The sequence below is a fragment of the Albibacillus kandeliae genome, from assembly GCF_003116585.1.
Lineage (GTDB): Bacteria > Pseudomonadota > Alphaproteobacteria > Rhodobacterales > Rhodobacteraceae > Albibacillus > Albibacillus kandeliae.
Genome location: NZ_QEHM01000009.1, coordinates 53,159 through 274,465 on the forward strand (window position 1 = coordinate 53,159; position 221,307 = coordinate 274,465).

226 protein-coding genes and 1 riboswitch (2 of these 227 only partly in view) are annotated in these 221,307 nt (G+C 66.3%); of the genes, 127 read left to right on the plus strand and 99 right to left on the minus strand.

Translation table 11 applies throughout. The features are described from left to right. Positions 1–350 carry the beginning of a transglutaminase family protein gene (locus DDT93_RS19815; RefSeq protein WP_109467626.1) on the minus strand. Its footprint begins 3,052 nt before the window's first position, so 350 of the gene's 3,402 nt are visible here — the first part of the coding sequence; the start codon lies at positions 348–350; its stop codon lies off the left edge, out of view. A 239-nt stretch (positions 351–589) separates the two neighbouring features. Between DDT93_RS19815 and DDT93_RS19820 the strand changes: the two genes are divergently transcribed. From DDT93_RS19820 to DDT93_RS19870, 11 genes are all read left to right on the plus strand, one after another. Continuing rightward, entirely contained in the window at positions 590–1,174 is a 585-nt protein-coding gene (locus DDT93_RS19820) for an ANTAR domain-containing response regulator (RefSeq protein ID WP_109467627.1), read from the plus strand. After that, entirely contained in the window at positions 1,171–2,349 is a 1,179-nt protein-coding gene (locus tag DDT93_RS19825) for a CmpA/NrtA family ABC transporter substrate-binding protein (protein ID WP_109467628.1), read from the plus strand. The genes DDT93_RS19820 and DDT93_RS19825 overlap by 4 nt, the downstream gene beginning before the upstream one ends. A 276-nt stretch (positions 2,350–2,625) precedes the next feature. Then, positions 2,626–3,999 carry a CmpA/NrtA family ABC transporter substrate-binding protein gene (locus tag DDT93_RS19830; protein WP_109467629.1) on the plus strand — a complete coding sequence of 458 codons (1,374 nt, stop codon included), beginning with the start codon at positions 2,626–2,628 and terminating at the stop codon, positions 3,997–3,999. Between the two features lie 72 nt (positions 4,000–4,071). Further along, entirely contained in the window at positions 4,072–5,154 is a 1,083-nt protein-coding gene (locus DDT93_RS19835) for an ABC transporter permease (protein WP_109467630.1), read from the plus strand. Positions 5,155–5,159: 5 nt separating this feature from the next. Then, on the plus strand, positions 5,160–6,842 hold the full coding sequence (locus DDT93_RS19840) for an ABC transporter ATP-binding protein (RefSeq protein WP_109467631.1): 1,683 nt from the start codon (positions 5,160–5,162) through the stop codon (positions 6,840–6,842). A 4-nt stretch (positions 6,843–6,846) separates the two neighbouring features. Continuing rightward, on the plus strand, positions 6,847–7,272 hold the full coding sequence (locus DDT93_RS19845; protein WP_109467632.1) for a globin family protein: 426 nt from the start codon (positions 6,847–6,849) through the stop codon (positions 7,270–7,272). Further along, on the plus strand, positions 7,269–9,707 hold the full coding sequence (gene nirB / locus DDT93_RS19850) for a nitrite reductase large subunit NirB (RefSeq protein WP_109467633.1): 2,439 nt from the start codon (positions 7,269–7,271) through the stop codon (positions 9,705–9,707). The genes DDT93_RS19845 and nirB overlap by 4 nt, the downstream gene beginning before the upstream one ends. Next, complete coding sequence (gene nirD / locus DDT93_RS19855) at positions 9,704–10,039, plus strand: nitrite reductase small subunit NirD (RefSeq protein WP_109467634.1); 336 nt, start codon at positions 9,704–9,706, stop codon at positions 10,037–10,039. Before nirB ends, nirD begins: the two co-directional genes overlap by 4 nt. Further along, positions 10,039–12,678: a nitrate reductase gene (locus DDT93_RS19860; protein WP_109467635.1), complete on the plus strand. Its 2,640-nt coding sequence runs from the start codon at positions 10,039–10,041 to the stop codon at positions 12,676–12,678. Before nirD ends, DDT93_RS19860 begins: the two co-directional genes overlap by 1 nt. Beyond that, the gene (locus tag DDT93_RS19865) at positions 12,675–13,649 is read left to right on the plus strand and encodes a glycosyl transferase family protein (protein ID WP_109467636.1); all 975 of its coding nucleotides are present in this window, start codon (positions 12,675–12,677) and stop codon (positions 13,647–13,649) included. Before DDT93_RS19860 ends, DDT93_RS19865 begins: the two co-directional genes overlap by 4 nt. A gap of 152 nt (positions 13,650–13,801) precedes the next feature. Then, complete coding sequence (locus DDT93_RS19870) at positions 13,802–13,972, plus strand: DUF1328 domain-containing protein (protein ID WP_109467637.1); 171 nt, start codon at positions 13,802–13,804, stop codon at positions 13,970–13,972. 110 nt (positions 13,973–14,082) lie between these two features. Here the strand turns inward: DDT93_RS19870 and DDT93_RS19875 are convergent, their stop codons facing one another. Further along, positions 14,083–14,898: a response regulator gene (locus DDT93_RS19875; RefSeq protein ID WP_109467638.1), complete on the minus strand. Its 816-nt coding sequence runs from the start codon at positions 14,896–14,898 to the stop codon at positions 14,083–14,085. A gap of 109 nt (positions 14,899–15,007) precedes the next feature. Here DDT93_RS19875 and DDT93_RS26565 point away from each other — a divergent pair, with 109 nt between their 5' ends. Genes DDT93_RS26565 through DDT93_RS19885 form a run of 3 tightly spaced genes read left to right on the plus strand, consistent with a single transcriptional unit; the run spans position 15,008 to position 17,474 of the window. Then, positions 15,008–15,181: a NepR family anti-sigma factor gene (locus DDT93_RS26565; RefSeq protein ID WP_232825513.1), complete on the plus strand. Its 174-nt coding sequence runs from the start codon at positions 15,008–15,010 to the stop codon at positions 15,179–15,181. Next, positions 15,178–15,735, plus strand: a complete 558-nt coding sequence (locus DDT93_RS19880) for an RNA polymerase sigma factor (protein ID WP_109467639.1) — start codon at positions 15,178–15,180, stop codon at positions 15,733–15,735. Before DDT93_RS26565 ends, DDT93_RS19880 begins: the two co-directional genes overlap by 4 nt. Further along, positions 15,732–17,474, plus strand: a complete 1,743-nt coding sequence (locus DDT93_RS19885; protein ID WP_157960237.1) for a sensor histidine kinase — start codon at positions 15,732–15,734, stop codon at positions 17,472–17,474. Before DDT93_RS19880 ends, DDT93_RS19885 begins: the two co-directional genes overlap by 4 nt. Positions 17,475–17,504: 30 nt before the next feature. Here DDT93_RS19885 and DDT93_RS19890 read toward each other — a convergent pair whose 3' ends face one another. The 6 genes from DDT93_RS19890 to DDT93_RS19915 all read right to left on the minus strand — a co-directional run bounded on the left by DDT93_RS19890 (position 17,505) and on the right by DDT93_RS19915 (position 23,957). Continuing rightward, positions 17,505–18,677, minus strand: a complete 1,173-nt coding sequence (locus DDT93_RS19890) for an AI-2E family transporter (protein ID WP_109467641.1) — start codon at positions 18,675–18,677, stop codon at positions 17,505–17,507. Positions 18,678–18,786: 109 nt separating this feature from the next. Then, positions 18,787–19,518 (minus strand): proteasome-type protease, encoded by a 732-nt coding sequence (locus DDT93_RS19895; protein ID WP_109467642.1) that lies wholly within the window; start codon positions 19,516–19,518, stop codon positions 18,787–18,789. 43 nt (positions 19,519–19,561) lie between these two features. Further along, positions 19,562–20,359, minus strand: coding sequence for a transglutaminase family protein (locus DDT93_RS19900; protein WP_109467643.1), 798 nt, complete (start codon positions 20,357–20,359; stop codon positions 19,562–19,564). A gap of 16 nt (positions 20,360–20,375) precedes the next feature. Next, a complete protein-coding gene (locus DDT93_RS19905) occupies positions 20,376–21,317 on the minus strand; it encodes an alpha-E domain-containing protein (RefSeq protein WP_109467644.1) in 942 nt (313 codons plus the stop codon). A gap of 3 nt (positions 21,318–21,320) precedes the next feature. Further along, positions 21,321–22,748: a circularly permuted type 2 ATP-grasp protein gene (locus tag DDT93_RS19910; RefSeq protein WP_109467645.1), complete on the minus strand. Its 1,428-nt coding sequence runs from the start codon at positions 22,746–22,748 to the stop codon at positions 21,321–21,323. 213 nt (positions 22,749–22,961) lie between these two features. After that, entirely contained in the window at positions 22,962–23,957 is a 996-nt protein-coding gene (locus DDT93_RS19915) for a DMT family transporter (RefSeq protein WP_109467646.1), read from the minus strand. Positions 23,958–24,136: 179 nt separating this feature from the next. Here DDT93_RS19915 and DDT93_RS19920 point away from each other — a divergent pair, with 179 nt between their 5' ends. The 11 genes from DDT93_RS19920 to DDT93_RS19975 all read left to right on the plus strand — a co-directional run bounded on the left by DDT93_RS19920 (position 24,137) and on the right by DDT93_RS19975 (position 33,878). Further along, positions 24,137–24,655 carry a CoxG family protein gene (locus DDT93_RS19920; protein ID WP_109467647.1) on the plus strand — a complete coding sequence of 173 codons (519 nt, stop codon included), beginning with the start codon at positions 24,137–24,139 and terminating at the stop codon, positions 24,653–24,655. 94 nt (positions 24,656–24,749) lie between these two features. Next, complete coding sequence (locus DDT93_RS19925) at positions 24,750–25,679, plus strand: ABC transporter ATP-binding protein (protein ID WP_109467648.1); 930 nt, start codon at positions 24,750–24,752, stop codon at positions 25,677–25,679. After that, on the plus strand, positions 25,676–26,437 hold the full coding sequence (locus tag DDT93_RS19930) for an ABC transporter permease (protein ID WP_109467649.1): 762 nt from the start codon (positions 25,676–25,678) through the stop codon (positions 26,435–26,437). The genes DDT93_RS19925 and DDT93_RS19930 overlap by 4 nt, the downstream gene beginning before the upstream one ends. A gap of 105 nt (positions 26,438–26,542) precedes the next feature. Beyond that, on the plus strand, positions 26,543–27,340 hold the full coding sequence (locus DDT93_RS19935) for a S49 family peptidase (protein ID WP_109467650.1): 798 nt from the start codon (positions 26,543–26,545) through the stop codon (positions 27,338–27,340). 168 nt (positions 27,341–27,508) lie between these two features. Next, positions 27,509–28,462 (plus strand): calcium/sodium antiporter, encoded by a 954-nt coding sequence (locus tag DDT93_RS19945; RefSeq protein ID WP_109467652.1) that lies wholly within the window; start codon positions 27,509–27,511, stop codon positions 28,460–28,462. A gap of 31 nt (positions 28,463–28,493) precedes the next feature. After that, positions 28,494–29,273, plus strand: coding sequence for an SDR family oxidoreductase (locus DDT93_RS19950; RefSeq protein ID WP_109467653.1), 780 nt, complete (start codon positions 28,494–28,496; stop codon positions 29,271–29,273). A gap of 380 nt (positions 29,274–29,653) precedes the next feature. Then, positions 29,654–31,543: an excinuclease ABC subunit UvrC gene (gene uvrC / locus DDT93_RS19955; RefSeq protein WP_109467654.1), complete on the plus strand. Its 1,890-nt coding sequence runs from the start codon at positions 29,654–29,656 to the stop codon at positions 31,541–31,543. 87 nt (positions 31,544–31,630) lie between these two features. Beyond that, complete coding sequence (locus DDT93_RS19960; protein ID WP_109467655.1) at positions 31,631–32,248, plus strand: DUF922 domain-containing protein; 618 nt, start codon at positions 31,631–31,633, stop codon at positions 32,246–32,248. A 277-nt stretch (positions 32,249–32,525) separates the two neighbouring features. Then, a complete protein-coding gene (pgsA, locus tag DDT93_RS19965; protein ID WP_109467656.1) occupies positions 32,526–33,191 on the plus strand; it encodes a CDP-diacylglycerol--glycerol-3-phosphate 3-phosphatidyltransferase in 666 nt (221 codons plus the stop codon). Then, the gene (gene moaD / locus DDT93_RS19970; RefSeq protein ID WP_109467657.1) at positions 33,191–33,436 is read left to right on the plus strand and encodes a molybdopterin converting factor subunit 1; all 246 of its coding nucleotides are present in this window, start codon (positions 33,191–33,193) and stop codon (positions 33,434–33,436) included. The genes pgsA and moaD overlap by 1 nt, the downstream gene beginning before the upstream one ends. 1 nt (position 33,437) lies before the next feature. After that, entirely contained in the window at positions 33,438–33,878 is a 441-nt protein-coding gene (locus tag DDT93_RS19975) for a molybdenum cofactor biosynthesis protein MoaE (protein ID WP_109467658.1), read from the plus strand. A gap of 44 nt (positions 33,879–33,922) precedes the next feature. Here DDT93_RS19975 and DDT93_RS19980 read toward each other — a convergent pair whose 3' ends face one another. From DDT93_RS19980 to ubiA, 3 genes are all read right to left on the minus strand, one after another. Then, positions 33,923–34,246: a hypothetical protein gene (locus DDT93_RS19980; RefSeq protein ID WP_109467659.1), complete on the minus strand. Its 324-nt coding sequence runs from the start codon at positions 34,244–34,246 to the stop codon at positions 33,923–33,925. Beyond that, a complete protein-coding gene (locus DDT93_RS19985; protein WP_109467660.1) occupies positions 34,233–36,236 on the minus strand; it encodes an OmpA family protein in 2,004 nt (667 codons plus the stop codon). Before DDT93_RS19985 ends, DDT93_RS19980 begins: the two co-directional genes overlap by 14 nt. Before the next feature lie 68 nt (positions 36,237–36,304). After that, positions 36,305–37,267, minus strand: coding sequence for a 4-hydroxybenzoate octaprenyltransferase (ubiA, locus tag DDT93_RS19990; RefSeq protein ID WP_109467661.1), 963 nt, complete (start codon positions 37,265–37,267; stop codon positions 36,305–36,307). Positions 37,268–37,278: 11 nt separating this feature from the next. On the opposite strand from ubiA, the gene DDT93_RS19995 reads away from it, so the two are divergent. The 4 genes from DDT93_RS19995 (at position 37,279) to DDT93_RS20010 (ending at position 40,354) form a co-directional block, all read left to right on the plus strand. After that, positions 37,279–38,013: a 16S rRNA (uracil(1498)-N(3))-methyltransferase gene (locus DDT93_RS19995; protein WP_109467662.1), complete on the plus strand. Its 735-nt coding sequence runs from the start codon at positions 37,279–37,281 to the stop codon at positions 38,011–38,013. After that, positions 38,010–38,537, plus strand: coding sequence for a hypothetical protein (locus tag DDT93_RS20000; protein ID WP_109467663.1), 528 nt, complete (start codon positions 38,010–38,012; stop codon positions 38,535–38,537). Before DDT93_RS19995 ends, DDT93_RS20000 begins: the two co-directional genes overlap by 4 nt. Positions 38,538–38,598: 61 nt before the next feature. After that, positions 38,599–39,969 (plus strand): glutamate--cysteine ligase, encoded by a 1,371-nt coding sequence (locus tag DDT93_RS20005; RefSeq protein WP_109467664.1) that lies wholly within the window; start codon positions 38,599–38,601, stop codon positions 39,967–39,969. A 139-nt stretch (positions 39,970–40,108) separates the two neighbouring features. After that, positions 40,109–40,354 carry a hypothetical protein gene (locus tag DDT93_RS20010; protein WP_109467665.1) on the plus strand — a complete coding sequence of 82 codons (246 nt, stop codon included), beginning with the start codon at positions 40,109–40,111 and terminating at the stop codon, positions 40,352–40,354. Between the two features lie 139 nt (positions 40,355–40,493). Here the strand turns inward: DDT93_RS20010 and plsY are convergent, their stop codons facing one another. The 6 genes from plsY to DDT93_RS20040 all read right to left on the minus strand — a co-directional run bounded on the left by plsY (position 40,494) and on the right by DDT93_RS20040 (position 44,965). Next, positions 40,494–41,099, minus strand: a complete 606-nt coding sequence (gene plsY / locus DDT93_RS20015; protein ID WP_109467666.1) for a glycerol-3-phosphate 1-O-acyltransferase PlsY — start codon at positions 41,097–41,099, stop codon at positions 40,494–40,496. Further along, positions 41,099–42,400 (minus strand): dihydroorotase, encoded by a 1,302-nt coding sequence (gene pyrC / locus DDT93_RS20020; RefSeq protein WP_109467667.1) that lies wholly within the window; start codon positions 42,398–42,400, stop codon positions 41,099–41,101. The genes plsY and pyrC overlap by 1 nt, the downstream gene beginning before the upstream one ends. Next, a complete protein-coding gene (locus DDT93_RS20025) occupies positions 42,384–42,818 on the minus strand; it encodes a hypothetical protein (protein WP_232825514.1) in 435 nt (144 codons plus the stop codon). The genes pyrC and DDT93_RS20025 overlap by 17 nt, the downstream gene beginning before the upstream one ends. Beyond that, positions 42,815–43,348: a hypothetical protein gene (locus DDT93_RS20030; protein WP_109467669.1), complete on the minus strand. Its 534-nt coding sequence runs from the start codon at positions 43,346–43,348 to the stop codon at positions 42,815–42,817. Before DDT93_RS20030 ends, DDT93_RS20025 begins: the two co-directional genes overlap by 4 nt. Further along, the gene (locus DDT93_RS20035) at positions 43,345–44,286 is read right to left on the minus strand and encodes an aspartate carbamoyltransferase catalytic subunit (RefSeq protein WP_109467670.1); all 942 of its coding nucleotides are present in this window, start codon (positions 44,284–44,286) and stop codon (positions 43,345–43,347) included. The genes DDT93_RS20030 and DDT93_RS20035 overlap by 4 nt, the downstream gene beginning before the upstream one ends. Positions 44,287–44,371: 85 nt before the next feature. Further along, entirely contained in the window at positions 44,372–44,965 is a 594-nt protein-coding gene (locus tag DDT93_RS20040) for a hypothetical protein (protein WP_109467671.1), read from the minus strand. 56 nt (positions 44,966–45,021) lie between these two features. On the opposite strand from DDT93_RS20040, the gene DDT93_RS20045 reads away from it, so the two are divergent. From DDT93_RS20045 to moaB, 4 genes are read left to right on the plus strand one after another with little or no spacing between them, the layout of a single operon-like run. Further along, positions 45,022–45,792, plus strand: a complete 771-nt coding sequence (locus DDT93_RS20045) for a uracil-DNA glycosylase (RefSeq protein ID WP_109467672.1) — start codon at positions 45,022–45,024, stop codon at positions 45,790–45,792. 30 nt (positions 45,793–45,822) lie between these two features. After that, positions 45,823–46,422: a metallophosphoesterase family protein gene (locus DDT93_RS20050; RefSeq protein WP_109467673.1), complete on the plus strand. Its 600-nt coding sequence runs from the start codon at positions 45,823–45,825 to the stop codon at positions 46,420–46,422. Next, on the plus strand, positions 46,419–47,039 hold the full coding sequence (locus tag DDT93_RS20055; protein ID WP_109467674.1) for a LysE family translocator: 621 nt from the start codon (positions 46,419–46,421) through the stop codon (positions 47,037–47,039). Before DDT93_RS20050 ends, DDT93_RS20055 begins: the two co-directional genes overlap by 4 nt. Continuing rightward, positions 47,039–47,581 (plus strand): molybdenum cofactor biosynthesis protein B, encoded by a 543-nt coding sequence (gene moaB / locus DDT93_RS20060; protein WP_109467675.1) that lies wholly within the window; start codon positions 47,039–47,041, stop codon positions 47,579–47,581. Before DDT93_RS20055 ends, moaB begins: the two co-directional genes overlap by 1 nt. Before the next feature lie 4 nt (positions 47,582–47,585). On the opposite strand, the gene DDT93_RS20065 is transcribed toward moaB, so the two are convergent. Together DDT93_RS20065 and DDT93_RS20070 are read right to left on the minus strand one after the other, a co-directional pair. Next, positions 47,586–48,017 carry an NUDIX hydrolase gene (locus DDT93_RS20065; RefSeq protein ID WP_109467676.1) on the minus strand — a complete coding sequence of 144 codons (432 nt, stop codon included), beginning with the start codon at positions 48,015–48,017 and terminating at the stop codon, positions 47,586–47,588. A 7-nt stretch (positions 48,018–48,024) separates the two neighbouring features. After that, positions 48,025–48,834 carry a protein-disulfide reductase DsbD domain-containing protein gene (locus tag DDT93_RS20070; RefSeq protein WP_109467677.1) on the minus strand — a complete coding sequence of 270 codons (810 nt, stop codon included), beginning with the start codon at positions 48,832–48,834 and terminating at the stop codon, positions 48,025–48,027. Between the two features lie 165 nt (positions 48,835–48,999). Between DDT93_RS20070 and DDT93_RS20075 the strand changes: the two genes are divergently transcribed. After that, entirely contained in the window at positions 49,000–49,557 is a 558-nt protein-coding gene (locus tag DDT93_RS20075; RefSeq protein WP_109467678.1) for a YqgE/AlgH family protein, read from the plus strand. 2 nt (positions 49,558–49,559) lie between these two features. Here DDT93_RS20075 and DDT93_RS20080 read toward each other — a convergent pair whose 3' ends face one another. Further along, a complete protein-coding gene (locus DDT93_RS20080) occupies positions 49,560–50,507 on the minus strand; it encodes an L-threonylcarbamoyladenylate synthase (RefSeq protein WP_109467679.1) in 948 nt (315 codons plus the stop codon). A gap of 131 nt (positions 50,508–50,638) precedes the next feature. Here DDT93_RS20080 and DDT93_RS20085 point away from each other — a divergent pair, with 131 nt between their 5' ends. The 3 genes from DDT93_RS20085 to DDT93_RS20095 are packed head-to-tail and all read left to right on the plus strand — an operon-like array spanning position 50,639 to position 53,859. Then, on the plus strand, positions 50,639–52,351 hold the full coding sequence (locus DDT93_RS20085; RefSeq protein WP_109467680.1) for an acyl-CoA dehydrogenase: 1,713 nt from the start codon (positions 50,639–50,641) through the stop codon (positions 52,349–52,351). Positions 52,352–52,355: 4 nt separating this feature from the next. Beyond that, complete coding sequence (locus DDT93_RS20090; protein WP_232825515.1) at positions 52,356–53,417, plus strand: MBL fold metallo-hydrolase; 1,062 nt, start codon at positions 52,356–52,358, stop codon at positions 53,415–53,417. Continuing rightward, positions 53,407–53,859, plus strand: a complete 453-nt coding sequence (locus DDT93_RS20095; protein WP_109467681.1) for a DUF6173 family protein — start codon at positions 53,407–53,409, stop codon at positions 53,857–53,859. Before DDT93_RS20090 ends, DDT93_RS20095 begins: the two co-directional genes overlap by 11 nt. A 67-nt stretch (positions 53,860–53,926) precedes the next feature. On the opposite strand, the gene DDT93_RS20100 is transcribed toward DDT93_RS20095, so the two are convergent. Then, complete coding sequence (locus DDT93_RS20100; protein WP_109467682.1) at positions 53,927–54,538, minus strand: VPLPA-CTERM sorting domain-containing protein; 612 nt, start codon at positions 54,536–54,538, stop codon at positions 53,927–53,929. A gap of 313 nt (positions 54,539–54,851) precedes the next feature. On the opposite strand from DDT93_RS20100, the gene DDT93_RS20105 reads away from it, so the two are divergent. Further along, positions 54,852–54,986 carry an aa3-type cytochrome c oxidase subunit IV gene (locus DDT93_RS20105; protein WP_109467683.1) on the plus strand — a complete coding sequence of 45 codons (135 nt, stop codon included), beginning with the start codon at positions 54,852–54,854 and terminating at the stop codon, positions 54,984–54,986. 12 nt (positions 54,987–54,998) lie between these two features. Continuing rightward, positions 54,999–55,619: a hypothetical protein gene (locus DDT93_RS20110; protein WP_109467684.1), complete on the plus strand. Its 621-nt coding sequence runs from the start codon at positions 54,999–55,001 to the stop codon at positions 55,617–55,619. On the opposite strand, the gene DDT93_RS20115 is transcribed toward DDT93_RS20110, so the two are convergent. Further along, on the minus strand, positions 55,599–55,952 hold the full coding sequence (locus DDT93_RS20115) for an AzlD domain-containing protein (protein ID WP_109467685.1): 354 nt from the start codon (positions 55,950–55,952) through the stop codon (positions 55,599–55,601). The two genes, DDT93_RS20110 and DDT93_RS20115, sit on opposite strands and share 21 nt — an antisense overlap. Further along, positions 55,949–56,665, minus strand: coding sequence for an AzlC family ABC transporter permease (locus DDT93_RS20120; protein ID WP_109467686.1), 717 nt, complete (start codon positions 56,663–56,665; stop codon positions 55,949–55,951). The genes DDT93_RS20115 and DDT93_RS20120 overlap by 4 nt, the downstream gene beginning before the upstream one ends. A gap of 238 nt (positions 56,666–56,903) precedes the next feature. Between DDT93_RS20120 and DDT93_RS20125 the strand changes: the two genes are divergently transcribed. After that, entirely contained in the window at positions 56,904–57,674 is a 771-nt protein-coding gene (locus DDT93_RS20125) for an MBL fold metallo-hydrolase (protein WP_109467687.1), read from the plus strand. A 20-nt stretch (positions 57,675–57,694) separates the two neighbouring features. Here the strand turns inward: DDT93_RS20125 and DDT93_RS20130 are convergent, their stop codons facing one another. The 4 genes from DDT93_RS20130 to DDT93_RS20145 form a co-directional block, all read right to left on the minus strand. Beyond that, a complete protein-coding gene (locus tag DDT93_RS20130; RefSeq protein ID WP_109467688.1) occupies positions 57,695–58,126 on the minus strand; it encodes a PACE efflux transporter in 432 nt (143 codons plus the stop codon). A 67-nt stretch (positions 58,127–58,193) separates the two neighbouring features. After that, positions 58,194–59,219, minus strand: a complete 1,026-nt coding sequence (locus DDT93_RS20135; protein WP_109467689.1) for a hypothetical protein — start codon at positions 59,217–59,219, stop codon at positions 58,194–58,196. A 14-nt stretch (positions 59,220–59,233) separates the two neighbouring features. Next, positions 59,234–59,704: a transcription elongation factor GreA gene (greA, locus tag DDT93_RS20140; protein WP_109467690.1), complete on the minus strand. Its 471-nt coding sequence runs from the start codon at positions 59,702–59,704 to the stop codon at positions 59,234–59,236. Positions 59,705–59,818: 114 nt separating this feature from the next. After that, positions 59,819–60,205 (minus strand): VOC family protein, encoded by a 387-nt coding sequence (locus DDT93_RS20145; protein ID WP_109467691.1) that lies wholly within the window; start codon positions 60,203–60,205, stop codon positions 59,819–59,821. A 105-nt stretch (positions 60,206–60,310) separates the two neighbouring features. Between DDT93_RS20145 and soxR the strand changes: the two genes are divergently transcribed. The 5 genes from soxR (at position 60,311) to DDT93_RS20170 (ending at position 66,243) form a co-directional block, all read left to right on the plus strand. Beyond that, entirely contained in the window at positions 60,311–60,763 is a 453-nt protein-coding gene (gene soxR, locus DDT93_RS20150) for a redox-sensitive transcriptional activator SoxR (RefSeq protein ID WP_109467692.1), read from the plus strand. A gap of 61 nt (positions 60,764–60,824) precedes the next feature. Next, on the plus strand, positions 60,825–61,670 hold the full coding sequence (locus DDT93_RS20155; RefSeq protein WP_198654918.1) for an isocitrate lyase/PEP mutase family protein: 846 nt from the start codon (positions 60,825–60,827) through the stop codon (positions 61,668–61,670). A 169-nt stretch (positions 61,671–61,839) separates the two neighbouring features. Continuing rightward, entirely contained in the window at positions 61,840–63,489 is a 1,650-nt protein-coding gene (locus DDT93_RS20160) for an electron transfer flavoprotein-ubiquinone oxidoreductase (protein ID WP_109467693.1), read from the plus strand. Positions 63,490–63,692: 203 nt separating this feature from the next. Then, positions 63,693–65,411: a tetratricopeptide repeat protein gene (locus tag DDT93_RS20165; RefSeq protein ID WP_232825516.1), complete on the plus strand. Its 1,719-nt coding sequence runs from the start codon at positions 63,693–63,695 to the stop codon at positions 65,409–65,411. After that, a complete protein-coding gene (locus tag DDT93_RS20170; RefSeq protein ID WP_109467694.1) occupies positions 65,398–66,243 on the plus strand; it encodes a 4-(cytidine 5'-diphospho)-2-C-methyl-D-erythritol kinase in 846 nt (281 codons plus the stop codon). The genes DDT93_RS20165 and DDT93_RS20170 overlap by 14 nt, the downstream gene beginning before the upstream one ends. A gap of 20 nt (positions 66,244–66,263) precedes the next feature. Here DDT93_RS20170 and DDT93_RS20175 read toward each other — a convergent pair whose 3' ends face one another. Continuing rightward, on the minus strand, positions 66,264–67,262 hold the full coding sequence (locus tag DDT93_RS20175; protein WP_109467695.1) for a polyprenyl synthetase family protein: 999 nt from the start codon (positions 67,260–67,262) through the stop codon (positions 66,264–66,266). A gap of 56 nt (positions 67,263–67,318) precedes the next feature. Between DDT93_RS20175 and DDT93_RS20180 the strand changes: the two genes are divergently transcribed. From DDT93_RS20180 to DDT93_RS20190, 3 genes are all read left to right on the plus strand, one after another. Beyond that, positions 67,319–67,534, plus strand: coding sequence for a putative signal transducing protein (locus DDT93_RS20180; protein WP_109467696.1), 216 nt, complete (start codon positions 67,319–67,321; stop codon positions 67,532–67,534). Beyond that, positions 67,531–68,292: a tRNA1(Val) (adenine(37)-N6)-methyltransferase gene (locus tag DDT93_RS20185; RefSeq protein WP_109467697.1), complete on the plus strand. Its 762-nt coding sequence runs from the start codon at positions 67,531–67,533 to the stop codon at positions 68,290–68,292. The genes DDT93_RS20180 and DDT93_RS20185 overlap by 4 nt, the downstream gene beginning before the upstream one ends. A gap of 129 nt (positions 68,293–68,421) precedes the next feature. Continuing rightward, on the plus strand, positions 68,422–68,586 hold the full coding sequence (locus DDT93_RS20190) for a YdcH family protein (protein ID WP_109467698.1): 165 nt from the start codon (positions 68,422–68,424) through the stop codon (positions 68,584–68,586). A 263-nt stretch (positions 68,587–68,849) separates the two neighbouring features. Here DDT93_RS20190 and phbB read toward each other — a convergent pair whose 3' ends face one another. The 3 genes from phbB to DDT93_RS20205 all read right to left on the minus strand — a co-directional run bounded on the left by phbB (position 68,850) and on the right by DDT93_RS20205 (position 71,881). Next, positions 68,850–69,572 (minus strand): acetoacetyl-CoA reductase, encoded by a 723-nt coding sequence (gene phbB, locus DDT93_RS20195; protein WP_109467699.1) that lies wholly within the window; start codon positions 69,570–69,572, stop codon positions 68,850–68,852. 157 nt (positions 69,573–69,729) lie between these two features. Then, positions 69,730–70,905: an acetyl-CoA C-acetyltransferase gene (locus DDT93_RS20200; RefSeq protein WP_109467700.1), complete on the minus strand. Its 1,176-nt coding sequence runs from the start codon at positions 70,903–70,905 to the stop codon at positions 69,730–69,732. A gap of 133 nt (positions 70,906–71,038) precedes the next feature. Continuing rightward, positions 71,039–71,881, minus strand: coding sequence for an EAL domain-containing protein (locus tag DDT93_RS20205; RefSeq protein ID WP_109467701.1), 843 nt, complete (start codon positions 71,879–71,881; stop codon positions 71,039–71,041). A 141-nt stretch (positions 71,882–72,022) separates the two neighbouring features. Between DDT93_RS20205 and DDT93_RS20210 the strand changes: the two genes are divergently transcribed. Further along, entirely contained in the window at positions 72,023–72,607 is a 585-nt protein-coding gene (locus DDT93_RS20210; protein ID WP_109467702.1) for a DNA-3-methyladenine glycosylase I, read from the plus strand. 4 nt (positions 72,608–72,611) lie between these two features. Here DDT93_RS20210 and DDT93_RS20215 read toward each other — a convergent pair whose 3' ends face one another. After that, positions 72,612–73,037, minus strand: a complete 426-nt coding sequence (locus DDT93_RS20215; RefSeq protein WP_109467703.1) for a hypothetical protein — start codon at positions 73,035–73,037, stop codon at positions 72,612–72,614. A 166-nt stretch (positions 73,038–73,203) separates the two neighbouring features. Further along, a complete protein-coding gene (locus DDT93_RS20220) occupies positions 73,204–73,764 on the minus strand; it encodes a TlpA family protein disulfide reductase (protein ID WP_198654919.1) in 561 nt (186 codons plus the stop codon). 22 nt (positions 73,765–73,786) lie between these two features. On the opposite strand from DDT93_RS20220, the gene argH reads away from it, so the two are divergent. From argH to DDT93_RS20245, 5 genes are all read left to right on the plus strand, one after another. Further along, a complete protein-coding gene (gene argH, locus DDT93_RS20225; protein WP_109467704.1) occupies positions 73,787–75,175 on the plus strand; it encodes an argininosuccinate lyase in 1,389 nt (462 codons plus the stop codon). After that, positions 75,175–75,357, plus strand: a complete 183-nt coding sequence (locus tag DDT93_RS20230; protein WP_109467705.1) for a hypothetical protein — start codon at positions 75,175–75,177, stop codon at positions 75,355–75,357. The genes argH and DDT93_RS20230 overlap by 1 nt, the downstream gene beginning before the upstream one ends. Positions 75,358–75,502: 145 nt before the next feature. Then, entirely contained in the window at positions 75,503–76,708 is a 1,206-nt protein-coding gene (locus DDT93_RS20235; RefSeq protein ID WP_157960238.1) for a sugar-transfer associated ATP-grasp domain-containing protein, read from the plus strand. A gap of 75 nt (positions 76,709–76,783) precedes the next feature. Next, the gene (lysA, locus tag DDT93_RS20240; protein WP_109467707.1) at positions 76,784–78,049 is read left to right on the plus strand and encodes a diaminopimelate decarboxylase; all 1,266 of its coding nucleotides are present in this window, start codon (positions 76,784–76,786) and stop codon (positions 78,047–78,049) included. A gap of 35 nt (positions 78,050–78,084) precedes the next feature. Next, positions 78,085–80,667 (plus strand): TIGR02302 family protein, encoded by a 2,583-nt coding sequence (locus DDT93_RS20245; RefSeq protein WP_109467708.1) that lies wholly within the window; start codon positions 78,085–78,087, stop codon positions 80,665–80,667. Positions 80,668–80,679: 12 nt separating this feature from the next. Here the strand turns inward: DDT93_RS20245 and DDT93_RS26795 are convergent, their stop codons facing one another. Further along, positions 80,680–81,669, minus strand: coding sequence for a zinc-ribbon domain-containing protein (locus tag DDT93_RS26795; RefSeq protein ID WP_198654920.1), 990 nt, complete (start codon positions 81,667–81,669; stop codon positions 80,680–80,682). Between the two features lie 180 nt (positions 81,670–81,849). Here DDT93_RS26795 and DDT93_RS20255 point away from each other — a divergent pair, with 180 nt between their 5' ends. Genes DDT93_RS20255 through DDT93_RS20270 form a run of 4 tightly spaced genes read left to right on the plus strand, consistent with a single transcriptional unit; the run spans position 81,850 to position 84,746 of the window. Then, positions 81,850–82,527 (plus strand): cell division ATP-binding protein FtsE, encoded by a 678-nt coding sequence (locus DDT93_RS20255; RefSeq protein WP_109467709.1) that lies wholly within the window; start codon positions 81,850–81,852, stop codon positions 82,525–82,527. After that, positions 82,524–83,423, plus strand: coding sequence for a cell division protein FtsX (locus DDT93_RS20260; protein ID WP_109467710.1), 900 nt, complete (start codon positions 82,524–82,526; stop codon positions 83,421–83,423). Before DDT93_RS20255 ends, DDT93_RS20260 begins: the two co-directional genes overlap by 4 nt. Beyond that, positions 83,423–84,154: a lysophospholipid acyltransferase family protein gene (locus DDT93_RS20265; RefSeq protein WP_109467711.1), complete on the plus strand. Its 732-nt coding sequence runs from the start codon at positions 83,423–83,425 to the stop codon at positions 84,152–84,154. The genes DDT93_RS20260 and DDT93_RS20265 overlap by 1 nt, the downstream gene beginning before the upstream one ends. Next, the gene (locus tag DDT93_RS20270; RefSeq protein ID WP_109467712.1) at positions 84,141–84,746 is read left to right on the plus strand and encodes a pyridoxamine 5'-phosphate oxidase family protein; all 606 of its coding nucleotides are present in this window, start codon (positions 84,141–84,143) and stop codon (positions 84,744–84,746) included. The genes DDT93_RS20265 and DDT93_RS20270 overlap by 14 nt, the downstream gene beginning before the upstream one ends. Before the next feature lie 3 nt (positions 84,747–84,749). On the opposite strand, the gene DDT93_RS20275 is transcribed toward DDT93_RS20270, so the two are convergent. The 15 genes from DDT93_RS20275 to DDT93_RS20345 all read right to left on the minus strand — a co-directional run bounded on the left by DDT93_RS20275 (position 84,750) and on the right by DDT93_RS20345 (position 100,093). Then, positions 84,750–85,604: an arylamine N-acetyltransferase family protein gene (locus DDT93_RS20275; RefSeq protein ID WP_109467713.1), complete on the minus strand. Its 855-nt coding sequence runs from the start codon at positions 85,602–85,604 to the stop codon at positions 84,750–84,752. 128 nt (positions 85,605–85,732) lie between these two features. Next, entirely contained in the window at positions 85,733–87,121 is a 1,389-nt protein-coding gene (gene lpdA, locus DDT93_RS20280; RefSeq protein WP_109467714.1) for a dihydrolipoyl dehydrogenase, read from the minus strand. 67 nt (positions 87,122–87,188) lie between these two features. Continuing rightward, positions 87,189–87,575, minus strand: a complete 387-nt coding sequence (locus DDT93_RS20285) for a hypothetical protein (protein WP_109467715.1) — start codon at positions 87,573–87,575, stop codon at positions 87,189–87,191. A gap of 8 nt (positions 87,576–87,583) precedes the next feature. After that, entirely contained in the window at positions 87,584–87,997 is a 414-nt protein-coding gene (locus DDT93_RS20290) for an MAPEG family protein (RefSeq protein WP_109467716.1), read from the minus strand. Positions 87,998–88,009: 12 nt separating this feature from the next. Further along, entirely contained in the window at positions 88,010–88,399 is a 390-nt protein-coding gene (locus DDT93_RS20295) for an MAPEG family protein (RefSeq protein WP_109467717.1), read from the minus strand. Between the two features lie 87 nt (positions 88,400–88,486). Further along, positions 88,487–90,031, minus strand: a complete 1,545-nt coding sequence (gene odhB, locus DDT93_RS20300) for a 2-oxoglutarate dehydrogenase complex dihydrolipoyllysine-residue succinyltransferase (protein ID WP_109467718.1) — start codon at positions 90,029–90,031, stop codon at positions 88,487–88,489. 3 nt (positions 90,032–90,034) lie between these two features. Further along, positions 90,035–92,998, minus strand: a complete 2,964-nt coding sequence (locus tag DDT93_RS20305) for a 2-oxoglutarate dehydrogenase E1 component (RefSeq protein ID WP_109467719.1) — start codon at positions 92,996–92,998, stop codon at positions 90,035–90,037. Between the two features lie 131 nt (positions 92,999–93,129). Further along, positions 93,130–94,014: a succinate--CoA ligase subunit alpha gene (sucD, locus tag DDT93_RS20310; RefSeq protein WP_109467720.1), complete on the minus strand. Its 885-nt coding sequence runs from the start codon at positions 94,012–94,014 to the stop codon at positions 93,130–93,132. Positions 94,015–94,029: 15 nt separating this feature from the next. After that, on the minus strand, positions 94,030–94,737 hold the full coding sequence (locus DDT93_RS20315) for a hypothetical protein (protein ID WP_109467721.1): 708 nt from the start codon (positions 94,735–94,737) through the stop codon (positions 94,030–94,032). 341 nt (positions 94,738–95,078) lie between these two features. Continuing rightward, a complete protein-coding gene (locus DDT93_RS20320) occupies positions 95,079–95,414 on the minus strand; it encodes a hypothetical protein (RefSeq protein ID WP_109467722.1) in 336 nt (111 codons plus the stop codon). Positions 95,415–95,652: 238 nt separating this feature from the next. Beyond that, positions 95,653–96,846, minus strand: coding sequence for an ADP-forming succinate--CoA ligase subunit beta (gene sucC, locus DDT93_RS20325; protein WP_109467723.1), 1,194 nt, complete (start codon positions 96,844–96,846; stop codon positions 95,653–95,655). Between the two features lie 201 nt (positions 96,847–97,047). Beyond that, positions 97,048–97,620 (minus strand): hypothetical protein, encoded by a 573-nt coding sequence (locus DDT93_RS20330; RefSeq protein ID WP_109467724.1) that lies wholly within the window; start codon positions 97,618–97,620, stop codon positions 97,048–97,050. Between the two features lie 120 nt (positions 97,621–97,740). Continuing rightward, a complete protein-coding gene (mdh, locus tag DDT93_RS20335; protein WP_109467725.1) occupies positions 97,741–98,703 on the minus strand; it encodes a malate dehydrogenase in 963 nt (320 codons plus the stop codon). 157 nt (positions 98,704–98,860) lie between these two features. After that, complete coding sequence (locus DDT93_RS20340; protein ID WP_109467726.1) at positions 98,861–99,556, minus strand: PRC-barrel domain-containing protein; 696 nt, start codon at positions 99,554–99,556, stop codon at positions 98,861–98,863. 258 nt (positions 99,557–99,814) lie between these two features. Continuing rightward, positions 99,815–100,093 carry a hypothetical protein gene (locus tag DDT93_RS20345; protein ID WP_109467891.1) on the minus strand — a complete coding sequence of 93 codons (279 nt, stop codon included), beginning with the start codon at positions 100,091–100,093 and terminating at the stop codon, positions 99,815–99,817. A 336-nt stretch (positions 100,094–100,429) separates the two neighbouring features. Here DDT93_RS20345 and DDT93_RS20350 point away from each other — a divergent pair, with 336 nt between their 5' ends. From DDT93_RS20350 to DDT93_RS20365, 4 genes are read left to right on the plus strand one after another with little or no spacing between them, the layout of a single operon-like run. Then, on the plus strand, positions 100,430–101,290 hold the full coding sequence (locus DDT93_RS20350; RefSeq protein ID WP_109467727.1) for an HpcH/HpaI aldolase/citrate lyase family protein: 861 nt from the start codon (positions 100,430–100,432) through the stop codon (positions 101,288–101,290). Positions 101,291–101,350: 60 nt separating this feature from the next. Further along, complete coding sequence (locus DDT93_RS20355) at positions 101,351–101,893, plus strand: NnrU family protein (protein ID WP_109467728.1); 543 nt, start codon at positions 101,351–101,353, stop codon at positions 101,891–101,893. 4 nt (positions 101,894–101,897) lie between these two features. Beyond that, positions 101,898–102,101, plus strand: coding sequence for a DUF1737 domain-containing protein (locus DDT93_RS20360; RefSeq protein ID WP_109467729.1), 204 nt, complete (start codon positions 101,898–101,900; stop codon positions 102,099–102,101). Continuing rightward, positions 102,102–103,133 carry a MaoC family dehydratase gene (locus DDT93_RS20365; RefSeq protein ID WP_109467730.1) on the plus strand — a complete coding sequence of 344 codons (1,032 nt, stop codon included), beginning with the start codon at positions 102,102–102,104 and terminating at the stop codon, positions 103,131–103,133. It begins immediately after the preceding gene. Between the two features lie 44 nt (positions 103,134–103,177). Here the strand turns inward: DDT93_RS20365 and DDT93_RS20370 are convergent, their stop codons facing one another. Beyond that, on the minus strand, positions 103,178–104,542 hold the full coding sequence (locus DDT93_RS20370; RefSeq protein ID WP_109467731.1) for a M10 family metallopeptidase C-terminal domain-containing protein: 1,365 nt from the start codon (positions 104,540–104,542) through the stop codon (positions 103,178–103,180). A gap of 143 nt (positions 104,543–104,685) precedes the next feature. On the opposite strand from DDT93_RS20370, the gene DDT93_RS20375 reads away from it, so the two are divergent. From DDT93_RS20375 to DDT93_RS26800, 6 genes are all read left to right on the plus strand, one after another. Further along, positions 104,686–105,405 (plus strand): DUF1194 domain-containing protein, encoded by a 720-nt coding sequence (locus tag DDT93_RS20375; protein WP_109467732.1) that lies wholly within the window; start codon positions 104,686–104,688, stop codon positions 105,403–105,405. 190 nt (positions 105,406–105,595) lie between these two features. Next, positions 105,596–105,985: a succinate dehydrogenase, cytochrome b556 subunit gene (gene sdhC, locus DDT93_RS20380; protein WP_109467733.1), complete on the plus strand. Its 390-nt coding sequence runs from the start codon at positions 105,596–105,598 to the stop codon at positions 105,983–105,985. Between the two features lie 11 nt (positions 105,986–105,996). Next, the gene (gene sdhD / locus DDT93_RS20385; protein WP_109467734.1) at positions 105,997–106,368 is read left to right on the plus strand and encodes a succinate dehydrogenase, hydrophobic membrane anchor protein; all 372 of its coding nucleotides are present in this window, start codon (positions 105,997–105,999) and stop codon (positions 106,366–106,368) included. 23 nt (positions 106,369–106,391) lie between these two features. Next, complete coding sequence (sdhA, locus tag DDT93_RS20390; RefSeq protein ID WP_109467735.1) at positions 106,392–108,200, plus strand: succinate dehydrogenase flavoprotein subunit; 1,809 nt, start codon at positions 106,392–106,394, stop codon at positions 108,198–108,200. Between the two features lie 10 nt (positions 108,201–108,210). Beyond that, the gene (locus tag DDT93_RS20395) at positions 108,211–108,993 is read left to right on the plus strand and encodes a succinate dehydrogenase iron-sulfur subunit (RefSeq protein WP_109467736.1); all 783 of its coding nucleotides are present in this window, start codon (positions 108,211–108,213) and stop codon (positions 108,991–108,993) included. A gap of 247 nt (positions 108,994–109,240) precedes the next feature. Continuing rightward, positions 109,241–109,384, plus strand: a complete 144-nt coding sequence (locus tag DDT93_RS26800; protein ID WP_198654921.1) for a hypothetical protein — start codon at positions 109,241–109,243, stop codon at positions 109,382–109,384. 40 nt (positions 109,385–109,424) lie between these two features. Here DDT93_RS26800 and DDT93_RS20400 read toward each other — a convergent pair whose 3' ends face one another. The 6 genes from DDT93_RS20400 to DDT93_RS20425 all read right to left on the minus strand — a co-directional run bounded on the left by DDT93_RS20400 (position 109,425) and on the right by DDT93_RS20425 (position 115,097). Next, positions 109,425–110,273, minus strand: a complete 849-nt coding sequence (locus DDT93_RS20400; protein ID WP_109467737.1) for an alpha/beta fold hydrolase — start codon at positions 110,271–110,273, stop codon at positions 109,425–109,427. After that, a complete protein-coding gene (locus DDT93_RS20405) occupies positions 110,270–111,331 on the minus strand; it encodes a branched-chain amino acid ABC transporter permease (RefSeq protein WP_232825517.1) in 1,062 nt (353 codons plus the stop codon). Before DDT93_RS20405 ends, DDT93_RS20400 begins: the two co-directional genes overlap by 4 nt. 19 nt (positions 111,332–111,350) lie before the next feature. Further along, complete coding sequence (locus tag DDT93_RS20410) at positions 111,351–112,343, minus strand: branched-chain amino acid ABC transporter permease (protein WP_109467739.1); 993 nt, start codon at positions 112,341–112,343, stop codon at positions 111,351–111,353. A gap of 9 nt (positions 112,344–112,352) precedes the next feature. Continuing rightward, positions 112,353–113,057 (minus strand): ABC transporter ATP-binding protein, encoded by a 705-nt coding sequence (locus DDT93_RS20415; RefSeq protein WP_109467740.1) that lies wholly within the window; start codon positions 113,055–113,057, stop codon positions 112,353–112,355. After that, a complete protein-coding gene (locus DDT93_RS20420) occupies positions 113,054–113,821 on the minus strand; it encodes an ABC transporter ATP-binding protein (RefSeq protein WP_109467741.1) in 768 nt (255 codons plus the stop codon). Before DDT93_RS20420 ends, DDT93_RS20415 begins: the two co-directional genes overlap by 4 nt. Positions 113,822–113,894: 73 nt before the next feature. Beyond that, complete coding sequence (locus DDT93_RS20425; RefSeq protein WP_109467742.1) at positions 113,895–115,097, minus strand: substrate-binding domain-containing protein; 1,203 nt, start codon at positions 115,095–115,097, stop codon at positions 113,895–113,897. A 101-nt stretch (positions 115,098–115,198) separates the two neighbouring features. Between DDT93_RS20425 and DDT93_RS20430 the strand changes: the two genes are divergently transcribed. Next, the gene (locus tag DDT93_RS20430) at positions 115,199–115,801 is read left to right on the plus strand and encodes a LuxR C-terminal-related transcriptional regulator (RefSeq protein WP_109467743.1); all 603 of its coding nucleotides are present in this window, start codon (positions 115,199–115,201) and stop codon (positions 115,799–115,801) included. 3 nt (positions 115,802–115,804) lie between these two features. Here the strand turns inward: DDT93_RS20430 and DDT93_RS20435 are convergent, their stop codons facing one another. Then, positions 115,805–116,791, minus strand: a complete 987-nt coding sequence (locus DDT93_RS20435) for an AraC family transcriptional regulator (protein WP_198654922.1) — start codon at positions 116,789–116,791, stop codon at positions 115,805–115,807. 214 nt (positions 116,792–117,005) lie between these two features. On the opposite strand from DDT93_RS20435, the gene DDT93_RS20440 reads away from it, so the two are divergent. From DDT93_RS20440 to DDT93_RS20475, 8 genes are all read left to right on the plus strand, one after another. Continuing rightward, the gene (locus tag DDT93_RS20440; RefSeq protein WP_109467745.1) at positions 117,006–117,470 is read left to right on the plus strand and encodes a (2Fe-2S)-binding protein; all 465 of its coding nucleotides are present in this window, start codon (positions 117,006–117,008) and stop codon (positions 117,468–117,470) included. 2 nt (positions 117,471–117,472) lie between these two features. Continuing rightward, positions 117,473–119,710: a xanthine dehydrogenase family protein molybdopterin-binding subunit gene (locus DDT93_RS20445; RefSeq protein WP_109467746.1), complete on the plus strand. Its 2,238-nt coding sequence runs from the start codon at positions 117,473–117,475 to the stop codon at positions 119,708–119,710. An 8-nt stretch (positions 119,711–119,718) separates the two neighbouring features. Further along, positions 119,719–120,348, plus strand: a complete 630-nt coding sequence (locus DDT93_RS20450; RefSeq protein ID WP_109467747.1) for a hypothetical protein — start codon at positions 119,719–119,721, stop codon at positions 120,346–120,348. Between the two features lie 17 nt (positions 120,349–120,365). Continuing rightward, positions 120,366–120,716 (plus strand): hypothetical protein, encoded by a 351-nt coding sequence (locus DDT93_RS20455; protein ID WP_157960239.1) that lies wholly within the window; start codon positions 120,366–120,368, stop codon positions 120,714–120,716. Positions 120,717–120,805: 89 nt separating this feature from the next. Continuing rightward, complete coding sequence (locus DDT93_RS20460) at positions 120,806–121,456, plus strand: paraquat-inducible protein A (protein ID WP_232825518.1); 651 nt, start codon at positions 120,806–120,808, stop codon at positions 121,454–121,456. Further along, entirely contained in the window at positions 121,423–122,058 is a 636-nt protein-coding gene (locus DDT93_RS20465) for a paraquat-inducible protein A (protein WP_109467749.1), read from the plus strand. The genes DDT93_RS20460 and DDT93_RS20465 overlap by 34 nt, the downstream gene beginning before the upstream one ends. Beyond that, a complete protein-coding gene (locus tag DDT93_RS20470) occupies positions 122,055–124,142 on the plus strand; it encodes an MlaD family protein (RefSeq protein WP_109467750.1) in 2,088 nt (695 codons plus the stop codon). The genes DDT93_RS20465 and DDT93_RS20470 overlap by 4 nt, the downstream gene beginning before the upstream one ends. Positions 124,143–124,146: 4 nt before the next feature. Then, complete coding sequence (locus tag DDT93_RS20475) at positions 124,147–124,710, plus strand: PqiC family protein (protein WP_109467751.1); 564 nt, start codon at positions 124,147–124,149, stop codon at positions 124,708–124,710. Between the two features lie 12 nt (positions 124,711–124,722). Here the strand turns inward: DDT93_RS20475 and DDT93_RS20480 are convergent, their stop codons facing one another. The 6 genes from DDT93_RS20480 to DDT93_RS20505 all read right to left on the minus strand — a co-directional run bounded on the left by DDT93_RS20480 (position 124,723) and on the right by DDT93_RS20505 (position 130,848). Beyond that, positions 124,723–125,043 carry a DMT family transporter gene (locus DDT93_RS20480; protein WP_109467752.1) on the minus strand — a complete coding sequence of 107 codons (321 nt, stop codon included), beginning with the start codon at positions 125,041–125,043 and terminating at the stop codon, positions 124,723–124,725. 205 nt (positions 125,044–125,248) lie between these two features. Further along, a complete protein-coding gene (locus DDT93_RS20485; protein ID WP_109467753.1) occupies positions 125,249–127,147 on the minus strand; it encodes an alpha/beta fold hydrolase in 1,899 nt (632 codons plus the stop codon). Next, positions 127,147–128,034, minus strand: a complete 888-nt coding sequence (locus tag DDT93_RS20490) for a branched-chain amino acid ABC transporter permease (protein ID WP_109467754.1) — start codon at positions 128,032–128,034, stop codon at positions 127,147–127,149. The genes DDT93_RS20485 and DDT93_RS20490 overlap by 1 nt, the downstream gene beginning before the upstream one ends. Then, positions 128,034–128,813: an ABC transporter ATP-binding protein gene (locus DDT93_RS20495; protein WP_109467755.1), complete on the minus strand. Its 780-nt coding sequence runs from the start codon at positions 128,811–128,813 to the stop codon at positions 128,034–128,036. The genes DDT93_RS20490 and DDT93_RS20495 overlap by 1 nt, the downstream gene beginning before the upstream one ends. Then, entirely contained in the window at positions 128,810–129,544 is a 735-nt protein-coding gene (locus DDT93_RS20500; RefSeq protein WP_109467756.1) for an ABC transporter ATP-binding protein, read from the minus strand. The genes DDT93_RS20495 and DDT93_RS20500 overlap by 4 nt, the downstream gene beginning before the upstream one ends. A 65-nt stretch (positions 129,545–129,609) precedes the next feature. Continuing rightward, complete coding sequence (locus tag DDT93_RS20505) at positions 129,610–130,848, minus strand: ABC transporter substrate-binding protein (protein ID WP_109467757.1); 1,239 nt, start codon at positions 130,846–130,848, stop codon at positions 129,610–129,612. Positions 130,849–131,005: 157 nt separating this feature from the next. Between DDT93_RS20505 and DDT93_RS20510 the strand changes: the two genes are divergently transcribed. Continuing rightward, positions 131,006–131,731, plus strand: coding sequence for a LuxR family transcriptional regulator (locus DDT93_RS20510; RefSeq protein ID WP_109467758.1), 726 nt, complete (start codon positions 131,006–131,008; stop codon positions 131,729–131,731). A gap of 45 nt (positions 131,732–131,776) precedes the next feature. Continuing rightward, the gene (locus tag DDT93_RS20515; protein WP_109467759.1) at positions 131,777–132,625 is read left to right on the plus strand and encodes an urea carboxylase-associated family protein; all 849 of its coding nucleotides are present in this window, start codon (positions 131,777–131,779) and stop codon (positions 132,623–132,625) included. A 108-nt stretch (positions 132,626–132,733) separates the two neighbouring features. On the opposite strand, the gene deoD is transcribed toward DDT93_RS20515, so the two are convergent. The 3 genes from deoD to DDT93_RS20530 form a co-directional block, all read right to left on the minus strand. After that, positions 132,734–133,438, minus strand: a complete 705-nt coding sequence (gene deoD, locus DDT93_RS20520; protein ID WP_109467760.1) for a purine-nucleoside phosphorylase — start codon at positions 133,436–133,438, stop codon at positions 132,734–132,736. 15 nt (positions 133,439–133,453) lie between these two features. Further along, positions 133,454–133,780 carry an H-NS histone family protein gene (locus DDT93_RS20525; RefSeq protein ID WP_109467761.1) on the minus strand — a complete coding sequence of 109 codons (327 nt, stop codon included), beginning with the start codon at positions 133,778–133,780 and terminating at the stop codon, positions 133,454–133,456. A 100-nt stretch (positions 133,781–133,880) separates the two neighbouring features. Continuing rightward, positions 133,881–136,127, minus strand: a complete 2,247-nt coding sequence (locus DDT93_RS20530) for a protein meaA (RefSeq protein ID WP_332872708.1) — start codon at positions 136,125–136,127, stop codon at positions 133,881–133,883. Between DDT93_RS20530 and DDT93_RS20535 the strand changes: the two genes are divergently transcribed. The 6 genes from DDT93_RS20535 to DDT93_RS20565 all read left to right on the plus strand — a co-directional run bounded on the left by DDT93_RS20535 (position 136,015) and on the right by DDT93_RS20565 (position 142,908). Continuing rightward, entirely contained in the window at positions 136,015–137,430 is a 1,416-nt protein-coding gene (locus DDT93_RS20535) for a 1-acyl-sn-glycerol-3-phosphate acyltransferase (RefSeq protein WP_109467893.1), read from the plus strand. The two genes, DDT93_RS20530 and DDT93_RS20535, sit on opposite strands and share 113 nt — an antisense overlap. Before the next feature lie 111 nt (positions 137,431–137,541). Then, a complete protein-coding gene (ccrA, locus tag DDT93_RS20540) occupies positions 137,542–138,828 on the plus strand; it encodes a crotonyl-CoA carboxylase/reductase (RefSeq protein ID WP_109467763.1) in 1,287 nt (428 codons plus the stop codon). 362 nt (positions 138,829–139,190) lie between these two features. Continuing rightward, the gene (locus DDT93_RS20550) at positions 139,191–139,910 is read left to right on the plus strand and encodes a helix-turn-helix transcriptional regulator (protein ID WP_109467765.1); all 720 of its coding nucleotides are present in this window, start codon (positions 139,191–139,193) and stop codon (positions 139,908–139,910) included. An 85-nt stretch (positions 139,911–139,995) separates the two neighbouring features. Next, the gene (locus DDT93_RS20555) at positions 139,996–140,610 is read left to right on the plus strand and encodes an acyl-homoserine-lactone synthase (protein WP_109467766.1); all 615 of its coding nucleotides are present in this window, start codon (positions 139,996–139,998) and stop codon (positions 140,608–140,610) included. A 46-nt stretch (positions 140,611–140,656) separates the two neighbouring features. After that, on the plus strand, positions 140,657–142,183 hold the full coding sequence (locus DDT93_RS20560; protein ID WP_109467767.1) for an ATP-dependent DNA helicase: 1,527 nt from the start codon (positions 140,657–140,659) through the stop codon (positions 142,181–142,183). Continuing rightward, positions 142,180–142,908 carry an SDR family oxidoreductase gene (locus tag DDT93_RS20565; RefSeq protein WP_109467768.1) on the plus strand — a complete coding sequence of 243 codons (729 nt, stop codon included), beginning with the start codon at positions 142,180–142,182 and terminating at the stop codon, positions 142,906–142,908. Before DDT93_RS20560 ends, DDT93_RS20565 begins: the two co-directional genes overlap by 4 nt. A gap of 17 nt (positions 142,909–142,925) precedes the next feature. Here the strand turns inward: DDT93_RS20565 and DDT93_RS20570 are convergent, their stop codons facing one another. From DDT93_RS20570 to DDT93_RS20625, 12 genes are all read right to left on the minus strand, one after another. After that, positions 142,926–143,687 carry a TIGR02186 family protein gene (locus DDT93_RS20570; protein ID WP_109467769.1) on the minus strand — a complete coding sequence of 254 codons (762 nt, stop codon included), beginning with the start codon at positions 143,685–143,687 and terminating at the stop codon, positions 142,926–142,928. 3 nt (positions 143,688–143,690) lie between these two features. Next, a complete protein-coding gene (locus DDT93_RS20575) occupies positions 143,691–144,623 on the minus strand; it encodes a sulfite exporter TauE/SafE family protein (protein WP_109467770.1) in 933 nt (310 codons plus the stop codon). 126 nt (positions 144,624–144,749) lie between these two features. Continuing rightward, positions 144,750–145,715 (minus strand): ABC transporter permease, encoded by a 966-nt coding sequence (locus DDT93_RS20580; RefSeq protein ID WP_109467771.1) that lies wholly within the window; start codon positions 145,713–145,715, stop codon positions 144,750–144,752. A 4-nt stretch (positions 145,716–145,719) separates the two neighbouring features. Continuing rightward, on the minus strand, positions 145,720–146,808 hold the full coding sequence (locus tag DDT93_RS20585; RefSeq protein ID WP_109467772.1) for an ABC transporter permease: 1,089 nt from the start codon (positions 146,806–146,808) through the stop codon (positions 145,720–145,722). Positions 146,809–146,911: 103 nt separating this feature from the next. Continuing rightward, positions 146,912–148,477: an ABC transporter ATP-binding protein gene (locus DDT93_RS20590; RefSeq protein ID WP_109467773.1), complete on the minus strand. Its 1,566-nt coding sequence runs from the start codon at positions 148,475–148,477 to the stop codon at positions 146,912–146,914. 2 nt (positions 148,478–148,479) lie between these two features. Beyond that, the gene (locus tag DDT93_RS20595; RefSeq protein WP_109467774.1) at positions 148,480–149,481 is read right to left on the minus strand and encodes a BMP family lipoprotein; all 1,002 of its coding nucleotides are present in this window, start codon (positions 149,479–149,481) and stop codon (positions 148,480–148,482) included. 152 nt (positions 149,482–149,633) lie between these two features. Beyond that, entirely contained in the window at positions 149,634–150,038 is a 405-nt protein-coding gene (locus DDT93_RS20600) for a GNAT family N-acetyltransferase (protein ID WP_232825520.1), read from the minus strand. Between the two features lie 14 nt (positions 150,039–150,052). After that, positions 150,053–150,625 carry a tRNA (adenosine(37)-N6)-threonylcarbamoyltransferase complex dimerization subunit type 1 TsaB gene (gene tsaB, locus DDT93_RS20605; protein WP_109467776.1) on the minus strand — a complete coding sequence of 191 codons (573 nt, stop codon included), beginning with the start codon at positions 150,623–150,625 and terminating at the stop codon, positions 150,053–150,055. Then, entirely contained in the window at positions 150,615–151,178 is a 564-nt protein-coding gene (locus DDT93_RS20610; protein WP_109467777.1) for a NifU family protein, read from the minus strand. The genes tsaB and DDT93_RS20610 overlap by 11 nt, the downstream gene beginning before the upstream one ends. Before the next feature lie 110 nt (positions 151,179–151,288). Beyond that, positions 151,289–151,681 carry a VOC family protein gene (locus DDT93_RS20615; RefSeq protein ID WP_109467778.1) on the minus strand — a complete coding sequence of 131 codons (393 nt, stop codon included), beginning with the start codon at positions 151,679–151,681 and terminating at the stop codon, positions 151,289–151,291. Then, positions 151,681–152,136: a universal stress protein gene (locus DDT93_RS20620; protein WP_109467779.1), complete on the minus strand. Its 456-nt coding sequence runs from the start codon at positions 152,134–152,136 to the stop codon at positions 151,681–151,683. Before DDT93_RS20620 ends, DDT93_RS20615 begins: the two co-directional genes overlap by 1 nt. Before the next feature lie 78 nt (positions 152,137–152,214). Next, positions 152,215–152,673: a winged helix-turn-helix transcriptional regulator gene (locus tag DDT93_RS20625; protein ID WP_109467780.1), complete on the minus strand. Its 459-nt coding sequence runs from the start codon at positions 152,671–152,673 to the stop codon at positions 152,215–152,217. Positions 152,674–152,778: 105 nt separating this feature from the next. Between DDT93_RS20625 and DDT93_RS20630 the strand changes: the two genes are divergently transcribed. Then, positions 152,779–153,312, plus strand: a complete 534-nt coding sequence (locus DDT93_RS20630) for a PaaI family thioesterase (RefSeq protein WP_109467781.1) — start codon at positions 152,779–152,781, stop codon at positions 153,310–153,312. Between the two features lie 3 nt (positions 153,313–153,315). Next, positions 153,316–154,716 carry an MATE family efflux transporter gene (locus tag DDT93_RS20635; RefSeq protein ID WP_109467782.1) on the plus strand — a complete coding sequence of 467 codons (1,401 nt, stop codon included), beginning with the start codon at positions 153,316–153,318 and terminating at the stop codon, positions 154,714–154,716. Here DDT93_RS20635 and DDT93_RS20640 read toward each other — a convergent pair. From DDT93_RS20640 to DDT93_RS20665, 6 genes are all read right to left on the minus strand, one after another. After that, complete coding sequence (locus DDT93_RS20640) at positions 154,713–155,774, minus strand: hypothetical protein (RefSeq protein WP_232825521.1); 1,062 nt, start codon at positions 155,772–155,774, stop codon at positions 154,713–154,715. The genes DDT93_RS20635 and DDT93_RS20640 overlap by 4 nt on opposite strands. Then, positions 155,775–158,624, minus strand: a complete 2,850-nt coding sequence (gene gcvP, locus DDT93_RS20645) for an aminomethyl-transferring glycine dehydrogenase (RefSeq protein WP_109467783.1) — start codon at positions 158,622–158,624, stop codon at positions 155,775–155,777. A 13-nt stretch (positions 158,625–158,637) separates the two neighbouring features. After that, positions 158,638–158,991: a VOC family protein gene (locus DDT93_RS20650; RefSeq protein ID WP_109467784.1), complete on the minus strand. Its 354-nt coding sequence runs from the start codon at positions 158,989–158,991 to the stop codon at positions 158,638–158,640. Between the two features lie 2 nt (positions 158,992–158,993). After that, on the minus strand, positions 158,994–159,356 hold the full coding sequence (gene gcvH / locus DDT93_RS20655; protein ID WP_109467785.1) for a glycine cleavage system protein GcvH: 363 nt from the start codon (positions 159,354–159,356) through the stop codon (positions 158,994–158,996). Between the two features lie 29 nt (positions 159,357–159,385). Beyond that, entirely contained in the window at positions 159,386–160,510 is a 1,125-nt protein-coding gene (gene gcvT, locus DDT93_RS20660) for a glycine cleavage system aminomethyltransferase GcvT (RefSeq protein ID WP_109467895.1), read from the minus strand. A 161-nt stretch (positions 160,511–160,671) separates the two neighbouring features. Next, positions 160,672–160,759, minus strand: a riboswitch (glycine riboswitch). Between the two features lie 77 nt (positions 160,760–160,836). Further along, a complete protein-coding gene (locus DDT93_RS20665) occupies positions 160,837–162,921 on the minus strand; it encodes an ATP-binding protein (protein WP_109467786.1) in 2,085 nt (694 codons plus the stop codon). A gap of 316 nt (positions 162,922–163,237) precedes the next feature. On the opposite strand from DDT93_RS20665, the gene DDT93_RS20670 reads away from it, so the two are divergent. The 6 genes from DDT93_RS20670 (at position 163,238) to DDT93_RS20695 (ending at position 172,551) form a co-directional block, all read left to right on the plus strand. Beyond that, positions 163,238–164,125 carry a fatty acid desaturase gene (locus tag DDT93_RS20670; RefSeq protein ID WP_109467787.1) on the plus strand — a complete coding sequence of 296 codons (888 nt, stop codon included), beginning with the start codon at positions 163,238–163,240 and terminating at the stop codon, positions 164,123–164,125. A 270-nt stretch (positions 164,126–164,395) separates the two neighbouring features. Continuing rightward, positions 164,396–165,766 carry an aspartate aminotransferase family protein gene (locus DDT93_RS20675; protein ID WP_109467788.1) on the plus strand — a complete coding sequence of 457 codons (1,371 nt, stop codon included), beginning with the start codon at positions 164,396–164,398 and terminating at the stop codon, positions 165,764–165,766. Between the two features lie 42 nt (positions 165,767–165,808). After that, positions 165,809–167,179: an ATP-binding protein gene (locus DDT93_RS20680; RefSeq protein ID WP_109467789.1), complete on the plus strand. Its 1,371-nt coding sequence runs from the start codon at positions 165,809–165,811 to the stop codon at positions 167,177–167,179. A 157-nt stretch (positions 167,180–167,336) separates the two neighbouring features. After that, positions 167,337–168,431, plus strand: a complete 1,095-nt coding sequence (locus tag DDT93_RS20685) for an efflux RND transporter periplasmic adaptor subunit (RefSeq protein ID WP_109467790.1) — start codon at positions 167,337–167,339, stop codon at positions 168,429–168,431. Continuing rightward, a complete protein-coding gene (locus DDT93_RS20690) occupies positions 168,431–169,516 on the plus strand; it encodes an efflux RND transporter periplasmic adaptor subunit (protein WP_109467791.1) in 1,086 nt (361 codons plus the stop codon). The genes DDT93_RS20685 and DDT93_RS20690 overlap by 1 nt, the downstream gene beginning before the upstream one ends. Then, complete coding sequence (locus DDT93_RS20695) at positions 169,513–172,551, plus strand: efflux RND transporter permease subunit (RefSeq protein ID WP_109467792.1); 3,039 nt, start codon at positions 169,513–169,515, stop codon at positions 172,549–172,551. Before DDT93_RS20690 ends, DDT93_RS20695 begins: the two co-directional genes overlap by 4 nt. A gap of 90 nt (positions 172,552–172,641) precedes the next feature. On the opposite strand, the gene DDT93_RS20700 is transcribed toward DDT93_RS20695, so the two are convergent. From DDT93_RS20700 to DDT93_RS20720, 5 genes are all read right to left on the minus strand, one after another. Then, complete coding sequence (locus DDT93_RS20700) at positions 172,642–173,025, minus strand: response regulator (RefSeq protein WP_109467793.1); 384 nt, start codon at positions 173,023–173,025, stop codon at positions 172,642–172,644. Between the two features lie 228 nt (positions 173,026–173,253). Beyond that, positions 173,254–174,030: a heme ABC transporter ATP-binding protein gene (locus tag DDT93_RS20705; protein WP_109467794.1), complete on the minus strand. Its 777-nt coding sequence runs from the start codon at positions 174,028–174,030 to the stop codon at positions 173,254–173,256. A gap of 2 nt (positions 174,031–174,032) precedes the next feature. Continuing rightward, positions 174,033–175,103, minus strand: a complete 1,071-nt coding sequence (locus tag DDT93_RS20710; protein ID WP_109467795.1) for a FecCD family ABC transporter permease — start codon at positions 175,101–175,103, stop codon at positions 174,033–174,035. 2 nt (positions 175,104–175,105) lie between these two features. Further along, on the minus strand, positions 175,106–175,987 hold the full coding sequence (locus tag DDT93_RS20715) for a heme/hemin ABC transporter substrate-binding protein (RefSeq protein ID WP_109467796.1): 882 nt from the start codon (positions 175,985–175,987) through the stop codon (positions 175,106–175,108). Continuing rightward, positions 175,987–177,051: a hemin-degrading factor gene (locus DDT93_RS20720; RefSeq protein WP_109467797.1), complete on the minus strand. Its 1,065-nt coding sequence runs from the start codon at positions 177,049–177,051 to the stop codon at positions 175,987–175,989. Before DDT93_RS20720 ends, DDT93_RS20715 begins: the two co-directional genes overlap by 1 nt. Positions 177,052–177,451: 400 nt before the next feature. Here DDT93_RS20720 and phnC point away from each other — a divergent pair, with 400 nt between their 5' ends. From phnC to DDT93_RS20745, 5 genes are all read left to right on the plus strand, one after another. Continuing rightward, on the plus strand, positions 177,452–178,264 hold the full coding sequence (phnC, locus tag DDT93_RS20725; protein WP_109467798.1) for a phosphonate ABC transporter ATP-binding protein: 813 nt from the start codon (positions 177,452–177,454) through the stop codon (positions 178,262–178,264). A 61-nt stretch (positions 178,265–178,325) separates the two neighbouring features. Beyond that, positions 178,326–179,225, plus strand: a complete 900-nt coding sequence (phnD, locus tag DDT93_RS20730) for a phosphonate ABC transporter substrate-binding protein (RefSeq protein ID WP_109467799.1) — start codon at positions 178,326–178,328, stop codon at positions 179,223–179,225. A 68-nt stretch (positions 179,226–179,293) separates the two neighbouring features. Further along, on the plus strand, positions 179,294–180,154 hold the full coding sequence (phnE, locus tag DDT93_RS20735; protein WP_109467800.1) for a phosphonate ABC transporter, permease protein PhnE: 861 nt from the start codon (positions 179,294–179,296) through the stop codon (positions 180,152–180,154). Then, positions 180,154–181,461: a phosphonate ABC transporter, permease protein PhnE gene (gene phnE / locus DDT93_RS20740; RefSeq protein ID WP_109467801.1), complete on the plus strand. Its 1,308-nt coding sequence runs from the start codon at positions 180,154–180,156 to the stop codon at positions 181,459–181,461. Before phnE (DDT93_RS20735) ends, phnE (DDT93_RS20740) begins: the two co-directional genes overlap by 1 nt. Before the next feature lie 16 nt (positions 181,462–181,477). Further along, a complete protein-coding gene (locus DDT93_RS20745; protein ID WP_109467802.1) occupies positions 181,478–182,092 on the plus strand; it encodes an LbetaH domain-containing protein in 615 nt (204 codons plus the stop codon). A 122-nt stretch (positions 182,093–182,214) separates the two neighbouring features. Here DDT93_RS20745 and phnF read toward each other — a convergent pair whose 3' ends face one another. Then, positions 182,215–182,931: a phosphonate metabolism transcriptional regulator PhnF gene (gene phnF, locus DDT93_RS20750; protein WP_109467803.1), complete on the minus strand. Its 717-nt coding sequence runs from the start codon at positions 182,929–182,931 to the stop codon at positions 182,215–182,217. A 104-nt stretch (positions 182,932–183,035) separates the two neighbouring features. Here phnF and phnG point away from each other — a divergent pair, with 104 nt between their 5' ends. From phnG to DDT93_RS20805, 11 genes are all read left to right on the plus strand, one after another. Beyond that, entirely contained in the window at positions 183,036–183,491 is a 456-nt protein-coding gene (gene phnG, locus DDT93_RS20755; RefSeq protein ID WP_109467804.1) for a phosphonate C-P lyase system protein PhnG, read from the plus strand. Beyond that, entirely contained in the window at positions 183,491–184,060 is a 570-nt protein-coding gene (gene phnH / locus DDT93_RS20760; RefSeq protein WP_109467805.1) for a phosphonate C-P lyase system protein PhnH, read from the plus strand. Before phnG ends, phnH begins: the two co-directional genes overlap by 1 nt. Further along, a complete protein-coding gene (locus DDT93_RS20765) occupies positions 184,060–185,145 on the plus strand; it encodes a carbon-phosphorus lyase complex subunit PhnI (RefSeq protein ID WP_109467806.1) in 1,086 nt (361 codons plus the stop codon). Before phnH ends, DDT93_RS20765 begins: the two co-directional genes overlap by 1 nt. After that, entirely contained in the window at positions 185,142–185,738 is a 597-nt protein-coding gene (locus DDT93_RS20770) for an HAD family hydrolase (protein ID WP_109467807.1), read from the plus strand. The genes DDT93_RS20765 and DDT93_RS20770 overlap by 4 nt, the downstream gene beginning before the upstream one ends. Then, positions 185,735–186,604, plus strand: a complete 870-nt coding sequence (locus tag DDT93_RS20775; RefSeq protein WP_109467808.1) for an alpha-D-ribose 1-methylphosphonate 5-phosphate C-P-lyase PhnJ — start codon at positions 185,735–185,737, stop codon at positions 186,602–186,604. The genes DDT93_RS20770 and DDT93_RS20775 overlap by 4 nt, the downstream gene beginning before the upstream one ends. A 67-nt stretch (positions 186,605–186,671) precedes the next feature. Beyond that, a complete protein-coding gene (locus tag DDT93_RS20780; RefSeq protein WP_109467809.1) occupies positions 186,672–187,070 on the plus strand; it encodes a VOC family protein in 399 nt (132 codons plus the stop codon). Continuing rightward, entirely contained in the window at positions 187,057–187,836 is a 780-nt protein-coding gene (gene phnK / locus DDT93_RS20785; RefSeq protein ID WP_109467810.1) for a phosphonate C-P lyase system protein PhnK, read from the plus strand. The genes DDT93_RS20780 and phnK overlap by 14 nt, the downstream gene beginning before the upstream one ends. 27 nt (positions 187,837–187,863) lie before the next feature. Beyond that, positions 187,864–188,823, plus strand: coding sequence for a magnesium transporter CorA family protein (locus DDT93_RS20790; protein WP_109467811.1), 960 nt, complete (start codon positions 187,864–187,866; stop codon positions 188,821–188,823). Between the two features lie 17 nt (positions 188,824–188,840). Then, positions 188,841–189,521 carry a phosphonate C-P lyase system protein PhnL gene (gene phnL / locus DDT93_RS20795; RefSeq protein WP_109467812.1) on the plus strand — a complete coding sequence of 227 codons (681 nt, stop codon included), beginning with the start codon at positions 188,841–188,843 and terminating at the stop codon, positions 189,519–189,521. Then, entirely contained in the window at positions 189,521–190,063 is a 543-nt protein-coding gene (phnN, locus tag DDT93_RS20800; protein WP_109467813.1) for a phosphonate metabolism protein/1,5-bisphosphokinase (PRPP-forming) PhnN, read from the plus strand. The genes phnL and phnN overlap by 1 nt, the downstream gene beginning before the upstream one ends. A gap of 3 nt (positions 190,064–190,066) precedes the next feature. Continuing rightward, a complete protein-coding gene (locus tag DDT93_RS20805; protein WP_109467814.1) occupies positions 190,067–191,227 on the plus strand; it encodes an alpha-D-ribose 1-methylphosphonate 5-triphosphate diphosphatase in 1,161 nt (386 codons plus the stop codon). Between the two features lie 3 nt (positions 191,228–191,230). Here the strand turns inward: DDT93_RS20805 and DDT93_RS20810 are convergent, their stop codons facing one another. Then, positions 191,231–192,316: an AbrB family transcriptional regulator gene (locus DDT93_RS20810; protein ID WP_109467815.1), complete on the minus strand. Its 1,086-nt coding sequence runs from the start codon at positions 192,314–192,316 to the stop codon at positions 191,231–191,233. A gap of 190 nt (positions 192,317–192,506) precedes the next feature. Between DDT93_RS20810 and DDT93_RS20815 the strand changes: the two genes are divergently transcribed. Together DDT93_RS20815 and DDT93_RS20820 are read left to right on the plus strand one after the other, a co-directional pair. Beyond that, positions 192,507–194,183, plus strand: a complete 1,677-nt coding sequence (locus tag DDT93_RS20815) for an AMP-binding protein (RefSeq protein ID WP_109467816.1) — start codon at positions 192,507–192,509, stop codon at positions 194,181–194,183. Between the two features lie 332 nt (positions 194,184–194,515). Further along, positions 194,516–195,508 carry a hypothetical protein gene (locus tag DDT93_RS20820; protein ID WP_109467817.1) on the plus strand — a complete coding sequence of 331 codons (993 nt, stop codon included), beginning with the start codon at positions 194,516–194,518 and terminating at the stop codon, positions 195,506–195,508. A 37-nt stretch (positions 195,509–195,545) separates the two neighbouring features. Here DDT93_RS20820 and DDT93_RS20825 read toward each other — a convergent pair whose 3' ends face one another. After that, positions 195,546–196,508, minus strand: coding sequence for an NAD(P)H-dependent flavin oxidoreductase (locus DDT93_RS20825; protein ID WP_198654925.1), 963 nt, complete (start codon positions 196,506–196,508; stop codon positions 195,546–195,548). 208 nt (positions 196,509–196,716) lie between these two features. Between DDT93_RS20825 and DDT93_RS20830 the strand changes: the two genes are divergently transcribed. The 3 genes from DDT93_RS20830 (at position 196,717) to DDT93_RS20840 (ending at position 199,127) form a co-directional block, all read left to right on the plus strand. Continuing rightward, complete coding sequence (locus DDT93_RS20830) at positions 196,717–197,658, plus strand: diacylglycerol/lipid kinase family protein (protein ID WP_157960240.1); 942 nt, start codon at positions 196,717–196,719, stop codon at positions 197,656–197,658. Then, positions 197,655–198,512 carry a metallophosphoesterase family protein gene (locus DDT93_RS20835; RefSeq protein ID WP_109467820.1) on the plus strand — a complete coding sequence of 286 codons (858 nt, stop codon included), beginning with the start codon at positions 197,655–197,657 and terminating at the stop codon, positions 198,510–198,512. Before DDT93_RS20830 ends, DDT93_RS20835 begins: the two co-directional genes overlap by 4 nt. A gap of 123 nt (positions 198,513–198,635) precedes the next feature. Continuing rightward, on the plus strand, positions 198,636–199,127 hold the full coding sequence (locus DDT93_RS20840) for a MarR family winged helix-turn-helix transcriptional regulator (RefSeq protein ID WP_109467821.1): 492 nt from the start codon (positions 198,636–198,638) through the stop codon (positions 199,125–199,127). 18 nt (positions 199,128–199,145) lie between these two features. Here DDT93_RS20840 and DDT93_RS20845 read toward each other — a convergent pair whose 3' ends face one another. After that, positions 199,146–199,481, minus strand: a complete 336-nt coding sequence (locus tag DDT93_RS20845) for a hypothetical protein (RefSeq protein ID WP_198654926.1) — start codon at positions 199,479–199,481, stop codon at positions 199,146–199,148. 281 nt (positions 199,482–199,762) lie between these two features. Here DDT93_RS20845 and DDT93_RS20850 point away from each other — a divergent pair, with 281 nt between their 5' ends. Together DDT93_RS20850 and ftsY are read left to right on the plus strand one after the other, a co-directional pair. Continuing rightward, on the plus strand, positions 199,763–200,404 hold the full coding sequence (locus DDT93_RS20850; protein WP_232825522.1) for a lysoplasmalogenase: 642 nt from the start codon (positions 199,763–199,765) through the stop codon (positions 200,402–200,404). A 94-nt stretch (positions 200,405–200,498) separates the two neighbouring features. Continuing rightward, positions 200,499–201,800, plus strand: a complete 1,302-nt coding sequence (gene ftsY / locus DDT93_RS20855; RefSeq protein ID WP_109467824.1) for a signal recognition particle-docking protein FtsY — start codon at positions 200,499–200,501, stop codon at positions 201,798–201,800. A gap of 13 nt (positions 201,801–201,813) precedes the next feature. Here ftsY and DDT93_RS20860 read toward each other — a convergent pair whose 3' ends face one another. Then, positions 201,814–202,287, minus strand: coding sequence for an MgtC/SapB family protein (locus tag DDT93_RS20860; RefSeq protein WP_408607956.1), 474 nt, complete (start codon positions 202,285–202,287; stop codon positions 201,814–201,816). A 66-nt stretch (positions 202,288–202,353) separates the two neighbouring features. On the opposite strand from DDT93_RS20860, the gene DDT93_RS20865 reads away from it, so the two are divergent. Together DDT93_RS20865 and DDT93_RS20870 are read left to right on the plus strand one after the other, a co-directional pair. Next, positions 202,354–203,256 (plus strand): EamA family transporter, encoded by a 903-nt coding sequence (locus DDT93_RS20865; RefSeq protein WP_109467826.1) that lies wholly within the window; start codon positions 202,354–202,356, stop codon positions 203,254–203,256. Positions 203,257–203,264: 8 nt separating this feature from the next. Further along, positions 203,265–203,876, plus strand: a complete 612-nt coding sequence (locus DDT93_RS20870) for an inner membrane-spanning protein YciB (protein WP_109467827.1) — start codon at positions 203,265–203,267, stop codon at positions 203,874–203,876. A gap of 134 nt (positions 203,877–204,010) precedes the next feature. Here DDT93_RS20870 and DDT93_RS20875 read toward each other — a convergent pair whose 3' ends face one another. Continuing rightward, complete coding sequence (locus tag DDT93_RS20875; RefSeq protein WP_109467828.1) at positions 204,011–204,820, minus strand: class I SAM-dependent methyltransferase; 810 nt, start codon at positions 204,818–204,820, stop codon at positions 204,011–204,013. A 151-nt stretch (positions 204,821–204,971) separates the two neighbouring features. After that, on the minus strand, positions 204,972–206,786 hold the full coding sequence (locus tag DDT93_RS20880) for a serine protease (RefSeq protein WP_109467829.1): 1,815 nt from the start codon (positions 206,784–206,786) through the stop codon (positions 204,972–204,974). Positions 206,787–206,981: 195 nt separating this feature from the next. On the opposite strand from DDT93_RS20880, the gene DDT93_RS20885 reads away from it, so the two are divergent. The 9 genes from DDT93_RS20885 to glmM all read left to right on the plus strand — a co-directional run bounded on the left by DDT93_RS20885 (position 206,982) and on the right by glmM (position 218,667). Beyond that, positions 206,982–207,935 carry a glycine--tRNA ligase subunit alpha gene (locus tag DDT93_RS20885; protein ID WP_109467830.1) on the plus strand — a complete coding sequence of 318 codons (954 nt, stop codon included), beginning with the start codon at positions 206,982–206,984 and terminating at the stop codon, positions 207,933–207,935. Further along, positions 207,932–208,462: a DUF6446 family protein gene (locus DDT93_RS20890; RefSeq protein WP_109467831.1), complete on the plus strand. Its 531-nt coding sequence runs from the start codon at positions 207,932–207,934 to the stop codon at positions 208,460–208,462. Before DDT93_RS20885 ends, DDT93_RS20890 begins: the two co-directional genes overlap by 4 nt. Positions 208,463–208,633: 171 nt before the next feature. Next, the gene (locus DDT93_RS20895; RefSeq protein WP_109467832.1) at positions 208,634–209,491 is read left to right on the plus strand and encodes a DUF1206 domain-containing protein; all 858 of its coding nucleotides are present in this window, start codon (positions 208,634–208,636) and stop codon (positions 209,489–209,491) included. A gap of 127 nt (positions 209,492–209,618) precedes the next feature. Beyond that, positions 209,619–211,715 carry a glycine--tRNA ligase subunit beta gene (glyS, locus tag DDT93_RS20900; protein ID WP_109467833.1) on the plus strand — a complete coding sequence of 699 codons (2,097 nt, stop codon included), beginning with the start codon at positions 209,619–209,621 and terminating at the stop codon, positions 211,713–211,715. A 192-nt stretch (positions 211,716–211,907) separates the two neighbouring features. Continuing rightward, positions 211,908–214,502 carry a putative PEP-binding protein gene (locus DDT93_RS20905; RefSeq protein WP_109467834.1) on the plus strand — a complete coding sequence of 865 codons (2,595 nt, stop codon included), beginning with the start codon at positions 211,908–211,910 and terminating at the stop codon, positions 214,500–214,502. 129 nt (positions 214,503–214,631) lie between these two features. Beyond that, positions 214,632–215,273, plus strand: a complete 642-nt coding sequence (locus DDT93_RS20910; RefSeq protein WP_109467835.1) for a cell wall hydrolase — start codon at positions 214,632–214,634, stop codon at positions 215,271–215,273. A gap of 129 nt (positions 215,274–215,402) precedes the next feature. Next, positions 215,403–216,323 carry a dihydroneopterin aldolase gene (locus DDT93_RS20915; protein ID WP_109467836.1) on the plus strand — a complete coding sequence of 307 codons (921 nt, stop codon included), beginning with the start codon at positions 215,403–215,405 and terminating at the stop codon, positions 216,321–216,323. Beyond that, on the plus strand, positions 216,320–217,318 hold the full coding sequence (gene folP / locus DDT93_RS20920; RefSeq protein WP_232825523.1) for a dihydropteroate synthase: 999 nt from the start codon (positions 216,320–216,322) through the stop codon (positions 217,316–217,318). Before DDT93_RS20915 ends, folP begins: the two co-directional genes overlap by 4 nt. A gap of 5 nt (positions 217,319–217,323) precedes the next feature. After that, positions 217,324–218,667, plus strand: a complete 1,344-nt coding sequence (glmM, locus tag DDT93_RS20925) for a phosphoglucosamine mutase (RefSeq protein ID WP_109467838.1) — start codon at positions 217,324–217,326, stop codon at positions 218,665–218,667. A 4-nt stretch (positions 218,668–218,671) separates the two neighbouring features. Here glmM and DDT93_RS20930 read toward each other — a convergent pair whose 3' ends face one another. From DDT93_RS20930 to ilvC, 3 genes are all read right to left on the minus strand, one after another. Next, entirely contained in the window at positions 218,672–219,622 is a 951-nt protein-coding gene (locus tag DDT93_RS20930; RefSeq protein WP_109467839.1) for a DMT family transporter, read from the minus strand. A 189-nt stretch (positions 219,623–219,811) separates the two neighbouring features. Then, positions 219,812–220,372 carry a VPLPA-CTERM sorting domain-containing protein gene (locus DDT93_RS20935; RefSeq protein ID WP_109467840.1) on the minus strand — a complete coding sequence of 187 codons (561 nt, stop codon included), beginning with the start codon at positions 220,370–220,372 and terminating at the stop codon, positions 219,812–219,814. A 249-nt stretch (positions 220,373–220,621) separates the two neighbouring features. Beyond that, positions 220,622–221,307: the 3' portion of a ketol-acid reductoisomerase gene (ilvC, locus tag DDT93_RS20940; RefSeq protein ID WP_109467841.1), read on the minus strand. It continues 337 nt past the right edge of the window; only the last 686 of its 1,023 coding nucleotides appear in the window; the start codon falls outside the window, past its right edge — the gene reads right to left on this strand; it ends in the stop codon at positions 220,622–220,624.

A 221,307-nucleotide genomic window follows, 5' to 3' on the forward strand; every position in this document is an offset into this window, starting at 1 on the left:
TAGATCGACAGGTCATCGGAGAGTTCGGTGGGGTAGTCGAAGGGCCATTTCTCGGCGGTCTCGTCCACGAAGAAGTCGAAGGGATTGTAGACCGTCATGTCGGCGACGAGATCGACCTCGATCTTGAACTCGCGCACCGGCTCGGGAAAGACGAAGCGCGACAGCCAGTTGCCGTAGGGATCCTGCTGGTGGTTGACGAAATGCCCGGCGGGGTACACCCGCAGCGAATGCGAGATCACGCGGGTCCGGCTGTGCGGCGCAGGTCTCAACCGGATGACCTGGGGGCCGAGGGTGACAAGACGGTCGTACTTGTAATGGGTGACGTGCGTAATGCTTGCAGTAATCGCCATGTTCAGCAGTATTCCCTATAAGCCGCATTGCAGCAAAGACGGTTTGCCTTAGTATGTAAAGGGCGAGGACATGCCGTGGCAAAGCATAGACCGTGATCTGCCGTACAGACTTCGGGCACAAACCCGGGCAGGCGAACAAAAACGAGGCGACAACGGACACTGATCATTGTACCGCGCGAGCGGCGCGGGCAGTTTGCATCAGCGGCCCAGGCAAGTATCGACCAAGGACACCAACCCAATTGGCTAAAACCCTCTCCATCGTCGTCGTCGAGCGCGACCGGGATCGTGCCATGCAGATCGTTGACGCCCTGCGCGCGGACGAGGCGCACGAGGTCTTCGTGATCTCGGAAGAGACCGGGCTGGCCCGGCGCATCGCCGAGCGCCGCCCCGACGTGGTGCTGATCGACGTCGACAATCCTTCGCGCGATGCGCTCGAGGAACTGGCGATGGCGTCCGGCCCGACCGAGCGTGCCGTGGCCATGTTCGTGAACCAATCGGGCGACGGGCTGGCCAAGGCGATGATCGACGCCGGAGTCTCGGCCTACGTGGTCGACGGCCTGCGCCCCGAGCGGCTGAAACCCATTCTCGACGCGGCGGTCGCCCGGTTCCACATGTTCTCGCAGATGCGGGCCGAACTGGAGGCGACCAAGCGCGCGCTGGAAGAGCGCAAGGTGATCGACCGCGCCAAGGGTCTGCTGATGAAGGCCAAGGGGCTGGACGAGGATGCGGCCTATGCGCTGCTGCGCAAGGCGGCGATGGATCAGGGCAAGAAGGTGATCGAGGTGGCGTCGGCGCTGGTAACGGCTGCGGGGATTCTCTCGTGAGCCTGACCGAACTATCTGCCGGTTTTATCCCGCTGGTCGACGCGGCGCCGCTGATCGTGGCGCAGGAGATCGGTTTCGCCCGCGAAGAGGGGCTGGACCTCGTGCTGCGCAAGGCGGCCAGCTGGTCGGCTCTGCGCGATCACCTTGCCCTCGGGCAGGTCGATGCGGCCCACATGCTGGCGCCGGTGCCGGTGGCCGCGGCGCTGGGCCTCGGCGGAGTCGCGCGGCCGCTGGAGGCGCTGTCGCTGCTGTCGGTGAACGGCAATGTCATCGGGGTTTCGGTCGAGATGGCGTCGCGGATGCGCGCGGCCGGGCACGACTTTGGCTTTGACGACGCGCGCGCGGCGGGCACGGCGCTGATGGCCGCCTCCGAACGCCAGATCCGGATCGGGGTGCCGTTCCCGTTCTCGATGCACGCCGAACTGGTCTATCACTGGCTAAACGCCATCGGCGTGGCCGCCCCGCAATCGGTGTCGGTCCGCACCGTCCCGCCGCCGCTGATGGCCAAGGCGATGGAGGCGGGAGAAATCGACGCCTTCTGCGTGGGCGAACCCTGGGGCTCGATCGCGGTCGAGAACGGGGTAGGTGAGCTGCTATTGCCGGGCGCGGCGATCTGGTCCTTTGCGCCCGAGAAGGTCCTGGCGACACGGCAGGGCTGGGCCGAGGAACACCGCGATCTCGCGTTTCGCCTGATCCGGGCGCTCTGGCGCGCCGGGAGGTGGCTCGATTCCATCGACAACCGGCTGATTGCGACCGAGCTGCTCTCGCGTCCCGACTACCTCAACCTTCCGCCCATCGTGCTGGAGCGCGCGCTGACCGGGCAGATCGTGGTGTCGTCGCGGGGCGAGACCCGGAAGGTAGAGAACTTCGTCGAGTTTCACCGGGGCGTGGCGGGCTTTCCCTGGCGCAGCCAGGCGGTCTGGATCGCGACGCGGCTGGCAGCACGCACCGGGCTCGACCGGGCCGAGGCCGCAGCGGCGGCACGGGCGGTGTTCCGGTCCGACCTCTACCGCGAGGCGCTGCAGGGCACGGGCGCGGACCTGCCGGGTGCGTCCGAGAAACTGGAAGGCGCGATTGCCGATCCGACGGCAGTGGCCAGCCAGTCCGGGACGCTGATTCTGCCCCGGAACCAGTTCTTCGACGGCACAATTTTTGACCCTTACGACATTTCCTGACCTCTTTTTGAACACTGCGCGGGCTTTCCGGCCCGGGCAGACCGGAAATTCGTCCCGTTAGCGCAAATTCTCTGGATCGGTCGGCAGGACCGTGGGTATCTGAAGGTGTCCGGCAGGCAATGGCGCCGTCAGACACGATCCCAGGACGGGACTTCCAAGCATGGTCGCTTGAACGCTCTGCACAGCTTTGTGCGGATCAGTTCGATGCGGCCTTTTTGTTTTGCGGCGCCACCCCTTTCCTCACGCGGTCGCGCCCCCGATTGAAAGGACTGGACTATGAACAAGAGTGTCTTGGCGGCCCTCGCCTCCGCAACCGCCCTCGCAGGTTCCCTGGCCCACGCGGAAATGCTGGAGCTGGAAAAGGATCAGCTGACCTTCGGTTTCATCAAGCTCACCGACATGGCGCCCCTCGCGGTGGCCTACGAGCAGGGCTACTTCCTCGACGAGGGTCTGTTCGTGACCCTGCAGGCGCAGGCGAACTGGAAGGTCCTGCTGGATGGCGTGATCGACGGGCAGCTTGACGGGGCGCACATGCTGGCGGGCCAGCCGCTGGCCGCCACCATCGGCTTCGGCACCGAGGCGCACATCATCACCCCCTTCTCGATGGACCTGAACGGCAACGGCATCACCGTGTCGAACGAGGTCTGGGACCTGATGCGCCCGAACATCCCCTCGATGGAGGATGGCCGTCCGCAGCACCCGATCTCGGCCGAGGCACTGAAGCCGGTGATCGACCAGTTCAAGGCCGAGGGCAAACCCTTCAACATGGGCATGGTCTTCCCCGTCTCGACCCACAACTACGAACTGCGCTACTGGCTGGCCGCCGGCGGCATCAACCCGGGCTTCTACAGCCCCGAGAACGTCTCGGGCCAGATCGCGGCCGATGCCTTCCTCTCCGTGACGCCGCCGCCGCAGATGCCGGCAACGCTCGAAGCCGGGACCATCTCGGGCTATTGCGTGGGCGAGCCGTGGAACCAGCAGGCCGTGGCCAAGGGCATCGGCGTTCCGGTGATCACCGATTTCGAGATCTGGAAGAACAACCCAGAGAAGGTCTTCGGCATCACCGCCGAGTTTGCCGAGGAAAACCCGAACACCACCAAGGCCGTGGTTCGCGCCCTGATCCGCGCCGCCATCTGGCTGGACGAGAACGACAACGCCAATCGTCAGGAAGCGGTCGAGATCCTCTCGCGCCCCGACTACGTCGGCGCCGATGCCGAGGTGATCGCCAACTCGATGACCGGCACCTTCGAATACGAGAAGGGCGACGTTCGCGAAGTCCCTGATTTCAACGTTTTCTTCCGCTACAACGCGACCTATCCCTACTACTCCGACGCGGTCTGGTACCTGACCCAGATGCGCCGCTGGGGCCAGATCGCCGAGGCCAAGCCCGACACCTGGTATGACGAGGTGGCCAAATCGGTCTATCGCCCGGACATCTACCTCGATGCGGCCAAGAGCCTCGTCGATGACGGTCTCGCCAATGCCGCGGACTTCCCCTTTGACAGCGATGGTTACAAAGAGCCGACCCCGGCTGCCGACATCATCGACGGCGTGCCCTACGACGGCCGCCACCCGAACGCCTACCTCGACAGCCTGACCATCGGCCTGAAGGGCGAGCAGAAGGTCGTCGGCACCGAGGTGCAGGGCTAAGCCACGCTGCCGCTCCCTTGCCACGGGGCAGGGAGCGGCCTCCAGCCAAACCATTCTTCCGAGGATCGAGACATGACCACCATCGACCCTGAATTCGCCGAAGCCCGCGCCCGCGAAGAGCGCCGTGCCCGCCTGTTCACCCGCATCAACAAGGCCGACGGATGGTTCAAGGTCCTCGGCCTCGCCTGGATCACCCCCATCCTGCGCGCCGCCGCAGGCGACAACCCGCAGGCGCAGGTCAGGGAAATCTGGCGCCTGCTGATGGTGCCGCTGATCGCGATCCTTGCGTTCCTGCTGCTCTGGGGCAACCTCGCCCCCCGCGTTCAGACTTCGCTCGGCGCCGTGCCCGGGCCGGCGCAGGTCTGGGAACAGGCCATCGTCCTGCATCAGGATGCGCAGGCCAAGGCCGCGAAGCGTGACAAGTTCTACGAGCAGGTGGAAAAGCGGAACCAGAAGCTGATCGACGCGGGCCGCGCCGACGACATCAAGCCGATCGCCTACACTGGGTCGCCAAGCTACTACGAACAGATCTGGACCTCGATCAAGACCGTCTTCTTCGGCTTCCTGATCGCCTCTGCCATCGCCATCCCGCTCGGCATCATGGCTGGCCTCTCGGTCACCGCCAACTCGGCGCTGAACCCGCTGATCCAGATCTTCAAGCCGGTGTCGCCCCTGGCATGGCTGCCGATCGTTACCATGGTGGTCTCGGCCGTCTACACCAGCGAGGACGGGCTATTTGCCAAGTCGTTCCTGGTGTCGGCCATCACCGTGACGCTCTGCTCGCTCTGGCCGACGCTGATCAACACCGCCTTGGGCGTGGCCTCTATCGACAAGGACCTGGTGAACGTCTCCAAGGTGCTGAAAATGAACACCTGGACCAAGATCACCAAGCTGGTCCTGCCCTCGGCCCTGCCGCTGATCTTCACCGGTCTGCGCCTGTCGCTCGGTGTGGGCTGGATGGTGCTGATCGCCGCTGAAATGCTGGCCCAGAACCCCGGCCTCGGCAAGTTCGTGTGGGACGAGTTCCAGAACGGGTCCTCCTCCTCGCTCGCCAAGATCATGGTCGCGGTCTTCACCATCGGCATCATCGGCTTCCTGCTGGATCGCGTCATGTTCGCCCTCCAGTCCCTCTTCACCTTCTCGAACAACCGGTGAGCGTCATGGCTGTCCTAGAGTTCCAGAACGTCAGCAAGAGCTTCGGCACCGGCACCGGCAAGACGGATGTGCTGAAGAACATCACCCTCGAGGTGCAGGATGGCGAGTTCGTCGTGCTCCTCGGGTTCTCCGGCACTGGCAAGACCACCCTGATGAACCTCATGGCGGGCCTCGAGATGCCGACGACCGGCAAGGTCCTGTTCAAGGGGGCGGAGATCGCCGGCCCCGGCCCGGAACGCGGGATGATCTTCCAGAACTACTCGCTGATGCCCTGGCTCACCGTGAGCGGAAACGTGGGGCTGGCGGTGGATACGATCTTCCCGAACCTGTCCAGGAAGGAGCGGGCCGAAAAGGTTGCGCATTACGTGCAGATGGTGGGGCTGAGCCACGCGGCAACGCGCCGTCCGGCGGAACTGTCGGGTGGCATGCGCCAGCGGGTCAACGTCGCCCGGGCGCTTGCGATGAACCCCGAGGTTCTGCTGCTTGACGAACCGCTCTCGGCGCTGGACGCGCTGACTCGCGGCAACCTCGCCGACGAGATCGAGCGCATCTGGGAAGCCGACCGCAAGACCTGTGTGCTGATCACCAATGACGTGGACGAGGCGATCTGCCTTGCCGACCGGATCATCCCGCTGAACCCGGACGGGACGCTGGGGACCGAGTTCAAGGTCGACATCCCGCGTCCGCGCGACCGGACCGAGATGAACCACCACGAGGGCTTCAAGGCGCTGCGGGCGGCAGTCACGGCCTACCTGATGGACGTCGGCATCGCCTCGAAGGTCGAGGAAAAGCGCGTGCTCCCGAACGTCCAGCCGATCCACGCGGTTCCGGCTGCGGTGCAGGCTGCCCGCGAGGGCATGATCGAAGAGCGGTTCCTCGATTTCAGCCAGTTGCACAAGATCTACCCGACCCCCAAGGGCCCGCTGACCGTGGTCGAGGACTTCAACCTGAAAATGAATCAGGGCGAGTTCATCTCGCTGATCGGTCACTCGGGCTGCGGCAAGTCCACGGTGCTGACCATGGCCGCCGGTCTGAACGACATTTCGTCCGGCGCCATCAAGCTCGACGGTCGGCACGTTCAGGGGGCCGATCCGGAGCGCGCGGTGGTGTTCCAGTCGCCGAACCTGTTCCCCTGGCTGACCGCCAAGGAGAACGTGGCGATCGGGGTCGACAAGGTCTACCCGAAGGCGTCTCAGGCCGAGCGTCAGGATGTGGTGGAGTACTACCTCGAACGTGTCGGCCTCGCCGACGCGATGGACCGTGGCGCGGCGGACATGTCGAACGGCATGAAGCAGCGCGTCGGCATCGCCCGTGCCTTTGCCCTCTCGCCCAAGCTGCTGCTGCTGGACGAGCCCTTCGGGATGCTCGACTCGCTGACCCGCTGGGAGCTGCAGGAAGTGCTGATGGAGGTCTGGTCCCGCACCAAGGTGACCGCGATCTGCGTCACCCATGACGTGGACGAGGCGATCCTGCTGGCCGACCGCGTGGTGATGATGACCAACGGCCCGCGCGCCACCATCGGCAAGATCGTCGATGTGGACCTGCCGCGCCCGCGTACCCGCAAGGCGCTGCTGGCGCACCCCGACTACTATGCCTACCGGCAGGAGGTTCTCGATTTCCTTGCCGAGTACGAGCATGGCGCCACGCCGAAACCCAAGCCGGCGCCGCTGCCGGTTGCGGCGGAGTAGGGCGATGACACCCGAGCAGATTGCCCTCGTGCAGGACAGCTTCGACAAGGTCGCGCCGATCAGCGACGTCGCGGCGGGGCTGTTCTATGCCCGCCTGTTCGAGCTCTCGCCCGAGGTCAGGCCGATGTTCCGCTCGGACATGGACGAGCAGGGGCGCAAGCTGATGGTGACCTTGGGCGTGGTGGCGAACGGGCTCAACAACCTCGACCGCATCGTGCCGGTCGCCGAGGAGCTTGCCCGCCGCCACGTGCCGCTGGGCGTGCAACCGGATCACTACGGGCCGGTCGGGCAGGCCCTGATCGACACCCTTGAGAAAGGTCTTGGCGCGGAGTTCACCGCCGAGACCAGAGCCGCCTGGACCGAGGCCTACGGCCTGTTGTCCGGCGTGATGATTGCAGCCGCCTACCCCGATGAGGAGAGCGCGACATGACACAGAAACTCGTGGTGGTCGGGGCCGGCATGGCTTCTGGCCGGATGCTGGAACACCTGATCGACGGACAGCCGGGCGACTGGGACGTGACCCTGTTCAACGCGGAGCCGCGCGGGAACTACAACCGCATCATGCTCTCGCCGGTGCTGGCGGGCGACAAGACCTATGAAGAGATCGTTACCCACGACGACGACTGGTACGCGACGCGCGGCGTGACCTGCCGTTTCGGCGAGAAGGTCGCGGGCATCGACCGCGCGGCCAAGACGGTGATGGCGGCCAACGGCGACGTCCTGCCTTACGACAAGCTGGTCCTCGCGACCGGTTCCAACCCCTTCATCATTCCGCTGCCGGGCCATGACCTCGGGGGCGTCATTGCCTATCGCGACCTCGAAGACACCGAGCGCATGATGGCACTGGCGCCCGGGCAGAAGGCAGTGGTGATCGGCGGCGGCCTCCTGGGGCTTGAGGCCGCCGCCGGTATGGCCGCACGGGGTGTCGAGGTGACGGTGGTGCACATCATGGGCCACCTGATGGAGCGTCAGCTGGACGAGGCGGCAGGGTTCCTGCTGCGGCGCGCGCTGATGCAGAAGAACATCACCGTCCTGTGCTCGGCCAACTCCAAGGAGATCGTGGGCGAGAACGGGCAGGTGAGGGCGCTGGTGCTGGACGATGGCACCGAGCTGCCCTGCGACCTGCTGGTGATGGCCGTGGGAATTCGCCCGAATACCGCGCTGGCCCAGTCGGCCGGGCTGGCCGTGGGGCGGGGCATTCAGGTCGACGACCAGATGCGCACCTCGGATGCGGACGTGTTCGCCGTGGGCGAATGCGTGGAGCATGACGGGGCGCTCTTCGGCCTCGTCGCGCCGCTCTACGATCAGGCCAAGGTGCTGGCGCAGACGTTGATGGGCGAGCAGGCGGCCTTTGTGCAGAAGTCGCTCTCGACCAAGCTCAAGGTCACCGGCTGCGACCTGTTCAGTGCCGGTGACTTTGCCGACGGCGCGGGCCGCGAGGACATCGTGTTCCGCGACCCGGCGCGTGGCGTCTACAAGCGCCTCGTTCTCGAAGGGAACATGGTCAGGGGCGCGGTCTTCTACGGGGACACCGCAGACTCGAGCTGGTTCTTCGGTCTGATCAAGGACGAAACGGATATCTCCGAGATGCGCGACACGCTCATTTTCGGGCCGGCCTACCAGGGAGGGTCCGCCGTGGACCCTATGGCGGCCGTTGCAGCCTTGCCGGATGATGCGGAAATCTGCGGCTGCAACGGCGTTTGCAAGGGACAGATCGTCGAGGCGATCAATGGCGGCGCCGGGGACCTTGGCGCCGTAAGGGCCAAGACCAAGGCCAGCGCCTCCTGCGGGACCTGCACCGGGCTGGTCGAACAGGTGCTGGCCCTGACGCTGGGCGATGAGTTCAAGATGCCTGCGGCGCAACCGGTCTGCGGCTGCACCGACCTGACCCACGAGGAAGTGCGGCGGCTGATCAAGTCGCAGCGCCTGACCTCTATGGCGGCGGTGCATCAGGAGCTGGGGTGGAAAACCTCCTGCGGTTGCCATGTCTGCCGCCCGGCGCTGAACTACTACCTGCTGGCCGACTGGCCGCTGGAGTACAAGGATGACCCGCAGAGCCGGTTCATCAACGAACGCAAGCACGCCAACATCCAGAAGGACGGGACCTTTTCGGTGGTGCCGCGCATGTGGGGCGGGATGACCACGCCCAACGAGCTGCGCGCCATTGCCGACGCGGCCGAGAAGTACAAGGTGCCGACCGTCCACGTGACCGGCGGCCAGCGGATCGACCTGCTGGGCGTCAAGGGCGAGGATCTGCCCTACATCTGGGCCGACCTGAACAAGGCCGGGCTGGTGTCGGGCCACGCCTATTCCAAGGGCCTGCGCACGGTGAAGACCTGCGTCGGGAAAGAGCACTGCCGGTTTGGCACGCAGGACAGCTCGGGTCTTGGCATCAAGCTGGAGAAAAAACTCTGGGGTTCGTGGACGCCGCACAAGGTCAAGCTGGCGGTGTCCGGCTGCCCCCGGAACTGTGCCGAGGCGACCTGCAAGGACATCGGTGTGGTCTGCGTGGACAGCGGCTACCAGATCGGGGTCGCCGGTGCGGCGGGCATGGATGTGAAGGAGACCGAGCGGCTCGCCGACGTGGCGACCGAGGAGGAGGCCATCGAACTGGCCACCGCCTTCATGCAGCTCTACCGCGAGAACGCCAAGTACCTCGACCGGCCCTACAAGTGGGTCGCCAAGGTGGGCCTCGACTGGGTGAAGGAACGCGTGGTGCATGACCTGGCCGAACGCAAGCGCCTCGTCGAGGCCTTCGAGCTGAGCCAGAGCATCTATCGCAAGGACCCCTGGGCCGAACACGCGCGGGAGCGTGCGGAAACCTATCAGCCGATGGCTGACCTGACACTGGAGGCAGCGGAATGACCAACTGGATCGACATCGGATCGCTCGACGACATCCCGCGCCGCGGGGCGCGCAAAGTGAAGACGGTCATGGGCTGTGTCGCGGTGTTCCGCACCGGCGACGACCGGGTCTTCGCACTCGACAACGCCTGCCCGCACAAGGGCGGGCCGCTGGCCGAGGGCATCGTGCACGGCCACAGCGTGACCTGCCCGCTGCACAACTGGGTCTTCTCGCTGGAGACCGGCATGGCGCAGGGGGCCGACGAGGGCTCGGTCGCGACCTTCCCGGCGCGGGTCGAGGCAGGGCGGGTCCTGCTGGACGCCGAGCGTCTGGCGGCGCGGAGCGCGGCGTGATGGAAAGCGTCGCCCCCACGGAGATCCGGACGACCTGCGCCTATTGCGGGGTCGGCTGCGGTGTCGTCGCCAGCAAGGTTGCCGGCGAAATCCGCATCACCGGCGACAAGGCGCATCCGGCGAACGGCGGGCGGCTCTGTTCCAAGGGGTCGGCGCTGGGCGAAACGCTCGGTCTGGACGACCGGCTGCTGGCACCGCAGGTCAACGGGGCCGAGACCGACTGGGACAGCGCGCTGGACCTCGTGGCGCGGCGGTTCCGCGACACCATCGCCGAGCACGGACCGGATTCGGTGGCCTTCTACGTCTCGGGGCAGTTGCTGACCGAGGACTACTATGTGGCCAACAAGCTGATGAAGGGATTCATCGGATCGGCCAACATCGACACCAACTCGCGCCTCTGCATGGCCTCCTCGGTTGCTGGGCACCGGCGCGCCTTTGGCACCGACACGGTGCCCGGCCTCTACGAGGACCTCGAACTGGCCGATCTCGTTGTGCTGACCGGATCGAACATGGCGTGGTGCCACCCGGTGCTGTACCAGCGCATCGCGGCGGCCAAGGCGGCGCGGCCCGGGATGAAGGTCGTCACCATCGACCCGCGCCGCACCGCGACCACCGATCTGGCCGACCTGCACCTGCCGATCGCTCCCGGCGCGGACGTGGCGCTGTTCAACGGGCTGCTCGCCTATCTCGATCGAATGAGCGCGGTGGACCGGCCCTTCGTGGCCGCGCACGTCAACGGGTTCGACTCGGCCCTTGCCGCCGCCTGCGCCGATGACCTCTCCGCCACCGGGCTGGCCCCGGAGCTGCTGGAGCAGTTCTTTGCCCTCTGGGCCGGGACCGAAAAGGTTGTGACCTGCTACAGCCAGGGCGTGAACCAGTCGACCTCGGGCAGTGACAAGGTGAACGCGATCCTGAACTGCCACCTTGCGACCGGCCGCATCGGCCGTCCGGGGATGGGGCCCTTCTCGCTGACCGGGCAGCCGAACGCGATGGGGGGCCGCGAGGTCGGTGGGCTGGCCAACATGCTGGCCTGCCACATGGAGATCGAAAGCCCGCCACACCGCGCCGCGCTGCGCGAGTTCTGGAACGCGCCGGTGATGCCCGAGCGTGCGGGGCTGAAGGCGGTGGACATGTTCCGCGCCGTGGGCGAGGGGCGGATCAAGGCGCTGTGGATCATCCACACCAACCCGGCGGTTTCGATGCCCGACGCGGACGCGGTGCGCGACGCCATCGCGGGTTGCGATTTCGTGGTGGTCTCGGACGTGACGGCGCGGACGGATACCGCGCGGCTGGCGCACGTCCTGCTGCCGGCGACCGCGTGGGGCGAGAAGGAGGGCACGGTCACCAATTCCGAACGCTGCATCTCGCGCCAGCGCGCCTTTCTGCCCGCACCGGGCCTTGCCCGGCCCGACTGGCAGATCCTGGCCGAGGTCGGTCAGCGGATGGGGTTTGCCCGCGCCTTCGACTATGCCCACCCCGCCGAGATCTTTCGCGAGTATGCGGCGTTGAGCGGTGTTGCGGCGCGCTTCGGGCTCGACTTCGACATCTCCGGCCTCGCCCGGATCGCCAACAGCGGTTACGAGGCGATGGAGCCGCTGCGCTGGCCGGTGAACGCCGTGCAGAGCGGCGGACGGTTCTTTGGCGAAGGGCGTTTCTTCACCAACGACGGGCGGGCGCGGATGCTGGCACTGCAGAGCCGGGCACCGGCGGTGGAGCCGACGTCGGAACGCCCCTTCGTGTTGAACACCGGCAGAACCCGGGATCACTGGCACACGATGACCCGCACGGCCCGTTCGGCGCGGCTCTCGGCCCATATGGCGGAACCCTTCGTCGAGGTGCATCCCGAGGATGCCGAGCGGCTTGGGCTTGCGCCAGCCACGCTGGCCGAGGTCAGCAGCGCAACCGGGCGCGCCATTCTGCGGGTCCTCGTGACCGACCGGGTGCAACCGGGGCAGGTCTTTGCCCCGATGCACTGGACCGGCGAGACCTCCAGCGCGGGCCGCATCGACGCACTGGTGCCCGGGCTGACCGACCCGGTCTCCGGCCAGCCCGAGAGCAAGGCGGCGATCTGCGCGCTGGTTCCCTTCGCGGCCTCGGCCTATGCCTTCGCGCTCTCGGTCGACGAGCCCGCGCCGACCGCGGACTACTGGGTCAAGGCCCGCGCCAATGGCGGCTGGCGGACCGAGTTGGCGGTTGCACAGGCCCCTGAAGACTGGGATGCTTTCGCCCGTGAACTATTCGCCATCGAGGGTGACGTGCAGGCCATCAGCGTAACCGATTCCAACCGAGGCGGCGCGCGCATCGCGTTCCTGTCCGAGGGCCGCCTGCGCGCCGCGCTCTTCGCGTCGAGCGAGCCGGTCGGCGCCTCGCGGTCCTGGCTCTCGGGCTTGCTGGGGCAGGAGGCGGGCGCCGAATTGCTGTCGGGCCGTCCCGGTGGCGACCGGCCCGATCCGGGGGCCACGGTCTGCGCCTGCTTCGATGTCGGCGTCAACACCATCCTCGCCGCGATCTCCGCACAGAACCTGACCTCGGTGGCGCAGATCGGCGCCGCGCTGCAGGCCGGAACCAACTGCGGATCCTGCAAGCCGGAACTCGAGGCGCTGTTGCGCGGGGCGGCGCCCAGGCTGGCCGCAGAATGAGTCTCTTGCCCTACGTGCAGGCGCTGGCGCGCGGCCCCGGCCGTTCGCGGCACCTGACGCGCGAGGAAGCGGCGGACGCGCTGGGGCAGATCATGGCGGGAACCGCCGTGCCCGAAGCCGCCGGTGCGGTGCTGATGCTGCTGCGCTATCGCGGCGAGAACGCCGACGAGATCGCCGGGTTCGTGGATGCCCTGCGGGCCGAAGCGGGCGACTGGCCGCAGCCCGCCCTCGACTGGCCGAGCTATGCGGCGGGGCGGACACGGGGCCTGCCGTGGTTCCTGCTGGCGGCCCGGCTGGTCGCGCGCGCGGGCTATCCCGTCATGCTGCACGGCTGGAATTCGCACCAGGCCGAGGCGGCTTCGGTCACCGCAGCGCTCGACGGGCTTAAAATCCCGTCCGCCACCGATCCCGACACCGCGGCCGCCGCGCTGGAGGCGGGCCGCATCGTCTACTTGCCGCTGGGAGAGGTTTGCCCGGCCGCCCTGCGGGTTCTGCGGCTGCGTGAGGTGCTGGGGCTGCGCTCGCCCATCAATACGGCGCTGCGCCTCTTCAATCCGGGCAAGGGGGCCGCCAGTGTGCAGGGGGTCTTCCACCCGCCCTACCTGAAGCTTCAGGAAGACAGCGGCCTCGCGCTGGGCCAGCCCGCGCTGACGGTGATCAAGGGGGGCGGGGGCGAGTTCGAGCGGACCCCGACCAAGGCGATGGCGCTCTTCGGTCTGCGCGATGGGCAACCGATGGACATGACCGCTCCGGCGCTGATGCCAGACGTGACCGGCAGGCTCGCCGAGGGGCCGGCGCTGGTCGAACCGGGCGACTTGGCTGCCCTGTGGTCGGGAGAGGCGGAAGACGCCTTTGCCAGCGCCATCGTCACCGGGACAGCGGCGCTGGCGCTGTTCACGCTCGGCGCGGCGCCCGACGTCGAAGCGGCGCAGTCGCTCGCCGAAAGCCTCTGGGCCGCGCGCAACGCCTAGAGCGGGCAAGAGTCTGGCAGACTCGCGCTTACCTCTTCGAACCTCCGGATTCCGCGGCGGAACTTTCCACAGCAAGTAACGTTGATTTTGCACATCGCGCCGGAACGGGCGCCAGTCGCAGAAACGACCTGCTAACCGGAGAGGAACCAACCATGCTTTACTGGGCTGTCATATTTTTCATTGTCGCCATCGTGGCCGGCGTTTTCGGGTTTGGCGGTATCGCCAGCGCGTCTGCTGGTATCGCGCAGATCCTGTTCTTCATCTTCCTCGTGCTGTTCGCCGTGGCCATCGTCGCACAGTTCCTGAGGCGTTCGACAAAGTAACGGAGTTGGCCCTATCGAGGGCCATTCCCGCTCCGTAGGCCGTGCCGAACCGGCCGCCGGGAGCAAAAGAAAATCCCCCGTCCGAAGGACAGGGGATCATTTTCAAGACGTCAGGATTTCAGGGTCTCGGTCGAGGCAAAGAACATCGCCTGGCTCACCGCCGATTTCACCTGCTCTTCCTTGTAGGGCTTGGAAATCAGGAAGGCCGGCTCGGGTCTCTCGCCGGTCAGCAGACGCTCGGGGAAAGCCGTGATGAAGATGACCGGAACCTCGCCGAATTCCTTCAGCAGGTCGTTGACCGCGTCGATGCCCGACGAGTTGTCGGCCAGCTGGATGTCGGCCAGGATCAGGTCGGGGCGCGTTTCGCGGCCAAGTTCCACGGCGCTCGCGCGGGTCCGGCCCACCCCGGTCACCTGGTGGCCGAGTTCCGTGACAATCGAGCTGATGTCGGCGGCGATGACCGGTTCGTCCTCGATCACGAGGATGCGGCCCGAGATCGCGCTCTGCATGTCGTTTCGGGCGACGTTGATGAGGTGGCGCACCTCGTCGCGGGTCACGTCCATGATCCGGGCGATATCCGCGATGGTGAATTCCTCGATCGTGGCCAGCAGCAGGGCCTCGCGGGTATTGGTCTCGAGGCTTGCAAGATGCTGCTGTGCCCGGGCGAGGGTGCTCTCGCCCTCGGCGGGCACCGGCGCGCCGGAACTGGCCCAGATGGCATGGAAGCATTTGAACAGGGCGACCTTGATCGTCATCTCCGGGTCACTGAAGATGGAGCGATCCTGCAAGATGGTCTCGAGTGTCGCCACGGCGTACTGGTCGCCACTGGACTGCGACCCGGTCAGCGCGCGCGCATAGCGCCGCAGATAGGGAAGTTCTGCGGCGATCTGATCTGAGAGGTCCATGGTGGTTTGCGTCTCTGACATTCCTTAGGCCTTTTTTTCGCTTTTCGCGGAACCAAACGCTTCGGGTTTGCGTTTGGTTCCGAAGCGAGAGTAATTTTTTCAACAGTCGCGGGAAGAATAGAGAGAAATGATGGCCACCGGCAACGACAAGGACGCCGACGACTCTGCTCGGATCGAGGCAATTATCGATCGGAATTTGAAATTGGTCTATTCCGATCTTGTTCAGGAAGATCTCCCGGACCGCTTCAAGGATCTGCTGGCCCTGCTCAAGGCCCAAGATGTGGAGGCGAAGGGCGACAAATGACCCACAAGGATCCCAGAGAGGGGCTGGTTGATCATCTTCCGGCTCTGCGGGCGTTCGCCCTCAGCCTTACCCGAAACGGCGCCACCGCCGATGACATGGTGCAGGACACCGTGGTCAAGGCGTGGACCAACATCGAGAAGTTCAAGCCCGGCACCAACATGCGGGCATGGCTCTTTACCATCCTGCGGAACACCTACTACTCCAGCCGTCGCAAGATGAACCGAGAGGTGGCGGACGTGGACGGCGTGTTCACGGCGAGTCTTTCGGTCAAGCCCGACCATGACGGGCGGATGCAGCTTTCCGACTTCCGTCGTGCCTTCGAGACCCTGCCGGACGAACAGCGCGAGGCGCTGATCCTCGTCGGGGCATCCGGTTTCTCCTACGAGGAGGCAGCCGACATGTGCAACGTGGCGGTCGGCACCATCAAGAGCCGGGCCAACCGGGGGCGCGCCAAGCTGGCGGAGCTGCTGGACCTTGGCAAGGATGGGCCGCTGGAACTGACCGACCAGGCGACGATGGCAGTGGTGGCAAGCGCCGGGCCGGTCCTTCAGTGACAGCCGGAGTATCGGAGACCGGCTCCGCGTCGAAATGGTGGGACGGGCTTCGTGTCCGTCTCGTCGTCATGATGTCCCTGGCGTTGCTGCCGGTGGGCCTGATTGCCATCGCCCAGACCCGGGCCGTCACCGAAAAGGTGCGCCGCAACACCGAACTGGCGCTTTTGGCCACCGTCGAGCAATCGGCGGTGGAAGAGCGTCTGGCCATCCAGCGCGCGCTGGGCGTTGCGGACAGTGTCTCCGTCATGGTGCCTGACCTCCTGGCGGACAAGGAAGGCTGTTCGCGCCGCCTGTCGATGATCGTGGAGAGTTCCGAGCGGTTCAGCTTCGCAGGCATCATCCCGACGTCCGGGATAATGGAATGCAGCACCACCGGCGAAACCCTGGATGTCTCCGGGCTGGCGCGGGTGCAGGAAATGCTGTCGAGCACCGGCCCGCTGGTGCGGGTCACGATGAACCCGACCGTCAGCCAGACGCCGGTGATCACCGTATCTATCCCGTTCTACCTGAACGAACAGAACGCCGGCCGGGTGGCCCTGTCGATCCCGCTGGCCTCGTTCGTCGCCTCGAACGAGGGCGTCGGCGTTCCGAGACCGGAAGCCCTGAAGGACCTGATCACCTTCAACGCCAAGGGCGAGGTCCTGACCGTGCGCGCCGGTGGCGCCTTCAACGACTCGAGGCTGCCGATGGGGCTGAGCCTCGCCTCGCTTGCCGAACAGAAATCCACTGCCTTCTCGAGCAACAACCGCAACGGCGAGGACCGGATTTACACCGTGGTGCCCATCGAGAAGGGGCAGCTCTACGTTCTTGGCATCTGGGATGCGCGCAGCGGGTTGGTGGACCAGATCGGCGGCAGTTACCCCGCCATCCTGTTCCCGGCGCTGATGTGGCTGACCAGCCTCGTCGTTGTCCTGATGGCGACCCACCGACTGGTCCTGCGCCACGTGCGCAGCCTGCGGCGCCAGATGGTGCGCTTTGCGCGCGACCGGACATTGCGCGAGGACGGTTCGGGCAGCGAGATGCCGGCGGAACTGAGGGAGATCCAGAACAGTTTCGACACCATGGCCTACTCGATCCTGCAGGACGAGGCGCGGCTGGAAAACGCGGTGCACGAGAAGAACGTGCTGATCCGCGAGATCCATCACCGGGTGAAGAACAATCTTCAGCTTATCTCGTCGATCGTGAACATGCAGATCCGCAACGTCTCGAACGAAGAGACCAAGTCGATCCTGCGGCGCGTGCAGGACCGGGTCCTGAGCCTCGCCACCATCCACCGCGACCTCTACCAGAACAACGCGGCCGGGCGGGTCAACGTCGGCCACCTCGTGAAGGAAATCCTCGAGAACAGCGTCGATATCGGCTCGGCCGACGGCGAGGCTGTGCAGGTCAAGCAGGATATTGATGACGTCATGCTCTATCCCGATCAGGCGGTGCCGATGTCCCTGCTTGCCGCCGAGGCGGCAACCAACGCGATGAAGTACGCCTCCTCGGCCAATGGCTCCGCGCCCTGGATCCACGTCAGCTTCAAGGTCGGGGAAGGCAAGCAGAGGATCTTCCGTTTCTCGAACTCCGCCACCGGCGAGGGCCGGGGCGAGAGCACGGGGATGGGAACGCGGCTGATCAACGCCTTTGCGATCCAGCTGGGCGCCGACATCGACATCACCGCGACCGAAGACACTTATACGATGACGGTGATCTTCGAGGCGGCAGAGTTCCTGCCGCAGGCCGAAAGCTACTGATCAGAGAGAAGGGAAGGGGGGCGCGTTCCGTTACGCGCCCTTCTTCTCCAGTTCACGGATGCGGCGGGCGGGCAGCCCGGTCGCGATCGGCTGGCCCATCACCGCCTCGGCCATGCCGATGGTCCAGATCATCAGCGGGATCGCGATGATGCCGCCGATGGGGCCCCAGAGCCAGAGCCAGAACACCAGCGACAGGAAAACGAGCAGGGGGTTGATCCTCATCTGCTGACCGACGAAGGCCGGGGTGATGAACTGCCCCTCCATCGCGTTCATGGTCATGTAGATCAGGGCGGGGGCGACGCTGATGGGGCCGTCGAACACCACCAGACCGGTGACCAGCAGGGCGGCGGCCAGGAAGATCGGCCCGAGGTAGAGGATGTAGTTCAGCAGGAAGGCGGCCAGCCCCCAGAACCCCGCGGCAGGCATCCCGAGCAGGTGCATCACCCCGGCCACAAGCAGCCCGAAGCAGGCGTTGATGGTGGTGATGGTCAGGAAGTAGTCGGCGACGCGGCGTTCAGCGAACTCGAAATCGCTCTGTTCGACATTGCGCAGCGACTTGCCGATCCAGCCGTAGATCTCGAACTTCGACAGCAGGAAGAAGTAGAGCGCGCCCGAGAAGATCATCACCTGCCCAAGTACCTGCGGGGCATAGAACAGAGCGTCGGTGGCGCTGGGCACCGCGACGCCGCCTTCCTTGGCGGCCTCCTTGCCGGTTTCCGGGTCGACCGAGGCGGCAACGTCCTTGGTCAGTTCGTCGAGGCCCTGCAGCATGTTCCGGATACCTTCGATGGCATCGCGGAACTCCGCCCAGATGATCGGCGCACGATTGACCGCCTGGCTCACGTAGGGCTCGGCGATGAAGACGATGCAGACCAGCGCCAGCAGCACGATCACCAGCGTTGCCAGCGCCGCGAGCGAGGGGCGCAGCCTCAGCCGGTGCCAGAACCGGGAGAGCGGCGAGAGCACGATCCCGAGAACGAAGGCCGACAGCACGGGCGCGAAAAAGCCCTGCGCCTGCCAGAGCACGACGAATACGGTGACGGTGCCAATCAGGAAGATCACGATCTGCGACATGGTTTTCCCGTCGTAGATAGGATGTTCGTCGGTGGTTTCGGGGTCTTCCGGCTTGCTGACCGAGGCGGCGGCGACGGGCGTGGCGGCCCTTGGGTCGACGGTGTCGGCGGCTGGCGTGGTGGCTGGCATGATGGTCGCGGTCCCCTCTCACGATGCGAGGGGTCGGCCACGGAGTGGAGCCGATAAAACCCTGCGGGGGTGAAACGTCGCAGGGCCGTTCCGGGTTCCGGACGCCCGTTTAGAGTTCGTAGGACGGCAGCAGGTCGAAGGCCGCGCGCAGGGCATCGCCCCAGCCGGTCGAGATCGACTGGTACATCGGGTCGTCCATTTCGATCCGGATACGCTTGTCCACGCGGAAGGAGTCCTTCTCGTAGGTCAGCACGTCGAAGGGCAGGCCGACCGAGAGGTTCGCCTTGACCGTCGAGTCGAAGGAGACCAGCAGCAGCTTGATCGCCTCGCTGAAGCTCATCCCGGCGTCATAGGTCCGCACGAGGATCGGCTTGCCGTACTTGGTCTCGCCGATCTGGAAAAAGGGCGAATCCTCGGTGGCCTCAATGAAGTTGCCTTCGGGGTAGACAAGGAACAGGCGCGGGGGACCGCCCTTGATCTGTCCGCCGACGATCAAGGTCGCCTGGAACCCGGCATCGGACATCTGGCCTTCGTTGGTGCTCTCGGCGATGACCTCGCGCAGGGTGGTGCCGATCAGGCGCGCGGCCTGGAACATCGACGGCACCTGCAGGATGGTCGGATCGCGGTCCGCTGCGGCCTTGGAGCGCTCCTCGAGCAGGCTGATCAGGGCCTGCGTCGTCGCGAGATTCCCGGCGGTCATGATGGTGATCAGCCGCTCTCCGGGGGTCTCGAAGGTGTGCATCTTGCAGGTGGTGGAAAAGTTGTCGACGCCCGCATTGGTGCGGGTATCGGACATGAAGACGAGCCCCCGATCTAGGGAGAGGCCCACGCAGTAGGTCATGTATGCACCGGAACGAGTTTGGACATCGAGGTCAGGGAATCTCTTACTGCTGCACTTGCAGCGAGACAATCATCGATTCATCGCCCGCACCGTGCCGCAGGCCGGAAATCGGTGCGGCCTCGCGATAGTCGCGCCCGACTGCGATCCTCACGTAGCGTTCGTCGGGGCACTGCCCGTTTGAGACATCGAAACCGACCCAGCCAAGGTGCGCCACATGGGCCTCGGCCCAGGCGTGGGTGGCGTCCTGGTCGACGCGGTCGTCCATCATCAGGTATCCGCTGACGTAGCGCGCCGGGACCCCGGCGCTGCGGGCGGCGGCGATCAGGATATGCGCGTGGTCCTGGCAGACGCCCTGACCGCCGGCAAGCGCGGCCTCGGCATCGGTCGCGGCATAGGTCTGGCCGGTGCCGTATTTCACGGTCTCGGCGATCTTGGCCGAGAGCGCATGGAGGGCGGCAAGCTGGTCGCCAGCCCCCTTGAGGTCCTGTGCCAGCGCGACGATGCCCTCGCCGGGTTTCGTCAGCGGGGTGGGCTGGCAATAGTGCCAGAGCGGAACCGCGCCATAGACCTGCCCCAGCACCCCGGCAGTGTCGAAGGTCTCGACCCGTCCGCTGGCGGTGATGGTGATCTCGGTCACGCCGATGTCGGCGCTGACCAGATCGGTCACGTTGCCGTGCTGGTCGTGATAGCTCACCTCGCGCTGGCCGCCGTTGATCTCGACATGCCAGTCGGCGATGCGTTGCTGCGAGGAATCGCGCGGAATCAGGCGCACCTTCTGCAGCGCGTAGTGCACCGGTTCGTCGTAGGTGTAGCGCGTCGTATGAGTGATGCTCAGTTGCACGGTAATCGGTCTCGCTCTACCCGCTGAAGCGGAAATCGCTCTCAATCTGCATGCCGAGCGCGTTGTTGTCACGAATGAATGCGGTGATGAACTCGTGCAGACCCTCTTCAAAGATCGAGTCGATGGTCCTGTGGCGCAGTCGTGAATGCAGGGCCTCGGCCATGTCGTGGCAGGGGTGACGCTCGCCATAGTCCTCGGCGAGGTAGTCGAGGTTCGACACGATCTGCGAGGTGCAGAAGGACAGCGACCGCGGCAGACGACGGTCGAGGATCAGGAAATCCGCGATCGCGGCGGCCGTCATCTCGCTCTCGCCCAGCCACCGGAACGACCGGTGCGCCGAGACCGAGCGCAGCACGGTTTCCCACTGCACGTTGTCCAGCGACGAGCCCACGAAACTGGTGTGCGGCAACAGCGTGTAATACTTCACGTCAAGGATCCGCGCGGTGTTGTCGGAGCGTTCGATGAAGGTGCCGATCCGGCTGAAGTCGTAAATGTCGTTGCGCAGCATGGTGCCGTGCAGCGCACCGCGCACGAGGGCGCTCTGCTGCCGGATGGTGTTCAGCATCGCGGGCAGGTCGGTCTCGCGGACCGGGTGTGCCAGCAACGAGGTCAGCGTCATCCAGGTTTCGTTCACCGCTTCCCAGACTTCGGTGGTCAGGGCGGTGCGGACCACCCGCGCGTTGTCACGCGCGAAGGCGATCACCGACAGAACGCTGGACGGGTTGGAGGTGTCGCGCAGCAGGTAGTCGACCACGTGGGCCGAGGTATAGCTCTCGTACTTCTGCGCATAGGCGGCTTCGACCCCTGCGGTCGTCACCACCGATTTCCATTCGCCCTCGGCGTCGGTCGAGCGCGTCAGCGCGATACGGAACCCGGCCTCGATGAGACGCGCGATGTTTTCGGCCCTCTCCAGATATCGGAACATCCAGTAGAGGCCGCCGGCGGTTTTTCCCAGCATCGTCTAGTCCTCCAGTACCCAGGTGTCCTTGGTGCCGCCGCCCTGGCTGGAGTTCACCACCAGCGACCCTTCGGTCAGGGCAACGCGCGTCAGGCCGCCCGGTACGATGTTGATGCCCTGCGGCGAAACCAGCACGAAGGGGCGCAGGTCCACGTGCCGCGGGGCCAGTTCACTCTCGCAGAAGATCGGCACGGTGGAAAGCGACAGGGTCGGCTGGGCGATGTAGTTGCCCGGCTTGGCCACCAGCTTCTCGCGGAAGGCTTCCAGTTCCTTCTTGCTGGCGGCGGGGCCGACCAGCATGCCGTAGCCGCCCGAGCCGTGCACCTCCTTGACGACAAGGTCCTTGAGGTTGTCGAGGACGTATTTCAGCGCCTCGGGTTCGCCGCAGCGCCAGGTTTCGACGTTCTTCAGGATCGCCTTCTCGCCGGTATAGAACTCGACGATATCGGGCATGTAGGAATAGATCGCCTTGTCGTCGGCGATGCCGCTGCCCGGTGCGTTGGCAATGGTGATGTTGCCCGCGCGGTAGATATCCATGATCCCCGGCACCCCAAGCATCGAGTCGGGGTTGAAGGTCAGCGGATCGAGGAATTCGTCGTCCACCCGGCGGTATAGCACGTCGATCTGCTTGTAGCCCTGGGTCGTGCGCATGGCGATGTGGCCGTCGACGACGCGCAGGTCGTGACCCTCCACCAGCTCCGCGCCCATCTGATCGGCGAGGAAGGAATGCTCGAAATAGGCCGAGTTGTAGATGCCCGGCGTCAGCACCGCGATGGTCGGCTTCGGACCGGCGCCGGCAGGGGCGCAGGCCGCCAGCGAACGGCGCAGGTTCTTGGGATAGTCGCTGACCGGCTGAACCTTGATCTTCGAGAAGAGCTCCGGGAACATCTGCAGCATCGTCTCGCGGTTCTCCAGCATGTAGGAGACGCCGGAGGGCGTGCGGGCATTGTCCTCGAGCACGAAGAAGTCGCCTTCGCCGGTGCGCACGATGTCAGTGCCGACGATATGGGTATAGACCTGCCCCGGCGGGCTGAACCCGACCATCTGCGGCAGGAACGCCTCGTTGTTGGCGATCAGGTCCTTCGGGACACGGCCAGCCCGCAAGATTTCCTGCCGGTTGTAGATGTCGTGCAGGAACGCGTTGATCGCAGCGACGCGCTGTTCGATGCCCTTGGCCAGCTTGCTCCACTCGCGCTGGGCGAGGATTCGCGGCACGAGGTCGAAGGGAATCAGCCGCTCCTGCGCCTCGGCCTGGCCGTAGACGTTGAAGGTGATCCCGGTCCTTCGGAAAAAGGCTTCGGCATCGAGGGATTTCTTGGTGAGACGATCCGGGTCCTGCTGTCGGAACCAATCGTGGTAAGCGGCGTATGCGGGCCGGGTGCTGCCCTCCACGCCCTTCATTTCATCAAAGAATGTTTTTTTACCTGCCATGCGATTATCATAATCCGAAGAATGGCTTCGACAACTGTCTCCTTCTCGGCCCCTGCTTCCCTCTCTGATCGGACCATGGCGACTGCCTGAAAATTAGTCACAGGATTCCGGGGTGCGGGTCAACGGTTTCCGCGCGCCACGTGTGTTTCACGCGCCGGGGCAGGGTGTTTCTCGCATTGGTTGTGTCTTCGCGGGGTCCGGCCCTTCCGCGAGTCAGTAGCGCCCCTTAACCTCTGCCGCACGGGCGATTTTCCGGGCCTTCTGCTTTTCCCGGAAGAACACGAAAAGACCCGATGCGATGATCAGCGACATGCCTGCCCAGACGAAGGGGCCGGGCAGGTCGGACCACAGGAACCAGCCCCAGAACACCGCCAGCGGCAGGCCGATGTACTCGTAGGGCGCGATGGTCGCCGCGTCGGTCAGCCGATAGGCTTGGCTGAGGCAATACCCCACGATCGCCGAGTTAAGCCCGAGCCCCAGCAGCGGCCACCAGTCGCCTTCGCCGGGCCAGACCCAGGCGCGCAGCAGGAAGATGACGCTCTGATTCTCGCTGCCTTCCGCGAAGCGGCCATCGCCAGCGATGACGAGGAACCCGAGCGACACCAGCACGAACATCGCCTGGATATAGATCGACATGGCCGAGGCGCTGCTGGTCGCCCCGAGCTTGCGGGTCAGCAGTTGCAGGAGCGCGTAGGTCAGGGCCGAGATGACGGGGAGCATCATCACGAAGCGGCTGATGCCTAGGTCCGAACTGCTCTCCCAAGGGCGCTGCATGATGATGACGCCGATGAAGCCGACGATGACGGCGCCCATGCGCAACGGGCCGACCTTTTCGCCGAGGATCGGGATCGACAGCAGGGTGATGAACAGGGGCGCGGCAAAGAACAGGGCGACCGCATCGGCCAGCGGCATCACCGCCAGCGCGACGAAGTAGGTCATGTTCGACACCACGACCAGCAGGCCGCGCAGGACATGCAGCACGGGGTGCGCGGTCCTGAGCAGGCGGAAACCGCCCTCGATCTGCAGGATCATCATGCTGAAGATGATGCCGATGGCAGAGCGGGTAAAGACGATCTGGTGCAGCGGGTAGTCGCCCGACAGGTGCTTGATCAACATGTCGTTGATCGAGATCGCCACCATCGCAGCCAGCATGAACGCGATCCCGGTGGCGGCGCGCGGCGAGGTTGTCTGCTGGGATATGGCGATCATCGGGGGCTCCTCTCCTGTCGTGCGTACGGAATTTGCGCCCGACGAGATGGCGCTATCACAGGATTCGCGCATGTCGATGCATGAAACCGACATTTTTTCGATATCAGGTTCTATTGGCGCGGCGGGGCGGCTGGGCTAGATTGGCCCGCACGCAAGACATCAGCCCCAGGAGCGAACCCATGCAGATGAGCGACCAGCGCGAGATCAAGGCCGATCCGGCGACCGTCTATTCCGCCTTGCTGGACCCGGAGATGCTGAAGCAGTGCGTGCCCGGCGCTGAAGACGTCTCGGGCAACGTGACCGATGGCTACGAGGCCACCGTCACGCAGAAGGTCGGACCGGTCAAGGCGACCTTCAAGGGTCAGGTGACCATGACGGACATGGTCGAGAACGAGAAGATCACCATCACCGGCGAAGGCAAGGGCGGCGCCGCCGGCTTTGCCAAGGGCGGTGCGGTGGTCAGGCTGGCTCCGACCGAAAGCGGCGGCACGCTGCTGAGCTATGACGTCGAGGCCAAGGTGGGCGGCAAGCTGGCCCAGCTGGGCAGCCGGCTGATCGACGGCTTTGCCAAGAAGATGGCCGACCAGTTCTTTACCAACCTCGTCGAACAGATCGAAGGCCCCTCCGAAGCGGCAGAAGCCCCGGCGGAAGAGGCCGGCGAAAAGAAGGGCTGGCTCGGCAAGATCACCGGCCGCTGACCTTCCGGGCGCGCCGCACAGGTACTTGTGCGGCTGCGCTCTCTTTCCCGTCACGGCTCCGTGACCTAAGTCATGCGCGAAAAGGGAGGCGCTCATGACAGCCATTCTCAACATCAAGGATCTGCGAAAGACCTACGCCGGCGGTTTCGAGGCGCTGAAAGGCGTGACGCTCGACATCGAAGAGGGCGAGATCCTCGCGCTGCTGGGGCCGAACGGCGCGGGCAAGACGACGCTGATCTCGACGGTCTGCGGACTGGTGACGCCTACGGCGGGCACGGTCACCGTCGGCGGGCACGACAGCCAGCGCGACTATCGCGCCGCGCGCGAACTGATCGGGCTGGTTCCGCAGGAAGTGAACCTCGAACCCTTCGAGAAGGTCTGGAACACCGTGCGGTTCACCCGGGGGCTATTCGGCAAGCCGCGCGATGATGCCAAGCTGGAGCAGATCCTGCGCAAGCTGAGCCTCTGGGACAAGAAGGACAGCGCGGTCAAGGAGCTGTCGGGCGGGATGAAGCGGCGGGTGCTGATCGCCAAGGCGCTGTCCCACGAACCGCGCATCCTGTTCCTGGACGAGCCGACCGCTGGTGTCGACGTGGCCCTGCGCAAGGACATGTGGGACATCGTGGCCGAGCTCAAGGCCGACGGCGTGACGATCATTCTCACCACGCACTACATCGAAGAGGCCGAGGCCATTGCCGACAGGGTGGGCGTGATCACCCGTGGCGACCTGCTGCTGGTCGAGGAAAAGGCCGCGCTGATGCAGCAGATGGGCCAGAAGCAACTGGAGGTGGAACTGGTTGCGCCGGTTTCGACGATCCCGGCGGCGCTCGCTCCCTTCGGACTTGAGCTGGGGGCTGAAGGCCGGTCGCTGATCTATTCCTACGATACCCGGGCCGAGCGCACCGGCATCACCAAGCTGCTGAACGCCATCGCCGATGCGGGTCTGACGCTTCGCGACGTGAAGACGCGCCAGAGCAGCCTCGAAGACATCTTCGTCAATCTCGTTTCGGAGGAGCCGGCATGAACTGGGCCGCCATTGCCGCCATCTACCGCTTCGAGATGGCTCGTTTCTTCCGGACGCTGCTGCAGAGCTTCCTGTCTCCGGTTCTGTCCACCTCGCTCTACTTCGTGGTCTTCGGCGCCGCCATCGGCAGCCGCATCGACGAGGTCGAGGGCGTGAGCTATGGCGCGTTCATCGTGCCGGGGCTGGTCATGCTCTCGGTTATCACGCAGGCGATCTCGAACGGGTCCTTCGGCATCTATTTTCCCAAGTTCATCGGCACCATCTTCGAACTGCTTTCGGCGCCGATCAACTTCCTTGAAATCGTGATGGGCTATGTCGGTGCAGCGGCCACCAAGGCGCTGTTCATCGGATGCGTCATCCTCGTGACCTCGACGCTCTTCGTGGACCTGCACATCGCGCATCCGCTGGCGATGCTCGCCTTCCTCGTGCTGACCTGCCTGAGCTTTGCGCTGCTGGGATTCATCATCGGGATCTGGGCGAAGAACTTCGAGCAATTGCAACTTGTTCCGCTGCTGATCGTGACGCCGCTGATCTTTCTCGGTGGGTCGTTCTACTCGGTGTCGATGCTGCCGCCGGTCTGGCAGACGGTGACGCTGTTCAACCCGGTGCTCTATCTGATCTCCGGTTTCCGCTGGGCCTTCTTCGGTATCGCCGACGTGCCCATCGGCGTCAGCCTGCTTGCCATTGCCGCCTTCACCGGCCTGTGCCTCGCGATCATCTGGCTGATCTTCCGCACCGGCTGGCGGATCCGCAGCTGAGGGCGTTGCAATAATGCCGGAGCGTGCCCCGTTTCGCCGGGGCACGTCGGGTCAGATTCCGCCGACACCTTGTTAACAGCCGAACGGCAATCTACATGGCATTGCATGAAAGTGCGGCTGCCCTTCCTCGACAAGACACCCCTGGTGTCAGTGGTACGGATGAGCGGGACCATCGGCATGTCGGGGCGCGCGTCGCTGACCGACAATGCCCTGGCCCCCATCCTTGAAAAGGCGTTCAAGCGGGGCAAACCCTCTGCCGTCGCCATCGAACTCAACTCTCCCGGCGGTTCCCCGGTGCAGTCCTCGCTGATCGGGGCGCGCATCCGGCGTCTGTCGGAAGAGAACAAGGTTCCGGTTATCGCCTTCGTCGAGGACGTCGCGGCCTCCGGCGGCTACTGGCTGGCAGCAGCGGCCGACGAGATCTGGGCCGACGACAGCTCGGTCATCGGCTCCATCGGCGTGATCTCGGCCAGTTTCGGTGCCCATGTCTTCCTGGCGCGCCAAGGCGTCGAGCGGCGCGTCTATACGGCGGGCAAGTCGAAATCCATGCTCGACCCGTTCCGCCCGGAAAACCCCGAGGACGTGGCGCGCCTGAAAACCCTGCTGGACGATATCCACGGCAACTTCATCAGCCACGTCAAAACCCGCCGCGAAGGCAAACTGGACCTCAAGAAGGACCTGTTCCAGGGCGATATCTGGCTGGCCGGACGGGCTGCGGAACTGGGCCTGATCGAGGGAATCGGCCACCTCAAGCCGAAGATGCAGGAACGCTTTGGCGAGGATGTCAGGTTCCGGCGGTACGGGCTGAAACGCCCGATCTGGTCCCGGTTCGGTTCGCAGGTGGCGCTGGATGCGCTGTCCGCAGTGGAGGAGCGTGCGGAATTCGCGCGCTTTGGCCTCTGACGTGATTCTGAAGATCGTCCTGCTGTTCCTCATCGTGATGATCGTCCTTGCCATGTTCGGACGATATCGCTTTCCCGGCATTCCCCGTCTGTCGGACAAGAAATGCGCCTCCTGCGGCCGGTATCGTATCGGCAAGGGGCCCTGCGCCTGCAAAAAGGGAGGCAAATCATGATGCCGTGGCTCCTGTCCGGTCTCGGACTGGTGATCCTGCTTCTGGCGGGCGACGCGCTGGTGCGTGGCGCCGTCAACCTGTCGCTTCGTCTGGGCATTCCGGCGCTGATCGTCAGCCTGACCATCGTGGCCTTCGGAACCTCGGCGCCCGAGCTGCTGATCTCGATCAGCGCAGTGCGCGACAACGTGCCCGGCATCGCGCTCGGCAACGTGGTGGGGTCGAACACCGCGAATATCCTGCTGGTGCTTGGCATTCCCGCGATCCTCTCCAGCCTGCAGACCAGCGAATGCGATACCCGCAAGACCTATGTCTTCATGCTGATCTCCTCGGTGCTCTTCGTCGGGCTCGCCTTCTTCGGCATCTTCACCATCTGGTCCGGTCTGATCCTGCTGGCTGGGCTCGGTGTCCTGCTTTTCGATCAGGTATACGAGGCGCGTGCGCACCGCATGGCCTGCTCTATGGACGATGGCGAGGCCGAGATGCTCGACGAGGCCGATCCCAACATGCCCTACTGGCGCGTCGGGATGTTCCTGCTGCTGGGCCTGGTCGGCCTGCCGCTGGGTGCGAACCTGCTGGTCGAGAACGCCACCGTGATCGCCCTCACCTATGGCGTCAGCGAGACCGTCATCGGCCTGACGCTGGTCGCGGTCGGCACCTCGCTGCCGGAGCTGGCGACGACGGTGATGGCCGCCCTGCGCAAGCAGGCGGACGTTGCGCTTGGCAACGTGATCGGGTCGAACATGTTCAACCTGCTCGCCATCATTGGCGTGGCCACCTTCTTTGGCCCGATCCCGGTCGATCCCCAGTTCCTGCGGTTCGATCTGTGGGTCATGCTGGCCGCCTCGCTGCTGCTGGCGCCCTTCGTGTTCTTCAAGCTCGACATCACCCGGCTGTGGGGCATCGTGCTGACGCTGCTCTATCTCGCCTACGCTACGGCGGTGCTGCTATGATGGGGCCGATGGAACGCGAAAGGCACTCTGCATGACACGCGCGCTGGTCACCGGTGCGGGCAAGCGGCTTGGTCGCGCTATGGCGCTCTACCTCGCCGGGCGTGGGTTCCACGTGGCCGTGCACTACTCCGGTTCGGCCGAGGCCGCCGAAGAGGTGGCGGCAGAGATCACGGCGCTGGGCCGCCGGGCGGTGACGCTCAAGGCTGATTTTCTTGTCGAGGACGAGGTCGCCGGACTGCTGACGCGCGCGCTCCAAGCGCTGGGCGGGCCGATCACCTGCCTCGTCAACAACGCCTCGATCTTCGAGTACGACTCGGTCCGGAGCGCGACGCGCGAGAGCTGGGACCGGCATCTCGAGAGCAACCTGCGCGCACCCTTCGTCCTGACACAGGCGATGGCGGGGCAGGGCCTGACCGCCTCCGAGAACGCGCAGGGAGAGCCGGTGGCATCCGGCCTGATCGTGAACATGATCGACCAGCGGGTGCGCAAGCTCACGCCCGAGTTCATGAGCTACACCATCGCCAAGATGGGGCTCTGGGCGATGACGCGGACCACCGCGCAGGCGCTTGCCCCGGCGATCCGGGTGAACGCCATCGGCCCGGGCCCGACCCTGCGCGGCAGCCGCCAGAGCGAGGAGCATTTTGCCGCGCAAAGGGCCGCGACGATCCTCGAACGCGGGGCCGACATGCAGGATATCACCGCTGCGCTGGGCTACTTCCTCGACGCTCCGGCGGTCACCGGACAGCTGCTCTGCGTCGACGGCGGGCAGCATCTCGGCTGGCAAACCCCGGATATTCTCGGCCTCGAGTAGGGACCGGCGCGGCCGTTTCACGGTGGCAGATGCATGCTGCTGGCAAGCGCTTGATTCCGTAGTCGAATGACGGAGTCACATGGCTGCAGGCGCCTGCATCGAGAAGTTTTGCACTGGTCGCAAACCCGTTACCAAGACGTTACAAAATATTCTTTAGATTCATTGTGTTGGTAAGATAATAAAAATTTTACGCCTAGATTCAGATAGTTACAATGGTGCCTAAAAAACAGTCAATTCAGCGAACCAGCCCTGAAACAAGGAAAATTTGCAGGTGCCCAAAAGATATCGGCAGACTTATCCACATAATCCGTGGATTTGTTTGCGCTTGAAACAAAACCGCCAAGATTGCAGGCGGAGCCAGAGAATCATATCTCTGTAGCATGAGCGAGCACATCCAAGACTCCGACATCGCGGCACAGGCGACGGCCCTCCGGGGCTATGCCTGCATCCAGTCCTATCTCAAGACGCTGGGCAGCGCGCCGGGGGTATACCGCATGCTCGACCCGCAGGCGCGGGTGCTCTACGTCGGCAAGGCGCGCAACCTCAAGGCGCGGGTCTCGAACTACTCGCGACCGGGCAATCACAGCCCCCGGATCGAGCGGATGATCCGCGAGACGGCGTCGATGATGTTCCTGACGACCCGGACCGAAACCGAGGCGCTGCTGCTCGAACAGAACCTGATCAAGCAACTCAAGCCCAAGTACAACGTGCTGTTACGGGACGACAAAAGCTTCCCCAACATCCTCGTCTCCAAGGCGCACGAGTTTCCGCAGATCAAGAAGCATCGCGGCGCGCGCAAGGAGAAGGGCGACTACTTCGGCCCCTTCGCCAGCGCGGGGGCGGTCAACCGGACGCTGAACCAGCTGCAAAAGGCCTTCCTGCTGCGGAACTGCTCGGACTCGATGTTCGAGAGCCGCACCCGGCCGTGCCTGCTCTACCAGATCAAGCGCTGTTCGGCGCCCTGCGTCGGCGAGATCGACAAGGCGGGCTACGCCGAAGCCGTTGCCGACGCCGAGCGCTTCCTCTCCGGGCGGTCGACCAAGGTGCAGGAGGATCTGGCGCACCAGATGGCCGAGGCGTCCGAGGCGATGGAGTTCGAGCGGGCCGCCGCCCTGCGCGACAGGATCCGCGCGCTGACGCAGGTGCAGAGCACCCAGGGCATCAACCCGCGCGGCGTGACCGAGGCGGACGTGATCGCTCTGCACATGGACAGCGGGCAGGCCTGTGTTCAGGTCTTCTTCATCCGCGCCAACCAGAACTGGGGCAACAAGGACTTCTATCCCCGAGTCGGCGCCGATGTCTCGGCAGCCGAGGTGATGGAAGCCTTCCTCGGGCAGTTCTACGACAACAAGGAACCGCCGCGTCAGGTGATCCTGTCGGACGAGATCGAGAACACCGACCTGATGACCGAGGCGCTGAGCCAGAAGGCCAACCGCAAGGTCGAGATCCTTGTGCCGCAGCGCGGGGAAAAGGCCGAACTGGTCTCTGGCGCGATGCGCAACGCCCGCGAAAGCCTCGCGCGCCGCATGTCCGAGAGCGCGACCCAGGCCAAGCTGCTGGGCGGCCTCGCCGATGCCTTCGGACTGGAAGGCCCGCCGGACCGGATCGAGGTCTATGACAACTCGCACATCATGGGCACCAACGCGGTCGGCGCCATGATCGTCGCGGGGCCTGACGGGTTCATGAAGAGCCAGTACCGCAAGTTCAACATTCGGGGCGAGGAGCTTACGCCCGGGGACGACTTCGGCATGATGAAGGAGGTCCTGACCCGCCGCTTCTCGCGCCTGCTGAAAGAGGACCCGGACCGTGACAATGGCATGTGGCCGGACTTGCTGCTGATCGATGGCGGCGCCGGGCAGGTCAGCGCGGTTGCCGAGATCATGGAGGAACACGGGGTCGAGGACATCCCGATGGTCGGCGTCGCCAAGGGCGTCGACCGGGACGCCGGCAAGGAAGAGTTCCACCGTCCGGGCCAGCGCCCCTTTGCGCTGCGCCACAACGACCCGGTGCTCTACTTCGTCCAGCGCCTGCGCGACGAGGCCCACCGCTTTGCCATCGGCACCCACCGCGCCAAGCGGGCCAAGTCGATGGGGGCCAACCCGCTGGACGAGGTGCCCGGCGTCGGCGCCACCCGCAAACGGGCACTGCTGGCGCATTTCGGTTCGGCCAAGGCGGTCTCGCGCGCCGATCTCGCCGACCTCAAGGCGGTGGATGGCATCTCGGACACGCTGGCCGAAACCATATACGGGTACTTCCACGAGAAGGGCTGAGCCTGTGTGATCCGCATCCCAGACCGGGCTGTCCCGACGTGGTACATTGACCGCGAATTCGGGAACCCGTGGCTTGGAGGAAACCACATGCCTGCATCACTGACCTACGCATCGCCGCGCTTTGCGACGTACAAGACCAAGGGCAAGACGCTCAAGGAAGTCTGGGATTCGATCGTGAAAACCGGACCGGTCGACCCCAACGACAACAAGCACGTCGCCTTTCTGACGACGACCGAGGTCACTTTCGACCCCGACCGCGCCAGCTTTACCGGCGACGGCAAGATCAAGGTCGAGAAGCGCACCGGCTGGTTCGAGGCCAAATGCAAGATCAAGTCGATGAACGTGATCCTGATGAGCTATGTCGACTGCCCCAACATGAGCGTGTCGGGCCTGTCAAAGACCGCGACGAAGGAATGGCGCCGGTTCTACGAAAAGGCTCGCAGCCACGAGATGGAGCACGTCAAGAAGGCCGTCGCCGAGTGCGAGAAGATGGTCAAGGAACTGAACGCGATGCGCGGCACGGGGCTGGGCGAGACCGAGACCGACGCCCGCAACTTTGCCATCGACGATCTCAAGACCAAGATGTTCGAGAAGTTCGGCGGCAGTGCGATGGATGATCGTCTGAACAAGATCCACGGCGCCTTCGACAAGTCGACCAAGCACGGCGAGAAGGCCGGGGCAAAGCTGAATACCTCGATCGAGTAACGCGGCAGGGGTTGAATTTTCCGCCCCGGAAGCGACAGATAACGGCGCCTAAGGCGTTTAACTTCATGTCGTCGCAAGCCGGGTCACCGAAGTATTGATGAAGAGTCCGTTTCAAGCACCCGGCCGGATGGCCGACCGCCTGCAAGGGCCGACCTATTGCGCGACACCTCTCGCATTCCCAGTTGGGGTTTGTCTGTCCGGTCCGAATGTGGCCGGTCCGGCAAACCCTTTCGCGCATCCGCTTTCCAATGCCGCGCCTTGGCTGTAGGACATCCTCATGAAATGGACCTTGCCCAACATCCTGACAACGCTCCGGCTTTTGGCGGCGCCGGGGCTCGCTGTCATGTTCCTGTACTTCAACAGGCCCTGGGCGGACTGGTTCGCGCTGATCCTGTTCCTCGGGGCGGCGATCACCGACTGGTTCGACGGCTACCTCGCACGTAGCTGGAAGCAGGAAACCAAGCTTGGCGCCATGCTGGACCCCATCGCCGACAAGGCGATGGTGGTGATCGCGCTGATGGTGATCGTGGGCTATTCCTCGATGTCGCCGTGGCTGGTGCTGCCGACCACCGTGATTCTCTTCCGCGAGGTCTTTGTCACCGGCCTGCGCGAGTTCCTTGGCGATACCGCGGGCACGCTGAAGGTGACGAAGCTCGCCAAGTGGAAGACGACGTTCCAGATGGTGGCCATCGCCGTGCTCTTCGCGCAGGGGATCTTCGAACACTATCTCGGGATGTCGGCCTTCGGGCTCGATTCCGCGACCTTCGAGCGTGTCATCAGCGGCGAGGCCGCCGATCCGCTGGGGCTGCGCTGGAAACTGGCCGGGATGGAATGGAGCGGGCGCGCGGGGCTCTGGCTGCTCTGGGTCGCGGCGAGCCTTACGCTGATCACCGGGTTTGATTATTTTCGCAAGGCGCTACCCTTTCTCAGGGAGGGAAACTGATGGACGTGCTTTACTTCGCCTGGGTGCGTGAACGGATCGGGCTCCCCAAGGAACGGGTCGAGACCGGGGCCGCGACGGTGTCTGAACTGGTCGAGGAACTGAGCGCCCGCGAGGAGCGCTACGCGGCGGCCTTCGCCGATATCTCCGCGCTGCGCGTCGCGCTCGATCAGGAACTCAGCGATTTCGACGCGCCGCTTGCGGGCGTGCGCGAGGTGGCCTTCTTTCCGCCGATGACCGGGGGCTGAGATGCGCATCGCCGTGCAGGAGCAGCCCTTCGATCTCGGCGCCGAATCCGACGTCTTCGCCGCGGCCGCCACGGGCATGGGTGCGGTCGTGACCTTTACCGGGGTGGTTCGCGACGTCGATGGCGGGCTGGAGGCCATGGAGATCGAGCACTATCCGGGCATGACCGAGAGCGCGATCCGCAAGATCGCCGAGGACGCCCGGGACCGCTGGTCGCTGGGCGACGTCCTCGTGATTCACCGCTACGGGCGTCTGGCACCGGGCGAACGCATCATGATGGTCGCCACCGCTGCGCCGCACCGCAAGGACGCGTTCGAGGCGGCGGAATTCCTCATGGATTACCTGAAATCGCGCGCGCCCTTCTGGAAGAAGGAAATCACCCGAGCCGGCGAAGGCTGGGTGGCTGCCCGCTGCGAGGACGAGGACGCGCTGAAGCGCTGGTAGCCCCCGGGGCAGGGCGCTCGCATTCCGATAGGATCAGCTGGAGATCAGGCGCGGCCGCGTTGCAGCCGGGAGCGCAGTTCCTCTGCCTCGTGCCGCGCGTCGCGCAGCCCGTCCATCGCGGCCCGCAGTTCGGCCTCGGTCTGGCTCAGCCGGTTCGACAGTTCGGATTCGCGGTGCTGGAGATAGGTGATCGCCTGGTCGCGGGTCTCCTCGGCCTCGTGCAGCTCATGGCTCATCCGGTCCAACTCGTCGACGTCCTTGGCGCTGACGCGGGTAAAGCGGTGGATCAGCCAGTTGGCGAACCAGCCCAGGGCAAAGGCGACGAACAGGATGACCGCCGTCGTGATGATGAACTCAGTTCTGTTCATTGGTCGTCTCTTCCTCTTCCGCGCCGGGTTCGCCGTCGCCGCTGCCCTCGTCTCCGGAGGCCTCATCGGTGGCCGCTTCCTCGTCCACGGCTTCCTCGCCCTGTCCGGCGTCGTCTTCCGTGCTCTCTGCGCCGCTGGTGCTCTGCTGCGCCACCGATTCCAGTGTCGTCGGGATCTCTTTCGAGGTGCCCGGCTGGATCAGGCGGAACTCGATGCGTCGGTTGGCCTCGCGGCCTTCCTCGGTGTCGTTCTCCGCGATCGGAACCGACTCGCCATAGCCCTTGGCGGTATAGGTCGAGGTCAGCACGCGGCGCGATCTCAATTCGTTCAGCACGGTCTGTGCGCGATCCTGGCTCAGCGCTTGGTTCATCGACTCGCGGCCCTGGCTGTCGGTATGGCCCTGGATTTCCAGCCGGATTTCGCCGCAGTCCGACAGGATCGTGGCGATGGCGTTCATGGTGTCGAGAGACGAGGCCGCGATGGTGGCCGAACCCGGTTCGAAGGTGATCTTGCCGGTCGAGCGCTGCACCTCGGCGATCTGGGATTCGCACATCTCCGGGGTCATGGGCTCGTCCGCAGGCGGCGGAGGCGCCTCGTAGGTGATGTCCAGCGAATAGGACTTGGCGTCGCCAAGACGGTCCGAGAGGAAGCCCGCGATAGTGGCCTGTGCGTCCTCGTCGTGGCTGATGCCGCGCACGGTGATCACCTCGGGCGTGACGCTGACGACGCCGTTGGACAGGCGCGACAGGGCCTCGATGCCCGACAGCACCCGGATGGGCCAGTCGGCGGGCAGGTCCTCGGCTGTCCGGGCGGCCGAGTAGACGCTGGAGGAGCCGAACCGCGCCTTGGCGTAGGCGTCGGCCATGCGCTGCATGGTCTCGTCGTTCAGGCGTCCGCGCAGTTGGACCAGCCCCTCGGGGCTGAGCGTCGCGGTAAACTCGGGCGGGCCCGCGTTGTTCTGGCCCTCGGCCACCGGAAGGACGGCGTGCAGGGCAAAGACGCGGGGCAGGGCGGCCTGCAGTTCGCCGACCACGCGGTCGAAGGTGGCAGACGGGGTGCCCTCGGCGGCAACCAGCGTGATGTCGGCATCCGCGAAGGTGATCGAGCCCTTGCCGATCTCTGCCAGCTTGCTGATCCCCAGCGCTGCCGCCTCGGCCCATTTCGGCGAGGGAACGCCAAGGCCAAGGACGCAGCTTGCCCCGCCGTTGCCGCCCGCCGCGTTGGCGGCTGCGAGGATACGGGCGCGGGCCTGCTCGGTATCGGCCGAGCACGCGTCAAAGCGCGCACCGTTGTCGTCGATCAGGTAGCGCAGGGTGAAGGGCGTAATTACCGGGCGCGGCGCGGTGATGTCGAGCCGTACGATCAGCCCGCCGGGAACGGCCTTTTTCAGGGTGTTTTCCAGCCGCCGCTTGGCATCGGGGCTATCGGCGATGGCGGTCACTTCCACCCGTCCGGCCTCGACCGAGACCTTCGAGCGGGGCAGCTTGTCGAGCGCGAAGGCGGTGAACTTGACGGCTTCGTTCCAACCCTCGGGCACCGGGTAGTCGGCCGCGTCCAGCAGGTCGCTGACCTGCGCGATATCCGAGAGTTGGTCGACCAGACCGGCGCGGTCCATGCCGCGGGGCACAAGGCCGATCAGGGAGATGCCGCTGGCGTTGCGCAGGATCTCGGCGGAGAAGCGGGGCGGGTTCAGGTCGTTGGACGGTGCGGTGTCCATCGCGTCGATGACGCGCGAGGGGTCGACGAGCGTGCGTGCGGTGGAGCCGGCCGAGAAGCGCGCGGCCTCTGTCGGGGCGGTACCGCTCAGAACGACGCGCAGACCGTCGGCGCGGACCTGGGTCCAGTCGTGTCCCTTGTCGGTCATCGCCTCACGTATTGCCCGCTCGGTCGTGTCCTCGACGGCAGTTGCCAGGAACCCGGCGGCGATCACGCAAACGGCGGCTCCTGCGATGAAGCTCAGAGCCACGATAACGGCGGAAGGTAGGCGCATGAGAGGTTAGGGGCCTCGTTCGGCTGTCGGATCTGGTCCGTATTAGCGGCGCTGCCGCCCGTGTTCAATCAGGCGAGCAGGGCGGCGACGAAGAATATAAGCGGAATGAAGCCGGTATCGCGGTTGGCGCGGAACAGGCGCAGCATCTTGGAATCGTCCTCGGGATCGAAGCCGCGCAGCTGCCAGGCCATGTGCCAGCCCATCGCCCAGGGCCCGGCCAGCGCCAGCACCAGCGCGAGGATCGAGGCATTCGGCTGAAGGGCGAGGATGATCGCCACCGCCATCAGTCCCACGCAGATCACGAGAAAATACTTCAGGTAGGTCGGAGAGTTCTCGCCGAAAAGCCGGGCGGTGGACTTCACGCCGATCAGCGCGTCGTCCTCGGTGTCCTGATGCGCATAGATGGTGTCGTAGAACAGCGTCCATGCGATCCCGGCGACGTAGAGGATCACCGGGGGCCAGCCGAGGCTGCCGCTGTGGGCGGTCCAGGCCAGCATCGCGCCCCAGTTGAAGGCGAGCCCGAGAAAGACCTGCGGCCACCAGGTGAACCGCTTAGCAAAGGGGTAGATCGTCACCGGCAGCAGCGACAGCACACCAAGGGCGATGGTCGCGCGGTTGAACGTCAGCAGGATACAGAGCGCGATGAGACACTGGATGACCATCCAGACCAGCGCCTGCCGGACGCTGACCGCGCCAGAGGGAATCGGGCGCGACCGGGTGCGCGCGACCTTGCCGTCGATGTCCCGGTCGGTGATGTCGTTCCAGGTACAGCCCGCGCCACGCATCAGCCAGGCGCCGAGGCCGCAGCCGATGAAGATCCACAGATCCTCCCAGCGCGGGTCCTGTCCGGCCAGCATGGCAAGCGTCAGCCCCCACCAGCAGGGCAGCAGCAGCAGCCATGTCCCGATGGGCCGGTCCGCGCGCGCCAGCCGCAGGTAGGGGCGGGTCGCGGCGGGTGCGTAGGCATCGACCCAGTTGTCTTGCGGGGCATCTGCGACCTGACCATCTGGCGCCGGGGCTTTGGCTTGCATATATCCGTTCCATGACTGCGAAGATCAGGCTCTGTGTAGATCACCCTCTGGGGCAGGGGCAAACGGTTCCTTTGAGCCGCGAGCAGGCGCATTACCTGTTCGGGGTGATGCGGCTGACCGAGGGGGCGCACCTCCTGCTGTTCAACGGGCAGGACGGCGAATGGCTTGCCGAGGTCTCGGACGCGGGCAAGCGGGGCGGCAGCCTTGCCGTGCTGGAACAGACCGCGCCGCTGCGCTCGCCGCCCGACCTCTGGCTGCTGTTCGCCCCGGTCAAGAAGGCCCGGACCGACTTCATCGTCGAGAAGGCCGTCGAACTGGGCGCCGCGCGGATCGTTCCCGTGCAGACCGATTTCACCAATTCCGAACGGGTGCGGCAGGACCGTCTGCAGGCCAACGCGGTCGAGGCGGCCGAGCAATGTGGAGCCACCGTCGTGCCCGAGGTGGCCGACCTGCACCGGCTCGACCGTTTGCTTGCCGACTGGCCCGAGGGGCGGCAGCTGCTGTTCTGCGACGAGGGCGCCGCCGGGTCTGACGCGCTGGCGTCCCTGTTCGAGGCCGAGCGCGGAACCGGCGGCTGGGCCATCCTTATCGGTCCCGAGGGCGGGTTTTCCGAGGCGGAGCGCAAGCGGCTCTCGGCCCTGCCGTTTGCCCGGACCATCGGGCTCGGCCCCCGCATCCTGCGCGCCGAGACTGCCGCGGTTGCCGCGCTGACGCTCTGGCAGGCGCATCTGGGAGACTGGCGATGAGCTTTATCCGACCAGCGGCCCGCGTGGCCCTCTACCGCTGGCGCGAGGCGCTGACCGGCGTGGTGATCGCGTTGGTAGGGTTGTCGTGGATCACCGGCCCTCGCGGCCTGCTGGGCCTCGTCGGCTGGGGCGTCTTCGTCCTCGGCATCGCGCTCGTCGTCATCGGTGTCCAGCGCGCCCGCTTCCGCAGCAGCAGCAACGGCCCCGGCGTCGTCACCGTCGACGAAGGGCAGATCACCTATTTCGGCCCGCTGACCGGCGGTGCCGTCGCGGCGCGCGAACTGGAGCGTCTCACCCTTGATCCGACAGCCCGTCCGGCGCACTGGGTGCTGACCCAGCCGGGGCAGCCGCCGCTGCAGATTCCGATCAACGCAGCGGGGTCCGATGCCCTGTTCGACGTCTTCTCGACCCTGCCGGGCCTGAAGACCGAGCGCATGCTGGCGCAACTGCAGGGAAAATCGTCTCACCCTGTCGTGATCTGGGAGCGGACACCGATGCGTCCGACGAACCAAAGGCTGCATTGACACCCCGGCCAAATCCCCTCACTTCTGGCCGCCAAGATCTTCAGGAACGGAGCGCCTCCCCATGTCCATCCCCCAGTCCGGCGGCGGACCGATCGAACGGCACGAACAACTGGCCGAATACCTCGCCTCCGGCTGCAAGCCCAAGTCGGATTGGCGCATCGGTACCGAGCACGAGAAGTTCGGCTACTGCAAGGATACGCTCCAGCCCATTCCCTACGAAGGCAAGCGATCGGTTCTGGCGGTGCTGGAAGGGCTGCGCGATGTCCACGGCTGGTCGCCCGTCACGGAATCCGGCAAGCTCATCGGTCTGACCAAGAACGGCGCCAACGTTTCTCTTGAGCCGGGCGGTCAACTCGAACTCTCCGGTGCGCCGGTGGAAACGATCCACGAGACCTGCGACGAGGTGAACGATCACCTGCGCGAGGTGAAGGACGTGGCCGACAAGGTCGGCGTCGGCTTCATCGGGCTCGGGGCCGCGCCGGTCTGGTCGCACGACGACATGCCGATGATGCCCAAGGGCCGTTACAAGCTGATGGACGGCTACATGCAGAAGGTCGGCACCATGGGCCGCACCATGATGCGCCGGACCTGCACCGTGCAGGTGAACCTCGACTTCTCCTCGGAGAAGGACATGGTCCAGAAGATGCGCGTCGCCATCGCCCTTCAGCCGGTCGCCACTGCGCTCTTTGCCAATTCGCCTTTCTTCGAAGGCAAGCCCAACGGGATGAAGTCCTGGCGCAGCCGGGTCTGGCGCGACCTCGACGCCGACCGGACCGGCATGGTGCCCTTCGTCTTCGAGAAGGGTTTCGGCTTCGAGCGCTGGGTGGAATACGCCCTCGATGTGCCGATGTACTTCGTCTACCGCGACGGTCGTTACATCAACGCGCTGGGCCAGTCCTTCCGCGATTTCATGAACGGCGATCTCCCGGCGCTGCCGGGCGAGACCCCGACGCTGAGCGACTGGGCGGACCACCTGACCACGCTCTTCCCCGAAGCACGGGTGAAGAAGTTCATCGAGATGCGCGGGGCCGATGGCGGCCCGTGGCGCCGACTCTGCGCGCTGCCAGCCTTCTGGGTCGGCCTGATGTACGACCAATCCTCGCTCGACGCGGCATGGGACCTCGTCAAGCGCTGGGACGCACCGACGCGCGAGGCCCTGCGGGTCGCGGCCTCGGAGCAGGCGCTTCAGGCCAAGGTCAACGGCATCGACATGCACGAGCTTGCCCGCGAGGTGGTCGCGATCTCCGAAGCGGGTCTCAAGGCCCGTGCGCGACAGGGGGCCGGCGGCATGGTCCCGGACGAGACCCATTTCCTGAACGCCCTGAAAGAGAGCCTCGACACCGGCAAGGTTCCCGCCGACGAGCTGCTCGACCACTACAACGGCGACTGGAACGGCGACCTGAGCCGCATCTACGGCCAATACAGCTACTGATTTGCGCCTACGGGTTGTGGCGCCACGGTGCCACAACCGGAAAGAGTTTACCGCGCCGCGGGCTCACCCGCAGGATCCTCTTGTCCGAATAGGGGCTTATGCGTCAGCATCTGCTCATTTGCGACAGGAGGAACTTTCTATGCGCGATTTCTTTATCAGCTCGTTCGAGAAACTGGTGGCAGTCATCGTCATCCTTATGGGGATCATGGTTGTCATCGGCGCACTCGGTCTCATGTTCTCGGGTCAGCCCGGCGGCTTCATCTCCGCGATCGGCCTGCTGATCGGGGGCGCTCTCTACGTGATCCTCACGGGCGGGATGCTCTACATGGTTCTGGGCATCTACCACAACACCAAGCGCACCGCCGAGGCACTGGAACGGCGCTGAGCCTGTAACAACGGGCGGAACCGGGCACTGACCCGGTTCCGCCCATGAAACTGGTCTATTGGCGTCAGTCCCGGACACTCGTGTCAGGGCCGCCTTGCGGTCTTTCCGTGACTTTACCTGATCGCCAGACCTGAAAGGACTACTTCGCGCCGATCTTCGGTTCGGTCCCGGCCTTGATCCGCGCGATGTTGGCGCTGTGCCGCCAGTAGACGAGCAGGGTCAGGAGGATGCCAAGCAGCGCGGTCTGGCCATAGCCGAGGAAGAAGGCCCAGATCGTGGAACTGGCCGCAGCGACGAGGGCGCTCAGCGAGGAAATCCGCGTGATCAGGGCGCTCACCAACCATGTCGCGCAGCAGGCCAGCCCCACGGGCCATGCCAGCGCCAGCCAGACCCCGAGGAAGGTGGCGACGCCCTTGCCGCCCTTGAAGCCGAGCCAGACCGGGAAGCAGTGGCCGAGGAAGGCGAAGAAGGCCGCGACCTGCGCGGCGTCCTCGCCTGATACCGCCCGGGCCAGCAGGACCGCGATCACGCCCTTCAGCGCGTCGAAGACCAGCGTCAGCGCGGCCGCCTTGCGGTTGCCGGTGCGCAGAACGTTGGTGGCGCCGATGTTGCCCGACCCGATGCTGCGCAGGTCGCCAAGGTTCATGACACGGGCGATGATCATGCCCGAGGCGATCGAGCCGAGGCCATAGCCGACGACGGCCCAGAGCAGCAGCATCGGAAGGGAAGTGTCGAAGGTCGGCATCAGTCTCTCCGGAATACGGCCTCGCCGGCCACGTAGGTCGCCAGCACCTTGCCCTGCATCCGGGCCCCATCGAAAGGGGTGTTCTGCGATTTCGAGTGCAGAGTGTAGCGATCGAGCACGAAGGGCGTATCCGGATCGAACAGCACGAGGTCGGCGGACGCGCCGGCAGTGAGCCGGCCGGCCGAAAGGCCAAGGCGCCGGGCCGGGTTCAGCGACATCGCGCGGAACAGTTGCGGCAGGCTCAGCTGGCCGGAGTGATAGAGGCGCATCGCGGCGGGCAACAGCGTCTCCAGCGCCACCGCGCCGCTCGCGGCCTCCTCGAAGGGGCGGCGCTTGCTTTCCTCGTCCTGGGGTGTGTGCATCGAGCAGATCACGTCGATCAGCCCCGAGGCCACGGCCTCGATCACCGCCTGCCGGTCGTCCTCCGAGCGCAGCGGCGGCTTGACCTTGAAGAAGGTGCGGTAGTCGGCCACGTCGAATTCGTTCAGCGTCAGATGGTGGATCGAAACCCCCGCCGTGATGTCGAGGCCGTTGGCCTTGGCCCGCTCCAGCGCCGGTAGGGCGCGGGCAGTGGTGATCTGGTCGGCGTGGTAGCGCGCGCCGGTCATCTCGATCAGCGCGATGTCACGGTCAAGGCCCATGCGCTCGGCCATCGGCGAAACCGCCGGAAGGCCGCGCAGCGAGGCGAATTTGCCCGAGGTGGCGGCGGCACCTGCGGAGAGGCCCGGCTCCTGCGGGTGGGCGATGACCAGCGCGCCGCAGCTGCGCGCGTAGGTCAGCGCGCGGGAAAACACCTTGGTGTCGCGCACCACGTGGTCGCAATCAGTAAAGGCGACCGCGCCCGCGTCCATGAGAAAGCCGATTTCGGTCATCTCGCGGCCTTCGCGGCCCTTGGTCAGCGCCGCCATCGGCAGCACGTGCACGGGACCCGCCGCATTGGCGCGGCGGCGGACGAATTCCAGCACCTCGGGCGTGTCGATGGAGGGCATGGTGTCGGGCCGGGTCGCCATGGTGGTGACGCCCCCCGCCGCGGCGGCGAGGCCCGCCGAGCGATAGCTCTCCTTGTGGCGCTCGCCCGGTTCGCAGACCTTCACGCCGATATCGACGATCCCGGGGGCCAGACACTTGCCGCGGCAGTCCACGACTTCGACCGTGGCGCGGTCGAGCCCTTCGGTGGCCAGCAGCGCGGCGCCGTCCGGACCGGTGCCGAGGATGAGCCCGTCGCGGACCAGCAGCGCACCGATGTCCTCGGTCCCGGCCTCCGGGTCGATCAGGCGGGCATTGTCAAACAGCGTGGTCATTGGGTCGGGTCCTTGCGGGAATGGCGCTGACCGCCTGCGCACGGCGCAGGGCGGCGATGGTGGCGGCGGGGTCCGCCTGGTACTTGATCAGGTGCTTGTCGCCGGCCTGTGTGATGACCTGCACAAAGCTGCCGAGCGTGCGGGTCCGTTCGATCTGGCAGAGCGGGACGTGACGGTCGCCGGGCCCCAGCAACTCGTCGCCCCGGATCTCCCAGACGGCCTGCAGTTCCTCGGCGGCAAGAAACCAGCCGCGAAAGGCGATGGCGGCCAGCCCGGCCACGGCACCGGCCCAGACGTTGGGGTCGCCGATCACCCAGAGGGCGCCCATCGCTCCCGCCATGGCCACGGCAGCCACCTTGAGATGGCTGTTGAAGTAGGCCGCGTTGTCGGCCCGGAACCGCAGGGGAGGGGCGCTCACCATATCAGCACTCCGACGACCAGCAGGATCAGGACCATGAACACCGCGAAGAGCGCGCCACCGATGCGGCGCGCCTCGGCGCGGGCCTGTCGGGGCGGCACCTTGCCGGTGCGGGGCAGGGCGCTCTCGGCGGTAAGCGTGCCGCCGCTCCAGTCGGTGCCCGGTTGCCCGTAAGTGGCGACCAGCTCGACCTTGGGTGAGGGGTGCAGGTGCTGCCCGCCTTCGCCAAAGGCCCGGCTGAGCACCACCATCGCGTGCCCGTCCAGCGCCTTTAGCCGGTCGAGGTCGGGCGCGATCTCGGTCTCGGGGACGCCGCAGCCGTCCGTCAGGTAGCCTGTCAGACCGAGGTCATCGAGGTCGGATATGCGGATGATGTCGACATGGGCTGGGTCGATCGCCGCGACGCCAAGTATGTCGGCTATCGCTGCGGGTTCTTCCCGCAGGAACCGCACCTGCTCGCGCGGCATGTCGAGCGAGAACAGGCGCACGACGTGCGACTCGCCCTTGGGTATGACCTCCTGGGCGGTCACGCGGCGCTCCGTTCCCTCAGGTTGCGGGCCAGCAGGTCCATGGCGGCCATGCGGACGGCCACCCCCATCTCGACCTGGTCCTGGATCACCGACCGGTTGATGTCGTCGGCGATGGTGCCGTCGATCTCGACGCCCCGGTTCATCGGCCCCGGGTGCATCACGATGGCGTCGGGCGCAGCCTTGGCCAGCTTCTCGGCGTCCAGACCGTAGCGGTGGTAGTACTCGCGCTCCGAGGGGATGAAGCCGCCGTCCATCCGTTCCTTCTGGAGGCGCAGCATCATCACCACATCGACGTCCTTCAGACCCTCGTTCATGTCCTCGTAGACCTCGACGCCGAACTCGCCGATGCCCGAGGGCATCAGGGTCGGGGGGCCGATCAGGCGGATGCGGTTCTCCATCTTGCCCAGCAGCAGGATGTTGGAGCGGGCCACGCGCGAATGCGCGATGTCGCCGCAGATCGCCACGTTCAGGCGGTGCAGGCGACCCTTGGCCCGGCGGATCGTCAGCGCGTCCAGCAAAGCCTGCGTCGGGTGTTCATGCTTGCCGTCGCCCGCGTTCAGCACGGCGCAGTTCACCTTCTGCGCCAGCAGGTCCACCGCCCCCGAGGACGGATGCCGCACGACCAGCAGATCGGGGTGCATCGCGTTCAGCGTCATCGCGGTGTCGATCAGCGTCTCGCCCTTCTTCACGCTCGAGGTCTGCATCGACATGTTCATCACGTCCGCGCCCAGCCGCTTGCCCGCCAGTTCGAAGCTGGCCTGCGTGCGGGTCGAGTTCTCGAAGAACATGTTGATCTGGGTCAGGCCGGCCAGCGCGTCGGAATGCTTGTTCGGCCTCCGGTTCAACTCGGCATAGGTATCGGCGAGATCGAGGATCGTCACGATATCTGTCGGGGCGAGATGTTCGATTCCCAGAAGATGGCGATGGGAAAAGCTCATGGGGCACCTCGTCGGAAATTGCCTGCTTATTACACCAGTTCGGCTCGTCTTCAACCCGCGCCTTGGGGCCGGGGGCGTTGTGCTGTCACTCCAGCGGGTCCGCGCTGTCGGATGCCTCATCCGTCCGCGCTCTCGGGCGCACCTCGGGCACGCACTCCGCATCCACGCTGCACATGTTGCCGGGCGCACAGTAACGGCCTTTGCCGCAGTCCACCGCCGCGCGGGGAATGCAGCCGCCGCCCTCGGAGCAGCGAAACCCCGGCTGGCAGAGCGCGCCGCTCTCGCAGCGCGTCGGCTCGGTCGGCGGCAGGCAGCTGTCGGAGCCGTCGACGCAGAGCGGCCCCTTGCGGTCCTGCGCCCTGAGGGTGGGCCGGGTTCGTTCGACCGAGGGAAACTTGATCTCGGGCACCTCGACCGGCGGCAGGGTCACGGGCGGGGTGGGGGCGATCACGCGCGGCTCGGGCGGTTTCCGCAGGATGTCGCGCACGCCGCCGGGCTTGAACAGGTTATCGGAACTGCCCCGGTCCAGCAGGTTCGGCTGGGGTTTCAGGCCGGGCAGGGTGGTCTGCGCCACGCCCATCTGCGCGAAAGCCAGCGCCATCGCGACCCACAGGACGAAAGCCACCGCGCCCCGACTCGCGTGGCGATGGCAGTGCGTGGTTTCGTCCGGCTGTGTCATCCCTCCAAGAGTTGGCTCTGGAAAGCCTCTTGTCCAGAACCTAGGCTGCGCAAAGCATGGAATCAGCACTCGAATTTCACACGGCACTGGCCTGGCTCGAATGGCAGGTCGACCTCGGCGCGGACGAGGCGATCTGCGACGCGCCGCTGAACCGTTACGAATTGCCCGAAACCTCGCCCACCAAGGCCGCGAAGGCGTCGATGGCGATGCCCGTGCCGGTGGCCGAGCCCGAGGTCGACCCAGTGGCCGAGGCCAAAGCCGCGGCGAAGAGCGCCGGCTCGCTCGACGCGCTGCGCGCCGCGATGGAGTCCTTCGATCACTGCGATCTCAAGAAGGGTGCCCGCAACACCGTCTTCTGCGACGGCGTGGCCGGGGCGCGGCTGATGGTGATCGGCGAGGCGCCGGGCCGCGACGAGGACCGCGAGGGCCGTCCATTCGTCGGACGTGCAGGGCAGCTGCTCGACCGGATGCTGGGCGCCATCGACCTCAGCCGCAGCGAGAGCGTCTACATCACCAACGTCCTGCCGTGGCGGCCGCCGCAGAACCGCGAGCCCAAGCCCGAAGAGATCGCGATGATGAAGCCGTTCCTCGCGCGCCACGTCGAACTGGCCGCGCCCGACGTCATCGTCCTGATGGGCAACGTCAGCTGCGAGGCGGTGCTGGGCAAGCGCGGCATCACGCGCCTCAGGGGGAACTGGACACAGGCCTGGAACCGTCCGGTCCTGCCGATGTTCCACCCGGCCTACCTGCTGCGGCAGCCCGCCGAAAAGCGCAGGGCCTGGGCTGACCTCCTCGAACTGCGCGCCAAGCTGAATGACGTCCACTGAGCGACGGCTGATACCCCCGGAACCCTCCAGATGAAGATACTCGCCTTTTCCGACCTCCACCTTTCGCGCGACAAGGCCAGCGCGCTCGTCGCGGCCAGTGGCGAGGCCGATCTCGTGATCGGCGCCGGAGATTTCTGCAACATGCGGCAGAGGCTGGACGAGGCTATGGCGCTCTTCGCCGGGGTCGAGGCCCCGATGCTGCTGGTGCCGGGTAACGCCGAGAGCGAGGACGAGCTTCGTGCGGCCGCTCTCCCCGGAATGCAGGTGCTGCACGGCGGGGCCGCCGAGATCGGGGGGCTGCGGTTCTTCGGCCTTGGCAACGCGGTGCCCGAGACACCGTTCGGCCAGTGGTCCTGCGATCTGAGCGAGGATGACGCCGAGCGCATGTTGGCGGACTGCGAGAGCACCGACATCCTCGTGCTGCATTCGCCGCCGCATGGGCTGGCGGATGTTACGTCCCAAGGTGTCTCGCTCGGCTCGCACGCCATCCGCGCCGCCATCGAACGGATCCAGCCAAGGCTTGCCCTCTGCGGTCATATCCACGATTGCTGGGGCGTGCGGGGCCGGATCGGTGCGACCGAGGTGGTCAACCTTGGCCCCGTCCCCAACTGGTTCGAGATCACGCCATGATTGATCCCTTCGTCCTGCTTGCCTTCATCCCGGCGGCCCTCGCCCTCAACCTCACCCCGGGGGCCGACATGATGTTCTGCCTTGGGCAGGGGCTGCGCTCGGGCGGTCGCGCGGCACTGGCCGCCAGCGCCGGTATCTCGGCCGGGTCGCTGGTGCATGTCACCGTCGCCGGGCTTGGCCTTGGCGCCGCGATGCAGGCGATGCCCTGGCTGTTCGACGTGATCCGCTGGGTCGGCGTGGCCTACCTGCTGTACCTCGCCTGGGGCGCGTTCCGTGCACAGGCCGAGGCGGACGAGACCCTGCCGATCGCGCCCCGCCGCGCATTCCGCTCGGGGTTCTTCGTCAACCTCTCGAACCCCAAGGTGATCCTCTTCGTCCTCGCCTTCATTCCGCAATTCGTGGACCCCGCCCACGCGGTGCTGCCGCAGTTCCTGATCTTCGGTCTGGTGCTGGCCATCGGCGGCTTCGTCATCAACGGGCTGGTCGGCCTCTTCGCCGGTGGCGCCGGGCGCCGCCTTGCCTCCTCCGGCCCCGCGCGCACTTGGCTGGGCCGGATCAGCGGTGTGATTTTCGCGGGCCTCGCGCTGCGGCTCGCCTTTCTCGAAAGGGCCTCCTGATGTCACGGATCGACGAGAGCCGCGAGTTCATCCCCGTCCGTATCGCGGTGCTGACCGTCTCGGACACCCGGTCGCTGGAGGAGGACCGTTCGGGTCAGGTGCTGGTCGACCGCATCGAGGCCGCCGGGCACCTGCTGGCCGATCGCAAGATCCTGCCGGACGAACGGGCCGAGATCGCGGCGCAGTTGCGGGCCTGGGTCGCCGACCCGGAGATCGACGTGGTCATCTCGACCGGCGGCACCGGCCTGACCGGGCGCGATGTAACGGTCGAGGCGCACCGCGATGTCTACGAGAAGGAGATCGACGCCTTCGGCACGGTCTTCACCATCGTTTCGATGAACAAGATCGGGACCAGCGCGGTACAGTCGCGCGCCACGGGCGGCGTGGCGGGCGGTACCTACCTCTTCGCGCTGCCCGGCAGCCCCGGTGCCTGCAAGGACGCCTGGGACGAGATCCTCTCGCTCCAGCTCGATTTCCGGCACCGGCCCTGCAACTTCGTCGAGATCTCCCCGCGCCTCGACGAGCACAAGCGCCGCAAGTAGCCGTCTATCGCGCCACGCCCCGGCCAGCGCGGGCGAGGTGCAGCACCTCGGCGACCCGATCGCTCATCGGCAGGTGCCCTGCCTCGACCTCGTCAAACGCCACCCATCGCGCCTCGGCCACATCGTCGGCGGCAGAGGGCGTGCCCTCGACATAGTCGCAGGCCACGGCGGCGAGCAGGAAATGGATACCCGTGCCGCCCGCCTCGTCGCCGATCAGAATGTCGATGTTGGTCAGGTAGTCGCGCGGCCTTGCAATCACGCCGGTCTCTTCCTGCAATTCCCGCGCCGCCGCGTCGAGGGCTGTTTCGCCCCATTCCACATGCCCGCCCGGATAGCCCCAGAGCCCGGCGTCAGGCGGGTTCCTGCGCCGCGCCAGCAGGACGTGATCGTTGTGAAGGACGACGGCAATCGCGCCGAGACGTGGAACGGGTGTCATGGCCCGATCAGGAGGCGGTGCAGCCCCGGATGTCAACCGCGTGCTTCGTCCCGAGGACGGTGAATCGGATGGCCGACCGGTCGAGGCCGATCGGGCTGCCATCGACCGAGGTCAGATCTGCCGAGGCGGTCAGCACGTCGCCCTGCCGGTGGGATTCGGCCTCCGATGCCCAGACCTCCGGCACGCCGGGCTCGATCACCACCAGTTCGGTGCCGCCGGTCGGGGGCAGGGCGAAGGTCACCGTCAGCCGCAGGCCGCCGTCGCCGGGCCGCAGGGCGCAACTTGCCGAGCGCAGTCCCGCCTCCTTGGCCGACAGCGGGCGTTCTGCCAGCGCTGCCGCGATCAGGGGATTGTGGCCCGCGCCGGTGTCGAGGTCGCGGTCGAAGCGCAGCGTCGCGGGAACACAGATATCGCTGCATACACCCAGCTCGACCTCGCCCTTCAGGCGGATCTTGTCCCCCTTGTCGCGCGGCGTGATCTCGATGGGCAGGACGAGGCTGTGCTTGTAGCCGATGCTGCGCAATCCGCCCTGATCGAAGACGATGGGCGTCGGCCATGTCAGGTTCGTCGCAGCGACGTTGCGCGATCCGCGCCAGGTGAACTCGGGTGGGATGCCCGCATCGCCCGGCGCGCGCCAATAGGTCTTCCAGCCATCGGCAAGGGTGAAGGACAGGGCCGCAAGGTAGGTGCCGCGCGCGGTCATGCCGCCCTCGAGGACCTCGACCTGCACCAGTTCGGCTGTCTGGGCCTGCGCCCATGCCGCCGGTACGGGGGCAAGCAGGGCAACGGCCGCGATGGCTGCGTGGAATACGTTCATGCGAACTTGTTGCGCAACTCGCGCCGGAAAGCCAAGTCACGTTGCGGTCAACGCAGGTTACAGCCGTCCGGGTGGTGCCGAGCTATCCCTTGCGGTCCGGCCCGTCGCGGCCCATGTTGAACTCATGCGCGCTGCGGACCGAAAGACAAGGAGCTCCGACCTGCGATGGATCTGACCGGAAAACTTCTGATCTCGATGCCCGGAATGGGAGATCTGCGGTTCGAGCATTCGGTCGTGTACCTCTGCAACCACGATGCCAACGGGGCGATGGGCCTGATCGTGAACAAGCCCGCCTCGGACGTGCGGATCAGCGATCTGCTGACCCAGCTCGAAATCACCCCGAAAGTCGCCGAGGACGAGGATGCGCCGGTTTATTTCGGCGGTCCCGTGGAGGGCGCGCGCGGATTCGTGCTGCACAGCACCGAGAGCCCGGCCTCGCCGCAGTCCCTGAGCGTGGGCGAGGGGTTCTGCATGACCGCCACGCTCGACATCCTCGAACAGATCGCCGCGGGCACCGGCCCGAAGAAGCTGCTGATGATGCTCGGCTATGCCGGTTGGGGACCGGGGCAGCTTGAATCCGAGATCGCGATGAACGGCTGGCTCACCGCCGAGGCCGACGAACACCTGGTCTACGACCTCGAGGACGAACAGAAATGGGGGGCGGCGCTGGCCTCGCTGGGCGTCGATCCGCTGTCGCTCTCGGCCAGCGCGGGCCGCGCCTGAGATCAGTCGCGCGGCGCGGCGGCGCGGCGAAGCCGGTCGTTGATCGCAACGCCGAGCCCACGGTTCGGCACCGGGGCGACCGCAATCGGCAGGGCGCGCGCGTCGAGGGCGTGCAGGTGGCCGAAGAGGTTGGCCGCAGCCTCTCTGAGGTCCCCGCTCTCGGACAGGTTCAGATCGGCCTTCATCGGTCCGAACCCGAGGTAGAGTTCGCCCTCGTTAGGTGCCTCAGCATTCAGCCGGACCTGCGCGGCGGGGGCATAATGCGATGTCATCTGGCCCGGCGCGGTCAGCGGACCGCCCTCGGTCAGACCCTGCAGGGGTTCGCCCAGCATCGCCTCGATCGCTTCGGCGGGCAGCCCGCCGGGACGCAGCAGTGTGGGCACCGGGGCAAGGCCCAGAATGGTGGATTCCACCCCGACCGGGGTCGGCCCGTCATCGACGACAGCGGCAATACGATCCCCAAGCCCGGCGAGGACGTGACCCGCCGTGGTCGAACTGATACGACCGGACGGATTGGCCGAAGGCGCCGCGACCGGGCCACCGAAGGCCGCGAGGAGGGCATGCGCCGTCGGATGCTCGGGCACCCGCACCGCCAGCGTGTCGAGTCCGGCGGTGACCAGCGGCGAGATCCCGTGCCCCTCGCGCAACGGCAATACCAGCGTCAGCGGACCGGGCCAGAAGGCTCCGGCCAGCCGGTCGGCCAGATCGGACCATTCGACATAGCGGCGCGCGGCCTCGACATCGGCCACATGCACGATCAGCGGATTGAAGCTCGGCCGCCCCTTGGCCTCGTAGATCCCGGCCACCGCCGTTCCGTTACGCGCATCGGCACCCAGCCCGTAAACCGTCTCGGTCGGGAAGGCGACCAGCCCGCCTTCGGCAAGCAGCGCGGCGGCCCGTGCCAGCCCGGTGCTGTCTGGCGAAAGGATTTCGGCGGTCGGTGCTGTCATGGCGTGACGCGGCGTTCCGGTTGCTTGTGGGGGAGGGATAAATTGCAATAGGCGTGACATCCGTTCCATAAAGGCGGGGAGGAGAGATTCCAAGCCCGCAGACTAACGCCAGCAAACGTGAGATTTGCATCATGCCTTATCGTGCCCCCGTCACCGATCACGAATTCATCCTGCAGAACATCGTCGGGTTCGACCGTGTTTCGGCCACGGATCGGTTCTCCGAAGCCAGCAGCGACACCGTCAGCGCCATTCTCAGCGAAGCCGGGAAGATGTGCGAAGAGATCATGTACCCGCTGCAACGCAACGGCGACCTTCAGCCCGCGCGGCTGGAAAACGGTGTCGTGCGCACCTCGCCCGGCTTTGCCGAAGGCTGGAAGGCCATCGCCGAGGGCGGCTGGATCGGGATCAGCGCGCCGGAAGACGCCGGTGGCATGGGCCTGCCCATCACCATGCTGACCTCGGTCAACGAGATGATGTCCTCCGCCTGTCTCTCGCTGGAACTTGCGCCGCTGATGAGCATGGGCCAGATCGAGGCGCTCGACCATCACGGCGGCGACGCGATCAAGGAACTCTACCTGCCCAAGCTTGTCTCGGGAGAATGGTCCGGCACCATGAACCTGACCGAACCGCAGGCCGGGTCGGACGTCGGGGCGCTGTCATCAAAGGCAGAGCCGAACGGCGATGGGACCTACGCGATCTCGGGTCAGAAGATCTTCATCAGCTGGGGCGACAACGATTTCGCCGAGAACGTCTGCCACCTCGTTCTCGCGCGGCTGCCCGACGGTGTGCCGGGCACCAAGGGCATCAGCCTGTTCATCGTGCCGAAGTACATCCCCGATGCCGACGGCAACCCCGGCAAGGCCAACAGCCTCAAGGTGGTGTCGCTCGAGCACAAGATGGGCCTGCACGGCTCGCCGACCTGCGTGATGCAGTACGACGGCGCGACCGGCTGGCTCGTCGGCAAGGAGCACGGCGGCATGGCGGCCATGTTCACCATGATGAACAATGCGCGTCTGGGTGTGGGCGGGCAGGGCGTGGGTGTCGCCGAAGGCGCCTACCAGCACGCGCTGGCCTATGCTCTGGACCGCAAACAGGGCCGGACGCCCGAGGGCACTGGCGGCACCATTGCCGACCATGCCGATGTCCGGCGTATGCTGACCACCATGAAGGCCGAGCTTTTCGCGGCCCGTTCGATCCTGCTGTCCTGCGCCGTGGCCATCGACATGCAGACCGCAACGGGTCAGGCCGACTGGGCGGCGCGCGCCGCCTTCCTCACGCCCATTGCCAAGAGCTTCGGCACCGAGACCGGCATCCGCGTCTCCGAGACCGGCGTCCAGGTGCACGGCGGGATGGGCTTCATCGAAGAGACCGGCGCGGCGCAATACTACCGCGACGTGCGGGTGACGGCGATCTACGAGGGCACCAATGGGATCCAGGCGATGGACCTCGTCGGCCGCAAGATGATGGACGGCGGCGAGGCCGCATCGAACCTGATCGATGAGATGCAGGCGCAGGCCGAGAAGGCGCGCGACAAGCTGCCTGACCTTGCCGAGGCCGTGTGGGAGGCCACCGAGTCCCTGCGCGAGGCGACCGAATGGCTGACCTCCCGCACCGACATGAACGACCGCTTCGCCGGGGCCGTGCCCTACCTGAACGCCTTTGCGCGGGTTCTGGGCGGCCACTTCCACCTCTCGGCGGCGCTGGCGGAACCCGGTGGCGCGCGCGAGGCGCTCGCACGGTTCTACATCACCCGCCTGCTCCCCGAGCACGTCGGTCTGCTGGCCCACGCCGAGGCCGGGGCCAAGGGGCTCTACGGCCTGTCGCTCGACGATCTGGCGGCCTGACGCCGTGGACGGGGAGGGACCGGCAACCCTGCGTTATCCGTGGGGCGAGCCCCCGGAGCAGGGCAAGGCAATCGAGGTGGCGCCCGGAATCCTGTGGATCCGGCTGCCGCTGCCGATGAAGCTCGATCACGTGAACATCTATGCGCTGGATGACGGCGATGGCTGGACACTGATCGACACCGGCTTCGGGTCGAACACCACGCGGGGCATCCTGACCGAGGTGATGGAGGGGCCGCTGGGCGGCAAGCCGGTGCATCGGGTGATCATGACCCACCACCACCCGGATCACATGGGCAACGTCGGATGGTTCCAGTCGGTGCACGGGTCCGAGCTGATCTCGACCCGGACCTCGTGGCTCTTTGCCCGGATGCTCTGGCTCGACAACCAGCAGACCCCGCCACCGGAAACACTCGAGTTCTGGCGCGGCGCGGGCATGGACCCCGAGATCCTGAACCAGCGCGCGACGGAGAAGCCCTTCAACTACTCCGACATCGCCTATGCCATGCCGCTGGGGTTCACCCGGATCCAGCAGGGCGACACCATCCGCATGGGCGGCCGGACCTGGGACATCCACATCGGCAACGGCCACGCGCCGGAACACGCGACCTTCTGGAGCCGCGACGACAACCTCGTGATCTCGGGCGACCAGATCCTGCCGTCGATCAGCCCCAACATCGGGGTCTACGCGACCGAGCCGATGGCCGACCCGCTGGCGGGCTGGCTGGAAGCCTGCGAGCGTTTCGTGCCGCTGGCCGGGACCGACCACCTTGTTCTCGGCGGCCACAAGCTGCCGTTCACGGGCCTGCCGACCCGGCTGAGACAGCTGATCGACAACCACCACGGCGCCCTCACGCGCCTTCTCAAGTTCCTCGACGAACCGCGCTGCGCCGCTGATTGCTTTCCGACCCTGTTCAAGCGGCGGATCGGCTCCGGCGAATACGGGCTCGCGCTGGTTGAAGCGGTGGCGCATGTGAACCATCTCTACCACCAGGGGCTGGTCGAACGGACCCGGCGCGAAGACGGCGCCTGGATGTACCGGCGCCGGGAGGAGCAGGATGAACGGTGAGATTGACACGAGTGCCGAGGCGCTCGAGGCGGAGGTGCTGCCGCGCCTGCGCGAGGCCCACGCCGACCCGGACAGCTGTGCCGGGCTGGACCATGTGCCCGAGGCGCTGAGGAAGCCGGTTAACCGGAAGAGCGCGGCCCAGTGGGCCTATGAACGGCTGATCCTCTATATCCGCAATTTCGAAGAGCAGCTCGACAGCGAGCACGAGGTCGCGATGGGCTTCACCGGCGGCGATGCCGGGGTTCTGCGGATCGAGGGGATCGGCTACTTCGATCCCGATATCGTGACCTTCTACGGCACGGACGACAGCGGCGCGCGCACCCAGCAGATCCAGCATGTCAGCCAGCTGAACGTTCTGCTGCGCGCGGTGGCCAAGCCCACCGAGAGCAAGCCGGCCAACCGGATCGGGTTCCGCCTCGCCGAGCAGCTCGAACAGGACTGAGCAGGGCAGACACGAAAAAAGGGCGCCTGCAGAAAGGCGCCCTTTTCAGTCGTCGGCAAGCTTGGGATCAGCTGCTTGCCTTGGAACGACGACGGCGGCCGACGAAGGCCAGACCACCCAGGCCAACGCCCAGCAGCGGCAGAGCTGCCGGCAGCGGAACGGTGGTCACCGAGAGTTCGGCTACGTCGAAGCCGTCGGAAGTGTAGGAGCCGTAGTTTTCGACGGTGGTGTCAACGATCTTGAAGATGTTGTACATGCCCGAGTCAAAGCTGATCTCGTACTTGTAACCGTTCGAACCGTTGGAGCTCACGGTGATCGCGCCGCTGGCGGTACCATCGTTGAAGAGCTCACCAACTTCGACTTCAGTGGAGCCATTGCTGACGAAGATCTTCGCTGCTTCCGGGAAGGCCGAGTTCGGGCTGTTGAAGGTGACTTCAACGACCGAGGCTTCGCCGCCCAGTTTCAGCGGGCTGACATCGATGGACAGGTCGCCGCCGAGGCCGAGCGAGTAGAACGTGCTCAGGTCGCCGTCGAACGCATTGTCGACGTCGGTGCGCACGCCCGGAGTTGCAATACCATCGCTCACGCTGCCGCTTGCGGTGATGGTTGCTGCCTGACCCGCGATGGGCAGTACCAGCAGGGACGCTGCGACAGCAGCGGTAGTCAATAGTTGTTTCATAGGAATCAACCCCCGATAAAAACACAAAAGTCACCCGAACCGAACTGCGCGGGTAATCATAACGATAATGGAAGTTTTCAATGCGTTCGTGAAAAAGTCAAAGAATTCAAAAGAGATTCATTAACGGGATGATAATTAACACTTTTGAAGACGGTTGATTCAACTCTGGGTTTATTCGTGTTTTATGTGCCCTGCCCAAGGGGTGAAGAATCAGTTGGCCGCATTCCGCTTGCCTGCGCGCCATTGTCCTCGTGACACACCCTGCAGAATCCGCTAATCGGGGGGCAGAGCTGATAACAGGGACAATGCTGAAATGGCCGAATACAAGCATGGCGAGATGGACATCAAGGAACATGTCGAGACCTTCGACGGCTTCGTCAAGTTCGTGGTTACCTCGGTCGTTCTGATCGTGTGCCTGCTGGTCTTCATGGCGATCTTCGTCGCCTGATCGGAGGCCCCTTTGCGTTTCAGAGTAGTGTGCCTGGCCGCCGTGTGCTTGGCGGTCGCGGGGTGTGCCGAAAAGGCACCCTTTGCCGATGATGCGACGATCAATGCGGTGCGCTATCGCGATCCGTCCAATCCGTCGATGACCCTCTATACGATGATCAACAACCGGACCGGCGGCGGGGCGCATACCTCGCTGATGATCAACGCGTCCGAGCGGGTGATCTTCGATCCGGCAGGGTCCTTCTATGCCGACATCGTGCCCGAGCGGAACGACGTCCTCTTCGGGATCACCCCGCGGGTGGAAGAGGCCTATCGCGGCGCCCATGCGCGCGAGACCTTCCACGTGGTGCGCCAGACCATCGCGCTCAGCCCCGAGCAGGCCGAGACGGCCTATCGCCTCGCACTGGCCAACGGCCCGGTGGCCGGGGCTTTCTGTGCCAATGCCACGTCCAAGCTGATCGCAGCTGTGCCGGGATTCTCGAGCGTTTCGCCGACGATGTATCCCAACAAGCTGATGGAGCAGTTCGGGACCCTTCCGGGCGTCACGACAGACGCCTACTACGAGGATGACGACCCGGACCTGCAGAAGGGGCTGGCAAAGGGCAACGCCGCCCTAGATGCCGCTACCGAGTAGATACAGCAGACCATAGAGCGTGGCGGCCCCGCAGAAGATCGCGAGCACCACGTTCTTCGAGATCATGGCGACGGCCAGTGTCACGGCCGCCGCCGACAGGCGCGGCACGTCCGGCTGACCGACGGTCAGGCTGGGCCAGATCACCAGCGGAGCGACCAGCGCGGGCAGCATGGCGACCGCGGTGTAGCGCAGGTGGCGCAGCAGCCATTCGGGCATGGTGCGCCGCCCGACGAATCCGATAAAGACGAACCGCAGCACGAAGCTGCCGACCGCCATGCCGATGATCACGATCCAGATGGTCATCGTGTCGATGGGGGTGCCGGAATAGGTCATGCCTCGGCCACCCTGCGTTCGAGGTAGCGCTCGGTCCAGGCCCCGGCCATCATCCCCGCGACACCGGCGACCAGCAGGCCCAGGTTGTAGGGAATGCCACCCGCCAGCAGCACCGTGATGACCGAGACCAGCGCGGCGATCACATGCGCCGGGGTGCGCAACATGGGCCCGATCATGGCGAGGAAGGCCAGCGGCAGGGCGAAATCCAGTGCCCAACTGTCGGGGATGGTCGAGCCGAGCAGGGCACCGGTAAGCGTCATGCCGTACCAAAGGGGCGCGATCAGCGCGCTGGTCCCGAAGAAGTATGCGACCCGTTCCTGCAGGGTCATTTCCGGACCCTGCTCGAACTGCACGATGGACAGGGCGTAGGACTGGTCGACCGTGAAATAGGCCGCGAGCGCCCGCTGCCACAGCGGCGCGGCGCCGAGATAGGGGGTGAGCGAGGCCGAGTACATGGCCACCCGCAGGTTCACCGCGAGTGCCGAGGCCAGCACGATGACCGTCGGCGCCTCTTCCCGCATCAGCTGGAGCGCGGTGAACTGTGCGGCCCCGGCAAAGACGGTGAAGGAAAAGGTCATGACCTGCGTCAGGCTCAGGCCGCCCTCGCTGCCAAGCACGCCGAACAGCATCCCGAAGGGGCCGGCGACGAAGATGAACGGCACGCTGTTGCGGCAGCCCTTCCAGAAATACGAGAGATTGGTGTTACGCGACATGGCTCGCTCGTGAACTCTATGCAAATGCAGTAGCCTTGAAACGGCAGAGGTTCAATCGCTCCCGTTCACCTGTTCACGGCACCACGGGCGCGCGCGCGGTTTCGCTCCCGCCGGGCCGGAACCCGCCGGTCGGCATCACGCTTATGTCATGGCCGCGGTTCCCGGGTGACCTATCTCCCTCACATTGCCAGATTGAAGCGGTCCGGAACTGGTCCGGACCCCAGAGTGGAGGATTCCGATGCCACAGTCCCGACGCCGATTCCTGATGACCGCCGCCGCCACTGCCGGTGCGGTCGGCCTGTCTCCCCGTCTTGTCACCGCCCAGGCTGCGAAGGACAGTTTCGACACCTCCGCCGGTCCGATCCTGATCTCGCCGGTCAGCCATGCCTCCTTCGTGATGGAGACCCCGGCTGGCGTGATCTACGCGGACCCGGTCGGAGAACCCTCGGCCTATGGCAGCTTGCCGCCAGCCGACCTGATCATGGTGACCCACGAGCACGGCGACCACTTCAACGCCGAGACGCTGGCCGCGCTGGTCGGCGACAATACCACGCTGATCACCAATCCCTCGGTCTTCGACAAGCTGCCCGAAGACCTGAAGTCCAAGGCGACCGCAATTGCCAACGGCGAGTCGACGAGCTTCGGCAGTGTCGGGCTGGATGCGATCCCCGCCTACAACACCACCGCCGAGCGGCTGAACTTCCACCCGCAGGGCCGGGACAACGGCTATGTCCTGACCTTTGGCGATTTCCGCGTCTACGTCTCGGGCGATACCGAGGACACGCCTGAGATGCGCGCGCTTGAGGGTATCAACCTGGCATTCCTCTGCATGAACCTGCCGTTCACCATGGATGCGGAAGCAGCTGCCTCTGCAGTGCAGGAGTTCCGGCCCGCAGTCGTCTACCCCTATCACTACCGGGGCCGCGACGGTGGCACGCAGGATCCGCAGAAGTTCGCGGAACTGGTCGGGGACGCCTCCGAGGTCAAGATGGGAAACTGGTACGGTTGAGTACCACCGGGCGCTGGCCGTTACCTGAGGTCGGCCGGCGCGTCCGGTACCGGAAAGATCGCGTCGTATGCGAGATTGAACCCGAAGGTATAGACCACGTAGAAGGCCGAAAGGGCGAGGTCCATGATCACCGCCTGAATCAGCGTGACCTCCAGAAACCACGCGATCAGGGGCGCGAGCATCACCACCAGCCCCAGTTCGAACGACAGGGCGTGAACCACGCGCTGCGGCCATGACTTGCGGGCGTGGCCTTGATGGCGCAGCAGCAGGTGGTCGAATCCGAGGTTGAACACGTAGGCCCAGACCACGGCGACCAGTGCGCTGGCAAGGATCACCGCGCCGACGTCCAGCATGGGCCGGTCCACGATCCAGTGTCCGATCGGGGTGGCAAACAGCAGGATGATCAGTTCGAAACTGACCGCGTGACGGATGCGGTCGGCGGTGGTGCGCATGGGGCGGGTATCCTTTCCGGCCCTTTATGGGGCCGGGTCAGGAAACAGACAACCACCAAGGCAAGGGTCAGTCGAAGGTGCCCGCCACGCGGCCCAGCAGCATGAAGGCGCGGGCGGTCCGGGTGTCGGACAGGGCAGAGATCTCGGCGTCCGACGCGTTCGGCTCGAAGGTGGCGAACATGCGGTCGAACAGCCTCAGGAAATGGTGGGCCGCATCGCGAAAGATCGGGTCCTGCTTCATCCGTCCTGCGGTCAGCGCCAGCGAGGTCCGGTCTCGTACGCCGCCAAGCGCGGCAATCGAGCGGCCCCGGGCGCCCTGTGCGAACTGGCGCCAGATCTCGGGGCGGGCCATGTCGGGCCGGAGATCGTCCATGTAGATCCCGTCCTGACTCAGCAGGGTCAGCACGTCCTGGCTCGCCTGGATGATCTGCGCCGTCTTGCGGTCGCGCAGGGCGCGGCGCAGGGCGGCAAAGCCTTCCTCGTCCTCGGCGGTGTCGGGGAAGTTCAGCGCGCGGATGAAGTCCTCGGCGGGCAGCGGCGGCGCCAGTTCCTCGGCCGGCGTGCCAAGCGCGAGGGTCGGCTGGTCGTCCGCCGTGCCCTGCTGCGCCCCTTGCGCGGGCCGGCTCGGCTGGGCCCGGTCGCGCCGGGTCGAGAAGGTGGCCAGCGCCGTCTCGGTCTTCTTGGCGGCCGCCGCGATCTCGTCGAGCTTCTTCGCCACTGAGGCATCCGAGGACATGGCCCCGCGGTGTTGCTGCTGCGAGATATAGGCTTGGCGGATGCCGTCGATGGCGGCCTGCAGGCGCGCGCTCTCTTCGCGCATCACGCGGCTGGAGCGCGCGGCGATGGCGGCCACCCAGATCATCCCCACGGGCATGAAGATCGCCAGCATGTTCAGCAGGAAGCTGACCACGTCAAAGCCCGGTCGCTCATCCCCCGGAAGGAAGACGAACAGCAGGACTGCACCCAGCAGCCACAGGGCCGACAGGATGATCGCCACCAGTTCGATGACGGTAATGGCCTCCCGCTCCGGGCGGTCGTAGATGCCCAGAGAGGTTGGTTGCTGGTCCTGTGTCTCGCGCGGAGCGGGGCTCATCCTCTGAACTCCGTTCAGGAATACTCGATCTTGAGCACTTCGTAGGATTTCTCACCGCCCGGAGTGCGCACCTCTACACTGTCGCCCTCGTCCTTGCCGATGAGCGCCCGTGCGATAGGGGATTTGATGTTGAGCAGGCCCTTTTCAATATTGGCCTCATGCTCGCCGACGATCTGCCAGGTCTTTTCCTCGTCCGTGTCCTCGTCGACAAGGGTCACCTTGGCACCAAACTTGATAGATCCCGCAAGCTTTGTCGGGTCGATCACCTCGGCTAGGCCCAATACGCCTTCAAGCTCCTTGATACGGCCTTCGATGAACGACTGCTTTTCACGCGCAGAGTGGTATTCGGCATTCTCCGAGAGATCGCCATGTTCGCGCGCTTCTGAAATGGCCTTGATGATAGCGGGGCGTTCGACGGCCTTCAGCTGCTTCAGCTCGGCTTCGAGCGCAGCAAAGCCTGTCGGCGTCATCGGTATCTTTTCCATAGTCACGTTCCATCAGAAAAATCAGCGCCCCGCCGCTATTGCGCCGGGGCGACCGTTATGGCCGGTTGATCCGACCTCGCACCTTTATGGAAAAGAATCCGCGCTGGCGCAAGATCAGGGCTGATGGCTGGCAACTTCCCACTCTATGCCGTCGCGGTCGTGGAAGTAGAACCTCCGACCGGGCGAATAGGCAGCGTGGTTGATAGGGGTAAAGCCTTCTTTCTTCACCCTCTTTTCAACCCCGTCGATGTCATCGGTAAAGATGGCGATGTGGTTCAGCCCGCCGATGGTGCGGTAGTTGTCCTCCTGTTTCGGCTGGGCGTCTCCATAGCTGAACAGGGCCACATAGCTGTCGTCCGTACCGACGTGAACGGTATAGCCCGTCTGCATTCCGGGCCCCTCCCAGCGGACGTGCCAGCCGAAAACCGCCTGCAGCCAGGCGGCGGTGGTTTTCGGATCGCTGACCGTAACGTTCGTGTGTTCGAGTTGCGCCACTGTCATTGTCTTCTCCTTCTTGAGTTGTCGAATGGCTATGGCCGCAGTCTCCGACCTCAAGTATAGTTGAGATCAACCGAAAAGTAATATTGCGGAACAAGAGGTTACCTTATGGGGGCAGGTCTCTCGATTGGGTATGTGGCGTCGCGGACGGGGCTCGCCGTATCTGCGATCCGGTTCTACGAGGAGGAGGGACTGGTCGCGCCAGACCGTGACGGGGCGGGCCGCAGGGTCTTCGAGAGGGGGGATATCCGCCGCCTGTCCTTCGTGCTGATCGCGCAGCGCCTCGGCTTTTCGCTGGCCGAGATCCGTGATGCACTGGCCAGCCTGCCCGAGGCCCGCAACCCGACGCGCGAGGACTGGGCGCGGCTGGCCGGACAGTTCCGCGCCGAGATCGAGGCGCGGATCGAGGGGCTGACCTCGCTGCGCGACCAGCTCGACGGATGCATCGGCTGCGGCTGCCTGTCTCTGGACCAATGCGCGCTCTACAACCGCGACGACAAGGCCGGGGCGCTGGGCGACGGGCCGCGCTACCTGATGGGCAACAAACATAGTGATATTTGATTTCGTGCCGGTGTTGTCGTGTTAATAGTCCTGTCATCGAATTAATTCGGAGCCCGTCGCAGTGCCAATTTCGCAGCAGGAAAAGTACGAGCGGTTCAAGGCGTTGCACTGGGACAAGGGGGCCTTCGTGGTGGCCAACCCCTGGGACGCCGGAACCGCCCGCGTGCTGACCCAGATGGGCTTTTCCGCCCTCGCGACCACCAGCGCGGGTTACGCGTTTTCCGTCGGCAAACGGGACTCCAACGCCAGCCTGACCCGCAGCGAGATCCTCGAGAACGCCCGCGCCATCGTCGAGGCCACACCGCTGCCGGTGTCGGCGGACCTCGAGGACGGCTTCGGCATCATGCCGGAAACCTGCGCCGAAACGGTGGAACTTGCGCTCGGCTGCGGTCTTGTCGGCGGTTCCATCGAGGATGCCACCGGGCATCCGGACGCGCCGATCCTCGAACAGGCGCTTGCCGCTGACCGCATCGCCGCGGCAGCCGAGGCGGTGCGTGGCAAGCCGTTCTTGCTGACCGGGCGGGCCGAGAACTACCTCTGGGGCCGCCACGACCTCGGCGATACCATCCGGCGCCTGCAAGCCTATGCCGAGGCCGGGGCGGACGTGCTCTATGCGCCGGGGCTCAGCGACCTGAACGACATCCGCACCCTCTGCCGAGAGGTGGATCGGCCGGTCAACGTGGTGATGGGCCTTGTCGGCCCCTCGATCTCGGTTGCCGATCTTGCCGAGGCTGGGGTCAAGCGGATCAGCGTGGGCGGCTCCTTTGCCCGGGCCGCCTTTGGGGCCCTGATGCGGGCCGCCGAGGAGGTGCTGGAGCACGGGACCTTCAAGTACGCCCGCGAGGCCGTCCGCGACGGCGAATTGCGCAGCATGATGCCCGAAGCCCCCGTCCAGGAGCGGACCTGACGCACTAGGAAAGCGGGTTTCGCCGGGGAATGGCGCAGAAAGCCCGGTTGCACGCAGGGTGACAAGCGACGCAGTGTTGCGATTGACCGAAGGCGGTGCCAAAAGGTAGTCAGCCACGAAAGAATGTTGCGCCAGATTGCGCAATCCAGCCAGATGAGGAGCGCCACGGATGGCCGAAGTCGAACGGGAAGCAATGGAATACGACGTCGTGATCGTCGGGGCGGGGCCGGCCGGCCTGTCCGCTGCGATCCGCCTGAAACAGCTCGATGCCGAACTGAACGTCGTGGTCCTCGAAAAAGGCTCTGAAGTCGGCGCGCATATCCTGTCCGGCGCCGTGCTGGACCCCTGTGGTCTCGACGCGCTGATCCCCGACTGGAAGGAAAAGGGCGCGCCGCTGAACGTGCCGGTGAAGGAAGACAACTTCTTCATGCTGGGCGAGGCGGGCAAGCTGCGCATCCCGAACTTCCCGATGCCGCCGCTGATGAACAACCACGGCAACTACATCGTGTCGATGGGCAACGTCTGCCGCTGGATGGCCGAGCAGGCCGAGGAACTGGGCGTCGAGATCTTCCCGGGCATGGCCTGCTCCGAGCTGGTCTATGGCGAGAACGGTGAAGTGAAGGGCGTGGTCGCAGGCGAGTTCGGCAAGGAAGCCGACGGGAGCCACGGCCCGAACTACGAACCCGGCATGGAGCTGCACGGCAAGTACGTCTTCATCGCCGAAGGCGTGCGTGGCTCGCTCGCCAAGCAGGTGATCGCCAAGTACGACCTGCAGAAAGGCCACTGCCCGCAGAAGTTCGGCATTGGCATGAAGGAAATCTGGGAGATCGACCCGGCCAAGCACAAGGAAGGCTCGGTCACCCACACGATGGGCTGGCCGCTCGGCTCCAACGCGGGCGGCGGATCGTTCATCTACCACATCGAGAACAATCAGGTTTACGTCGGTTTCGTCGTCCACCTGAACTACAAGAACCCCTACCTGTTCCCCTACATGGAATTCCAGAGGTTCAAGCATCACCCGATGGTCGCCGAGCTGCTGGAAGGCGGCAAGCGTGTGGCCTACGGCGCGCGGGCGATCACCGAGGGCGGTTACCAGTCCATGCCCAAGATGGTGGCGCCCGGCGTCGCGCTGCTGGGCTGCTCGGTCGGTATGGTCAACGTGCCGCGCATCAAGGGCAACCACAACGCAATGCTCTCGGGCAAGGCCGCAGCCGAGGCCGCCTATGCGGCGATCCAGGCCGGCCGTTCGGCGGACGAGCTGAACGACTACGAGACCGAGGTGCGCACCGGCGCCATCGGCGCGGACCTCAAGAAGGTGCGCAACGTGAAACCGTTCTGGTCCAAGTACGGCCTGACCGCCAGCCTGATGCTCGGCGGCCTCGACATGTGGACCAATACCTTCGGCTTCTCCCTCTTCGGCACCCAGCGTCACGGCAAGACCGACGCGGCCGCGACCGAGGAAGCCAGCAAGCACCAGCCGATCGACTATCCCAAGCCCGATGGCAAGCTCAGCTTTGACCGGCTGACCAACGTATCCTTCTCGATGACCAACCACGAGGAGAGCCAGCCGCCGCACCTGACGCTGAAGGACCCGACCGTCCCGGTGACGGTGGATTACGCCAAGTACGCGGGTCCGTCCCAGCGTTACTGCCCGGCAGGCGTCTACGAGTTCGTGCAGGACGATACCGGCAACCCGAACTTCGTCATCAACTTCCAGAACTGCGTGCACTGCAAGACCTGCGACATCAAGGATCCGGCGCAGAACATCGTCTGGACCACGCCGCAGGGGGGCGACGGCCCGAACTATCCCAACATGTGATTCCGCAAGGATCGCAACGAAACGCCCGGCCACCGTGCCGGGCGTTCTCGTTTCAGGGCCCTTTGCACGCGGGAGGGGCGGTCAACCGGGGCAGGGCGGTCAAATATGCGGCACTTCCCCGCTGGCGGATTCGGGTGCCATTGCGCCTTTCCGCCGCTCCGCGTAGCCTGTCCGAAGCTTTCGAAACGAGGTAGGGATCGGACGTGCTCAAACTCCTGTCGAAGTTGACGGTTTCCGCGGTGGCCATCTCGGCTGCACTGGCTGTACCGCTCAGGGCCGATACCGGCTCGGGCGCATACCTAGCGGGGCGCCATGCGCTCTATGCCAGCAACTTCGACGCGGCGGCCACCTACTTTACCCGCGCCCTCGCGCGCGACACGTCCAACCCAGAGCTGATGGAGAACGTCGTTCTCGCGCAGCTGTCCCTCGGGCGCCTCGACAAGGCGCTCCCGGTCGCGCAGGTCATGGAGCAGAACGGCCTCGAGAGCCAGCCGGCGCGCATGGTCGTGCTGGCGCACATGATCGACGAAAAGGACTATGACGCGATCACCGGGCGCACCTCCGACAGCAAGGGCATCGGCCCGATGCTTGACGGTCTGGTCAGCGCATGGGCCGAGCTTGGCAAGGGCGATACCGAGGCCGCGATGACGGCCTTTGACGGCGTCGCCCGGGAGAACGGGCTGCGCGCCTTCGCTCTCTATCACAAGGCGCTCGCGCTGGCCTCCTCCGGCGACTACGCCGCCGCCGAGGAGATGTTCGCCGCCGACAACGGTGCGCTGACCCGCATGAGCCGCCGCGCCGCCATCGCGCGGGCCGAGATCCTGTCGCAACTGGGCCGCAACGAAGACTCGCTCGACCTGCTGGCCGATGCCTTCGGTTCGGGCTTCGACCCGGGCCTGACCGATCTGGCCGACCGGCTGGCCGCGGGCGAAAAGGTTCCGTTCTCCGTCGTCACCTCCGTCCGGGACGGCTTTGCCGAGGTCTTCTTCTCCATCGGGCAGGCCCTGCGCGGCGAGGCGTCGGATGATTACGCGCTGGTCTATGCCCGCATGGCGACCTACCTGCGCCCCGGTCACATCGATGGCCTGCTGCTCACTGCCGAACTGCTCGACAGCCTGAACCAGTACGATCTTTCGGTGCTGATCTACCGCCAGGTGCCGCAGGAGAGCCCCGAGTTCTTCGCGGCCGAGCTTGGCCGGGCCGAGGCCCTGCGCCGTGCCGCCAAGCCCGATGCGGCGATCGAGGTGCTCGAAAGCCTGACCAAGACCTATCCGACCATGCCGGCCGTGTTCTCGGCGCTGGGCGACCTTCGGCGCCAGCAGGAACACTATGCCGAGGCCATCGCCGCCTACGACAATGCCATCGAGTACACCGAGGAGGGCGCCCAGTCCGAGTGGTTCCTGCTCTACGCCCGTGGCATCGCCCACGAGCGTCTCAAGCACTGGGACGAGGCCGAGTCCGATTTCCGCCACGCGCTGGAGCTGAACCCGGAGCAGCCGCAGGTGCTGAACTACCTCGGTTATTCGCTGGTCGAGCGGCACAGCAATCTCGACGAGGCGCTCGACATGATCGAACGCGCCGTCGCCGCGCGGCCCGACAGCGGCTACATCGTGGATTCGCTGGGCTGGGTGCTGTACCGGCTCGGGCGCTACGACGAGGCCGTGGGGCACATGGAAAAAGCGGTCGAACTGATGCCGGTGGACCCGGTCGTCAACGACCACCTCGGCGACGTGTTCTGGGCCGTCGGTCGCTATCGCGAGGCCGAGTTCCAGTGGCGCCGCGCGCTGTCCTTCATCGACCCCGAAGACAAGAGCGGCGAAGCCGATCCGAACCGCATCCGCCGCAAGCTCGAAGTCGGGCTCGACGTGGTGCTGTCCGAGGAAGGTGCGCCGCCGCTCAAGGTCGCCAATGGCAGCAACTGAGGTCCGTGCAAGAGCGCGCGCCAAGGTCAACCTGTCACTGCACGTAACCGGCCAGCGAAGTAACGGATACCACGAGCTCGACTCGCTGGTTGTCTTCGCCGACGTTCACGACGAGGTGCAGGTCACGCCCGGCGACGACCTGAGCCTCGTGGTCGAGGGACCCGAGGCGATGGGCCTCGCAGGCGAGGGGGACAACCTCGTGCTGCGCGCCGCGCGCTGTTTCAACAGTCCGGACGGGGCCGCACTGCGCCTGACCAAGTGCCTCCCTGTGGCCTCCGGCATCGGGGGCGGGTCGGCCGATGCGGCTGCGGCGCTGGTGGCGCTGGCCGAGTTCTGGGATCTGCCCCTGCCGCCTGCCGAAGCGGTGCTCGGCCTTGGTGCCGATGTTCCCGTCTGCCTTCAGGGATTGCCGACACGCCTGCGCGGGATCGGGGAAGTGCTCGAACCGCTGCCCGATGTGCCCGGCGCGCTGGTGCTGGTCAATCCGCGCGTGGGCGTGGCGACGCCGCCGGTGTTCCGGGCGCTGGCCAGCAAGTCGAACCCGCCGATGCCCGAGACGATCCCGGCCTTCGCCGATGCCCAAGCCCTCGCGGACTGGCTGTCGGAGCAGCGCAACGATCTGGAAAAACCGGCGATGGAGCTGTGTCCGCAGATCGCCGAAGTTCTTGCGGCTCTACGGATGGAGTCCCCTCTGCTTGCCCGCATGTCGGGCTCGGGCGCGACCTGTTTCGGCCTCTACCCCTCGCTGGCCGAGGCCGAACGCGGCGCGGCCGCCATCGCGGCCGCCAACCCGGGCTGGTGGGTCAAGTCGGCGGCGATCTCGTCGCGCTGAGGTCCGGCGCCGCCCGGGGATCAGCTCAGGCGGTCGACCACGTAGTCGGCAAGGTCACGCAGCATGTCGCGAATATCGTGCGCGGGCAACGTGTCGAGCGCCGCCTTGGCGCGGTCGGCCCAGGCCACGGCATCCTGCCGCGTCGCTTCCAGCGTCTGATACTTCGCCATCAGCGCCAGCGCCTGTTCGAGGTCGCCATCGCGCTGGTCGCCCTTCTCGATGGCCCGCTTCCAGAAGGCGCGTTCCTCGTCCGTGGCCTGCGCCACGGCCTTGATCACCGGCAGGGTCAGCTTGCGCTCGCGGAAATCGTCCCCGACATTCTTGCCGGTCGCCGCGCTGTCGCCCTGGTAGTCCAGCAGGTCGTCGGCGATCTGGAACGCGATCCCGAGCGCATCGCCGTAGTCGAACAGCGCCTTCACCCGCTCTTCGGGCGCACCGGCAATCACCCCGCCCACCTCGGTCGCGGCCGAGAACAGGGCGGCGGTCTTGCCCCGCACCACCTGCAGGTAGATGCCTTCGTCGGTCCCGAGGTCGGTCGCCGCAGTCAACTGCAGCACTTCGCCTTCCGAGATGGTTGCCGAGGCGTTCGACAGGATCTCGAGCACCCGCAGCGACCCGGTTTCCACCATCAGGAGGAAGGACCGCGCCAGCAGGTAATCCCCGACCAGCACGCTGGACTTGTTGTCCCACAGCAGGTTCGCGGTGGGGCGGCCACGCCGCTGTGCGCTCTCGTCCACGACGTCGTCGTGCAGCAGCGTTGCAGTGTGGATGAACTCCACCGTCGCGGCGAGCTTGACGTGGTCCGAGCCCTTGTAGCCGCACAGCAGGGCTGCGGCGAGGGTCAGCATGGGGCGCAGGCGCTTGCCGCCAGCCTCGATCAGGTGGGCCGTGACCTCGGGGATGCGCGGCGCATGTTCCGAGACCATCCGCTCGCGGATCAGCTGGTTCACGGCATCCATTTCGGCCGCAAGCGTTGCGGCCAGCCGGTCGTGCGGTTTCTGAGAGGTCGCTACATCCATCACGCTGCTTTACAGAGGCTCGACATCCCCATCACCTTGCCCTTACATCCCCAGTCATGAAGGAACTATTGCGCAGCACCGACCCAACGATCCTGGCTTTCGCGTCTGCCCTTCTGCAGGGCGAGGATATAGACTGCTTTCAGATGGACGTAAATATGAGCGTCCTAGAAGGCGGCATCGGAATTTTCCCGCGTCGTCTGATGGTTCGGTCCGAGGATTTCGACCGTGCGGCCGAGGTGATGCGCGACAATGAAATCCCGTTCACGTCGTGAGCGGCTTTGCCCCCGAAGACCTGACACAGGACGCCTTCCTGGGCGGTCGGTTTTCGATTTGGCAGCCAAAACAAGGGTATAGGGCGGGGGTAGACCCGGTGTTGCTGGCCGCATCAGTGCCGGCATTGCCGGGTCAGAGCGTGCTGGAGCTGGGCTGCGGGGCAGGGGCCGCGATCCTCTCGTTGGCCGCCCGGGTGCCCGATCTGGCGCTGGTCGGGCTGGAACTGCAGCCCGATTACGCGGACCTCGCCGAACGGAACGCTGCGGCAAACGGGTTTGCCATGACGGTGTACCGCGCCGACCTCGCCCAGATGCCGGCCGAGCTGAGGCAGCGCCAGTTCGACCACGTCATCGCCAATCCGCCCTACTATCGCGAGGGGGCGCACAGTTCTGCCCGCGACACCGGCCGCCAGATCGCCCTGGGCGAGCGCACTCCCCTCTCCGGCTGGATCGAGGCGGCGGCGCGGCGGTTGGGGCCCAAGGGATACCTGCACGTGATCCAGCGCGCCGACCGCCTGCCGGAGTTGCTGGCGGCCTGCCAGGGACGGCTGGGGTCCATCGCCGTGCTTCCGCTTGCCGCGCGGGAGGGGCGGGCGCCCGAAACCATCATCCTGCGCGCGCGCAAGGGCGGCAGGGCCGCGTTCCGCCTGCTGGCGCCGCTGGTGATGCACGAAGGTGAGTCGCATCGCGGTGACGGCGACAGCTACACGATGCCTGTTTCACGGGCGCTGCGCTGCGGCGCCTCGCTTGAATGGTAGGCGTTAAAACCCGGTTAAGCGAGAAACCACCGATAACCGCAGGCGTTTACCATGCCTCGCGCACGCGGCGTGACAGACGACGAGGAATATGCTCAACTTTAGGTGCAACTTATTCAGAGGAGGATTGCCATGAGCCTGAGCTCGCATCTCGCGGAACTGAAAAAGAAGCACACGAACCTAAGTATGGAAGTCGAAGAGGCGCAGCGCGCGCCGAGCATTGACGGGCTGCACGTGGCGACCCTGAAGAAGCAGAAGCTACGGCTGAAGGAAGAGATCGAGCGCCTGTCGAGCTGACACCGCCCTGATCTCACCAGCCAAGGGAGAGCGCCGCTCTCGAGCGCACTCCCAGCCACTCAACGAAATGAACGTTCTGCATAACGCGGTGCGGATGCACCGGGTGTTGCATCGCTTACCGGATCGATTCGATCCGGTGCATCGGCATGTCGCCCGCCTGCTGCGATAAAGGTAGCATCGCCGGGTAACAGAAAAGCAAATGCGGACCCGCCGGGTCCGCATTTTTCTGTTTGGGTGCGCTCCGCGCGGGGCGCGGAACCGGGTCAGACGAAGAACTGGCCGCCGTTCGCGGTGATCGTCGAGCCGTTGATGAAGGCGGCGTCGTCGGAGGCCAGGAAGACGACGCAGCGCGCGATCTCCTCGGGCTCGCCCAGGCGGCCGGTCGGGATCTGGGCGATGATCGACTCGCGGACCTTTTCTGGAACCGCCATCACCATGTCCGTCGCGATGTAGCCGGGGCAGATGGCGTTCGCGGTAATCCCGGCGCGGGCGCCTTCCTGCGCCAGCGACTTGATGATCCCGAGGTCACCGGCCTTGGTCGCGGCGTAGTTCACCTGCGCGAACTGACCCTTCTGGCCATTGATCGAGCTGATCACGATGATCCGTCCGAACTTGCGCTCGCGCATGCCCGGCCAGACCGGGTGGACGGTGTTGAACACGCCGGTCAGGTTGGTGTCGATCACCTCGTGCCATTGCTGAGGAGTCATCTTGTGAAACGGCGCGTCGCGGGTAATCCCGGCATTGGCGACAACCACGTCGATCGGGCCGAGATCGGCCTCGACCTTTTCCAGACCGGCCTTGCTGTCGTCGTAATCGGCGACGTTCCACTTGTAGGTCTTGATGCCGGTGCTTTCGGTAAACTTGGCAGCGGCTTCGTCATTTCCTGCGTAGGTCGCGGCAACCGTATAGCCGGCGTCTTTCAGGGCGACAGAAATGGCGGCTCCGATTCCTCGGGAACCGCCTGTTACGAGTGCTACGCGGGGCATTCAATACTCCTCCAGGCTTTGCGTAACTTAATTATGCCAACTGATGTGACGGACGCAATAAAATTACGTTACAAAATTGTGGAGTGCGTAATTTATCGCCAGTTGGGTCTTCGCAAAACCTAATGCGGCGGCCCGAAGGCCGCCGCAATGATCTCGATCAAGGGCGCTCGACGCACATGGCGACGCCCATGCCGCCTCCAATGCAGAGCGTGGCGAGGCCCTTCTTGGCATCGCGGCGCTGCATCTCGAAGAGCAGCGTGTTCAGGATACGGCAGCCCGAGGCGCCGATCGGGTGGCCGATGGCGATGGCGCCGCCGTTCACGTTCACGATCGACGGATCCCAGCCCATGTCCTTGTTCACGGCGCAGGCCTGTGCGGCAAAGGCTTCGTTGGCTTCGACCAGGTCGAGGTCGGAAGCCTTCCAGCCTGCCCTTTCCAGCGCCTTGCGCGAGGCATAGATCGGGCCCACGCCCATGATCGACGGGTCGAGACCCACGGTCGCGTAAGAGACGATGCGGGCCAGCGGGGTGATCCCGCGCTTCTCGGCGTTGTCGGCGCTCATCAGCAGGACGGCGGCGGCACCGTCGTTGATGCCCGAGGCGTTGGCCGCGGTGACCGAACCGTCCTTGGTGAAGGCCGGACGCAGTTTCTGCATCGCCTCGATGGTGGCGCCTGCACGGATGTACTCGTCGGCATCCATCACCACCTCACCCTTGCGGGTCTTGATGGTGAAGGGAACGATCTCGTCCTTGAACTTTCCAGCCGACTGGGCGGCCTCTGCCTTGTTCTGGCTGGCGACGGCGAATTCGTCCTGCGCCTCGCGGCTGATCTGCCACTGCTCGGCCACGTTCTCGGCGGTCTGGCCCATGTGGTAGCCGTTGAACGCGTCCCACAGGCCGTCGCGGATCATGGTGTCGATGTAGGACATGTCGCCCATCTTGTGGCCCTTGCGCAGGTTCGCGGCATGGGGGCTCATCGACATGTTTTCCTGACCGCCGGCGGCGACGATATCGGCGTCACCCAGCTGGATGTGCTGCGCGGCCAGCGCGACCGAGCGCAGGCCCGAACCGCAGACCTGGTTGATCACCCATGCGGCGCTTTCCTTCGGCAGGCCCGCGTTGATATGCGCCTGGCGCGCGGGGTTCTGGCCCTGGGCCGCGGTCAGCACCTGGCCGAGGATGGTCTCGCTGACCTCGCTCTTGTCGATGCCCGCGCGGGCCACGACCGCCTCGAGAACCGCGGCGCCAAGATCATGTGCTGGAACATCGGCAAAGCTGCCGCCAAAGCTGCCGACGCCGGTGCGCGCGGCGGATGCGATTACTACGTTGGTCATGTGTCGTGTCCTCTGCCAATCTGCGGGTGACGGGCAGCGCCGAACTCGGGTCGGCGCGTCTCCTCAATCGCTACCCTCTCACGCTGACATAGAGCATTGCTGCAGGCGCAGCAACAACTAGGCATGCAGCGCGTCAGGCGCTCTGCTGGCGGGGCTGGGTCTCCCCCCAGGGCGGGCGGAGGCTGGGCGCGCCAAAGAGATACCCCTGCAGGCAGTCGACCCCGAGCTCTGCCAGCAGCTCGGCATCCTCCAGGTCCTCGACGTGTTCGGCGATGATCAGCATGTCGAACTGGCGCGCCACGGCAATCAGCGCGCGGACCACGGCCTGGTTGTCGGGATTGGCGTGAAGGCCCTGCGCGAACTGGCCGTCGATCTTGGCGGCATCGAAGAAGAAATCGCGCATCGCGCTGAAGCTGGTGGCGCCCGAGCCGAAGTTGTCGAGCGCAAAGGCGATCCCCTGCGGTTGCAGCCGCAGCATGAAGTCGATCACCAGTTCCGGCATCGGCATGGCGGATTGTTCGCTGATCTCCAGCATCAGCCGCTCGCCCAGCGTGGGATTCTGCGCAAGGTGTCGTTCGAGCACCGCGAACCATTTCGGATAGCCGATGGACCGGGCCGACATGTTCAGCGAGAGCCGGATCGAGGGGTTCAAGGCAAGCGTTTCCAGACCGAGGTCCAGCGTGGTGCAGTCGATCTCGCGCCCGATCTCGTGGCTTTCCACCGCCGACATGAAGTCGCGCGCCGGAATGATCCGCCCGGCTTCGTCCCGGACGCGGATCAGCCCCTCGTAAAAGGCAAGCTGGTGGGGCGAGCGGGCCTGCAGCACGGGTTGATAGGCCAGCACCGCCTGTCGATGGCGCAGCGCCTCGGCCACGGTCGTCAGCGTCCCCTTCTCGCGCCGGTGCACGGCCTCGGCCAGCGGGCTGCCGATCTCGGGGGCGGGGTCCTCATCGGGGCGGTACTTGCGAAAGGGCATGGCGTCTGGCGGATTCGGGTTGATCTTGGCGGGGTACGGCGGGCGACGCCCGAAAATCCCAGAAAGATCTGAATCAGTGCTTAACCTTTCCGGCCCATCCTGATTTTCTGCGCGGACGACGCGACGCGGGAGAGATGCGGGATGGAACGCTGCGGCTGGGCGGGGCCCGAACAGATCTACATCGACTATCACGACACCGAGTGGGGCGTGCCGGAGTACGACAGTCGTGCGCTCTGGGAGAAGCTGATTCTCGACGGGTTCCAGGCCGGTCTGAGCTGGATCACCATCCTGAAGAAACGGGAGGCCTTCCGCGAGGCCTTTGCCGGGTTCGATCCCAACGTCGTCGCCGAATGGGGCGAGCCGGAGGTGCAGCGCCTGCTGGCGAATCCGGGCATCATCCGGCACCGGGGCAAGATCGAGGCCACCATCTCGAACGCCCGTGTCTGGCAGGACATCGAGGCGCGGCAGGGCTTTGACCGATTCCTCTGGGATTACGTCGAGGGCAGGCCGCTGCAGACCCGGTTCGCCAGCCAGGGCGAGGTGCCGCCGCAGACGCCGCTGTCCACCCGCATCTCGAAGGACCTCAAGAAGGCCGGGTTCCGCTTCTGCGGCCCGACCATCGTCTATGCCTTCATGGAGGCGGTCGGCATGGTGAACGACCATGTCATGCACTGCCCCTGCCACGCCCCGGTCGCCGCGCTCGCCGATGCCTCGCCCTTCGCCTGAGCCCTCAGGGCACGGGCAGGTATCCGAACTTCTCGCTGTGCTGGCGCGGGTCCAGACCGACAAAGCGCAGCGCCTCGACAGGGGTCGCGACCCGTTCGAAGACGATCGGGGAGCTCAGCGTCGTCTGCTGGACGATGGTCGCGGCAAAGCTCCAGATCGGTTCACCGTCACAGAGGATCACGCAGCTGCGCGGCAGCCCGTCCCAGCCGGGCAGCGAGGACATCAGCGCCAGCAGACGCCTCTGGCTGGCCCAGTCCATGTCGAACCAGGTCACCAACAGGAAGTCCCCGATCACGTTGATCCCCTCGCGCTGCTCGGGCAGGGCTGCGGCACGGTCGATCAGGTCCAGAACCTCGCGCAGGTGAACGCGGCCGGAAAATCGGGCGTGCAGGGTGCCGACGTCTTTGTGAAACCTGTAGGTATAAGCCATGAATGCCAAAATTCTTAAATTGCTGGGTTATCTTACCTCAATGTAGCGCGGAACGGTCCAGAATTAAGGGCAACCCCCGCGCACGGGCGGCCAGACGCCGGAATCCTCCCGCGATCCGGGCGGGAACGGCGATGCGACAGGCAGGTGGGCAGGGGCGCTGGCCCGGTCACATGCCCTGCGTCAGGGTCCGGATGATGTCGCGCGCGCTGTCCGAATGCCAGTCGGCGTCGCCGATCAGCCGGGCAATCTCCATGCCGTCCGGGTCGATCAGCACCGAGATCGGCAGGCCGAGAATGCCCATCTCGCGGGCCAGCGCCTGCTTCTGGTCCTGGTAATGGGGAAGGTTCGAAATCCCGGCCTCGTCAAAGAACTTGGCGATCCCGGCAGGCGAGTTCCGGCCGGTGGCGAGGGTCACCACCTGGAAGCTGTCGCCGCCGAATTCCTCCTGCAGTGCCGACAGCGTCGGCATCTCCTTGCGGCATGGCGCGCACCACGTGGCCCAGAAGTTCAGCAGCACGTACTTGCCCTTGAACTCAGCCAGCGTGCCGGTGCCCGCGCCTTCGCCCAGCGAAAAACTCAGCGCGCTGACCGGCTGCGGCGCCTCGTGCAGGGCCAGCTTCTTCATGTCGCCGTCGCGCAGCGCCGTGATATCCGGCGTCTCGGCGAGGGCAGCGTTTGCACAGAGGGCGAGGGCCATATAAAGGGGCAGCAGGCGAAAAAGGCGCATTATTTCTCCAAGGGCACGGACGATGACTGACAGCAACGCAAACCAGATGTGGGGCGGCCGCTTTGCCGCCGGGCCGGACGCGATCATGGAGGCGATCAACGCCTCGATCGGGTTCGACAAGCGGATGGCCTCCCAGGACATCGCCGGTTCACGCGCCCACGCGGCCATGCTCGCCGCTACAGGCGTTATCAGCGATAGCGACGCAGAGGCCATTCGGGAAGGCCTGCTCACGGTGTTGTCAGAGATCGAAGCGGGCAGCTTCGAGTTTTCCACCGCGCTGGAAGACATCCACATGAACGTCGAGGCCCGGCTCAAGGCCCTGATTGGCGAACCCGCAGGCCGCCTGCACACCGCGCGCTCGCGGAACGACCAGGTGGCGACCGATTTCCGCCTCTGGGTCCGCGACCAGCTCGATGCCGCCGAATCCGGGCTGCTGGCGCTGATCAAGGCGCTGCTGGGTCAGGCCGAGGCCGGAACCGACTGGGTCATGCCCGGCTTCACCCATCTCCAGACCGCTCAGCCGGTGACCTGGGGCCACCACATGATGGCCTATGTCGAGATGTTCGGGCGCGACCTTGGCCGCGTCCGCGATGCCCGCGCGCGGATGAACGAATGCCCGCTGGGGGCTGCCGCCCTCGCCGGCACCTCCTTCCCGATCGACCGTCACATGACCGCCGAGGCGCTGGGCTTCGACCGTCCCTCCGCCAACTCGCTCGACGCGGTCAGCGACCGCGACTTCGCGCTGGAATTCCTCTCCGTGGCCTCGATCAGCGCCATGCACCTCTCGCGCTTTGCCGAGGAACTGGTGATCTGGTCCTCGGCCCAGTTTCGCTTCGTCGCGCTTTCCGACCGTTTCTCGACCGGCTCCTCGATCATGCCGCAGAAAAAGAACCCCGACGCCGCCGAGCTGATCCGCGCCAAGGTGGGCCGTATCTTTGGCGCCAACACCGCGCTGATGATGGTGATGAAGGGGCTGCCGCTGGCCTATTCCAAGGACATGCAGGAAGACAAGGAACAGGTCTTCGATGCGGCCGACAACTGGATGCTGGCGCTGGCCGCGATGACCGGCATGGTCACCGACATGACCGCCAACCGTACGTCACTCGCCGCCGCGGCCGGGTCGGGCTTCTCGACCGCGACCGATCTGGCGGACTGGCTGGTCCGGGTGCTCGGGCTGCCCTTCCGCGACGCGCACCATGTCACCGGATCGCTGGTTGCTGTGGCCGAGAAGAAGGGCTGCGACCTGCCGGACCTGACGCTGGCGGACATGCAGGCCGTGCACGAGGGCATCACCGAGGAGGTCTTCACTGTCCTCGGCGTCGAAAATTCGGTAAACTCGCGGACATCCTACGGCGGTACCGCGCCCGAACAGGTGCGGGCGCAGATCGCAAGGTGGAAAGCGAGGATCTGATGCGCATCATCAAGGCACTGGCCGCTCCCCTCCTGCTGGCCCTTCTGGCCGGCTGTGGAGCAGACGGCGAGCCGGTGCAGCCCACGATGAACGCGGGCATCAACGTCTCCGGCTCCGGCATCAGTGCCGGGGGCGGGGTGGGCCTCTACAAGGGCCCGCTGGCGCTGTATCTCGGGTTCTGACCCGGCAGACCTGATTTCGGGCGGATACGGTCGGCCAGTTGACGTGTCACTCGTTCCGATTTCGAAACAGTAGCGCCCAATTTCAGCCATTTTTGCCGAGTACCCCTTGCCAGGGCATGGAAACGCGCACGCGAGGGATATGGGCATGACTACCGCAGCGATCGACGCCGGGTCGGACAAGACGACCGCGCTTCTCGAGGGACCGGCAAAGAGCCGCGCGCCGGAGAGTTCGGCAATCGTGCAGGTGGCGCGCAAATTCGGCGTGAGCCCGCTGCGGCAATTCCGCGAGATGCTCCTCCTCAACCGCTCCGCCGCGCGCCTGTCGTTCGCCGAGTACCAGTCGAACGCGCTTTTCAATCCCGAGCTGACCATGGAGCAGAAGCGCGAGTTCGTCGGGGTCAAGGCGAACTGGACGCTGAACCTCGGCATGTCGCCCTACGAGCTGGTGCGCAGCAACCAGCTGGTGACCAACAAGTTTCTCTATTGCTCGCTGCTCGCGCAGCTGGGCCTGCGCACCACCCGCACCCAGGCGCTGGTGGAGAAACATCACCGCTCCGGCGTGGTCCCGAGCTTTGCCAATGCCGCCGACCTCAAGGCCTTCTTCCTCGGCGCGGCGCGCTATCCGCTGTTCGGCAAGCCCAACTCCGGCTCGCTCAGCGCGGGCTCGGTCTGCATCGAGCGCGTGGACGGCGCCGCGAACCAGGCCTTCCTCGCGGATGGCCGGCAGGTCGACCTCGACGCGCTCTGCGAAGAGATGACCGGCCAGAAGGGGGGCTACCTGCTGCAGGACGCACTGGTCCAGCACCCGGAGATGGCGGCCATCGTCGGCAATGCAATCGGCACCGTCCGTATCGTGACCGTCAACGAGAATGGCACGGCGCGCCCGCTCTACGCGGTCTGGAAGATCCCGTCGCCCAAGGCCATGTCCGACAATTTCTGGCAGGACGGCAGCATGATCGGCGCCATCGACATCGAGACCGGAAAAATCCTGCGCGCGCGCACCGGCAGCGGCCTGAAAGGGCAGGATATCGAGACGCATCCGGTCAGCGGCAAGCGCCTTGTCGGTTTCCAACTGCCCTGTTTCCAGGAGGCTCTGGCCCTGGCTTGCCAGGCGCACGACGTCTTCCCCGAGTTCGGCATCCTCGGGTTCGACATGGCGATCACGGCGGATGGACCGGCGGTGGTGGAGTGCAACGACAACCCCTTCCACACCCTGTTCCAGATCGCCAACCAGCGCGGCATTCGCAACGCAGACTTCCTGCCGGTGTTCGAAAAGGTGACCAAGCGCTCGGCCGAAGCCCTTGCCAAGCAACGCAAGTCGCTCAAGGCCAAGTTCAAGGCGCACCGCTGATCCGGTGACGCAACGACAGGGGCAGACCGGGGAATCGGATTGATCAGAGACCCGGTTTGCGTCTAAAGGCGCGGAATGGATCACTTTCTCTACAGGAACGGCGCGCTTTACGCCGAGGACGTCCCCGTAGCCGATATCGCGGCCGAAGTCGGGACCCCGTTCTACGTCTATTCCACAGCGACCCTGCTGCGGCATTACCGCCTCTTCGACGAGGCGCTCGACGGGGTCGACCACCTTGTCTGCTACGCCATGAAGGCGGCGGGGAACCTCGCCATCCTCAAGACCCTCGCGCAGGCCGGGGCAGGCATGGACGTGGTTTCGGGCGGCGAGTACCTGCGGGCCCGCGCGGCGGGCGTTCCTGGGGACAAGATCGTGTTCTCGGGCGTCGGCAAGACCGCCGAGGAAATGCGCACCGCCCTGCAGGGCGGCATCCGCCAGTTCAACGTCGAATCCGAACCCGAGATGGAGCAGCTGAACCTCGTGGCGCAGAGCCTCGGGATGGTCGCACCCATCACCATCCGCGTGAACCCGGATGTCGACGCCAAGACCCACGCCAAGATCGCGACCGGGAAATCCGAGAACAAGTTCGGCATTCCCATCGCCCGCGCCCGCGCCGTCTATGCCCGCGCCGCTGAACTCCCGGGGATCGAGGTCGTCGGCATCGACGTTCACATCGGCAGCCAGCTGACCCAGCTCGAACCCTTCGAACTGGCCTATGCCAAGGTGGCCGAGCTGACCGAGCAGCTGCGCGCGGACGGTCACCACATCCGCAGGCTCGACCTCGGCGGGGGCCTTGGCATTCCCTACACCCGTTCGAACGAGGCGCCGCCGCTGCCGGTGGAATACGGCGCCATGATCAAGCGGACGCTGGGCCACCTCGGGTGCGAGATCGAGATCGAGCCGGGCCGCCTGATCGCGGGCAACGCCGGGCTGCTGGTCTCCTCGGTGATCTACATGAAGTCGGGCGAGGGACGCGATTTCCTGATCCTCGACGCGGCCATGAACGACCTGATCCGCCCCGCCATGTACGACGCGCACCACGACATCATCCCGGTCATCGAACCGGCACCCGGTGTCGAGCAGCGCCCCTATGACGTGGTCGGCCCCGTGTGCGAGACCGGCGACACCTTCGCGCGCCAGCGCGACCTGCCGCCGATGGCCTCGGGCGACCTCGTCGCATTCCGCAGCGCGGGGGCTTACGGCGCCGTGATGGCCAGCGAGTACAATGCGCGACCACTTGTGCCCGAAGTCCTGGTCAATGGGGATCAATTCGCGGTTATTCGCCGACGTCCGAGCTTTGAGGAAATGATGAATCGGGATACCATCCCCGAGTGGCTTTGACGCAATCCGGCGGCTGAGGCCGTCTGGAGTATCGAATGGCCAATCCCATCGGCACCGACCCCGCGTTCCGCAAGCTTCGCTTCGCCCTTGCGCTCACCCGCGCCGGGCTGGTGGCCGAGCGCCTGCTGCGGTGTTTCTGGCCGCTGATCTCGATCCTGCTGCTGTCGGTCTCGCTGCTGATGCTGGGCCTGCACGACATGGCGCGGGTCGAGGTGGTCTGGGGCGTTGCCGTGGTCGCCATCCTCGCGGCACTGGCTGCCCTCGTCTACGGCGTGATGAGGTTCCGCTGGCCCAGCCGCGCGGAAACGCTCACCCGGCTGGACGAGACGATGCCGGGCCGCCCGATCCAGGCGCTGCTCGACGATCAGGCGATCGGCCAGTCCGACCCGGCCTCCGCAGCGGTCTGGCGAGCGCACCAGATGCGCATGGCGGCCCGCGCCTCGACCGCGCGTGCCCCTCAGCCCAACCTCCGCATCGCGCGGCGCGACCCCTACGCGCTGCGCTACATGGCGGTCCTGGCCTTCGCGGTCGCGCTGCTGTTCGGCTCGGTCTGGCGGGTCGGAACCGTCGCCGAGATGACACCGGGCTCGGCCGAGGCCGCTGGCGGCCCCTCGTGGGAAGGCTGGATCGAGCCGCCGCGCTATACCGGCATGCCGACGGTCTATCTGGCCGACGTCAAGGGCGACCAGCTGAACATCCTTCAGGGCAGCCGTGTGACCCTCCGTTTCTACGGCGCGGTCGGGGCCCTGACTCTGAACGAGACAGTCTCGGGCCGCATCGGTGAGCTGCCGGCCGCCTCCGACCCGGTGCAGGACTTCGTCGTGACCCAGAACGGCAAGCTCGCCATCGACGGCAGCGGCGGGTGGTCGTGGTCGGTGCGGGTGACTGCCGATGCGCGGCCCGAGGTCAGCGTGTCCGGAGCCGCCGAGGCCGAGGCGGACGGGCAGATGAAACTGGCCTTCGCGGCGAGCGATGATTACGGCGTGGTCGCAGGCTCGGCCCACGTCATGCTCGACCTCGACGCGGTCGACCGGCGCTATGGCCTCGCGGCCGAACCGGACGCGCGCGAGGGGATCACCGTGCCGCTGCCGATGCCCATCGCAGGCGACCGCAGCAATTTCACCGAGACCCTGATCGAGGACTTCTCCAAGAACCCGTGGGCGAACCTGCCGGTGACCTTCACGCTGGAGGTCGAAGACGCCTCGGGGCAGAAGTCCGAACAGACGGTCTATTCCGGTCTCCTGCCGGGCCGCCGCTTCTTCGACCCGATGGCGGCTGCCGTCATCGAACAGCGCCGCGACCTGCTGTGGTCTCTGTCGAATGCGCCGCGCGTGGCGCAGATGCTGCGCGCCGTCTCCCACCGGCCCGACGATGTCTTCCGCTCGGAAACCGCCTATCTGCGGCTCCGCGTGATTCTGCGGCGGCTCGAAACCTTTACCGAGTATGGGCTGCGCGCCGCCCAACAGGACGAGATCGCCGACGCCATGTGGGATCTCGCCATCCTGCTGGAGGAGGGTGACCTCACCGATGCGCTCGAACGGCTGCGCCGGGCACAGGAACGCCTGAGTGAAGCGATGAAGAACGGCGCCTCGGACGAGGAAATCGCCGACCTGATGCAGGAGCTGCGCGAGGCTACCAACGAGTACATGCGCCAGCTTTCGCGGCAGGCGCAGGACAACGGCGACGTTCTCGACCAGAACAACCTGCCGCAGGACATGATGCAAATGTCGCAGAATGACCTGCAACGCATGATGGACCGGATCCAGGAGCTGATGGAGCAGGGCCGCATGGCCGAGGCGCAGCAGGCGCTGCAGGAACTCCAGCAGATGATGGAGAACATGCGGATCACCAACGCACCCGGTCAGGGCAGCCCCTCGCAGGGGCAGCAGGCCATGGAAGGGCTTGCCGACACGCTGCGCGAACAACAGGGCCTGTCGGACGAGGCGTTCCGCGATCTGCAGGAACAGTTCAATCCCGGTGCGCAGGCGGGCGAGAGCCAGGGCAATCAGGGCCGCAATGGCGGTCAGGGCCGGGGGCAGAGCCACGAGGGCCAGGGCGGTCAGGGTCAGGCACAGAACCAGGGCGAAGGCAGCGAACAGAGCCCCGGGGGCAATGGCAACGGCGATCTTGGCGAGTCCCTTGCCGAACGCCAGCGCGCGCTGCGTCAGGAGCTTGAACGCCAGAAGGGCGGTATGCCGGGGACGGGAACGCCCGAGGGCGACGCCGCGCGCGAAGCGCTGGACCGGGCCGGGCGTGCAATGGACGGCGCCGAACGGGCCCTGCGCGACGACCGTCTGGCCGATGCCATCGACCAGCAGTCCGACGCGATGGAGGCCCTGCGCGAGGGCATGCGCTCGCTGGGAGAGGCCATGGCCCAGCAACAGCGCCAGCCGGGGCAGGGCACCGCCGAGAGCCGTGCACGGTCGGGCAACCGCGACCCGCTGGGCCGCAGCGCCGGATCCGAGGGCGCGCTGGGAAGCGACGAGAACCTGCTGCAGGGCGAAGACGTCTATCGCCGGGCCCGCGAGCTGCTGGACGAAATCCGGCGGCGGACCGGCGACGGCGCCCGCCCGCAACTGGAACTGGATTATCTTGAAAGACTGCTCGACCGGTTCTGACCGGTCGAGGCGTTACTTCGGAACGAAGCCGCTGAGCTTGGTGTCGAGCCAGCGCCGCAGGTCGTCCACGGTCGCGGTATAGGAATCGAGCGGCCCCTTCAGGCTCGGCGACGCCTCGATGATCTTCTGGGAATTCACGTAGACCACCACCAGCAGCACGGCGAGCAGCAGGATCAGGCTGAACCCGCGAGTGAACCCGCCGCGCGAGCGGACCGGCGCGACCTCGACCGCCTCGGGGGCCGGTGCCTCGGTCTCGTTGGTGCGCAGGGTCGAGTTGATTTCGTCGATATCGGGCAACAGCCGGCTGCGGCGGCGATCCTGATCGGCCTGCACGGTGCCCGAGGTCTCCTGCACCGGCACCGAGCGTTCCCGGGGTTTCGGCGCGGGTTGTTCGCTCACACCCCAGTCGAGGCCCAGTTCAGCCTGGCTTTCGAGGCTCGTGCTCTCGGTGGCGCGCATCCGCGCCTCGAACTCGGCCTCCTGCCGCAGGATGTCGCTGATCGACGGGTCCATGTCCCGCGCCTTGCGCGAGATCAGCGGTGCGACCGGCGGCGTCGGGGCAGGGGCGAGGTCTTCGATGTCTTCCTCGTAGACGTCGGGCGCGGCGATATCCTCTGCAGGCAGATCGTCGGGCGCGGCCTTGGCAAAGAAGGCAGCCGGGTCGGCTTCTTCGTCCTCGTCCTCGTCGTCTCCCTTGAGCGCGTCCTCTTCATCCTCGTCCGGACTGTCCCAGCGCGTCTCGTCCTCGACGGACTCCAGGTCGTCGGCATCGTCCATCTCCGGCGCGTCAGACGTCTCGTCTTCGTCCAGGTCCTCGTCGGCGCTCAGGCCCGGTGCGGGCGCGAAAACGGGTTCAGGCGCGGCCTCGGCCGGTTCGTGGTCGGGATGATACTGGTACCAGGTGTTGCCACAGTTCGAGCATTGAACATCACGCCCCTCGGTGGGGATGACTTCATCGGGCACCTCGTATTGCGCATCGCAATTCGGGCAAGTGATCCTCATTCCGCTGTTCCTGCTCTGCCAAAACGCCTGATAATTATAATTTTCATCATCATAGGGAAATGGATGGCGGGCGCAAAGCGACAATTCGCTGAGCCTACATTTGCGAACGGCGTCGTTGCTGCTGGGCATTGAATCTGCCCTGTCGCTGAGGCAAAACATGCGCGAAGTCAGGGGGCGCATGTGATCGAGCTGGAAAATGTCGGCTACAGCTACGGCGGTGGCGAATTGCTGAGCAATGTGACCCTGAGCCTGTCGCCGGGCTCCTTCCATTTCCTGACCGGGCCGTCCGGCTCGGGCAAGACCACGCTGATGAAGCTCTGCTATGGCGCGCTCAAACCCACGTCGGGGCGCATCAAGGTCTTTGGCAGCGACATGCGCCGGCTCGACCGTGACCAGATGGCGATCCTGCGGCGGCGCATCGGCGTCGTGCATCAGGACTGCCAGTTCCTCGACCACCTGCCGCTGGCCGACAATGTCGCGCTGCCGCTGACCGTCTCGGGCCGCGATGTCGGGGCCGAGAGCCAGAACCTCTCGGAACTGCTCGCATGGGTCGGGCTCGGCAATCGCACCGACGCGCTGCCCCCGGAACTCTCGGGCGGGGAGCGCCAGCGCGCCGCCCTTGCCCGCGCCGTGATCATGTCGCCCGAGGTCGTGCTCGCGGACGAGCCCACCGGCAACGTCGACTGGGAGATGTCGCAGCGCCTGCTGACCCTGCTGGCCGAGCTGAACCGGATGGGCAAGACGGTGCTGGTGGCCAGCCACGACCTTGCCCTGATCCGCGCCGCCAAGAGCCTCGTGCAGGCGCGCGTCCTGCGGATTTCCAATCGCAAGCTCCAGCTCGCGGGGGCAGACCTGTGAGCAAGCGCACCATCCGCTCCTTCCTGCTCGGAGATGCCCAGGCCGACCGCGTCGTGCCGCCCTCCGGGTTCACCGCCCAGCTCACGCTCTTCGCGGCGGCGGCGATGGCGTTCCTCGCGGTCTTCGCGCTGGCGCTCTGCATGGCCTCGGGCCGTCTGGCGGACCGCTGGGCCGGGGAACTGGCGCGCAGCGCCACGCTGCGCATCTCCGCTCCCGCCGATCAGCGCGACGCGCAGACCGCCGCCGCGCTCGAAATCCTGCGCCAGACCCCGGGCATCGCCTCGGCGCGGGCGCTCAGCATGGAGGAACAGGCCGCGCTGCTGACACCGTGGTTCGGGGCCGACCTTCCGCTCGATGACCTTCCGGTGCCGCAGCTGGTCGAGATCGTCGCCGACGATCAGGGCTACGATGTCGAGGGCCTGCGCCTGCGACTCTCGGGCGAGGTTCCGGGCGCCGTGCTCGACGATCACTCGCGCTGGCGCCGGCCGCTGGTCGATGCGGCGAACAGCCTGCGTCGCCTCGGCCTGATGTCGATCCTGCTGATCGGCGGCGCGACCGCCGCGATGATCACCCTTGCCGCGAACGCCGCGCTGGCCGCCAATGCGCAGGTGATCGAGGTGCTGCGGCTGGTCGGCGCCCGCGACACCTATATCGCGCAGGCCTTCGTGCGCCGTTTCACCCTGCGCGCACTGATCGGTGCGACGCTGGGCATGGCGCTGGGGATGCTCGGGGTGGCGCTGCTGCCGCCCGCGTCCGACGCCGGTGGCTTCCTGACCGGCCTCGGGTTTCAGGGGGCAGGGTGGGCCGTGCCCTTCCTGATCCCGGTGCTCGGTGCCTTGGTGGCTTTCGCCGCGACGTGGTACTCGGCCCGCCGCCGGTTGGGAGAGCTGACCTGATGTTTCGCTGGATCCGCTCGCTCCTGTTCGTCGTCCTGATGTATCTCGGCATGGCGGTCCTCGGTTTCTCCTTCGCGCCCTTCGCCCTGTTCTCGCGCAACGCCGCGGTGCGGGCCTGCAAGCTCTTCTGCATCTGGGCGCGCTGGCTGGCGGGCTGGCTGGTGGGCATCCGGACCGAGGTGCGCGGACCGATCCCGACCGGCGAGGTCCTGATCGCCTCCAAGCACCAGTCGTTCCTCGACATCATCCTGATCTTCCACGTTCTGCCGCGCCCCAAGTTCATCATGAAGCGCGAACTGATGTGGACCCCCTTCATCGGCCTCTACGCGCGCCGCATGGGCTGCATCCCCGTCGACCGCGCCAAGCGTGGCGGCGCGCTGGCCAAGATGGTGCGCGACGTGATGACCGAGCGCCGGGATCCCGGTCAGCTGGTGATCTACCCGCAGGGCACCCGCGTCGCGCCGGGCGATTACAAGCCCTACAAGGGCGGGATCGGCATTCTCTACAATGAACTCGAAACCCCCTGCGTCCCGGTCGCGACCAACGTCGGCCTGTTCTGGCCCCGCAAGGGCCTGACCAAGTATCCGGGACTGGCGGTTGTCGAGTTCCTCGAACCGGTCGAGCCGGGCCTGTCGCGCCGCGAGTTCATGACCGAGATCGAGGCGCAGGTGGAACGGCAGTCCACCGTCCTGATGCGCGAAGCGGGGTACGAGGCCGATGAACTACGTTGAGGATATCGAGACGCTCGAGGCGCTCTACGGGATCGTGGGAGAGGCGGCCAGCGTCAAGGTCGCCCGCCGCCTGACCCCGACCTACCGCAAGTGGATCATGGCCTCCCGGCTCTGCATGATGACCACCGTGGGCCCGGACGGAACCGATGGCAGCCCGCGCGGTGACGATGGCCCGGTGGTGATGGAACTCGACCCCGGAACCCTGGCGATGCCGGACTGGCGCGGCAACAACCGGCTCGATTCCCTGCGCAATATCGTGACCGACGGGCGCATCTCGCTGATGTTCATGATCCCGGGCAGCAACAACGTGATGCGGGTCAACGGCCGTGCAAGGCTGACCGCCGACGAGGCCCTGCGCGAGCGCTTCCGGCGCAAGTCCATCCTGCCCGCCACCGTCATCGTGATTTCGATCGAGGAAATCTACAGCCAATGCGCGCGCGCCCTGCTGCGCTCGGGCCTGTGGAACGGCGAACCCGCACCCGCCGACCTGCCGACGGTCGGCGACATCCTGACCGAGATGAGCGAAGGCAAGCTCGACGGCAAGGCCTACGACGAGGAATGGCCGGTCCGCGCCGCCCAGTCCATGTGGTAGGCGTCACAGGGTCTTTTCTGCAATCCCTCGGGCCTCTGCAGGCAGCGGGGTGTCCTGTTCGATGCGGGCCCATGCGGCGGCAATCATCCGATCATCCACCCCGATCCTGAGCTCGTCGCGCACCAGCGATGCGAACTCGGCCTCGCTCGTCACCACCGTGCGCGTATCGCCCTCCGCCGTCTCGCGGGTCACGTTGCGCCCGAACACGCCGATCCGCGTATTCCCGTCGAACCCGGCCAGCATCAGGTGGTTCGGGAAAGGCATCCGGCTCCACGTGGCGCAAATGTGGTTCGCACCCGCGACATCGGCGTCGACCACAAAGGCAGAGTCGAAGCCGTAGAGCGACCCCCACTGGCCGTTGGTCCAGCGCTCGATCACCGTCTCGTCGGTGCGCGCGTCCCGGATCAGCCGGTAACGCCCGTTGGTCATGTCCTGCTCGACGTCGAGCACCAGCTTCAGCGGCTCCAGCGCGCCCGGGCCGCCAAACCCGGCGTCCGCGATAAAGCGCTCCTCGCCGATGGTGACGGTCATCAGCAGGTGGGTGCGCGGTCCGCCCTCGGGCAGCCCCTTGCGCACGCGACCGAGGGCCCGGCGGGTCTGGAACCCGAGCGCCGAGAGCGCCGCGCCGAACAGCGCGTTCAGCTCGAAGCAGTAGCCGCCCCGCCGCCGGTGCAGGATCTTCTCGACGATCACGTCGAGGTCGAGGTCCGGGGCCGAGCCGAGGTAGGGATCGAAGCTCTCGAAGGGCAGGGCGCGCAGCTGCGCCCGCTGCAGCTGCCGCAACGCCTCTGCATCGGGCACGGCAGGCCGCTCCATCCCGAGTCGTTCGAGGTAGGTCGTAAGGTCGAAGGCTGGCATTGCGGGCTCCGGTCGGGGTCGTCGCTTCGGCCCGAGAGTGGCGTCATTCGCCGCCCGCCACAAGGGGAGCGGAACGCAAACGGCCCGCCAGCAGGGCTGACGGGCCGTGGATCGCGCCGCTGGCGGGATCAGCTGTGGATCGGACCGTCGCCGCAGGCCAGCGCGGCTTCGCGCACGGCTTCGGAGTAGGTCGGGTGGGCGTGGCAGGTCAGCGCCACGTCCTCGGCGGAGGCGCCGAATTCCATCGCCACGCAAATCTCGTGGATCAGGTCGCCCGCGCCCGGCCCGATGATGTGGGCGCCGAGAATGCGGTCGGTTTCCTTGTCGACGAGGATCTTGACGAAGCCCTCGGCCTGGAACACGGCCTTGGCGCGCGCGTTGCCCATGAACGAGAACTTGCCGGCCTTGTAGGCGCGGCCCGCCTTCTTCAGCGTCTCCTCGGTCTCGCCGACGCTGGCGACCTCGGGGGTGGTGTAGATCACGCCAGGGATCACGCCGTAGTTCACGTGGCCATGCTTGCCCGCGATCTGTTCGGCCACGGCCATGCCCTCGTCCTCGGCCTTGTGGGCCAGCATCGGGCCGGCGATGCAGTCGCCGATGGCGTAGATGCCCTTGACGTTGGTCTGCCAGTCCTTGCCCACCTCGATCTGGCCGCGCGGGCTCATCTGGATGCCGAGCGCGTCAAGGCCCAGACCCTCGGTGTAGGGCTTGCGGCCGGTGGCGACGAGCACGGCATCCGCCTCGATCTCGTGCTCGCTGTCATCCTTGCGCAGCTTGTAGGTGACCTTGGCCTTGGACTTGGCGACCTCGGTCTTCTGCACGGCGGCGCCCATGATGAACTCCATGCCCTGCTTCTTGAGGATCCGCTGCAGCGTGCGCTGCACCTCGGGGTCCATGCCGGGGGTGATCACGTCGAGGAACTCGATCACGGTCACCTCGGCGCCAAGGCGCGAATAGACCGAACCAAGCTCGAGCCCGATGACGCCCGCGCCGATCACGACCATCTTCTTCGGGACCTTCGGCAGCTCCAGCGCGCCGGTCGAGGTCACCACGACCTTTTCGTCGACTTCGACACCGGGGAGCGACGAGGGCACCGAGCCCGAGGCGATCACGATGTTCTTGGCCTCGTGGATTTCGTCACCGACCTTGACCTTGCCGGCCTCGGGGATCGAGGCGTAGCCCTTGATCCAGTCGATCTTGTTCTTCTTGAACAGGAACTCGATGCCGCCGGTGTTCTGGCCGATGGTGTCGTCCTTGTAGGCCAGCATCTGTTTCCAGTCGACGCTGGGCGCCTTGCCCTTCAGGCCCATGGTGGCAAAGTTGTGCTCGGCCTCGTGCAGCATGTGCGAGGCATGCAGCAACGCCTTGGACGGGATGCAGCCGACGTTCAGGCAGGTGCCGCCGAGGGTGGCGCGCCCCTCGACGCAGGCCGTCTTGAGCCCGAGCTGGGCGCAGCGGATCGCGGACACGTAGCCGCCAGGGCCGGCTCCGATGATGATAACGTCGTATTGGGCCATATTGGTCTCCTGGGTCTGTCTGTGCCCCCGGCCTCATCGGCCGGCGGGCTGGGTTCGTAATCTGGGTTCAGCGGGCCCGGCGCCGGGACCGGCGCCAGAGGAAGAGCGTGTGGATGGTATAGAGCGCCGTGAACCCGAGCAGCAGCTCGACGGTGCCTGACATCATCCGGGGCGGCGGGGGGGCGAGGAAGGGCAGGAACAGCAGGCGCAGCGCCAGCGCTCCCACCAGCACCGCCATCAGGGCCGACGGGACGGCAGAGACATGCGAGGACCGGATCAGGTCGCTCACGCCGGTTGCAAGAAAGGCGACGGACACCACGGCCACGGCGACCGGCCATGCGGTGCCTTCGACGGGCGGCAAGTAGCCTTCCATCAGCGGGACACTGGTGGCGGCGGTCCAGCCCAGCCACGTGGTCACCGGCAACATGATCGTATTCGCGAACAACAGGTCCATTTTGCGTCCTACAGCAAGGCCAGCACTATCATGACACATGTAGCAGCGAGTCCGATCGTCCAGAAGATCGAACGCCAGGGGGACCAGCCAAAAGCGTAGGCAGGCACATAGAGGACACGGGCGGCCAGGTAGAGCCAGGCGCAGCCAGCGGTCAGCGGGGAGGCGGCATTGCCCAGCGTCACCACCACGACGGCGATGGTAAAGAGGATCAGTCCCTCGAAATGGTTGTTCATCGCGCGGTGCAGGCGGCCCGTGCGGCGCGACATCATCATGTAGGGATTGTCGTGCGCGTGGTCCTGCGGATCACGCGGCCCCATCGTGGTGCGCGGGCCAAGTTCGGCATTGGCCGGAACCGCCATCAGCACGATCTGAAGGACCTGCAGCAGGGCGGCGAGGGCGAGAACCGTGACTTCGGCGGGCATGTTGCGGCCTCCTCAGACCAGCGCTGCGATATACATGGCGATGGTGGCGACAAGGCCGACCATGTAGATCACCGACCGCCAGGGCGCCCAGCCATAGGCATAGGCCGGGATGTAGAGCGCGCGCGCCGCGGCGTAGAGCAGGGCGCAGGCGGCGGTAAAGCCGCTGGCGCTGCCGGAGAGCACCACGCAGACCACGGCGCCGATGAAGAAGGGAAAATTCTCGGTATGGTTGGCAAGAGCGCGGCGCAGACGGCCTGTCATCACCGACATATCCAGCGGAACGTCCCGGGGCGAGGCATTGGCCTTGCCGCCCACGTCACGGTTCAGCAGGGATTGCGACCAGCCGACCAGAACCACGTGTTCCAGGGCGACGATGGCGAGGGCGACGAGTTCGGGGGTCATGCGGCGAAGCCTCTTGTGACGATCCGGGCGGGCAGGGCCCGCCCGTAACCAGGCGTTTGCAAGGGCGGGACTGGTCCCGCCCCCGGATCACAAATCCATCAGCAGGCGGCGCGGATCCTCGAGCGCTTCCTTGACGCGGACGAGGAAGGTCACGGCGCCCTTGCCGTCGACGATGCGGTGATCGTAGGACAGCGCGAGGTACATCATCGGGCGGATCTTGATCTCGCCGTTGATGACCATCGGACGATCCTGGATTTTGTGCATGCCGAGGATGCCCGACTGCGGGGGGTTCAGGATCGGCGAGGACATCAGCGAGCCGTAGACGCCACCGTTGGAGATGGTGAAGGTACCGCCCTGCATTTCCGCCATGGACAGCTTGCCGTCACGGGCGCGCTTGCCCTTCTCGGCGATGGCCTTCTCGATCTCGGCAAACGACATCTGGTCCGCGTCGCGGATGACCGGCACCACGAGGCCCTGCGGGGTCCCTGCGGCAACGCCCATGTGGACGAAGTTCTTGTAGACGATGTCGGTGCCGTCGATCTCGGCGTTGACTTCCGGCACTTCCTTCAGCGCGTGGCAGCAGGCCTTGGTGAAGAACGACATGAAGCCCATGCGGACGCCGTGCTTCTTCTCGAAGGCATCCTTGTAGGTGTTCCGCAGAGCCATCACCTCGGTCATGTCCACCTCGTTGTAGGTGGTCAGGATCGCGGCGGTGTTCTGGGCGTCCTTCAGGCGGCGTGCGATGGTCTGGCGCAGGCGGGTCATCTTGACCCGCTCTTCGCGGGCGGCGTCGTCGGCCGGAACCGGGGCGCGCGGTGCGGCAGCCGGGGCCGGAGCGGCGGCGGCGGCCGCGGTGCCGGCGGCCAGGGCCTTGGCAACGTCTTCCTTCATGATGCGACCGTCACGGCCCGAGCCGGTGACCTGATCGGCCGAGAGACCTGCCTCGGCCATCGCCTTCTTGGCGGCAGGGGCGTCCTCGACGTCGCTGCGGTTCGATGCGCCGGGGGTCGGGGTGGCATAGGCTTCGCCGTGGGCACCCTCTTCCTGCAGCTTCGGTGCGGCAGCGGCGCCAGCGCCCGAGCTCAGGACCGCGAGCTTGCCGCCGGCTTCGACGGTTTCGCCCTCGTTCTTCAGGATCTCGGTCAGCACGCCAGCGGCGGGGGCCGGAACCTCGACCGAAACCTTGTCGGTTTCCAACTCGCACAGCATCTCGTCCTGCGCGACGGTGTCGCCGACCTTCTTGAACCATGTCGAGACGGTCGCCTCGGTCACCGATTCACCCAGCGTCGGCACCATGACGTCGACGCTGGCACCACCCTTGGCGGGTGCGGCGCTCGGGCCCTCGGCCTTCTTCTGCGAGGGGCGTTCCTCGATGGTGGCAGAGCCTGCCTCGCCGGCTTCGGCGATGCTGGCGAGCAGGGCGTCGACCCCGACGGTATCCCCTTCGGCGGCGACGATGTCGGCCAGAACCCCGGCAACGGGGCTCGGCACTTCGACGGTCACCTTGTCGGTTTCCAGCTCGCAGAGCATTTCATCGACGGCGACGGTATCGCCGGGCTTCTTGAACCAGGTGGCAACGGTGGCCTCGGTCACGGATTCGCCGAGCGTCGGGACGCGGACTTCGGTCGTCATGGCTTACTTTCCTTCGATGGTCAGCGCTTCGTTCACGAGCGCAGCTTGTTGGGCTTTGTGTTGGCTGGCCAGACCCGTGGCGGGCGAGGCAGAGGTGGCGCGGCCCACGTAGACGGGGCGCTGGTGCTTGGCCCCGATACGGTTCAGCACCCATTCGATATTGGGCTCGATAAAGGTCCAGGCGCCCTGGTTCTTGGGCTCTTCCTGGCACCAGACCATCTCGGCTCCCTTGAAGCGCTCCAGCTCCTTGACCAGCGAGATCGCCGGGAAGGGATAGAACTGCTCGATCCGCAGCAGGTAGACATCGTCGATCCCGCGGGCATCGCGCTCTTCCAGCAGGTCGTAGTAGACCTTGCCCGAGCACATGACGACGCGCTTGATCTTCTTGTCGGCGACCAGCTTGGTGTCCGAGTTGCCCTTTTCCGCATCGTCCCACAGCACCCGGTGGAAGCTCGACCCGGTGGTGAAGTCCTCGGCGGTCGAGATGGCCAGCTTGTGGCGCAGCAGCGACTTGGGGGTCATCAGGATCAGCGGCTTGCGGAAGCTGCGGTGAATCTGGCGGCGCAGGATGTGGAAGTAGTTCGCCGGAGTCGTGCAGTTCGCGACGATCCAGTTGTCCTGCCCGCACATCTGCAGGAAGCGCTCGAGGCGGGCCGAGGAGTGCTCCGGACCCTGACCCTCGAAGCCGTGCGGCAGCAGGCAGACGAGGCCCGACATCCGCAGCCACTTGGATTCACCCGAGCTGATGAACTGGTCGAACATGATCTGCGCGCCGTTGGCGAAGTCGCCGAACTGGGCTTCCCACATGACCAGCGCGTTGGGCTCGGCCAGCGAGTAGCCGTATTCAAAGCCCAGCACCGCGTATTCCGACAGCATCGAGTCGATCACTTCGTAGTTCGACTGGCCCTGACGGATGTTGTTCAGCGGGTAGTACCGCTCTTCCGTCTCCTGGTCGATGAAGGCCGAATGGCGCTGCGAGAAGGTGCCGCGGGTGGAGTCCTGCCCGGCCAGGCGGACCGGGTAGCCCTCGGTCAGCAGCGAGCCGAAGGCCAGTGCCTCGCCGGTGGCCCAGTCAAAGCCCTTGCCGGTGTCGAACATTTCCTTCTTGGCGTCGAGCAGGCGCGAGACCGTCTTGTGCAGCGGGAAGCCGTCCGGTGCGGTGACCAGCGCCTTGCCCACTTCCTGCAGCGTTTCCGGAGTGATCTCGGTGGTGCCGCGCACGTAGTCTTCGTTGTTGCGGTCGAGGTGCGACCAGCGCCCGTCCAGCCAGTCGGCCTTGTTCGGCTTGTAGTCCTTGCCGGCCTCGAACTCGTCGTTCAGCATCGACTGGAACGCGGCCTTCATGTCCTCGATCTCGCCCTCGGGGATCAGCCCGTCCTTCACCAGTCGCTCGGTGTAGAGCGAGAGGGTGGTCTTGTGGGTCTTGATCTTCTTGTACATGACCGGGTTGGTGAACATGGGCTCGTCGCCCTCGTTGTGACCGAACCGGCGGTAGCAGAAGATGTCGATGACGACGTCCTTGTGGAACTTCTGGCGGAACTCGGTCGCGACCTTGGCGGCATGTACCACGGCCTCCGGGTCATCCCCGTTGACGTGGAAGATCGGCGCTTCGACCATCAGGGCGATGTCGGTCGGGTAGGGGCTCGACCGCGAGAAGTGCGGCGCGGTGGTAAAGCCGATCTGGTTGTTCACCACGATATGCATGGTGCCGCCGGTGCGGTGACCGCGCAGGCCGGACAGGCCGAAGCCCTCGGCCACCACGCCCTGGCCTGCGAAGGCCGCGTCGCCGTGCAGCAGCACGGGCAGCACGGCGGTGCGGTCGGGGTCGTGAAGCTGGTCCTGCTTGGCGCGGGCCTTGCCCAGAACGACCGGGTTCACCGCCTCGAGGTGCGAGGGGTTCGCGGTAAGCGACAGGTGCACGGTGTTGCCGTCGAACTCGCGGTCCGACGAGGCACCGAGGTGGTATTTCACGTCACCCGAACCGTCCACGTCCTCGGGCTTGAAGCTGCCGCCCTGGAATTCGTTGAAGATCGCGCGGTAGGGCTTCTGCATCACGTTGGCCAGCACCGAGAGGCGGCCGCGGTGGGGCATCCCGATGACGATCTCCTTGACGCCGAGGTTGCCGCCGCGCTTGATGATCTGCTCCATCGCGGGGATCAGGCTCTCGCCGCCGTCGAGGCCAAAGCGCTTGGTCCCCATGTACTTGACGTGCAGGAACTTCTCGAAGCCCTCGGCCTCGACCATCTTGTTCAGGATCGCCTTGCGGCCCTCGCGGGTAAAGCGGATCTCCTTGTCGAACCCTTCGATCCGTTCCTTCAGCCAGCCGGCTTCCTCGGGGTTCGAGATGTGCATGTACTGCAGCGCGAAGGTGCCGCAGTAGGTCCGCTTCACGATCTCCATGATCTGGCGCATCGAGGCCACCTGGAGGCCGAGCACGTTGTCGATGAAGATCGGCCGGTCCATGTCGGAATCGGCGAAACCATAAGTCTTGGGGTCCAGCTCCGGGTGCGGAGTCTGGTTGCGCATGCCCAGCGGGTCCAGGTCGGCGACCAGGTGACCGCGGATGCGGTAGGCGCGGATGATCATCAGCGCGCGGATCGAATCCAGCACCGCCCGCTTGATCTCTTCGTCAGAGACCTTGGCGCCGACTTCGGCGGCCTTGGCGGCGATCTTCTTGCCAGCGGCTTTCGCCTCTTCGGGTGCCGGTGCCCATTCCCCCGTCAGAGCGCCGGTCAGGTCGTCGTTCGGCATCGGCGGCCAGTCCGGACGGGCCCAGCTCGGACCCTTGGCTTCCGCCTTCACATCCAGTTCGGCATCGCCGAGGGCGCGGAAGAACTCGGCCCACGCGGCGTCCACGGCATTGGGATCGCCCGCGAATTGGGCGTAGAGCTGTTCGAGGTAGGCCGCGTTCGCGCCCTGCATGAAGCTCGAGGCGTGAAACTGGTCGTTGTTCGATTGGTCGGTCATCTGGCTGCCTCTTGGGGTTTTAGGACCGTGAAGGGGATCTGATTATTAGTCTTTCAAGCGCAAGGGCTTGCCGGCTGGCAGGTGGCAGCCTGCGCGCGCGGCCCACGGTCGGGCCACGCGCGCAGGGGTCTTTACTTACCGATCGCTTCCAGAACGGCCTCGCCCAGGGTCGCGGGGCTGTCCGCCACCACGATGCCTGCGGCCTTCATGGCTTCGATCTTGTCTTCGGCACCGCCCTTGCCGCCAGCGACGATGGCGCCAGCGTGGCCCATGCGGCGTCCCGGAGGAGCGGTACGGCCGGCGATGAAGCCCGCGGTCGGCTTCCAGCGGCCCTTCTTCCTCTCGTCGGCGAGGAACTGAGCGGCTTCTTCCTCGGCGGAACCGCCGATTTCACCGATCATGATGATCGCCTCGGTCTCGTCATCCGCCAGGAACCACTCCAGCACGTCGAGGTGCTCGGTGCCCTTGATCGGGTCGCCGCCGATGCCGACGCAGGTCGACTGGCCAAGGCCCACGTCGGTGGTCTGCTTGACCGCCTCATAGGTCAGCGTGCCCGAACGGGACACGACGCCGACTTTGCCGCGCTTGTGGATGTGGCCGGGCATGATGCCGATCTTGCAGGCGTCCGGGGTGATCACGCCGGGGCAGTTCGGCCCGATCAGCGTCGACTTGGAATCGATGAGGGCGCGCTTGACCTTCATCATGTCCAGAACCGGGATACCCTCGGTGATGCAGACGATCAGTTCCATCTCGGCGTCGATCGCCTCGAGGATCGAGTCGGCCGCGAACGGCGGCGGCACGTAGATCACGGTGGCATTCGCCTCGGTGACGTGCTTGGCCTCGTGGACCGAGTTGAAGACGGGCAGGCCCAGGTGCTCGATCCCGCCCTTGCCGGGGGTCACGCCGCCGACCATCTTGGTGCCGTAGGCAATGGCCTGCTCGGTGTGGAACGTGCCCTGCGAGCCGGTCAGGCCCTGGCAGATCACCTTGGTGTTTTCGTCGATAAGTACGGCCATGCTGGTCCCTTTTTCTTAGACGCGATAGGATTGATAGAAACGGCTGGTGCCGTTCCCGATGCAACTGTTGGCGGCGCCATCGGGCGCAACGCCGATCACCATCCCGATCGGATTGGTGGGGTCTTCGTACCGGGCGCAGAGGGCTGCGCGACCCGTCGAGGGGTCAACCGGGCCCTGCTCCGCCAGCCGGACGAAGCCGGGATAAATCTGGGGTACCACCCGGTCGAGCACCTGCGAGGCCTCGGTCACGCCCAGACGGGAGGTGGCCACGACGCATTCCTCGGGCATGTTGCCATAGTAGAGCTGAACCGTCACGGCGCCGCCCGCGGCGGTGAAGTAATGGGTGGTGTCGCCGTTGTCATAGGCCTCGAGCCCGGCCTGCTGGAAGCCTGCCGATAGGAACATGCTGGCCCGTGCCTCGGGCTGCACACCGGGCGTGATGCAAAGGCGCAACGCCTGTTCCGCACCGGCGGCCACGGCATCCTGTCCGCCGGACTGCGCCGCTGCCGGCAACTCGGCCGAGGCGGTCTGCATCCGGCTCACGCTGGCGGGATCGACACCGGCAAAGACCAGACCCGCGACCGTCCCGGTGCCGGGGATGGAATAGCTCAGCACCTCGGCGGTGAAGGGCAGGCCGCTCGCCACGTAGCGGCGCGACACGCCCTGTCCGGGCTGTGCTGGCGCGATGCTGGTAAAGCGGTTGCCGCGGGCGAACTGGTCCACCGCCGCATCCGCGTCGGCCTGCGACAGCTCCGGGCCGAAGGCGATGCAGTGGCCCGAACCGTCGTTGCCGACGAGCTTGATTTCCAGCGAAAGCGGCGCCGGGCCGTCCGCGCGCTCCAGGCGCCACAGGTTTTCCCCGATCTCGGAAGGACGCCAGCCGTTGCCGACCGAGCTGCCGATGGCATGGGCCAGATCGGCGGCGCGGCCATCGGTGCGCAGACCGTCAGCCGAGTTCAGGCACTGATCGAGCGCCGCCGCGAACCATTGCGTCCCGGCGGACTGGGCGCTGGCGCCGCCGCCGCCAAGGACGGCGAGCAGCAGACCGCCGGCAAGCGCCGCGATCAGTCGCGGCTGGCGAGCTCGTCCAGAATGCGGGTCAGCACCAGTGCGCCCCCGGCGATCACCAAGGACCGCCCGAGCGAAGCCCCGATATTGTCGGGCGCGACCAGCCGCAGCTTGTCCCGAGTACCGCGCGCCGCACGGCTCAGACGGCTCGACGGCGCGTCCTTGTCCAGCGGTACGGGGTCGGGAAGGTTCAGAAGCGACGGCGGCCGCTTCCAGATGAGAGCACCGGCGGCCACCAATCCAAGACCCAGCGCCAAGGGCGCCAGCCTGTCGCGGTTCCGGGTCACCGATGCCGGAAAGATCTCGGCCGGCAGTTTCGTCTTCATGTTCATGTCGCATACCTCCGCTGCCGAAGGAACACGCGGCAAGCGCCGCTGGTTCCGTCGCAGCCCGCAGGGGGCGGGGGGTATGCAACATGGAAAGGCTCATTTTGAACCACCGAAGGGGATCCGGGTCACCGCCTGATCCGCGCCGCCGCCGCCGTCGTTCCCGGACACGCATTTCGCGCCGGGAAGGTCATGCAGGCAATGTGAGGCAACGCATGTCATGGCGGTGACCCGGTCCGTCAGTTCAGCCCTTGACCGCTTTCACGATCTTCTGGGCGCCGTCCTTGAGGTCGTCGGCAGCGATCACGTCCAGACCGGACTCGTTGATGATCTTCTTGCCGAGGTCGACGTTGGTGCCTTCGAGACGCACCACCAGCGGAACCTTCAGGCCGACTTCCTTCACCGCGGCGATCACGCCCTCGGCGATGACGTCACAGCGCATGATGCCGCCGAAGATGTTCACAAGGATACCCTTCACGTTCGGGTCCGAGGTGATGATCTTGAACGCCTCGGTCACCTTCTCCTTGGTGGCGCCACCGCCCACGTCGAGGAAGTTGGCGGGCTCGGCGCCGTAGAGCTTGATGATGTCCATCGTCGCCATGGCCAGGCCCGCGCCGTTCACCATGCAGCCGATCTCGCCATCCAGCGCGATGTAGTTCAGGTCGTACTTGGAGGCCTGGAGTTCCTTCGGATCCTCTTCGGTCTCGTCGCGCAGCTCGGCCACTTCGGGCTGGCGGTACATGGCGTTGCCGTCAAAACCCAGCTTGGCGTCGAGCACCTTGAGCTTGCCGTCCTTCATCAGGATCAGCGGGTTGATTTCCAGCATCTCCATGTCCTTCTCGATGAAGGCCTTGTAGAGGATGCCCATCAGCTGCACGCACTGCTTGACCGCCGCGCCTTCAAGGCCGAGAGCAAACGCGATGCGACGGCCGTGGTAGGGCTGGTAGCCAGCTGCCGGGTCGACGGAGAAGCTCAGGATCTTCTCGGGGGTGGAGGCGGCGACCTCTTCGATGTCCATGCCGCCCTCGGTCGAGCAGACGAAGGAGACGCGGCTGGAGCCACGGTCGACCAGCAGGGCGAGATAGAGTTCGCGCTCGATGTCCGAACCGTCTTCGATGTAGATGCGGTTCACCTGCTTGCCGGCCGGGCCGGTCTGGTGGGTGACCAGGGTCTTGCCAAGCATCTTCTTGGCTTCCTCGGCGGCTTCTTCCACCGATTTGGCCAGGCGGACACCGCCTTTTTCACCGGCTTCGGCTTCTTTGAACGAACCCTTGCCGCGGCCGCCCGCGTGGATCTGCGCCTTGACGACCCAGAGCGGTCCGTCGAGTTCGCCTGCTGCGGTTTTCGCATCTTCTGCGCGGAGGACGACCTTGCCGTCGGAGACCGGCGCGCCATAGCTGCGAAGAAGGGCCTTGGCCTGGTATTCGTGGATGTTCATGGACTCTATCCCGTCTGCTGCGATTCAACCCGGGCTATACGCCCGGACTTGATATGGAGTTAAACGTTATTTTGCAGGAGAGCATGGGTTTTTGACAAAAAAGCGACATTTGTGATCACAGCTCGAAAATGTGTGATCACAAAGCCCCCGGCGCGGGCTGGAATTCGCTCATGCAGGTCCCGTGAACGTGGCGGAGCAGCCCTATTCGGCGCGAGTCATCACCAGGATCGAGCGCTCGTCGACGTTCGACAGGAGGATCATGTAGTCGTAGCCCGGCTGCACCACCCAGCCGCGTTCCCCCTTGGAGCCGTTCAGCATCTTGTCCGGGATCTCCTGCGTCATGCCGCCGGTCAGCTGCTTGAGCGCGCTGCCGATCGAGCCAAAGGCAGGCGCGGGCTTGTCCAGAACGAGGTAGCAGCCCTGCACCGCCCCACCGCCGGTTTCGAGGAAAACCGGTGGCTTTTCGGTGTGAATCCACGCCCGCAGGCTGCGGCCTTCGATCCTGCCGCCCTTCTCGTACCCCTGCGCCCGCAGGGCCGAGGTCAGGCCCATCACGCTCTTGCGGTGGGTGATGCACAGCGCGGCAAGCTGCTTGGCCGCCTCGGTGCCCGACGAGTAGGGCCGCGTGACGTAGCCAAAAACCGAGCCTTCCTGCCGCTTGATCGCCTTCGCCATCTCTCCACTGAGATCGCTGTCGGCCTGCGCGACGAAGGTGGAGGAGAGAAGAAGCGCACCGGCAAGGGTGGCGAAAAGCGGAATTCGAGGAAATTGCATAAGGGGAATTGGGAATTATCTCGGTTTCAGGGGTATTTCCAAATCAATTCTTAATGGCATTTCTCAAAATGAAAAGGGCCCGCGAAACGCGGGCCCAATCTGGTGTTGCTGCGACTGGTCTCAGGCCAGCGAGCTGTCGATGCCCTTGCAGGCCTCGACCAGGCCCTTCACGGCGTTGACCGAGTTGTCGAACATCGCCTGCTCGTCCTTGGTCATCTTGATGTCGATGACCTTCTCGATGCCACCGGCGCCGATCACGGTCGGCACGCCGACGTACATCCCTTTCAGGCCCAGGGCGCCGTCAACATAGGCCGCGCAGGGCAGGACGCGCTTCTGGTCCTTCAGGTAGGCTTCGGCCATTTCGATGGCCGAGGTGGCGGGCGCGTAGAAGGCCGAGCCGGTCTTCAGCAGGCCAACGATCTCGGCGCCGCCGTCACGGGTGCGCTGGATGATGCCGTCCAGCTTTTCCTGGGTGGTCCAGCCCATCGACACCAGGTCGGGGAGCGGGATACCGGCAACGGTCGAGTAACGGGCGAGCGGCACCATGGTGTCGCCGTGGCCGCCCAGCACGAAGGCGGTGACGTCTTTCATGGACACGCCGAACTCGGTGGCCAGGAAGTGACGGAAGCGTGCGGAGTCGAGCACGCCTGCCATGCCGCAGACTTTCGCGTGCGGCAGGCCCGAGAATTCGCGCAGGGCCCAGACCATCGCGTCGAGCGGGTTGGTGATGCAGATGACAAAGGCATCCGGAGCGTGGTCGCGGATGCCTTCACCGACGGATTTCATGACCTTGAGGTTGATGCCCAGCAGGTCGTCACGGCTCATACCCGGCTTGCGCGGCACACCGGCGGTGACGATGCAGACGTCGGCGCCAGCGATATCCGCGTAGGATTGGGTGCCCTTCAGCGTCGCATCGAAGCCTTCGGACGGGCCGGATTCTGCGATGTCGAGCGCCTTGCCCTCCGGAATGCCCTCGGCGATGTCGAACAGAACGACGTCGCCAAGTTCCTTGATTGCGGCGAGATGGGCGAGCGTGCCACCGATCTGCCCCGCACCGATCAGGGCGATTTTGGGTCTTGCCATTGGATGATCTCCAAAAGTGGTTTGAGGTTGGCCCCGTGCTACCCAATCGCGCCGATAGGCGCAAGTTTGCTCGCAAATGTCGGGCTTAGACCTTGATTCCAAAGGAAAGGGCCGCCCTCTGGAGGGCGGCCCGGTGCCTCATTCATAGGCGTTTGGCTTATCCGGCTTCGTATTCCGGCATCGCTTTCAGCGATTCCTCGTTGGCCTTCACGAAGACGCGGATGTCGTCACCTTCGATCGACTTCAGGAACTCAACTTCCTCGAAGGGGATGGCCACCGGCTTTTCGCCGATCCCGAGGAAACCGCCGACTTCGATCACAACGTCCTTGATCTCACCGCTGTCCGAGATCACCAGGCTGCCGATCTCGCCGACATTGTTGTCCTCGGAGTCGTAGACGGTGACACCTTCCAGCTGGTCGGTGGTCAGTTCGCCGGCTGCGGCCTGTTCGATCGGGGCATAACCCTCACGCATGTTGGCCGGGGCGGCATCGTCGGTGGCGACCGGAGCGGTGGCGAGCGAGCCGTCGGCGGCCGAGTCGGTCATCGAACCGTCGGTGGCCGGGGCAGTGCCGCTGTCGGCGCTCATCGAGCTGTTCTCATCGGTCGCGGCACCGGCATCCGACTCAGCGGACATATCGGTTTCGCTGTCGGTGGCAGCAGCACTCGGGTCGGCAGCCACGTCGGTATCGCTTTCGACCTCGGCGGCGGCGCCGGTGTCAGCCGAAGGCGTAGCGGCTTGTTCTTCCGAGTATTTCTTGACCTGACCATCGGTCTCGGTGTCGGTTGCAGTCTGCGCAACGGCAGCCGTACCAAGGGCAAAGATCATGGCGGTCGAAGTAAGAAGGCGTTTCATTTGAATTCTCCTCTCTTGTCCATTGCTGGTGTGACCAAACAACCCGGCCGACAGAGAGAAGTTCCCGCCTTTGTCCTGACTTCGGCATCAAACGGCGAAAGCCCGCCGGTTTCTGAATTGGGCGATCGCTTGCCTACGTGTCCCCCGATACCCCCGAGGTCGGGAGCGTGAGGAGATACGGTAGCGGGAGTGCGGCGACGGGGTGAATTCCCGGACGGGAGCCGCTTGTGAGGGCGCTACTGCGTGGCCACCACGGCGTCAGGCGTCGCTGTCTTCCGCCGGCAGAACCTCGTGAAGCGCCTCGAAGGACTGGCCCGAGGCGATCAGGCAGGTCACCCCGCTGGGCGAGGTCACGGTGATCGTCCATGTGCCCGTCGCCGAAGAGGCAAAGACCTCCATCACCGCGCCCTGCGGGCCCAGGCCGATGCTCTGCCGCGATTCGCCGTAACCGCCCGCCAGCCGCTCCACCACCACGTCGCGCGGGGCGCAGTTGCGCAGGGTTTCCGCCCGAGCCGTGACCGGGAAGAGGGCCGCCATCAAGGTCGCGGCCAGTGCGGCACCAATGGTCAGCCGGGCCGCCGCCCCGCGCGCCGTGCCGCCGTCATTCGTGAACTCCGTCATGCGTTCCACCTTTCTGCGCCGCCAATACGGGGCCTGTGCAGGAGTGTGACGCAGATAAGCTGAAGAATGATTAATCGGGCGCTCGCCCCGCCGGGATTTCATCCCTGGCAGTCTATGGTGCAGAACGCCGCCACGCCGCCCCTCCAGCGCATTCTGGGGCCCGGCGATGCTGCAATGCGGCGCTTTTCGCTTGAACTTTCCGTAAAACTATGCCCCTTGCTGACGCAACAATATTACCCCTTGGAGGAAGCCATGGACGCGCTGAACCGCCCCTACCGATCCGTTCTCTATATTCCTGCCTCCAAGGAAAGGGCGCTGGACAAGGCGCGGGGCCTGCCGGTCGATGCCATCATCTTCGATCTCGAGGACGCGGTCTCGCCCGAGGAAAAGGATGCCTCGCGCGCCACTCTCGCCGCGGCGCTCAAGGCGGGCGGATACGGCAACCGGGCGCGGATCGTGCGCATCAACGGGTTCGATACCCCTTGGGGCCGCGCCGATGCCGAGGCGGTGCGCGAGATGGATGCAGATGCGGTTCTTCTGCCTAAGGTGGCAGGCCCGGCAGACCTCGACGCGCTCGCCGGGATCACCGGCGACCTGCCGATCTGGGCGATGATGGAAACGCCGCGCGGCATGCTGAACGCGGCCGCCATCGCCGCCCACCCGAAGCTGCAGGGCATGGTCATGGGCACCAACGACCTCGCCAAGGAGCTTCAGACCCGCTTCCGCCCGGACCGCGAACCGCTTCTGGCTGGCCTCGGCCTCTGCCTGCTTGCCGCCAAGGCCGAGGGGCTGATCATCGTCGACGGCGTCTACAACGCCTACCTTGACGAAACCGGGCTGCAGCAGGAATGCGAGCAGGGTCGCGACATGGGGTTCGACGGCAAGACACTGATCCACCCCGCGCAGGTGGCGGTCACCAACGCCGCCTTTGCCCCCTCCGAGGAAGAGGTCGACCTGGCCCGCCGCCAGATCGCGGCCTTCGACGAGGTGCAGAAGTCGGGGCAGGGGGTCGCCGTGGTCGATGGCCGCATCGTCGAGAACCTGCACGTCGAGACCGCGCAAAAAACGCTGGCCAAGGCCGAGGCCATTGCCGCACTCACCGAAGATGCGTAATGTAAAAGCTATTCACATCCAGCAATCCCGCCAGGAGTGAACCAGCCAAAGGGGGCATTCATGCTTCTTCTCGTACTCGGTGTCCTGCTCTGGGCAGGCGCACATCTGTTCAAGCGGCTCGCACCGGGTGCCCGTGCCGCCATGGGCGACAAGGGGCGGGGCCCCATCGCGCTGGCGCTGCTCGCCTCGGTGATCCTGATGATCCTCGGCTACCGGATGTACGATGGCACCTTCTACTGGGGGCCCGCACCCGCGCTCAAGGGCATCAACAACCTGCTGATGCTGGTCTCGGTCTACCTCTTCGCCGCCGCCGGGATGAAGACCCGCGCCGCGCGGGTCCTGCGCCATCCGCAGCTGACCGGCTTCGCGCTCTGGTGCGTCGCGCACCTGCTGCCCAACGGCGATACCCCGTCCTTCATCCTGTGGGGCGGCCTGCTGGTCTGGGCCCTGCTGGAGATGGCACTGATCAACCGTGCCGAAAGCTGGACGCCGCCTGCGCCCGCCCCCGTAAAGAAAGAGATCATGGCGATCGTCGGCACCGTCGTCGTCTTCGGCGTGATTGCGGGCGTCCACATCATGCTCGGCTACAACCCATTCGGATAAGACAATGAAACTCTACCGCTTCCTCAGCGAGGACGACACCTCTGCCTTCTGCCACAAGGTTACCGCTGCCCTGAACAAGGGCTGGGAACTGCACGGCTCGCCCACCTATGCCTTCGACGCCGCGCGCGGCGTGATGCGCTGCGGGCAGTCCGTGGTCAAGGAGGTGGACGGCACCTATACCCCCGACGTGAAACTGGGAGCGCAGTGAATGGCCAAGACCAACCCGGGACGGTTCTTCGAGGATTACAAGGTCGGTGACGTGCTGCGCCACGCGGTGCCGCGCACGGTCAAGATGTGCGAGCGCGCGCTCTACCACGCGCTCTACCCGGCACGGCACGCACTGCACTCCTCGGACGAGTTCGCCAAGCTCTGCGGGCTGCCCTTCAGTCCGCTGGAGGACCTGATCGTCTTCCACGTGGTCTTCGGCAAGACCGTTCCGGACGTCTCGCTGAACGCGGTCGCGAACCTCGGCTATGCCGAGGGCCGCTGGCTGGCGCCTGTCTGGCCGGGCGACACGCTGACCTCGGTCTCCGAGGTGATCGGGCTCAAGCAGAACTCGAACGGCAAGACCGGGGTGGTCTACGTGCGTACCACCGGCTCGAACCAGCACGGCGAGCCGGTCATGGAATACTGCCGCTGGGTCATGGTGCGGAAGCAGAACCTCGATGCCCCGGCGCCGGAAACGGTGGTGCCCGAGCTCAAGGCGGTGCTGGACCCGAGCGATCTGGTGATCCCCAAGGGGCTCGACTTCACCACCTACGATTTCACCCTCGCGGGCGAGCCGCACCGCTGGGGCGACTACGAGGTGGGCGAGGTGATCGACCATGTCGATGGCGTCACCATCGAAGAGGCCGAGCACATGATCGCCACGCGCCTCTGGCAGAACACGGCCAAGGTGCACTTCGACGCCACTTTCCGGCCGGACGGCAAGCGGCTGATCTACGGCGGCCACGTGATCTCGATGGCGCGTGCGCTCTCGTTCAACGGGCTCGCCAACGCGCAGATGATCGTCGGCCTGAACGGCGGCGCCCATGCCAATCCCTGCTTCGCGGGGGATACGGTAAAGGTGTGGTCCGAGGTGCTGGACAAGGCCGAGACCTCGGCCCCCGGCGTCGGCGCGATCCGTCTGCGGCTGGTGGCGACCAAGGACGGCGAGCCCTTCCGGCTCAAGGACGACGACGGCAAGTACCTGCCCGAGGTCCTTCTCGACCTCGACTACTGGGCGCTGATGCCGCTCTGACGGGCAGGGGGCGCGCTGCGCCCCCGTCCACGCCCCGGCAGACGTCAGATCAGGACCATGTCCTCGGTCAGCCCCTCGATGCCGGTGAACCTCAGCAAGACGGTTGCGTCCTCCAGATCGATCCGGGTCAGTGCGCCCTGGGCCGAGACCAGCCCGTCCAGCGCGTCGTAGGTCCCGAGGTCGAATGCTGTCAGGTCAAGCAGGTCGCGGGCCTCGAAATCGGTGATCCGGTCGCGCCCGCCGCCCGGCGCGATCACGAAGGTATCGGCCCCGCCGCCGCCGGTCAGGCGGTCATTCCCCGCGCCCCCATCCAGCACATCCTGTCCGGCCCCACCGTTCAGCCGGTCGCGCCCAAGGCCGCCCAGCAGGGTGTCGCGGCCATTGCCGCCGAACAGGTCGTCCGAGCCGCCGCCGCCGATCAGGGTATCGTTACCGTCGCCGCCCCGGATGACATCCTCGCCGCCCCGGCCCGACAGCGTGTTGCGCGCGCCGTTCCCGGTGATCTCGTCATCGCCGGCCCCGCCCGTGGCCTTTTCGATCACCACGCCGTTCGCGATGGTAAACCCGCCGTGGATTCCCTCGGCATGGCTGACGTAACCGCCGCCACCCGCATTCGCCTTCAGGGTTGCGGCGCGCAGGTCGATCACCGTATCCGCCTGACCGCGATAGAGGATCTCGTCCGTCCCGCCCGCGTCCCAGATGGCGAGGTAGCCGCTCCCCGCCGCATTCTCGTCGGGCAGGACATAGCGGTCGTTGCCGGTGGCGGTCTCCATGTTCGCGCCGTACTTCGATTGGATCACCGCGATGTCGATTGCCGACGGGCCAAGGTTCCAGCCCCACGCGCGGCTTTCGGGCAGCCCCTCAGGCGCCTCGGGCCAGCCGTCGTTGTAGGTCATCACCGTGTAGACGCCCTGGTCCAGACCCAGCCCCTCGCCAATCTGCGGCATGACGTTCTGGCCGCTTCCGTCAAAGGGATGCGCAAGGCCCAGCCCGTGCCCGAACTCGTGCAGGAAGATGGTATACATGTAGCTTCCGGCATCCAGCAGGCCGGAGGCGCGACCGCCCCAGTAGGCTTCGCTGTTGAACCACGCGATGCCCTGCGTATCGCCATAGGCGGGGTCCGGCGGGTTCATGAAGCCGAGCGATCCGCCCGGTGAGCCGGATTTGGTCAGGCGGAAGGTGGCGGTGTCGGCGTCCTCGGTCTCGGAGATGACCAGATTGGCGACCGCCGCATAGGTCTCCAGTGCGGCCAAGGCCTGGGCCTTCTCGTAGGCGCTCCAGTCCCCGCTGTTGGCGGCAACGTCAAAGGCCTCGCCGTCCTTCGCGAAGTAGACGGTGATGGTGCCCGAGGGCAGGGCGACTCCAAGGTCGATGGACCCGAGAACGCGGGATTTGTTGTTGGACGCCATGTCAGCCTCGCTTGGTCAGGATCGAAGGAGGCTGGCGGAGTGTGGCGAGCTGATGCGGCCACCCAATACGGCTCTGCCGGATCGAGTCAACCACTGTCGCATTCTGTTTCCCGCAACAGCCCGCTTCGCGCTACTCTGGCCCCATGAGGAGGATTCTGTTCGCGCTCGCCGTTGGACTGACCCTGTGGCCGTGTACCCCGCGCGCCTGCGAAATCGCTCTGGCCCTTGCCGTCGATGTCTCCGGTTCGGTCGACGCGGGCGAGTATCGCCTTCAGATGGACGGTCTGGCCGCAGCGCTGCGCGATCCGCTGGTCTCCGAGGCGCTGGTGCGCGGGCAGGCCCGCCTGATGCTGGTGCAATGGACCGGCATGGGCCGCCAGCAGGTCACCATCCCCTGGACCACGGTCACCGGCTTCGACGTGCTCGACGCGCTGGCGGTAGAGGTGGCCGAGCATCCCCGCGTCTGGCGCAACTACTCGACCGCCATCGGCGAGGCGCTGCGCTACACCATGCGGTTCTTTCCCGAGGTCTCGGGCTGCAAGCGCCGGCTGATCGACGTCTCGGGCGACGGCGCCTCGAACGAGGGGCTGCCGCCCGAGGAGGTGCACGGCGCGCTGAACGACGCGGGAATCGTGGTCAACGCAATCGCCATCGAGCAGAGCGAGCCGGAGCTGACCGCCTATTTCTTCGAGCATGTCATCGTCGGCGAGGGCGCCTTCGTGGTGACCGCCGCAGATTTCGCGGACTATCCTGAGAAAATCCGCAAGAAGCTGCTACGAGAGGTGGTGTTGCAGACCGCCAGCCTGTCCGAGCCGCCGGAAACGCCCGCTCCCCTGTCGCCCAAAGCCGACGAAAAGCGTTGAAATTCAGCGAATCACGAGGCGCGTCAGCAAGGTTTCCATTTTTGTGATCACTAGCTGCGCAGCCGTGATCACATTTTCGCGCTAACACCGGTTGCTCTGTTAAAAAAGGGTCAGGTTTTCGATTCCTTCCCCGTGACACCGGCGTAAAATGGGATAATAACAGCACCAGCCAACCGGAAAGGAGCCATCTATGGCCGATGTCAATCGGGGCAACCGCCCACTCTCCCCCTTCATGATCGGAACGTACTACCGTCCCCAGATGACGTCGATTTCGTCGATCATGGTGAGGATCACGGGGATCGCGACGCTTGGCACTGCATTCCTTGTGGTTTGCTGGCTGCTGGCAGCCGCGACGTCGCCCGACGCCTTCGCCGTCGTGGACGGACTCCTGAGGAGCTTTGTCGGCGACATCCTGATGCTCTGCGCCACCTGGGCGATCTGGTATCACATGCTGGGCCGCCTGCGTCACGTCATCTGGGACCTGGGTTACCTCGTCGAGCTCGACGTCTCCCAGAAAATGGGCTGGGGCATGTTCATCGGTGCCACCGTCCTGACGATCATCACGGTTCTCGTGGTTTAAGGAGACCTCCCATGCGATTCTTGACTGACCGCAAACGCGCGCAGGGGCTCGGGTCCGGGCGCACCGGCACCCACCACCACTGGAAGATGATGATCAGCTCTGCCGTGCTGGTTGTTCTGGTGCCGCTTTTCGTCTTCACCTTCGGCACGGCCCTCGGCCGCGACTACGAAACCGTGCTTGCCTTCTTCGCACGTCCGTTCCCGGCGATCCTCACCGCGCTGACCGCCGTGGTCGTTATCCTGCACTGCAAGTCCGAGGCGGACGAGGCCATCATCGACTACGTGCACGGCACCCCGGGCAAGCTGCTGATCGTCGCTGTGGGCGCACTGTCCTACACGCTGATCGCCGCCGCTCTCTTCGCGCTGGTCAAACTGGCACTCTAGTTCGCGGGTTAAGGAAGAACAAAATGACTGCAGCTTACGAATACGAGACGCATGTATATGACGTCGTGGTCGTTGGTGCCGGTGGCGCGGGTCTGCGCGCCACGCTCGGCATGGCCGAGCAAGGGCTTCGCACCGCCTGCGTGACCAAGGTCTTCCCGACCCGTTCGCACACCGTTGCCGCCCAGGGCGGGATCGCCGCCTCGCTCTCGAACATGGGCCCTGACAACTGGCAGTGGCACATGTACGACACCGTCAAGGGCTCGGACTGGCTCGGCGACACCGACGCGATGGAATACCTCGCCCGGTCCGCCCCGGCCGCGGTTTACGAGCTCGAGCACTACGGCGTGCCCTTCTCGCGCACCGAAGAGGGCAAGATCTACCAGCGCCCCTTCGGCGGCCACACCACCGAATTCGGTGAAGGCCCGCCGGTGCAGCGGACCTGCGCCGCCGCCGACCGGACCGGCCACGCGATCCTGCACACGCTCTATGGCCAGTCGGTCAAGAACAACGCCGAATTCTACATCGAGTACTTCGCGATCGATCTGATCATGTCCGAGGACGGGCAGTGCCAGGGCGTGGTCTGCTGGAAGCTCGACGACGGCACCATGCACGTGTTCAACGCCAAGATGGTCGTGCTGGCCACCGGCGGCTACGGGCGCGCCTACTTCTCGGCCACGTCGGCCCATACCTGCACCGGCGACGGTGGCGGCATGGTGGCCCGCGCGGGTCTCGGCCTGCAGGACATGGAGTTCGTCCAGTTCCACCCCACCGGCATCTACGGCTCGGGCTGCCTGATCACCGAGGGCGCGCGGGGCGAGGGCGGTTACCTCACCAACTCCGAAGGCGAGCGTTTCATGGAACGCTACGCGCCGACCTACAAGGACCTCGCGCCGCGTGACTATGTCTCGCGCTCGATGACCATGGAAATCCGCGAAGGCCGCGGCGTTGGCGAACACGGCGACCACATCCACCTGAACCTCAGCCACCTTCCGGCCGAGGCGCTGGCGGAACGCCTGCCGGGCATCTCCGAGTCGGCCAAGATTTTCGCCGGCGTGGACGTGACCAAGGAACCGATCCCAGTTCTGCCGACCGTGCACTACAACATGGGCGGCATCCCGACCAACTACTGGGGCGAGGTGATCAACCCGACCGCGGACAACAAGAACGCCATCGTTCCGGGCCTGATGGCTGTGGGCGAGGCGGGCTGTGCCTCGGTGCACGGGGCCAACCGCCTCGGCTCCAACTCGCTGATCGACCTCGTGGTCTTCGGCCGCGCCGCCGCCATCCGCGCCGGCAAGGTGGTCGACGCGGACGCGCCGAACCCGGTTCTGAACCAGGCCTCGGTCGACAAGGCCTTCGACCGCTTCGACCGCTACCGCAACGCCAGCGGCGCCACCCCGACCGCGGAACTGCGGCTCGAGATGCAGCGCACCATGCAGGCCGACGCAGCCGTGTTCCGGACTGCCGAGACCATGAAGGAAGGCGTCGAGAAGATGGACGCCGTCGCGGCCAAGATGGACGACATCAAGGTCACCGACCGTTCGCTGATCTGGAACTCGGACCTGATGGAGACGCTGGAGCTGACCAACCTCATGCCCAACGCGCTCGCAACCATCTACGGCGCCGAGGCGCGCAAGGAGAGCCGCGGTGCCCACGCGCACGAGGACTTCCCCGAGCGTGACGACGAGAACTGGCGTGTGCACACCATCGCCCACCTCGACGGCAACAAGGTCGCGCTCAGCTATCGCGACGTGATCAAAGACCCGCTGACCACCGAGGACCAAGGCGGCATCAGCCTGAAGAAGATCGCGCCCAAGGCGCGGACGTTCTGAGGAGTAGGAAATGGTACAGTTCAGTCTTCCCAAGAACTCCAAGATCACCACGGGCAAAACCTGGCCAAAGCCCGAGGGCGCCAAGAACGTCCGCGAGTTCAAGATCTATCGCTGGAGTCCCGACGACGGGCAGAACCCGCGTGTCGACACCTACTACCTCGACATGGACAAGTGCGGCCCGATGGTCCTGGACGCGCTGATCAAGATCAAGAACGAGGTCGACCCGACCCTGACCTTCCGTCGCTCCTGCCGCGAAGGCATCTGCGGCTCCTGCGCCATGAACATCGACGGGCACAACACGCTCGCCTGCATCTTCGGCCTGGACGAGATCAGTAAGTCGACGGTCACGATCTACCCGCTGCCGCACATGCCGGTGGTCAAGGACCTGATCCCCGACCTCACGCACTTCTACGCGCAGCACGCCTCGATCATGCCGTGGCTGGAAACCAAGACCAACCGCCCGGCCAAGGAATGGCGGCAGTCCATCGAGGATCGCAAGAAACTCGACGGTCTCTATGAATGTGTGATGTGCGCCTCCTGTTCGACGGCCTGCCCGTCCTACTGGTGGAACGGCGACCGTTACCTCGGCCCCGCCGCGCTGCTGCACGCCTACCGCTGGATCATCGACAGCCGCGACGAAGCCACGGGCGAGCGTCTCGACAACCTCGAGGACCCGTTCAAGCTCTATCGCTGCCACACCATCATGAACTGCACCAAGACGTGCCCGAAGGGTCTGAACCCGGCCAAGGCCATCGCGGAAATCAAGAAGATGATGGTGGAACGCGCCGTCTGAGCCGTCACCGGCCAGCACGCACTGCAAAAAAAGAGGCCGCGCCGGACCCCCGGTGCGGCCTTTGCCTTTTCTGGGTGCAGGGCAGGGGGCGAGACTACATCCTCGCGGCGTCGCCTGTCCCTGATCCACATCAAATGCTGCGTTGCAGCAAGCGCATGACGAGGTTGCGCTCTTGGGCGGTGCTCATTTCCGGCGATTGGCTTACCTGTCTCGTCGGGGAGAGGATGAGCGATACTGGACCGAAACCATGAACCCGACCGAACAAAAGACCATCTCCGCCCAAGACGCCCTCGATCTGCTGAACGACGCATGGGCCTATTACACCCCGGCGGAAACCGCCCCGGCAGCAGACAAGGCTGAAGAGCTTTTCGAATACGCCGACGCCGCCTGATCGCAGGCAGCCGGTACCCTGATCGTCGCGGCCCGCGCCCCTAGCGGCGCAGGTCCGCGAGGCAGGTCCTGAGCAAGGCGATATCGGCCTCGCGCGACAACGTCGGCGCATGGCCGCAATCGGCAAACTCGGTAAGGGCAGGGCGCGGCCCGCTTTCCAACATCCGCTTGCAGATGTCCGCAGTCAGCAGGTCTGACTGCTGCCCCCGGAACAGGTGCGTCGGCGTCTTGATCCGCTGCCAGCGATCCCACATCGTCAGTTCGTGCCGCGAGGCGGTGAACTGCACCGTGATCTTCGGGTCGTAGTGCAGCGTCAGCCGCCCTTCGCGGTTGCGCCGCATCGAACTCCGCGCCATGCGCTGCCAGAAGGCATCACCGGCGGGTCCGAAGGGCGTATAGACCGCGCGCAGCCAGGCCTCGGCCTCGGCAAACCGCGAGAACACCGGCAGGTCCGCCACGTAGGTCAGGATGCGCCGGATTGCGGCCTCGGGCACGTCCGGGCCGATATCGTTCACCAGCAGACAGCTCAGGCGATCCGCATCCGGCCCGGAGGCCAGCCGCATCCCGATCAGCGCGCCCATCGAGGTTCCGAACCACGCCACGCGGTCAAGGCCGTAGTGGTCCAGAAGGTCACTGGCGACGCCGGTATAATACTCGATGGAATACTCGGCCTCGGGGTTGTCGGACCAGCTCGACAGGCCCCGCCCGATCATGTCGGGGCAGAGTACGAAGTACTCCTCAGACAGGGCGGCGGCGATCTCGTCGAAATCGCGGCCCGTGCGCGCCAGCCCGTGCCACATGACCAGCGCGGGCTTGTCCGGTGTGCCCCACTCGGTCACGTGAACCTCGTGGTCCATCACCGGAACAAAGCTGAAGCGCGGCCCGTTCATCCCCGCGCCCCCTTGGTCATCAGTGTCCCGACGATGCCCTTCGGAAAGAAGTAGACCAGCAGGATGAAGATCAGACCCAGCCAGAACAGCCAGCGGTCGGGGTTCAGCAGTTCGGGCAGCAGCGGCACCGAGGAAACCACCTCGGCCGCGGCACCCATCAGGTCACGCAGGTAGTACTGCGCCAGCACCAGCAGCACCGCGCCCACGACCGCGCCCCACATCGTCCCCATGCCGCCGATCACCACCATCAGCAGGATGTCGATCATGATGTCAAAGGACAGCGCGGTCTCCGGCCCGGTGTACTTGAGCCAGACGGCGTAGACGGTGCCGACCAGCGAGGCGACGGCGGCGGAAAGGCAGAACACGAAGGTCCGGTAAGCCACCACGCGATAGCCGATGGCCTCGGCCCGCACGTCGTTCTCGCGGATCGCCTCCAGCACGGTGCCCAGCGGCGAGACGGTGATGCGCAGCAACAGCAGGAACAGTACCAGCGTGCTGAGGAAGACGAAGTAATAGGCCGCGATCTTGCCGTTCAGGCTGACCCCGAACAGCTTGACCACCTTGCCCGCGTCATCGACCAGCAGCTTGGTCGCCGGCTTGAACAGGTCCGGGACCTTGTAGGTGATCCCGTCCTCGCCGCCGGTGAACTGCGACAGCTGCGAGGCCAGCACCAGCACCACCGACGCGGCGGCGAGGGTGATCATGGCGAAGAAGATCGCCTTGACCCGCAGGCTGACCAGCCCGATGGCGGCGGCGATCACCAGCGAGACCAGCATCCCCAGCACCCCGCCCAGCAGGACCGCGTTCCAGCCGGGTCCCATCTCCTTCAGGGCGATGGCAGCGCCATAGGCGCCGAAGCCGAAGAACATGGTATGGGCAAAGCTGACGATGCCGGTATAGCCGATCAGCAGGTCATAGCTGGCCACCAGCACGATGAAGATGCAGATCCGCGCGGCCACCTCGATCGAGCGCACGTCCTGGAACAGGAAGGGCGCGAACAGCAGCGCGGCGGCGATGATCAGCATCACGGCCTTCACGCCGAGGGCTCCGAATGTCATTTTCCGGGTCATCTCTGCCTCACTTCACTGCCGGGCGCAGGCCGTTGGGCCGCCACATCAGGATCGCCATCATCAGCAGCATGTTGGACGCCAGCGACAGCTTGGGCGCCAGGTAGCCGATGTAGTTCGCGGTCAGCCCGACGATGATCGCACCCAGCAGGGTGCCCTGGATCGAGCCAAGCCCGCCGATGATCACCACGATGAAGACCACGATCATCATCTCGGCCCCGAGGGCCGGGGTGATCAGCGTGACATAGCCCGCCCACATGGCACCGCCGAGCGCGGCGAGGGCCGAGCCGAGGACGAAGACGCCGATGAACAGGCGGTCGATGCGGAACCCGAGGCTCTCGACCATCTCGCGGTTCTCCACCCCGGCGCGGATCAGCAGGCCGATGCGGGTGCGGTTCAGCAGCACGTGCAGCCCGATGAAGACGGCAAGCCCGAGAACAAAGGCAAAGACGCGGTAGACTTCGATGCTGACGTCGCCAAAGATGAACGCGCCTTCGAGGAACTGGGGCCGGTGCACGGTGATCGGGGTGCCGCCCCAGATGGCGAGGATCACCTGCTCGGATACGATCAGCGCGCCCATGGTGATCAGGATCTGGCGCAGGTGGTCCTTGTAGACCGGCTTGATGATCACCGATTCAAAGAACCATCCCGCCACGACGCCAAAGGCGACGGCCGACAGCAGCGCGAGGATCAGCGCGAGCGCGTTCAGGATCACGCTGTCCGAGCCGAGCCATCCCCCCAGCGCCGCCAGCACGCTCGCCGCCACGAAGGCACCGAAGCTGACAAAGGCGGAATGGCCAAAGTTCAGCACGTCCATCAGGCCGAAGACGAGGCTGAGTCCCGAGGCCATGAGAAACACCATCATGCCCATGGCAAGGCCCGCCACGGTCAGCGTGACCCACGACGACGGAGCGCCGATCATGATGAAGGCGACGACCGCCAGCGCAAACGGCAGCAGGTAGACCCCGCCGAACCGTTCAAGTGTCTGCGAAAGCTGTTCCATCTCTCTCCCTCACGCCGACAGGCTCAGCAGCCGCTCTTGCAGCGCCTTGTCCGCGACGAAATCCGCCATCGTACCGGTATGGACGACACGCCCGTCCTCGATCACCGCCATGTCGCGGCCAAGGCTCTTGGCAAAATGAAAATTCTGTTCGACCAGCAGGATCGTCGTGGTTTCCGCGATCTCGCGGAACGCCTCGGCCATCGCCGCGACGATCGAGGGCGCCAGCCCCTTGGTCGGTTCGTCAATCAGGATCAGTGCGCGCGGCTCGATGATCGCGCGGGCCACCGCCAGCATCTGCTTCTGGCCGCCGGACAGGCTCCAGGCCTGCTTGGTCCAGAAGGTCTCGATGGCCGGAAACAGTTCGTAGATCCGCTTCAGCCGGGCCTGGTCAAAGCTGCCGGTCTCGGTCGCGAGAATGAGGTTCTCTTCCACCGTCAGGCCGCCGAAGATGCCCATGTTCTCGGGCACGTAGGCGATGCCCTTGCGCGCGATCCCGGCGGTGTGCAGCCCGGTGATGTCCTCACCCCGAAAGGTCACCGACCCGGGGGAGGGGGTCCACAGCCCCATGATCGACCGCAGCGTGGTGGTCTTGCCCGCCCCGTTGCGCCCCAGCAGCACGAAGACGCCGCCCTCGGGCACGTCGAAGCTCACCCCGTGCAGCACCGCGTACTGCCCGATATCGGTCTTCATGTTCTCGATCTTGAGAAGGCTCATGCGGTCTCCTCCGTCGCGGTGCCGAGGTAGACGTCGCGCACAATCTGGCTCTCCATCACCTCGTCCGGCTTGCCGTCGGCCAGCAGCTCTCCGTTGTGCAGCACGATGATCCGGTCGGCCAGCTTGCGCACCACGTCCATCTTGTGTTCGACCAGCAGCACGGTCTTGCTCGGGTCCTTCTTGATCTCCGCGATCAGGTCGAGGACGTCGGGCGCATGGTCGAGGCTCATGCCCGCGGTCGGTTCGTCGAACATGTAGATATCCGGCTCCATCGCCATCAGCAGCGCGACCTCCAGCTTGCGCTGGTCGCCGTGCGGCAGCAGGGCCGCCGTCTGGTGCGCAAGCCCGGTCAGGCGGGTCGCCTCGAGATAGTGCTCGGCCTTCTCGGTCATGGCCTTGTAGCGCCCGACAGGGCGCAGGATGCGCCAGCCCAGACCGGCGCGGGCCTGCACCGCCAGCCGGATGTTCTCGAGAACCGTCAGCTGCGGAAACAGGTTGGTCAGCTGGAACGCGCGCCCCAGCCCGTGGCGGGCGCGCGCCGAGGGCGCCATGCGGGTCAGGTCCATCCCGTCCTTCAGCACGCGGCCGGAGGTGGCGGTCAACTGCCCGGAAATCAGGTTGAAATAGGTGGTCTTGCCTGCGCCGTTCGGGCCGACGATCACGGTCAGTTCGCCGGGATGAAAGTCGCAGGTCACCTTGTTCACCGCGACGTGGCCGCCGAAACGGATCGTCAGATCGCGGGTCGCGAGGGAAGTCTTTGTCATGGAATGGAAGTCCGCTGGTGCGTTGTGCATCCCGGCCCGCGAGGAGCCCGGGCCGGGATGCCTTTCCGGGCGATCAGTCCTGGAAGTTGTTGAGGATCGGGATGTCCATTTCCTCGGGCTCGATGATGCGAACCAGTTCCGGGATTGCCCAGTCGACGTTGTCATCCACCTTGATCTTGAAGTGAACCATGGACTGCAGCGCCTGGTGATCTTCCGGACGGAAGGTCATGGTGCCTTTCGGCGTTTCCCACGACATGCCTTCCATCGCCTTGATCAGGTCTTCGGTCTCGAAGCTGTCGGCCGTTTCCAGCGCCTTGACCACGGCCAGTGCCGCCGCCATGCCACCCGCCGTGAAGAAGTCGGGCGGCGTGTCAAAGCGCTTCATGTGCTCGTCGACCAGCCAGTCGTTGATCTCGTTCTTGTAGTCCTCGTAGTAGTAATAGACCGCGCCTTCCATGCCGGGGAAACGCTTGTAGGTCGGCAGAACCGGCAGGATGTGACCGCCCATCGAGATCTCGATGCCGTAGCGCGTCGGGTCCATCGCCTGGATCTTGCCGGGCGCGTCGCCGCCACCTGCAATGTAGATCAGGATGACCTTGCGGCCTTCCTTGTCCTTCAGCGCGTTGAACATGCGCTCGGCCGCCGCGGTGAAGTCGGCGGTGCCCTGCGGGACGTATTCCTCGGCAACGACGGTCGCACCGCTGCCATCCAGCGCGTGCTTGAACGCCTCGATGCCGTCACGGCCAAAGGCATAGTCCTCGGCCAGGGTGGCGACGTAGAGGTTTTCGTCGGGCTGCAGCGCGATGGCCTGCGCCTGCATGTCCATCGAGGAGTTGCGCGAGGTCTTGAACACGTAGCGGTTGCTGTCGGGGCCGGTGAGGCTGTCGGCCACCGCGGGTTCCACGATCAGGATCTTCTCGTATTCCTCGGCGATCGGCAGCATGCCCTTGGTCACGCCTGAAGAGGTCGCGCCCACGGCCAGCAGCACGTCGTCGTCGCCATAGGCCTCGGCCAGCACGGCACGGGCCACGTCCGGCTTGAACTGGGTGTCCTTCTGGATGATCTCGATCGGGTGACCCTTGACCATGTTGGTGCCCTTGGTCGCGTACTCGATGCCAAGCTCGAAGCCGGTCTGCGACTGTTTCGAGAAGGCTTCGAAGCTGGAACCGGACAGGCCGTGGATAAGCGCGATCTTGATCGGGTCCTCGGCATGGGCGGCACCGGCGAATGCGATGGCCGCCGCAAAGGTCGCGGCGAACCGCGTGAATGTCTTCATGATTTCCTCCCTCCAACGGGCCGGGCGCATGTTGCGCCTTGAAAACCCGTCGTCTACCTTGCGCGCCAAGGATCCGGATAAGAGCCGGTTGGGGCAAGATCGTGGAAATACGTATCGAGGAAAGCTTTCGCGACGGGACCTTTGCCGAGATCGCCTACACCTTTGCGCCGGTCGGCCTCGTGGTGACCGAGAACCGGGTGATCCGCGACTGCAACCTCGCCTTTGCCCAGATGTTCGGCTACCAGCGGGAAGAGTTGAGAGATCAAATGTTCTCAATGCTTTACCCATCGGACGAAGAGTTCGTGAACATCCGTGACCGGGGCGTGAAACAGCTGCGCGAAACCAACACCTACTGGGACGAGCGGATCATGGCGCGCAAGGACGGCAAGCTGTTCTGGTGCCGCGTCCGGGGCCATTCCTTCACGCCGGAAACCCCGCTTCTGCGCGCGGTCTGGAGCTTTGCCGACCTCTCTGCAACCCGGCCCTACGTACCCCTGACACGCCGCGAACGGGAGATTCTCAGCCATCTCTCGGGCGGGTTGACCAGCAAGGAGATCGCCCTGCGGCTCGATATTTCGCACCGCACGGTCGAAGTCTACCGCGCCAAGCTGCTCAAGAAGTTCGGGGTCAGCAACACCGGCGGCCTGTTCCAGTCCCTCGGCGGGATCGACGGCGATCACGTGGTGTCGAACAGCGGCAGGTAGGCGTCAGCCCGGGGCTTCCATCAGGTCGAGGCGCGCCCGCGCCGGGGTGGTCCGGGTCCACTTCTGGAACGCCCGGTAGAACGAGTTCGGATCGCGGAACCCCAGCAGGTAGGAGATCTCGCCGACGCTCAGGTCGCCCCGCCGCAGATAGCGCGTTGCCAGTTCCGACCGGATGCCATCCAGCACCGCCTGGTAGGAGACACCTTCCTCGCTCAGCTTGCGCTGCAGGCTGCGCTTGCTGACCCGCTGGCGGTCGGCCACCGCATCGGCCGAAACCTCGCCCGAGGGCAGCAACTCGATCAGCGTGGTGCGCACCCTCTCAGTCATGGTGGTGGCCTTGTTGCGCGCCGCCAGACGCTTCTGGAGGTCCGGTTCGAACGCGCGCCAGACGGCTTCGTTCTCCGAGATCAGCGGGCGCTGGGCGTCCTCGTGCGAGAGGATGATCTCCGAGGCCGCCGCCGGTTCGATGGCACAGCCGAAGAAGGCTTCGAGCGCGGGGCGCGCCGCTCCCGGATCGGGCATGTGCACCGCCCGGGGCACCACATGCGCCGCAGTTGTCGTCCGCACCAGTTCGACGATGAAGACGCCGTGCAGCGCCACGTAGCTCGTCGGAATGGCGAGGTCGGGATCGCTGCCGGCGCAGGTCAGGTGCAGACCCGTCGGCCGCCGCTCCACGCCCAGCGACACCGGCGCCAGCAGGGGCTTGAACAGCGCCAGCCGCCGGATACCCGTCTCCACGTCAGGGCTACAGGTATAGGCCAGCATCTCGGACTGGCGCGGCACCCGCGCCGAGGTCTGACCCAGAAAGACCGGCAGGTCGGCGCGATCGGACTCCTCTTCGAGCGCCGTGCAGAGCGCGAAGTACTCCGACGCCGTGACGCCCGTGCGGCGCAACTCCTCCATGCTGCTGCCAAGGCCCGCGCGCCTGCGGATACGGTCCGGCGAGATGCCCGCGATCCGGCAGATCGACTCCATGTCGCCGATGCTCATGTACCTTGTCTTCGCCGCCATGACTCTCGCTGTCCTTCCCGGGCCCTGTCACGATACCGTTCCTGTCCCGGCCCATACTGTCGAGGGGCTGGCGTCATGTGCAAGTCCGATGGCGCCATCGGATAGCCGTTTGGCGCGATCTGCAAGTGCATTTGCGGCGGTTTAGCGCTATCTTGGATGCAGGCAGCGTGATCGGCAAAGTGGAGGTCGGTGGATGCAACTCACTGTAAACGGGAAAACCTACGAGGCGGATGTCGAGGACGACATGCCGCTGCTCTGGGTTCTGCGGGACGAGCTGGGGCTTACCGGCGTCAAGTACGGATGCGGCATCGCCCAGTGCGGGGCCTGCACGGTGCACATCGACGGCATGGCGGTCCGCTCGTGCCAGACGCTGGCCGGGTCGCTGGAGCCGGGCGCCGAGATCACCACCATCGAGGGGCTGGGCGCGCCCGACGCCCTGCACGCGGTGCAGCAGGCCTGGGTCGAGCATCAGGTCGCGCAGTGCGGCTACTGCCAGTCCGGTCAGATCATGCAGGCCGCCGCGCTGCTCGACATGAACCCCGAACCGAGCGACGAGGAAATCGACCTGGTCATGAGCGGCAACCTCTGCCGCTGTGGCACCTACGTGCGCATTCGCGCGGCGATCCACGCCGCCGCCGACAAGCTGAAGGAGGCCTGATCATGGGACGTCTCAGGACCATCACGCGCCGCAGCTTTCTCGTCGGGTCCGCCGCCATCGCCGGCGGCGTCGCCTTCGGCACCTACGCCGTCCGCCAGCCCCATGCCAATCCTCTCGCCGAGGGGCTCGGCAGTGGCGAGGCGACCTTCAACCCCTGGGTTCGCATCTCGCCCGACCGGATCACCCTGATCACCCCGCACGCCGACATCGGGCAGGGGGCGGTCTCGATGCAGGCCGCGCTGATCGCCGAGGAAATGGACCTCGAATGGGGCGAGTTCGACACCGACTTCGGACAGCCCTCCGCCGCCTACTACAACACCGCGATGGCGGGCGAGGCCGCGCCGTTCCTCTCGACCGACCACAGCTTCGGGGCCGAAGCCACGCGCTCGGCGATGGGCGCGATGTTCAAGATGATGGGCTTTCAGGGCACCGGCGGCTCCAGTTCCGTGGCCGACAGCTTCAACAAGCTGCGCGCCGCCGGGGCGACCGCGCGCGAGACGCTCAAGCTGGCGGCCTCGCAGCGCACGGGCGTCGCGGCGTCCGAGCTCAAGACCGAGGGCGGCGCCGTCCTCCTGCCGGACGGCACCCGTCTGCCCTATACCGAGCTCGCGGCCGAGGCCGCCGCGCTGGACCCGGTTCAGGACGTACCGCTGCGCGATCCGTCGCAATGGCGTCTGGTGGGCAAGCCGATGCAGCGCCTCGACGTGGTCGCCAAGTCGACCGGGGCCCAGCTCTACGGCATCGACCTCAAGCTGGACAGCATGGTGCATGCCGCCGTCCGCGTCAGCCCCCGCCGTAGCGCGCTGGTCAGCCATGACGCCACTGCCGCCGAGGGGATGCGCGGCGTGAAGAAGATCGTGCCGGTCACCAACGGCATCGCCGTGGTCGCCGACAACACATGGCGCGCCATGACCGCGCTGGACCAGATCACCTTCGAATGGGCACCCGCGCCTTACCCCGCCGAGATGGACGGCCACTGGGCCGAGGTCGGCGCCTCCTTCACCGAGGAACGGCTCGACAAGGAGTGGCGCAACGAGGGCGACGTCGCAGCCGGGATGGACGGCGATGGGGTGGTCGAGGCGGAGTACCGCACGCCCTACCTCGCGCACCAGCCGATGGAGCCGCTGAACGCAGTTGCGCTGGTGACCGACGAGGGGGCCGAGATCTGGACCTCGCACCAGTTCCCCCGCTTCGTGCAGCAGAAGGTCGCCGCCGTCACCGGCCACGACGCCGGGCAGGTCGTCCTGCACAACCAGTTCGGCGGCGGCAGCTTCGGGCATCGCCTTGAGTTCGAGAACATTACCCTTGCCGCCGAGATCGCCAACCAGATGCGCGGTACGCCGGTCAAGCTGACCTTCTCGCGCGAAGAGGACTTCGCCCAGGACTTCCCCCGCCAGATCAGCATGGCGCGCGGACGGGGCCGGGTGGCGAACGGCCGGATCGAGACGGTCGACCTCTCCATCGCCTCAGTCTCCTCCTCGCGCTCGCAGATGGGGCGCATCGGCATGGGCGTGCCCGGACCGGACGGGCAGATCGTGGCGGGCGCGTGGAACGCGCCCTACGCATTGCCGAACCTCCGGGTGCGCGGCTACGCGGTGCCCGAGCTTGCGCCGACGTCGAGCTGGCGCTCGGTCGGGGCCTCCAGCAACGGCTTCTACATCGAGAGCTTCATCGACGAGCTGTGCCACGCCGCCGGGACGGACCCGATGGAGGAACGCATCCGCCTCTGCTCCTACGATGTCGCACGCAAGGTACTCGAGGCGGCGGCGGAACTCTCCGGCTGGGGCAGCGATCTCGGGGCAGGGCGGGGCCGCGGTGTCGCGCTGGTCGAGAGCTTCGGTGTACCGGTGGCCGAGGTGGTCGAAGTCACCGCCACCGACGCGGGCATCCGCATCGACAAGGTCTGCGTGGTGGCCGATGTGGGCACCATCGTCGACCCGGTGAACTTCGAGAACCACATGCAGGGCGCGGTGGTCTGGGGGCTGGGTCACGCGATGAACTGCGAGATCACCTATGCCGATGGCATGGCCGAGCAGACGAATTTCTACACCCACGAGGGGATGCGGATGCACCAGTGCCCCGAGATACTGGTGAAGGGGTTGGAGAACGGCATCCATCCGAAGGGGATCGGCGAGCCTCCGGTGCCGCCCGCCGCACCGGCTCTTGCCAACGCGATCTTCGCCGCCACCGGGCAGCGCCTGCGCGAGGCGCCGTTCAACAAGTTCGTCGATTTCCTGTGAGGCGCGCCATGAACCGCATCGCCATCGCCGTCGCGTCCATCTGGGTCGCCCTCGCGCACCCGCTCGCCGCCGAAGAGGCCGAGGCCGTGATCAACGTCCCGCCCGAGGGCTCGGTCAGCACCGAGGACGGGCTCGCCGCGTGGGAGAGGGTCTACGAGGTGGTCTCGAACCCGCGCTGCGCCAACTGTCACACCGGCCCCGACAACCGGCCCATGTGGTCGGGTCCGAGCTACGGCAAGACCCGCCCGCACGGCATGAACATCAACGCCGGCGAGAGCCGGATGGGGGCCGAGACCCTGCCGTGCGCGACCTGTCACATCACCTCGGACGCTCCGAACACCGTGCCCCACGCCGCGCCGCATGTCGGGCTGGACTGGCAACTCGCCCCGGTCGAGTTCGAGTGGTTCGGCAAGTCCAGCGCCGAGATCTGCGCCCAGCTCAAGGACCCGGAGCGCAACGGCGGGCGCGACATGATGGGCCTCGCCCAGCACCTCGTCGAGGACGCGGCGCACAAGGGCTTCGTGCTCTGGGGCTGGAGCCCCGGCGGCACCCGCGTCCGGGCGCCCTACAGCCTGCAACAGCACGTCGATGACATTCTGGCTTGGGGGACGGCGGGCCAGCCGTGCCCGACCAACTGACCGCGAAGGAACCGGACATGAGAACCACCTCTGCCCCCATGCGTAGCGCCGGGCTCTTCCTCGCCCTCTCGGGGGTCCTGCACATCGTCGGCCCGGTCTTCGCCGGGTTCGCGCGCGGCTCGCTGGTCCTGCTCGCCATTGGCGTGATCTACCTGCTCCTCGCGGCGGGCATCAACCGGGGCTGGCGCGGGCTTGCCTACATCGTCTTCGTGGTCCTGCTGGTCGGGGCCAACGTCGCCTTCGCCATGGTCGGCGGCGGGCTGCTCCCGGATTACCTGTGGTACGCGATCATCGCGGCGGACCTCGTGGCGCTGGTCTCGCTCTTCGTGGCGCTCTGGCGCGGCCGCCGGGTCGTCGCCCGGCCCTGACCCGGCGCCCCTCCGCCGTGTCGCAAGGTCATATTGGCTTTGCGCCCCCCGCGCGCTAGTCTCTTGTTTTTGCGGGACGAGCGGTGCAGGTGGCCTTGGCGGACGACGGACAGACGGAGCACTTGGACCTGGAGGGGCTTATCGCCTGCCCGGTCTGCGATGCGCTTCATAACCTGCATCCCGTGCCCGTGGGCGAGATCGCCCGCTGTCACCGCTGCCACAGCACCCTGATGGCGCCGCGCGCCAGCGCGATGACCCAGATCGTCATGCTCGCCGCTTCGGCGCTGATCCTGATGGTCGCGGCGGTGTTCTTTCCCTTCCTCGATCTCAGCGCGGCGGGCTTCTCGCAGGAAAGCTCGGTGATTGACGCGATCACCGCCTTCTCCGACGGTCTGCTGTTCCCGCTGTCTTTCGCCGTCGCCGCGCTGATCGTGGTGCTGCCGGCGATCCGCCTCGCCGCCATCCTCTACGTGCTTGGCCCGATGATGATCGGCGAACGCCCCGCGCGTCACGCCATCCCGGCCTTCCGGCTGGCCGAGGCGCTGAAGCCGTGGTCGATGGCCGAGATCTTCGTGGTCGGCGTCGCCGTGGCGCTGGTCAAGATCGGCGGCATGGCGCAGGTCCACGTGGGCCCGGCCTTCTGGGCCTTCGTCGCGCTGGTGGTGATCACCGCGCTCAAGGATACCTTCATGTGCAGGTTGACGGTTTGGAAAACACTGGAAGAGCGCAGCCAATCCTGACCGCGCGGCGCGCGGGCCTCGTGGCCTGCAGCGTCTGCGGCAAGGTTCACGCCGCCGGGTCCGACCGGTGCCGGCGCTGCCATGCGCCGCTGCACAGCCGCGCGCCCGCCAGTCTCCAGCGGGTCTGGGCGTGGTGGCTGGCGGGGCTCGTCGCCTATATCCCGGCCAACATCTACCCGATGCTGCGAACCGCGACCTTCGGGCACGAGACCAAGAACACCATCGTCGGCGGCGTGATCGAACTGATGCAACACGGCTCCTACTTCGTGGCGGGAGTCGTGTTCTCGGCCTCGGTGATGATCCCGGTCGGCAAGTTCATCGCCATCGCCTATCTCGCCATCAGCGTGCGCTATGTCTCGGCGCTGCGCGTCCATACCCGCCAGCACCTCTACGAGGTGGTCGAATTCATCGGCCGATGGTCGATGATCGACGTCTTCGTCGTGGCCATCCTCTCGGCGCTGGTGCAATTCAAGTTCGTGGCCAGCGTGCATCCCGGCGTCGCAGCCGTGTCCTTTGCCTTGTCGGTTGCCTTTACCATGCTCTCGGCACAAAGCTTTGACTCCCGGTTGATCTGGGACGCAGACGAAGAAGATCAGGAATGACCGACAGACCGACCCCCGCCGAAATGGAGATGAGCCCGCGCCGCCGTGCGCCGTGGCGCAACCTCTCGCCGATCTGGCTGGTGCCGCTGGCCGCACTGGTGATCGCCCTCGCGATCACGTGGAAGAGCTATTCCGAGCGTGGCGACCTGATCCAGATCGCCTTCGAGAACGCCGCCGGGGTGACCGCCGGGGAAACCAGTCTGCGCTATCGCGACGTCACCATCGGGGTTGTCGAGTCCGTGCATTTCACCTCCGGGCTGGAAAAGGTGCTGGTCTCGGTCCGCGTCGACAAGGACGTGGCCCCCTACATCAACGACACCGCGCAGTTCTGGGTCGTGCGCCCCGAGGTCTCGGCCGAGGGGGTCACCGGTCTGACCACCGTGCTCAGCGGCGTCTACATCGAGGGCATCTGGGAGCCGAACGACAGCCCGCCGGAGACCGTCTTCGAAGGTCTCGCGCAGCGTCCGCTGGTCGACGTCCGGGAAAAGGGCACCCGGATCACCCTTCAGGCCATCGAGGGAACCAGCCTCGCGGCGGGGTCGCCGGTCTTCTACCGGGGGGTCAAGGTGGGCCGCACCGAGGCGCCGCGCCTCGATGCGAACGGCACCAGCGTGATCATCGACGCCTTCATCGAGGCGCCCCACGACAAGCTGCTGACCACCGCCACCCGGTTCTGGGATGCCTCGGGCTTCAACGTCTCCTTCGGCCCGGCGGGCCTCAAGCTCGACGTGGGCAGCATCGCCGCGCTGGTGTCCGGCGGGGTGTCGTTCAACACCTTCTTCTCCGGCGGCGGCCCGATGGAGCCGGGGCAGGTCTATGAACTCTACCCCGACGAGGACGAGGCCCGGACCAATGCCTTCTCGCGCGTGTCAGAACGCGCGGTGAACGTCTCGACCATCTTTGATCAGGGCGTATCGGGCCTGACCGCAGGCGCGGCGCTCAACTACAAGGGCCTCAAGATCGGCGAGGTCGGGACGCTCTCGGCCTTCGTGAGCGAGGCCAGCGGCAAGCCCGTGGTGCAGCAGCTGGTGACACTCTCGATCGACCCCGGCCTGCTCGGTCTGCCGGACGGCGCGGGCGAGAAGGAGGTCCTCGACTTCCTGCAATCCGCCGTCGAAAGCGGGGTCCGCGCGCGCCTGACCAAGGCCAGCCTGCTGACCTCCAGCCTCGTGGTCGAACTGGTCGAGATGCCAGACGCACCGCCCGCCGAACTCGACCGCGACGCCAAGCCCTATCCCATCTTGCCCAACGTCCCGTCTGACCTGCCGGACATCAACGCGACGATGGAAGGGGTGATGAAACGGGTCAACAACCTCAAGATCGAGGAACTGATCCAGCAGGCCACCACCATGATGGGCTCGATCCAGGCGCTGGCCACCGACGCCAGCACCCGCGCCGCGCCCAAGGCCGTTGTCGGGCTGATCGACGATGCCCGCGCGCTGGTCAACGACGACGAACTGCGCGCGCTCCCCGGCGAGCTGAAGGCCACCATCGCCGAATTCCGCACGACGGTCACCGCCCTGAACGAGCAGCGGATCGCGGACCGGCTGGCCGAGGCGCTGGATTACGCGAGCGAGGCCGCCACCACGCTGACCTCCGCCTCCGAAGGCGTGCCGGAACTGGTCGAGGACCTCAAGGCCGTCGCCGTCAAGGCCCGGGAGCTGAAGGCCGAGGAACTGGTCGCCGCCGCCACCGACCTGCTGAACAGCGCCGATGCGCTGATCGGCACCGATGCGGCGCGGGCGCTGCCCGCCGCGCTGAACGGTGCGCTGGACGAGGTGCGCACCATCCTCGGGCAACTGCGCGAGGGCGGGGCCGTCGACAATGCCAACGCCGCGCTGGCCTCGGCGCAATCGGCAGCCGAGTCGCTCGAGAAGGCCACGGCGGACCTGCCGCAGCTGGCCCAGCGTCTCGACAGCCTCATCGCCCGTTCCGAGCAGCTGATCGCGGCCTATGGCGACCGCTCGGACTTCAACAGGGAAACGCTCGGGGTGCTGCGCGAACTGCGCGATGCCGCCCGCTCGGTCTCGACCCTGATGCGCCAGCTCGAACGCAACCCCAACTCGATCTTCTTCGGAAAGTGACGACATGACGGTTCTCTCCCGCACCCTCGCACTCGCCCTGCTGCCGCTGCTTGCCGCCTGCGGCGACAGCAACGCGCGCTACCTCGTCGATGCGCCGGTCCCGGCCCAGCAGCAAAGGGTGCGGGTCTCGACCGTCGAGATGCGCGAGGTCACCTTGCCCGCCTATGCCGCTGCGTCGGAGATCCTCGTCCAGCAGGCCGACGGCGCGCTGCGCCCGGTCCGTAACGCCATCTGGGCCGAAGACCCCACGCGCGGGGTCACCCTCGCGCTGGCGCGCAACCTCGATGCCGCCGCCTCGGCCACGGTCATGGCCGAGCCTTGGACACTGGAGCGGCGCCCCGACGTGCAGGTCGATGTCCGCATCGAGCGCATGGTGGCGCAGAACGATGGCCAGTACCGCCTTGCCGGTCAGTATGCCATCGCCTCGCCCGACCTCGTCATCCGCGAAAGCGTCGGGCGCTTCGATATCTCCCAGCCCTTGGCCGATACCGATCCGGCAAGTGTCGCTCGCGCCACCGGGGCCGCGCTGATGACGCTCTCCCAGCAGATCGCGGGCCGGCTTCGCTGACGCACCGGGCGGTCAGTGATCCGAGGACAGCTTCATCAGGATCAGCCCGCAGATGATCAGCGCGGCAGCGGCCACCCGCATGGGGGTGACCTGCTCGCCCAGCACCGCGATACCCACGCCAAAGGCCCCGATGGCCCCGATCCCGGTCCAGATCGTGTAGGCGGTGCCAAGGGGTAGGCTGCGCATGGCCAGCGCCAGCAGGCCGAAGCTGCCGATCATGAAGACGAGGGTGCCGATGCTGGGCCACAGCCGGGTGAACCCGTCCGACTGCTTCATCAGCAGCGACCAGACGACTTCGAGCAAACCGGCGACGACAAGATAGATCCAGGCCATGTTGGCCTCCTTTTCCAAGATCGCCGGGCCGTCCCGGACATGAAACCCCGGAAAAGGGGAGAGGACGTTGCCTCGCGGCCTAGGTAGGCCCTTGCCGCTGCCGGGGCAAGGGCGCCCGCCTCGTTCCTTGCTGAAGGTGATAAAAAGACCACCGGCCGGGGGTGCAGTCCGGTCCGGTGGTCAGGGGGCGTCACGGCCGAGGGGATCAGGCCGTGGCTGCCATGCGGGACGGCCGAAAGGTGGCGTCAGAGCCGCTCTCGGCGTCCCTCAGGAAGGCATAGAAGGCGAGGTCGAATGCGTCGGGCTTGTTGAAGAACGGCGCATGCCGCCCGCCCATGATGTCCTGCGGCGCGCCCCGCCAGATGCTGCCGTAGTTCAGCCGAGCGATATAGCCGTGGTTCAGGAACGGATCGTCGCTGCCGTTCAGGATCGCGAAGGGAATGCGCCCCTCGGCCAGCATCCGCATCTGCCGCGGCCAGTCGATGATCGAGATCTTGGTCATCATGTAGACGCGGGCGCGCCCGTCGGTGCGCGGCAGGTTGCGGTGCATGAAGGCGCTGTCGGCCGAGATCGGCGCGGTGGCGCTGTTGCCGTAGTCGCGCGCCTCCTGACGCGAGAAGTACTGCTTGCCCGCCAGCACGAGGTGCGAGTCCGGGTTGTAGCCGTTGCCGAAGTCCTCCGGCACCACGGCCAGCGGCGGCGTCCCCGCAATGGCGAGCGCCGTCACCTCGACATTGCCGCGCGCCGCCAGTTCCAGCGCCACGTAACCGCCCAGCGACCAGCCGAAGACGGCGACCTTGTCGACACCGCAGTCGGCCAGCACCGCCTCGGCGATCTCGGCATAGGCGGCAACGTTGTAGGTGGTCTCCGGGTCGCCATTGCCCGACACGCCGTGCCCCGGCAGGTCGAAGGCGATCACGCGATGGGTGTCCGACATGCTGCGGAACTGCTTGTAGAAGGCCTCCTTGCAGGCCGAGTTGCCGTGGCAGAACAGCAGCGCGGGCTTCTCCGCCTCGCCGGTGTCGGCCACCGCGATCTCGGCAAAGCGGGTGCGGATCATCCGCTCCGTCGCCCCCGTCAGCGCCTCGCGCTCGGCCCGGCCCCGGTTGCGGCGCAGCCGCGCCAGAGTGCCGGTCCGCACATTGTCCACCGCCTCGCGGATCTCCTGGATCGCGGCCCAGAGCCCGCCGGGATAAAGCACCACCACAAGGATGATGGCGACCGAGATGACGATGTTCTGCCATGCGCCAAAGCCCGAGAGCCATTCCGAGATCACCGAGATGCCGAAGGCGGCGATCACCGGGCCCCAGATGGTCCCGGCACCGCCCATCAGCAGGATCGAGAGCAGCAGGGTCAGGAAACCCATGCCGAAGGCATCGGGCGAGGCGACCCGCAGGTAGGCCGCGTAGAAGGCCCCGGCCAGCCCGGTGAAGACGGCGCTTGCCATCAGCGTCAGCGCCCGGGTCCGCGCCTCGGAAATCCCGCGCGCAATGGCGTAATACTTGTTGTCCTTCAGCGCCACGGTGGCACGCCCCAACCGCGAGCGGGTGACGAGGTAGAGGAACAGGATGTTCGCCGCCAGCAGCCCCAGCCCGACAAAGTAGTAGCCGATCCGCCCGTCGCCGGAGAGCCGGTAGCCGTTGATCGTCAGCGTCGGCAGGGTGACCATGCCGCTGGTGCCCCCGGTCACCGAAGAGGCCGAGATCACGATCAGGTAAAGCAGTTGCGAGAAGGCGATGGTCACGAGGATCACGTAGATCCCGTCAAGCCGCAGCACCGGGATCGAGATCAGCAGCGCCACGAAGGCCGAAGTGAAGCCGCCCGCCAGAATGGCGAGCCAGGGTGAGACGCCAAGCGTCTTGGCCAGGATGGCATAGGTGTAGATGCCCACCGCAAACAGCGCGACATGGGCGAAGTTGAACAGCCCACCAAAGCCCAGCGAGAAATCCCAGCTGGTGGCCACGATGGCAAAGACGAAGGCCAGGATCATCACGTGCCGGAAGTAGGTCGCCTCGAACACGAAGGGATAGGCGACCAGCGCCACGACCGCGAGCAGCAGCGGCCACAGACCCTGGGTCTTCTGGAGGGGAGGGTCGTAACGCATCAGAGGGTCCTTTGATACTTGCCGAACAGCCCCTCGGGCTTGACCAGCAGCACCACGATCATGGTGACGAAGAGAACGGCGGGCGCCCAGTAGACGCCGAAGATGTAGGTCGAAAAGGCTTCGAGCAGTCCAATGATGAAGGCCGCGTAGATCGGGCTCGAAAACCGCGCCACGCCACCGAAGATCACCACCACCAGCGCCTTCATCAGCGGCTCGGACCCCATCGCCGGGTGCATGAAGCGGATGGTCCCGAGGAAGATGCCGGCCAGCCCGGCGGTCAGCGCCGACAGGCCAAAGGCGATGGCGTAGAGCTTGGGCACGTCGAGCCCGAGCAACTGCGCGGCCTCGCGGTTCTGGCTGACCGCCCGCATCGAGCGTCCGGGCCGCGAGTAGCGCAGGAACATCCCGATCCCCAGCAGGATCGCCAGCACGAGCACCAGCAGGAGGATCTCGGCCGTGGTCAGGTGCAGCCCGGCAAGGTCGACCTCGCCACGGGTCAGCGGCTCGATCTGCTTGGACCGGGGCCCCCAGATCAGCAGCAGACCGTTCTCGAGGATGGTGGAGCCCGCCAGCGTGGTGATCACCGCGATCAGCACCACGTCGCTGCGCCGCTCGAAGGGTTTGACCAGCAGGAAGTGCAGGATGACGCCCACGAGGAACATCACCGCGCAGGTCAGCAGCACGGCGGGCAGCATCGGCCAGCCGAGGGCGTCCGCGCTGGAGAACTGCCAGGCGACATAGGCCCCCAGCGCGATGAAGGCGCCGTGGGCGAAGTTGAAGATGCCGAGGGTGGTCCAGACCAGCGAAAGGCCGGTCGCCATCAGGGCGTAGAGGGCGCCGAGGATCAGTCCGCCCTTGATGATCGAGATGAGTGTGATCGGGTCCATCAGTGCCGCTCTCCGAAGAGCATGACCATCAGGGTCTCGTGGTCCGGCATCTCGTCGCGCGACATGCGGCCCGAGATGCGCCCGTGGTCGAAAAGGTAAAGGGTGTCGATGATCTGTTCGAGGAAGGCGACGTCCTGGTCGATCAGGATGATCGGCAGCCCGGTCTTGCGGATCTCCAGGATCGCGCCGCAGAGCTCCTGCCGGATCTTCGGCGACAACCCCAGCGTGGGTTCGTCGAGGATCAGCATCCGGGGCGCCGCGATCAGCCCGGCGGCGATCGAGACCATCTGCCGTTCGCCCCCCGACAGGAAACGTATCTTGTGATCCCGGCGCTCGGCCACCCGCGGGAACAGCTGCTGCACCTCGGCCACGCTCCAGCCGCGGCGGCCCGAGGCCGCGCTGACCGCGATCGACAGCGTTTCGGTCACCGTGAGCTCGGGAAACAGCAGGTTGCCCTGCTGAACGTGGATCAGCCCCGCGCGCGCGACCTTCTTGGGGTCCATCCGCCGCCGGGTCACCGCGTCGTAGTTGAAGTTCCGCCACTTCCGGCTGCCGCGCCGGCCCTCGCGGTTCATCCGCTCGCCGTCGAAGAAGATGTCGCCCTGCCACGGGTCGATCAGCCCGCTCAGGGTGCGCAGCAGCGTCGTCTTGCCATGCCCGTTGGGCCCGAAGATGCCGATGCTCTCCGCCGCCGAGACCTGCAGGTCCACGTGCTGGAAGATCTGCACCGGCTCGTATCCGCCCGAGAGATCCCGGACATCCAGCATCACCTCGCTCATGCCTGCACCCCCAGGTAGGCTTCGGTCACCACCGGGTCCGCGATGACCTCCTGCGGTATCCCGTTGGCGATCATCCGGCCCTGGTCCAGCACCATCAGCCGGTCCGACACGTCCATCAACAGCGCCAGCACGTGTTCGATCAGGACGATGGTCACCCCGGCGCCGCGCACCGAGAGGATGATCTGCTTCATCCGGTCGATCTCGGGCCCGGTCAGGCTCGAGGCCGGTTCGTCCATCAGCAGGACACGGGGCTTCAGCGCCAGGGCGCTCGCGATCATCAGCTGCTTGCGATAGAACACCGGCAGCGCCCCGGCAGAGAGGTTGTGCATCGTCGCCGGGAAGCCGACGAGGTCCAGCATCGCCTCGGCATCCCCGACCTGCTGGTCGAAGGCAAGGCGCGGGCTGCGGCTCTCGACAGCCACGAGAATGTTGTCGATGGCGCTGAGATTGCTGAACACGTTCTCGCGCTGAAAGGTGCGTGCGATCCCAGCAAGGGCGATGCCATGCGGCGAGAGCCCCTGCATCGGGCGGCCCTCCAGCTGCACGGTGCCGCCGGTGGCGGCAAAGGGCACCTTGGTGATGATGTTGAACAGCGTGCTCTTGCCGCTGCCGTTCGGTCCGGCCACGCCAAAGATCTGGCCGGCCTCGACATCGAAACTGACATGGTCGACGGCGGTCAGGCCGCCGAACCGCTTGGTGATCTCGCGGACGGAGAGGAGGGGGTCTGCCATGCGGGGCTCGCAGCTTGGCCCCGCCGCGCACCGTCTTAATACGGGCGCGGCGGGGGAGGGTTGGTTTACTTCGCGCTCATCCAGGGCGGGGTCTGGAACGCGCCGGTGGCGTATTTCTCGGGCCCGACCATGATCCGGGCGCCATCGCGCAGCTGCCAGAAGGTCACCGGCATGTAGTCGTTCCCGGCCTTGGCCACGTGGGTTTCCGGTGTGAACTCGACCACCCCGGCGACGGTCTCCGCGGTGCTCGCACCGATGGCCTTGCCGATGGCGTCGTGATCGGTCGGATCACCGACCTCTTCCAGCGCCTTGAAGTACATGTTCGCCATCTCGTAGAGGCCGACCCCGTAGGCACCGGACTCCATGTCGAACTTGTCACGATAGGCCTGCATCAGCTCCTGCCCGCGCGGCCACTTGTCGGTGTCGAGCGGCCCGCCGATCAGGTTGTAGAGCACGCCGGTCGACTGCGCGCCGGTCAGGTCGACGAACTCGGGCACCGAGGGGGCGTACTGCAGGAACACGAGGCTGTTGGTCGGCGCTTCGAGGAACTGCTTCAGGAACAGGGCCGAGTTGCCGGGGATATAGTCGGTGTTCACCACCAGGTCCGGCTGGGTCTCGGCCACCTTGGCCAGGATCACCTTCCAGTCGCTGACCTCGCCAAAGGGCACCATCTCGTCCACCACGATGTCCCAGCCGCCGGCGGCAAAGCTCGCCTTCATGCCTTCCGAGATCGTCTTGGAATAGGGGTTGTCCGACGAGATCATGGCGATCTTCTTGCCCGACAGGTCCACCTTGCCCGCGGCTTCGAGGCTCTCGACCATCGGCAGCACGTCGGTCTCGTAGCCCTTGAAGTCGGCGGTGTAGGACCAGCAGCAGTTGTAGTAGTCCGGGTCCTGGCTGACGATCGCCGCGAAGGCGGGCGAGGGGCCTGCGGCCATGTAGGGCATGTTCGCCTCGGCCATCAGGTCGACCTCGAACATCGAGAGGCTCGCATAGCCGGTCAGGATCACCTCGACCCCGTCGGTACCCAGCAGCCGCTCCACGGCGCTCGACACGTTGGCGGCCGAGTGGTCCTTCACGTCGGCCACTTCGACTTCAAAGGTGTAGCCGGCCACGCCGCCCTTGGCATTGGCCTCTTCCACGGCCCATTGCACGCCGCGCAGGAATTCCTCTCCGTCCGAGGCGGTGGCGCCGGTCAGCGGTGCCAGGACGCCGATCTTCACGACCTCCGCCTGCACAAGACCGGCCCCGAGGATCAGGGCGGCCGAAGCGGCGCCGATCCGGGTCGATAGTTTTTTCAGCATCTTGCAACTCCCAGGTTTTATGGGAGGGATTATCGCGGTCGGCCGGGGGCGGCGGTACTAGCAGATGTTGCAAAAAATTCACGCGAGGCGTTAGATATCTGCCGGAACCGCCGCGCCGGACGGGCGTGCGGCGGTGGCGACGGTCGGGTCAACGGATATGGCGGCACTGGGGGAACTGGACTTTTCGGCACGGACGCAGGGCGGCGTCCCGGGCGTGGCCATGTCCGACGTCGAAGGCTTCCTGCACCGCAACGGGTTGAAATACTTCAGTTTCGCCGTCACCCGCCGCGGCCTCGACAAGGCGGTGAACCCGACCATCGAGCTCAAGACCAACTACAAGGACGCCTGGGCCGACCGCTACCGCGAGCGCCGCTACGACCAGCTCGACCCGCTGGTCCAGCTCTCGCGCTCCGAAACGACTCCGATCATCTGGGGCTCGGATTCCTTCCTGCGACGGCTCGGCAAGCGGCAGTATCACTTCTTCATGGAAGCTCGCGAGTTCGAGGTCCGCTGCGGCGCCTCCTTCCCGATGCGGGCGGTCGACGGCACCGTCGGCCTCGTCACCTACACCAGCGACGAGGAGGACGTGCTGCTCGACGTGCTGAACGAACGCGGCCCGCAGCTGCTCGTCGCCGCCCACCAGATCGCTGACGGCTACGCCGCGACCGAGGCGGCGCCCGAGCCCGAGGGCAACCCGCTCTCCCCCCGCGAGCGCGAGGCACTGATCTGGGTCGCCGAGGGCTGCACCAGCGAGGAGGTGGCGGAGCGCATGTTCATCACCACCTCGGCGGTGAACTACCACCTCGGCAACGCGACCCGGAAACTGCGCGCCCGCAACCGTCACCACGCCGCGCTCACCGCGCTGAAACTGCGCTATATCTGATCCCGCGACCTTGCGGCGCCGGACCTTTCCCTGCAGGCTGACCCCATGACTGACGCTCCTCCTGATGCCGCCCTGCGCCGGGCCGTCCGCCCGGTGATCGCCTATCCCGACGACACCCTGCCGCGTCCCGACCTCGCGCTCTACCGTCAGGCCCGGGCGGGCGCGATCAAGACCGGCGAGGTGCTGGTCCCGCCGCGCGACGCCGCCTGTTTCGAGGTGCCCGCCGGGCAGTTCTTCCGCATCACCTCGGTCGAGGGCCCGCAGGTCGGCGACCTCAATCTCTGGAACCGCGACGACCTGTCCGAGCGCTTCTACTCCGGCAAGACCCGCGCCCTGCACGGCACCCACCTCGTCACCGGCGACCGCATGTGGTCGAGCTTCCCGAGCCTCCGGCCGATGGCCACGATCACCGAGGATACCCTCGGCTGGTACGGTTTCGACGATGACGGCGGCTCGGTCCACGACGTGATCGGCACCCGCTGCGATCCCTATACCGGCGCGCTGCTCTCGGGCACGCAGTACCACCACTGCTGTCATTCGAACCTCACGCGCGCCCTGGCCGACCACACGGGCCTCGGCCTCGCGGCGGCAGAACTCCACGTGCACGACGTGCTGAACGTCTTCATGTGCACCGGCTTCACCCGGGACACCGGTCAGTATTTCATGAAGGCCAGCCCGGTCCGCCCCGGCGACTACCTCGAGTTCTTCGCCGAGATCGACCTCATCGGCGCGCTCAGCGCCTGTCCTGGCGGCGATTGCAGCGCCGAACATTCAAGCGACACCGCGGCCTGCTATCCGATGCTGGTGGAAATCTTCGCGCCTGCGCCGGGCGCGCTCGGGGACTGGGCCTCGCCGCCCGTCAATAGCTATGACCGGAGCCACGGGCGCGGCTGACCTTCTTTGGGTTGCAAGTATCCCGGGGGGTGCGGGGGGCAGCGCCCCCCGCGTCGACCGTCTCGCCGTGGCGGTCCGGTCTTCAGTCTCTCCGCAAGCGGGGATGGCTCAGGCGAACGCCGCCTCCAGCGCGATCTCGACCATGTCGCCGAAGCTGGTCTCGCGCTGGTCCGAAGGCAGCGCCTCGCCGGTCAGCAGGTGGTCCGACACGGTCAGCACCGCCAGCGCCCGCCGCCGGTAGCGCGCGGCGAGGATGTAGAGCTCGGCCGCTTCCATCTCGACCCCGAGGATGCCGTGGCGGGTCATCTCGGTGTTCAGATCCGGCCGTTCGTCATAGAAGGTATCGGACGAATAGATCCCCCCCACATGCGTCGGGGTGCCCCTGGCCTCGGCGGCGGCGGCGGCGGCGCGCAGCAGCGACCAGTCGGCGGAGGGGGCGAAATTGAGTTCCCGAAAGATGCCGAGCGAGGGCGTGCTCATGGTGGTCGCCGTCATCGCGAGGATCACGTCCCGCACCTTGACCGCATCCTGCATCCCGCCGCACGACCCGATCCGGATCAGCGTCTTGGCGTCGTAGTCGCGGATCAGCTCGTTCACGTAGATCGAGAGCGAAGGCATTCCCATGCCGCTGCCCTGGATGGTGACCCGGTTCCCCTTCCACGTGCCGGTGAAGCCCAGCATGCCGCGCACCTCGTTCACCAGGCGCACGTCCGTCAGGAAGGTTTCAGCCGCCCACCGGGCGCGATAAGGATCGCCGGGAAGCAGAACGGTTTCGGCGATATCGCCCGGCTTTGCGCCGATATGGACTGTCATGTCGCGGTGTCGTTCTCAGAGCTCGAGCTGTTCCGGCAACATGCCCTTGGCCATCGCGTCATGATACCACTGGGGTTTCCGACCGAGACCCGACCAGGTCTGAATGGGGTTCTCGGGATTGCGGTATTTCGCTTCAGACTTAGAGCGCTTTCCCCGCATCTTGCGTTTTCGCCCCTCCCCGGTCAGTTCATCAAGCGAGAAGCCGTACTTTGCCGCGGCATCTTCGGCTGCTTTGAGGGCGCTCGTGCGCTCGCGTTCCGCGGCTTGCACGATTTCCTTGTCCACTTCGTCGCGCAGCTCCAGCAACTCGCTGCGCGACATGGTCTTGAGATCTACTGCCATGCTTTGTTTCCCGTATCCTTGGCTGTCTGTCGCTATTTAGCGTCAGCTCTGCTACAATAGTGACATTAGCCAGAAAAGGGTCGCAACGGAAAAATATTCTCTACTGGGCAGCCACCTGTGGCGGGTTTGCAAGGGAAACGATATCGCGCATGATGGAATTCAGCTCGAAATCCTTTGGCGTATAGACTTTCGCAACTCCCATGGCGATCAATTCCCGGCAGTCCTCCGTCGGAATAATTCCGCCTACGACCACGGGAATGTGAACCAGCCCCTCGGCCGCGAGCCGTTCCATGACCTCCTTGACAAGTGGAATGTGGCTGCCGGAAAGAATCGAAAGTCCGACCACGTGGGCGTTTTCTTCTTTCGCCGACATCACGATTTCTTCTGGTGTCATTCGGATGCCGTTATAAGAAATATCCATTCCGCAATCCCGGGCGCGGACCGCAATTTGCTCGGCGCCGTTGGAATGCCCGTCGAGCCCGGGTTTCCCGACAAGGAATTTCAGCCGCCGCCCGAGAGCATCGCTGGCGGCATTCACCGCGTCGCGAATGTCGTCCAGCCCCTCGGTCTGGTTCGAGGGCGACCCCGAGACCCCGGTCGGCCCGCGATAGGTGCCGAACACCCGGCGCATCTCTTCCGCCCACTCGCCGGTGGTGACCCCCGCTTTTGCAGCGACAATCGAAGGCTCCATAACGTTTTTCCCGGTCTGCGCCGCCTCGCGCAGCGCGGCCAGCGCGGCCTCGACGGCGGCGGCATCGCGCCCCGCGCGCCAGGCGTTCAGACGGTCGATCTGATCCTGTTCCACTGCCGGGTCGACGACCATGATGCCGCCGTCTTCGCTCATCAGCGGGGAGGGTTCGGTGGTCGTGAATTTATTAACTCCGACCACCACGGTTTCCCCGCCCTCGATGCGGTTCAACCTATCCGAGTTGGATTCAACCAGTCGCGATTTCATGTATTCGATTGCAGAGATCGCGCCGCCCATACTTTCCAGGTTATCTAATTCGGCGCGGGCGCCTTTCTTCAATTCCTCGACCTTCGCGTCAACGACCGGGTTATTGTCGAACAGATCGCCATACTCCAAAAGATCAGTTTCGTAGGCAAGTATCTGCTGCATTCTCATGGACCACTGCTGGTCCCAGGGGCGCGGCAGGCCCAGCGCCTCGTTCCAGGCGGGCAGCTGGACGGCCCGGGCGCGTGCCTTTTTCGAGAGTGTGACGGCCAGCATTTCAATCAGGATGCGATAGACGTTGTTTTCCGGCTGTTGCTCGGTCAACCCAAGTGAATTGACCTGAACCCCGTAACGGAAGCGCCGGAACTTGGCATCACTGACGCCATATCGCGTCGCACAGATCTCGTCCCACAGATCGACGAAGGCGCGCATCTTGCACATCTCGGTGACAAACCGGATGCCGGCGTTCACGAAGAACGAGATACGGCTCACCAGCAGCGGGAAATCCTCGTCCGGAACCTTGCCCCGCAATTCGTCCAGAACCGCCTGTGCGGTGGCGAGCGCAAAGGCCAATTCCTGTTCCGGCGTCGCCCCGGCTTCCTGAAGGTGATAGGAACACACGTTCATCGGGTTCCATTTCGGCACATTGAGATAGCAATAGGCCGCAACGTCGGTGATCAGCTTCAGCGAGGGCTTCGGCGGACAGATGTAAGTGCCGCGCGACAGGTATTCCTTGATGATGTCGTTCTGCACGGTGCCCTGCAGCTTCGAGATATCGGCGCCCTGTTCCTCGGCCACCGCGATGTAGAGCGCCAGCAGCCAGGGCGCCGTCGCGTTGATCGTCATCGAGGTGTTCATCTGTTCCAGCGGGATCTGGTCGAACAGCGTCCGCATGTCGCCAAGGTGCGCCACCGGCACGCCGACCTTACCCACTTCGCCCCGGGCGAGCACGTGGTCGCTGTCGTATCCCGTCTGCGTGGGCAGGTCGAAGGCGACCGAGAGGCCGGTCTGCCCTTTCGCGAGGTTGCCACGGTAGAGCGCATTCGATGCCTTGGCCGTGGAATGGCCCGCATAGGTGCGGATCAGCCAGGGGCGGTCTTTCTGGGTCTGCGTCATTGGATACCTCGTGAATCGTGTGGGTAATAATCTTGCGCTGAGTGCTTCTAAACAGAAATTATCAGCCCGTGTCAATTCGCTGCGGCGCGGCATCAGGTTGCGCCCGCGAACTGTGAAACACCGATAGATGTTTACCTGCGGTGGTGTTGCCTGCAACAAATCCTCCATGACTTCGACTGTGGAACTGCCGCTCTGGCTATTTCTGTTGATCCTGCTCTTCGCAGCGGTCACTTTCGCATCGCATTTCCTCTTCCCCTCGGTGCGCTGGTTCTTCCGCATCCGGCTCGAACGTGCAGTGGCCCGCCTTAACGAAAGGCTCGAGCGCCCGATCCAGCCGTTCAAGCTCGCCCGCCGCTACGACACCATCCAGCGCCTTATCTACGACCCCGAAGTGCTGAAGGCGGTCACCGACTACGCCGCCTCCGAGGGCGTGCCCGAGAACGTGGCAGCCGAACTGGCGCGGCGCTACGCCCGCGAGATCGTGCCCTCCTTCTCGGCCACGGCCTATTTCGGCTTCGCGATCCGCGCCGCGCGCTGGCTCGGCAACGCGCTCTACCTCGTCCGGCTCGGGCACTACGACGCCGAGGGGATCGGGCGGATCGACCCTAGGGCGACCGTGGTCTTCGTGATGAACCACCGCTCGAACATGGACTACGTGCTGGTCACCTATATCGCGGCGGAGCGTTCGGCCCTGTCCTACGCGGTCGGGGAATGGGCCCAGGTCTGGCCGCTCAGCTGGCTGATCCGCGCGATGGGCGCCTACTTCATCCGGCGCAAGTCGCGCAACGAACTCTATCGCAAGGTTCTCTCGCGCTATGTCCAGATGGCAACCGGGGCAGGGGTCACGCAGGCGATCTTCCCCGAGGGCGGGCTCTCGCGCACCGGGGCGCTGACGCCACCGCGCCTCGGCCTGCTGAAGTACGTGATCGACGGCTACCATGCCGGCGGACGCGACGTCGTCTTCGTTCCGGTCGCGCTGAACTACGACCGGGTTCTCGAAGACCGCAACCTGATCGCCGCCGCCAACCGCGAGGGGCATAGGTTCAACGCGGGGATCGGCGTGGTGATGCGGAACGCGCTGCGCCTGCTGTGGCTCCGCATGACCGGGCGCTACCACCGCTTCGGCCATGCCGCCGTCAGCTTCGGCTCGCCGGTGTCGCTCGCCAGGTTCCTCGACTCCGCTGGGGGAGAGGACGTGACCGAGGCGCTGGCCGACGACCTGATGCGCCGCATAGGCGAGGTGGTGCCGGTTCTGCCGGTTCCCATGATCTGCTGGCTGCTGCTGGAAAAGGGTCCGCTCACCCGGGTCGAGATCGAACTGGGCCTCGCGCGGATCATGGAGGCGCTGCCCTCCGCCCATATCCACCTGCCGCGAGAGAATCGCGGGCTCGCGGCCGAGACCGGCCTGCTGCAACTGACCCGCCGCCGGGTGATCCGCGAAGCGGGCGAGGTCTACGAACCCGTGCCGGAACAGATCGAAATCCTGCGCTTCTACGCGAACTCCATCCGGCACCTGTTTTCTGACGAGGAAACGATTGTTTCTGCATCTGCGAAGGAAATTTCTGCATCCGCAGGGTCATAAAATTACAAAATACCGCCAAGAGGCATTGCATTATTACTCGGTCAGCAATATCCCCTCCTGAGAACGCCGCGATTCCGCGTCGCGGCATGGCGAGCTCAAGAGGAGGCCGGCATGGCTTTGGACACCAACGTCGACATCGCGCCCTACGATGCGCCCGAGAAGGATCTCTACGAGATGGGAGAGATCCCGCCGCTCGGCTATGTCCCGAAACAGATGTACGCATGGGCTATCCGCAAGGAGCGCCACGGCGAGCCGGACTCGGCGATGCTGCAAGAGGTGGTGGACGTTCCCCAGCTCGACAGCCAGGACGTGCTGGTTCTCGTGATGGCCGCCGGGATCAACTACAACGGTGTCTGGGCCGCGCTTGGCAAGCCGATCAGCCCCTTTGACGGCCACAAGCAGCCCTATCACATCGCCGGTTCCGACGCCTCGGGCATCGTCTGGGCGGTTGGTGACAAGGTGAAGCGCTGGAAGGTCGGCGACGAGGTTGTGATCCACTGCAATCAGGACGATGGCGACGACGAGGAATGCAACGGCGGCGACCCGATGTATTCACCGAGCCAGCGGATCTGGGGCTACGAGACGCCGGACGGCTCCTTTGCCCAGTTCACCCGCGTTCAGGCCCAGCAGCTGATGCCGCGCCCCAAGCACCTGACCTGGGAAGAGAGCGCCTGCTACACCCTGACGCTCGCCACCGCCTACCGGATGCTCTTCGGCCACGAACCGCACGACCTCAAGCCCGGCCAGAACGTTCTGGTCTGGGGCGCCTCGGGCGGCCTCGGCTCCTACGCGATCCAGCTGATCAACACCGCGGGCGCCAATGCCATCGGGGTGATTTCGGATGAATCCAAGCGCCAGTTCGTGATGGACATCGGGGCCAAGGGCGTCATCAACCGCAGGGACTTCAACTGCTGGGGCCAGCTGCCCACGGTCGGCACCCCGGAATACGCCGAGTGGTTCGCCGAGGCGCGCAAGTTCGGCAAGGCCATCTGGGACATCACCGGCAAGGGCAAGAACGTCGACATGGTGTTCGAGCACCCGGGCGAGGCGACCTTCCCGGTCTCGGTCTTCGTGGTGAAGAAGGGCGGCATGGTCGTGATCTGCGCCGGCACCTCCGGCTTCAACCTGACCTTCGACGTGCGTTACATGTGGATGCACCAGAAGCGCCTGCAGGGCAGCCACTTTGCCCACCTCAAGCAGGCCAGCGCCGCCAACCAGCTGATGGTCGAGCGTCGCCTTGATCCCTGCATGTCCGAGGTCTTCTCCTGGGCCGACCTGCCGCAGGCGCACATGAAGATGATGCGCAACGAGCACAAGCCGGGCAACATGTCGGTTCTGGTGCAGTCGCCCAAGACCGGCCTGCGCACGCTGGAAGAAGTGCTCGACGCGCGGTCGTGACCGAACGACCGCTGAAACCACCGGGCCCGCGACTCAGGCAACTGGGGCGCGGGTCTTTTCGTTTCCGCGCGCCGTCATTGCCTCCAAGGGGTTGCCGGGGGCCCGCCCCGCTATTTCTGTGGAGGAGAAACTGGCGAATTTCGCCACGCCGGGAAACGCGCTAGTCTCCTCTTTACCGTTTGTTAACTTGTCCAAGGCGACTGTGATGACACAGAATGACTGGATACTGGACGTACTCGCCGACCTCAGGACCTTTGCACGCGCGAACGCTCTGAACGCGCTGGCCGAGCAGCTGGATGATACCACGCTGGTCGCCGCGGCCGAGTTATCGTCCAGGGCAAACGAGGCGTACGCGCACTACGATGGTGACGAAGGACAAGCTGAACAAGCTGCTCGCCGAGCTGGAGGCGACCACCACCCTTGAAGGCCTGCAAAAGACAATCGTGCGGAGCCGCCACGTGTTCGGCGTGGATCACATCGTCTATCACTGGGTCGACTGCGCAGGCGAGCAATACGGCTGCGGCAGCTACTCGCTCGACTGGATCCAGCGCTATGTCGACATGAATTACCTCCGGGTCGATCCGGTGGTGATCGGCTGCTACCAGCGCTTTCACCCGATCGACTGGAAACGGCTCGACTGGTCGGGCCGCGCCGCGCGCGAGTTCTTTGCCGATGCCCAGCAATACGGGGTCGGGAACCAGGGCTATTCGATCCCCATCCGCGGCCCCAGCGGGCAGTTCGCCCTGTTCACCGCCAGCCACAACTGCGACGACGCGACATGGGCCGAGTTCATCGAGATCAACAGCCGCGACCTGCTGCTGATGGCCCACTACCTGAACCGCAAGGCGCTGGAATTCGAACCGGGCCGCCGGCCGGAACAGGTCCGCTCTCTCTCCCCGCGCGAGATCGACGCGATGACCCTGCTGGCGATGGGCTACAGCCGCGCTCAGGTGGCCAGCACCCTGTCGATCTCGGAACACACGCTGCGGGCCTACATCGAAAGCGCGCGCTTCAAGCTCGGCGCGCAGAACACCACCCACGCGGTGGCGCGGGCCATCAACTTCGGTCTGATCGTGGTCTGAACCGCACCGGGCGCGCGCCCCGTCGACAGCCGGTTAACCGCGCCGATGCTAGAACGGCCGCTCTCCTATTGGCCGGGACCTCTCCATGCTCCGTTATCTCCACGGCGATGCCCTGCACCGCCATCCGAAACTCGCCCGTACCATGTTCCGGGACCGGGCCGACCAGTTCCGCAACCGGCTGGGATGGGAGGTGCGGGTGAACGACGCGGGCGAGGAGTGGGACGAATACGATCACGCCACCACGCTCTACGTGATCTGGCAGACGTCCGGGGGCGGGCACGGGGGCTCCATGCGGTTCCTGCCGACGACCGGCCCGATCATGGTGAACGACCACTTTCCCGCGCTGACCGGAGGCCGCCCGCTCTGCGACCCATCGGTCTGGGAATGCACCCGCTTCTGTCTTGCGCCTGCCGCTGGACCAAGGGTCGCCGCCGCGCTCATGCTGGGCGGTGGCGAGCTGATGACCGGCTTTGGCGTCGCGCAGTTCGCCGGGGTCTTCGACGCCCGGATGGAACGCATCTACCGCGCCATCGGCGCCACGCCCCGCATCCTCGGATCGGACGGGGAGGGGCGGAACCGGATCAGCCTCGGCCTCTGGTCCTTCACCGAGGACGCGCGCCTGCGGGTGGCGCGCCGCGCTGGGTTGTCGCCCGTCATGGCGCGTCACTGGTTCCGCCGCGCCTTCGGCCGCGCTGCCTGACGCTTCATGTCTGGGCAAGGCTGCGCCGCCTCTCTATGGTCGCGCCATGACCGCCCCTTCGCTCCAATTTTCCGAGGATCAGGCCAGCGCCTATGACAGCATCACCGAGATGCTGCGCGCCGCGGGCGTCGATCTAGACGACAGCCTGCTGGTGCCGCCGCGCGGCAAGGAAAGCGGCGTCATGGCCGTGATCGGCAAGGCCGGCTCGGGCAAGACCCTGCTGCTGGCCGAGCTCTACAAGGCGCTGCAGAACGCCGGCGTCGAAGTGGTGTCGGGCGACTACGAAAGCCGCAAGGCGCGCGAGAAACGCACGCTCGCCATCCTCGCCCCGACCAACAAGGCCGCCAGCGTCCTGCGCCTGCGCGGCGTGCCCGCAACCACGATCCACCGCATCCTCTACACCCCGGTCTACGACCCGGATTACGAGCGCATCGCCGAATGGTTGGCGGGGGAGGGCGACAAGCCCGAGATCGAGGGGCTGAGCGAGACCGCGCTCGAGCGGGCCGAGGCGTTCTACGCCAACAACAAGTCGATCCCCGGCGCACTCGCCGCTGCCGGTCTGCGCGGCTCGGATTTCATCACCGGCTGGAAACGGCGGGAAGAACCGCTCGACATCGGCTTCGTCGACGAAGCCTCGATGCTCGACGACCGCCAGTTCGACGACCTGAAGGAAATCTTCCCGAACCTCCTGCTGTTCGGCGATCCGGCCCAGCTCGCCCCGGTGAACCAGTCCGGCGCGATGGTCTTCGACTCGCTGCCGGAACCGCGCAAGCTGGTGCTGCACCGCATCCACCGGCAAGAGGCCGACAACCCGATCCTCGACCTCGCCCATGCTCTGGCCGATCCGGCGCTCGAGTTCCACGATTTCGAACGCATGGTGGAGGAGACCGCCAAGCGCGATGACCGCGTGGTCTGGGGCCAACGGGTCGAGGTCGACCTGATGGCGCGCAGCCCGGTCCTGGTCTGGCGCAACGCCACCCGCATCCGCCTGATCAACGCCTTCCGCGCGGTCTACGGCGCGCCCGAGGACGAACTGCTGGCCGGCGAGCCGCTGATCTGCGACGGGCTGGAACTGCCGCTGAAGCACCGCAAGAAACGGCTGGACCTCGAAGCGCGCGGGCTGATCAAGGGCGCGCAGGTGATCTACCTCGGGCCCGGCCGCAAGCCCGGGTTTTCCAAGCTGCACGTGATGGGCGCCGAGGACCCGCAGGTCAGCGCCGCCTCCATAGTCAAGATCGAGAAGCCGGACGAGGAAGAACCCTTCATTCCCTTCGCCGCGCGCATGGGTGCCACCTTCCTGCACGGCGCGGCCTGTACCATCCACAAGGCGCAGGGGTCGCAATGGGACACGGTGCAGGTCTTTGCGCCCGACCTCTACACCGCGGCCCGCATGGGGCGTGTCGAGGCAGGGCAGCCGCTGTGGAAACGGCTGGCCTACGTCGCCATCACCCGCGCGCAGGAACGGCTGATCTGGGTGGTGCGGGCCCGGCTGTCCAAGCCCTCGTACGGGTTGCGCACCGACGATCTCAAGGCGCCCGCCGTGGCGCTCAAGCTGGAAAGCGAGGAGCTATGAAGTCGATCCTGATCACCGGTGCCAGTTCCGGCATCGGCCGCGCCACCGCCGAACTGTTCCTGTCGGAGGGATGGCGCGTCGGTCTTCTGGCGCGCTCGGCGGACAAGCTGCAAGAGATCGCGGCAACCAGCCCCAACGCCGTCGTCCTGCCCGCCGACGTGACCGACGCGGCGGCGGTCGAGGCGGCCTTTGCCACCTTCACGGGGCAGGCCGGGCATCTCGACGTGCTGTTCAACAACGCCGGTATCTTCACCCCGCAGGGCACCATCGACGAGATCCCGCTGCAGGACTGGCACGATGCCGTGGCGGTGAACCTCACCGGCATGTTCCTTGCCGCGCGCTGTGCCTTCGCCGCAATGCGCGCGCAGAGCCCGCAGGGCGGGCGGATCATCAACAACGGCTCGATCTCGGCCCATGTGCCGCGCCCCGGTTCGGTCACCTACACGGCGACCAAGCACGCGGTGACCGGGCTGACCCGCACCCTCTCGCTCGACGGACGCCCCTTCGACATCGCCTGCGGCCAGATCGACATCGGCAACGCCGAGACGCCGATGGTCACCGGGCTGAAACAGCGGGCCGAAGCGGAAGGGGGCGAGGTGCCGCAGACGATGGACGTGATGGAGGCGGCGCGCTCGGTGCTGCACATGGCCTCGATGCCGCTCTCGGCCAACGTGCAGTTCATGACCGTGATGGCCACCAAGATGCCCTACATCGGCCGGGGCTGAGGACCGCCCGCGCCGACCTACGAGTTGCGCAACAACCTGAACGCCTCCGAGGCGCCCCAGCCCGCCGCAACGGCGATGGCCAGCGACATCAGCCCGTAAAGCATCGGCTGATTGCGCGACAGCGAGTAGAGCAAGCGCTCCAGCCCGACCTTGCGCACCTCGATCTCCGTCTCGTAGTTCGAGATCACGTCGCCGCCCCGGGTCAGAAAGATGCGCGTCTTGTAACGCCCCTCGGTCAGGTTCGCGGGCAGCCGCAGCGAGGTGCGGAACAGGGTCTGCTCGTCCAGTTCCACACCGCCCTCGTCCTCTAGGTAAAGGCCCCGGTGCTGACGGATCCGGATCAGCGCATCGGTGAACCGCTCGGCGTCGAGGATGTTCGACGGCGCGCCGACCGAACGGATCGCGCGGTTGATCGAGATCTTGTAGCGCAGGTCCTCGATGTCCTTCAGCACATCCGTCATCGGCCCGGTGGTGGCCACGGCATAAAAGCTCGGCGCCACGTCCACGTCGACGGAATCGCGGTTCACCCAGATCCCGAAGGTCCGCTCCTTGCGGCGCACGGTGACGGCGGTGGAGGGGCCGGTCACGGTGATGATCACCTCCAGCGGCAGGTCCTGCCGGATTGGTTCCTCACGCTTGACGGCGCCAAAGATCAGCAGCTCGGAGCCGTCGAAGTTCGCGGTGATCGCCACGTTGTTGCGCGACAGGCCCAACACCACTTCCTCGGCCTGGCCGAGGGCGGGGAGGAGGGTCAGCAGGAGAACCAGCAGCAGGCGCATCGCTCAGCCCTCGCCGACCGGAGCGAGCGTGTAGAGCTCGCTCGGATGCAGCACCAGTTCAAGCCCCAGCTTGACGCAGACCATGACAACCAGCAGCGCCAGCAGGATCCGCAGCTGCTCGGCCTTCATCCGGGTGCCGATCTGGGTGCCGAACTGGGCCCCGATCACGCCGCCGATCAGCAGCAGCAGGGCCAGCACCACGTCGACGGTGTAGTTGGTGGTGGCGTGCAGGAAGGTGGTGAAACCCGCGACAAAGATGATCTGGAACAGCGAGGTGCCGATCACGACCTTGGTGGGCATGTGCAGCAGGTAGATCATCGCCGGCACCATGATGAAGCCCCCGCCAACCCCCATCACCGCCGAGAGGATGCCGACGGCGAAGCCGACGAAGATCGGAGGAATGACCGAGATGTAGAGCCCCGAGGTCCGAAAACGCATCTTGAAGGGCAGGGCATGGACCCAGTTGTGCTTGTTCCGCTTCACCGGAGCGCTGCGCCCGGCCTTGGCGGCCTGGCGGCTGCGGCGGATCGCATTGGCGCTCTCGATGAACATCAGCCCGCCGACGATGCCGAGGAAGACGACATAGCAGAGCCGGACCAGCAGATCGACCTGTCCGAGCGATTTGAGGTAGTTGAAGACCACGACCCCCAGCGCGGCGCCCATCAGGCCGCCCACCAGTGTCACGCATCCCATCTTCAGGTCCACCGTGCGCCGTCGGAAATGCGCCAGCACGCCCGAGATCGAAGAGGCGACGATCTGGTTGGCCGAGGTGGCCACGGCGACCGCAGGCGGAATGCCGATGAAGAACAGCAGCGGGGTGATCAGGAACCCGCCTCCCACCCCGAACATGCCCGAGAGGACGCCTACCAGCCCCCCCAGTCCCAGGAGGAGAAACGCATTGACCGAGACCTCGGCGATGGGGAGGTAGATTTGCATGGCTGTTCCTAGTCGCTCTGCTCCACCGAAATCAATGCTGCGCCTGCAAAATCTGCCGGGAGGTCCGACAGGTCGCAGGAAACTGGACTTATCGGGCCCGGCGGCGCACGCCGGGGCCCCTCTGTGTCAGCGTTCCTTGACGTAGGGTTCGCCCCCCGCGCGCGGCGGGATGGCCTTGCCGACGAAACCTGCGAGAATCACCACGGTCAGGATGTAGGGCAGGGCGTCCATCACCTGCACCGGGATCACGAAGTCGCCAAGCTGGATGTTCTGGTAGCGCAGGGCCACGGCCTGCAGCAGACCGAAGAGCAGGCAGGCCCCCATCGACTGCCACGGGCGCCACTTGGCAAAGATCAGCGCGGCCAGCGCGATGTATCCGCGCCCGGCGGTCATGTCCTTGACGAAACCCGCCTGCAGCGCGGTGGCAAGGTAGGCGCCCGCGATGCCGCAGAGCAGCCCGCAGATGGCAACGGCGGCATAGCGCATCCCGACGACCGAGACCCCGGCGGTGTCGACCGCAGCGGGGTTCTCGCCCACCGCCCGCAGCCGCAGACCGAACCGCGTGCGGTAAAGGACCCACCAGGTGGCCGGAACGCAGAGGAAGGCGACATAGACGAGGATCGAATGGCCCGAGATCAGCTCGTAGTAGATCGGCCCCAGCAGCGGCACGTCGCGCAGCGCCTCGGCAAAGGGCAGGGTCAACGGGCTGAAGCGCCCGCCCCCGATCAGCGAGGGGGTACGCCCGCCCTGCTGGAACCAGTCCTGCGCCACCAGCACGGTCATCCCGGCGGCAAGGAAGTTGATCGCCACGCCCGAGATCAGCTGGTTGCCCCGGAAGGTGATCGAAGCAAGCCCGTGCAGCCCCGACAGCACCAGCGAGGCAACGGTGCCCGCCAGCAGCCCCAGCCAGACCGAACCGGTCACGGCGGCGATGGCGGCCGAGAAGAAGGCGGCGGCCAGCATCTTGCCTTCCAGCCCGATGTCGAAGATCCCGGCGCGTTCCGAGAACAGGCCGGCAAGGCAGGCCAGCAACAGCGGCGTCGACAGGCGGATCGTCGAATCCAGCACCTGGATGATGGTCAGGAAATCCATGTCGTCAGCCTTTCCGCATCCTCAGGAACAGCCGTTCCAGCGGCATCCGCACCATGTTGTCCAGCGCCCCGGTGAACAGGATCACCAGCGCCTGAATCACCACGATCAGCTCGCGGGGAATCTTGGTCCAGAGCGCCAGCTCGGCCCCGCCCTGGTAGAGAAATCCGAACAGGATCGCGGCAAGGAACACGCCGAACGGATGGCTGCGGCCCATCAGCGCTACGGCGATCCCGATGAAGCCCGCGCCTTCGGTGGCGTTCAGAACCAGCCGCTCGGCCTCGCCCATCGTGCTGTTCACCGCCATCAGGCCCGCCAGCCCGCCCGAGATCAGCATCGAGATCATGATGATCCGGACCGGCGAGATCCCGGCATAAAGCGCCCCGGTCTCCGAATGGCCATAGGCGCGCAGGCCAAAGCCGAGGCGCGTCCGCCAGATCAGCGCCCAGACGGCGACGCAGGCCAGCACCGCAACCAGCAGGGTCACGTTGGCCGGGGCCGACTTGGAAAAGTTGATGCCCAGCGGTAGCAGCAGCTCGTGCAGCGTCGGCAGGTGAACCGCCGCCGGAAAGCGCTCGGTCGCCGGATCCATCGACCCGGCAGGGCGCATCAGATTCACCAGCACGTAGTTCAGCACCGCCGCGGCGATGAAGTTGAACATGATGGTGGTGATCACGATATGGCTGCCGCGCTTGGCCTGCAGGTAGGCCGGGATCGCCGCCCAGGCCGCCCCGAAGAGCGCCGCCCCGGCACAGGCCGCGACCAGCGCGATGGTCCAGTGCGGCCACGGCACGTAGAGACAGACCAGCGCGACCCCGAGGCCGCCCAGCATCCCCTGACCTTCACCGCCGATGTTGAACATGCGGGCGTGGAAGGCCACGGCCACCGCCAGCCCGGTGAAGATGAAGTTGGTGGCGTAATAGAGCGTGTAGCCCCAGCCATAGGTCGAGCCGAGGGCCCCGTTGACCATGATCTCCACCGCGGCGATCGGGTCCTCGCCGATGCCGAGGATCACCACGGCCGAGAGGATCGCGGCCAGCACCAGCGAAATCAGCGGGACGAGGATAACCTCGGCCCATTTCGGCATCACGTCCATGCGCAAGCCTCCGCGGCCCATCCCGAGGGACGGACACAAAAATTGCTACTCTTTGGCCGGGAGCTTTCGACAGCTCCTGGCATCCGGGGGCGAAGGCTGGCGTTCATGCGGCCTCTCCCGCGACCCCTGCCATCAGCAGGCCAAGCTCTTTCTCATCGGTCGCGTCGGGCATCCGCTCGCCCATGATCTGGCCGTCGAACATGACCGCGATCCGGTCGGCGAGCGAGAAGATCTCGTCCAGTTCGACCGAGACCAGCAAAATCGCCTTGCCCTCGTCGCGCAGCGCCACGATCTCGTTGTGGATGAACTCGATGGCGCCGATGTCCACGCCGCGCGTCGGCTGACCGACCAGCAGCAGGTCCGGGTTGCGCTCGATCTCGCGCGCGACCACGATCTTCTGCTGGTTGCCGCCCGAGAAGTTCTTGGCCGCCAGCCACGGGTCGGGCGGGCGCACGTCGAACTTCTTCATCTTCGCCTCGGTGTCGGCACGCAGGGCGGCGTTGTTCATGAACAGCCCGTTGGCCTGGTACTTGGCGTCGTGATGATAGCCAAAGGCCACGTTCTCCCACGCGTGGAAGTCCATGATCAGCCCTTCGCGCTGCCGGTCCTCCGGCACGTGGGCAATGCCCTGCGCCCGGCGCGACTGGCCGTCCGACCCGGTGCCTTCAAGGATCAGGGGCTGCCCGTTGATCCGGATGGTGCCGGTGGCCGGGCGCATCCCGCCCAGCACCTCCAGCAGTTCCGACTGGCCATTGCCCGCGACCCCGGCGATGCCGAGGATCTCACCCGCCCGCACGGTCAGGTCGATGCCCTTGACCCGCTCGACCCCGGTCTCGTCGATCACGCGCAGGTTCTCGATCTCGAGGATCGGCTTGCCCACCTTCGCGGGCTGCTTGTCGACGCGCAGCAGAACCTTGCGCCCCACCATCAGCTCGGCGAGCTGCTCGGGGTTGGTTTCAGATGTCTTGACCGTCGCCGTCATCTCGCCGCGCCGCATCACGCTGACGGTGTCGGTGATCTCCATGATCTCGCGCAGCTTGTGGGTGATCAGGATGATCGTCTTGCCCTCTTCGCGCAGCCGCCCGAGGATGCGGAACAGCTGGTCGGCCTCTGCCGGGGTCAGCACCCCGGTGGGCTCATCGAGGATCAGGATTTCGGCCTGCCGGTACAGCGCCTTGAGGATCTCCACGCGCTGCTGCTTGCCCACGCCGATCTCTTCGATCACCGCGTCGGGGTCGACCTTCAGCCCGTATTCCTTCTCAAGCTCGATCAGGCTCTTGCGCGCCTTCGAGAGCGAGGGGCCCAGCAGCCCGCCGTCTTCCGCACCAAGGATGATGTTCTCCAGCACGGTAAAGTTCTCGACCAGCTTGAAGTGCTGGAACACCATGCCGATGCCCGCCGCGATCGCCGCCTGGCTGTCGGGGATCTCGGTCTTCTGGCCGTTGATGAATATCTCGCCCTTGTCGGCCCGGTAGAAGCCGTAAAGGATGCTCATGAGCGTGGACTTGCCCGCGCCGTTCTCGCCGATGATCCCGTGGATGGTGCCGGGCATCACGCGGATCGAGATGTCCTTGTTCGCCTGCACGGGCCCGAAGGACTTCGAGATGCCCTTCAGTTCGATTGCCGGAACGGCGGGGTCCCGCCGTTCCGTGTTTGCTTTGGCCGTCATGCTCAGAAGCTCAGAGCCGGGCAGCTGTCGTTCTCGTAATAGCTGACCACGTTGATCTTGCCGTCGATGATGTCCTGGCGGGCCTGGTCGACCTTCTCCTTCATCTCGGGGGTGATCAGCTTCTCGTTGTTCTCGTCCAGCGCATAGCCGACGCCGTCTTCGGCGAGGCCCAGCACCTCGGAACCGGTGCCCACGTCAGTGCCGGATTTCATGGTCTCGTACACGGCCACGTCAACGCGCTTGAGCATCGAGGTCAGGACCGAGCCCGGGTGCAGGTAGTTCTGGTTCGAGTCGACGCCGATCGAGTAGATGCCTTCGTCAGCCGCGGTCTGCAGCACGCCCACGCCGGTACCGCCCGCCGCGGCATAGACCACGTCCGCACCCTGGCTGATCTGCGCCTTGGTCAGTTCGCTGCCCTTCACCGGGTCGTTCCACGCGGCCGGGGTGGTGCCGGTCATGTTGGCGACGATCTTGATGTCGGGGTTCACGGCCTTGGCGCCTTGGGCGTAGCCGCAGCCAAAGTGACGGATCAGCGGGATGTCCATGCCACCGACGAAACCGATGGTGCCTGTCTTGGAGGCCATCGCGGCCAGCATGCCGACAAGGTAGGAGCCCTGGTGTTCCTGGAAGCTGATCAGCAGCACGTTCTCGGGGATCTCGGGCAGCCAGCCGTCGATGTTGACGAACTTGGTGTCGGGATAGTCGCCCGCGACGGCGTTCACCGGATCGGCAAAGGCAAAGCCGGTGGTGATCACCGGGTTGGCGCCGGCCTCGGCAAAGCGGCGCAGCGCCTGTTCGCGCTGGGCTTCGGATTGCAGTTCGACCTCGAGGAAGCTGCCGCCGGTTTCCTTGGCCCAGCGCTCGGCTCCGTTGAACGCGGCCTCGTTGAACGACTTGTCGAACTTGCCGCCCAGGTCGAAGATCAGAGCCGGTTCCGCCAGTGCCGCGCCCGCGGTGAGGGCAAGGCTGGCTGCGGCCCCGAGCAAGGATTTCATAAGGGTCATATTCAGGTCTCCCGGTTCTTGTTTGTTTGGGGCTCGGCGATCTTTGTCGTCCGCCCGTTTCAGCGTGCCCAAGGGCCGCAATACAATGATTAAGGCCGTAGCCCGTGCAGGGGGTCAACCGCTTTTTGCTGGCAGGAGGCGGGATTAGGCGTTTACCGCTGGGTCAGGTCGCGCGTCATGATCACCGCGTCGACGGCGGACTTGCCCGGCACCTGATAATAGCCGCGACGCAGACCGGCCCGCTGGTAGCCCATGCCCGAATAGAGGGCGATGGCGGCCTCGTTGTCGGCGGCCACCTCGAGAAAGGCGCGCTGCGCGCCCATCTCGCGGGCCCGGCCCTGCCAGGCATCCATCCGGGCGCGCGCCAGCCCCTCCCGGCGCCGGTCGGGATCGGTGGCGATGGTCAGCAGTTCGGCCTCGTCGAACAGCACCCGCACCAGCGCAAAGGAGGCCGAGTCGCCAATGGCAAAGGTGCCCGGCTGGGCGAGCAGGTCAGTGAACTCTTCCGCGCGCCACGGACGGGGATAGGCAAAGGCCATGCGATGCAGTGCGGCCATCTCCTCGGGGCGCATCAGTCGAGGATGACCGGAGGCGCATCGCGCGAGGGCGCGGCGTCGGCGGGCCGGATGTAGAGAGGGGCGGGGGGCGGTCCACCCGCTGCCGCTGTCGCGGCATGGCGCGCGATGGCCTCGGTCAGCGTAGCAGGGGCAGGGGGAAAGGCGGCATCCGCCGCCAGTTCCACCGCCACGAGGTCGGGCGATCCGCCCACGGGCTTCAGGTAGACCTGGTCGCGGGGGGCAGGGACGGCTGCCGCCCGGCCGGGGGCGTCCACCGCGATGGCGTCAAAGGTCGAGACACCGATCACCGGGATCCCCAGCGCAAGGCCAAGTCCGCGTGCGGCGGCCACCGAGATGCGGATGCCGGTAAAGTTGCCCGGCCCGATCCCGACTCCGATTCGTGCGAGGTCGTCCCAGCCCAGACCGGCCTCGGCCAGCAGCTCCTCCAGCAGCGGCACCAGCCGCTCGGCCTGCCCGCGGCCCATCTCCTCGGCCCGCGAAGCAAGAATGCGGTCGCCCGACAGCAAAGCGGCCGCGCAATGCGCGGCCGATGTGTCGAAACTCAGGACGACTGGGTCAGACGGCAACGGGCCGAACCTCGGTCACCTCGGGAATGTAGTGGCGCAGCAGGTTCTCGATACCCATCTTCAGCGTCAGGGTCGACGACGGGCAACCGGCGCAGGCCCCCTGCATGTGCAGGTAGACAACGCCACGCTCGAACCCGTGGAAGGTGATGTCGCCACCATCCTGCGCCACGGCCGGACGAACGCGGGTGTCCAGCAGTTCCTTGATCTGGCCGACGATCTCGGCGTCTTCGCCGGTGTGCTCGGCATGGCCCGAGGCGGTGCCCTGGCCCTCGTCCATCACCGGGGCTCCGGACTGGTAGTGTTCCATCACCGCGCCGAGGATGGCGGGCTTGATGTGATCCCAGTCAACGCTCTCGGACTTGGTCACGGTCACGAAGTCATTGCCGAAGAACACGCCCTCGACGCCGTCGACGGCGAAGATGCGCGAGGCCAGCGGCGACTTGCCTGCGGCTTCGGCGGTGGGGAAATCGGCGGTGCCTGCGTCCAGAACGGTCTGGCCGGGCAGGAACTTGAGCGTCGCCGGGTTCGGGGTCGATTCGGTCTGGATAAACATCTGACATGCACCTTTCGTAAGGGTCATCCCTATATGCGCCTCCCCCGGGAGAGCGTCAAGGTTTAGAACCGTTCTAATGGCTGGGCGGGATGAATTACCGCGCCGGGCTGTCAGGCCGGGTCGAGCTGTAGCAGGTCCCAGCGGTTGCCGTAGGGGTCGCGGAACACCGCGACCTTGCCATAGGGCTCGTCGCGGGGCGCTTCCTCGAACTGCACGCCCGCCGCGCTCAGCCGCGCGTGATCCCGGTCGAAATCGTCGGTGTGCAGAAACAGGAAGACACGTCCGCCGGTCTGGTTCCCGATACTGGCGACCTGCCTCGGGTTCACCGCGCGCGCCAGCAAAATCCGGGTCTCCGTCGCGCCGGGCGGGGCGACCATGACCCAGCGCTTGCCATTGCCCTGATCGGTGTCCTCGATCAGGTCGAACCCGAGGGTTCCGGCGTAGTAGGCGATGGCCTCGTCGTAGTCGGGAACCACCAGTGCCAGGGCGTGTACGTGCTGCATCAGGTGATGGCTTCCAGCTTTTCCTTGCTCAGGTCGCCGGGGACGATGGTGATCGGAATCGGCAGCGACCCCGCGGTCCGGCTCATCTGCGACACCAGAGGGCCGGGGCCCTTCTTGTCGGTGCCGGCCCCGAGGACCAGCACGCCGATTTCCGGGTCTTCCTTGATCTGGCCGATGATCTCCGGCACCGCCTCGCCTTCGCGGATGATCAGCTCGGGATCAACGCCCTGGCGGTCCCGCATCCACTTGGCGAAGACCTCGAAATGGGCGTGGATCCTCTCGCGGGCCTCCTCGCGCATCACTTCGCCAACCCCGATCCAGTGGTTGAATTCGTCTGGCGGAATGATCGAGATGATGGTCACGCCACCGCCCGTCTTTGCCGCGCGCATCGCGGCGAACCGCATCGCGTTGAGGCATTCGCGGCTGTCGTCAAGAACGACAAGGAACTTGCGCATTTCACGGGTCTCCCTCTGGCCCCCGATCATGGAGCAACGGTCAGGCAGGTGCAATAGAGCCGTCGCGGAACGAGGGCCTCAAGCCTTTGGCGCGGCTGAGGATTCGATTCGACGCAGGGTCCGGTGGGTCAGCGGCTGGCGGGTCTCGGAGTCCACCACCAGAGGCTCGACATGCGCCCCGGTCTCGCGGTCGCGCAGGATCTTGTCGTCCTGCTCGGGGTGCGGTTCCCAGGTGTTGGCCCACTGGATCAGCGTCACCAGTATCGGCAGCAGCGCCAGCCCCTTCTCGGTCAGGCGGTACTCGTGCCGGGGCGGGCGGTCCTGATAGAGGCGGCGTTCCAGCACCCCGTCCTCCTCCAGCTTGCGCAGGCGGTCGGCCAGCACGTGCCGGGTGATGCCAAGACGTTTCTGGAAATCGTCGAAGCGGCGAATGCCCTGAAAGCAATCGCGCAATACCATCATGGTCCAGCGATCGCCGATGACCGAGAGGCCGCGGGCGACGGGACAGCTTTCTTCCTTGAGATCATTCCAGCGCATGACTCCCATATAGCGCAACTTGACAGGTTCTGAAAGAGAACTTACTCATAAGTGAGTTCTAAATCGGAACCCTTGGTTCACAGCCCTTGATTCACGGAGAGCCCCATGCCCGATGGCAGCAAACCGTCCGACATCCGGACCCGCACCTACGAATACTCGGTCAAGACCTTCGACATCGCCGCCGCGCGCGAACTGACGGGACTGGAGTACATGCGCTCGCTGCTCTCGGGTGACATCGGGGCAAAGCCGTCCATCTCGGACACCATGAACATGTCCGTCCCGGTCCATCTCGACTTCGGGGAGGCCGCGTTCCTCGCGGACCCGGCAGACTTCCTGCTGAACCCGCTCGGCACCGTGCACGGCGGTTTCGCGGCCACGCTGCTCGACTCGGCCCTCGGCTGCGCCATCCACACCGCGCTCCCCAAGGCCACGGGCTATACCACCGCCGAACTCTCGGTGAACTACACCCGCGCCATCCGCCCCGACAGCGGCCGCCTTCGGGCCGAGGGCAAGGTGATCCACGTCGGCCGTCAGATGGCCACCGCCGAGGCGCGGCTGATCGGCGAGGAAGACGGCAAGCTCTACGCCCACGGCAAGACCACCTGCTTCGTCTTCCCGCTGCCGCCCGCGAAAGGCTGAACCATGTCCGTCGCCGCCGATTTCACCGCCCATGAGGCTCGCCAGGCTGCCGCCAACTCCGCCCGCGCCGCGCGGACCCGCCTGCTGCTCGAGGGGCCGGTGGGCCGGACCCTCACCAAGCTGGCGGCGCCCAACGTGCTGGCCATGCTGGTGGCGGCGGCCATGAACATCGCCGAGGGTGCCTTCGCGGGCATGCTCGGGGTGACCTCGCTCGCCGGGCTCGCGCTGGTCTACCCGCTGGTGATGCTGGTGCAGATGCTCTCGGGCGGCTCCATCGGCGGCGCGATCTCTTCTGCCGTGGCGCGGGCGCTGGGCGCCGGTGATCCGGAGCGCGCGGGCCGTCTGGCCGTCGCCGCATGGGTCATCGCGGCGGTCATCGCGCTTGTCTTCGGCATGCTGGTCCTCTGGTTCGGCCGGGCCATGTTCCTTGCCCTCGGCGGCAGCGAGGCGGTGGTGAACGAGGCGATGTCCTACGCCGCGGTCTACTTCCCCGGCTGCGCGACGGTCTGGATCGCCTATGCCTCGACCTCGGTGATCCGGGGCACCGGCAACATGATGACCCCCTCGGTCCTCCTGCTTCTGGCCTCGGTCCTGTCGATCCCGCTCGCGGGCGGGCTGGCTCTGGGCTGGGGGCCTCTCCCGGCGCTCGGCATGGCGGGGCTCGCCACCGGGCAGATCACGGCATTCGGGCTGATCGCGATCATGGCGGTCGGCTACCTCCTTGCAGGGCGCGCGGGGCTCCTTCCCACGGTCCGCGGCCTTGCAGGCGACCACTTCGCAGCTATTCTCCGCGTCGGAGTGGTCGCCTCCTTGAGTGCAATCCAGACGGTCGTCACCATCGTCGCCATGACGGCGCTGATCGGGCGCTTCGGCGCCGCGGCGCTGGCGGGCTACGGGCTCGGCGCGCGTCTGGAATTCATCATGGTCCCCGTCGTCTTCGGCGTCGGCGCGGCCATGACCGCGATGGTCGGCGCCAATATCGGCGCGGGGCAGGCGGCCCGGGCCAAGCGCATCGCATGGACCGGCACTGCCGCCGCCGCCGTCATCGTGGGCGCCATCGGCCTGTTCTTTGCCACCTTCCCGGATGTCTGGCTGCGCCTGTTCCTCGCCGCGCAGGACGAGGCCGCACTGGAGACCGGTCGCCTCTATTTCCGCACCGTCGCCCCCTTCTACTGCTTCTTCGCCGCCGGTCTCGCGCTCTACTTCGCCAGCCAGGGCGCGGGCCGCGTGGCATGGCCGGTCTCGGCGGGCTTCGTGCGGATGTTCGTCGCCATCGGCGGCGGCTACCTGCTGGCCCAGTCGATGGAACCGGGGCTGCCCGGCGTACTCGTCGCCATCGCGGGTGGCATGGTCGCCTACGGTCTCGTCACCATCTACGGGACATGGCGCACCCGCTGGGGTTAAACCCGCCGCACCACCACGCGCCACGCGCGAAGGCCAAGCCAGCCCGCGAAGGTCAGTAGGATCTGCAGCACCGCAAGGTAGAGCAGGGCCCCCGCGGTCAGGGCAAGATCGGACAGGCGGACCAGCGCGCGGAACGCCCGCTGCTTGCCCAGCGTATCGAATACCGCCCGCGTCTTCGGCCCTGTCACGTCCGAGACGCGGGCCAGCCGGGCCGCGTCCTCGGCAGTATCGACGTTCTTCATCAGGTAGATCGTATCGGTGACCGAGGTGTTCGACACCACCCGCGCTAGGTCCGTGCTGACCTCCGAAAGCCGGGCCAGCCGCGCCGAGTCGACCACCTCGTCCATCACCGCGTCACCCCGCAGGTAGGGTTGCAGGCGCTCGGTCCGGATCGCCCCGCGCGTGAGGTCCCCCAGCATCCCGGCAAAGCGCTCGGTCAGCCGCCCGGTGCGCCGGGCGATGCGCAGGACTCCCGCACCGGCCTTCACCGTCAACGACGACCCGCCCGAGACCACGACCGTCGCGGTCGCGCCAAGCCCCACCACGGCAAGGCTCGCGTCCAGCGTGTCGATCTCTTCGCCCTTCAACGTCGCCGCACCCGCGCGCCGCAGGGCGTTGACGTCGCCCAGCGGCGTCAGTTCAAAGGGTACGCCGCACATGGCCATCATCCGCAGCGAGGGGCACGTGGCGATATCGGCCATGCAGACGCCACAGGTCTGCGCCTGCGCGAGCCATCCGGTCTGTTCCTCGCGCAGCGCCTCGATGCGGGCCTCCTGCTCCGGTGAAGGCGCCAGCCCCTGATCGGTCCCGATCAGAACGAGGGTCTCGACCCGGTCGAGGTCCTTCGCCGCCAGCGCCTCGTCCAGCTCCGCCGCCAGCCACGGCAGCGTCACCTGCCGTGCCATCGCCCGCTCCAGCGCGCGCTCGACCTGTGCGGGGGCCGCCTCGATGAAGGGTTGGGTAAAGGGATTGGTGGCCAGCGACCAGCCCGCCAAGGTGACCGAGGCGAGGAAGGGCGAGGCGCGCAGCGCGCCTCGCAACAGGGTCAGCCGCGCCAATTACTCTGCCGCTTCGGCGTAATCCTCCATCGGCGGGCAGATGCAGACGAGGTTCCGGTCGCCATAGACGTTGTCGACCCGGTTGACCGGCGGCCAGTACTTGTCGACCCGGAAGGCGCCCGGCGGGAAACAGCCCTGTTCGCGGGTATAGGGCCGGTCCCAGTCCTTCACGAGGTCTTCCATCGTGTGCGGCGCGTTCTTCAGCGGGTTGTTCTCGCGCGCCATCCGGCCATCCTCGATTTCGCGGATCTCCTCGCGGATCGCCAGCATGGCATCGCAGAAACGGTCGAGCTCGGCCTTGGTCTCGCTCTCGGTCGGCTCGATCATCAGCGTCCCCGCCACCGGGAAGGACATGGTCGGCGCGTGGAACCCGTTGTCGATAAGCCGCTTGGCGATGTCGTCCACCGTCACGCCAGCCGATTTCTCGAACGGACGCGTGTCGATGATGCACTCGTGCGCCACGCGCCGGTTGCGGCCCCGGTACAGCACCTCAAAGGCGCCCTCGAGCCGTTCGGCGATGTAGTTGGCGTTCAGGATCGCCACACGCGTCGCCTGCGTCAGCCCTTCGCCGCCCATCATCAGGATATAGGCCCACGAGATCGGCAGCAGCGAGGGCGACCCGAAGGGCGCGGCCGAGACCGGCCCCTCCGTCCCGCCGGTCACCGGATGGCCCGGCAGGTGCGGCACGAGGTGCGGTTTCACCCCGATCGGACCCATGCCGGGGCCGCCGCCGCCATGCGGAATGCAGAACGTCTTGTGCAGGTTCAGGTGGCTCACGTCTCCGCCCACATCGCCCGGACGGGCAAGGCCGACCATCGCGTTCATGTTGGCCCCGTCGATGTAGACCTGCCCGCCGTGGTCATGGGTGATCTGGCAGACGTCGCGCACGGTCTCCTCGAAAACCCCGTGGGTCGAGGGATAGGTGATCATGCAGGCTGCCAGCGTATCGGCATACTGCGCGGCCTTGGTGCGGAAATCGTCGAGGTCGATATCGCCGTTCTCGGCGGTCTTCACGGGCACCACCTTCCAGCCGACCATCTGCGCGCTGGCCGGGTTGGTGCCATGCGCGCTCATCGGGATCAGGCAGACGTTGCGCTCGCCCTGTCCCTGCGCGCGGTGATAGGCGGCGATGGTCAGCAGCCCGGCATATTCTCCCTGCGCGCCCGAGTTCGGCTGCATCGAGATCGCCGCATAGCCGGTGATATCGCAGAGCTTGGCCGAAAGATCGTCGATCAGTTCCTTGTACCCCAGCGCCTGATCGGCCGGGGCAAAGGGATGCAGCCGCGAGAAGTCGCGCCAGGTGATCGCCTCCATCTCGGCCGCCGCGTTCAGCTTCATGGTGCAGGACCCGAGCGGGATCATCGCGCGGTCCAGCGCAAGGTCGCGGTCGGCCAGGCGGCGCATGTAGCGCATCATCTCGGTCTCGGCCCGGTTCATGTGGAAGATCGGGTGTTCGAGATAGCCCGAGGTCCGCACCAGCGGGTCCGGCAGGCGGTACTCCGGCGTGAAGTCGTCATCCTCCATCAGGATGCCAAAGGCCTTCCACACCTTCTCGATGGTCGCGGGGCGGGTGCATTCGTCCAGCGTGATGCCTACGCGGGTCTCGCCCACGCGGCGCAGGTTCACGCCCTCGCGCACGGCGGCCTGCAACACGCCACGCTGCAGCAGACCCACGTCCACAGTGATGGTGTCGAAGAAGGTCGCGGGCTCTACCTTGAACCCGGCCTTTTCCAGCCCGCGCGCCAGCCGCACCGTCTTGCGGTGCACGCGCTGCGCAATGGCCCGCAGGCCCACGGGGCCGTGGAACACGGCGTAGAACCCGGCCATGACCGCCAGCAGCGCCTGCGCGGTACAGACGTTCGACGTCGCCTTCTCGCGGCGGATATGCTGCTCGCGGGTCTGCAGCGACAGACGGTAGGCGCGGTTGCCGTGGCTGTCGATGCTGACACCCACGATGCGCCCCGGCATCGAACGCGCGTATTGCTGGTGCGTCGCCATATAGGCGGCGTGCGGGCCGCCATAGCCAAGCGGAACGCCGAAGCGCTGGGTCGACCCCACGGCAATATCGGCGCCCATGGCGCCCGGTTCCTTCAGCAGGCACAGCGCAAGGATATCGGCCGCCACGACACCCACGGCCTTGGCCTCGTGCAGGGCGGCGATGGGCGCCGAGAAATCGCGCAGGTCGCCATAGGTGCCCGGGTATTGGAAGATCGCGCCGAACACCTTCTCCGGCTCCAGCGCCTCGGGCGCCCCGACGATGATCTCGATCCCCAGCGGCGCGGCACGCGTCCGCATCACCGCGATGTTCTGCGGGTGGCAGTTCTCGTCCACGAAAAACGCGTTGGCCTTCGACTTGGCGATCCGCTGCGCCATGGTCATCGCCTCGGCGCAGGCGGTGGATTCATCCAGCAGCGAGGCGTTGGCGATCTCCAGACCGGTCAGGTCGCTGACCATGGTCTGGTAGTTCAGCAGCGCCTCCAGCCGCCCCTGCGAGATCTCGGGCTGGTAGGGGGTATAGGCGGTGTACCACGCCGGGTTCTCGAGAATGTTCCGCTGGATCGCGGGCGGCGTGACGGTGCCGTGATAGCCCTGACCGATCAGCGAGGTCAGAACCTTGTTCTTCTCCGCCGTCTTCCGCATGTGGTAGAGCAGCTCGCGCTCGGATTTCGGCTTGCCGAAGTCCAGCGGCTTTTCCTGCCGGATCGCGGCCGGAACGGTCTGGTCGATCAGATCCTCCAGCGAACCGGCGCCGACGACCTTCAGCATGTCCTCCATTTCAGCCGGGGAGGGGCCGATATGACGGCGGTTGGCAAAATCGTAGGGCAGGTAATCGGTGGGCTTGTAGCTCATTGCAGGCTCCGGTTCAGGAGGTATGTGCGAGGACGTTCACCAGCGTGCCGTCCGGGTCGCGGATAAAGAAGCGTCTGACGCCCCAGGGTTCGTCCACGGGGCCATATTCAGGTTCGATCCCGGACGCGCGGGCGCGGGCCAGGGTGTCGTCCAGATCGTCCACCTCGATGGACAGGGCGGGCAGCGGGGTGCCCGAACCGCCCTCCGAGGCCATCGTCAGCTGCACGCCCTGCTCGGACGCTCCGGACAGGGTGACGATCCAGCCCATGTCCATCGCGGTGTCGAGCCCGAAGACGCTGCGGTAAAACTCCGCAAGCGCCCCCGGGGTGGCCGACGGGAGATTGGTGACGATACGCCGGACAGCCAAGGTCAGTCCCCGATGAAGTCCTTGTAGGCGGCCTCGTCCATGTAATCCTCCATGGGCGACAGGTCACTCGGCTTGATCTTGAAGAACCAGGCATCGCCCATCGGGTCTTCGTTGACCTTGCCGGGGTTGTCGGTCAGGGCCGAGTTCACTTCGACGATCTCGCCGTCCAGCGGCGACAGGATGTCGGAAGCGGCCTTGACCGACTCGATCACCACGACCTCGTCATCCTTGGAGACCTCGGTGCCCTCCTCGGGCAGCTCGACGAAGACGACGTCGCCCAGTTGTTCGGCGGCGTACTCGGTGATGCCGACGACGATCAGCTCGCCTTCCTCCATCAGCCACTCGTGTTCTTCGGTGTACTTCATGCGGGGTTCTCCCTGTTGGTAACGCTTGGTTATCGTTTGAAATTCGCAGCCACGAAGGGCAGGGCAGTCACGACCAGCGGCAACCGCTTGCCGCGCAGCTCGCCATAGACGGTGGTGCCGGTCGCGCTCTGGTCAACCGGCAGGTAGCCCATGGCGACCGGGCCGCCGACGGTAGGGCCGAAGCCGCCCGAGGTGATCTTGCCGATGGCCTCGCCGCCGCCTTCGGCCGCAAAGATCTCGACACCCTCGCGCATCGGCGCACGGCCCTCGGGGCGCAGGCCCACACGCTTGCGCGCCGCGCCCTCCACCAGTTGCGGCAGGATCACGTCAGCGCCCGGAAAGCCGCCCGCGCGCTCGCCGCCCGTGCGGCGGGCCTTCTGGATGGCCCAGTTCAGCGCGGCCTCGGTCGGGGTTGTCGTGGTGTCGATGTCATGACCGTAGAGGCACAGCCCGGCCTCCAGCCGCAGGCTGTCGCGCGCGCCAAGCCCGATGGGCAGCACGTCCTCGTGGGCCAGCAGCGTCCGGGCCAGCGCCTCGGCCTGCTCCGCCGGCACCGACAGCTCGTAACCGTCCTCGCCCGTGTAGCCGGAGCGCGAAACCCAGCACTCGACCCCGTCGAGGCTCAGCGTCGCCACGTCCATGAACCGCATCCCGGCGGCTTCGGGCGCGAGGCCCGACAGCACCTTCTCGGCGGCCGGGCCCTGCAGTGCCAGCAGTGCGCGGTCGGTGACCGGCGTAACGCTCAGCTCGGGTTCCAGCACGGATTTCATATGGGCGATGTCCTGCGCCTTGCAGGCCGCGTTCACCACGACAAACAGGTGGTCGCCCCGGTTGGCGAACATCAGGTCGTCAAGGATGCCGCCCGCCGTGTCGGTGAACAGCCCATAGCGCTGGCGGTTCTCGCCAAGGTCCAGCACGTTCATAGGCACCAGCGTCTCGAAGGCCGTCGCGACGGCCTCCCACGAGCCGCCCGAGACAATCACCTGGCCCATGTGACTGACATCGAACAGCCCCGCCTTGTCGCGGGTGTGCTGATGTTCAGCCATGATCCCGGTCTTGTACTGTACCGGCAGTTCATAGCCCGCGAACGGCACCATCTTGCCGCCAAGCTCCACGTGGAGCGCGTGAAGAGGGGTAGAGAGCAACTCCGTCATACCTGATCCAAATCCCAGGCCGACCTGATTCTCAAGAAAATCATCCGGCATCCCAATATCCACGGGCCCCATGCCCACGGTTGCGATGCCCCCTCTGTCCCTTCGCCTGAGATCGTTATCCCTTCGGCGACCCGGGCGCGCCGGGTTCTCTCCAGAGTTCTGTCACGCGCACGGTCCTTTGGCCTGAGAGTTTCCGGGGCGGTTGCTCCTTCGGCACCGGGTCGGACCCGGTTCTCCCATACGCATGTCGGTTCACATAGCCAAAGGGTCGCATTCCGGCAAGGCGGAAAATGCCCCGGGCGGCTTTGCGCCCGGTCCCGTCCGGGTCACTGCACAGCGGTCAGGCGCGAGCGCTCCGTGAGCGTGCCGGTGTCCTCGTCCGCGGGCGCGGTTTCGAGGTCGAACTCGAACCGGCTGCCCTTGCCCAGTTCGCTGGTCGCGCGCAGGGTGCCGCCATGCAGCAAAACGATCTGGCGGGCGATGCTCAGCCCCAGACCGAAGCCGCCAAAGGCGCGGGTGGCCGAGCCGTCAACCTGCTGGAAACGCTCAAAGATCATTTCCATGTTCTCGGGCGCAATCCCGCAGCCGGTATCTTCCACGGCGAACAGGGTCCGTTCACCCTGGCCGGTAATGATCACGGTGATCGAGCCCTCGTTGGTGAACTTCAGCGCGTTGCCCACGAGGTTGTAGATCACCTGCCGCAGACGCGAGGGATCTGCGATGACCTTCTCGCCGTCGCACTTGCAGTCCAGCGCGATGCCCTTGGACTGCGCCATCTGCTTCATCTCGTCCAACATGTTGCCGACCAGTTCCGAGGGGTCCACCACCACGGGCGCCACGCTCAGGTTGCCGCCCTCGGCCTTGGCCCAGTCGAGCAGGTCGTTCACCATCGTCAGCATGTGCTGCGAGGCCGAAAGGATCTTTTCGCCATGCGTCGTGATCAGCGCCGAATGCGCGCTCACGTTGCGCCGCAGTTCGCCAAGGTCCGGGGCAGGACCCTCGGCATCCAGCAGCTTGGCGATCTTCTTCGAATTCGGAAGCTTCGAGTCATTGGCAAGGAAGGCCGCGTGGCCGGAGATGACTGTCAGCGGAGTGCGCAGTTCATGCGTGACGTTGCTGAGGAATTCCGACTTCTGGCGGTTCGCGGCCTCGGCGGCCAGCTGGGCCTCCTTCTGGGCCGAGATGTCGGACCAGACGGCGGCGGTGAACCCCTCGGGCGTCTTGGCCTTGGATATATTGACCCAGCGCCCGCCCTCGACCTGCAACATCTGGCTCTCGGCGTTGCGGTGGGCCTCCATCTGTTCCTTCAGCCACGCGCTCTCGCGGCCGACCGCATCGGGGAAGATCCCCTGCAGGGCGGCGACACGGTACAGCAGTTCGCAAGAGGTGCCGGGCTTCACCACTTCCTTCGAGGTCCCGAAGGCATCCTTGTACTTGGAGTTCGCCATCAGCAGGTTGTCGTCCGCATCGAACAGCACGAACGACTCGTCCAGCGCCTCGACCGCGTGCGAAAGCACGTTGTAGGCCTCCTGCCGGCGCTGCGCGAAGTGGCGGATCGAGAAGATTGCGCCGATGATCACGAAGATCGAGGCCAGCGTCATCATCACCAGCATGGTCTGGTTCGGCGCAGCCGTGGCCCAGCCGTTCTGCGGCACGCCCGCCAGTTGCCATGTCGCGCCAAAGACCTTCAGGGTCTCGATGGCCGGGTCCTGCTCGAACAGGCTCTTATCGCCGTAGATCGACCGCCCGGGGCTGCCGTCGCGGTTCAGCTCACGAATGGCGAAGGTGTTGTCCTGCGTATAGGCGGTGCCCTCGTCGTTCGAAATGAACAGCCCGTTCTCCGACAGCACGATCGAGATCACGCCCCAGAACCGGTCGCCCGCCGCGCCGGGCCGTGCGACGAAGACGGGATAACGCAGGATGTAGCCGCGCCCGCCCTGGATCAGGTTGACCGGCCCGTCGATCACCGGGCTCTGCGTACGGTAGGCCCGCGCGATGCTGGCAAGCTGGGTTGGCACCTGCCAGTACTTCGTACCGATCACCTTCTCGTTGCCCTTCAGCGGAGCGATCCGGGTCACCACGAGGTCGGGGGCCACGGCCACGCTCACCACGTCGGTGTTCAGCGCCACCAGCCGGTCCGCCGCGCGCGCGACCGCCGTGCGCGAGATGTCCTTGGTGCTCGAGACGTAGCGCGCCAGCCGGTCCGCAACCACTTCCATCCCGAAGAACTTGGTCTCGATCTGCGAGGCGATGTGGTTGGTGTCCTTGACGGTATTGGCCCGCTGCTGGCTGACGAAATAGGTATTTTCCTTACGGATGACCAAATAGCCCGCGCAGACGCACAGGATCGTCGTGAAAACAATCAGGAACAGGTAAAGTTTCGAGATCGCGCCCGAAAATGTCGTTTTCATCTGTTCTGTCACTCTCGATTATGGGCTTTCTTATTGGTCGGGCCGGGTGAGCCATTTCAGGATAAATGATCGCTCAACGGGGCGAAATTGTGGCGGAAAGGTGAACTATGATCCCGGCAAGCCGGAACGCGCCATTGTGCTGCAAAACAAGGCGTTCGCCGCTGGTCTCAAGGGGCGCGGCGAGGGCTTTTGGGGGCGCGCGGCCCACTTTGACTGTCTCTCTAATGGAAACGCTGGCAGCTGTGACAAAGCTGTTGTCTGACCATTTCCGGCTAATCTGCGGCCTCTCGGTTCGCCCCTTGGAAAGGAGGATGCCGTGGATCATCGCGCATTCCTGAAATCCCTGTCCGTCGCGCAGAAGAACGCGCTGACCAGCCGCAGCGACAGCGCCGGGCTGCTGCATCTCGCCGGCCACGTCGGCCTGATCCTGCTGCTTGGTCTTCTGATCGGCCTCGGCATGCCCTTCTGGTGGCTGCTGATCGTGCCGCAGGGCATCGCCATCGCCTTCCTCTTCACGCTCCAGCACGAATGCACCCACAAGACCCCGTTTCGGAGCGACTGGCTGAACGAATGGGCCGGGCAGGCCACCGGGTTTCTCATCGTCCAGCCGTTCCTCTGGTTCCGCTACTTCCACTTCGCCCATCACCGTTTCACCAACCTGCCCGAGGGCGACCCCGAACTGTCGGGCCTGCCCAAGCCCGACAGCTGGCCCAGCTTCTGGTGGCACCTGTCGACTGTCACCTACTGGCGCGACAAGGTCGTGCTGCTCTGGACCAATGCGGTCGGCGACCCTTCGGCCGACTACCTGCCGGTCAACGCGATTCCGCGCATCCGGCGCGAGGCGCGCCTGATGATCGCGGGCTATGCGCTGGTCCTGCTGTTCACGCTCGCGGTCTCGCCGGTGCTGTTCTGGGTCTGGGTCCTGCCGCTGATGACCGGCTTCCCCGTCCTCCGGCTCTACCTCCTGGCCGAACATGGGCGCTGTCCGACCGTCGCGAACATGTTCGAGAACACCCGCACGACCTTCACCAACCGCATCGTCCGTTTCCTCGCCTGGAACATGCCCTATCACTGCGAACACCATACCTATCCGCAGGTACCCTTCTTCCGCCTGGCCGAGCTCCACGTCATCCTGCGCGACCGCCTCAGGGTGACGTCGGACGGCTACCGCGAGTTCACCAACGACTACGTCAGCAGGTTCTGACGGCCCGCTCATCAGTTGATCAAACATCTGATCACCCGGTGCGCCCTGCGCACCAGACGCGCCGCTATCATGGCGCGACAGCCTGTTTTTAGGCGAAAACCTGCCATCTCGCCGCGCGCGCAAGGCATGTGCCACCGTCTTGGGCGGCATCACAAGATTTGATCATTTTTATGATCGCCAAGATTGACCGAAGGGCAATCCTCGGGCATCCCGGTGCTGCAAAGCCTGCCACGCGCATGTTTTGCCGAACCCGTTACCAGAGGACAGATCATGGATACCCTGCCGAACTCCATCGAAGCGCGCGATGGCCGCTACCACATGCACTCCTATTCCAACGCCCGTGTTCTGCAGGAGCAGGGGCCGCTGATCATGGAGAAGGGCGAGGGCATCTACGTCTACGACAACAACGGCAAGCGCTACACCGAGGCGATGGCCGGCCTGTGGAGCGTCGGCCTCGGCTTCTCCGAGCAGCGCCTTGTGGATGCCGCCACCGAGCAGATGAAAAAGCTGCCCTACTACCACACCTTCTCGCATCGCGGGCACACCCCGGCAGCGGAACTGGCCGAGAAGCTGGTCGAGATCGCACCGGTGCCGATGAGCAAGGCGTTCTTCACCAATTCCGGTTCCGAGGCGAACGATACCGCGGTCAAGATGCTCTGGTATCGCGCCAACGCGCTGGGCACTCCGGAAAAGCGCAAGGTGATCAGCCGCCTGCGCGGGTATCACGGGATCACCGCCGTCGCCGCCTCGATGACCGGCCTGCCGATGAACCATATGTCCTTCGGCCTGCCGCTGCCCGGGTTCCTGCACACCGGCAGCCCGCATTACTGGAAGGATTGCGAGCCGGGCGAGACCGAGGAACAGTTCTCGGTCCGCCGCGCCGCCGAGCTCGAAGCCCTGATCCTCGAAGAGGGCCCCGAGACCATCGCCGCCTTCATCGGCGAGCCGGTGCCGGGCGCGGGCGGCGTGATCGTGCCGCCGGAAACCTACTGGCCCAAGATCCAGGCGGTCCTGCAGAAGTACGACATCATGCTGATCGCCGACGAGGTGATCTGCGGGTTCGGCCGCACCGGCAAGATGTTCGGCACCGAGACCTTCGATCTCAAGCCCGACATCATGACCCTGTCCAAGCAGATCTCCTCCTCCTATCAGCCCATCTCGGCCCTGCTGCTCAGCGAAAAGATGTTCGAGCCGCTGGCGGATGAATCGAACCGCATCGGCGCGTTCGGCCACGGCTACACCGGGGCAGGGCACCCGGTCGCGGCGGCGGTCGCGCTGGAGAACATCAAGATCATCGAGGAACGCAAGCTGGTCGACAATGCTGCCATCGTCGGTGCGCACATGCAAAAGCGCCTGTCCGAGTTCGCAGGTCACAAGCTGGTCGGCGAACATCGCGGCGTCGGCCTGATCGCGGCACTCGAACTGGTGGCCGACAAGGAGACCAAGGCAGGGCTCGAAAAGCCCGGCCTGATCGGCACCCCGATGATGAACAACCTGCTCGAAGCGGGCGTCATCTCGCGCGCGATGGGCGATGCGATGGCCTTCTGCCCGCCGATGATCATCACCGAGGCGCAGGTCGACGAGATGATGGACAAGGTCGGCGACTGCCTCGACAAGACGGCGGCCGATCTCGGTCTCTGACCCCTCTGGCCCGGGGCTCCGGCTCCGGGCATACTGGCGGCCATGACGCGGACCGAACACCATGACAGGTCCCGCCCGTCCGGCGCGGCGCTCTCCTTTCTGCGCTTCCGCCGGTCGCTCAAGCGGGGCATCAACAACCTCCTGCCGCGCAGCCTTTACGGCCGCGCGGCTCTGATCCTTCTGGTGCCGGTGGTCACGGTGCAACTGGTCGTGTCGACCAGCTTCATCCAGCGCCTCTACGAAGGCGTCACCATCCAGATGACCGACAATCTCGCGGTCGAGATCGACCTGCTGCTCGATACGCTGGCCTCGGGCGGTGATCTCAGCGAACCGGCGGGCATTCTCCAGCTCGAAGTGTCGCGGCCCGAGGCCCCGGTCTCCGACCGGCGCAACTTCTACGACCTCTCGGGCAAGGTGGTGACAGAAACGCTGCACGCCCGGTTTCCCCGGCTCATCGGTGTGGACCTGCTGACCGACAAGTCCCGCGTGCACCTCTCCTTCGCGGACGAAACAGGGCTGCTCGACATCAACTTCTCGCGCCGCCGCGTCTCGGCGGCCAACCCGCACCAGTTGCTGGTGCTGATGACCTTCACCAGTGCGCTGATGACCTTCATCGCCTACTTCTTCCTGCGCAGCCAACTGCGCCCGATCCGCCGTCTTGCCCTTGCGGCCGAGGCCTTCGGCAAGGGCAACGAGTTCCACTATTCGCCCGGCGGCGCCGACGAGGTGCGGACCGCGGGCGAGAGCTTTCTCGACATGCGCGCACGCATCGAACGGGCGATGGAGCAGCGCACCATGATGCTCTCCGGTGTCAGCCACGACCTGCGCACGCCGCTGACCCGGCTGCGGCTGGCCCTCTCGCTGCAGGACGAGACGGAAGACACCCGCGACATGCTCGCGGATCTGACCGAGATGGAGCAGCTGATCGACGCCTTCCTCGATTTCGCCCGCGCCGACGCGACCGGAACGCTCGAAAGCACCAACATGGGAGAGCTGGTCACCGGTGTCGTGGCCAAGGCCTGCCGCGCCCGCAAGGACGTCACCCTCGCCCCGCTGCCGGAGGGGCCGCTGACGATGAAGATTCACCCGCTCTCCATCGCGCGGTCCATCGAGAATCTCGTGGGCAACGCGGTCCGTTACGGCAAGAAAGCGCGCGTGACGCTGGTGCGGGAGGCCGAGGCCATGCGCGTCGTCGTCGAGGACGACGGGCCGGGCATTCCGCCCGAACTGCACCAGCAGGCGCTTAAGCCCTTTGCGCGGCTCGATGCCGCACGCAACCAGAACAAGGGCAGCGGCGTGGGGCTGGGCCTCTCCATCGCGGCCGATATAGCCCTGTCGCACGGCGGCGAGCTGCGGCTCGGCACCAGCGAAGATCTTGGCGGGCTGAAGGCCGAAATCGTTCTGCCGATGTAATTTTTGCCCTTGATCGAACTGTACGGTTCGGTTCACGTTGCGTCCGATGCTGCCAAAGGCGGTTGGCGGCGGCGCGGTGGTCGCGCTAGGGTAGGGTGCGGGAACGCCTCGTCTCCTCCGGCAAGGGTCGCTCACGCCATTGAAGAAGGTTGTTTGAATGCTGCACACCGGCCTCAGCCCCTGCAGTCGAGCGCTCCTTGTGCTCGGTGCGGGCCTTTTCCTCGCCCCGCCCCTGCCACTCGCCGCCGATGGAATGCTGCCGGTCCGCGTCACCATCGCGGAAATGACCGAAACCAGCCTGCATCCCTCGCTGACCGGCGAGATCGCGGCGCGCGACACGGTCAGCGCAGCTTTCCCCACGGGGGGCCGAATCTCCGAACTGCTGGTGGATGTGGGCGACAAGGTCGCCGCCGGCGCCGTGCTGGCCCGTATCGAGCGGGTGCAGCAGGAACAGGACCTGCGTAGCGCCAAGGCCCAGCTTGCCGCCGCCGAGGCCGAGTATGCCGCCGCGAGCGATGCCAACGACCGCCAGAACGCCCTGCTGGAACGCGGCGCGACCACCCGCGCATCGCGCGATGCGGCCTCCGACCGGCTCGCCGTGGCCGCCGCCGGGCGGGCACAGGCCGAGGCCGGTCTCACCCAGGCCGAGGACGCGCTGGACGACACCGTGCTCTACGCCAGCACCGACGCGACGGTAACCAGCCGCCTTGCCGAGCCGGGGCAGGTCGTCGGGGCGGCCCAGCCGATCGTCGAACTGGCGCTGGGGCAGGGTTACGAGGCGGTCTTCGACGTGCCCGAGAGCCAGCTGATCCAGCAGTCGGGGGTCAACGCGCCCGTCGACATCACCCTCACGCCGCTGGATCGCACCAGCCCCACCGTGATCGGCCACGTCCGCGAAATCTCCCCGCTGGTCGAGGCGACTACCGGCACCGTCGAGGTCAAGGTCACGCTGGAAGAACCGCTGGCCGGGCTCACCTACGGCGACCCGGTGCGCGGCACCACGGTCCTCAGCGAAGGTGCGAACATCAGCCTGCCGTGGTCGGCCATCTCGGCCACTGTCGACGGCCCCGCGGTCTGGATCGTGGACCCGGCGACCAATCAGGTCTCGCTGCGGCAGGTCGAGCTTCAGCGCTACGCCAGCGACGCGATCCTGATCGCCAGCGGGGTGGAACCCGGCGAGATGGTGGTGACGCTCGGCACCCAGCTGCTCTACCCGGGCCGCGTGATCCAGCCGCTTGAGGATAACAACTGATGCGCCAGGTTCTTCTTGTCACCGCGCTGCTGGGCGCGGCCCTTGCCATGCCCGCCAGCGCCCAGGACGCCCCGCCGCGCCCGGTCATTTCCGAGATCGTGGCGCCCCAGTCCGGCATCGCGAATTCCTGGGTCGGGACCGTGACCGCGTCGAGCGAGATCGACCTCGGGTTCCTCAAGATCGGCACCCTTGCCGAGCGGCTGGTAGAGGTCGGCGACACCGTCTCGCGCGGCGACGTCCTCGCCCGCCTCGATGCGGTCGACCTCGAATCCGAACTGCGCGCCGCCCAGGCGGGCGTCTCCATCGCCGAGGCCAACCTGCACACCGCGCAGGACGCCTACGACCGGGTCAAGACGCTGGCCGACCGTGGCGTCAACAGCGTCTCGGCGCTGGAAGACACCCGCAACGACCTCGCCGCCGCCGAGGCCTCGCTGGAACAGGCGCGCGCCGCCGAGGCCCGCGCCGAGGACGCCCGCGATTACGCCAACCTCCGCGCCCCGATCGACGGGGTGATCACCAGCGTCTCCGCCGATCCCGGCAGCACCATCGCCAGCGGCGAAGCCGTGCTGACCCTTGCCGCCATCGCCGACCGCGAGGTGGTCATCGCGCTCTCCGAGGAGGACGCGACCGGCATGGCGCCCGAAAGCGAGTTCCAGGTGCGCCTGCTGTCCAACCCCTCGATGCTCACCGCCGCCACCCTCGACCGGATCGACCCGGTCTCGTCGCGCGCCAGCCGCAACCGCGACGCGCACCTCAAGCTTTCGGATGCCGACCAGACCGCCTTCCGCCTCGGCGCGCTGGTCACGGTCACGCTCAAGGAAGGGCAGGAGACGATCATGACAGTGCCCGTCTCGGCTCTGATCGGGGACGGCACCGTGCCTGAAGTCTGGCGGGTCACCCCCGATGACCGCAAGGTCCAGCGCGTCGATGTCGTCACCGGGCCGCAGGGCGGCGGGCGCGTCGTCATCCTCTCCGGGCTCTCGGTCGGCGACGAAGTCGTCACCCGGGGTGTCCATTCCCTCGCCGAAGGTCAGACCGTCGGGCGCCGCGTGGCCCCGGGCAAGATTTCAGGAGCCGGCCAATGAACCGCTTCAACCTGTCCGACTGGGCGCTCAACCACCGGTCCTTCGTGTGGTTCCTGATGATCATCTGCGTGGTCGCCGGGGCAATCTCCTACGTCCGCATCGGCCGCGAGGAGGATCCGAACTTCGCGATCAAGACGATGGTCGTTTCGGCCTCGCTGCCCGGCGCCTCGGTCGAGCAGACGCTGACACAGGTCACCGACCGCATCGAGAAGAAGCTCGAGGAACTGGACGAACTGGACAAGACCAAGTCGATCAGCCGCCCGGGCACCTCCATCGTCTATGTCGAGCTGCGCGACGACACCCCGGCCAAGAACCTGCCCGAGATCTGGCAGCGCGTGCGCAACATGATGTCCGATATCCGGGGCGATTTCCCGGATGAATTCAGCGGCTTCCAGTTCAACGACAACTTCGGTGACGTCTTCGGCAACGTCTACGCCTTCACCTCCGACGGCTTCACCCCGCGCGAGATCCGCGATTACGCCGAGGACGCCCGCCGCGCGGTGCAGGCGCTGCCCGACTCCGGCAAGGTCGAGATCTTCGGCACCCGCGATCAGGTCGTCTACCTCGAATTCTCCACCGAACGCCTCGCGGCGCTGGGTGTCAGCCAGTCCGAGGTTCAGGCAACCCTCGCAGCACAGAACGCGATCCTGCCCTCCGGCGTGATCGACGCCGGGCCGGAACGTGTGCTGGTGCGGATCGGCGGCGCCTTCGAGGGCGCCCAGAGCCTGACCGAAGTCAACCTGCGCGTCGGCGACCAGTTCTTCCGCCTGACCGACGTGGCGACCGTGCGCCTCGGCTACGAGGACCCGCCAGAGGAACTGGTCCGCTTCAACGGGCAGGACGCGGTCGGCCTCGCCATCGGGATGCGCGAAGGGGCCAATATCATCGACTTCGGCGAGGAACTGAGCGCGGCGATGGACGAGTTCGAGGCCAGCCTGCCCATCGGCGTCTCGATCCATCAGGTCGCCGACCAGCCCCATGTCGTCGAGGAGGCCGTGGGCCACTTCATCCAGGCGCTGATCGAGGCCGTGGTAATCGTGCTTGCCGTGTCCTTCGTCAGCCTCGGGCTGCGCGCCGGTCTCGTGGTGACGCTGACGATCCCGCTGGTGCTGGCGATTACCTTTGTGGTGATGGATTACACCGGCTTCACCCTCCAGCGGATCTCGCTCGGCGCCCTGATCATCGCGCTCGGCCTGCTGGTCGACGATGCCATGATCGCCATCGAAACCATGATCTCGCGGCTGGAAGTCGGCGAGAGCCTGACCAAGGCCGCCTCCTTTGCCTGGACCTCCATCGCCTTCCCGATGCTCTCGGGCACGCTGGTCACCGTCGCGGGCTTCATCCCCATCGGCCTGAACGACTCGGCGGCGGGCGAATTCACCTTCTCGCTCTTCGTCGTCATCGCGGTCTCGCTGCTGGTCTCGTGGATCGTCGCGGTCCTGTTCGCCCCGCTGATCGGGGTGACCATGCTGCCGTCCAAATGGAAGCATCACTCCGGCGAGCCCGGCGCGGTCCGACGCATGTTCCACCGTGTGCTGCGCGCCGCCATGCGCTTCCGCTGGATCACCATCGCCCTCACCATCGCGGTCTTCGCCTTCTCGGTCTGGAGCATGCGCTTCGTCGAGAACCAGTTCTTTCCCTCTTCGGACCGGCCCGAGCTGATCATCGACTTCACGCTCCAGCAGAACGCCTCCATCGCGGCGACCCGCGACGCCATCGAGCGGTTCGAGAAGGACTTTGCCGATGACGAGGACGTCCTGTTCTGGACCTCCTACATCGGGCGCAGCGCCCCGCGCTTCATCCTCGCCTACGACGTGCTGACCTCGGGCCCGAACATCGGCCAGATCGTGATCCAGACGCCGGGGATCGAGGCGCGCAACCGGCTTCGCGAAAAGCTGGTCGACCTCGCCCGCACCGACTTCCCGGGCATCGACATCTTCGTCAAGCTGCTCGAGATCGGGCCCCCGGTCGGGCGTCCGGTGCAATACCGCATCGTCGGGCCGGACCCGGAGATCCTGCGCGACCACGCGCGCGATCTGGCCGCCGTCATCGCCACCGATACCCGCACCAGCAACATCGTGCTCGACTGGAACGAGCCCGCCCGCGTGGTTCGCGTGAACATCGTTCAGGACCGGATGCGCCTTCTGGGGCTCACCTCGCGCGACGTGGCCTCGGCGCTGAACGCGATCTACGACGGCAGCTCGGTGACCGAACTGCGCGACGACACTTACCTGATCAACATCCTCGCGCGCGGCAGCGCCGAGGCGCGCAGTTCCGTCGAGGCGCTGACCAACCTGCAACTGCCCAGCAGCAACGGCGACCCGATCCCGCTGTCGTCGCTCGCGGTGTTCGAATACGCCACCGAGCAGCCGGTGATCCGTCAGGAGAACCGGATGCCGACGATCACGGTCAAGGCAGCGATCCTCACCGACGACCAGCCCGATACCATCGTCTCGGGCCTCACCGGCCGCATCGCCGAGTTCGACGAGACCCTGCCGCCGGGCTACCGGGTCGAGGTCGGCGGCACCGTGGAGTCAAGCTCCGAGAGCCAGCAGCCCATTGCCGAGGTCGTGCCGCTCATGCTGCTGATCATGGCAACGCTGGTGATGATCCAGATGCAGAGCTTCCGCGATGCCTTCGTGGTCTTCGCCGCCGCACCGCTCGGGCTGATCGGCGTCGTTGCGGCCCTCGTGCCCTCGGGCGCGCCGCTGGGCTTCGTGGCCATCCTCGGGGTGCTCGCGCTGATCGGCATCCTGATCCGGAACTCGATCATCCTCGTCCACGAGATCGACAACCAGCGCCGCTCGGGCGCAACGCCCTGGGACGCGGTGTTCCTCGCCTCCGACAGCCGGGCCCGCCCGATCCTGCTCACGGCAGCCGCCGCCAGCCTCGCGCTGATCCCGATCTCTCGGCAGATTTTCTGGGGTCCGATGGCCTATGCCATGATGGGCGGCATCATCGCCGGCACGGTGGTGACGCTGGTCTTCGTTCCCGCGCTCTATCTCGCGGTACACCGGATCCGTCGTCCCGGGTAAGGCAACTGGCAGTCGGGGAGGGGAGCAGGCTCTTTTCCCCGGCGCAGTCCGGAGAACGGCCCGAGCGGGGCTAAGAGGTCAGGCCTTGATTCAGGCCTCGATCAGGCTCCGCAGGCTCTTTTCAAGCTGGTCGGCACGGGTCGGCTTGGGGCAGAAGCCCGCTTCGGGAAAATCGCGGTACAGGGCCTCCGGCTCGGCATGGCCCGAGTGGAACACGATGTGCGTGCCCAGCTTCTGCAGCTCACGCGCAAGCGGAAAGACTTCGCCGTCCTTGACCCGCACGTCCAGTATGGCGGCATCGGGGCGCACCTTGCTCAACAGCTTCATGCCCTCGGCAACGCTGGCGCACTGACCGACGACCTCGTAGCCGAGATCGCTCAGCATGAACATGATGTCCATCGAGACGACGATCTCGTCCTCGCAGATAAGAACCCTCGTGGGGCGTGCCTCCCCTGTTCCGTTATGTGTCATCATCGATCAGCCTCATCGTCTGACATGCCCGGGGCATCTGGTCGGTTTTCCGCTTTCGCCCTGCTCAGTGACAGTTCTTGGGCACGCGACCAAGGGTCCCGCGCGACTGTTGCATGATTTAATGCGTGGCCGCGCGGTTGGTTCCATGAAAAAATGCTCTATTTGGCCATTTTTTCCGCCCTGTTGTGGCCGGGGGACGATTCCGGACGTGATCGGCAGACCCCGGAGCGCTCACGACACGCGGGTTTGCGGCAGGACAAAGGGGATTCCCAGCGGCGGAACCGTGTTCACCTGCAACGGGCAGCCATAGATCGTCTGCATCAGATCGGTGGTCAGCGTATCGCGCGGCGCACCGCTCGCGGCGACCCGTCCGCGGTGCATGACCCAGACCTTGTCGGCGAACATCGCGGTCAGGTTCAGGTCATGCATCACCGCGATCACGCCGCCCCCCGATGCCGCGAATTCCCGGGCGATATCCATCACGGTGAACTGGTGCCCCACGTCGAGGCTCGCTACCGGTTCATCCAGCAGCAGCCAGCGCGGCTGGCCCTCCGACATCGGCTCCCAGATCTGGGTCAGCACCCGGGCCAGCTGGACCCGTTGCTGCTCGCCCCCGGACAGGTCGTTGTAGTACCGCCCGGCGAACCCGGCGAGGTCCACCCGCGCCAGCGCCTGCAGCGCCCTCCGGTCATCGCCGCCGCCCCGACCCGAGGACAGGCCGATGCGCACCACCTCGATCACGGTAAAGGGAAAGGCGAGGGCGCTCGCCTGCGGCAGCACCCCGCGCATCTCGGCCACCTGCCAGCCGCGCAGGTCGGTCAGCGCCGTGCCGTTCAGCCGCACCGGTCCGACCCCCTTCAGCTCTCCCGACAGGGCCTTCAGCAGCGTGGTCTTGCCTGCCCCGTTCGGTCCCACGATGGCGGTGACCTCGCCGGGGGCGGCGGTGAAATCCACCGACTCGAGGATCGTCTTGCCGCCAAGGGCCAGCGTCAGTCCGCGCGCCTCCATGCTCACAGCCCCATCGCCGCATGGCGGCGCAGCAGGATCCACAGGAACACCGGCGTGCCCATCAGCGCGGTCACGATCCCGATGGGCAGTTCCGCAGGGCTGACAATGACCCGCGCGATGATATCGGCGAACAGCAGCAGCGCAGCGCCGAAGAGGGCGCAGTTGGGCAGCAGCCCGTGATGATCCGGCCCGGTCGCCAGCCGCAGCAGGTGCGGCACGATGATCCCGATGAAACCGATGCCGCCGGAAACCGCCACCGCCGTCCCGGTCAGAACCGCGGTACAGAGGATCGCCGCCCCCTTGGTGCGCTGCACCGGGATGCCCAGATGCGCCGCCACGGCCTCGCCCATCGCCAGCGCGTTCAGGCCCCGCGCCAGCAGCATCGCCGCGCCAAGCGCCAGCAGGATCACCGGCCCGGTGACCTGCAGCTTGCCCCATGTCGCCCCGGCAAGAGAGCCCATGTTCCAGAAGGTAAGGTCGCGCAGCTGGCTGTCGTTGGCCATGAAGACCATTACGCCCGAGAGCGCCATCGCCAGCGCGGTGAACGCCACCCCGGCCAGCAGCATGGTCGCGACCGAGGTCTGGCCGTTGCGCGTCGACACCCGGTAAAGCAGCAGGGTCAGGAGCCACGCGCCAAGGAAGGCCGAGAGCGCCACCAGCGAGGGGCCCGCCCAGGCCAGCACCGTAGCAGGCAGCAGGCCGCCAAGGACGATGGCCGTGATGGCGCCAAGGCTGGCGCCCGCGCTGACCCCCACGATGCCCGGGTCCGCCAGCGGGTTGCGGAACAGCCCCTGCAGGATCGCCCCTGCCACGGCCAGCGCGGCGCCGACTGTCATGCACATCAGCGTGCGCGGCAGGCGGATGTCGAACAGGATCACCCGCTCCGACGTGGCCAGTTCGCGCCCCGCCGCAAGGTCGGCCAGCGCACCCCAGAGCGAGGTGCCCGTGGCGCCGATCGCCGCGCTCGCCACCGCGAGGATGCCAAGCACGAGGATCAGAACCACGGTCATCCGCCGGGCCAGAATCCGGCGGTCGAGGGGCAGGTCGCCGCCCGACCGCAGCAGGCCGGTCATGGTCACGTCCGCGACGCCCCGTAGAGCGCCTCGGCCAGTGCCGTGATCGCGCTCGCCGTGCGCGGACCGAAGCCCAGCAGGTGCAGCCCGTTCATCCGCACCACGCTGCGGGACTCTCCCGCCGGGGTCGCGGCGATGGCGGGCAGGGCGAACAGGTCGTCATCCGTCAGGGCCATCGGTCCGCCGTGGGACATCAGCAGGATCACGTCGGGCGCCGCGCCGACAATGGCCTCGTCGGTCATCGGCTTGTAGCCCTCAAAGCCGCCTGCCGCGTTCACCGCGCCGGACATGGTGATGATCGCGTCCGCCGCCGTCTCGGTGCCGCCCGCCATGATCCGTCCGCCCTGCGCCGACAGGATGAACAGCACCCGGCGCGGCGCGCCGTCCGCCGCCACCTTCGCGTGGGCCTCCGCCGCCTCGATCTCGGCGGTGACCTTGCCCACGAGCGCCTCGCCCGCGTCACCTGCATCCAGCGCTGCCGCAACCGCGCGGATCTTGGCCGCAATGGCCTCGGTCGAATACCCCTCGGGCACCTCGACCAGCGGAATCTCGGCCTCGCGCAGCACGTCGAGCGCCTGCGGCGGGCCCGATCCCTCGATGGCGACGATCAGGTCGGGGTTCACCGACAGGACGCCCTCGGGCGAGAGCGCCCGCATGTAGCCCACGTCGGGCAGCGCCTCGGCGGCGGGCGGGAACATCGAGGTGCTGTCGCGCGCGATGACCCGGTCCTGCTGCCCGAGATCAAAGGCGATCTCGGTCACCGCCCCGCCGATGGTGACGATTCGCTGCGCCCCGGCGCCCTCGGCCACCGCCGCCGTGCCTGCAAGTGCGCTCGCCGCCAGCAGGGCCAGCGGCAAGGCGAAACGGGTGAACCGGCGACCCATCAGGCGAGTTCCGTGACCGGCAGGGGCGTCAGCCCCGCGACGATCTCGTTCCACTCCGGGCGCCAGTCGCGCGATCCGCCCTTGCGGCCGAAGGCCTGGAAAATCAGCCCGCCCTCGGCGTCGAAGGCCTCGACCGAAGTCGCCATGCCGCGTCGGGTCGGCTTGTGCACCGCCCACACCTCGGCAATGTGATCGGCCCGCAGGTGCAGGTTGAAGCCCGGATCCAGCACGTTCTGCCAGGGTCCCATCGGTTTCAGCGTGTGCACGGGGCCATTGTGAATCTCGATGCAGCCCCGGTTGCCGACGAAAACCATGATCTCCAGCCCGTCGTCCGCGCGCGCCTGCACCGCCTCGAACATCTGGTTCACCGCCTCCAGCGCCAGCGGCTGCACATAGGGCGCGCCCGCGATGCGATAGGCGCCCAGCCGGTTCATCCGCAGCTTCGAGGTCAGCCGCAGGAACTGGTGGGTGTCGGTCATCGCGTCCCATTCCTGCCGCAGGATGTCGAGCTTCTCGGGGTTGCTCTTGGCCGCCTCGGTCAGCTCGCGCGCCTCCACGGTCAGCGTCTCCTCCTGCTCCGGCAGGGTCAGCTCCGCCACCAGCGCCGCCCAGGCGTCGAGGTCGGAGGAGTCGCGCAGGTGGATCTTGTGGACCGCGTCGCCGGCGGCATCAAACACCTGCAGGCTGCGGCGCGGCCCCTGATCGGAATCCTTCACGACGGCAAAGGCGGTGACCCAGTGCACGGGGAACAGCCGCATGTCGATCTCTTCGCCCAGCAGCATCGAGGCGTGGGGCCCGCCGCGATAGTCGCGGTAGGTGCCGACCTTCTCGATCACGCAGGATTCGTTGCGGGTCAGCGCCATGACATCGCCCAGCTTCTCGACCAGCGGCATGATCCGGTCCGGGTTCGCGTCGATGCGGGTCGCGTAGTGGCCGACATGCGCGGCGACAAGCTGGGCCTCGCGGATCCCGAGCTTGTCGCAGAAGTCACGGTCGCGCAGGCCGGGGTCCGCCGCGCGGGCCTCCCGGATCTGGACAGGGGAGGGGGGCGCCATTTCGGTCATGGGAACTCTCGTTTGTGAATGTCGGGAACCGGGCTGGCTGGCCGTGGCTGCCGAAAACGCAGACGAGGCTAAGCTGGCGGGCATCTGGATCATGCCATATTTATTGACAAATTTAGTCGGTTACTTCCCCCGGCACAAGCCGATTCACCCCTGCAACCCTCCGTCGCGCAGCTTCCGCCCTCCCGGTGCGCGTCCGGTGATCGCCCCGGCCCGGTGCGGCCCTTCGGCTGCCCACCGATGGGGCAGGACGGGCCGGGGGTGATCATTTCCGTAGCGTCAGGCGCCTCCCGGCCCGCTTATCCACACCGAGCGGCCCGCACGTCACAAAACTTTTGCGCAACCGACACAAAGCGGTGACCCAGCGCCCCTAGCGGTGGCGCCGGGACTTTTGGGGACGTCAATGCTCGTAGTAGAAAACCTGACCAAGCGTTTCGGGGGCAATGTGGCCGTCGATAACGCCTCCTTCACCGTGGACCGCCCGATCATGCTCGGCATCATCGGACGCTCCGGCGCCGGCAAGTCGACGTTCCTGCGGATGATGAACCGCCTGACCGACGCGACCACCGGCAGCCTCAAGGTCGAGGGGCAGGACGTGCTGCGGCTCACCGGCGCCGCCCGCCGCGAATGGCAGTCGCAATGCGCGATGATCTTCCAGCAGTTCAACCTGGTGCCGCGCATGGACGTGGTTTCGAACGTGCTGCACGGCACGCTGAACCGCCGCTCGACGCTGGCGACCATGTTCAACCTCTTCCCGCGCGAGGACATCCACCGCGCCATCGACATCCTCGACCGCCTCGGCATCGTCCAGCACGCCGCCAAGCGCGCCGAGGCGCTCTCGGGCGGCCAGCAGCAGCGCGTCGCCATCGCCCGCGCCCTGATGCAGGACCCCAAGGTCATCCTCGCCGATGAACCCATCGCCTCGCTCGATCCGATGAACGCCCAGATCGTCATGGACGCCCTGCGCCGGATTCACGACGAGGACGGCCGCATGGTCATCGCCAACCTCCACACGCTCGACACCGCGCGCCGCTACTGCGACCGGGTGATCGGCATGCGCGACGGGCGCATCGTCTTCGACGGCACGCCCGAGCAACTGACGACCGGCGTCGCCCGCGACATCTACGGCGCCGACGAAACCTTTTCCGAAGAGGCGACCTCGACGGAAATCCGCGATCACCGTGCCGCCCCCGTGCGCGCGGCGACGCCCGCCTGATCACTCGAACCTGATCAACCCATCCTGATCTCAACCAGACCAAATCCAAACGGAGAGAGACATGAAAACCCTTATCGCTGCTGCTCTGGCGACCACTGCCCTGGTCGGCGCGGCTTCCGCCCAGGAGATTTCCGAATTCCGCCTCGGCATCCTCGGCGGCGAGAACGCCCAGGACCGCATGACCTCGAACCAGTGCTTTGCCGACAAGATCGCCGAAGCTCTGGGCGTCGAGGTCAAGGTCTTCACCCCCGCCGACTACAACGGCGTGATGCAGGGCCTGCTGGGCGGCACCATCGACGCCGCATGGATGGGCGCCTCCTCCTACGCGGGCACCTATCTGGCCGATCCCGAAGCGGTCGAGCCGGTGCTGGTCAAGCAGAACATGGACGGCTCCATCGGCTACTACTCGATCGGTTTCGCCCGCAAGGACGCCGGCGTGACCTCGCTGGAAGACCTGAAGGGCAAGAAATTCGGCTTCGGTGACCCGAACTCGACCTCCGGCTACCTGATCCCCTCGATCGAAATTGCCGACGCCGGCTTCGACATGACCCCCGGCACCTTCTTCGGCGACGTCGTCTTCACCGGCGGCCACGAGCAGACCATCGTTGCCGTGAACAACGGTGACGTAGACGCCGGCGTGACCTGGGCCGACGGCCAGGGCAACTGGGAAGACGGCTACAACTCGGGCGCCCTGCGCAAGGCAGTTGACGCCGGCCTCGTCGACATGAACGACCTGGTCCAGATCTGGCAGTCCAAGATCATCCCCGAAGGCCCGTTCGTTCTCCGCAAGGCCCTGCCGCAGGACGTCAAGGACAAGGTCACCACGCTGACCGCGAACCTGTGGGAAGAAGATCCGGATTGCGCCTACGGCGTTGCCGCCGGTGACGCGAAAGACTTCATCCCGGTGACCCACGCCGAGTACGAGTCGATCGTCGCCGCCCGTAAGTCCAAGAGCAACTAAGCCGCTCTGACCCCCAGCCGGGCTCCGCACTGCACCCGCGGAGCCCGGTGCCTTTTTACGAGAACACGATGGCCCTATCCCCCAGTCCCACGTCCGATCCGCACGGACACTACCTTGCGCTGGTCCAGCGCAAGCGGCTCTACGGCGGTCTCACCCTCGCCATTTTCGTTCTCATGATGGTCTCGGGCTTCATGCTCGCCGACTCGCGCAACGCCGGGGGCTTCTGGTCCGGCCTGCCGCAGATCTTCGACTTCCCGGCCGACGTGCTGGCCGACACCGCGACCAAGCTCCATCTCCTGCCCGAGCACCTGGTCCGCTATTTCCCCGCGCTGCTGGAGACGATCAACATCGCGGCCGCCTCGACCCTGATCGGCGCCGCCCTCGCACTGATCCTGTCGCTGCTCGCCACCCGCGGGCTGGCCCTCTGGCCGCGCGCCATTCCCGTCTTCCGCCGGATCATGGACATCATGCGCGCCGTCCCCGAGATCGTGATCGCGCTGGTGCTGATCTTCGTCCTCGGCGGCGGCCCGGTCCCGGCGATGATCGCCATCGCCTTCCACACCACCGGCGCGCTGGGCAAGCTGTTCTCCGAAGTGAACGAGAACGCCGACCTCAAGCCCGTTGAGGGGCTGACCTCGGTCGGCGCCAGCTGGCTGCAGCGCATGTGGCTCGGCGTGGTGCCGCAGGTTTCGCCCAACTACTTCAGCTACGCCCTGCTGCGCTTCGAGATCAACATCCGCGCCTCCGCCATCCTCGGCTTCGTCGGGGCAGGCGGCATCGGCTACGAACTCAAGAACGCCATGTCCTGGGGCAAGGGCCGCTTCGACGAGGCGGCAGCAATCTTCATCCTCCTGTTCCTGACCATCGTCGTCTTCGACCAGCTGTCGAGCCACGTGCGCGGGCGCCTGATCCACAAGGGAGGCCACTGATGGCCGACGCCGCGATCTATCAACAGGCCGAGCGGCTGTTCCTCGGCAAGCGCATCATGGCCTTCGGGCTGCCGCTGCTGGTGCTGGCCTATCTTGGCTACATCTTCTTCGCCTTCGACCTGCCGGGCCTCGCCCAGCGCGCGCGCTGGGATCACGCCCAGACCCTGCTGTCGGATACCTACAGCTACAAGACCCACGTGACCCGCGACAACCGCACCGGCGAGGTCGCCGCCGCCATCGAGGGCGAGCGCAAGGGCCAATATCCCGGCAACACCGTGCCGGGCTGGGTCACGCGCGAGGGCGACGAGACCCGCGTCGACCTCGGCCGCGGCAACGTGGTCGAGTTCCTGCCGGGCAACGGCCTGCGCTACGACGTTCCGGGCTTCGGCCCGATCGAGGCCCGCGTCGAGGGCCGCGAGATCGTCACCAACCTCGGCGCCGACGTGCCCGACTGGATCTCGGTCTCGGGCACCCGCCTCGCCATCACCACTGAGGCAGGCCGCGTCTCGCTGACCCGCAGCCGCACCGAGGTCTTCCGCTACTTCTTAGGCTGGGAGCTCTTCTTCTTCACCCTCGACAGCCCCTATCACGGCCACTCGCTCCCCGAGATACTCTTCGGCGCGCAGATCGACCCGGCCCGCTCGAACCTCGCGGGCGCCTGGCACGACTTCTGGAAGAACGACATGTGGCACCACGCCGACGTGGCCTGGGCCCTGTTCGAGACCGTGCTGATGGCCTTCCTCGGCACCTTCGGCGCCGCCATCGTGGCGCTGCCGGTGGCTTTCCTCGCGGCCCGGAACTTCACCCCGCTCGGCCCGCTGCGCTTCGCCATGCGCCGCATGTTCGACTTCCTGCGCGGCGTCGACGGGCTGATCTGGACCATCGTGCTGTCCCGTGCCTTCGGGCCCGGCCCCCTGACCGGCTCGCTGGCGATCCTGCTGACCGACACCGGCAGCTTCGGCAAGATGTTCTCCGAGGCGCTCGAGAACGTCGATCGCAAGCAGATCGAGGGCGTCAGTTCGACCGGCGCCAATGCCGCGCAGCGCTACCGCTTCGGGGTGATCCCGCAGATCATGCCGGTACTGCTGAGCCAGGTGCTCTACTTCCTCGAATCCAACACCCGCAGCGCGACGATCATCGGCGCCATCACCGGCGGCGGCATCGGCCTGCTGCTGACCCAGGCCATGATCACCCAGAAGGACTGGGAAGAAGTCACCTATTACATCATCCTCGTTGTGCTGATGGTCATGGTGATGGACAGTGTCTCGGGCTGGCTGCGCCGCCGCCTGATCCAGGGCGACGCCTGAATACCCGGAGACCCGAATGACACAACTGACACCCGACAGCCCGGTCATCGAACCGGGCTGTGACATCACCGACTCGACCTTCGGCCGCTACTGCGAGATCAAGCAGGGCACCCGCGTGGCCTTCTCGAGCTTTGGCGACTACTCCTACTGCGACCGCTCCTGTGACATCGCCAACGCGACCATCGGCAAGTTCGCCAATATCGCCAGCTTCGTGCGGATCGGCGCCACCGACCACCCGCTCGACCGCGCCAGCCTGCACCACTTCATGTACCGCTCGGACATGTACTGGGAGGACGCAGAACCCGACGCCGCCTTCTTCGAGCACCGCCGCTCGCGCCGCGCCAGCATCGGGCACGACACCTGGCTGGGCCATGCCACGATGATCAAGCCCGAGGTCACCATCGGCCACGGCGCCGTCGTGGCGTCCGGCGCGGTGGTGACAAAGGACGTCGCCCCCTACACCATCGTCGCGGGCACCCCGGCCAGGGTCATGCGCCTGCGCCAGCCGCCCGAGATCGCCGAACGCCTGATGGACCTCGCCTGGTGGGACTGGAGCCACGAGGCGATCCGCGCCAGCCTCGGCGATTTCCGCAGCCTCACGGCCGAAGCCTTCCTCGAAAAATACGCCTGACCCCCGGCGCCGCGCGGGCGTCGGCCGTCCGCCTGAGTATTTGCAAAGGAAAGAAGCAGCGGACGGCGCCCGCTTCTTTGGGTCGCAAATATCCCCGCCGGAGGCCTGCGCCGCAGGCGCAATCAGCTGTCCTCGCTGCTCACCGTCAGGGTGACGCGGTCGCCGGCGAACCAGGTCAGGCCGTATTCCACCGGGGTGCCGTCCAGTTCGGTGTTGATGCCGACGGTCTTCAGCAGCGGGTCGCCCTCGCGCAGGCGCAGGTGCAAGGCCTGGGTGGCGCTGGCGCGCTCGGCAGTGAGCCGGGTCTCGGCCCGGACGTAGTCGGGCACGCCGTTCAGCCGCAGCGCCTCGGTGACCGAGGGGGTTTCGGCCAGCGTGGCGGGCAGGCCGGGCAGGCGGGGCTCGGGAAAGATGCTCTGGAAATGGGCGATGGGGGTGGCATTGGCCAGCGACAGCCCCTCGTAGACCACCACCGGGGTGCCGGGTTTCAGGCCCAGCGCCTTGCACTCGGTGGCATCGCCCGGGCGCACCTCGACGCGCAGCACCTGTTTCTGCGGCAGTCGTCCGGTGGCGCGCACGTTCTGGTGAAAGCGGACGCGGCGGCCGATGGGGTAGTCGGCGGGGGGCGCCTCGACAAAGACCCCGGCGCCTCGGCGCGAACGCAGGATGCCGCGCTCGGACATGTCGGCGAGGGCGCGGCGCACGGTGTGGCGGTTGACGCCGAAGCGCGCGGAGAGCGCGGATTCGGTCGGCAGCTTGTCGCCGGGGCCGTAATGGCCGGCGGCGATATCCCGCTCCAGCGTGTTCGCGATTTCCTTCCAGACCGGGGTTCGGGTCATCTGTCACCAAATCTTCATGCTTGTCCCCCTTGCCGGATCGGGTCGGGAGGCGTATTGATTTGTCTAGTTGTATAGTAATCTAGACAAATCGGCAAGGTGTCTAAATGACCATCCAGACGACAGAGACCGAGGCCCGCCGGGCCTGGATGGGCCTGCTGGCCAAGGCGGCCCCGGCGCGGCTCGACGCGCTGCTGGGCGAGGTCGGCGACCTGCCCGACTTCACCTGGCTCCGCCGTCCCGAGGCGGGCGGCGTGATGGTGCGCGGCCGCATGGGCGGCACCGGCCAGCCCTTCAACCTCGGCGAGATGACGGTGACCCGCTGCGCCCTGCAGATCGCGGGCGGCGCGGTCGGCCATGCCTACGTGCAGGGCCGCGACAAGCGTCATGCGGAACAGGCGGCGCTGGTCGATGCGCTGATGCAGACCGAGCGCGCGAGCGACCTGCGCCGGACCGTGCTCGACAGGCTGGCCGCCGAACGCGCGGCCCGGGCCGAGGGACGCGCCGCCAAGGCTGCGGCGACCAGGGTCGATTTCTTTACCATGGTGCGGGGAGAGGACTGATGCAGACCGAAGCACTGACCGGCGGGTTCGCCAATCCGCCCGTAGAGGCCTCCCGCGGGTTCCGCGCGGCGCTCAACGCGCTGGCCCGGCCCGGCACCATCGAGACCGTCGCGGGGGCAGGGGCCCCGGCGCCGGTCTCCACCGCGGCGGCGGTTCTGCTGCTCACGCTCTGTGACGCGGAGACGCCGCTCTACCTCGCGCCCGGACATGACGGGCAGGCGGTCCGCGACTGGATCGCCTTCCACATCGGCGCCCCCATCGCCGATGCGGGCGAGGCCATGTTCGCCCTCGGCACCTGGGAGGCGCTGCAACCGCTGGCGCCCTTCCGCGCCGGGACGTCGGAATACCCCGACCGGTCGGTCACTCTGTTCGTCGAGATGGAGGGGCTGGAGCAGAAGGGCGCGCGCCTGACCGGCCCCGGCATCCGCGAGGCGGCGCACCTGTCGTTGCCCGAGATCGCGGCCTTCCAGGCCAACCGCGCCGCCTTCCCGCTGGGGCGTGATTTCTATTTCTGCGCCGGAGACCGCCTTGCCGGTCTGCCGCGCTCGACCATGGTGGAGGCGGGCTGATGTATGTAGCCGTCAAGGGTGGCGAACGCGCCATCGACAATGCCCACAGCTGGCTCGCCGAGGAGCGGCGCGGCGATACTGATATCGCCGAGCTCTCCATCGCGCAGATCCGTGAACAGCTCTCCATTGCCGTGAACCGGGTGATGGCCGAGGGCTCGCTCTACGACCCCGACCTCGCGGCGCTGGCGATCAAGCAGGCGCGCGGCGACATGATCGAGGCGATCTTCCTGATCCGCGCCTATCGCACCACGCTGCCCCGCATCGGCCACTCCAAACCGGTCGATACCGGCGCGATGGCCTGCGACCGCCGCATCTCGGCCACCTTCAAGGACGCGCCGGGCGGGCAGGTGCTGGGGCCGACCTTCGACTACACCCACCGCCTGCTCGATTTCAAACTGGCGGCCGAGGGCGAGCTTCCCGAGACCCCGAAGGACGCGCCGCTGAAAGGCGACATGCCCCGGATCACCGAGTTCCTCAACCGCGACGGGCTGATCCAGTCCGAGGACCGTGGCGACGAGACCCCGCCCGACATGACCCGCCAGCCGATGGAATACCCCGCCAACCGCGCCCTGCGCCTGCAGGCGCTCACCCGCGGCGACGAGGGGTTCGTGCTCGCGATGGCCTATTCCACCCAGCGCGGCTATGCCAAGAACCACCCCTTCGTGGGCGAGCTGCGCATCGGCACGGTCGGGGTCGAGATGGACATCCCCGAGCTCGGCTTCTCGGTCGAGATCGGCGAGCTGACCCTCAGCGAATGCGAGACGGTCAACCAGTTCACCGGCTCCAAGACCGAGCCGCCGCAGTTCACCCGCGGCTATGGCCTCGTCTTCGGCCAGAGCGAGCGCAAGGCGATCTCGATGGCCCTCGTCGACCGGGCCCTGCGCTGGGAGGAACTCGGCGAGGACAACAAGGGCGCCCCGGCGCAGGACGAGGAATTCGTGCTGTCCCACGCCGACAACATCCAGGCCAGCGGGTTCCTCGAACACATCAAGCTGCCCCATTACGTCGACTTCCAGTCCGAACTGGAGCTGGTGCGCAAGATCCGCGCCGAGGCGATGGGTGCCCATAGGGAGGCCGCGGAATGAAGGCCGTCGTCTTCGACATCGGGCAGGTTCTGGTCCGCTGGGATCCGCATCTCGCCTACCTCGATGCACTCGGCAGCCGCGAGGCCGCCGCCGCCTTCCTCGAACGGGTCGACTTCCCGGCACGCAACCTGCGCGCCGACGGGGGCGAGACCTTCACGGACATCGCGACCGAGATCGACGACCCCGAGGATGCCGCGCTCTTCACCGCCTACCTCGACCGCTATCACCTCACGGTGCCGGAGAAGATCGAAGGAACCTGGGCTCTGATGGAGCGCCTGCGGGGGCGCGGGCTGGAAATCCACGCGATCACCAACTGGTCGGCCGAAACCTGGCCCGCCGGGGTGGCCGCGCACCCGGAACTCGGGCGGGCCTTCGGTGTCACTGTCGTCTCGGGACAGGAGAAGATGCTTAAACCCGACCCGCGCATCTTCGCGCTGCTCTGCGAGCGTGCCGGGCTGCTGCCGCAGGACTGCGTCTTTGTCGATGACAGTCTCAAGAACGTTGCCGGGGCGCTCGGCTCCGGCATGGACGCGATCCATTTCACTTCGCCCGAGGCGCTGGAACAGGCGCTGACGGAAAGGGGGCTGCTATGAGCGACTACAACTTCGCCTACCTCGACGAACAGACCAAGCGGATGATCCGCCGCGCCATCCTCAAGGGCGTCGCGGTGCCGGGCTACCAGGTCCCCTTCGCCAGCCGCGAGATGCCTATGCCCTATGGCTGGGGCACCGGCGGGGTTCAGGTATCGGCGGCCTGCCTCACGCCCGAGGATACGCTCAAGGTGATCGACCAGGGCGCCGACGACACCACCAACGCCGTCTCGATCCGCAAGTTCTTCGAGAAGACCGCCGAGGTGGCGACGACCGAACACACGGGCGAGGCGACGGTGATCCAGACCCGCCACCGCATCCCCGAAGAGCCCCTGACCGAGGATCAGATCCTCGTCTATCAGGTGCCGATCCCGGAGCCGCTGCGCTTCCTCGAACCGCGCGAGACCGAAACCCGCAAGATGCACGCGCTCGAGGAATACGGCCTCATGCACGTCAAGCTCTACGAGGACATCTCGCGCCACGGCGAGATCGCGACCTCCTACGCCTACCCGGTCAAGGTCGAGGGGCGCTACGTGATGGACCCGTCGCCGATCCCCAAGTTCGACAACCCGAAACTCGAAATGGCCGCAATCCAGCTCTTCGGGGCAGGGCGCGAACAGCGCATCTACGCCATCCCGCCCTACACGCAGGTGGTGAGCCTCGATTTCGAGGACTACCCCTTCGTCGCCTCCAAGGCGAACCACGCCTGCGCGCTCTGCGGGGCGGGGGACACCTACCTCGACGAGGTGATCGTCGATGACGAGGGCGGCCGCATGTATGTGTGCTCCGACACCGACTACTGCTCGGGCCGTCAGGACAAGGGCCATCGCGGCGAGATGGCCGCGCCCTACATGGAGGTCGCGGAATGAGTGACGCAAGCCAAATCCGGCTGCTGCAGGTCACTCGCACTCCGGTGACCGGCCCGGGACCTGTGGCATGACCGATCTTCAGGGCATCGACCACCTCGGCCTGACCGTCTCCGACCTGCAGGCATCGCTGGGGTTCTTCACGGATGCGCTCGGCTGGGAACAGACTGGCGGCAATCCGTCCTACCCGGCGGCCTATGTCACCAACGGGCAGGCCAGGATCACTCTCTGGCAACAGAAGGGCGACCACCGGCGCGGGTTCGACCGGCACACGAATGTCGGTCTGCACCACTTCGCCCTCAGGGTTGCCAGCCAAGAAGCGCTCGATCGCCTGTTCGAACGTGTTCAGGACTGGCCGGGCGTCGAGGTCGAGTTCGCGCCCGAGTTCTCCGGAACCGGGCCCAAGGTCCACTTCATGATCAGCGAACCGGGCGGGACCCGGATGGAATTCAGCTATGACCCAAGATAATCCGCTCCTCTCTGTCCGCGACATCGAAAAGCGCTACGGCGCCCGGATCGGCTGCACCGACGTCTCCTTCGATCTCTGGCCCGGCGAGGTCATGGGCATCGTGGGTGAATCCGGCTCGGGCAAGTCCACGCTGCTGAACTGCCTCGCGGGACACATCGCCCCCGACGGCGGCCGCATCCTGTTCGACACACGCGCCGAGGGTCTGAAGGACACCGCGCAGATGTCCGAACCCGAACGCCGGATGCTCTCGCGCACCGACTGGGCCTTTGTCCACCAGAACGCCCGCGACGGCCTGCGGATGAGCGTCAGCGCGGGCGGCAACGTGGGCGAGCGGCTGATGGCCGTGGGCGCGCGTCACTACGGCGACATCCGCGATCAGGCCACCGACTGGCTCGGCCGGGTCGAGATCGCCGCCGACCGCATCGACGACCGCCCCACCGCCTTCTCGGGCGGGATGCAGCAGCGCCTCCAGATCGCGCGCAACCTCGTCACCGGCCCGCGCCTCGTCTTCATGGACGAGCCGACCGGCGGCCTCGACGTCTCGGTGCAGGCCCGCCTGCTCGACCTGCTGCGCGGCCTCGTGCGCGAGATGGGCCTCTCGGCCATCATCGTGACCCACGACCTCGCGGTGGTGCGGCTGCTGGCGGACCGGCTGATGGTGATGAAATCGGGTCGCGTGGTCGAAACCGGCCTGACCGATCAGGTCCTCGACGATCCGCAACACGCCTATACCCAGCTTCTCGTTTCCTCGGTACTTCAGGTCTGACTGACGGAAATCGAGGAGGACCTTCGCATGATCTACAGCTACGCCCCGGGTGAACACGGCCTGGTCCGGACAGAGGGCCTCGATCCCTCTGCGCTGTGGTTCGAGCTGTTCCAGCCCAGCGTGCCGGAACGCAAGAAGGCCTCCGAGATGGTCGGCTACCAGTTGCCCAGCCTCGAGGTGCAGGAAGAGATCGAGCACAGCTCGCGCTTCTACGTCGAGAAGGACGCGCCGGTGATGACCCTGCTCGTCCCGGTGCGCCAGACCGATGGCACGATGCGGTCCTCGCCCGTGACCTTCCTGCTGACGGCGACGCAGCTGGTGACCATCCGCCATCAGGCGCACGGGGCCTTCGCGACCTACCTCGAGAACGCCTCGCGCGCCTCGAACGGGGTCGCCACGCCCGCGCGGGTCCTGCTGGGACTGCTGGGCGCGATCATCGACCGCGTGGCCGACGCGACCGAGCAGATCGGGCGTGACATCGAGGTGCTGATGCATTCGGCCTTCCGCGATGACAAGGACGCCGCGCAGACCCTCGACCAGAAGACCCGCCTGCGCCAGATCGGTCGCTACGACACCGTGGTCATGAGCCTTCGCGAAAGCCTCGTCCTGATGGAGCGGATGCTGGAGTTCCTCGCGGCCTTCCTCGCCGAGACGCGGGGCAAGGACGACGCGCGCCGCACCATGAAGAGCCTTCAGCGCGACGTGCGCGCGATCCGCGAACAGACGAACTTCCTCAGCCAGAAGACCGCGCTGCTGCTCGATGCGACGCTCGGCATGATCGAGATCGAGCAGAGCCACATCGTCAAGATCTTCTCGGTCGTCGCGGCGCTGTTCCTGCCGCCGACGCTGATCGCGTCGATCTACGGAATGAACTTCGAACACATGGATATCCTCGCATGGCGCTGGGGCTATCCTTTCATGTTGGTCCTGATGCTGCTGTCGGCGGTGGTGCCGCTCTGGTGGTTCAGACGCAAGGGCTGGCTCTAGCCGGCAAAGGAGATGGGATGATCGATATCCAGAACGTCAGCAAGAGTTTCACCCTGCACAATCAGGGCGGCGCCGAGATCCCGGTGATGGCAGGTGCCACGCTGCGCGTCGCCCCCGGGGAATGCGTGGCGCTCACCGGCAGTTCCGGCGCGGGCAAGTCCACGCTGATGCGGATGATCTACGGCAACTACCTTGCCGCCTCGGGGCGCATCCTCGTCGGCGACACCGACGTTGCCCGCGCCGAGCCGCGCCAGATCGTCCGGCTGCGGCGCGAGACGCTGGGCTATGTCAGCCAGTTCCTGCGGGTGGTCCCGCGCGTCGCCACCGTCGACATCGTCGCCGAACCGCTCCTCGCACTCGGCACGCCCCGCGACGAGGCCCGCGCCCGGGCCGAGCACCTGCTGCAACGCCTCAACATCCCCGAGACGCTGTGGTCGCTCTCGCCCACCACCTTCTCGGGCGGCGAACAGCAGCGGGTCAACATCGCGCGCGGCTTTGCCTACCGCTATCCCGCGCTGCTGCTGGACGAGCCGACGGCCAGCCTCGACGCGGGCAACCGGGCCACGGTGCTCGACCTGATCGACGAGGCCAAGGCGGCGGGGGCCGCGATCATCGGCATCTTCCACGACCTCGAAGCGCGCGAGCGGGTCGCCGACCGCGAGGTCGATGTCTCGCAGTTCACCCCAAGGCTCGCGTGATGGCCGGCCGCCTCTTTGCCGTGGTCGGCCCCTCCGGGGTCGGGAAGGACACGCTGATGACGGCGGCCCGTCAGGCGCGGCCCGGCCTGACGCTGGTGCGCCGTGTCATCACCCGCCCCGCCGAGGCAGGCGGCGAGGATTTCGAGAGCGTGACGCCGCAGGTCTTCGAGGCGCGCCTCAGGAACGGCGATTTCGTGCTGCACTGGCAGGCCCACGGCCTGTCCTACGGCATCCCCAAGGGCGTGCACTCGGTCCTCGCCTCGGGCCGCGACGCCCTGTTCAACGGCTCGCGCGCCATGCTGGACGAGGCCGCGCGGGCCTTCCCGGGCCTCCACGTCCTGCACATCACCGCGAAACCCGAGGTGCTGGCCGAACGCCTCGCCGCCCGGGGCCGCGAGACTCCCGACGAGATCAGGCGCCGGCTCGCCCGCGCGCCCCTGCCGCTGCCCGAAGGGCTGTCGGTCATCGAAATAGACAATTCCGACCCGGTCGAGCAGACACTCCCCCGTCTGCTGGCCGCGCTCGATTCCGAAAAGGTGTGACCCATGCAGATGAGATTTGAAACCGGCGAGACCATTCTCACCAACGCGCGCCTCGTGCTGCCCGGCGAGGTGGTGCAGGGCACCCTTCGCATCCGCGACGGACGCATCACCTCGATCGACCAGACCGGGTCGATGGCCCCCGGCGCCATCGACTGCGGCGGCGACCTGCTGATCCCCGGGCTGATCGAGCTGCACACCGACAACCTCGAACGCCACATCCAGCCGCGCCCCAAGGTCGACTGGCCCCACGCGGCGGCCATCCTCGCCCATGACGGCGAACTGGCCAGCACCGGCATCACCACCGTCTTCGATGCCATGCGCGTCGGGTCGGTCACCACCAACCCGCGCACCGACTACCGCGAGTATGCCCGTTCGCTGGCCTCGGAACTGCTGGAGGTCCGGGCGAAGGGGATGCTGCGCATCAGCCACTTCCTGCACCTGCGCGCCGAGATCTGCTCGGAAACCCTGATCGACGAACTGGCCAAGTTCAGCAGCGAGGACCGCGTCGGGATTGTCTCGCTGATGGACCACACCCCGGGCCAGCGCCAGTTCCGCGACCTCTCCAAGCTCAAGGACTACGTCTGCGGCAAGCACGGCCTCTCGGAGGAGCAGTTCGCCGACCACGTGGCCGAACAGCAGGAACGCCGCGCCCGGCTGGGCGAGGCGCACGAGGCAGCGGCCGTCGCGGCCGCCGCGACCTTCGGCGCAGTGCTGGCCAGCCATGACGACACCACCGCCGATCACGTCGCGGTCAGCGCCGCCCACGGCATTCGTCTGGCCGAGTTCCCGACCACCGTCGAGGCGGCGCAGGCCTGCCACGACCACGGCATCGCCGTGATGATGGGCGCGCCCAACCTGATCCGGGGCGGGTCGCACTCGGGCAACGTCGCCGCCGAGGACCTCGCCCGCGCCGACCTGCTCGACATCCTGTCGTCCGACTACGTGCCGTCCTCGCTGCTGCTGGCGGCCTTCCGCCTCGCCCGCATCTGGGACGATATCCCGCGCGGCATCGCCACGGTCACCTCCGCCCCCGCCGCGGCAACCGGGCTTCAGGACCGGGGCCGTATCGAAGAGGGGCTTCTGGCCGACCTCGTGCGGGTGACCGAGCTGGACAGCGGCCCGGTGGTCCGGGGCGTCTGGTCGCACGGTCGGCAGGTCGGCTGAGCCTCAGGCCTCCGGCGGGATCCGCGAGGAGAACAGCCGCGCCACGGTGATCGCCAGCACGATCCGCGCCACGTGGTGCGTGCTGACATAAAGCGCCGAGATGTGCATGGAGAGCGCCACCAGCGACATCTCGGCCAGCCCGCCCGGGGCAAAGGCGAGGATCACCGCCTCGACCCTCTCGCCGACGATCTGATGCAGCACCAGCGCCGCGATCACGGCGAGGATCAGGGTGAACACGATATTGGTCAGCGCCAGTTTCAGGGCCCGGCCGAAATCGCGCACCGGCATATCGGCAAACCGCGCGCCCAGCGTCACCCCGATGACCAGCTGCGTCGCCTGGATCAGCCACCAGGGCGGCGCGGCCTCCAGCAGCCCGCTCAGGTGACCAAGGCCCGAGGCCAGGATCGGCCCGGTGACAAGGTAGGCCGGCATGTTCAGCCGCCGCCCGCCAAAGAACCCGATCACCGCCAGAATGGTCTGCCAAAAGGCCTCCTCGGCGGTGAAGGGCGCTCGCGCGGCGCTCATCACCACGCCCGCGGCCGAACCCACCGCGCCCCCGTTCAGGATAGAAAAGGCCAGCGGCACCAGCATCAGCGACAGGATCAGCCGCATGAACTGCAGCGCCGCCAGCATCTGCACGTTGGCGCCGTGCTGCTCGCCCAGGGTCACGGATTCGATCAGCCCGCCGGGCACCGACCCGAAATAGGCGGTAACCGGGGGCAGCCCGCCCAGACGGCGAAAGGTCTGGTACCCGACGAAATGCGCCAGCGGGATGTAGATCAGCAGTGACAGCAGCGACGGCCACCAGCCACGCGCCTCCTCGAGGATCCCGGGCGTGAAGTTCGCACCGACCGAGAGGCCGATCACCGGAACAAAGCACGCCCGCAGCTTCTGCGGCACCCGCAACGGCTGCCCGAGCGGCCTGACGCCAAAGACCGCCATCGCCCCGACCACCACGATGGACCCCAGCATCATCGGCAGCGGCGCCCCGATGAAGTGCGCGATCTCCCCGCCGGCAAAGCCCGCGACAAAGACGGCAATCACCGAGGGGATGTGAACGGTTTCTCCCGCGATCCGTATCGGTTTCATCTCGCTCTGCGCCCCGCCGAAGGAATAGTTAACTTTGAGTAGGAGTTTCGCTTCCGCCGGTCAACGTGCGGGCAGGGGGCATTCGACGGCGGGTTCCGGCACGGGGCCGCAACGGGGGTTGCAGCAGGGCCTTGGACTCCTTAGCCTCCCCGCTGTGCGGAATGATGTTTCGCATAGCGGGAGGAGCTACATGAAGACCAACGAAGTGACGGGCAACCGCCCGTGGCGCGTGCATTACACGCACGGCATCGACGCGGATTTCAAGGCGCCGCAGACCACGTGGAACGCGCTGATGACGGCCGCGTTCGAGCGCTACGCCGACGAGGTCCTGATCGAATACTACGGCAAGAGCTACACCTATGCCGAGATGCGGGCGCTCGCCGCGCGGGCCGCCGCCGCGCTCCGGGCGCATGGTGTGGGCAAGGGCGACCGGGTGGCGCTGCACCTGCCGAACTGCCCATGGCATCCGATCTTCTTCTTCGGGGCGCTGGCGCTCGGCGCGGCGGTGACGCATCTCAGCCCGCTCGACGCGGACCGCGAGATCGCGCACAAGCTGAAGGTCAGCGGCGCCAAGGTGGCCGTCACCCTGACCACGCCGGAACTCGCCAACCACTTCAAGCCGCTGCTCGCCAGCGGCGAGACGCCCCTGCTGGTGCAATGCCCCGACCCGGTCTCGGCGATGGGCCGCGATTGCCCGGTCTTCGACGGCGCGATGGGCGTCGACGCGTTCTGGGCCGGCCACGAGGGCGCGGCCTATGATCCCGTCGCGGTCGACCCCGGCGACCTCGCCCTGCTGCAATTCACCGGCGGCACCACCGGTGTGCCCAAGGCCGCCGTGCTCAGCCACGCCAACCTCACCTCGGCGGTCCTGATCTTCTCCGAGAAATCGCGCGACGATCCATCCTCCGAGCCGGGCAAGAACAGCCTCGTCTACTCGCCGCTGTTCCACATCATGGGGCTGGTCGTCGGCCTACTGAAGCGCACGCACGAGGGCGGCACCATCCACCTGCGCCTGCGCTACGACCCGCTGCAGGCGGTGAAGGAGATCGAGGACAAGAAGATCACCTCCTTCGGCGGCGTGCCGACCACGTGGATCGCGCTGCTGCAGGTTCCCGACATCGAAAAGCGCGACCTCAGTTCGCTGGAATACGCCGGTTCCGGCGGTGCGCCCATGCCGGTCGAGGTCTACCGCCGCGTCCTGCAACTCACCGGCTGCAAGGTGCGCGGCGGCTGGGGCATGACCGAGACCGCGGCCGCAGGCACCGCCATGCCGCCCGACATGCCCGAAGACAAGCTCGGGACGGTGGGCATCCCGCTGCCGGGGATCGATATCCGCATCGTGGACACGGACAACCCGAAGCAGGCGCTGGCCCCCGGCGAGATCGGCGAGATGGTCATCAAGGGCCCGAACGTTCTGGGCGAGTACTGGAACAACCCCGAGGAGACGGCGGCGGCCTTCGTCGACGGCTGGCTGCTGACCGGCGACATCGGCTACATGGACGAAGACGGGTATTTCTACCTCGTCGACCGCAAGAAGGACATGATCCTGTCGAGCGGCTTCAACGTCTACCCGCTGATGATCGAGAAGGCGGTGCACCAGCATCCCGACGTGTCCGAGGCCATCGCCATCGGCGTTCCCGACGACTATCGCGGGGAAAGCGCCAAGGTCTTCGTGGTGCTGAACACCGGGGCCAAACCCTTCACGCTAGAGTCGCTGCAAGGCTTCCTCGAAGACAAGCTCGGCCGCCACGAGATCCCGCGCCACCTCGAATTCCGCGAGGAACTGCCCCACACACCGGTCGGCAAACCCGACCGCAAGGCGCTGAAGATCGAGGAAAAAGCCCGGCGGGAGACGGTCGAGGGCTGATCCCCCGCAACCGCTAAAGCGCTACGAAACCCGGGCCACGGCCCGGGTTTTTCGTATCCCACGATCTACCCTCAGTTGTGACCCGTCCAGAACGGGGGCCCAAGCGCCGCGCCCGGTGTCTCGCCCGCCTGTGCCGAAAACAATCCCGCCCTCCACCATCCGAAATTGACTCCAATGGAAACAATGGGCTAGCAAACGTAAACATTTGAAAGATCATTATGTCCGAGAGCATTTCGCGTGGGGTTCCCATGGTCGCGAGCTTCTTGCTCGCATGTCACGACTTTCCCCCCTTTCGCCGGGCCGCCGGGGCCTCAGCGGGTGCGGTCCGCTAGATGACGCGGTTCGAGTTCATCCATATCGGCCACGGCAAATGCCTCTCCACCATGCTCCAGCGCCGCTGGGCCGAGTCCGACCGCTACAACTACTGTCACGGGCTCGCCGCCGGGAACATGCTGTCCGACGCCTTCCTCGCCGGGTCACGCGATCCGTCCCGCCACCCGGTGCGCTTTGCGCTCAACGACCAGAACCCGAATGTCCTCTCCTACGAGTGCTTCACCTTCTTCGGCTGCGCGCCGGACGTGCCGACCCACCGGCGCCACATGACGCTCGATCGTCAGGCGTTCATCGCCTCGGCGCTCGCACCTTTCTCCGACCGGGTGCTGCTGGTGCTGCGCGACCCCAAGGACTGGATCCGTTCCTGCCACGCGCAATACGTCAAGTACGGCGGCGCGCTCAGCCTGCAGGGCTACTTCGACGCCTTCAGGGTGCCGTTGCTCGACAACCTGCGCCTCGACCGCATCCTGCAGATCTGGCGGGAGAGGGGGTTTGCCCCGGTCGCGCTGGCGATGGAGGCCTACACCTCGGATCCCCGCAGCTTCTGGGCAGACTACGAACGCCAGACCGGGCTGCCCGAACCGGGCGAGATCGCCGAGGACGATGCCGCCGACAACCGGACCGATCACGACAAGCTGGAACCGCGCGCGTTGGCGAACGGAGCCATCGAGATGCTGATCCGGCTGATGGAACGCAACGAGCTCTACCAGCTCAGCCCGCAGCACCGGAAGGAGCTCGAGGTCTTCTCGACGATAAACAAGAGCTTCCAGACCTGGACGGTGCGGCGCGCCTTCGAGGCGATGGACACGGAGGATCTCCGGGCCTTCTGCAACCATATCAACTTCGTGCCGTCCAGCGACTTCCTGCAACTCGAGCTGGACGATGCCGCCCGTGACCTGCTGACCGAGAGCTATGTCGAGCCGCTGAGCGGTTTCGCGGCCTTCGAGCCGCATCTGGACGGCTACCGCGCCAGCCTCGCAGGCGCGCAGTAGCCGCGCGGCCCCGGCACGAGGCCGGGGCAGGGCGGGATCAGCCCGCCATCGCGAACATGCGGGCCTTGGCGGCGTCGTATTCGCGGGTCAGGCGCGCAACCAGATCGGCGGCGGGTACAACCTTGTCCACCGCGCCGATGCCCTGACCCGAGCCCCAGATCTCCTTCCAGCTCTTCGGCTTGGAACTGCCGGAGCCGAAATCCATCTTCGACGGGTCGGAGCGTTCGAGGTTGTCGGGGTCCATCCCCTGCGCCGCGATCGAGGGCTTCAGGTAGTTGCCCCAGACCCCGGTGAAGAGGTCGGAGTATACGATGTCGGACGCGCCGTTCTCGACGATCATCTGCTTGTAACCCTCGACCGCGTTCGCCTCTTCCGTCGCGATGAAGGCCGACCCGATATAGGCGAAATCGGCGCCCATGGCCTGCGCCGCAAGGATGCTGTCGCCCCGCGCGATGGCGCCGGACAGCGCCAGCGGGCCGTCGAACCATTCGCGGATCTCCTGCACCAGCGCAAAGGGAGACAGCGCCCCGGCATGGCCACCGGCCCCGGCGGCCACGGCGATCAGCCCGTCCGCGCCCTTTTCGATAGCCTTCTTGGCAAAGCGGTTGTTGATCACGTCATGCATCGAGATGCCGCCGCAGGAATGCGCGGCCTCGTTGACCCACTCCTGCGCACCCAGCGAGGTGATCCAGACCGGCACCTTGTACTTGGCGCAGATCTCCACATCGCGCTCCAGTCGCGCGTTCGAGCGGTGCACGATCTGGTTCACGGCAAAAGGTGCGGCGGGGCTGTCGGGATTCGCCTGGTTGTGGCGGTCCAGCTCCTCGGTGATCCGGGTCAGCCAGCGCTCCAGCTCGATCGGTTCACCCTCCTTCTCGCGCGCATTCAGCGCCGGGAAGGACCCGACGATCCCGGCCTTGCACTGTGCGATGACCAGGTCGGGGTTTGAGATGATGAACAGCGGCGAGCCGATGACCGGCAGGCGCAGCGTTTTCAGCATGTCGGGTATCGACACTTGGGGAATCCTCCTGTTTCGGCGCCTCCTGCGCCGCTCTCGGCCGGTACCCTAAGCCGCTGTCCCGGTTTGTAAACAGGCTCCCCTCGTGACGTTGCGCTCCATCTGTCGCGCCCTCCGCACGGAACCTCCGGGCGCGCTCCGCGTTGCACCGAAGGGAGCATGTTCCGCCTTGCCTGGACCGGGAGCGATGATGAAGGACACCGAGCTGCAAGACAGCCTGATGCACAAGGGCGCCTGCCTGATAGCAAATGATGCGTCGGGCAAGGGTGAGGCTGCCGAACGCCTTGAACTGCTGCGCGGCTGGCTGGAACGGCAGCCGGGCCGCACCGCGCTGGAAATCGTCCATCGCGGCGAGAACTTGTCCGAGGTGGCGCGTCGTGCCGTCGACGACGGCTACGGCACCGTGATCGTCGCGGGCGGCGACGGCACCATCTCGACCGTCGCGGGCGTCCTCGCGGGCACCGGCGTGCGCATGGGCGTGATCCCCGCAGGGACCTTCAACTACTTCGCGCGCGGCCTCGGCATCCCCGAAGACATCGAAGGCGCCCTCGACGTGATCGAGACCGGCGTGGCCCGCCCCGCCCAGATCGGGCGGATCAACGACAAGGTCTTCCTCAACAACGCCAGTCTCGGCGCATACCCCGCCATCCTCGACCAGCGCGAGGGCATCTACCGCCGCTGGGGCCGCAGCCGCATCGCCGCGCATTGGTCCACCGTCAAGGCGCTGCTGACCGCCACCCGGCCCCAGCGCATGAAGGTGACCGTCGACGGCGAGGTGCGGCGGATCAAGACCCCGCTCGTCTTCATCGCCAACAGCGCCTACCAACTCGACGAATTCGAACTCGAAGGCGCCGACTCCATCCGCAACGGGGAATTCGCCCTGTTCATGGCCGAGGACTGCGGGCGCTGGAAGATGCTGCTCTTCGCCGTAAAACTCGCCTGGCGCCGGATGGTGGCAGGCCGCGACATGACGCTCATCTGCGGTCGCGAAATCCGCATCGAATCCGCCAAGTCCCATCTTCTCATCGCCCGCGACGGCGAGAAGGAGAGGATGAAGACGCCCTTTGTTTTCAAGGTCGAGGACGACGTTCTCGACGTCATCGTCCCGGGGGAGGGCCGGCCCGCCGCATGAAACGCATCCTGCACCTGTCCGACATGCATTTCGGGCGCGAACGCCCGGAGCTTCTGGAACCGTTGCTGGCGGCGATCAACTCGGCTCGGCCCGACGTGGTGGCGATCTCGGGCGATCTGACCCAGCGGGCGCGCCGGTCGCAGTTCGCGGCAGCGCGGGCCTTCATCGACCGCATCAACTGGCCCTGCGTCGTGGTCCCCGGCAACCACGACATTCCGCTCGACCGGCCCTTCCTGCGCATGTTCCGGCCCTTTTCGCGCTACCGGACGGCCATCGGCCCCAACCTCGAACCGGGCATCGTCACCGGCGACCTCGCCGTGCTCGGGGTGAACACGGTCACCCGCTGGAGCTGGCAGCGCGGCCGCATCCGCTCGCGCCGCGTACGCCAACTCTGCCGCAGCTTTGCCGAGGCACCCAAGGGCCGTCTGAACGTCCTTGTCGCCCACCATCCCTTCCGCCACTCGCCCGGCTCGACCAAGGACGAGATGATCGGCGCCGACAAGGCGATCGAGACGCTGTCGGGCTGCGGCGCCCATGTCGTGCTCTCGGGCCATCTGCACAGCTGGCACACCGAGGCCTTCGTCAGCCGGATGCAGGAAACCCGCGTGTTGCAGGTGCAGGCAGGGACGAGCCTGTCGAACCGCCTGCGCGGGGAAGAGAACGATTTCGCCCTGATCGAGATCGACGGCCGCGACCTCCACGTCGAACGCTGGGTGGCCGGCGCAGGTGAAACCGGCTTTCGCCGCCACATGCGCAGCAGCTTCCGGATGGGCGAGTCCGGCTGGATCCGGTTGACGCCAAAACCGGCCGGAACGGCGTCAGACGCGCGCCAGAGCGTCCGTATGCTCCGCTAAGGCGGTTATTTTACGCTCACTCCATCCGTTTTCATTGAAATTCTCTCCGGTTCACGCAAGAGAGGCTCCGATCCGCGCCGCATGGCCCTGCCGATAGCCGCACAGAAAGGAACGACATCGCCGATGAGTGACGCCGCCGAGAACGAGACCCCGCAGGACGCCCCCTACGAGACTTTGGGCGAAATCGGGCTGAACAACTTTGCGCCCTACCTGATGAACCGCATCATGGGCCGCTACAACGCCGACATGCAGGGCGCGCTGAAGGACATGAACCTCAGCACGGTCAAGATGCGGACGCTGTCCATCCTCGCCGTGGTTCCGGGCCTCACCATCAACGAACTCGCGGTCTATGCCGTGACCGAACAGTCGACCATGAGCCGCACGCTCGAAGCGCTGGAAAGCGCGGGCTTCGTGCGCCGCACCGAGCGCGCCAGCGACGGGCGCGTGCGCGAGATCTACCTGACCGACGAAGGCCGGGTCGAGATCGACAGGGTCTGGCCGGTGATGTGGAACGGCTACCAGTCCATGCGCGAGGGCATCGACCCGGCAGAGTGGCAACAGTTCGTGTCCATTCTCCAGCGGGTCCTGCGCAACGTGCGCCAGAACGAGTTCTAGGCCGGGCGCCCCGTTGCGTCAGACGCCGATGTCGGGGCCATAGCACAGCATCTCTTCGCCGATGTCCTGCGCCTCGTAGAGCTCTGTCGCCGTCGGGTCGTTCTCGAACTGCGCGATCAGCCCGCCGGGACCCTGCCGGAAGGTCCAGCATTGCGGGTCGTCGGGCCGGTCCTCGTAGACAAAGCAGATCTGCCCGGCTTCCTCGTACCAGGTGCCGTCCTTGCAGTGCCCGTCAAGGAACGACCAGACCACCCGGCGCCCCTCGAGATAGCGCTCGACCCCATAGGCCTGGCCGCCCGCACCATAATAGAGCGTCTTGCCACGGGTATAGGCGTCGAAGTCCTCTGCACTCATCGCGCCCGCAGACTGGCTCGCCGGCGTGCTCTGCGGCAGGCGCTGGGCCAGAGGCAGGTCGACCGACTGCGCCTGCAGCGGAAGAGGGGCCAGAAGGGCCAGAATCAAGAGGCGGTTCAACATGGTGCGAGTCTCGCACAGGGGGCACTCAATCTCCAGAAAAGGTTGCCAAAGGGTTAACGCGGATCGGCAATCTGCCGCAGCGCGCGGCACCTGCGACGGGTGACAAGGCCGTGGGGCGACGGCTAGGCTCCGGGTGAGAAAAGGGCAGGGGGAAGATCGTGCAGAACTGGATGTTCGGGATCGCCGCGCTGGCGGCGCTGGCCTACCTGCCGCTGGCCGGTCGGCCCGTCGGGATGGTGCGCTCGCTTCTCAAGACCGGCTCGGTCGCCCTGCTGGCCCTCGGCGCGATAACCGGCGGCGCCCCGCTGCTGGCGCTTGCCCTGGCCCTCTGTGCGCTGGGCGACTGGTTCCTGTCGCGCGCAGGTGACCGTGCCTTCCTCGCCGGTGTCGCCGCCTTCGCGGCCGGGCACATCGCCTACATGGTCCTGTTCCTCTCGCGCCCCGCAAGCGATCCGGCGGCCCTCGCCGGTCCACTCGGCCTCTGGATCGCGGCGGGCCTCGCTCTGGTCTCGATCTGCCTCGCGCCCGCCCTGATGGCCCGGGCCGGGGCCCTGCGCGGCCCGGTGCTGGGATACATGCCCATCATCCTCGGCATGGGGATGGCGGCTCTGACCCTGCCGATGCAGGGGGCGACCGCACTCGTCGTCCCGGCGGCCCTGAGTTTCATCGTCTCGGACATGATCCTCGCCACCGACAGGTTCCTCCTGCCCGGCGATCACAGCGCCCGGCGGCTGGCGCCCTACGCGATCTGGATCACCTATTGGGGGGCACAGGCCGGGTTCTACCTCGCCTTCACCTAGGAAATACGGCTTTTCCCGGTATCCACTGCGGTCCTTGCCCTTCCATCCCGCGCCTTGCTGAACTAGGTGAAAAGGAAAGGTGGCGGAGACGGCTATGGCGTTTTTCAGTAAGCTCAAGGATCGGCTGTTCAAATCCTCTTCCAAGCTGGAAGAGGGACTGGACGCGATTGTCGGGGATGGCGGCCAGGAAGAGCCCGTTGCGGCAGCGCCCGCGCCGGACGTTCCACAGCCCGAGCCCGAGGCCCCTGAACCGGATATCCCGCAACCCGAACCGGCCCCCGAACCCGAGCCGGAAATCGTACCCGAGCCGGTCATCGTACCAGAGCCCGAAATCGTACCCGAGCCCGCGCCGGAGCCGGTCCCCGAGCCCAGCCCCGTGCCCGCGCCCATCCCCGAGACCGAACCGGACGTGCCGCAGGAGGCCCCGGTGATGCCGGAGCCGACACCCGCCCCGGCCCCGATCGAGGTGCCCCTGCCGCCGCAGGCCAGCGCCCCGGACCAGCGCGGCGGACTGCTGGGCCGTCTCTTCGGCCGTGGCCAGCAGAAGACGGTCGTGCGCCGCGTGCTCGACGACGACATGCTCGAACAGCTCGAAGAGCTGCTGATCTCTGCCGACATGGGCGTCGACACCGCCCTGCGCGTCACCGCCAACATGGCCGAGGGCCGGCTGGGCCGGAAACTCTCGGTCGACGAGATCAAGCAGCTGCTCGCGCAGGAGATCACCCGCGTGATGGAACCGGTGGCCAAGCCGCTGCCGCTCTATCCCAAGAAACCGCAGGTGGTGCTGGTCGTCGGCGTGAACGGATCGGGCAAGACAACGACCATCGGCAAGCTCGCCAGTCAGTTCCGCGCCGCAGGCAAGAACGTGGTGATCGCGGCGGGCGATACCTTCCGCGCCGCCGCCGTCGAACAGCTCCAGGTCTGGGGCGACCGTGCCGGGGTGCCGGTGCTGACCGCGCCGCAGGGCACCGACCCGGCAAGCCTTGCCTTCGACGCCATGACCCGCGCGCAGGAGGAGGGCGCCGACCTGCTGATGATCGACACCGCCGGACGGCTCCAGAACCGCGCCGACCTTATGGAGGAACTGGCCAAGATCGTCCGCGTCATCCGCAAGAAGGACGAAACCGCGCCGCACAACACCCTGCTGGTGCTCGACGCCACCACCGGCCAGAACGCGCTGAGCCAGGTCGAGATCTTCCGCAAGATCTCCGATGTCTCCGGCCTCGTCATGACCAAGCTCGACGGCACCGCCAAGGGCGGCGTGCTGGTGGCGCTGGCCGACAAGTTCGGCCTGCCGATCCACGCCATCGGCGTGGGCGAGCAGATCGACGACCTCGCCCCCTTCGACCCCGAGGAATTCGCCGCCGCCCTGACCGGACTGGACGTCTCGGCTTGACCTTTCCCGGGTGTCAGTGGCGCCCGGTCAGCCGATCGACCCAGCGCAGACCGAAGGTCACGCAGAGCGTGATCACCGTGGCCAGCAGGGCAAGCGGGATCTGCCCGGCGCCGCAGGCGAGCCCGATGGCACCGGCCATCCACATGCCCGCCCCGGTGGTGATGTTGTGCACCTGTCCGCCCGAGGAAAAGATCGCCCCTGCGCCAAGGAAGGCGACCCCGGCGGTGACCGCCTCGACCAGCCTCAGCGGGTCGACCCGCAGTTCTGCCCGGTCGCCGAAATGCAGCGTGCCAAGGCTCTGGCTGACAAGGATGAACAGGCAGGCCGCCATCGCAACCAGCATATGCGTACGCAGCCCGGCGGATTTGCCACGCTGTTCCCGCTCAAATCCGATCAATCCGCCCAGAAGGATTGCGGCCACCAGACGAACCGTGGCAATGGCCGGGGGAAACTCTGAAAACGAGCGTTCCAGCTCTCTTGTGAACATGTCCCACATACGCCCTCCCGTCCTGCTCAACGCCCGCCCGATGCAAGGGTTCCCCGGGGGCCCTGCATGAGCGCCTGGTTGCTGGGGCTGGAGGGAACGGAGGCCGGACATCAGGTCGCCCTGTTCCTCGCCGTGCTTGCCGCCATCCTGCACGCGGTCTTCGGCGCGCTGCAGAAGGGGCGGTTCGACCCGTGGCTGTCGCGCGGCGCCATCGACATTTCCTACGGGCTGATGGCGGCCCCCTTCGCGCTCTTCGTGGTGCCCTGGCCCGAGCCGCACATGTGGCCGATCTTCCTCGGGGCCTTCCTGATCCACGTCGCCTACAAGCTGCTCCAGGCAATGGCCTACACGCGGGGGGCCTATACCGTGGTCTACCCGGTGGTCCGTGGCACCGGGCCGCTCTTTGCGGTCATCGGCGCCTATTTCCTCTTCGGCGAGGTGTTCACGCTGGTGCAGTGGCTCGGCGTGGCCGTGCTGCTCTCGGGCATCTTCGGCCTTGCCGTCTACAACCTGATCTTCCTCGAAAAGGCGCGCGACACGCTCTGGGCCGCACTCGGGTTCGCCGTCTGCACCGGGCTCTTCGTCGCGCTCTACACGACCTACGACGCCTATGGCATCCGCTCGACAGCCGATCCGTTCACCTTCCTCGCGTGGTTCTTCATGATCGACGGCATCTTCATGCCGGTGGTCGCGGCCCTGCGCTGGCGCAAGATGGTCGAACGCCCGCCGCTCGGGCCGCTGATGCGACGCGGGGTGATCGGCGGCTTCGTGGCCTTCCTGAGCTTCGGGTCGATCATGCTGGCCACCCGCCTCGACAAGGTGGGCGAGGCAGCCGTGTTGCGCGAAACCTCGACCGTCTTCGCGGCGTTGATCGGGTGGCTGGCGCTCAAGGAAACCGTGGGGCCGCGCCGGATCGCGCTGATGGCCCTGATCGCCCTCGGGGCGGTAATTGTCGAGATGGGAGGCTAGGAGCCGGAATGGCACAGCAAAAGAACGAGATCAGCGGCTGGCTGAAACAGACCCTCGAACTGGGGCCGACGCTGGTTTTCTTCCTGCTCTACCTCAAGCTCAAGGAATCGACCTTTGTCTTCGGGGGCGCGGAATACTCCGGCTTCATCGTCGCCACGGTCGCCTTCGTGCCGATCCTGCTGATCGCGATGGGCATCCTCTGGCGGCTGACCGGCCACCTCTCGCGGATGCAGATCTTCACCGCCGTCATGGTGATCTTCTTCGGTGGCCTCACCGCGTGGTTCAACGACGAACGCTTCTTCAAGATGAAGACCACCATCGTCTACGGGCTCTTCGCCGTGATCCTCGGCGTCGGCCTTCTCCAGAAGCGGTCCTACCTCGAATTCGTCATGGGAGAGTTCCTGCCGATGGAAGACGCGGGCTGGATGATCCTCACCAAGCGGCTGTGCCTTGCCTTCATCGTGCTCGCCGTCGCGAACGAACTGGTCTGGCGCTTCCTCTCCACCGACCTCTGGGTCAAGATCGAGACCTTCGGCTTCCCCATCGCGCTCTTCGGCTTCCTGTGGTGGCAGATCATGGACCTGCAAAAATACATGATCGACCCCGACAAGGAAGCGTGAACCTTTGCAGGCCGGGCACCGTGCGGCCTGCTAACATCTTGTAAAACGTCGCAAAAACGGAATGTTTCGCGCGCGAAGCAAATTCCGGACAAGCGCTTGGAATCGTTGGGGCGCGACTCCGGGCAAGGGCGCATTCAGCGCACCCGGGCCTGCAGAAGATAAGACCGCTGGGGCACCACGAGGCCCGTGCCGCTGCGATAGTCCGACAGGTCCCGCAGGGTGTCGGCCACGATCTGCCGCATGACGGCCTCGCCCCGGGCCTCGACGGCTGGGCCCACCGGGTTGGCCAGTATCTCCCTCGGGATCGCGGTTTCCGCCTCCGCGATATGCCGGTCGACGGAAAGCTCAGAAACCGCGATATCGGTGCACCCGAATTCCGCCATAGCACTGGCAAGCCGGTCATCTCCGTCAAAGGCGAAAGGTGCCAGCGAGCGGCGGCCGGTTTCTTCCGACACATGACGGCCGAGCGCATCGGCCAATGCCGCAAAGAACGGGCTGACCCCGGCCCAGACCGTCAGCACGATCCGGCCCCCGGGCCGGACCACGCGGCAGATCTCCTGCAGCGCAGCCAGCGGGTCCGGGAAGAACTGGATGCCCTGCTGACAGATCGCGAGCGTGAAGGCGTCGTCGGGAAAGGGCAGGGCAGTGACATCGGCGACCTGCCACTCGCAACTCCGCGCCTCCTCTTCGGGCAGCGCCCGCGCGGTGGCGACCATGCCGTCGTTCAGATCGGCGCCCACGATACGCGGGCCGGGGCCCAGACGCCTGCGGGCCAGACGGGCCACGATCCCGGTGCCGCAGGCCACATCAAGGATCGTGTCGTCGCGCGTAGGCTTGATGGCATCCAGAGTCGCCGCAGCGAGCGGCGCAAAGATCGCCGGCACCTTCTGCGCTTCGTAGAGGGCGGCGGCACGTCCCGCCAGCTGATACGTCTCCTGAGACATGGCGCGCCCCGCCGCATGACCCCGTGACTGCAAGAACTCTGCCAGCTTTCCCGCCGTTGTGCCAGCCCGTCGCCACTGTGAGCCGATCGCCCGGCCAAAAGAAAACCCCGCGCGAGGCGGGGTTTCCAAAGGGGTCTACCAGAACGGGCGATCAGTCCCAGCAGCTCACCAGCACGGTCATGCCGCTGGCCAGCCGGTTCATCTCGTCCGGCGGGATGGTGCCACGGCCGGTGCTGTCTTCGGGGGCGAGGCCCGCCCGCTGGAGAACGCCGCGCAGGGCGGCGGAATCGGCGGCGAGGCTCACGTTCTCGGGCAGCTGGCGGTTGCCACCCGGCGGCGGCAGCAGCATCCCGACGACGCCGCCGCTCAGGTCGATGACCGGACCGCCCGCGTCGCCCGGCAGGGCGTTCAGGGCAAGGCGCTGCACATCCGGCTCGCCGGACAGGCCCTTGATATCGGCCAGCGTGCCGAAGGTCAGGGTCGGCGCGCCGAGCACGCCCTCGTAGGAGTAGCCCGAGACGGTGATGTCCGACTGCAGGCGCGGAGCACCCTCGCTGAACCGTGCCACCGAGATCGGCGCCAGCGGGTCGGTCGGGCGCAGCACGCTCACGCCAAGCGCGTCATCGGTCGCCACCACCTGAGCCTGATGGTCATGGTCGATGGTGATGCGGGTGCAGTTCTGCACCGCTTCGGCGGTGGTGACGATGGAGCCCTTCGGGTCCACGTAGAACCCGGTCCGAGACAGGCGCGGGCGGCGCACTTCGAGGCCCGAGACGAGGTCGATGTTCTGCTCGGTATCTGCGCCGGCCGCCGGGTCGAGAACGCCGTCGGTCCGGGCGAAGGAGGCCCTCATCGCCGCCAGCACCCGGGTGCGCCGGGCCTCGTCACCGATCGGCCAGATCAGGGTAAAGCCCTTGATCTGCCCACCTTGGAGCTCGGCCTGCGTGTAGGACACGATCTGCGCGTTCTGCCCCGCAAGGGTAAAGCTGTTGCTGCCACGCTCGCGCGGGCCGTTCAGCGGCACGATCTCGAGCGTCTGCATGATGTCGTAGAGCCCGAACAGCGTGGCCTGATCCCCCGGTTGCGAGATCAGCAGCACCCGTGCGCCAAGGTCGCCGGTGGCGTCGAAATGGGCAAACGGCGGCTCGTAGCGCGAGAAGGCGACTTCCTTCAGCGGCAGGTCCATGCGGATGCCGGCCTTGGCGTCGGTATAGGGCGCCATGCCGACCGAGATCAGCGGTGCGTTGTACTGGTCCATGAGCAGCTTGCGCTGGCCACGGGTCAGCACGCCGGTCGCATCGAAGCCGTTGGCGAACTGCCAGTTGCCCATCGAGTTGCGGGTGCCAGCTCCAAAGGCGCCGTCGATGCCCGAATCGTAGAACCCAGCGGCCTGCAGCGCGACCTGGATGCCCATCCGCTCTTCCACGGTCAGCAGGCGTTCGCTGGCGCGGGCCTCGGCGGGGGTCTCGTCGGGTTCCTGGATCACCGGCTGGGTCGCCGGGGTGTCGGCGACCGCGACGGTGGTGGTGTCGTTCGTCGGGGTCTCGGCGGGCGTCGCCTCGGGCGCGGCGGCCTGATCCTCGGCGGGCTGCGCCAGCGGCGAGGTCACGGCGCCGGTGTTCAGCACGTCCGCCCCGACGGGCCAGTACTGCTGACCGAAGTTACGGCTGTAGGCCAGAAAACTGTCCTGCGGGATCTGCCGGCCGGCGCGGTAGACCTGCAGCACGCGCTCGGCGTCCGGCCGGGTGTAGGGCCCGAGGACGATGGCGTACCAGTTCCCGTCCAGCGCGAACCCGTTCACGTCATCGAGGGTACCTGCATAGAGCCGGGCCCGGTCCTGCGCCACGCGCAGCGAGGGATGCGCCTCGATCTGGACCCAGGCCAGGTCGTCGCCGGCCTGTTGCGCCACGGCGGGCCCGGTGAAAAATGAAATCGCCAAAACGAACGCGACCAGCCAGCTCTTCATTGTGCCTCTTTAACCCTGAAATGAGGAAATTTGCCGCAGATAAGCAGGAAGAGGGGGTAAAATCCATGCCCCAAAGGCAGGTTTTGAACGCATTGTGTGCCGTTGACCCCACAGTGCGGCGGTCGTAGGTAGGGGCCGAGATTTCGCCCCGCCCCGGCAGGGCCGCCGCAGCACCCGAGATGGGCAGGACAGGACATGACCAAGAGCGACAGCGCCCCGCGTTCCTTCCAGGAGATCATCCTGAGGCTCCAGACCTACTGGGCAAGCAAAGGTTGTGCGATCCTGCAGCCTTACGACATGGAAGTCGGGGCAGGGACCTTCCACCCGGCGACGACACTGCGCAGCCTCGGCTCGACGCCCTGGGCCGCCGCCTACGTGCAGCCGTCGCGCCGCCCGACCGACGGGCGCTACGGCGAGAACCCGAACCGGCTGCAGCACTACTACCAGTACCAGGTGCTGATCAAACCGAGCCCGCCCGACCTGCAGGAGCTGTACCTCGGCTCGCTCGAGGCCATCGGGATCGACATGGAGCTGCATGACATCCGCTTTGTCGAGGACGACTGGGAAAGCCCGACGCTGGGCGCCTGGGGCCTTGGCTGGGAAGTCTGGTGCGACGGCATGGAAGTCAGCCAGTTCACCTATTTCCAGCAGGTCGGCGGCCACGACTGCCACCCGGTCTCGGGCGAACTGACCTATGGCCTCGAACGCCTCGCCATGTACGTGCTCGGGATCGAGCACGTGATGGACATGCCGTTCAACGACCCGCAGGCGCCGATCTCGCTGACCTATGGCGACGTGTTCAAGCAGACCGAGGAAGAATACGCGCGCTGGAATTTCGACGTTGCCAATACCGAGATGCTGCTGCGCCACTTCGTCGAGGCCGAGGAAGAGTGCCAGGCGATCCTCGCGCAGGGCGCCGAGGACCCCAAGACCGGCAAGCGCATCGTCATGGCGCACCCCGCCTATGACCAGTGCATCAAGGCGAGCCACATCTTCAACCTGCTGGATGCGCGCGGCGTGATCTCGGTGACCGAGCGCCAGGCCTACATCGGCCGGGTCCGGGCGCTGGCCAAGCAATGCGCCGATGCCTTCGTGCAGACCAAGGCCGGTGGCTGGACGCCCGCGCAGGACGTCGCGGCGGCGCAATGACCGGCAAGCTCCTGGTAGGAATCATCGTGCTATCGGCCATCATCGCGGGCGGCGCGCTCTACTACCTGCAGGTCTACGGCTATTACACCGAGGTCGCGGCGGCGCCGGGCGAGGACGTGGAACTGGTCTCGCTGGCCAGCGGCGCGCCGGAGCCGATCCTCTACGAGAACTTCCGCGCCATCGACGCCGACAGCTCTCCGATCCGCTACCGCGCCTGTTTCGACACCTCCATGAGCCTCGCCATGCTGACCGAGACTTACGAGATGGTCGAGGGCATCGAGCCGCGCAACGCCCCGGGCTGGTTCGACTGTTTCGACGCGGGACAGATCGAGGCGCAACTGGAGGCGGGCACCGCGCTGACCTTCCTCGGGCAGAAGAACGTGCACTACGGGGTGGACCGCATCGTCGCCATCACCGAGGACGGGCACGGCTATGTCTGGCACGAGCTGAACGACTGCGGCGAGAAGAACTACGAAGGCACGGTGGTCGGCGAGGACTGCCCGCCGCACGAGGCGGCGACGCAGTAGCGCCCTGACCCGGCCGCGGGGCGAGGGGCCAGCCCCTCGCGCTCCCCGGGATATTTGACCCCCAAAGAAGTCCGGAACGGGCCGCCCCGAGGGTGGTTCGGGGGCAAGATCGCCGTTCGAGGGAACCTTTCGGCCGTTTCGGGCGCTTTTCCCGCAACAGGAGGAAGCGCCATGGCACTGTCCACGTCACCGTCATCGCCGCCGGCACTGGTCGTCCCGGCCATGCGGCTGGGGTATTTCGCCCGCGGCGTCACCTACCTGATCATCGGGGCGCTGGCGCTGCTGGCCGCCTGGACCGGCCGCGAGGCGGAGGGCACCCGGGAGGCGCTCGAAACCCTGCGGGGCTATCCCTGGGGCGAGATCATGCTCTGGGCGCTGGCGGTCGGGTTCCTGGCCTATGCGGCCTGGCGCGGTCTCGCGGCCTGGTACGATCTGGAAAACCACGGCGCGGGGCTGAAAGGGACGGTGGCGCGGGTCGGACTGCTGGTGTCGGCGCTGATCCACCTCGGGCTGATGGTCTCTGCCGCGCGGGTGGCGATGGGGGCGGGCGGCGGCGAGGATGGGGAGAAGCCGCGCTCGGCGGCGTCCTGGCTGCTGACCCTGCCCTATGGCGGCTGGATCATCGTGGGGATCGGTGCCGTCGTGGTCGGCGCGGGTGTCTACCAGGGCTACAAGGGGCTGTCCGGCAAGTACAAGCGGCACCTGCGCCTGACCCCGTGGACCGAGCGGCTGGAGCCGGTGGCTAAGGCGGGGCTGCTGGCCAAGGGGGTGATCCTCGGACTGGTCGGCGGCTTCTTCGTCTATGCCGGGCTGACCGCCGATCCCGATCACGCGGGCGGCATCGGCGAGGCGCTGCAATCGGTGCGCTCGCAGCCCTATGGCATGGGGCTGCTGACGGTGCTGGCGCTGGGCACCGTCGCCTTTGCGCTGTTCTGCTGGATCGAGGCGATCTATCGCGTGGTGCCGCGCTGTGCCGGGCCCGACGTGCGGGTGATGACCGGCACGCCGGTGCGGCAGGCGGCAGGCTAGGGCGCGGTTTCGCCGGAACAGCGGCATTTCTTGAGCGATCCGTCTGGACCCTCCGGCGTCGCTTCGCTATCCAGCGGCGTGATGGACTGCCGCACGGGGCGGCACGCGACGACGGGCAGGGACCGACATGCCGGATCTTTTGATCGAACTGTTTTCCGAGGAAATTCCGGCGCGCATGCAGGCGCGCGCGGCGGAGGACCTGAAGGCCCGTGTCACGGATGGCCTTGTCGAGGCCGGTCTGACCTATGCCCATGCCGCCGCCTTCTCGACGCCGCGCCGTCTGACGCTGGCGGTGGAGGGGCTGCTGGCCGCCTCGCCGGCGCAGCGCGAGGAGCGCAAGGGGCCGCGCGCCGATGCGCCGGAGAAGGCCATCGAGGGCTTCCTGCGGGGTGCCGGGCTGACCCGCGACCAGCTGGAGGAGCGTGACACGCCCAAGGGCAAGGTGCTATTCGCCGTGATCGACAAGCCGGGCCGCGCGGCGGAGGAGATCATCGCCGAAGTGCTGGAAGCCACCATCCGCAATTTCCCCTGGCCGAAGTCGATGCGCTGGGGCAGTGGCAGCCTGCGCTGGGTGCGGCCGCTGCATTCGATCCTCTGCATCCTGACCGACGAGACCGGCGCCCGCGTGGTGCCGATGGACGTCGACGGGATTCCCTCGGGGGACACCACCGAGGGCCACCGCTTCATGAGCCGGGGCCGGTTCTTCGTCACCTCCTTCGAGGATTACGAAGCCAAGCTGAAGCGCGCCTTCGTGGTGCTGAACCCGGGTGAGCGGGCGCAGCACATCTGGTCGGACGCCGAGAACCGCGCCTTTGCGGCGGGCATGGAACTGGTCGAGGACGGCGGGCTGCTGAACGAGGTCTCGGGGCTGGTTGAATGGCCGGTGGTGCTGATGGGCGATATCGGGGCCGACTTCCTCGACCTGCCGCCGGAAGTCCTGCAGACCTCGATGCGCGAGCACCAGAAGTTCTTCTCGGTGAAGCACCGCAAGACCGGGCGGATCGAGAAATTCGTGACCGTCGCCAACCGCGAGACCGCGGACAATGGCGCGACCATCCTCGCCGGGAACCAGAAGGTGCTGGCGGCGCGGCTGTCGGATGCCAAGTTCTTCTGGGAGAACGACCTGCGGGTGGCGAAGTCGGGCCTCTCGGCCTGGACCGACGCGCTGGAGAACGTGACCTTCCACAACAAGCTGGGAAGCCAGGGCGCGCGCATCGGGCGGATCGCGGCGCTGGCGCGGGAACTGGCGCCGCTGGTGGGGGCCGACCCGCAGGCCGCCGAGCAGGCGGCGCGGTTTGCCAAGGCCGACCTCAGCTCGGAGATGGTTTACGAATTCCCCGAGCTGCAGGGGCTGATGGGGCGCTACTACATCGAGGCGGCGGGCCATGCGGCCGAGGTCGCGGCGGTGGCACAGGAGCATTATTCGCCGCTCGGGCCGTCGGACGACGTGCCGACCGCGCCGCTCTCGGTCGCCGTCGCGCTGGCGGACAAGCTGGATACGCTGACCGGTTTCTGGGCCATCGACGAGAAGCCCACGGGCTCGAAGGACCCCTTCGCCCTACGCCGCGCGGCGCTGGGGGTGATCCGGCTGGTGCTGGAGAACGGGGTGAAGGCCGACCTGCTGTCGGTTTTCCGGAAGGCGGACCTGCTCCATGCCGCCGCCGCCGGGGACACCGGACCGCGCGTGGACAGCTACGGGCCGGACCTGCTCTCGTTCCTGCACGACCGCCTGAAGGTCTACCTGCGCGACCAGGGCATCCGGCATGACGTGATCGACGCCTGCGTCGCGATGGAGGGCAACGACGACCTCGCGCTGCTGGTGCGCCGGGCCGAGGCGTTGGAGGCGGTGCTGAAGACCGAGGACGGGGTGAACCTGTTGCAGGGCTTCAAGCGGGCCAACAACATCCTGACGCAGGCCGAGGAGAAGGACGGGGTCGAGTATTCCTTTGGCGCCGACCGCAAGTTCGCCCGCGAGCCCAGCGAGATCGCGCTGTTCGACGCGCTGGAGCAGGGCGAGGGCGCGATCCGGCCGGCGCTGAAGGCGCAGGATTTCCCCGCCGCGATGGCCGCCATGGCGGCGCTGCGCGGGCCGATCGACGCCTTCTTCGAAGCGGTGAAGATCAACGACGACAACGAGACCATCCGCCGGAACCGCCTGAACCTGCTGAGCCAGATCCGCGCGATCTGTTCCAGCGTGGCGGACCTCTCGCGGATCGAGGGCTGAGCGGCGCGCGCCGCAGGACCGGCCGCGCCGGTGGTGCGGTCGGGAGCGAGGGGCCAGCCCCTCGCGCTCCCCGGGATATTTTGACCCGAAGACGCGGGGGCCGCGCGGTACGGGTCGGAGGGCGCCTTCGCGAGTTCCGCTTGCGCCCGCCGTTCTCCGTCCTATTCTGCGGAGCAGTCGAAAGGTGCTGCAGTGCAGAATAACCCCTATACCACGCTGATCACCGCCAAGGCCCAGATCCACGCCGAAACCCACGGCGGGCGGGCCAAGTGCTTGCAACGTCTGGTGCGGCTGGAGCTGCCGGTGCCGACGACCGTCGCGCTGTCCTTCGATGCGGTGCGCGAGATTGCCGAGGGGCACATGCCGGACATCCCGGCGATTCTCGAACAATTTCCCGCCGGGGCGCTGCTCTGCGTGCGCCCCTCGTCGGAAGACCCGGACTGGGGCGGGCCGGGGGCGGTGCTGAACATCGGCATCAACGACGCGCGCTATGCGCAGCTGTGCAACCGGCTGGGGCACGAGGCGGGCACCTCGATCTATGCGCGTTTCGTGCTGGGCTACGCGGTTCACGTGGCGCGGCTGGACCCGGACCTGTTCGACGAGGTCGACCTCGACAGCACCGATGCGCTGACGCGGATGATGGACGTCTACGAGGAAGAGACCGACGAGCCGTTTCCGCAGAACCCGGGCGAACAGCTGGCCGGGGTGCTGCAGTCCATGGCGCGGGCCTGGGAAGGGACCTCGGCGCGGCTGCTGCGGCAGGCCAAGGGGGCGCCGGCGGACGCCGGGCTGGGGCTCGTGGTGCAGCAGATGATTCCCGGCTTCGGGCAGGGCGAATGCGGCTCGGGTGTCTTCCAGCTGGCCAATATCGTCACCGGGCTGCCGCAGATCACCGGGCGCTACCTGAGCCAGAGCCAGGGCCGCGAGGCGCTGGGCGCGGGGGCGAAGTCGATCTACCTCGAGAAGGACGACCGGGGCATCTCGCTGGAAGAGGTGGCGCCGGAGGCCTTCGACGCGCTGAAGGCCCATGCCGCGCTGATGCGGGAGAAGCTGCGCGAGGAAATGCAGGTCGAGTTCGTGATCGAGAGCGGCAAGGTGCATATCCTCGATGGGGTGCGGGTGCCGCGCTCGTCGCGGGCGGCGGTGCGCATCGCGGTGCGGCTGGCCGAGGACGGGATCATCTCGCCGCAGGAAGCGGTGATGCGGGTCGAGCCCAACAACCTGACCGAGCTGCTGCACCGGCAGGTCGACCCGGAGGCGCCGCGCGACGTGCTGGGCACCGGCATCGGCGCCAGCCCGGGGGCGGCCACGGGGCGGATCGTGTTCAACGCGGCGGATGCGCAGGCCATGGCGGCCCGGCGCGAGCCCTGCGTGCTGGTGCGGCGCGAGACCGCGCCGGAGGACATCCGCGGGATGCATGCCTCGGTCGCGGTGCTGACCGAGCGGGGCGGCATGACCAGCCACGCGGCGGTGATCGGGCGCGGGCTGGGTCTGCCGTGCATCGTCGGCGCGACCTCGCTGCGGTTCGACACCAAGGCCGAGACCATCACCGCGCCGGACGGAAGGGTGCTGCGCGCGGGCGATATCGTCACCGTCGACGGCAGTTCGGGGCAGGTGCTGGCGGGCGAGCCGGCGATGCTGGAGGCGGCGCTGGACGACGCCTTTCACAAGCTGATGACATGGGCCGATGCCGAGCGCGACATCGGCATCCGGGTGAACGCCGACACGCCGGCGGATGCGCAGACGGCGCGCAATTTCAACGCGCAGGGCATCGGTCTGTGCCGGACAGAGCACATGTTCTTCGATCCGGGCCGGCTGATCGTGATGCGCGAGATGATCTTTGCCGAGACCAGCTCGGGCCGGGCGGCGGTGCTGGAGCGGCTGCTGCCGATGCAGCGCGAGGATTTCACCCAGCTGTTCCGCATCATGGAGGGCATGCCGGTCTGCATCCGGCTGTTCGATCCGCCGCTGCACGAGTTCCTGCCGACCTCGCGCGATGGTCAGCGCGAGCTGGCCGAGGCGCTGGACATCCCGGTCAGCGACGTGACGCGACGGGTGCAGGAGATGGGCGAGTACAACCCGATGCTGGGCCTGCGCGGCGTGCGGCTGGGGGTGACGGTGCCCGAGATCTACGACATGCAGGCGCGCGCCATCTTTGAGGCGACGCTGGACGCCAGCCGCGAGGGCGAGCCGGTGGTGCCGGAGATCATGATCCCGCTGGTTTCGGCCAAGCGCGAGGTCGAGCTGGTGAAGTCGCGCATCGACGCGGTTGCCGCCGCGGTGCGCAACGAACGGGGCAAGTCCTTTGACTATCGCCTTGGCGTGATGATGGAGACGCCGCGCGCGGCGCTGCGCGCCAACGACATCGCGCCCTACTGCTCGTTCCTGAGCTTCGGGACCAACGACCTGACCCAGATGACCTATGGGCTGTCGCGCGACGACGCCGGGCGGTTCATGTCGACCTACGTGCAGAAGGGGGTGTTCCCGGAGGATCCCTTCCACGTCCTCGATCAGGACGGGGTGGGGGAGTTGCTGAAGCTGGGGGCGTCGCGGGCGCGCGCGGCCAAGGCGGACATCACCCTCTCGATCTGCGGCGAGCATGGCGGCAACCCCGAATCAATCGCCTTCTGCCGGGAGGCGGGGTTCGACTACGTGTCCTGTTCGCCCTTCCGGGTGCCGGTTGCTCGGCTTGCCGCCGCTCAGCTCGCTATCAACCATAATATGGGGGATAAGAAGTCTTCTTTGACCCAGATGTTGTGGAAGTGGCGCGGGCGCAACCGCAAATAATTTTTTCCGCTCAGCGGTTTGGCGCTTGAAATTTGCGCAGAACTGGACCTTTTCGATCTGCTGAGTTAAGCGGAGCGGCGCTGTGCGCACCGAGGGGCCCCCTAGGGGTCGTTCCTAGGGGGTAATACAATGCGACGATTATTGATCGCGGCCGCGATGTGCTTGGCCGCGCTGGGACCGGTTTCTGTCCGGGCCGAGACGGATTTGAAGGATTTGTTCCAACGGGAACAGGTGACCTTGACCAAGCTGCCGGGCCGCCATCTTCAATCTCTGCTGACCGAGGGGACGCCGCGGGACCGCGCGCGCCCTGACACGGTGAAATACAATCTCTCCTGGCTGGATTCGCAGCCGGAACCCGAGGGCGGACCGCAGTGGCGCTGCCTCTCCGAGGCGCTGTACTTCGAGGCGCGGGGCGAGACTGTGAAGGGCCAGTTTGCCGTGGCCGAAGTGATCATGAACCGGGTGAAGAGCCAGAACTTTCCCTCGACCGTCTGCGGCGTGATCAAGCAGGGGACCGGGCGCAAGTTCCAGTGCCAGTTCACCTATACCTGCGACGGCCACAAGGACGTCATCGCCGAGAAGAAGGCCTTTGAGCGGGTCGCCAAGGTGGCGCGCGCGGTGATGGACGGGGCCGTGGGCGGCCTGACCGGCGGCGCGACGCACTACCACACCTCTGCCGTGCATCCGAAATGGGCCAAGGTCTATCAGCAGACCGCGCGGATCGGGGTGCACATGTTCTACCGTCCGAACTATCGCACCGCGAGCAACTGACCGGGCGACCGGAGCGGGGACAGGCGTCTCTGCCGCTTTCGGTCGCTGGCAGGGCGCGCCCGGGCCTGTTAGAAGGCGGCGCGCGCCCTAGGGTGCGCCTGAATGCACCGATCGGGAGGGCCGGGCCCCATGTCGACAGAAATCCGCCTTGCCTTTGCGCATCCCGCCGAGCGGTCCGAGGCCACGGCAGAGGGCCGTCCGCTGGATCGCATCTCGCTGCGGGACCATATCGTCGAGGTCGAGATCGGCGCGTTTCAGGCCGAGCGGGGCCGGACCCAGCGAATCTGTTTCAACGTCGTGGTCGAGGTGCAGCCCGTAACCGGGCCGATCGACGACGATGTGGACCGAATCCTGAGCTATGATCACCTGACAGAAGCCATCGCGCACGAGCTGGCGGCCGAACGGCTGAACCTGCTGGAAACGCTGGCCGAGCGAATTGCCGACCGCATCCTGCTGGAGCCGCAGGCGGTAAGGGCCTTCGTGCGGATCGAGAAGCTCGACCGGGGGCCGGGGGCGCTGGGCGTCGAGATCGTGCGCTCGCAGGACGGGCACCGGCACGAGGAGCAGGCCCACGAGCGGCCGCACCCGCGGCTGGTTTACCTGTCGAACTCGGCGATTGCCGCGCCGCATCTGTCGTCGTGGATCGACCAGATGCAGGGGCGCAAGCGTCCGCTGATCCTCTGCGTCGGTGCGCCGGACGTGGCGGCGCCGCAGACCGGGCATCGCATGACCCAGCGCCGGATCGACCTGCTGGCCATCGAGCAGAACGCATGGGTCCTTGCCGCGCGCGATCCGCGCTGCGTGGTCGTGAGCACCCGGACCGAGCTGGACTGGGCGATGAAGAACGGGCAGATCTGCGTCTGGGCACCGTCCAAGATCGTGCTGGACGCGGTGGACGGGCCCTCGGCCCAGCCGGGCGAGGCGGTGGCTCTGGCGGCATGGTTCGCGGCCACCTTCGAGGCCGGGGAAATGCTGGTGATCGGCGCCGAGCTGCCCGATAATCCGGGTGTGCCGCTGCGCGCGGTTCCGGTGGAGCAGACAGAACTTTGACGACCTATTACAGACCCCTTGTCCATCAGGGCGCGGCGCGCCCCCATGAGGCCATGCCGCTTGCCGGTGGCCCGCTGTGGTTCACCCATGCAGAGGTGTTGGAGCGTGGCCGTGAGGGCCGCGTTGTACCGGCGCAGGAGATCCCCGAGCCGGAGCTGTCGCGGCTGACCGTGGCGCGGCTGCCGGTCGCGGGGCTCGACATGGGGCGTCCGCACGTGATGGGCATTCTCAACGCGACACCGGACAGCTTTTCGGACGGCGGCCTGCACAACACGCTGGAGGCGGGGCTGGCGGCGGCGCGGGCGATGGCGGAGCACGGCGCGACCATCCTCGACATCGGGGGCGAGAGCACGCGGCCGGGGTCGGGCACGGTTCCCGATGCGGAAGAGATCGATCGGGTCGCGCCGATGATCGCGGCGATCCGGGCCGAGCGCGAGATTGCCATTTCGGTTGATACGCGCAAGCGCGCGGTGGCCGAGGCGGCGGTGGAGGCCGGTGCGGACCTGGTCAACGACGTGAGCGGGTTCACCTATGACGTGGGGCTGGCGCCCTACTGCGGCGAGAATGATCTGCCGGTCTGCGTGATGCATACCAAGGGCAACCCGGACACCATGCAGCAGGACCCGCAGTACGATGACGTGCTGCTGGAGGTCTACGATTTCCTTGCGGAACAGATCGCCCTGCTGGAAGCGGCGGGCGTGGCGCGCGAGCGTATCGTCACCGATCCGGGCATCGGCTTTGGCAAGACGGTGGAGCACAACCTGATCCTGCTGCGCAATCTCTCGCTGTTTCATGCGCTGGGGTGCCCCATCCTGCTGGGGGTGTCGCGCAAGGGGTTCATCGGCAAGCTCGGCGGCGAACCGCAGGCCGACCGCCGCGCGCCGGGCTCCATCGCGGTGGGGCTTGCAGGTCTGGGCCAAGGTGTGCAGATCCTTCGGGTACACGACGTGGCAGAGACCATGCAGGCCCTGCGCCTGTGGCAGGCGGTGAGGTAGACCAGATGCGCAAACTGTTCGGAACCGACGGCGTCCGGGGGACGGCGAATACCTATCCGATGACCGCCGACATGGCGCTGCGCATCGGCGCGGCGGTGGGCCGTTATTTCCGCCGGGATGCCAGTGGCGTGCACCGCGTGGTGATCGGCAAGGACACCCGCCTGTCGGGCTACATGTTCGAGAATGCGCTGACCGCCGGGCTGACCTCGACGGGCATGAACGCGCTGCTGCTGGGTCCGGTGCCGACCCCGGCGGTCGGGCTGATGACCCGGTCGATGCGGGCCGATCTGGGGGTGATGATCTCGGCCAGCCACAACCCGGCCGAGGACAACGGGATCAAGTTCTTCGGGCCTGATGGATTCAAGCTTTCGGACCAGGCGGAGGCCGAGATCGAGGCGCTGATCGAGGCCGGGGTGGAACCGGCCAAGGCGGGCAACATCGGACGGGCCAAGCGCGTCGACGATGCACGGTTCCGCTATGGCGAGCGGGTGAAATCCTCGCTGCCGCGCGACCTGCACCTGAACGGGCTGAAGGTGGTGGTGGACTGCGCCAACGGGGCCGCGCACCGCGCCGCGCCCGAGATCCTCTGGGAATTGGGCGCCGAGGTGATCGCCATGGGGGTCTCGCCCGACGGGACCAATATCAACCGGGGCTGCGGCTCGACCCAGCCGATGGCCGCCGCCGAAATGGTGGTGGCGCAGGGTGCGGACGTGGGCATCTGCCTCGACGGCGACGCCGACCGGGTGATCATGATTGACGAGAACGGGGCGATTGCCGACGGCGACCAGTTCATGGCGCTGCTGGCCTCGTGCTGGCACAAGGACGAGCGGCTGGCCGGGGGCGCGCTGGTTGCCACGGTGATGTCGAACCTTGGGCTGGAGCGGTTCCTCGAGGCGCAGGGGCTGCGGCTGGAGCGGACGGCGGTCGGCGACCGTTACGTGGTGGAGCGGATGCGCGAGGGTGGTTACAACCTTGGTGGGGAGCAGTCGGGCCATATCGTGATGACCGATTTCGCCACCACCGGCGACGGCCTGATGTCGGGGCTGCATTTCCTTGCCGAGATGGTGCGGTCTGGACAGCCGGCGAGCGTGCTGGCGCGGCAGTTCGAGCCGGTGCCGCAGCTGTTGAAGAACGTCCGCTACGGCGAGGGCCAGCAGCCGCTGGACATGGCGCCGGTCAAGCAGGCCATCGCCGATGCCGAGGCGGCGCTGCGGGGCAACGGGCGCCTGTTGATCCGCCGCTCGGGGACCGAGCCGCTGATCCGCGTGATGGCCGAGAGCGAGGACGAGGGCATCCTGACCTCGGCGGTCGATCAGGTGGTTGCAGCGGTCGAGGCGGTGGTGGCCTGAGGGGTCAGGCCGCTTCCTCGCGGGAGGTTTCGGGGCGGGACCGGCGGAACAGCCGGGACAGGGCGCCCCACTGGCTGAGGGCGACGCCGATCAGGATGAGGATCGTGGCGACCAGCAGCGACAGGTGCAGCGGCTCGCCAAGGAAGGCAACGCCGATCAGCACCGACCAGATCGGCACCTGGTAATTCGTCAGGCTCATGAACACCGGCCCGGCGCTGCGGATGACGGCGACGCGCATCAGGTTCGCCGCGGCGGTGGGCAGCAGCCCGAGCACGGCAAGAGCCAGCAGCGTCCGGGTGTCGGGCAGGGGCGGCGGGCCTTCGTGCCACCAGGCGATCGGCACCACCATCACGGCACCGATCAGCAGCAGCACGCTGGAGAGACCGATGGGGTCGACCGGCGGCAGGCGACGCATCAGCACCGAGGAGACGGCGTAGCAGGCGGCGGCGCCGAGGCAGGCGAGCTGCCCCGCCAGTTCGAGCCGTGCGCCCGAGCTGCGGAAGCTGTCGGGGCCCATCAGCACCACGATTCCGGCGAAGCCGATGACGAAGCCAAGCGATTTGCGCAGGGTGATGCGCTCGCCCGGGACCATGAAGTGCGCGAGCGGCAGCACGATCAGCGCGACACAGGCCATCGCGACGCCGGTGAACCCGGCGGTGACGTATTGCTGGCCCCATGAGATCAGCATGAACGGCAGGGCCGAGCTGAGCGCGCCGACGACAAGGAGGTAGATGTTGTCGCTGCGCGTCGTCGGGGCGCTGAACAGCGGCCAGCCCATCGCGCCCCAGGCCACCACCGACAGGAGGGTGCCGAAGGCGATGCGGAAGGCGGCGAGCCAGAAGGGCGTGATGCCTTCGAGCGCGACCTCGATGATGGGGAAGGCGCCGCCCCAGCAGAGGCCGAGCGCGACGATCATGAGCCAGCTGCGCGCGGTGATGTCGGGTTTGTCGGTCATGCGTTCCTCCTCCGGGGCGGCTGGCCTGCAGCATGGCACCGGACACATGCCCTTGTTTCGCCCCGCGCCGAAGGGACGTCAAGGCGAACCGTTCGCCTGTGAAGTTTCTGGCGCCGTGCAGTGGCGAGGCGTGGAAATGAAAACGGCCCGGAGGACCGGGCCGTTGCTTGCAGGTTCGGGTGTGGGGTGTCAGGCCGCGCGTTTGCGGCGTGCGACGAGGCCGAGGGCCGCGAGGCCGCCAGCGAGCAGGGGCAGGCCGGCAGGGAGCGGAACCGAGGTGACCTCGCCCAGCACGGCGACCGCGAAGTCTGTGCGGGGGGAGCCCGAGAGGGTGCTCCAGAGCAGCTGGCCCGACTCCACCAGGGTCGCCGAGTGGCCGGTGAAGCTGAGAGTGTCCCCGAGCGTGAAGGTCGCGGGGCTCGCACCGCAGGAGCCGCTGTAGCAGAGGGTCGGGCCATTGTGGCCGCCACCGGAGGACGAGGCAAACCAGTTGCTGGGTATGCTCGTGAAGAAGCTCGCCCCTTCGGTGATGGGGCTGGCAGAGGACAGGGCGTCGCCGATGACGAACCAGTTGATGGTCGCGCCAGCTCCGAGGGTGCCGTCGTTGTCGTCGGCCACGAGGTTGAAGCTGTAGTCGTACCCGCTGCCGGTGTCGGTCACGGTGTAGTAGAGGGTGAAGGGGCTGGCTTGCAGCGTGGAACCAAGAACACTCGCGAGAAGGGTAAACACCAGAGTACGCAGGACTGTCATTCGATAGGCTCCGGTCGGCTGTCAAAGATTTGATGGCTAATGGTTAAGCTTACGTTCGTTGACTCGCGCGGAGCAATTCAATTCGCGCAGAACGTCCGGAAATTCGCGGTAAGGGAGTGTCGCTCGGGGCGTTGATTCAACCCAAAGGATATTCAGCCCGACAGAAGAAAGGGCGCGCCGGTTGGCGCGCCCTCTGAAGAGATCTGACCGGGTGTCCCGCGCGCGTGGCGCGGGAGGCCGGAGCGGGGATCAGTTCTTGGCCTTGTCGACCATCTTGCCGGCGGAGATCCACGGCATCATCGCGCGGAGCTTTTCGCCGACCTGCTCGATCTGGTGCTCGTCGTTCAGGCGGCGGGTGCCTTTGAAGAACGGCTGGCCGACAGCGTTTTCCTGCATGAAGTCACGCACGAACTTGCCGGTCTGGATGTCGGTCAGGACCTCTTTCATCCGGGCCTTGGTCTCGTCGTAGGGCAGGATGCGCGGGCCGGAGACGTACTCGCCGTACTCGGCGGTGTTCGAGATCGAGTAGTTCATGTTGGCGATGCCGCCTTCGTAGATCAGGTCCACGATCAGCTTCACCTCGTGGAGGCACTCGAAGTAGGCCATTTCCGGGGCGTAGCCCGCTTCGACCAGGGTCTCGAAGCCCATGCGGATCAGTTCGACGAGGCCGCCGCAGAGAACGGTCTGTTCGCCGAAGAGGTCGGTTTCGCACTCTTCGCGGAAGTTGGTCTCGATGATGCCCGAGCGGCCGCCGCCGATGGCGGAGCAGTAGGAGAGGCCGATTTCCAGTGCCTTGCCGGAGGCGTCGTTGTGAACGGCCACGAGGCAGGGCACGCCGCCGCCCTTGGTGTATTCGCCGCGCACGGTGTGGCCGGGGCCCTTGGGCGCCATCATGATGACGTCGACGCCGGCTTTCGGCTCGATCAGGCCGAAGT

Bases quoted from the DNA above. Each gene is read 5' to 3' on its own strand.
- DDT93_RS19830 (WP_109467629.1), top strand. From the start codon at position 2,626: ATGAACAAGAGTGTCTTGGCGGCCCTCGCCTCCGCAACCGCCCTCGCA.
- DDT93_RS19835 (WP_109467630.1), top strand. From the start codon at position 4,072: ATGACCACCATCGACCCTGAATTCGCCGAAGCCCGCGCCCGCGAAGAG.
- DDT93_RS19840 (WP_109467631.1), top strand. From the start codon at position 5,160: ATGGCTGTCCTAGAGTTCCAGAACGTCAGCAAGAGCTTCGGCACCGGC.
- DDT93_RS19845 (WP_109467632.1), top strand. From the start codon at position 6,847: ATGACACCCGAGCAGATTGCCCTCGTGCAGGACAGCTTCGACAAGGTC.
- nirB (WP_109467633.1), top strand. From the start codon at position 7,269: ATGACACAGAAACTCGTGGTGGTCGGGGCCGGCATGGCTTCTGGCCGG.
- nirD (WP_109467634.1), top strand. From the start codon at position 9,704: ATGACCAACTGGATCGACATCGGATCGCTCGACGACATCCCGCGCCGC.
- DDT93_RS19860 (WP_109467635.1), top strand. From the start codon at position 10,039: ATGGAAAGCGTCGCCCCCACGGAGATCCGGACGACCTGCGCCTATTGC.
- DDT93_RS19865 (WP_109467636.1), top strand. From the start codon at position 12,675: ATGAGTCTCTTGCCCTACGTGCAGGCGCTGGCGCGCGGCCCCGGCCGT.
- DDT93_RS19870 (WP_109467637.1), top strand. From the start codon at position 13,802: ATGCTTTACTGGGCTGTCATATTTTTCATTGTCGCCATCGTGGCCGGC.
- DDT93_RS19875 (WP_109467638.1), bottom strand. From the start codon at position 14,898: ATGTCAGAGACGCAAACCACCATGGACCTCTCAGATCAGATCGCCGCA.
- DDT93_RS26565 (WP_232825513.1), top strand. From the start codon at position 15,008: ATGGCCACCGGCAACGACAAGGACGCCGACGACTCTGCTCGGATCGAG.
- DDT93_RS19880 (WP_109467639.1), top strand. From the start codon at position 15,178: ATGACCCACAAGGATCCCAGAGAGGGGCTGGTTGATCATCTTCCGGCT.
- DDT93_RS19890 (WP_109467641.1), bottom strand. From the start codon at position 18,677: ATGCCAGCCACCACGCCAGCCGCCGACACCGTCGACCCAAGGGCCGCC.
- DDT93_RS19895 (WP_109467642.1), bottom strand. From the start codon at position 19,518: ATGACCTACTGCGTGGGCCTCTCCCTAGATCGGGGGCTCGTCTTCATG.
- DDT93_RS19905 (WP_109467644.1), bottom strand. From the start codon at position 21,317: ATGCTGGGAAAAACCGCCGGCGGCCTCTACTGGATGTTCCGATATCTG.
- DDT93_RS19910 (WP_109467645.1), bottom strand. From the start codon at position 22,748: ATGGCAGGTAAAAAAACATTCTTTGATGAAATGAAGGGCGTGGAGGGC.
- DDT93_RS19915 (WP_109467646.1), bottom strand. From the start codon at position 23,957: ATGATCGCCATATCCCAGCAGACAACCTCGCCGCGCGCCGCCACCGGG.
- DDT93_RS19920 (WP_109467647.1), top strand. From the start codon at position 24,137: ATGCAGATGAGCGACCAGCGCGAGATCAAGGCCGATCCGGCGACCGTC.
- DDT93_RS19925 (WP_109467648.1), top strand. From the start codon at position 24,750: ATGACAGCCATTCTCAACATCAAGGATCTGCGAAAGACCTACGCCGGC.
- DDT93_RS19930 (WP_109467649.1), top strand. From the start codon at position 25,676: ATGAACTGGGCCGCCATTGCCGCCATCTACCGCTTCGAGATGGCTCGT.
- DDT93_RS19935 (WP_109467650.1), top strand. From the start codon at position 26,543: ATGAAAGTGCGGCTGCCCTTCCTCGACAAGACACCCCTGGTGTCAGTG.
- DDT93_RS19945 (WP_109467652.1), top strand. From the start codon at position 27,509: ATGATGCCGTGGCTCCTGTCCGGTCTCGGACTGGTGATCCTGCTTCTG.
- DDT93_RS19950 (WP_109467653.1), top strand. From the start codon at position 28,494: ATGACACGCGCGCTGGTCACCGGTGCGGGCAAGCGGCTTGGTCGCGCT.
- uvrC (WP_109467654.1), top strand. From the start codon at position 29,654: ATGAGCGAGCACATCCAAGACTCCGACATCGCGGCACAGGCGACGGCC.
- DDT93_RS19960 (WP_109467655.1), top strand. From the start codon at position 31,631: ATGCCTGCATCACTGACCTACGCATCGCCGCGCTTTGCGACGTACAAG.
- pgsA (WP_109467656.1), top strand. From the start codon at position 32,526: ATGAAATGGACCTTGCCCAACATCCTGACAACGCTCCGGCTTTTGGCG.
- moaD (WP_109467657.1), top strand. From the start codon at position 33,191: ATGGACGTGCTTTACTTCGCCTGGGTGCGTGAACGGATCGGGCTCCCC.
- DDT93_RS19975 (WP_109467658.1), top strand. From the start codon at position 33,438: ATGCGCATCGCCGTGCAGGAGCAGCCCTTCGATCTCGGCGCCGAATCC.
- DDT93_RS19980 (WP_109467659.1), bottom strand. From the start codon at position 34,246: ATGAACAGAACTGAGTTCATCATCACGACGGCGGTCATCCTGTTCGTC.
- DDT93_RS19985 (WP_109467660.1), bottom strand. From the start codon at position 36,236: ATGCGCCTACCTTCCGCCGTTATCGTGGCTCTGAGCTTCATCGCAGGA.
- ubiA (WP_109467661.1), bottom strand. From the start codon at position 37,267: ATGCAAGCCAAAGCCCCGGCGCCAGATGGTCAGGTCGCAGATGCCCCG.
- DDT93_RS19995 (WP_109467662.1), top strand. From the start codon at position 37,279: ATGACTGCGAAGATCAGGCTCTGTGTAGATCACCCTCTGGGGCAGGGG.
- DDT93_RS20000 (WP_109467663.1), top strand. From the start codon at position 38,010: ATGAGCTTTATCCGACCAGCGGCCCGCGTGGCCCTCTACCGCTGGCGC.
- DDT93_RS20005 (WP_109467664.1), top strand. From the start codon at position 38,599: ATGTCCATCCCCCAGTCCGGCGGCGGACCGATCGAACGGCACGAACAA.
- DDT93_RS20010 (WP_109467665.1), top strand. From the start codon at position 40,109: ATGCGCGATTTCTTTATCAGCTCGTTCGAGAAACTGGTGGCAGTCATC.
- plsY (WP_109467666.1), bottom strand. From the start codon at position 41,099: ATGCCGACCTTCGACACTTCCCTTCCGATGCTGCTGCTCTGGGCCGTC.
- pyrC (WP_109467667.1), bottom strand. From the start codon at position 42,400: ATGACCACGCTGTTTGACAATGCCCGCCTGATCGACCCGGAGGCCGGG.
- DDT93_RS20035 (WP_109467670.1), bottom strand. From the start codon at position 44,286: ATGAGCTTTTCCCATCGCCATCTTCTGGGAATCGAACATCTCGCCCCG.
- DDT93_RS20040 (WP_109467671.1), bottom strand. From the start codon at position 44,965: ATGACACAGCCGGACGAAACCACGCACTGCCATCGCCACGCGAGTCGG.
- DDT93_RS20045 (WP_109467672.1), top strand. From the start codon at position 45,022: ATGGAATCAGCACTCGAATTTCACACGGCACTGGCCTGGCTCGAATGG.
- DDT93_RS20050 (WP_109467673.1), top strand. From the start codon at position 45,823: ATGAAGATACTCGCCTTTTCCGACCTCCACCTTTCGCGCGACAAGGCC.
- DDT93_RS20055 (WP_109467674.1), top strand. From the start codon at position 46,419: ATGATTGATCCCTTCGTCCTGCTTGCCTTCATCCCGGCGGCCCTCGCC.
- moaB (WP_109467675.1), top strand. From the start codon at position 47,039: ATGTCACGGATCGACGAGAGCCGCGAGTTCATCCCCGTCCGTATCGCG.
- DDT93_RS20065 (WP_109467676.1), bottom strand. From the start codon at position 48,017: ATGACACCCGTTCCACGTCTCGGCGCGATTGCCGTCGTCCTTCACAAC.
- DDT93_RS20070 (WP_109467677.1), bottom strand. From the start codon at position 48,834: ATGAACGTATTCCACGCAGCCATCGCGGCCGTTGCCCTGCTTGCCCCC.
- DDT93_RS20075 (WP_109467678.1), top strand. From the start codon at position 49,000: ATGGATCTGACCGGAAAACTTCTGATCTCGATGCCCGGAATGGGAGAT.
- DDT93_RS20080 (WP_109467679.1), bottom strand. From the start codon at position 50,507: ATGACAGCACCGACCGCCGAAATCCTTTCGCCAGACAGCACCGGGCTG.
- DDT93_RS20085 (WP_109467680.1), top strand. From the start codon at position 50,639: ATGCCTTATCGTGCCCCCGTCACCGATCACGAATTCATCCTGCAGAAC.
- DDT93_RS20095 (WP_109467681.1), top strand. From the start codon at position 53,407: ATGAACGGTGAGATTGACACGAGTGCCGAGGCGCTCGAGGCGGAGGTG.
- DDT93_RS20100 (WP_109467682.1), bottom strand. From the start codon at position 54,538: ATGAAACAACTATTGACTACCGCTGCTGTCGCAGCGTCCCTGCTGGTA.
- DDT93_RS20105 (WP_109467683.1), top strand. From the start codon at position 54,852: ATGGCCGAATACAAGCATGGCGAGATGGACATCAAGGAACATGTCGAG.
- DDT93_RS20115 (WP_109467685.1), bottom strand. From the start codon at position 55,952: ATGACCTATTCCGGCACCCCCATCGACACGATGACCATCTGGATCGTG.
- DDT93_RS20120 (WP_109467686.1), bottom strand. From the start codon at position 56,665: ATGTCGCGTAACACCAATCTCTCGTATTTCTGGAAGGGCTGCCGCAAC.
- DDT93_RS20125 (WP_109467687.1), top strand. From the start codon at position 56,904: ATGCCACAGTCCCGACGCCGATTCCTGATGACCGCCGCCGCCACTGCC.
- DDT93_RS20130 (WP_109467688.1), bottom strand. From the start codon at position 58,126: ATGCGCACCACCGCCGACCGCATCCGTCACGCGGTCAGTTTCGAACTG.
- DDT93_RS20135 (WP_109467689.1), bottom strand. From the start codon at position 59,219: ATGAGCCCCGCTCCGCGCGAGACACAGGACCAGCAACCAACCTCTCTG.
- greA (WP_109467690.1), bottom strand. From the start codon at position 59,704: ATGGAAAAGATACCGATGACGCCGACAGGCTTTGCTGCGCTCGAAGCC.
- DDT93_RS20145 (WP_109467691.1), bottom strand. From the start codon at position 60,205: ATGACAGTGGCGCAACTCGAACACACGAACGTTACGGTCAGCGATCCG.
- soxR (WP_109467692.1), top strand. From the start codon at position 60,311: ATGGGGGCAGGTCTCTCGATTGGGTATGTGGCGTCGCGGACGGGGCTC.
- DDT93_RS20160 (WP_109467693.1), top strand. From the start codon at position 61,840: ATGGCCGAAGTCGAACGGGAAGCAATGGAATACGACGTCGTGATCGTC.
- DDT93_RS20170 (WP_109467694.1), top strand. From the start codon at position 65,398: ATGGCAGCAACTGAGGTCCGTGCAAGAGCGCGCGCCAAGGTCAACCTG.
- DDT93_RS20175 (WP_109467695.1), bottom strand. From the start codon at position 67,262: ATGGATGTAGCGACCTCTCAGAAACCGCACGACCGGCTGGCCGCAACG.
- DDT93_RS20180 (WP_109467696.1), top strand. From the start codon at position 67,319: ATGAAGGAACTATTGCGCAGCACCGACCCAACGATCCTGGCTTTCGCG.
- DDT93_RS20190 (WP_109467698.1), top strand. From the start codon at position 68,422: ATGAGCCTGAGCTCGCATCTCGCGGAACTGAAAAAGAAGCACACGAAC.
- phbB (WP_109467699.1), bottom strand. From the start codon at position 69,572: ATGCCCCGCGTAGCACTCGTAACAGGCGGTTCCCGAGGAATCGGAGCC.
- DDT93_RS20200 (WP_109467700.1), bottom strand. From the start codon at position 70,905: ATGACCAACGTAGTAATCGCATCCGCCGCGCGCACCGGCGTCGGCAGC.
- DDT93_RS20205 (WP_109467701.1), bottom strand. From the start codon at position 71,881: ATGCCCTTTCGCAAGTACCGCCCCGATGAGGACCCCGCCCCCGAGATC.
- DDT93_RS20210 (WP_109467702.1), top strand. From the start codon at position 72,023: ATGGAACGCTGCGGCTGGGCGGGGCCCGAACAGATCTACATCGACTAT.
- DDT93_RS20215 (WP_109467703.1), bottom strand. From the start codon at position 73,037: ATGGCTTATACCTACAGGTTTCACAAAGACGTCGGCACCCTGCACGCC.
- DDT93_RS20220 (WP_198654919.1), bottom strand. From the start codon at position 73,764: ATGCGCCTTTTTCGCCTGCTGCCCCTTTATATGGCCCTCGCCCTCTGT.
- argH (WP_109467704.1), top strand. From the start codon at position 73,787: ATGACTGACAGCAACGCAAACCAGATGTGGGGCGGCCGCTTTGCCGCC.
- DDT93_RS20230 (WP_109467705.1), top strand. From the start codon at position 75,175: ATGCGCATCATCAAGGCACTGGCCGCTCCCCTCCTGCTGGCCCTTCTG.
- DDT93_RS20235 (WP_157960238.1), top strand. From the start codon at position 75,503: ATGACTACCGCAGCGATCGACGCCGGGTCGGACAAGACGACCGCGCTT.
- lysA (WP_109467707.1), top strand. From the start codon at position 76,784: ATGGATCACTTTCTCTACAGGAACGGCGCGCTTTACGCCGAGGACGTC.
- DDT93_RS20245 (WP_109467708.1), top strand. From the start codon at position 78,085: ATGGCCAATCCCATCGGCACCGACCCCGCGTTCCGCAAGCTTCGCTTC.
- DDT93_RS26795 (WP_198654920.1), bottom strand. From the start codon at position 81,669: ATGAGGATCACTTGCCCGAATTGCGATGCGCAATACGAGGTGCCCGAT.
- DDT93_RS20265 (WP_109467711.1), top strand. From the start codon at position 83,423: ATGTTTCGCTGGATCCGCTCGCTCCTGTTCGTCGTCCTGATGTATCTC.
- DDT93_RS20270 (WP_109467712.1), top strand. From the start codon at position 84,141: ATGAACTACGTTGAGGATATCGAGACGCTCGAGGCGCTCTACGGGATC.
- DDT93_RS20275 (WP_109467713.1), bottom strand. From the start codon at position 85,604: ATGCCAGCCTTCGACCTTACGACCTACCTCGAACGACTCGGGATGGAG.
- lpdA (WP_109467714.1), bottom strand. From the start codon at position 87,121: ATGGCCCAATACGACGTTATCATCATCGGAGCCGGCCCTGGCGGCTAC.
- DDT93_RS20285 (WP_109467715.1), bottom strand. From the start codon at position 87,575: ATGGACCTGTTGTTCGCGAATACGATCATGTTGCCGGTGACCACGTGG.
- DDT93_RS20290 (WP_109467716.1), bottom strand. From the start codon at position 87,997: ATGCCCGCCGAAGTCACGGTTCTCGCCCTCGCCGCCCTGCTGCAGGTC.
- DDT93_RS20295 (WP_109467717.1), bottom strand. From the start codon at position 88,399: ATGACCCCCGAACTCGTCGCCCTCGCCATCGTCGCCCTGGAACACGTG.
- odhB (WP_109467718.1), bottom strand. From the start codon at position 90,031: ATGACGACCGAAGTCCGCGTCCCGACGCTCGGCGAATCCGTGACCGAG.
- DDT93_RS20305 (WP_109467719.1), bottom strand. From the start codon at position 92,998: ATGACCGACCAATCGAACAACGACCAGTTTCACGCCTCGAGCTTCATG.
- sucD (WP_109467720.1), bottom strand. From the start codon at position 94,014: ATGGCCGTACTTATCGACGAAAACACCAAGGTGATCTGCCAGGGCCTG.
- DDT93_RS20320 (WP_109467722.1), bottom strand. From the start codon at position 95,414: ATGAACATGAAGACGAAACTGCCGGCCGAGATCTTTCCGGCATCGGTG.
- sucC (WP_109467723.1), bottom strand. From the start codon at position 96,846: ATGAACATCCACGAATACCAGGCCAAGGCCCTTCTTCGCAGCTATGGC.
- DDT93_RS20330 (WP_109467724.1), bottom strand. From the start codon at position 97,620: ATGCAATTTCCTCGAATTCCGCTTTTCGCCACCCTTGCCGGTGCGCTT.
- mdh (WP_109467725.1), bottom strand. From the start codon at position 98,703: ATGGCAAGACCCAAAATCGCCCTGATCGGTGCGGGGCAGATCGGTGGC.
- DDT93_RS20340 (WP_109467726.1), bottom strand. From the start codon at position 99,556: ATGAAACGCCTTCTTACTTCGACCGCCATGATCTTTGCCCTTGGTACG.
- DDT93_RS20345 (WP_109467891.1), bottom strand. From the start codon at position 100,093: ATGGCGGCCCTCTTCCCGGTCACGGCTCGGGCGGAAACCCTGCGCAAC.
- DDT93_RS20350 (WP_109467727.1), top strand. From the start codon at position 100,430: ATGGACGCGCTGAACCGCCCCTACCGATCCGTTCTCTATATTCCTGCC.
- DDT93_RS20355 (WP_109467728.1), top strand. From the start codon at position 101,351: ATGCTTCTTCTCGTACTCGGTGTCCTGCTCTGGGCAGGCGCACATCTG.
- DDT93_RS20360 (WP_109467729.1), top strand. From the start codon at position 101,898: ATGAAACTCTACCGCTTCCTCAGCGAGGACGACACCTCTGCCTTCTGC.
- DDT93_RS20365 (WP_109467730.1), top strand. From the start codon at position 102,102: ATGGCCAAGACCAACCCGGGACGGTTCTTCGAGGATTACAAGGTCGGT.
- DDT93_RS20370 (WP_109467731.1), bottom strand. From the start codon at position 104,542: ATGGCGTCCAACAACAAATCCCGCGTTCTCGGGTCCATCGACCTTGGA.
- DDT93_RS20375 (WP_109467732.1), top strand. From the start codon at position 104,686: ATGAGGAGGATTCTGTTCGCGCTCGCCGTTGGACTGACCCTGTGGCCG.
- sdhC (WP_109467733.1), top strand. From the start codon at position 105,596: ATGGCCGATGTCAATCGGGGCAACCGCCCACTCTCCCCCTTCATGATC.
- sdhD (WP_109467734.1), top strand. From the start codon at position 105,997: ATGCGATTCTTGACTGACCGCAAACGCGCGCAGGGGCTCGGGTCCGGG.
- sdhA (WP_109467735.1), top strand. From the start codon at position 106,392: ATGACTGCAGCTTACGAATACGAGACGCATGTATATGACGTCGTGGTC.
- DDT93_RS20395 (WP_109467736.1), top strand. From the start codon at position 108,211: ATGGTACAGTTCAGTCTTCCCAAGAACTCCAAGATCACCACGGGCAAA.
- DDT93_RS26800 (WP_198654921.1), top strand. From the start codon at position 109,241: ATGAACCCGACCGAACAAAAGACCATCTCCGCCCAAGACGCCCTCGAT.
- DDT93_RS20400 (WP_109467737.1), bottom strand. From the start codon at position 110,273: ATGAACGGGCCGCGCTTCAGCTTTGTTCCGGTGATGGACCACGAGGTT.
- DDT93_RS20405 (WP_232825517.1), bottom strand. From the start codon at position 111,331: ATGACATTCGGAGCCCTCGGCGTGAAGGCCGTGATGCTGATCATCGCC.
- DDT93_RS20410 (WP_109467739.1), bottom strand. From the start codon at position 112,343: ATGGAACAGCTTTCGCAGACACTTGAACGGTTCGGCGGGGTCTACCTG.
- DDT93_RS20415 (WP_109467740.1), bottom strand. From the start codon at position 113,057: ATGAGCCTTCTCAAGATCGAGAACATGAAGACCGATATCGGGCAGTAC.
- DDT93_RS20420 (WP_109467741.1), bottom strand. From the start codon at position 113,821: ATGACAAAGACTTCCCTCGCGACCCGCGATCTGACGATCCGTTTCGGC.
- DDT93_RS20425 (WP_109467742.1), bottom strand. From the start codon at position 115,097: ATGAAGACATTCACGCGGTTCGCCGCGACCTTTGCGGCGGCCATCGCA.
- DDT93_RS20435 (WP_198654922.1), bottom strand. From the start codon at position 116,791: ATGAGCATCGGCGACATGGAGTCGATCTGCCGGATCGCGGGCATCTCG.
- DDT93_RS20440 (WP_109467745.1), top strand. From the start codon at position 117,006: ATGCAACTCACTGTAAACGGGAAAACCTACGAGGCGGATGTCGAGGAC.
- DDT93_RS20445 (WP_109467746.1), top strand. From the start codon at position 117,473: ATGGGACGTCTCAGGACCATCACGCGCCGCAGCTTTCTCGTCGGGTCC.
- DDT93_RS20450 (WP_109467747.1), top strand. From the start codon at position 119,719: ATGAACCGCATCGCCATCGCCGTCGCGTCCATCTGGGTCGCCCTCGCG.
- DDT93_RS20455 (WP_157960239.1), top strand. From the start codon at position 120,366: ATGAGAACCACCTCTGCCCCCATGCGTAGCGCCGGGCTCTTCCTCGCC.
- DDT93_RS20470 (WP_109467750.1), top strand. From the start codon at position 122,055: ATGACCGACAGACCGACCCCCGCCGAAATGGAGATGAGCCCGCGCCGC.
- DDT93_RS20475 (WP_109467751.1), top strand. From the start codon at position 124,147: ATGACGGTTCTCTCCCGCACCCTCGCACTCGCCCTGCTGCCGCTGCTT.
- DDT93_RS20480 (WP_109467752.1), bottom strand. From the start codon at position 125,043: ATGGCCTGGATCTATCTTGTCGTCGCCGGTTTGCTCGAAGTCGTCTGG.
- DDT93_RS20485 (WP_109467753.1), bottom strand. From the start codon at position 127,147: ATGCGTTACGACCCTCCCCTCCAGAAGACCCAGGGTCTGTGGCCGCTG.
- DDT93_RS20490 (WP_109467754.1), bottom strand. From the start codon at position 128,034: ATGGACCCGATCACACTCATCTCGATCATCAAGGGCGGACTGATCCTC.
- DDT93_RS20495 (WP_109467755.1), bottom strand. From the start codon at position 128,813: ATGAGCGAGGTGATGCTGGATGTCCGGGATCTCTCGGGCGGATACGAG.
- DDT93_RS20500 (WP_109467756.1), bottom strand. From the start codon at position 129,544: ATGGCAGACCCCCTCCTCTCCGTCCGCGAGATCACCAAGCGGTTCGGC.
- DDT93_RS20505 (WP_109467757.1), bottom strand. From the start codon at position 130,848: ATGCTGAAAAAACTATCGACCCGGATCGGCGCCGCTTCGGCCGCCCTG.
- DDT93_RS20510 (WP_109467758.1), top strand. From the start codon at position 131,006: ATGGCGGCACTGGGGGAACTGGACTTTTCGGCACGGACGCAGGGCGGC.
- DDT93_RS20515 (WP_109467759.1), top strand. From the start codon at position 131,777: ATGACTGACGCTCCTCCTGATGCCGCCCTGCGCCGGGCCGTCCGCCCG.
- deoD (WP_109467760.1), bottom strand. From the start codon at position 133,438: ATGACAGTCCATATCGGCGCAAAGCCGGGCGATATCGCCGAAACCGTT.
- DDT93_RS20525 (WP_109467761.1), bottom strand. From the start codon at position 133,780: ATGGCAGTAGATCTCAAGACCATGTCGCGCAGCGAGTTGCTGGAGCTG.
- DDT93_RS20535 (WP_109467893.1), top strand. From the start codon at position 136,015: ATGACTTCGACTGTGGAACTGCCGCTCTGGCTATTTCTGTTGATCCTG.
- DDT93_RS20530 (WP_332872708.1), bottom strand. From the start codon at position 136,127: ATGCGGAAGAACCAGCGCACCGAGGGGAAGAGGAAATGCGATGCGAAA.
- ccrA (WP_109467763.1), top strand. From the start codon at position 137,542: ATGGCTTTGGACACCAACGTCGACATCGCGCCCTACGATGCGCCCGAG.
- DDT93_RS20550 (WP_109467765.1), top strand. From the start codon at position 139,191: ATGGTGACGAAGGACAAGCTGAACAAGCTGCTCGCCGAGCTGGAGGCG.
- DDT93_RS20555 (WP_109467766.1), top strand. From the start codon at position 139,996: ATGCTCCGTTATCTCCACGGCGATGCCCTGCACCGCCATCCGAAACTC.
- DDT93_RS20560 (WP_109467767.1), top strand. From the start codon at position 140,657: ATGACCGCCCCTTCGCTCCAATTTTCCGAGGATCAGGCCAGCGCCTAT.
- DDT93_RS20565 (WP_109467768.1), top strand. From the start codon at position 142,180: ATGAAGTCGATCCTGATCACCGGTGCCAGTTCCGGCATCGGCCGCGCC.
- DDT93_RS20570 (WP_109467769.1), bottom strand. From the start codon at position 143,687: ATGCGCCTGCTGCTGGTTCTCCTGCTGACCCTCCTCCCCGCCCTCGGC.
- DDT93_RS20575 (WP_109467770.1), bottom strand. From the start codon at position 144,623: ATGCAAATCTACCTCCCCATCGCCGAGGTCTCGGTCAATGCGTTTCTC.
- DDT93_RS20580 (WP_109467771.1), bottom strand. From the start codon at position 145,715: ATGGATTTCCTGACCATCATCCAGGTGCTGGATTCGACGATCCGCCTG.
- DDT93_RS20585 (WP_109467772.1), bottom strand. From the start codon at position 146,808: ATGGACGTGATGCCGAAATGGGCCGAGGTTATCCTCGTCCCGCTGATT.
- DDT93_RS20590 (WP_109467773.1), bottom strand. From the start codon at position 148,477: ATGACGGCCAAAGCAAACACGGAACGGCGGGACCCCGCCGTTCCGGCA.
- DDT93_RS20595 (WP_109467774.1), bottom strand. From the start codon at position 149,481: ATGACCCTTATGAAATCCTTGCTCGGGGCCGCAGCCAGCCTTGCCCTC.
- DDT93_RS20600 (WP_232825520.1), bottom strand. From the start codon at position 150,038: ATGGCCGCACTGCATCGCATGGCCTTTGCCTATCCCCGTCCGTGGCGC.
- DDT93_RS20610 (WP_109467777.1), bottom strand. From the start codon at position 151,178: ATGTTTATCCAGACCGAATCGACCCCGAACCCGGCGACGCTCAAGTTC.
- DDT93_RS20615 (WP_109467778.1), bottom strand. From the start codon at position 151,681: ATGCAGCACGTACACGCCCTGGCACTGGTGGTTCCCGACTACGACGAG.
- DDT93_RS20620 (WP_109467779.1), bottom strand. From the start codon at position 152,136: ATGCGCAAGTTCCTTGTCGTTCTTGACGACAGCCGCGAATGCCTCAAC.
- DDT93_RS20625 (WP_109467780.1), bottom strand. From the start codon at position 152,673: ATGCGCTGGAATGATCTCAAGGAAGAAAGCTGTCCCGTCGCCCGCGGC.
- DDT93_RS20630 (WP_109467781.1), top strand. From the start codon at position 152,779: ATGCCCGATGGCAGCAAACCGTCCGACATCCGGACCCGCACCTACGAA.
- DDT93_RS20635 (WP_109467782.1), top strand. From the start codon at position 153,316: ATGTCCGTCGCCGCCGATTTCACCGCCCATGAGGCTCGCCAGGCTGCC.
- gcvP (WP_109467783.1), bottom strand. From the start codon at position 158,624: ATGAGCTACAAGCCCACCGATTACCTGCCCTACGATTTTGCCAACCGC.
- gcvH (WP_109467785.1), bottom strand. From the start codon at position 159,356: ATGAAGTACACCGAAGAACACGAGTGGCTGATGGAGGAAGGCGAGCTG.
- gcvT (WP_109467895.1), bottom strand. From the start codon at position 160,510: ATGACGGAGTTGCTCTCTACCCCTCTTCACGCGCTCCACGTGGAGCTT.
- DDT93_RS20665 (WP_109467786.1), bottom strand. From the start codon at position 162,921: ATGAAAACGACATTTTCGGGCGCGATCTCGAAACTTTACCTGTTCCTG.
- DDT93_RS20675 (WP_109467788.1), top strand. From the start codon at position 164,396: ATGGATACCCTGCCGAACTCCATCGAAGCGCGCGATGGCCGCTACCAC.
- DDT93_RS20680 (WP_109467789.1), top strand. From the start codon at position 165,809: ATGACGCGGACCGAACACCATGACAGGTCCCGCCCGTCCGGCGCGGCG.
- DDT93_RS20685 (WP_109467790.1), top strand. From the start codon at position 167,337: ATGCTGCACACCGGCCTCAGCCCCTGCAGTCGAGCGCTCCTTGTGCTC.
- DDT93_RS20690 (WP_109467791.1), top strand. From the start codon at position 168,431: ATGCGCCAGGTTCTTCTTGTCACCGCGCTGCTGGGCGCGGCCCTTGCC.
- DDT93_RS20695 (WP_109467792.1), top strand. From the start codon at position 169,513: ATGAACCGCTTCAACCTGTCCGACTGGGCGCTCAACCACCGGTCCTTC.
- DDT93_RS20700 (WP_109467793.1), bottom strand. From the start codon at position 173,025: ATGATGACACATAACGGAACAGGGGAGGCACGCCCCACGAGGGTTCTT.
- DDT93_RS20705 (WP_109467794.1), bottom strand. From the start codon at position 174,030: ATGGAGGCGCGCGGACTGACGCTGGCCCTTGGCGGCAAGACGATCCTC.
- DDT93_RS20710 (WP_109467795.1), bottom strand. From the start codon at position 175,103: ATGACCGGCCTGCTGCGGTCGGGCGGCGACCTGCCCCTCGACCGCCGG.
- DDT93_RS20715 (WP_109467796.1), bottom strand. From the start codon at position 175,987: ATGGGTCGCCGGTTCACCCGTTTCGCCTTGCCGCTGGCCCTGCTGGCG.
- DDT93_RS20720 (WP_109467797.1), bottom strand. From the start codon at position 177,051: ATGACCGAAATGGCGCCCCCCTCCCCTGTCCAGATCCGGGAGGCCCGC.
- phnC (WP_109467798.1), top strand. From the start codon at position 177,452: ATGCTCGTAGTAGAAAACCTGACCAAGCGTTTCGGGGGCAATGTGGCC.
- phnD (WP_109467799.1), top strand. From the start codon at position 178,326: ATGAAAACCCTTATCGCTGCTGCTCTGGCGACCACTGCCCTGGTCGGC.
- phnE (WP_109467800.1), top strand. From the start codon at position 179,294: ATGGCCCTATCCCCCAGTCCCACGTCCGATCCGCACGGACACTACCTT.
- phnE (WP_109467801.1), top strand. From the start codon at position 180,154: ATGGCCGACGCCGCGATCTATCAACAGGCCGAGCGGCTGTTCCTCGGC.
- DDT93_RS20745 (WP_109467802.1), top strand. From the start codon at position 181,478: ATGACACAACTGACACCCGACAGCCCGGTCATCGAACCGGGCTGTGAC.
- phnF (WP_109467803.1), bottom strand. From the start codon at position 182,931: ATGACCCGAACCCCGGTCTGGAAGGAAATCGCGAACACGCTGGAGCGG.
- phnG (WP_109467804.1), top strand. From the start codon at position 183,036: ATGACCATCCAGACGACAGAGACCGAGGCCCGCCGGGCCTGGATGGGC.
- phnH (WP_109467805.1), top strand. From the start codon at position 183,491: ATGCAGACCGAAGCACTGACCGGCGGGTTCGCCAATCCGCCCGTAGAG.
- DDT93_RS20765 (WP_109467806.1), top strand. From the start codon at position 184,060: ATGTATGTAGCCGTCAAGGGTGGCGAACGCGCCATCGACAATGCCCAC.
- DDT93_RS20770 (WP_109467807.1), top strand. From the start codon at position 185,142: ATGAAGGCCGTCGTCTTCGACATCGGGCAGGTTCTGGTCCGCTGGGAT.
- DDT93_RS20775 (WP_109467808.1), top strand. From the start codon at position 185,735: ATGAGCGACTACAACTTCGCCTACCTCGACGAACAGACCAAGCGGATG.
- DDT93_RS20780 (WP_109467809.1), top strand. From the start codon at position 186,672: ATGACCGATCTTCAGGGCATCGACCACCTCGGCCTGACCGTCTCCGAC.
- phnK (WP_109467810.1), top strand. From the start codon at position 187,057: ATGACCCAAGATAATCCGCTCCTCTCTGTCCGCGACATCGAAAAGCGC.
- DDT93_RS20790 (WP_109467811.1), top strand. From the start codon at position 187,864: ATGATCTACAGCTACGCCCCGGGTGAACACGGCCTGGTCCGGACAGAG.
- phnL (WP_109467812.1), top strand. From the start codon at position 188,841: ATGATCGATATCCAGAACGTCAGCAAGAGTTTCACCCTGCACAATCAG.
- phnN (WP_109467813.1), top strand. From the start codon at position 189,521: ATGGCCGGCCGCCTCTTTGCCGTGGTCGGCCCCTCCGGGGTCGGGAAG.
- DDT93_RS20805 (WP_109467814.1), top strand. From the start codon at position 190,067: ATGCAGATGAGATTTGAAACCGGCGAGACCATTCTCACCAACGCGCGC.
- DDT93_RS20810 (WP_109467815.1), bottom strand. From the start codon at position 192,316: ATGAAACCGATACGGATCGCGGGAGAAACCGTTCACATCCCCTCGGTG.
- DDT93_RS20815 (WP_109467816.1), top strand. From the start codon at position 192,507: ATGAAGACCAACGAAGTGACGGGCAACCGCCCGTGGCGCGTGCATTAC.
- DDT93_RS20820 (WP_109467817.1), top strand. From the start codon at position 194,516: ATGACGCGGTTCGAGTTCATCCATATCGGCCACGGCAAATGCCTCTCC.
- DDT93_RS20825 (WP_198654925.1), bottom strand. From the start codon at position 196,508: ATGCTGAAAACGCTGCGCCTGCCGGTCATCGGCTCGCCGCTGTTCATC.
- DDT93_RS20830 (WP_157960240.1), top strand. From the start codon at position 196,717: ATGAAGGACACCGAGCTGCAAGACAGCCTGATGCACAAGGGCGCCTGC.
- DDT93_RS20835 (WP_109467820.1), top strand. From the start codon at position 197,655: ATGAAACGCATCCTGCACCTGTCCGACATGCATTTCGGGCGCGAACGC.
- DDT93_RS20840 (WP_109467821.1), top strand. From the start codon at position 198,636: ATGAGTGACGCCGCCGAGAACGAGACCCCGCAGGACGCCCCCTACGAG.
- DDT93_RS20845 (WP_198654926.1), bottom strand. From the start codon at position 199,481: ATGAGTGCAGAGGACTTCGACGCCTATACCCGTGGCAAGACGCTCTAT.
- ftsY (WP_109467824.1), top strand. From the start codon at position 200,499: ATGGCGTTTTTCAGTAAGCTCAAGGATCGGCTGTTCAAATCCTCTTCC.
- DDT93_RS20860 (WP_408607956.1), bottom strand. From the start codon at position 202,287: ATGTTCACAAGAGAGCTGGAACGCTCGTTTTCAGAGTTTCCCCCGGCC.
- DDT93_RS20865 (WP_109467826.1), top strand. From the start codon at position 202,354: ATGAGCGCCTGGTTGCTGGGGCTGGAGGGAACGGAGGCCGGACATCAG.
- DDT93_RS20870 (WP_109467827.1), top strand. From the start codon at position 203,265: ATGGCACAGCAAAAGAACGAGATCAGCGGCTGGCTGAAACAGACCCTC.
- DDT93_RS20875 (WP_109467828.1), bottom strand. From the start codon at position 204,820: ATGTCTCAGGAGACGTATCAGCTGGCGGGACGTGCCGCCGCCCTCTAC.
- DDT93_RS20880 (WP_109467829.1), bottom strand. From the start codon at position 206,786: ATGAAGAGCTGGCTGGTCGCGTTCGTTTTGGCGATTTCATTTTTCACC.
- DDT93_RS20885 (WP_109467830.1), top strand. From the start codon at position 206,982: ATGACCAAGAGCGACAGCGCCCCGCGTTCCTTCCAGGAGATCATCCTG.
- DDT93_RS20890 (WP_109467831.1), top strand. From the start codon at position 207,932: ATGACCGGCAAGCTCCTGGTAGGAATCATCGTGCTATCGGCCATCATC.
- DDT93_RS20895 (WP_109467832.1), top strand. From the start codon at position 208,634: ATGGCACTGTCCACGTCACCGTCATCGCCGCCGGCACTGGTCGTCCCG.
- glyS (WP_109467833.1), top strand. From the start codon at position 209,619: ATGCCGGATCTTTTGATCGAACTGTTTTCCGAGGAAATTCCGGCGCGC.
- DDT93_RS20910 (WP_109467835.1), top strand. From the start codon at position 214,632: ATGCGACGATTATTGATCGCGGCCGCGATGTGCTTGGCCGCGCTGGGA.
- DDT93_RS20915 (WP_109467836.1), top strand. From the start codon at position 215,403: ATGTCGACAGAAATCCGCCTTGCCTTTGCGCATCCCGCCGAGCGGTCC.
- glmM (WP_109467838.1), top strand. From the start codon at position 217,324: ATGCGCAAACTGTTCGGAACCGACGGCGTCCGGGGGACGGCGAATACC.
- DDT93_RS20930 (WP_109467839.1), bottom strand. From the start codon at position 219,622: ATGACCGACAAACCCGACATCACCGCGCGCAGCTGGCTCATGATCGTC.
- DDT93_RS20935 (WP_109467840.1), bottom strand. From the start codon at position 220,372: ATGACAGTCCTGCGTACTCTGGTGTTTACCCTTCTCGCGAGTGTTCTT.